General features: G+C 46.1%; 207 protein-coding genes, 1 pseudogene and 1 riboswitch (2 of these 209 cut by a window edge). Of the genes and pseudogenes, 35 read left to right on the forward strand and 173 right to left on the reverse strand.

Annotation, left to right across the window (positions count from 1 at the left end):
* The 12 genes from NYE45_RS18935 to NYE45_RS18990 all read right to left on the reverse strand — a co-directional run.
* A protein-coding gene (locus NYE45_RS18935) for a hypothetical protein (RefSeq protein ID WP_076328283.1) crosses the window boundary here: on the reverse strand, positions 1-334 show its 5' portion. 77 nt of this gene lie to the left of the window's left edge; the window shows 334 of its 411 coding nt (coding positions 1-334); its start codon is at positions 332-334; the stop codon falls past the left edge of the window.
* An 18-nt stretch (positions 335-352) separates the two neighbouring features.
* Complete coding sequence (locus NYE45_RS18940; RefSeq protein WP_036607798.1) at positions 353-769, reverse strand: hypothetical protein; 417 nt, start codon at positions 767-769, stop codon at positions 353-355.
* Positions 769-3,909 (reverse strand): M23 family metallopeptidase, encoded by a 3,141-nt coding sequence (locus NYE45_RS18945; protein WP_340013613.1) that lies wholly within the window; start codon positions 3,907-3,909, stop codon positions 769-771. Before NYE45_RS18945 ends, NYE45_RS18940 begins: the two co-directional genes overlap by 1 nt.
* A gap of 15 nt (positions 3,910-3,924) precedes the next feature.
* Positions 3,925-5,277 carry a hypothetical protein gene (locus NYE45_RS18950; RefSeq protein WP_340013614.1) on the reverse strand — a complete coding sequence of 451 codons (1,353 nt, stop codon included), beginning with the start codon at positions 5,275-5,277 and terminating at the stop codon, positions 3,925-3,927.
* 100 nt (positions 5,278-5,377) lie between these two features.
* Positions 5,378-6,028 carry an S-layer homology domain-containing protein gene (locus tag NYE45_RS18955; protein WP_282320884.1) on the reverse strand — a complete coding sequence of 217 codons (651 nt, stop codon included), beginning with the start codon at positions 6,026-6,028 and terminating at the stop codon, positions 5,378-5,380.
* A gap of 14 nt (positions 6,029-6,042) precedes the next feature.
* Entirely contained in the window at positions 6,043-9,876 is a 3,834-nt protein-coding gene (locus NYE45_RS18960; RefSeq protein WP_340013615.1) for a hypothetical protein, read from the reverse strand.
* 67 nt (positions 9,877-9,943) lie between these two features.
* Positions 9,944-10,276, reverse strand: coding sequence for a hypothetical protein (locus tag NYE45_RS18965; RefSeq protein WP_211175732.1), 333 nt, complete (start codon positions 10,274-10,276; stop codon positions 9,944-9,946).
* Between the two features lie 20 nt (positions 10,277-10,296).
* Positions 10,297-10,776 carry a hypothetical protein gene (locus tag NYE45_RS18970; RefSeq protein WP_076331342.1) on the reverse strand — a complete coding sequence of 160 codons (480 nt, stop codon included), beginning with the start codon at positions 10,774-10,776 and terminating at the stop codon, positions 10,297-10,299.
* Positions 10,777-10,904: 128 nt separating this feature from the next.
* Complete coding sequence (locus NYE45_RS18975) at positions 10,905-11,726, reverse strand: hypothetical protein (protein ID WP_340013616.1); 822 nt, start codon at positions 11,724-11,726, stop codon at positions 10,905-10,907.
* Between the two features lie 255 nt (positions 11,727-11,981).
* Positions 11,982-12,620, reverse strand: coding sequence for a hypothetical protein (locus tag NYE45_RS18980; protein ID WP_340013618.1), 639 nt, complete (start codon positions 12,618-12,620; stop codon positions 11,982-11,984).
* Positions 12,604-13,635 carry a glycosyltransferase gene (locus NYE45_RS18985; protein WP_340013619.1) on the reverse strand — a complete coding sequence of 344 codons (1,032 nt, stop codon included), beginning with the start codon at positions 13,633-13,635 and terminating at the stop codon, positions 12,604-12,606. The genes NYE45_RS18980 and NYE45_RS18985 overlap by 17 nt, the downstream gene beginning before the upstream one ends.
* Before the next feature lie 52 nt (positions 13,636-13,687).
* A complete protein-coding gene (locus tag NYE45_RS18990) occupies positions 13,688-14,332 on the reverse strand; it encodes a hypothetical protein (RefSeq protein ID WP_340013620.1) in 645 nt (214 codons plus the stop codon).
* A 190-nt stretch (positions 14,333-14,522) separates the two neighbouring features.
* Here NYE45_RS18990 and NYE45_RS18995 point away from each other — a divergent pair, with 190 nt between their 5' ends.
* From NYE45_RS18995 to NYE45_RS19010, 4 genes are all read left to right on the forward strand, one after another.
* Positions 14,523-15,263 (forward strand): GT-D fold domain-containing glycosyltransferase, encoded by a 741-nt coding sequence (locus tag NYE45_RS18995; protein WP_340013621.1) that lies wholly within the window; start codon positions 14,523-14,525, stop codon positions 15,261-15,263.
* Between the two features lie 183 nt (positions 15,264-15,446).
* Positions 15,447-15,716 carry a hypothetical protein gene (locus NYE45_RS19000; protein ID WP_340013622.1) on the forward strand — a complete coding sequence of 90 codons (270 nt, stop codon included), beginning with the start codon at positions 15,447-15,449 and terminating at the stop codon, positions 15,714-15,716.
* 175 nt (positions 15,717-15,891) lie between these two features.
* A complete protein-coding gene (locus NYE45_RS19005; RefSeq protein WP_036607823.1) occupies positions 15,892-16,119 on the forward strand; it encodes a hypothetical protein in 228 nt (75 codons plus the stop codon).
* Positions 16,120-16,300: 181 nt separating this feature from the next.
* Positions 16,301-16,489, forward strand: coding sequence for a hypothetical protein (locus NYE45_RS19010; protein ID WP_340013623.1), 189 nt, complete (start codon positions 16,301-16,303; stop codon positions 16,487-16,489).
* 19 nt (positions 16,490-16,508) lie between these two features.
* On the opposite strand, the gene NYE45_RS19015 is transcribed toward NYE45_RS19010, so the two are convergent.
* The 16 genes from NYE45_RS19015 to NYE45_RS19090 all read right to left on the reverse strand — a co-directional run bounded on the left by NYE45_RS19015 (position 16,509) and on the right by NYE45_RS19090 (position 31,591).
* Positions 16,509-17,282, reverse strand: coding sequence for an N-acetylmuramoyl-L-alanine amidase (locus tag NYE45_RS19015; protein ID WP_340013624.1), 774 nt, complete (start codon positions 17,280-17,282; stop codon positions 16,509-16,511).
* The gene (locus NYE45_RS19020) at positions 17,282-17,704 is read right to left on the reverse strand and encodes a phage holin family protein (RefSeq protein ID WP_339166371.1); all 423 of its coding nucleotides are present in this window, start codon (positions 17,702-17,704) and stop codon (positions 17,282-17,284) included. The genes NYE45_RS19015 and NYE45_RS19020 overlap by 1 nt, the downstream gene beginning before the upstream one ends.
* A gap of 161 nt (positions 17,705-17,865) precedes the next feature.
* Complete coding sequence (ytfJ, locus tag NYE45_RS19025; protein WP_340013625.1) at positions 17,866-18,348, reverse strand: GerW family sporulation protein; 483 nt, start codon at positions 18,346-18,348, stop codon at positions 17,866-17,868.
* 146 nt (positions 18,349-18,494) lie between these two features.
* Positions 18,495-19,226 carry a DUF2953 domain-containing protein gene (locus tag NYE45_RS19030; RefSeq protein ID WP_340013626.1) on the reverse strand — a complete coding sequence of 244 codons (732 nt, stop codon included), beginning with the start codon at positions 19,224-19,226 and terminating at the stop codon, positions 18,495-18,497.
* Positions 19,227-19,416: 190 nt separating this feature from the next.
* The gene (gene scpB / locus NYE45_RS19035; RefSeq protein ID WP_340013627.1) at positions 19,417-20,073 is read right to left on the reverse strand and encodes an SMC-Scp complex subunit ScpB; all 657 of its coding nucleotides are present in this window, start codon (positions 20,071-20,073) and stop codon (positions 19,417-19,419) included.
* Positions 20,042-20,842, reverse strand: coding sequence for a segregation/condensation protein A (locus tag NYE45_RS19040; RefSeq protein ID WP_017687652.1), 801 nt, complete (start codon positions 20,840-20,842; stop codon positions 20,042-20,044). The genes scpB and NYE45_RS19040 overlap by 32 nt, the downstream gene beginning before the upstream one ends.
* 104 nt (positions 20,843-20,946) lie before the next feature.
* Positions 20,947-21,414, reverse strand: coding sequence for a 6,7-dimethyl-8-ribityllumazine synthase (ribE, locus tag NYE45_RS19045; RefSeq protein ID WP_017687651.1), 468 nt, complete (start codon positions 21,412-21,414; stop codon positions 20,947-20,949).
* Positions 21,415-21,516: 102 nt separating this feature from the next.
* Entirely contained in the window at positions 21,517-22,749 is a 1,233-nt protein-coding gene (locus NYE45_RS19050) for a bifunctional 3,4-dihydroxy-2-butanone-4-phosphate synthase/GTP cyclohydrolase II (RefSeq protein ID WP_017687650.1), read from the reverse strand.
* Between the two features lie 32 nt (positions 22,750-22,781).
* The gene (gene ribE, locus NYE45_RS19055) at positions 22,782-23,450 is read right to left on the reverse strand and encodes a riboflavin synthase (protein WP_340013628.1); all 669 of its coding nucleotides are present in this window, start codon (positions 23,448-23,450) and stop codon (positions 22,782-22,784) included.
* A gap of 58 nt (positions 23,451-23,508) precedes the next feature.
* A complete protein-coding gene (gene ribD, locus NYE45_RS19060) occupies positions 23,509-24,612 on the reverse strand; it encodes a bifunctional diaminohydroxyphosphoribosylaminopyrimidine deaminase/5-amino-6-(5-phosphoribosylamino)uracil reductase RibD (protein WP_062835230.1) in 1,104 nt (367 codons plus the stop codon).
* Between the two features lie 329 nt (positions 24,613-24,941).
* Positions 24,942-25,109, reverse strand: a riboswitch (FMN riboswitch).
* Positions 25,110-25,283: 174 nt separating this feature from the next.
* Positions 25,284-26,597, reverse strand: a complete 1,314-nt coding sequence (locus NYE45_RS19065; RefSeq protein ID WP_340013629.1) for a hypothetical protein — start codon at positions 26,595-26,597, stop codon at positions 25,284-25,286.
* A gap of 112 nt (positions 26,598-26,709) precedes the next feature.
* On the reverse strand, positions 26,710-27,141 hold the full coding sequence (locus NYE45_RS19070) for a peptidylprolyl isomerase (RefSeq protein WP_017687646.1): 432 nt from the start codon (positions 27,139-27,141) through the stop codon (positions 26,710-26,712).
* Positions 27,142-27,398: 257 nt separating this feature from the next.
* A complete protein-coding gene (gene lysA, locus NYE45_RS19075) occupies positions 27,399-28,730 on the reverse strand; it encodes a diaminopimelate decarboxylase (RefSeq protein WP_145148860.1) in 1,332 nt (443 codons plus the stop codon).
* A 103-nt stretch (positions 28,731-28,833) separates the two neighbouring features.
* Positions 28,834-30,501, reverse strand: coding sequence for a spore germination protein (locus NYE45_RS19080; protein ID WP_339166381.1), 1,668 nt, complete (start codon positions 30,499-30,501; stop codon positions 28,834-28,836).
* A 24-nt stretch (positions 30,502-30,525) separates the two neighbouring features.
* Positions 30,526-30,954 (reverse strand): stage V sporulation protein AB, encoded by a 429-nt coding sequence (locus NYE45_RS19085; protein ID WP_340013630.1) that lies wholly within the window; start codon positions 30,952-30,954, stop codon positions 30,526-30,528.
* Positions 30,935-31,591 (reverse strand): stage V sporulation protein AA, encoded by a 657-nt coding sequence (locus NYE45_RS19090; RefSeq protein ID WP_340013631.1) that lies wholly within the window; start codon positions 31,589-31,591, stop codon positions 30,935-30,937. Before NYE45_RS19090 ends, NYE45_RS19085 begins: the two co-directional genes overlap by 20 nt.
* Positions 31,592-32,310: 719 nt before the next feature.
* Here NYE45_RS19090 and NYE45_RS19095 point away from each other — a divergent pair.
* Positions 32,311-32,691 carry a hypothetical protein gene (locus tag NYE45_RS19095; RefSeq protein ID WP_340013632.1) on the forward strand — a complete coding sequence of 127 codons (381 nt, stop codon included), beginning with the start codon at positions 32,311-32,313 and terminating at the stop codon, positions 32,689-32,691.
* A 193-nt stretch (positions 32,692-32,884) separates the two neighbouring features.
* Here the strand turns inward: NYE45_RS19095 and sigF are convergent, their stop codons facing one another.
* The 11 genes from sigF to NYE45_RS19150 form a co-directional block, all read right to left on the reverse strand.
* Positions 32,885-33,640, reverse strand: a complete 756-nt coding sequence (sigF, locus tag NYE45_RS19100; RefSeq protein ID WP_036607856.1) for an RNA polymerase sporulation sigma factor SigF — start codon at positions 33,638-33,640, stop codon at positions 32,885-32,887.
* Between the two features lie 14 nt (positions 33,641-33,654).
* Complete coding sequence (gene spoIIAB, locus NYE45_RS19105; RefSeq protein WP_036672324.1) at positions 33,655-34,110, reverse strand: anti-sigma F factor; 456 nt, start codon at positions 34,108-34,110, stop codon at positions 33,655-33,657.
* Positions 34,107-34,460 carry an anti-sigma F factor antagonist gene (spoIIAA, locus tag NYE45_RS19110; protein ID WP_017687636.1) on the reverse strand — a complete coding sequence of 118 codons (354 nt, stop codon included), beginning with the start codon at positions 34,458-34,460 and terminating at the stop codon, positions 34,107-34,109. The genes spoIIAB and spoIIAA overlap by 4 nt, the downstream gene beginning before the upstream one ends.
* Before the next feature lie 143 nt (positions 34,461-34,603).
* Positions 34,604-35,725, reverse strand: a complete 1,122-nt coding sequence (locus NYE45_RS19115; protein ID WP_340017400.1) for a D-alanyl-D-alanine carboxypeptidase family protein — start codon at positions 35,723-35,725, stop codon at positions 34,604-34,606.
* 301 nt (positions 35,726-36,026) lie between these two features.
* Positions 36,027-36,851, reverse strand: a complete 825-nt coding sequence (locus tag NYE45_RS19120; RefSeq protein ID WP_340013633.1) for a purine-nucleoside phosphorylase — start codon at positions 36,849-36,851, stop codon at positions 36,027-36,029.
* A gap of 179 nt (positions 36,852-37,030) precedes the next feature.
* Entirely contained in the window at positions 37,031-37,921 is an 891-nt protein-coding gene (locus NYE45_RS19125) for a tyrosine recombinase (RefSeq protein WP_076333238.1), read from the reverse strand.
* Between the two features lie 75 nt (positions 37,922-37,996).
* Complete coding sequence (locus tag NYE45_RS19130) at positions 37,997-38,239, reverse strand: DUF4227 family protein (protein ID WP_017687632.1); 243 nt, start codon at positions 38,237-38,239, stop codon at positions 37,997-37,999.
* A gap of 158 nt (positions 38,240-38,397) precedes the next feature.
* Positions 38,398-38,865 carry a Fur family transcriptional regulator gene (locus NYE45_RS19135; RefSeq protein ID WP_062835240.1) on the reverse strand — a complete coding sequence of 156 codons (468 nt, stop codon included), beginning with the start codon at positions 38,863-38,865 and terminating at the stop codon, positions 38,398-38,400.
* 107 nt (positions 38,866-38,972) lie between these two features.
* Positions 38,973-39,602, reverse strand: coding sequence for a stage II sporulation protein M (spoIIM, locus tag NYE45_RS19140; RefSeq protein WP_017687629.1), 630 nt, complete (start codon positions 39,600-39,602; stop codon positions 38,973-38,975).
* Between the two features lie 160 nt (positions 39,603-39,762).
* Positions 39,763-40,983: an endonuclease Q family protein gene (locus NYE45_RS19145; RefSeq protein ID WP_340013634.1), complete on the reverse strand. Its 1,221-nt coding sequence runs from the start codon at positions 40,981-40,983 to the stop codon at positions 39,763-39,765.
* Between the two features lie 2 nt (positions 40,984-40,985).
* Positions 40,986-41,579, reverse strand: coding sequence for an NUDIX hydrolase (locus tag NYE45_RS19150; RefSeq protein WP_340013635.1), 594 nt, complete (start codon positions 41,577-41,579; stop codon positions 40,986-40,988).
* Between the two features lie 348 nt (positions 41,580-41,927).
* Between NYE45_RS19150 and NYE45_RS19155 the strand changes: the two genes are divergently transcribed.
* On the forward strand, positions 41,928-42,062 hold the full coding sequence (locus tag NYE45_RS19155; RefSeq protein WP_100527202.1) for a Z-ring formation inhibitor MciZ: 135 nt from the start codon (positions 41,928-41,930) through the stop codon (positions 42,060-42,062).
* A gap of 319 nt (positions 42,063-42,381) precedes the next feature.
* Here the strand turns inward: NYE45_RS19155 and NYE45_RS19160 are convergent, their stop codons facing one another.
* Entirely contained in the window at positions 42,382-43,515 is a 1,134-nt protein-coding gene (locus tag NYE45_RS19160; protein WP_340013636.1) for a M20/M25/M40 family metallo-hydrolase, read from the reverse strand.
* A gap of 307 nt (positions 43,516-43,822) precedes the next feature.
* Here NYE45_RS19160 and prli42 point away from each other — a divergent pair, with 307 nt between their 5' ends.
* Positions 43,823-43,924 carry a stressosome-associated protein Prli42 gene (gene prli42 / locus NYE45_RS19165; protein ID WP_017687624.1) on the forward strand — a complete coding sequence of 34 codons (102 nt, stop codon included), beginning with the start codon at positions 43,823-43,825 and terminating at the stop codon, positions 43,922-43,924.
* Between the two features lie 26 nt (positions 43,925-43,950).
* Here prli42 and lipB read toward each other — a convergent pair whose 3' ends face one another.
* The 5 genes from lipB to lpdA all read right to left on the reverse strand — a co-directional run bounded on the left by lipB (position 43,951) and on the right by lpdA (position 49,964).
* Positions 43,951-44,658, reverse strand: a complete 708-nt coding sequence (gene lipB / locus NYE45_RS19170; RefSeq protein WP_340017401.1) for a lipoyl(octanoyl) transferase LipB — start codon at positions 44,656-44,658, stop codon at positions 43,951-43,953.
* Between the two features lie 234 nt (positions 44,659-44,892).
* Positions 44,893-46,335 carry a dihydrolipoamide acetyltransferase family protein gene (locus tag NYE45_RS19175; protein ID WP_340013637.1) on the reverse strand — a complete coding sequence of 481 codons (1,443 nt, stop codon included), beginning with the start codon at positions 46,333-46,335 and terminating at the stop codon, positions 44,893-44,895.
* A gap of 47 nt (positions 46,336-46,382) precedes the next feature.
* Entirely contained in the window at positions 46,383-47,369 is a 987-nt protein-coding gene (locus NYE45_RS19180; RefSeq protein ID WP_017687621.1) for an alpha-ketoacid dehydrogenase subunit beta, read from the reverse strand.
* A 2-nt stretch (positions 47,370-47,371) separates the two neighbouring features.
* Positions 47,372-48,400 carry a thiamine pyrophosphate-dependent dehydrogenase E1 component subunit alpha gene (locus tag NYE45_RS19185; RefSeq protein WP_036607878.1) on the reverse strand — a complete coding sequence of 343 codons (1,029 nt, stop codon included), beginning with the start codon at positions 48,398-48,400 and terminating at the stop codon, positions 47,372-47,374.
* Between the two features lie 139 nt (positions 48,401-48,539).
* On the reverse strand, positions 48,540-49,964 hold the full coding sequence (gene lpdA / locus NYE45_RS19190; protein WP_062835247.1) for a dihydrolipoyl dehydrogenase: 1,425 nt from the start codon (positions 49,962-49,964) through the stop codon (positions 48,540-48,542).
* A gap of 224 nt (positions 49,965-50,188) precedes the next feature.
* On the opposite strand from lpdA, the gene NYE45_RS19195 reads away from it, so the two are divergent.
* On the forward strand, positions 50,189-50,506 hold the full coding sequence (locus NYE45_RS19195) for a DUF2627 domain-containing protein (protein WP_062835248.1): 318 nt from the start codon (positions 50,189-50,191) through the stop codon (positions 50,504-50,506).
* A gap of 65 nt (positions 50,507-50,571) precedes the next feature.
* Positions 50,572-50,919, forward strand: a complete 348-nt coding sequence (locus NYE45_RS19200; protein ID WP_062835249.1) for a potassium channel family protein — start codon at positions 50,572-50,574, stop codon at positions 50,917-50,919.
* An 8-nt stretch (positions 50,920-50,927) separates the two neighbouring features.
* Here the strand turns inward: NYE45_RS19200 and NYE45_RS19205 are convergent, their stop codons facing one another.
* Entirely contained in the window at positions 50,928-51,140 is a 213-nt protein-coding gene (locus NYE45_RS19205; protein WP_133385409.1) for a hypothetical protein, read from the reverse strand.
* Between the two features lie 176 nt (positions 51,141-51,316).
* Here NYE45_RS19205 and NYE45_RS19210 point away from each other — a divergent pair, with 176 nt between their 5' ends.
* Positions 51,317-51,916 (forward strand): thymidine kinase, encoded by a 600-nt coding sequence (locus tag NYE45_RS19210; RefSeq protein ID WP_062835251.1) that lies wholly within the window; start codon positions 51,317-51,319, stop codon positions 51,914-51,916.
* 119 nt (positions 51,917-52,035) lie between these two features.
* On the opposite strand, the gene NYE45_RS19215 is transcribed toward NYE45_RS19210, so the two are convergent.
* From NYE45_RS19215 to NYE45_RS19235, 5 genes are all read right to left on the reverse strand, one after another.
* On the reverse strand, positions 52,036-52,512 hold the full coding sequence (locus tag NYE45_RS19215; protein ID WP_017687614.1) for a hypothetical protein: 477 nt from the start codon (positions 52,510-52,512) through the stop codon (positions 52,036-52,038).
* A 534-nt stretch (positions 52,513-53,046) separates the two neighbouring features.
* Positions 53,047-53,697: a hypothetical protein gene (locus NYE45_RS19220; RefSeq protein WP_076333246.1), complete on the reverse strand. Its 651-nt coding sequence runs from the start codon at positions 53,695-53,697 to the stop codon at positions 53,047-53,049.
* Between the two features lie 204 nt (positions 53,698-53,901).
* Positions 53,902-54,939: an NAD(P)/FAD-dependent oxidoreductase gene (locus tag NYE45_RS19225; RefSeq protein WP_062835253.1), complete on the reverse strand. Its 1,038-nt coding sequence runs from the start codon at positions 54,937-54,939 to the stop codon at positions 53,902-53,904.
* 159 nt (positions 54,940-55,098) lie between these two features.
* Positions 55,099-57,072 carry an AraC family transcriptional regulator gene (locus NYE45_RS19230; protein ID WP_340013638.1) on the reverse strand — a complete coding sequence of 658 codons (1,974 nt, stop codon included), beginning with the start codon at positions 57,070-57,072 and terminating at the stop codon, positions 55,099-55,101.
* 189 nt (positions 57,073-57,261) lie between these two features.
* Positions 57,262-59,136 carry an AraC family transcriptional regulator gene (locus NYE45_RS19235; RefSeq protein WP_340013639.1) on the reverse strand — a complete coding sequence of 625 codons (1,875 nt, stop codon included), beginning with the start codon at positions 59,134-59,136 and terminating at the stop codon, positions 57,262-57,264.
* Positions 59,137-59,429: 293 nt separating this feature from the next.
* On the opposite strand from NYE45_RS19235, the gene NYE45_RS19240 reads away from it, so the two are divergent.
* Positions 59,430-60,242 (forward strand): hypothetical protein, encoded by an 813-nt coding sequence (locus tag NYE45_RS19240; protein ID WP_340013640.1) that lies wholly within the window; start codon positions 59,430-59,432, stop codon positions 60,240-60,242.
* Positions 60,243-60,508: 266 nt separating this feature from the next.
* On the opposite strand, the gene NYE45_RS19245 is transcribed toward NYE45_RS19240, so the two are convergent.
* The 26 genes from NYE45_RS19245 to spoIIIAA form a co-directional block, all read right to left on the reverse strand.
* The gene (locus NYE45_RS19245; protein WP_340013641.1) at positions 60,509-61,465 is read right to left on the reverse strand and encodes a GGDEF domain-containing protein; all 957 of its coding nucleotides are present in this window, start codon (positions 61,463-61,465) and stop codon (positions 60,509-60,511) included.
* A 346-nt stretch (positions 61,466-61,811) separates the two neighbouring features.
* Positions 61,812-62,627: a sporulation transcription factor Spo0A gene (spo0A, locus tag NYE45_RS19250; protein ID WP_340017402.1), complete on the reverse strand. Its 816-nt coding sequence runs from the start codon at positions 62,625-62,627 to the stop codon at positions 61,812-61,814.
* 187 nt (positions 62,628-62,814) lie between these two features.
* Positions 62,815-64,143 (reverse strand): SpoIVB peptidase, encoded by a 1,329-nt coding sequence (gene spoIVB, locus NYE45_RS19255; protein WP_340013642.1) that lies wholly within the window; start codon positions 64,141-64,143, stop codon positions 62,815-62,817.
* A gap of 120 nt (positions 64,144-64,263) precedes the next feature.
* Complete coding sequence (gene recN, locus NYE45_RS19260) at positions 64,264-65,982, reverse strand: DNA repair protein RecN (RefSeq protein WP_340013644.1); 1,719 nt, start codon at positions 65,980-65,982, stop codon at positions 64,264-64,266.
* A gap of 55 nt (positions 65,983-66,037) precedes the next feature.
* Positions 66,038-66,487: a transcriptional regulator ArgR gene (argR, locus tag NYE45_RS19265; protein WP_264927708.1), complete on the reverse strand. Its 450-nt coding sequence runs from the start codon at positions 66,485-66,487 to the stop codon at positions 66,038-66,040.
* A gap of 84 nt (positions 66,488-66,571) precedes the next feature.
* Positions 66,572-67,057 (reverse strand): hypothetical protein, encoded by a 486-nt coding sequence (locus NYE45_RS19270; RefSeq protein WP_340013645.1) that lies wholly within the window; start codon positions 67,055-67,057, stop codon positions 66,572-66,574.
* Between the two features lie 84 nt (positions 67,058-67,141).
* Positions 67,142-67,987 carry a TlyA family RNA methyltransferase gene (locus NYE45_RS19275; RefSeq protein ID WP_340013646.1) on the reverse strand — a complete coding sequence of 282 codons (846 nt, stop codon included), beginning with the start codon at positions 67,985-67,987 and terminating at the stop codon, positions 67,142-67,144.
* Positions 67,988-68,009: 22 nt separating this feature from the next.
* The gene (dxs, locus tag NYE45_RS19280; protein ID WP_340013647.1) at positions 68,010-69,917 is read right to left on the reverse strand and encodes a 1-deoxy-D-xylulose-5-phosphate synthase; all 1,908 of its coding nucleotides are present in this window, start codon (positions 69,915-69,917) and stop codon (positions 68,010-68,012) included.
* 280 nt (positions 69,918-70,197) lie between these two features.
* Positions 70,198-71,121 carry a polyprenyl synthetase family protein gene (locus NYE45_RS19285; RefSeq protein ID WP_082762803.1) on the reverse strand — a complete coding sequence of 308 codons (924 nt, stop codon included), beginning with the start codon at positions 71,119-71,121 and terminating at the stop codon, positions 70,198-70,200.
* On the reverse strand, positions 71,096-71,353 hold the full coding sequence (gene xseB / locus NYE45_RS19290; protein ID WP_017687599.1) for an exodeoxyribonuclease VII small subunit: 258 nt from the start codon (positions 71,351-71,353) through the stop codon (positions 71,096-71,098). The genes NYE45_RS19285 and xseB overlap by 26 nt, the downstream gene beginning before the upstream one ends.
* The gene (gene xseA, locus NYE45_RS19295; protein ID WP_340013648.1) at positions 71,343-72,707 is read right to left on the reverse strand and encodes an exodeoxyribonuclease VII large subunit; all 1,365 of its coding nucleotides are present in this window, start codon (positions 72,705-72,707) and stop codon (positions 71,343-71,345) included. The genes xseB and xseA overlap by 11 nt, the downstream gene beginning before the upstream one ends.
* A 10-nt stretch (positions 72,708-72,717) precedes the next feature.
* A complete protein-coding gene (gene folD / locus NYE45_RS19300) occupies positions 72,718-73,575 on the reverse strand; it encodes a bifunctional methylenetetrahydrofolate dehydrogenase/methenyltetrahydrofolate cyclohydrolase FolD (protein ID WP_076333254.1) in 858 nt (285 codons plus the stop codon).
* Positions 73,576-73,692: 117 nt separating this feature from the next.
* Entirely contained in the window at positions 73,693-74,145 is a 453-nt protein-coding gene (gene nusB / locus NYE45_RS19305; RefSeq protein ID WP_340013649.1) for a transcription antitermination factor NusB, read from the reverse strand.
* 221 nt (positions 74,146-74,366) lie between these two features.
* On the reverse strand, positions 74,367-74,600 hold the full coding sequence (locus NYE45_RS19310; protein WP_339307188.1) for a DUF2273 domain-containing protein: 234 nt from the start codon (positions 74,598-74,600) through the stop codon (positions 74,367-74,369).
* A 14-nt stretch (positions 74,601-74,614) separates the two neighbouring features.
* On the reverse strand, positions 74,615-75,154 hold the full coding sequence (gene amaP, locus NYE45_RS19315; RefSeq protein WP_017687594.1) for an alkaline shock response membrane anchor protein AmaP: 540 nt from the start codon (positions 75,152-75,154) through the stop codon (positions 74,615-74,617).
* A 145-nt stretch (positions 75,155-75,299) separates the two neighbouring features.
* Complete coding sequence (locus tag NYE45_RS19320) at positions 75,300-75,710, reverse strand: Asp23/Gls24 family envelope stress response protein (protein ID WP_017687593.1); 411 nt, start codon at positions 75,708-75,710, stop codon at positions 75,300-75,302.
* A 217-nt stretch (positions 75,711-75,927) separates the two neighbouring features.
* Positions 75,928-77,271, reverse strand: a complete 1,344-nt coding sequence (gene accC / locus NYE45_RS19325) for an acetyl-CoA carboxylase biotin carboxylase subunit (protein ID WP_062835268.1) — start codon at positions 77,269-77,271, stop codon at positions 75,928-75,930.
* Positions 77,272-77,326: 55 nt separating this feature from the next.
* Complete coding sequence (gene accB, locus NYE45_RS19330; RefSeq protein ID WP_036614903.1) at positions 77,327-77,791, reverse strand: acetyl-CoA carboxylase biotin carboxyl carrier protein; 465 nt, start codon at positions 77,789-77,791, stop codon at positions 77,327-77,329.
* Between the two features lie 139 nt (positions 77,792-77,930).
* Complete coding sequence (locus NYE45_RS19335) at positions 77,931-78,761, reverse strand: SpoIIIAH-like family protein (RefSeq protein ID WP_340013650.1); 831 nt, start codon at positions 78,759-78,761, stop codon at positions 77,931-77,933.
* Positions 78,762-78,827: 66 nt separating this feature from the next.
* Positions 78,828-79,466 carry a stage III sporulation protein AG gene (spoIIIAG, locus tag NYE45_RS19340; protein ID WP_062835270.1) on the reverse strand — a complete coding sequence of 213 codons (639 nt, stop codon included), beginning with the start codon at positions 79,464-79,466 and terminating at the stop codon, positions 78,828-78,830.
* A gap of 15 nt (positions 79,467-79,481) precedes the next feature.
* On the reverse strand, positions 79,482-80,312 hold the full coding sequence (spoIIIAF, locus tag NYE45_RS19345; protein ID WP_340013651.1) for a stage III sporulation protein AF: 831 nt from the start codon (positions 80,310-80,312) through the stop codon (positions 79,482-79,484).
* Between the two features lie 32 nt (positions 80,313-80,344).
* Positions 80,345-81,535, reverse strand: coding sequence for a stage III sporulation protein AE (gene spoIIIAE, locus NYE45_RS19350; protein ID WP_339166408.1), 1,191 nt, complete (start codon positions 81,533-81,535; stop codon positions 80,345-80,347).
* Positions 81,536-81,555: 20 nt separating this feature from the next.
* Positions 81,556-81,945 (reverse strand): stage III sporulation protein AD, encoded by a 390-nt coding sequence (spoIIIAD, locus tag NYE45_RS19355; RefSeq protein WP_017687586.1) that lies wholly within the window; start codon positions 81,943-81,945, stop codon positions 81,556-81,558.
* 32 nt (positions 81,946-81,977) lie between these two features.
* Positions 81,978-82,181: a stage III sporulation protein AC gene (spoIIIAC, locus tag NYE45_RS19360; RefSeq protein WP_017687585.1), complete on the reverse strand. Its 204-nt coding sequence runs from the start codon at positions 82,179-82,181 to the stop codon at positions 81,978-81,980.
* A gap of 29 nt (positions 82,182-82,210) precedes the next feature.
* Positions 82,211-82,729: a stage III sporulation protein SpoIIIAB gene (gene spoIIIAB, locus NYE45_RS19365; protein WP_340013652.1), complete on the reverse strand. Its 519-nt coding sequence runs from the start codon at positions 82,727-82,729 to the stop codon at positions 82,211-82,213.
* On the reverse strand, positions 82,722-83,726 hold the full coding sequence (gene spoIIIAA, locus NYE45_RS19370) for a stage III sporulation protein AA (protein ID WP_340013653.1): 1,005 nt from the start codon (positions 83,724-83,726) through the stop codon (positions 82,722-82,724). The genes spoIIIAB and spoIIIAA overlap by 8 nt, the downstream gene beginning before the upstream one ends.
* Positions 83,727-83,988: 262 nt before the next feature.
* On the opposite strand from spoIIIAA, the gene NYE45_RS19375 reads away from it, so the two are divergent.
* Positions 83,989-84,738, forward strand: coding sequence for a 2-phosphosulfolactate phosphatase (locus NYE45_RS19375; RefSeq protein ID WP_340013654.1), 750 nt, complete (start codon positions 83,989-83,991; stop codon positions 84,736-84,738).
* Positions 84,739-84,824: 86 nt separating this feature from the next.
* Here NYE45_RS19375 and NYE45_RS19380 read toward each other — a convergent pair whose 3' ends face one another.
* The 5 genes from NYE45_RS19380 to NYE45_RS19400 form a co-directional block, all read right to left on the reverse strand.
* Positions 84,825-86,078, reverse strand: coding sequence for an aspartate kinase (locus tag NYE45_RS19380; RefSeq protein WP_145148911.1), 1,254 nt, complete (start codon positions 86,076-86,078; stop codon positions 84,825-84,827).
* Positions 86,079-86,268: 190 nt separating this feature from the next.
* Complete coding sequence (gene efp / locus NYE45_RS19385; RefSeq protein WP_307534644.1) at positions 86,269-86,826, reverse strand: elongation factor P; 558 nt, start codon at positions 86,824-86,826, stop codon at positions 86,269-86,271.
* A gap of 313 nt (positions 86,827-87,139) precedes the next feature.
* A complete protein-coding gene (locus tag NYE45_RS19390; RefSeq protein WP_340013655.1) occupies positions 87,140-88,213 on the reverse strand; it encodes a Xaa-Pro peptidase family protein in 1,074 nt (357 codons plus the stop codon).
* A 39-nt stretch (positions 88,214-88,252) separates the two neighbouring features.
* Positions 88,253-88,696 (reverse strand): type II 3-dehydroquinate dehydratase, encoded by a 444-nt coding sequence (gene aroQ, locus NYE45_RS19395; RefSeq protein WP_062835278.1) that lies wholly within the window; start codon positions 88,694-88,696, stop codon positions 88,253-88,255.
* A gap of 76 nt (positions 88,697-88,772) precedes the next feature.
* Positions 88,773-89,351: a YqhR family membrane protein gene (locus NYE45_RS19400; RefSeq protein WP_340013656.1), complete on the reverse strand. Its 579-nt coding sequence runs from the start codon at positions 89,349-89,351 to the stop codon at positions 88,773-88,775.
* Between the two features lie 213 nt (positions 89,352-89,564).
* Here NYE45_RS19400 and NYE45_RS19405 point away from each other — a divergent pair, with 213 nt between their 5' ends.
* Together NYE45_RS19405 and NYE45_RS19410 are read left to right on the forward strand one after the other, a co-directional pair.
* Positions 89,565-90,557, forward strand: a complete 993-nt coding sequence (locus tag NYE45_RS19405; protein WP_340013657.1) for a DUF1385 domain-containing protein — start codon at positions 89,565-89,567, stop codon at positions 90,555-90,557.
* A gap of 5 nt (positions 90,558-90,562) precedes the next feature.
* Positions 90,563-90,895: a hypothetical protein gene (locus NYE45_RS19410; RefSeq protein WP_145322656.1), complete on the forward strand. Its 333-nt coding sequence runs from the start codon at positions 90,563-90,565 to the stop codon at positions 90,893-90,895.
* Positions 90,896-90,957: 62 nt separating this feature from the next.
* Here NYE45_RS19410 and NYE45_RS19415 read toward each other — a convergent pair whose 3' ends face one another.
* The 3 genes from NYE45_RS19415 to mntR all read right to left on the reverse strand — a co-directional run bounded on the left by NYE45_RS19415 (position 90,958) and on the right by mntR (position 94,285).
* Complete coding sequence (locus tag NYE45_RS19415) at positions 90,958-91,959, reverse strand: patatin-like phospholipase family protein (protein ID WP_340013658.1); 1,002 nt, start codon at positions 91,957-91,959, stop codon at positions 90,958-90,960.
* An 89-nt stretch (positions 91,960-92,048) separates the two neighbouring features.
* Positions 92,049-93,659: a family 10 glycosylhydrolase gene (locus tag NYE45_RS19420; protein WP_340013659.1), complete on the reverse strand. Its 1,611-nt coding sequence runs from the start codon at positions 93,657-93,659 to the stop codon at positions 92,049-92,051.
* A 197-nt stretch (positions 93,660-93,856) separates the two neighbouring features.
* Positions 93,857-94,285, reverse strand: a complete 429-nt coding sequence (gene mntR / locus NYE45_RS19425) for a transcriptional regulator MntR (RefSeq protein WP_062835284.1) — start codon at positions 94,283-94,285, stop codon at positions 93,857-93,859.
* Between the two features lie 192 nt (positions 94,286-94,477).
* Between mntR and splB the strand changes: the two genes are divergently transcribed.
* Positions 94,478-95,548 carry a spore photoproduct lyase gene (gene splB, locus NYE45_RS19430; RefSeq protein ID WP_264927762.1) on the forward strand — a complete coding sequence of 357 codons (1,071 nt, stop codon included), beginning with the start codon at positions 94,478-94,480 and terminating at the stop codon, positions 95,546-95,548.
* Positions 95,549-95,696: 148 nt separating this feature from the next.
* Here splB and NYE45_RS19435 read toward each other — a convergent pair whose 3' ends face one another.
* The 17 genes from NYE45_RS19435 to adhE form a co-directional block, all read right to left on the reverse strand.
* Positions 95,697-96,410 carry a cytochrome c biogenesis protein CcdA gene (locus NYE45_RS19435; protein ID WP_340013660.1) on the reverse strand — a complete coding sequence of 238 codons (714 nt, stop codon included), beginning with the start codon at positions 96,408-96,410 and terminating at the stop codon, positions 95,697-95,699.
* A gap of 49 nt (positions 96,411-96,459) precedes the next feature.
* On the reverse strand, positions 96,460-97,263 hold the full coding sequence (locus tag NYE45_RS19440) for a metal ABC transporter permease (RefSeq protein ID WP_062835287.1): 804 nt from the start codon (positions 97,261-97,263) through the stop codon (positions 96,460-96,462).
* A 52-nt stretch (positions 97,264-97,315) separates the two neighbouring features.
* Positions 97,316-98,092, reverse strand: a complete 777-nt coding sequence (locus NYE45_RS19445; protein WP_340013661.1) for a metal ABC transporter ATP-binding protein — start codon at positions 98,090-98,092, stop codon at positions 97,316-97,318.
* Between the two features lie 81 nt (positions 98,093-98,173).
* Positions 98,174-99,163: a zinc ABC transporter substrate-binding protein gene (locus NYE45_RS19450; protein ID WP_340017403.1), complete on the reverse strand. Its 990-nt coding sequence runs from the start codon at positions 99,161-99,163 to the stop codon at positions 98,174-98,176.
* Positions 99,164-99,467: 304 nt separating this feature from the next.
* The gene (gene metG / locus NYE45_RS19455) at positions 99,468-101,528 is read right to left on the reverse strand and encodes a methionine--tRNA ligase (RefSeq protein ID WP_340013662.1); all 2,061 of its coding nucleotides are present in this window, start codon (positions 101,526-101,528) and stop codon (positions 99,468-99,470) included.
* Positions 101,529-101,947: 419 nt separating this feature from the next.
* On the reverse strand, positions 101,948-102,199 hold the full coding sequence (yidD, locus tag NYE45_RS19460) for a membrane protein insertion efficiency factor YidD (RefSeq protein WP_264927769.1): 252 nt from the start codon (positions 102,197-102,199) through the stop codon (positions 101,948-101,950).
* A gap of 2 nt (positions 102,200-102,201) precedes the next feature.
* A complete protein-coding gene (locus NYE45_RS19465; protein WP_145322670.1) occupies positions 102,202-102,666 on the reverse strand; it encodes a Fur family transcriptional regulator in 465 nt (154 codons plus the stop codon).
* A 338-nt stretch (positions 102,667-103,004) separates the two neighbouring features.
* Positions 103,005-105,257 carry a stalk domain-containing protein gene (locus NYE45_RS19470; protein ID WP_340013663.1) on the reverse strand — a complete coding sequence of 751 codons (2,253 nt, stop codon included), beginning with the start codon at positions 105,255-105,257 and terminating at the stop codon, positions 103,005-103,007.
* A 276-nt stretch (positions 105,258-105,533) separates the two neighbouring features.
* The gene (gene nagZ, locus NYE45_RS19475) at positions 105,534-107,153 is read right to left on the reverse strand and encodes a beta-N-acetylhexosaminidase (RefSeq protein ID WP_340013664.1); all 1,620 of its coding nucleotides are present in this window, start codon (positions 107,151-107,153) and stop codon (positions 105,534-105,536) included.
* A gap of 31 nt (positions 107,154-107,184) precedes the next feature.
* Entirely contained in the window at positions 107,185-108,816 is a 1,632-nt protein-coding gene (locus NYE45_RS19480) for a response regulator (RefSeq protein WP_340013665.1), read from the reverse strand.
* The gene (locus tag NYE45_RS19485; protein WP_340013666.1) at positions 108,813-110,648 is read right to left on the reverse strand and encodes a sensor histidine kinase; all 1,836 of its coding nucleotides are present in this window, start codon (positions 110,646-110,648) and stop codon (positions 108,813-108,815) included. The genes NYE45_RS19480 and NYE45_RS19485 overlap by 4 nt, the downstream gene beginning before the upstream one ends.
* 32 nt (positions 110,649-110,680) lie before the next feature.
* Positions 110,681-111,511: a carbohydrate ABC transporter permease gene (locus NYE45_RS19490; RefSeq protein WP_340013667.1), complete on the reverse strand. Its 831-nt coding sequence runs from the start codon at positions 111,509-111,511 to the stop codon at positions 110,681-110,683.
* A complete protein-coding gene (locus NYE45_RS19495; RefSeq protein ID WP_340013668.1) occupies positions 111,511-112,395 on the reverse strand; it encodes a sugar ABC transporter permease in 885 nt (294 codons plus the stop codon). Before NYE45_RS19495 ends, NYE45_RS19490 begins: the two co-directional genes overlap by 1 nt.
* A 51-nt stretch (positions 112,396-112,446) precedes the next feature.
* A complete protein-coding gene (locus tag NYE45_RS19500; protein ID WP_340013669.1) occupies positions 112,447-113,814 on the reverse strand; it encodes an extracellular solute-binding protein in 1,368 nt (455 codons plus the stop codon).
* A gap of 222 nt (positions 113,815-114,036) precedes the next feature.
* Positions 114,037-114,789 carry a pyruvate formate-lyase-activating protein gene (pflA, locus tag NYE45_RS19505; protein ID WP_340013671.1) on the reverse strand — a complete coding sequence of 251 codons (753 nt, stop codon included), beginning with the start codon at positions 114,787-114,789 and terminating at the stop codon, positions 114,037-114,039.
* 89 nt (positions 114,790-114,878) lie between these two features.
* Positions 114,879-117,137, reverse strand: a complete 2,259-nt coding sequence (pflB, locus tag NYE45_RS19510) for a formate C-acetyltransferase (protein WP_340013672.1) — start codon at positions 117,135-117,137, stop codon at positions 114,879-114,881.
* Positions 117,138-118,116: 979 nt separating this feature from the next.
* Positions 118,117-120,729, reverse strand: coding sequence for a bifunctional acetaldehyde-CoA/alcohol dehydrogenase (gene adhE / locus NYE45_RS19515; protein WP_169481985.1), 2,613 nt, complete (start codon positions 120,727-120,729; stop codon positions 118,117-118,119).
* A gap of 432 nt (positions 120,730-121,161) precedes the next feature.
* On the opposite strand from adhE, the gene NYE45_RS19520 reads away from it, so the two are divergent.
* Entirely contained in the window at positions 121,162-121,878 is a 717-nt protein-coding gene (locus NYE45_RS19520; RefSeq protein WP_145322690.1) for a Crp/Fnr family transcriptional regulator, read from the forward strand.
* A 94-nt stretch (positions 121,879-121,972) separates the two neighbouring features.
* On the opposite strand, the gene NYE45_RS19525 is transcribed toward NYE45_RS19520, so the two are convergent.
* From NYE45_RS19525 to NYE45_RS19550, 6 genes are all read right to left on the reverse strand, one after another.
* On the reverse strand, positions 121,973-122,686 hold the full coding sequence (locus NYE45_RS19525; RefSeq protein WP_139331953.1) for a hypothetical protein: 714 nt from the start codon (positions 122,684-122,686) through the stop codon (positions 121,973-121,975).
* Positions 122,687-122,882: 196 nt separating this feature from the next.
* The gene (locus NYE45_RS19530; RefSeq protein WP_340013673.1) at positions 122,883-123,587 is read right to left on the reverse strand and encodes a hypothetical protein; all 705 of its coding nucleotides are present in this window, start codon (positions 123,585-123,587) and stop codon (positions 122,883-122,885) included.
* Between the two features lie 192 nt (positions 123,588-123,779).
* On the reverse strand, positions 123,780-124,076 hold the full coding sequence (locus NYE45_RS19535; protein WP_076333333.1) for a helix-turn-helix domain-containing protein: 297 nt from the start codon (positions 124,074-124,076) through the stop codon (positions 123,780-123,782).
* Between the two features lie 307 nt (positions 124,077-124,383).
* A complete protein-coding gene (locus tag NYE45_RS19540; protein WP_340013674.1) occupies positions 124,384-125,112 on the reverse strand; it encodes a ThuA domain-containing protein in 729 nt (242 codons plus the stop codon).
* Between the two features lie 24 nt (positions 125,113-125,136).
* The gene (locus tag NYE45_RS19545) at positions 125,137-126,105 is read right to left on the reverse strand and encodes a sugar phosphate isomerase/epimerase (RefSeq protein WP_062835305.1); all 969 of its coding nucleotides are present in this window, start codon (positions 126,103-126,105) and stop codon (positions 125,137-125,139) included.
* Positions 126,106-126,306: 201 nt separating this feature from the next.
* On the reverse strand, positions 126,307-127,419 hold the full coding sequence (locus NYE45_RS19550; protein ID WP_340013676.1) for a Gfo/Idh/MocA family oxidoreductase: 1,113 nt from the start codon (positions 127,417-127,419) through the stop codon (positions 126,307-126,309).
* Between the two features lie 190 nt (positions 127,420-127,609).
* On the opposite strand from NYE45_RS19550, the gene NYE45_RS19555 reads away from it, so the two are divergent.
* A complete protein-coding gene (locus NYE45_RS19555) occupies positions 127,610-128,428 on the forward strand; it encodes an AraC family transcriptional regulator (protein ID WP_062835307.1) in 819 nt (272 codons plus the stop codon).
* Positions 128,429-128,453: 25 nt separating this feature from the next.
* Here the strand turns inward: NYE45_RS19555 and NYE45_RS19560 are convergent, their stop codons facing one another.
* Positions 128,454-128,768 (reverse strand): hypothetical protein, encoded by a 315-nt coding sequence (locus tag NYE45_RS19560; RefSeq protein WP_340013677.1) that lies wholly within the window; start codon positions 128,766-128,768, stop codon positions 128,454-128,456.
* A gap of 32 nt (positions 128,769-128,800) precedes the next feature.
* Positions 128,801-129,739: a Gfo/Idh/MocA family oxidoreductase gene (locus NYE45_RS19565; protein WP_340013678.1), complete on the reverse strand. Its 939-nt coding sequence runs from the start codon at positions 129,737-129,739 to the stop codon at positions 128,801-128,803.
* Positions 129,740-129,939: 200 nt separating this feature from the next.
* Between NYE45_RS19565 and NYE45_RS19570 the strand changes: the two genes are divergently transcribed.
* Together NYE45_RS19570 and msrA are read left to right on the forward strand one after the other, a co-directional pair.
* A complete protein-coding gene (locus tag NYE45_RS19570; protein WP_340013679.1) occupies positions 129,940-130,551 on the forward strand; it encodes a VTT domain-containing protein in 612 nt (203 codons plus the stop codon).
* A 181-nt stretch (positions 130,552-130,732) separates the two neighbouring features.
* Complete coding sequence (msrA, locus tag NYE45_RS19575) at positions 130,733-131,695, forward strand: peptide-methionine (S)-S-oxide reductase MsrA (protein WP_062835311.1); 963 nt, start codon at positions 130,733-130,735, stop codon at positions 131,693-131,695.
* A 104-nt stretch (positions 131,696-131,799) separates the two neighbouring features.
* Here msrA and NYE45_RS19580 read toward each other — a convergent pair whose 3' ends face one another.
* From NYE45_RS19580 to NYE45_RS19590, 3 genes are all read right to left on the reverse strand, one after another.
* The gene (locus tag NYE45_RS19580) at positions 131,800-133,035 is read right to left on the reverse strand and encodes an MFS transporter (RefSeq protein ID WP_340013680.1); all 1,236 of its coding nucleotides are present in this window, start codon (positions 133,033-133,035) and stop codon (positions 131,800-131,802) included.
* Positions 133,036-133,116: 81 nt separating this feature from the next.
* A complete protein-coding gene (locus tag NYE45_RS19585; RefSeq protein ID WP_340013681.1) occupies positions 133,117-133,725 on the reverse strand; it encodes a TetR family transcriptional regulator C-terminal domain-containing protein in 609 nt (202 codons plus the stop codon).
* Positions 133,726-133,858: 133 nt separating this feature from the next.
* Complete coding sequence (locus tag NYE45_RS19590) at positions 133,859-134,659, reverse strand: lipid II flippase Amj family protein (RefSeq protein ID WP_340013682.1); 801 nt, start codon at positions 134,657-134,659, stop codon at positions 133,859-133,861.
* A gap of 390 nt (positions 134,660-135,049) precedes the next feature.
* Between NYE45_RS19590 and NYE45_RS19595 the strand changes: the two genes are divergently transcribed.
* Positions 135,050-135,520 (forward strand): DUF2188 domain-containing protein, encoded by a 471-nt coding sequence (locus NYE45_RS19595; RefSeq protein WP_340013683.1) that lies wholly within the window; start codon positions 135,050-135,052, stop codon positions 135,518-135,520.
* A gap of 116 nt (positions 135,521-135,636) precedes the next feature.
* Here NYE45_RS19595 and NYE45_RS19600 read toward each other — a convergent pair whose 3' ends face one another.
* On the reverse strand, positions 135,637-136,371 hold the full coding sequence (locus tag NYE45_RS19600; RefSeq protein ID WP_340013684.1) for a YitT family protein: 735 nt from the start codon (positions 136,369-136,371) through the stop codon (positions 135,637-135,639).
* Positions 136,372-137,318: 947 nt separating this feature from the next.
* Here NYE45_RS19600 and NYE45_RS19605 point away from each other — a divergent pair.
* Together NYE45_RS19605 and NYE45_RS19610 are read left to right on the forward strand one after the other, a co-directional pair.
* The gene (locus tag NYE45_RS19605; protein WP_340013685.1) at positions 137,319-138,356 is read left to right on the forward strand and encodes a nucleotide-binding protein; all 1,038 of its coding nucleotides are present in this window, start codon (positions 137,319-137,321) and stop codon (positions 138,354-138,356) included.
* A complete protein-coding gene (locus tag NYE45_RS19610) occupies positions 138,353-138,586 on the forward strand; it encodes a hypothetical protein (protein WP_017687536.1) in 234 nt (77 codons plus the stop codon). The genes NYE45_RS19605 and NYE45_RS19610 overlap by 4 nt, the downstream gene beginning before the upstream one ends.
* Before the next feature lie 592 nt (positions 138,587-139,178).
* Here the strand turns inward: NYE45_RS19610 and NYE45_RS19615 are convergent.
* Both NYE45_RS19615 and NYE45_RS19620 read right to left on the reverse strand, forming a co-directional pair.
* Positions 139,179-139,778 carry an S-layer homology domain-containing protein gene (locus NYE45_RS19615; protein ID WP_340013686.1) on the reverse strand — a complete coding sequence of 200 codons (600 nt, stop codon included), beginning with the start codon at positions 139,776-139,778 and terminating at the stop codon, positions 139,179-139,181.
* Positions 139,779-139,782: 4 nt separating this feature from the next.
* Positions 139,783-142,743 carry an InlB B-repeat-containing protein gene (locus tag NYE45_RS19620; RefSeq protein WP_340013687.1) on the reverse strand — a complete coding sequence of 987 codons (2,961 nt, stop codon included), beginning with the start codon at positions 142,741-142,743 and terminating at the stop codon, positions 139,783-139,785.
* 452 nt (positions 142,744-143,195) lie between these two features.
* On the opposite strand from NYE45_RS19620, the gene NYE45_RS19625 reads away from it, so the two are divergent.
* Together NYE45_RS19625 and cysK are read left to right on the forward strand one after the other, a co-directional pair.
* On the forward strand, positions 143,196-143,582 hold the full coding sequence (locus NYE45_RS19625; RefSeq protein WP_340013688.1) for a hypothetical protein: 387 nt from the start codon (positions 143,196-143,198) through the stop codon (positions 143,580-143,582).
* 313 nt (positions 143,583-143,895) lie between these two features.
* The gene (gene cysK, locus NYE45_RS19630) at positions 143,896-144,852 is read left to right on the forward strand and encodes a cysteine synthase A (protein WP_340013689.1); all 957 of its coding nucleotides are present in this window, start codon (positions 143,896-143,898) and stop codon (positions 144,850-144,852) included.
* Positions 144,853-145,338: 486 nt separating this feature from the next.
* On the opposite strand, the gene NYE45_RS19635 is transcribed toward cysK, so the two are convergent.
* The gene (locus tag NYE45_RS19635) at positions 145,339-147,303 is read right to left on the reverse strand and encodes an ATP-dependent DNA helicase (RefSeq protein WP_340013690.1); all 1,965 of its coding nucleotides are present in this window, start codon (positions 147,301-147,303) and stop codon (positions 145,339-145,341) included.
* Between the two features lie 205 nt (positions 147,304-147,508).
* On the opposite strand from NYE45_RS19635, the pseudogene NYE45_RS19640 reads away from it, so the two are divergent.
* A pseudogene (locus NYE45_RS19640) lies at positions 147,509-149,008 on the forward strand (catalase); the annotation flags it as partial.
* Positions 149,009-149,661: 653 nt separating this feature from the next.
* Entirely contained in the window at positions 149,662-151,023 is a 1,362-nt protein-coding gene (locus NYE45_RS19645) for a right-handed parallel beta-helix repeat-containing protein (RefSeq protein WP_340013691.1), read from the forward strand.
* Positions 151,024-151,160: 137 nt separating this feature from the next.
* On the opposite strand, the gene NYE45_RS19650 is transcribed toward NYE45_RS19645, so the two are convergent.
* A complete protein-coding gene (locus NYE45_RS19650) occupies positions 151,161-151,442 on the reverse strand; it encodes a DUF6809 family protein (RefSeq protein WP_340013692.1) in 282 nt (93 codons plus the stop codon).
* Positions 151,443-151,722: 280 nt separating this feature from the next.
* Between NYE45_RS19650 and NYE45_RS19655 the strand changes: the two genes are divergently transcribed.
* Both NYE45_RS19655 and NYE45_RS19660 read left to right on the forward strand, forming a co-directional pair.
* Positions 151,723-152,625 (forward strand): hypothetical protein, encoded by a 903-nt coding sequence (locus tag NYE45_RS19655; protein WP_340013693.1) that lies wholly within the window; start codon positions 151,723-151,725, stop codon positions 152,623-152,625.
* A gap of 566 nt (positions 152,626-153,191) precedes the next feature.
* Positions 153,192-153,737, forward strand: coding sequence for a GNAT family protein (locus NYE45_RS19660; protein WP_340013694.1), 546 nt, complete (start codon positions 153,192-153,194; stop codon positions 153,735-153,737).
* A 365-nt stretch (positions 153,738-154,102) separates the two neighbouring features.
* On the opposite strand, the gene NYE45_RS19665 is transcribed toward NYE45_RS19660, so the two are convergent.
* The 4 genes from NYE45_RS19665 to NYE45_RS19680 form a co-directional block, all read right to left on the reverse strand.
* On the reverse strand, positions 154,103-154,633 hold the full coding sequence (locus tag NYE45_RS19665; protein WP_340013695.1) for a hypothetical protein: 531 nt from the start codon (positions 154,631-154,633) through the stop codon (positions 154,103-154,105).
* Between the two features lie 329 nt (positions 154,634-154,962).
* Positions 154,963-155,337, reverse strand: a complete 375-nt coding sequence (cdiI, locus tag NYE45_RS19670) for a ribonuclease toxin immunity protein CdiI (protein ID WP_340013696.1) — start codon at positions 155,335-155,337, stop codon at positions 154,963-154,965.
* 74 nt (positions 155,338-155,411) lie between these two features.
* Positions 155,412-155,897 carry a hypothetical protein gene (locus NYE45_RS19675; protein WP_340013697.1) on the reverse strand — a complete coding sequence of 162 codons (486 nt, stop codon included), beginning with the start codon at positions 155,895-155,897 and terminating at the stop codon, positions 155,412-155,414.
* Between the two features lie 3 nt (positions 155,898-155,900).
* Positions 155,901-157,199, reverse strand: a complete 1,299-nt coding sequence (locus tag NYE45_RS19680; RefSeq protein ID WP_340013698.1) for a WXG100 family type VII secretion target — start codon at positions 157,197-157,199, stop codon at positions 155,901-155,903.
* Positions 157,200-157,848: 649 nt separating this feature from the next.
* Between NYE45_RS19680 and NYE45_RS19685 the strand changes: the two genes are divergently transcribed.
* The gene (locus NYE45_RS19685) at positions 157,849-158,412 is read left to right on the forward strand and encodes a DUF4879 domain-containing protein (protein WP_340013699.1); all 564 of its coding nucleotides are present in this window, start codon (positions 157,849-157,851) and stop codon (positions 158,410-158,412) included.
* Positions 158,413-158,617: 205 nt separating this feature from the next.
* Here the strand turns inward: NYE45_RS19685 and yaaA are convergent, their stop codons facing one another.
* The 8 genes from yaaA to NYE45_RS19725 form a co-directional block, all read right to left on the reverse strand.
* Positions 158,618-159,370 (reverse strand): peroxide stress protein YaaA, encoded by a 753-nt coding sequence (yaaA, locus tag NYE45_RS19690; protein WP_340013700.1) that lies wholly within the window; start codon positions 159,368-159,370, stop codon positions 158,618-158,620.
* 214 nt (positions 159,371-159,584) lie between these two features.
* Positions 159,585-160,463: an SPFH domain-containing protein gene (locus NYE45_RS19695; RefSeq protein WP_340013701.1), complete on the reverse strand. Its 879-nt coding sequence runs from the start codon at positions 160,461-160,463 to the stop codon at positions 159,585-159,587.
* A 511-nt stretch (positions 160,464-160,974) separates the two neighbouring features.
* Entirely contained in the window at positions 160,975-162,021 is a 1,047-nt protein-coding gene (locus NYE45_RS19700) for a cell wall hydrolase (RefSeq protein ID WP_340013702.1), read from the reverse strand.
* 277 nt (positions 162,022-162,298) lie between these two features.
* Positions 162,299-163,516 carry an MFS transporter gene (locus NYE45_RS19705; protein WP_036614537.1) on the reverse strand — a complete coding sequence of 406 codons (1,218 nt, stop codon included), beginning with the start codon at positions 163,514-163,516 and terminating at the stop codon, positions 162,299-162,301.
* Between the two features lie 113 nt (positions 163,517-163,629).
* The gene (locus tag NYE45_RS19710; protein WP_036674932.1) at positions 163,630-164,445 is read right to left on the reverse strand and encodes a carbohydrate ABC transporter permease; all 816 of its coding nucleotides are present in this window, start codon (positions 164,443-164,445) and stop codon (positions 163,630-163,632) included.
* A gap of 49 nt (positions 164,446-164,494) precedes the next feature.
* Positions 164,495-165,367 (reverse strand): sugar ABC transporter permease, encoded by an 873-nt coding sequence (locus NYE45_RS19715; RefSeq protein ID WP_017687487.1) that lies wholly within the window; start codon positions 165,365-165,367, stop codon positions 164,495-164,497.
* A 3-nt stretch (positions 165,368-165,370) separates the two neighbouring features.
* A complete protein-coding gene (locus NYE45_RS19720; RefSeq protein ID WP_340013703.1) occupies positions 165,371-166,645 on the reverse strand; it encodes an extracellular solute-binding protein in 1,275 nt (424 codons plus the stop codon).
* Positions 166,646-166,936: 291 nt separating this feature from the next.
* Positions 166,937-168,121, reverse strand: coding sequence for an LLM class flavin-dependent oxidoreductase (locus NYE45_RS19725; RefSeq protein WP_340017404.1), 1,185 nt, complete (start codon positions 168,119-168,121; stop codon positions 166,937-166,939).
* A gap of 464 nt (positions 168,122-168,585) precedes the next feature.
* Here NYE45_RS19725 and NYE45_RS19730 point away from each other — a divergent pair, with 464 nt between their 5' ends.
* Entirely contained in the window at positions 168,586-169,467 is an 882-nt protein-coding gene (locus tag NYE45_RS19730; RefSeq protein ID WP_340013704.1) for an AraC family transcriptional regulator, read from the forward strand.
* An 87-nt stretch (positions 169,468-169,554) separates the two neighbouring features.
* Here NYE45_RS19730 and NYE45_RS19735 read toward each other — a convergent pair whose 3' ends face one another.
* From NYE45_RS19735 to NYE45_RS19770, 8 genes are all read right to left on the reverse strand, one after another.
* On the reverse strand, positions 169,555-170,613 hold the full coding sequence (locus NYE45_RS19735) for a hypothetical protein (RefSeq protein WP_340013705.1): 1,059 nt from the start codon (positions 170,611-170,613) through the stop codon (positions 169,555-169,557).
* A 2-nt stretch (positions 170,614-170,615) separates the two neighbouring features.
* Complete coding sequence (locus NYE45_RS19740) at positions 170,616-175,973, reverse strand: ATP-binding protein (protein WP_340013706.1); 5,358 nt, start codon at positions 175,971-175,973, stop codon at positions 170,616-170,618.
* A 244-nt stretch (positions 175,974-176,217) separates the two neighbouring features.
* Positions 176,218-177,114, reverse strand: a complete 897-nt coding sequence (locus NYE45_RS19745; protein WP_340017405.1) for a hypothetical protein — start codon at positions 177,112-177,114, stop codon at positions 176,218-176,220.
* 35 nt (positions 177,115-177,149) lie between these two features.
* On the reverse strand, positions 177,150-178,517 hold the full coding sequence (locus tag NYE45_RS19750; RefSeq protein ID WP_340013707.1) for a nucleotide sugar dehydrogenase: 1,368 nt from the start codon (positions 178,515-178,517) through the stop codon (positions 177,150-177,152).
* A gap of 92 nt (positions 178,518-178,609) precedes the next feature.
* Positions 178,610-179,413, reverse strand: coding sequence for a response regulator (locus NYE45_RS19755; RefSeq protein ID WP_036674925.1), 804 nt, complete (start codon positions 179,411-179,413; stop codon positions 178,610-178,612).
* Positions 179,414-179,621: 208 nt separating this feature from the next.
* A complete protein-coding gene (locus NYE45_RS19760) occupies positions 179,622-181,022 on the reverse strand; it encodes a glycosyltransferase (RefSeq protein ID WP_211175826.1) in 1,401 nt (466 codons plus the stop codon).
* 22 nt (positions 181,023-181,044) lie between these two features.
* Complete coding sequence (locus NYE45_RS19765) at positions 181,045-182,253, reverse strand: HEAT repeat domain-containing protein (protein ID WP_340013708.1); 1,209 nt, start codon at positions 182,251-182,253, stop codon at positions 181,045-181,047.
* A gap of 26 nt (positions 182,254-182,279) precedes the next feature.
* Entirely contained in the window at positions 182,280-184,505 is a 2,226-nt protein-coding gene (locus tag NYE45_RS19770) for a hypothetical protein (RefSeq protein WP_340013709.1), read from the reverse strand.
* 856 nt (positions 184,506-185,361) lie between these two features.
* Between NYE45_RS19770 and NYE45_RS19775 the strand changes: the two genes are divergently transcribed.
* Both NYE45_RS19775 and NYE45_RS19780 read left to right on the forward strand, forming a co-directional pair.
* The gene (locus NYE45_RS19775; protein WP_340013710.1) at positions 185,362-186,606 is read left to right on the forward strand and encodes a DNA polymerase IV; all 1,245 of its coding nucleotides are present in this window, start codon (positions 185,362-185,364) and stop codon (positions 186,604-186,606) included.
* Complete coding sequence (locus NYE45_RS19780; RefSeq protein WP_062835342.1) at positions 186,603-186,944, forward strand: YolD-like family protein; 342 nt, start codon at positions 186,603-186,605, stop codon at positions 186,942-186,944. Before NYE45_RS19775 ends, NYE45_RS19780 begins: the two co-directional genes overlap by 4 nt.
* Positions 186,945-187,170: 226 nt before the next feature.
* On the opposite strand, the gene glsA is transcribed toward NYE45_RS19780, so the two are convergent.
* From glsA to NYE45_RS19825, 9 genes are all read right to left on the reverse strand, one after another.
* Positions 187,171-188,112: a glutaminase A gene (glsA, locus tag NYE45_RS19785; protein WP_339166458.1), complete on the reverse strand. Its 942-nt coding sequence runs from the start codon at positions 188,110-188,112 to the stop codon at positions 187,171-187,173.
* 139 nt (positions 188,113-188,251) lie between these two features.
* Positions 188,252-188,734 carry a GNAT family N-acetyltransferase gene (locus NYE45_RS19790; protein WP_340013711.1) on the reverse strand — a complete coding sequence of 161 codons (483 nt, stop codon included), beginning with the start codon at positions 188,732-188,734 and terminating at the stop codon, positions 188,252-188,254.
* A 264-nt stretch (positions 188,735-188,998) separates the two neighbouring features.
* Complete coding sequence (locus tag NYE45_RS19795) at positions 188,999-190,234, reverse strand: OFA family MFS transporter (RefSeq protein WP_340017406.1); 1,236 nt, start codon at positions 190,232-190,234, stop codon at positions 188,999-189,001.
* 180 nt (positions 190,235-190,414) lie between these two features.
* Positions 190,415-191,209 carry a LytTR family DNA-binding domain-containing protein gene (locus tag NYE45_RS19800; protein ID WP_340013712.1) on the reverse strand — a complete coding sequence of 265 codons (795 nt, stop codon included), beginning with the start codon at positions 191,207-191,209 and terminating at the stop codon, positions 190,415-190,417.
* A gap of 10 nt (positions 191,210-191,219) precedes the next feature.
* Positions 191,220-192,881, reverse strand: coding sequence for a sensor histidine kinase (locus NYE45_RS19805; RefSeq protein WP_336763862.1), 1,662 nt, complete (start codon positions 192,879-192,881; stop codon positions 191,220-191,222).
* 959 nt (positions 192,882-193,840) lie between these two features.
* Complete coding sequence (locus tag NYE45_RS19810; RefSeq protein ID WP_062835347.1) at positions 193,841-194,128, reverse strand: stage VI sporulation protein F; 288 nt, start codon at positions 194,126-194,128, stop codon at positions 193,841-193,843.
* A gap of 114 nt (positions 194,129-194,242) precedes the next feature.
* Positions 194,243-196,288 carry an ATP-dependent DNA helicase RecG gene (gene recG / locus NYE45_RS19815; RefSeq protein WP_340013713.1) on the reverse strand — a complete coding sequence of 682 codons (2,046 nt, stop codon included), beginning with the start codon at positions 196,286-196,288 and terminating at the stop codon, positions 194,243-194,245.
* A 10-nt stretch (positions 196,289-196,298) separates the two neighbouring features.
* Positions 196,299-197,162, reverse strand: a complete 864-nt coding sequence (locus tag NYE45_RS19820; RefSeq protein ID WP_340013714.1) for a DegV family protein — start codon at positions 197,160-197,162, stop codon at positions 196,299-196,301.
* Between the two features lie 28 nt (positions 197,163-197,190).
* Entirely contained in the window at positions 197,191-199,002 is a 1,812-nt protein-coding gene (locus tag NYE45_RS19825) for a DAK2 domain-containing protein (RefSeq protein ID WP_340013715.1), read from the reverse strand.
* A gap of 636 nt (positions 199,003-199,638) precedes the next feature.
* Here NYE45_RS19825 and rpmB point away from each other — a divergent pair.
* Positions 199,639-199,827 carry a 50S ribosomal protein L28 gene (gene rpmB, locus NYE45_RS19830; RefSeq protein ID WP_017687459.1) on the forward strand — a complete coding sequence of 63 codons (189 nt, stop codon included), beginning with the start codon at positions 199,639-199,641 and terminating at the stop codon, positions 199,825-199,827.
* 193 nt (positions 199,828-200,020) lie between these two features.
* On the opposite strand, the gene spoVM is transcribed toward rpmB, so the two are convergent.
* From spoVM to NYE45_RS19925, 19 genes are all read right to left on the reverse strand, one after another.
* Positions 200,021-200,101 carry a stage V sporulation protein SpoVM gene (gene spoVM / locus NYE45_RS19835; RefSeq protein ID WP_019424875.1) on the reverse strand — a complete coding sequence of 27 codons (81 nt, stop codon included), beginning with the start codon at positions 200,099-200,101 and terminating at the stop codon, positions 200,021-200,023.
* Between the two features lie 167 nt (positions 200,102-200,268).
* Positions 200,269-200,520 (reverse strand): hypothetical protein, encoded by a 252-nt coding sequence (locus NYE45_RS19840; RefSeq protein WP_062835351.1) that lies wholly within the window; start codon positions 200,518-200,520, stop codon positions 200,269-200,271.
* A gap of 3 nt (positions 200,521-200,523) precedes the next feature.
* Positions 200,524-201,183: a ribulose-phosphate 3-epimerase gene (rpe, locus tag NYE45_RS19845; protein ID WP_017687456.1), complete on the reverse strand. Its 660-nt coding sequence runs from the start codon at positions 201,181-201,183 to the stop codon at positions 200,524-200,526.
* Position 201,184: 1 nt separating this feature from the next.
* Positions 201,185-202,093, reverse strand: coding sequence for a ribosome small subunit-dependent GTPase A (gene rsgA / locus NYE45_RS19850; RefSeq protein ID WP_062835353.1), 909 nt, complete (start codon positions 202,091-202,093; stop codon positions 201,185-201,187).
* Between the two features lie 61 nt (positions 202,094-202,154).
* Complete coding sequence (pknB, locus tag NYE45_RS19855) at positions 202,155-204,365, reverse strand: Stk1 family PASTA domain-containing Ser/Thr kinase (protein ID WP_340013716.1); 2,211 nt, start codon at positions 204,363-204,365, stop codon at positions 202,155-202,157.
* Positions 204,362-205,138: a Stp1/IreP family PP2C-type Ser/Thr phosphatase gene (locus NYE45_RS19860; protein ID WP_076333313.1), complete on the reverse strand. Its 777-nt coding sequence runs from the start codon at positions 205,136-205,138 to the stop codon at positions 204,362-204,364. The genes pknB and NYE45_RS19860 overlap by 4 nt, the downstream gene beginning before the upstream one ends.
* A gap of 7 nt (positions 205,139-205,145) precedes the next feature.
* A complete protein-coding gene (gene rlmN / locus NYE45_RS19865; protein WP_036614609.1) occupies positions 205,146-206,186 on the reverse strand; it encodes a 23S rRNA (adenine(2503)-C(2))-methyltransferase RlmN in 1,041 nt (346 codons plus the stop codon).
* Positions 206,187-206,439: 253 nt separating this feature from the next.
* Positions 206,440-207,960 carry a 16S rRNA (cytosine(967)-C(5))-methyltransferase RsmB gene (gene rsmB, locus NYE45_RS19870; RefSeq protein WP_340013717.1) on the reverse strand — a complete coding sequence of 507 codons (1,521 nt, stop codon included), beginning with the start codon at positions 207,958-207,960 and terminating at the stop codon, positions 206,440-206,442.
* Entirely contained in the window at positions 207,957-208,910 is a 954-nt protein-coding gene (gene fmt / locus NYE45_RS19875; protein WP_340013718.1) for a methionyl-tRNA formyltransferase, read from the reverse strand. Before fmt ends, rsmB begins: the two co-directional genes overlap by 4 nt.
* A gap of 12 nt (positions 208,911-208,922) precedes the next feature.
* Positions 208,923-209,411, reverse strand: coding sequence for a peptide deformylase (gene def, locus NYE45_RS19880; RefSeq protein ID WP_062835357.1), 489 nt, complete (start codon positions 209,409-209,411; stop codon positions 208,923-208,925).
* A gap of 118 nt (positions 209,412-209,529) precedes the next feature.
* Entirely contained in the window at positions 209,530-212,079 is a 2,550-nt protein-coding gene (priA, locus tag NYE45_RS19885; RefSeq protein WP_340013719.1) for a primosomal protein N', read from the reverse strand.
* Positions 212,080-212,082: 3 nt separating this feature from the next.
* Complete coding sequence (coaBC, locus tag NYE45_RS19890; protein WP_340013720.1) at positions 212,083-213,318, reverse strand: bifunctional phosphopantothenoylcysteine decarboxylase/phosphopantothenate--cysteine ligase CoaBC; 1,236 nt, start codon at positions 213,316-213,318, stop codon at positions 212,083-212,085.
* 249 nt (positions 213,319-213,567) lie between these two features.
* The gene (gene rpoZ / locus NYE45_RS19895; RefSeq protein ID WP_036614619.1) at positions 213,568-213,780 is read right to left on the reverse strand and encodes a DNA-directed RNA polymerase subunit omega; all 213 of its coding nucleotides are present in this window, start codon (positions 213,778-213,780) and stop codon (positions 213,568-213,570) included.
* Between the two features lie 157 nt (positions 213,781-213,937).
* Entirely contained in the window at positions 213,938-214,510 is a 573-nt protein-coding gene (gmk, locus tag NYE45_RS19900) for a guanylate kinase (RefSeq protein WP_017687445.1), read from the reverse strand.
* Between the two features lie 13 nt (positions 214,511-214,523).
* On the reverse strand, positions 214,524-214,784 hold the full coding sequence (locus tag NYE45_RS19905) for a DUF370 domain-containing protein (protein WP_006209218.1): 261 nt from the start codon (positions 214,782-214,784) through the stop codon (positions 214,524-214,526).
* A gap of 51 nt (positions 214,785-214,835) precedes the next feature.
* Positions 214,836-215,735, reverse strand: a complete 900-nt coding sequence (locus tag NYE45_RS19910) for a YicC/YloC family endoribonuclease (RefSeq protein ID WP_076333317.1) — start codon at positions 215,733-215,735, stop codon at positions 214,836-214,838.
* A gap of 19 nt (positions 215,736-215,754) precedes the next feature.
* Positions 215,755-217,644, reverse strand: coding sequence for a bifunctional homocysteine S-methyltransferase/methylenetetrahydrofolate reductase (locus NYE45_RS19915; RefSeq protein WP_340013721.1), 1,890 nt, complete (start codon positions 217,642-217,644; stop codon positions 215,755-215,757).
* A 215-nt stretch (positions 217,645-217,859) separates the two neighbouring features.
* A complete protein-coding gene (dapF, locus tag NYE45_RS19920; RefSeq protein WP_340017407.1) occupies positions 217,860-218,693 on the reverse strand; it encodes a diaminopimelate epimerase in 834 nt (277 codons plus the stop codon).
* A gap of 181 nt (positions 218,694-218,874) precedes the next feature.
* Positions 218,875-221,733, reverse strand: a complete 2,859-nt coding sequence (locus tag NYE45_RS19925; RefSeq protein WP_340013722.1) for a calcium-translocating P-type ATPase, SERCA-type — start codon at positions 221,731-221,733, stop codon at positions 218,875-218,877.
* Positions 221,734-222,093: 360 nt separating this feature from the next.
* On the opposite strand from NYE45_RS19925, the gene NYE45_RS19930 reads away from it, so the two are divergent.
* Positions 222,094-223,866: an NFACT RNA binding domain-containing protein gene (locus tag NYE45_RS19930; protein ID WP_340013723.1), complete on the forward strand. Its 1,773-nt coding sequence runs from the start codon at positions 222,094-222,096 to the stop codon at positions 223,864-223,866.
* A gap of 285 nt (positions 223,867-224,151) precedes the next feature.
* Positions 224,152-224,598 carry a GNAT family N-acetyltransferase gene (locus tag NYE45_RS19935; RefSeq protein ID WP_340013724.1) on the forward strand — a complete coding sequence of 149 codons (447 nt, stop codon included), beginning with the start codon at positions 224,152-224,154 and terminating at the stop codon, positions 224,596-224,598.
* Between the two features lie 142 nt (positions 224,599-224,740).
* Here NYE45_RS19935 and NYE45_RS19940 read toward each other — a convergent pair whose 3' ends face one another.
* From NYE45_RS19940 to NYE45_RS19970, 7 genes are all read right to left on the reverse strand, one after another.
* Entirely contained in the window at positions 224,741-225,610 is an 870-nt protein-coding gene (locus NYE45_RS19940; protein ID WP_340013725.1) for a PHP domain-containing protein, read from the reverse strand.
* Between the two features lie 65 nt (positions 225,611-225,675).
* Positions 225,676-226,599 carry a selenium metabolism-associated LysR family transcriptional regulator gene (locus NYE45_RS19945; RefSeq protein ID WP_340013726.1) on the reverse strand — a complete coding sequence of 308 codons (924 nt, stop codon included), beginning with the start codon at positions 226,597-226,599 and terminating at the stop codon, positions 225,676-225,678.
* 132 nt (positions 226,600-226,731) lie between these two features.
* Positions 226,732-227,169, reverse strand: coding sequence for a hypothetical protein (locus NYE45_RS19950; protein WP_017687436.1), 438 nt, complete (start codon positions 227,167-227,169; stop codon positions 226,732-226,734).
* Positions 227,170-227,334: 165 nt separating this feature from the next.
* A complete protein-coding gene (locus tag NYE45_RS19955) occupies positions 227,335-227,598 on the reverse strand; it encodes a YlbG family protein (RefSeq protein WP_095290540.1) in 264 nt (87 codons plus the stop codon).
* 30 nt (positions 227,599-227,628) lie between these two features.
* The gene (locus NYE45_RS19960; protein WP_340013727.1) at positions 227,629-228,066 is read right to left on the reverse strand and encodes a YlbF family regulator; all 438 of its coding nucleotides are present in this window, start codon (positions 228,064-228,066) and stop codon (positions 227,629-227,631) included.
* A 152-nt stretch (positions 228,067-228,218) separates the two neighbouring features.
* Positions 228,219-229,937, reverse strand: a complete 1,719-nt coding sequence (locus NYE45_RS19965) for a helicase-associated domain-containing protein (RefSeq protein WP_340013728.1) — start codon at positions 229,935-229,937, stop codon at positions 228,219-228,221.
* A 36-nt stretch (positions 229,938-229,973) separates the two neighbouring features.
* Positions 229,974-230,686, reverse strand: the final stretch of a protein-coding gene (locus tag NYE45_RS19970; RefSeq protein ID WP_340013729.1) for a DNA repair helicase XPB. Its footprint extends 982 nt past the window's final position; only the last 713 of its 1,695 coding nucleotides appear in the window; the start codon falls outside the window, past its right edge; its stop codon occupies positions 229,974-229,976.

Genomic DNA, 230,686 nt, shown 5'->3' on the forward strand with positions numbered 1-230,686 from the left:
TCCCCGCCGGAATCGGGTAGACAATTCCGAAACTGTTACCCATGGAAACCGACTCGGGAAGTTCCTTTGTATAGATGGTTTGACATACTCGCTCCGTCCCGATCATCAGCTCCCAGTAATCGCCGACACAGTAGTGGCTCGCAGCAAACGCAATGCTCAGAAACTCTGTGTCATACGCCAAGGTGAACGTATCAGACTTGGTGGTCTTGGCCGCCGGAATGTCCAACATCTGTCCCCGAATAAACGGGATCGTCTTTTTACTGAAGTGTGGGTACGGCAGCTCGCGCACTTTGTCGATGACGCCACCCGCGATGTAAGATACATTAAATGCCATGGAACCACCTCCTACATGTTATATACGACTTACACTCGTTCCAGTTAAGCGTCCTTCGTCATCATAATTTAGACCAATATTGTAAGTGAACATGGACTCTCCACTCGGATCATATGTACGTGCCGTCACCTGCGTTAACCTGAAATACTTGTAATAATCATAATCCGGGTGGGAATAGCCCACTCCGGAAGGAAAGTCTTCCTCATCCTCTGAGCCAAACTTCATCCAGATCGAAACCTTCCATGCCGATTCATACAAGAGGTCTGCTCCAGTCACCCTGTCCGGGTCCTGCATGTGCTCCCGATATAATGTAACGGAAGGCTCACCTTCAAGAGGAGAAACATTTGAATTGGAGATACTACTATATTTGCGAAGCTCCCGGTGGATTAGATCCAGCACGGGAAATACAATATTTTCATTCACAATGCCGGCCATTACACCATCACTCCCTTTCTTGCCCACATCATATCAATGACCTGTAACATGCCACGGTCAACCGAATAACTGGTTTTAATACTTTTAATCGTATATTCAGCTCGTGTGGTGGTCGTTTTATCCGTCACAATGACGTTGTCGAGCAGATCAAGCGCAGGATTCGCAGGAATGGACACCTGAAGCGTACGGCACATCCGTTTCATATCAAAAAAAGCTCGCTCTGCTACTTGCCTTTTGGCTTCAACCGTTTTCGCCCAAGGAACGGCCAGCACCATGGTTCGGATTTCTCCTTTGAGTTCGAGCAAAATCTCCTTGTCTACGAAACTGCTCTGACTATCATTCGAGTCGATAACAACAATGTGGCTTCTTCCTCTGGACCAATCTGTAGATTTGGTAATGGAGATCAGATTGTCATTCTCGGAAAATTCTGCTACGACCGGTTTGTCATAATTCAAACGCTCCAATCGGTATGTACCATAACGGTCACAGTAGCTTCGATACGGAATCTCCGAGATCACCTCCTGAACGGCTTCAGTAACTTTGGCAGACCATTGCTCAAACGTCTTGCCATACTCCTCAATAAATGGATTAAGCCATCCGTTCGGTGTCAGCACTGTACTTGCGTCCTTAACTTCAAACTCACCTTCCTGACCCGGTACGGGGACAATGACCCTGCCCGTCTTCTGATTCACCTCAATCAGATAGGTCTCGTCAATCACGTAGTCAGGATAAGAGCGATCCTCACTGGTTGCCCGCCAACCCACCATACCTGCATGTTTAACCAGATCTAGTACAACGGTTGATTTGACCCAAGCCGGCTTTTCAAATTCTACAGGCTGAGCGGGTGTTGGTGTAACTGCCGGAGTGGAGGTTGCTGTAATGGTCCAGCTTGCCGGATCTGCGAGCATCTCCTGATAATAGGTCCATACCTTGTCCACCCAATTCTCCCGATCTTGACTCCAGGTCATGGGAGCAATGTCTCCACCATTATGGAAATAAAGTACATCCGCCTTGGAACTCACTTTTTTCCCTCTGGAAGCCAGCGCCTTGGACATCCGTTCTGCTCCGCGCTTCATTTGCTCCTGAATTCCCTTGTAAAGAGGATTGCAAGCACTTTTACTAGGACAGCCATATCCAAGAATAAAGCTTCCATTTTCTTCTGTGCCCTTACCTTGTGTTCCAAGAACGGTCTCATGCCTGCATATCGCAAGCAAAAACTTATGATCAGGCACACCATACGCTGCAGCTTGGGCCTGTGCAGCCTGAATGATGGATGATGTCCGATCCGTGCCAACTGCTGCTGGCGGCACCGGATCAGGCACATTATCAATCTCATCTACTTCTGGATAGGCTTTTTTCTCGGAAATGACTTTCTCGATAATACGCTTGTACATATCTCGAGCCGTGATTTCCAGCGTGGAGCCTTCGCCATTGATATCCACTTTGTCAATCAGTCCGGTAAATACCCGCATCATGTGCTGACCATATCCCATATATATGCGTATCGGTGTATTTTCACTCAGAACTCCGATATGGAATCCGTTTGCGAAATAAGACCATGGAGACGGCACGCCCCCAAGCTCAGGAAAATGAGCAGGATTATAATCCGGGGAGAAGAATCCTCTCGGATTGGAGATGGTCAGCCGTGCCTCCCGGGCTTCAGAATCAAACTGATCATCGATTTCGGCACTAATGATATTGGGAAGAACCTGCGTGTCCATATAGACAAAAGACCCGACCTGAATAACATCCGTCTCTGTCCTTCTATTATTGATAAAATCTCCGTAGCTGTTCGTTTGATAATATCCTTTGGACGGATCTAGCCCTTCTTCACTCTTTTGATTCTTCAACGGAGCAGGCAACAACTCTTGTATGCGAATATAATCAATGGCGAATTTTTTATACTTCTTACTCGAAGCAGGAACAGACCCGGTTGGGACAGTGGAGTTTTGTTTGCCCCCATACGTCACCTTAATCTTGATACTCTTGGCTTTTGCAGGGATCACAATATTATTCAATTCCGTCAGTTTGGTCAGATCATAGGCCCCGTTAAACTTATTGACATAGGCATACGTTTTACCATCAATCACCACGGCGAAAGAATCCCCTTCTGCATCACTAAAATTAGTCCCCATTCCAATGCTAAGCAGCCCTTGTGTAGGCATACTCAGTTTTGTCACGTTAATCTCAAATTCAGCTACGGCGGCTTTGCCTTCAAAGGTGTATAGCAACTTGCCTCCTGAATCAAACATAGTCCAGCCCGATTCAATCTTGGCATAATCCAAAAATTTCAATCCGGTTGTATAAACGTCTTTCTCATACCAGTTTCGTTTGTCGAACTTCTCATTCAGTTTGATCTCTCCAGGATATCCTTCGACCTGAACCGGCTTTACATCAGTAAATGTTGTTTTCACATTTCCGTGCAACTTGCGCTGTCCCTTGAAATACAATTGAGGATTAACTGCCTTACCACCTTCTCCAGTTCTCGTTGTTGGATTGACTCCTTCCCAAATTTCAAAATGTAGATGTCGTCCCTTGCCCACCGCACGTTCAGCCGCAGACACCTTATGACCACCGGTATATACGCCACCCGTATTGCCTAGTGTTCCAATGACAGCCCCTTGAGCTACTTCATCATCCACCGAACAGAGTATCTCTTTCAAATGAAAATACTTGGTGATTACACCGTTTGTATGTCTTATATTTACGGCATTACCAGCACCCTTTGTTTTACTATAGGATATTTGAACAACCTTTCCAGCCCATGCAGCCAATATCGGCGTTCCAATGTCATCCCACAAATCAATACCTTTATGAATTCTGGTACCTTTATCACGAGGAGAGCCAAAATTATCTGTAACTGTAATACTATCAATCGTTTTACCCTTGACCGGAAAAAAAATCTCCTGAGCATTCGCTTGAGTCGAACCGTTATATATACCATCACTCGACTCATCCACCCAAACGGATTCTGTACTGATGATGGGTATCTGCTCGGTTACTATATGCCTGAACTCTTCTGTCCGTCCCGGGATAAAGGCCAGCCGATCTACTTCGACCCGGATATTGGGAAGTGCTCCTTCCCCCAGCTTCAGACGCTGAGACAGCACGTTCATAACCTCATCCGAAATTGGAATCATATTTTAATCTCCCCCTTACTTGAATCGCTCGATGGTCCATTTCATGAATCGGTCCAGGAAAGCTGCGGCTTCAGCCCGTGTCATAGCGGAATTTCCAAGGAACCATATCTCTTCCTCGTCGGTACCACCTACAGGTCTTCCCATATCCGTGACTTCCGCTGCACCATCCACCTTTTTCTTGATAGGAATGCCATTGATTAGTGGATCATTGTTCGCAAATGTTTCGTCTTCCATTTCCGAGACGGCTATTTTCCAGAAAGCATCCTTGGACTGTTCTACCCGCTCACCTTTGGTTTGATAATAAATGGCTGAAGCTTTGCCGACATCTGCGAACCTTTCGCTCACATCTTTGAGATAATAGAACGTCACTTCATCGCCTTCTGAAAAAGGTTGATTAAATACAACCGTGTGGTTGTCAATTTCCGAATAAGCCGGTGTTTCTTGGTCTTTATCTTTTTTTTCGTCTTTAAATTTCACTGTAATTTTAAGTTTCTTTTTACCTGCCGGATAATTGCCGTTAAGCCTAAACACCCGTTGACCCTGAAATGCCGTAATAGGCTGATTAATCTCCGTCGTTGGTGCTTCCATGTCCGTAAATCTGGCATAGAACACCTTGCGCAACTTGTTAATCAGATGAAAGGCTTCTCCCCGCTGTATAATGGCATTAGGAAAAAAACAATTGTTGTATGCTGGTTTGAGGGTTGTCGCTTTGATATTTTCACTCATGAACTTGTTATTCTTCGTCCAATAATTGAACTTGCAGGTAACACCGTTCAGATTAAAAGGAAGAAACACCGAGCCCCCTGGGCTGACACAATAAACATCCGTTCGGTAACCAATTGCCTTTGTTGCAATTTTGGTTACAGCCTCTGCATCTCCCATGGTGTCTGCCCATACCTCGGAAGGAATACTGAGTCTGCGAAGCGGTTGGCCTGCTGCATACAAATATTCCTGATGATTACGACTGAATGGATCGTAGAAATAGGTCGTCGCTGCGCTAAGTACAGCTCTGGGCAGATCTCCAGTCCAGGACACGGGTGGCCTTTTCCAAGCACTGTCCAGCAATGGTTCACCATAACTACAGAAGGACACCACCTGTCCTGCTTTTACACCCGTATACAACTCCACATCAGTTAATCCCTTACTATTGGTTTCAGCCGTTTGGTAGATCGTTTGAACACCATCAATAAACACATACAGTGGATTGTCATCTGTTGGTTTAATCAGCACAGGCAGACTAAATGAGGTTTGCCCCGCTTTCCCTTTGATTTCTTCATATACAAAAGGCTTGCCTTCCTCAAACTTGTTATAGTTGATTCCGGCCACAAAGACTTCACCATCTTCCAAAACCATATTCGTGGCTTCCATAACATCGTTATAGAACCAGTCCCCTTCGTTTACATCAACCCATTTTCGTATGATAAACACCTCCTATCTTTAGAATAGACAGAAAAGAGAGTAGGTCACCCTACTCTCGAATTGTTCGTTCAAGCAAACGCTTGGTACGCATCAGGAAAGTAACAAACTCTGCTCTCGTTATGAAGTTTTCCGGTCTGAAATATAAAATGGGTGTGCCATCCAATTGGGTTACAACTGTCAGTCCCAAATCAGCCAAGCGTTCAATGGAATCTCTTGCCCAGTGGTCCTTGCCTTCTGTCGTCTGTAAATCCTGAAACTGTATTGCACTCTTACGGTCATATCCATCTTTTTTGATCAGGGTCATGGTCAATTCGACCTTGTACCCCTTCTGATCCTTATCCATCGTATCCTGATGGTAGAAAATAGGGTCAACTTTGATGGACTCTACAACACCAACATAGATGTTACCCTTCTCATCATAAAATTTGTGGGTCCAGCCTACGTACATGACGTAGTCGTGATAGGATTGCTTATCTTTAAACAGGATGTTAATGATCGCCTTGTACGAAGATACGCCCATCTGATGAAAATGCGAGGGAGCATTAATCATTTTAATTTCCCTCACTTGCGGATTGGGCGAAGGTGAAGAGTACGGATCAATTATTCTTCCGTTTACTGGCTCGAACTTCATGCCTGTATCTACATACAGCTTTCTTTTATACCGGTCATTAACTAAGCCAAACGGATTTTGCTGAGTCATATCAGAGTTCCTCCTTATCTACTATATCTAGGAATATGATTAGTTCCCAATCCCGCACCAACATTGCTGGCCATATAGTTCACCATGCCCGGGCTGTTCTGCCGCAGTGTCTTGTCCAACGTAGATGTCAGTCTCTCCACATCTTTTGTGCTGCCTGTCATATTATCGATGTTCACATGAACCGTCACATCACCTGAACCAACCATCACACTTTTATGTGTATTGTTCGTAGTCATGTAATCAAAGTAATCCATAACCTTAAGACCTGCTGGAATGTTGAATGAAGATATCGGTTTATCCATTTTTTTGCTAATTTCATACAAATTTTTGGACTGTTCTACACCCAATGACTGGATCTGTTTAAAAATATCCATATATTCATTGGACCCTGGTTTAAACACACCGCTATCCAGCAGATTCTTCCACTCTTGCTTGATCGAACTTATTTGTGAGTTCATTTCAGATGCACGGGATTTGTTCAATGCAATTAATTCTGGTGCATCTTCCTTCCCCCCATTAGCTGCCAGGAGATCATACATTCGTTTATCATAATCCAACTGCGTCAACTCAAACTGATCATTCATCTTGCGTCTAAGCTCATCAATTTGACTGTTTTTAACACCACTTAGTTCAAGTTCTGACTGTGCCTTCTGCTGTTTCTTCTCATTGATCTCCAGGCCTAGTTCATCTTTCTCTTTACCTTCAGCCATCTTGTCATACGTCTTCTGTAAACTTGCAATGGCCTTATCGAAGAACTTGATATTCTCTTGCAAATATTTCTCCATTAGCGCGCGCATCTGACCAGAATCTTCGCGAACACCACTAATCAATAGACGGGATCGTGTGACTTGGTAATTGGTTTCGTTGTCACTTGTTGATTTGTTAAGCTGCCGATTAATCTTGGCAATCATTTCATCAATACCGTTGCTTTGCGGCTGAGGTCTATAACCGTTAGCAATAGTTCCTATTCCGCCCGCAGCAGGAATATACTGCATTTGAGGTTGAATGTATTGTATCTGCGGTTGTTGTTGTTTGTTTTCCCCAGGGGGTTTTCCAGACTCTTTATCCATTTGAATCTGGGCTTCTTTTTTCTCCTGCTTGTAGTTGTATTCCTTGCCCAGTTTCTTCTCAACTGCATCTCCGCCATCTTCACTCCAAACCGCCTTAAATCCCTTCCAGTAATCCCCGAACTTGTTATTGGTAGCATTGTTTCCGAATATTGAACTCATTGTGCCGGACACAGCGGCATCCATCCCCAGGTTTAACCCTTTCCACACTTTCCCTACAAAAGATGACTGCTCCATATCCTTGAAATCTTTGGCCAACTCTTCCTTATTGGTAGCGCGAATACTCTGCTTCTCCGCTTCTGACTTACCCATATTGTTCAATGGATCGACAAGACCAGAGACGACATCCATAGCGGTCATCGCTAACCCAAGTGCTGGTACAGCTTTTAAAGGCCTCAATAATCTCCCGCCGGATTTGACTAATTTCGAAAATTTTCCGGGTGTTTTAATCCCACGGGCAGCTTGCTCCGCATTGATGTCACGCTGAGTAATCGAATTACCTTGTCTATCTCGAAGAATATTTCCATCTTTATTACGCATTGGGGCATTGCTGTCAAAAAATGCTTTGCGATTGCCTGTGTCTTTCATATCCTTAAACCTGGAAAGAAGGCCCCTTTTGGGTGTATTTTTATTCCCTTTCTTCGAGTCGCCCCCCGGATTGAATTCATCCATTATCGCGTCTTTCATGACATCTTTGATCAGGTCTTCATGACGAGCTACAAAGGTTTTGTTTTTGGATTCTTTCTTGTCATCCTTAACAGGAGATTCCACGCCTCCTGCTCCTGGAACAACTAGAAATCCTCCTGGACCACTCATCATACTCGCGAGTTGAACCTGTTCGAGTTCCTTCAGTTTGGATATGTATGCTGTAGCATCGATCATGCCCTTTCTAAAAGAGGCGTTTAACTCATTGACTTCGTTTCTCAATGTGGAGAGAACGTCATTCAATAGAGCTGACTGCTTACGTAGCTTTTGGATCTCCGATTCGTACCGTTGAATATCGGTTGAACCGTATTGAAACTCAGCGTTTAGAAAATATAACTTATTTCGTAGTTCAACCGCATCGAGGTCCATGTCATCCATCGCCATCATCAACACTCTAGCTCGGTGTTCAAGTTGCATCATTGCTCTACTCGTGTCATCTAGTTCTTGGCCTAGAAACTCAAGACTTCGCTTCGTCTTCGCGATCTGAATATCGAGAGAATGCATTTCTTCTCGCAACAAAAGAAGTTCTCGACTATACGTTTTGACTCGCTTCTCAGCTTCGTCACGTTCTTCCGCATGAATGGAAGACGCCATTGTATTCCCATCTTGTATAGCCTGATTGTACATTTCATGTTGTTGATCTCGGGTAGTCCGAGCCTGAATTACATCATCTTGCTTGGCTACGGCCCTACTTTGAATTTCTGTTCTTCGATGATCCAGAGTCTGTAGACGACTCTGCTGTCTGCCCATTTCCTGCGCTACACCAGCACGCTCCACATCCGTGACTCCAAGTCGCTCGGGAACATCGCTTCCCGTATTTCCGACTTTCCCTGGCTCTGATTTTGTAGTAACATACTGTTTATGATCGCCTTCATTCATCACTTCACCGAACTTATCCCACGCAACCTGAACACCGACTTCATCCATAATTCGGTTAAGCAGTTCCATGTGATCAACAATGCCACCCGTACGATCTCCAATTAACCGCATGACTGCGATAAGATAATCGCCCAGCTCGGCAAATTCCTCTTTCAACCCTTGCATCGCCTCATGCGTTGCAATCTGAAATGCGATTTCGATCTCTCGTTGTCGGAATTGAAGAATGTCTCTACTACCGGTACGCTCATGTATCGACGCGTCTGCATCCGCAGTCTTCAATTGTTCAGCAAGAAGATCGAACATGACTCGATTCGATGCAAAAGCCTTCTGCGGAACCATATCTCCATTTGCCTGAACCGACATAGCTGCCTTACTAATCCAGTTGGCTAATGCATCCTCTTGTGCAAGCGTTCCATCAGGGTTACCAGCCATCGGAAAGGTCTGACGCATCACATCCATCAAGTCCTGAATGCCGACATCCAACACCGTTGAAGCTCTGATCATCATGTCTGTGACTTGGGACAGATCAAAGCCACTGCTTCCCCTTGCCGAAGTAACAGCTTCCAGATCTGTTGCCGTCTGTTCGACATCTGTACTGCCCGCTGAATGCAACTTGGCTACTTCTTCAGCAAACGCAACAGCTTCAGATGCATGATCATAGTTACGAGAACCAATTCGATAGGCAAGACCTACATCTTCCTGATCCATACCATGTTGCAGTGCAATTCGTTGCAGGTTTTTGACTGTTCCCGTTTGTGTGTATTGCCTACTATCATCCGATGTTCCAGACGATCTAAGTTCGAAATTCTGGTTGGCCCGGGTCATCTGTTGATCCAGCTGTTGCGACGAGTCAAGGGATTTCTTGAGTAGTGTTGATGAATACCCCTTGGTTTCACCTGATGAAATATATTTCATCGTATTCATAACGGAGTCTAACAACTCCTGTGATTCAGCTACCGACACATTCTTCATCTCACTGAAAGCTTCACGATAAAAGTGCTCCAAATCAGTAGTTAGCGTTTCAATCATTTGCGACTGCATATCACTTCTGATTGTCTCCACACGTCTAACCAACGTGCTAACACCTGACGGGGATCTACCTTTCAGCGCTGCGTTTTGTCCAGTTAATTGATCCATATCCGTTAATATTTCTTGTGTTAAGGAGTGTTTCTCTCCTTGTCCTTCTGTTTCAGTCAAAAGAATCACCGCCTTTATGCATAAATCCCGTTCTACCTGCATTTAGGCAAAACGGGATGTCTCTCTCTTATCCTCCGAGCGCTTGTGCAAGCATACCGATATCATCTTCTGATATCTCTGTGTAATCCTCATCATTGAAGGTTCTTTTACGTCTGACGGTGCCATCCTCTTCGACTTCCTCGCCTCCACCGCCACCGAACATGCGGAAAGGTGCTGTCATAAGTTCAATCTCAAATTGAATATATTTCTCGGCTGACTTGCACAGCTCCGCAACCTGAGGGAGTGTGTACTCCCAAATCTCCCACTTGTTCAGCCCACAGTGTTTATGGAGGGTGAAGAAGATTTCTCCCCAGTGAACGGGTTCCTGTGTTTCCGTATCACGGATTTCGGTTCCCTCCAAAGACTCCCCCTCGGTGCGTTCTACTTTTTTAAACCATTGAGCCCTATGAGCATATCAATGACTTTGCGAGCTGTGTTCAGATCAAGATACTCATCCAGATATTCTCGATTGATGATATACTCACCGTGCTCATCTTTGGTCACGATATGAGGATAATTTTTGAACGCCATTGCCAATACATCAAATAAATCCTGCTGCCGCTTTTCGTCCAGTTCATCATTCTCAGTCGGAATGAAATTAAGAATAATGGCATCGATATTCACCGTTTTCAGCAACTTCATCAGACGGCGGGCATCCTTAAGGTTACACGGCGGAATACGATATTTCCGTCGATCCCGCAACGTAATAATCTCATCATCTTCAAAGAATGCACGCTCAGCAGCCTCCACTTCCTCCGGAGTCACCCGTTTGTTTTCCGGATCATCTTTGATTCGTTTGGCCGCTTCCTCATTCAGCTTTTCCGCAAGCTCACGCTCGGCTTTTTCTTGTTCTGTTTCCATGAATTTAAAGACCTCCCCAGGACATTCTCCCCCATATAATAAAAAACCTGGCAAGGCAAGGCTCTGTGAAGGGGAGGACACAGATGCCGTTTGATACCTTGCCAGGAGCAATCAACCTTATTTAGTTATTAGATCTTGCTTGGTGCACTGAAGCGTTTGATACTGCCGATTTTGCCGTCAGCACGTTCAGGATCAAGAATCTGCAAGGAGATTGCAGATGCAGAAGCGGCAGCGCGCTGGGCATTGATGCTGAATGTTCCTTTTGCACGGCACATGTACAGCTCGGTTTCAACACCTGCATACGAACCATCTTTTTGTTGGAACGTACCGTGATGAATGACAGAGATCGGGAACGGTACTTCGTCAACCAACAGATCAACCATGTCTACAATTTGATCTCGTTTGTAGTTCAACACAATCTCTTTACCGATGTGGGCAGCATTCAGGATGATTACACCATTCGCTTCGTCGTAGAAGAACGCATTTGGTTCCACGGCCGTACCTTTCGAAGTGAGTTGTTTCAGCAACGTGTTGGAATCTTTGAGACGAACCGTAATGTCACCGTTACTTCCATAGATATCACTCGCATGCTTCGGTTTGGCTTCCGCAAATCCAGAATTGGAAACGCCTGCAGCCACTGTAGACTGCTCATTCAGCACCCATACATAAGACTTCACTTGCTCTTGTACCGTTGAACCCATCATCAGCTGAATCGCATCCAGATCGAATTTGGCATCTGTTGCCGATACTTCAATCGATTTGGACTTCACCAGTACATCAATGGCGAACAGACCGTCACCACCAAAGATGTCCTCAAGCTCCACGTTAAGGTCAATTTTCAGATCTTGCAGGGTACCCAGGGTAACTACCTCAATTTCGCCCATCGGATCTTTTGGAAGGCGTTTAGCCATGAACGTACCTACACCTTTGATAATCATTTTTTTAGCCATTGAACAGTCCACTCCTTAGGATAGTATGTAATTTTAGCTACGGAGACTTGCTTAAGCCGGGATCAGGTTAATTGACTTGATGATCGGGAGATCCATTTCGTTTAACCCATCTGGCTGTTCGCCGTCTCTGCTTTTTATAGTGTAGAACGCTATCTTCAATCCCTAACGATAATGTAAACGAAATATATTGAAGCAGGATTAGCCCCGTCATCTTTTCAAAAGTAAAAGGCCTATATACAATCAAAGAAAAGACCCCTACATTAGAGGGGCCGTTCTGTTTGGCAAAGAATCAATAATTTGCGCTACCTGTTCCGCACGTTCCTTGATCTCAAATTCATCGGCAGTAACCAGATGAACATGTGAGCAGTATTTGCCATGCTCATAGATTCTCTCGGGTGTAATGAACACAACATCTGCAACAGCTTCCATCTTGTGTTTGTGCTTCTCGTACTGATCCGGATCGGTCAACGAATCAAATACGACCAGATCAGGATATGCTGTCTCGACAGAACTTGCCAGCCGGCTATCGTTCACCCAATAGATCACGCGATCACCTTGAAACAGCGTACGGACATTCTGGCCAACACGGGCTACGACAAAGTTTGGAATCTCCGGATATGGATACTCCAAGGCATCTACCTGATAGAATTCATCACCGGAATTGATATATATTACATTGTAGCCTACTTCCGCGAGTGCCTTTAACAGCCGCTGTGGTCGACGCCCGAATCGTTCACTATGAAAGTCAATCGCAGGCAGATAGACAATCGTTGTATCCGTGTTTGGGGTGTATGCTGTAACATTGAACTCCGTCGTGTCAATCTTTATTTCTTCAAGCTCAATTGGCGGTGGTGTAGATTGGCTACCAAACATTCGCTTAAATATCTTTTTCATTTTCTCTGCCTCCCATGACCTGATTAATCATCTTCACGGCATCCATTGCCCTGCCATCCCAGCTATTAGACTTAGCCACCCTTACTCTTGCCGCAATTTTGAAAGCACTATTCTCACGAATCGCTTTCTCCAACATCAATCCACAATTATGCCGATCCATAAAGTAAGTCACATCACTGTACTTATGAACAATTTCCTCCATACGCGTCGTCAACACAGGCTTGCCCGCAGACAAGTATTCGTAATATTTGATTGGATCGCAGCCACGGATCATCTCTGTCAGCTTGAATGGCACGATACAGACATCGAATTGAGCAATGTAGGCGGGGAGTACTTTATAATCTTTGTGCGGAAGACAAGTCACATTGGGATGCACAATATTTTTTTGATAGAGGGCATTGTTTCCAATCAAAACAACACGATAACCCTTATCTGCAATAGCGATAATCAGCGAATAATCCACCCACGATGCCATTGCCCCGTGGAAACCCACAATCTTTTGCCCATCATGAACATCGGGGAAGTCGGCCGGTTTGGGCAGAATTGCCCGCGCTTTCTCAAAATGTTGGTAATCTGCCCCGTTAGGGCACATAAAGATTGGTTTGCCGTCATGTTTATGTGCCTCGTACATCACCTTGGCAGTCGTGGCAATAAGATCTGCACGGTCAAAACATTTCGAGATGTAGGATTTCCACACAGCAAACTCATCAGCCGAATTATCCAGATAATCAAATACGGTAAAATCAAACTTCCGTCCATCCGAATAATTATACTGGCCTGGATTGGAGAACCAGAGCACCTTTTTTCCTTTGACCAGATGATCGTAGTTCACGCCTTTTTGCACAAGAAACAGATCTTCATTTAACTTTTCAATCGGCCGACTCTGCTTTATGTACGTTTCTTCATTGATAAAAATGGCCCGTATACCTGGAATATTGGAGAAGGCGGTCATCAATTGCTGAGGTCGCTGAAACAAGAGGTTCCAGTCGAGTGCGGGCGGGTAGATAATAGTCATTTCTATACTTTCAAAAACCGGATTTTCTCGTTGTTTTCTACGAAGCAGCCAATTAAGCAATCAACTCTACCCCTTCCGCATAGGCATGAACGGGACGCAACCGAGTATCTACAAACAGTTCGAACCCCAGTTTTCGTGCTTCCTCACAGAATGGTGCATCTTCACCTGTTGGATGCATGGCATATCGCACGCCTGCTTCGATCACTTCACGCTTAATCAAATATACGGCACCTGTCAGATCTACTGGGAACAAGCCCATTTTGAATTCAGGTATATGTTTTCCGCCAATCATGGCATTATGAGCCTTCAACTTTGGATGATTTCGTATAAGCATGGAGCATACATCCTTGTCATTATCTATTAATTGTTGCAGGCTATGCTCAGGAATAATGATATCCGTATCAATTGAGAACAGATAATCACAGTCCGATTTCAGAAACTCATCCAGAAGCATATTTCTTAACAACGCCAGATTGTGATAGGAATATTGTCCACGCATATGACCATATGTTCTCCCCAGATTGTGAGTCAGATAAGGAATCTTACAATCATCAAGGATGTGCTCCGTCTGATCTTCACTATCATTCAAGATGTACATATATTGCTTCTGCACTGTTTGTTGCTCAAGTGATTGCAGGTGCCGTTCCATAATCCAAGCTCGGTTTCGCACAGGACTACCTATAAATACGTTTTTCACAGTCCATCCCCTCTCCCTTTTTACCTAGTCTAGACTGTTCCTCAATAACCTTCGCACGTTGAACAAAAAAGGGATAATTCCTCAAAAGAAGAGAGAGAACGAAGCAATTTTCCTATTCTAGTACAGAAGGAGTTGATGAATATGTATAGCGAAGAAACCATTATTCACACATGGGAAGAAGGTGAAATGCATGCTCGGGACTGTCGAGTTAATCCATAACTGGTTCCAAATGGCCTCTGATGGAGAAGCCCATGCTTCTGTTCGATTTGGGGATGCTTCCAACACTATTCTGGCTCACGATACCGTTCTGACCATGGATTTCATCAAGTCTCATTACGGCTGGTTGAACGATCCTACCTATTGCGGTATAACCTTACCCAATGCGAGTGCAAGAGAAATTATTGTACACTGCCTGCGAAAAGCGGATTACGTCGGACACCTGATCCAGACAGATCACTGGTATTTCAAGCCGTTATTCGATATGTGCCTTGCATTTTACAAGGTTGAACCGAAGGAGACCTTCTATGCTTTTGAGAATAATTACATCGCCAGATTCAGGTTATTCTATGAAACATTCAAGAATATGCCTATTCTGATCTGCGGAGCCAAGGCCGAGCAATTTAGAGAAGTGCTGGAGCGGAGATACGGGTGGACAAGTATCGTCGGAACGGTAGACTGCCCCTCCTGGTCTCATGTGAGCATGGCATCCAAACAAATGGAACATATATACCAACACACACCGTGGAAGCTCGCTCTAATATGCGCAGGTGCACCCGGCAAAGTATTGGCTATTAAGGCGAAAGAACTGCACACCGTAGGTGTGGATTTTGGTTCTGGAGCAGATGTTGCCATTCAAGCCGACACCGAAAATCTGAACGCATGGGATTACAACGGATTTCCCGACTATTGGGAAGGCAGACCCAAAAAATGACCCTTTTCGGGTCTTTTTTACTGGATAAAACTGTGATTCTAATCGAATTTTATCGCCTTAGTGGCTGTTGATAATTTAAACTATCTGCCTTATTATTGTTAAGATAACTCCTAATCTAACCTGGTTTAAACTTGCATGAAGAGGAGCTCTGCTAAGATATTCGAACCGTTGGAGGGAAATGTAATGGCGTACTCGCAGTCAAAGACAGAAATAGTAGCAACTCATTTAAGAACAAGATTTATGGAAGGTAACGTAGAGGGACACGAGATCGTTGTTGCCTTGATCAGTATGGTCAAAGCCGGGAAGATTAATCTAGATGAGGTTGCCCCCATCCTGTCTACAGTCTTCTTTGAACAACCGCAAGGTATTCTATTGGCACTCGAAAAAGCTAGTACCCTGATTGATGATGAATTAATTGATTCCATTCTCCACGAAGTAAACGAAAAGGCTTAATCTTACATACAAAGGGAGAACTTATCATCAGATTTTAATTTACATCAACCAAATATTCTCTCCACACTTTTAGATTGAATAGATCCATCACTGAGAAATTGGACTTTCTCGTTATTTTCCGTCCGCCTCCGCTTATTCTAGTAGTATTACGAAGGAGGGGACACCGATCGAGACAGTGAATAAAGCCATTTTATTTTTAGCAGTTATTGAAACTATGCTTGAAGCGCTCCATCATACTGAAGTAGATCAGACAGAACTTGTGGATTCGCTTGTCATGTTAGGCTTTGATCCTATTGAGATGTTGTACGAGACAAATACGATTAGATCTTTCCAAAAGATATGCAGGGCTTTCGCAGAACTCCATCTTACAGATGAGGCCCTGGACACGTTCTCAAAAGAGTAATTTCATAAGCAGAACCCCACATGTCAATGACGTGGGGTTCTGCTTTTCTATATTTAATTTTTCAACCAGTTTTGCCATTCAGCTTAACCTTCTCCATCCTGCCTCGTATAGGTCATCTAGGGACCATGGACATCTCCATCGCCCCTGTTGACCCTGACTTAATAAACGAAAGGATGGTTGTATGAGCCCAGCCAAACCAACACATGTGATCGAAACGAATCAACCCGCTGTTATTGGAGTCGTCGATGATTCCTCGATTCAAACCCAATATGAATTTGAGTATCCTGATCATATCGTGATTATACAACATTTTTATTTTTTGAAAGATCCAGCTCACTTTAACTCCTGGTTAACAAGCAGGCAGGTATAGCCTTTTTTTAAGATACACTTTAGGTCAGGCTTTTTTTACGTCTGCGCTCATCAATTAAAACCTTCAGCAACAATAACTCTCCATAAGTCAATTTCTTCTTACGTACCTTCTCTACCCATGCCCAATCGTCAATTACTTTGTCGTTGTAGGCATCTCCAATAAACTGATCAAGTTCATTCCAGGCCCATTGTGCGTAATCCAGAACGGTATTCATTTCATCATCCTCCGTGACTGCTATTTCTTGCAGCGGGTTTAATTTTGTATGTACTGCTTGCTTAAATCTTTCATATTCACTTGGTTGTTTAATCCATGGGAGTGGGCATTCCTTCCATCCTACCACTTCTTTATGTGTGAAGAAGACGGGTGGGAAGCCCCGTTCCCTGATTAGGTATACCGCGAGGTCTACAACGTTATTAAATGTATCTTCATGGATACTACCATCTTTTTCAATGCACATCTCAATGCCCACTGTACTATTGTTTGGATATGTCCCAAGCTTGGCTAGAGCTTCCTTCGTGTATGTTGCACTCCCGCAGTGATAAGCTAATTCATCATCTGGGAGACTGTTGTATATCGAAGTTCGATCTACCGAGAAATGTGCACTTGCATAACGGCCTTTCACTGCTTTATTGGAATCTTGCTGTGCCAGACTTGCAAAGTACTTGCTAATGTTCTTGGCGGGCGCCCCAGGAGAAGCCGTATAATGCATCACAATTCCACGTTTCGCTTTTAATTTCAGCCCGGCTCGACTGTATTTATTAACAGGTATGTAATCCTTGGTAATCTGTATCATTACATCTTCTCCTTGTCTTCAACTTGATCTTCATTACCTCGAAGCTTAAAGAGAGCTGAAGTGATAAACTTCGGTACAGGCAGGCCCAGTTTCCCCAGGTTCTCCAATATACTGATTCCTTCCGTACCGATAATGAACATTAACATTGCATCTCTCATGAAATCATTGGAATTGCCTGCAACCATATCCAGTTGATGTGCAATAATGACAAAAACAAATGTCAATGACTTACGAGCAAGCCCCCACCATCCAACCCTGCTGGATAACTCCTTCCTATACCATGCAGACAGCACCCCTGTAATGTAATCCAGCCCCACAAAAATGGTCACTGCAATAAACAGGTGATCAATTCCCCCTACCAAATACACGACTGCCGATAGCAGCCAACCAAACAAAACCATAAAAACAGTGTCTCTGTGCATTAACGTTCCCCCTTCAATAACCTATTTCATGTCTAGGTTAGGCGGATCACAGACATAAGTCTCATGTATTACAGAAACCTCTGAAAAAACACTCCCCCTTTGCTCTACAAACAGCAAAAATCCCTCTCGCTGGGATGCGGGAGGGATCATGACGAAATGATTCAGCTATACGTTGATGGATCTGGTGTAACGGGTACACCTGTAGTATTCGTTGGTGTTGTATTACGTTGGAACATGCCTTGAATTCGGTCCAGGACATAAGGGGTAGAGTCAATGAGTTTCTCAAACAGATGTGTTGAGTTATCGAGTGGTACAATGTGTACCCCCTGTTTACCTACGACCAGGAACGCGATAGGACGTATGGATACCCCACCACCACTACCGCCACCAAACGGAGAAGCCACTTTAGCTGAACTCGCATGTTCAGTAGAGGTACCCGTAGCACCACTTTTGCCACTACTTTCTCCATTAACGTGAAAATCACTACCACCGGCAGCAAATCCGAATCCCACCTTACTGATTGGCAAAATCACGGTACCATCTGGTGTTTCGACTGCATCACCAACAATTGTATTGACATCCACCATGGCCTTGATATTTTCCATAGCGGTTTCCATTAAGCCTTGAATTGGATGATCTGACATTTAAATTCCCTCCAGTTTCAATGTAAGCTAGGTTTGATCTAACCATATCATCCCCAAACATGAAGGGACTTATGTAAATAAGCAATTGAAGTATACTCACCGAACTCACAACTCATTTTTCAAAACAAAGTAGCTGTAATGGACAACTATAGTGTGGTCCCACTAAGCTTATTCTTTTGCTTCTCCTTATGCCTACGGCGCTGTTCCTGAAGAAATTTGAACCACATCCGCCATCCGCCTTCGACTTGGAGTACACGGGTGAGTAGCGTAACTCCAGCGACCAAAAGGGCTGTAATTCGAATCTTCACTCTACAATCGAGCTCTGTTTTGAACTCCATCTCATCTGACCATACCGGCATAACCTGAAGCACGGGTGTATCATCGAAACGGATCTGATAGGTGAGAAAACCAATGATAATGGACTTTATACTCCACACCCAGCCCGTCAGCACCGCTGTATATGCTGCATCACCAACCCCGATGTGGGTGGACCAAGACAATTGAGTCATATGTACACGTGTGAGTGTTTGCTTGAGCCACAGTTTGAGCGCATCGGTCGCCCTTAGCATAACCTTTACATCTTTGGTCCATTTCTTGACCTTACGTTTGTTAACCCGTTCACTTCCATGTGCTTCCCCTCTGGAATGATTCATGGATTGTTCGGTCTTGACCAGGAAACCTTCCTTCATATTACGAAAAACAATACTCGGGATTTCATAGTTAATCCGTACAATTCCATAGAGAAGACGAACATTAATATTGGCGTAATCATCACTTTTATGTTTACTGAATGTAAAATGTACATGAACATTTGAGATGAGGACTGCGGCAATCAGCAATGCGAACAATAAACCGATTCCTCCAAGCCAAATCCACACAGGCCTTACCTCCAAGCCCTCAATTCTTTTCTCGTCTAGTATGGCACTCTGGATAGGAAAAAATTCACGTCTGACCTAAAAATCCCATTTCATATTTGTTTGGAACCGGTCCTGTTCACCGTTTATCTAAAAACAACGCACAAAAAAAACCGACTCCACTGATGGGTGTCGGTTAGTATGAGCCTGCAAATTAGAGTGAAGAATCCGTGTTATCGTCTTCGCTGTCGATATGACTTAGATCATCCGCCGGATCAGCACTTTCCGGTTCCAGTTGTTGCAGATCCAGTTTGTTGAATAACAGTTGTGTCTCTTCCTCCAGGTTTTCCGAATCTTCGAACAAGCCTGGTTCCGGAAGATCTTTAAGTGAAGCCAGTCCGAAATAATCCAGGAATGACTTAGTCGTTCCATACAGAATTGGTCGCCCGATCGCCTCGGCTCGTCCCACTTCAATAATCAGATCCTTATTTACAAGTGTATGAATAGCCCGCTCCGATTTCACACCGCGAATTTCCTCAATCTCAACACGGGTAATCGGCTGCCGGTACGCCACGATAGCTAGCGTCTCCAGAGCCGCCTGCGATAAGGACGTTCGTGCTGGAGAGTACGCCAGTTTCTCAAAATACACAGCGTGCTCAGGCAAGGTTCCCAGCTGGACTACGCCGGCGATTTTAAGAATCTGTACACCTCGTCCCTGCTGTGAAAATTCAAGAATCATCTCCTCGATCGCGTCCGTTACAAGCTCCACTCGCTGATCGACGATCTCGGCAATTTGTTTGATACTCAGACCTTCTTCTCCGGACAAAAACAGCAGGCCTTCAATAATCGATTTCAATTTCGGAAAATCCATGATTCTTTGTTTCCCCTCTCCACTCCATAACGATATCCTCAAACATCCGCTCCTGATAACAGACAATCTGCTTCATCTTCATCAGTTCCAGCACCGCCAAGAAAGTCACGACAATCTCATGGCGATAGATATGCTCATCCATCAACTTCGAGAATAAAAGTCTGCCTCCCGGCCCCATACTTTCCAAAGCGCCGATGACATCCCGTATCCGGTCCTTAACCGATATTTCATCCCGTTTGATCCGGGTTACAGTTGTACGCTTCTCAGCCTTGCGTAGCGCCTTCTGAAATGCAGCAATCAGGTCAGAGGTGTGTAATCCCTCAACAGGGTTAGAAGGGGCTTCTACAGGCATATAGGGGCGCAGATCCTCGGGCTCTTTGGAAAAAATAAGGCTTCGTTCCCACTCCCGTTCATGAAGATGACGCGCAATTCCCTTGTACTTGCGATATTCTATCAGACGCGCAATCAGCTCTGCACGTGGATCATAATCTTCTTCTTCCATATAATCATAATCCTCGAAATCCTCAATTACCGGTGGTTTGGGCAATAAAAGTTTGCTCTTGATCGACAGCAGCGTTGCTGCCATGACCAGAAATTCACTCGTAATATCCAGTTCCAGTTCCTGCATCGAATGCAGATACGCCATGTATTGATCGGTAATATCGCTGATGGGAATATCCTGGATATGAATTTCAGCCTTATCAATCAGATGAAGCAGCAGATCCAAAGGCCCTTCAAAAGTCTCCAGTTTGTATGTAACTACCGTCACTAGACGAATCCTCCCGCCAGAAAAATACAAAACCCTGCTAAGCCGTCCGAATCCGGATTCCCGTTTTCGTCTGCGCAAAGCAGGGCACTACTATTAAATAAGCACTATTTTAGCTGTTTCGTCAAGTTTGCCATCTCAATTGCCGCCGTAGCTGCATCCCAACCTTTGTTACCCGCCTTGGTTCCGGCACGTTCAATCGCTTGTTCAATATTTTCAGTGGTAACCAGACCGAAGATTGTAGGCACGCCTGTTTTCAGGTTAATTGCTGCTACCCCTTTAGCCATCTCGTTGCACACATAATCATAATGCGTAGTTGATCCACGAATAACGGTTCCCAGGGTAATCACCGCATCATACTTGCCGCTCTCCGCCATTTTCTGCGCAATCAAAGGGATTTCGAATGCACCTGGAACCCAGGCTACATCCACTTCATCATCCTGCACGCCGTGACGTTTGAATGCATCAAGTGCTGCGCTAAGCAATTTGCTCGTGATGAATTCGTTAAAACGTCCAACAACAACTCCATATCTTGATCCTTCTGATACTAAATGTCCTTCAAAAAATTGTGGCATTCAAGTCATCTCCCTAACGGTATAATATAATGTAAGCAACAGATATTCCTAAGTAATCACTTCCATAAATTACATGGTAAAAGTTTTTCACCTACAACGCATTTACTCTTCGTTCTGCTCGATATCATCAAACTTAAGCATATGCCCAAGCTTGGCTTGCTTGGTATGAAGATACACCGTATTATCCTCGTTCTCCTCCATCTGGATCGCGACACGTTCTACGACTTCAAGTCCATATCCTTCAAGGCCTTTGATTTTACGAGGGTTGTTTGTCAGCAATCTGATCTGACGAACGCCAAGGTCTTTCAGAATTTGGGCGCCAATTCCGTAATCACGCAAGTCGGCAGCAAAACCCAGCTTCAGGTTTGCATCCACGGTGTCCAGACCTTCCTCTTGCAGCTTGTAGGCTTTGAGTTTGTTGATCAGCCCAATGCCCCGACCTTCCTGTCTCATATAGAGCAGCACGCCATTGCCTTCTTCATGGATCTGTTTGAGTGCCGCATCAAACTGCGGACCACAGTCACAACGATGAGAATGGAATACATCGCCTGTCAAACATTCAGAGTGTACACGTACTAGTACGGGTTTGGAACCATCAATCTCACCTTTGACCAGAGCCACATGCTCCTTGTTGTCCACAGCGTTCGTATAGGCCACCGCTTGGAACTCACCAAAGTCTGTTGGCATGCGTACAGCCACTTCACGTTGAACCAGCTGTTCTTTTTCGTTACGGTAACGAATCATGTCCTGAATGCTGATCAGCTTCAGGTCATGCTTGCGAGCAATCTCCTGCAGATCCGGAAGTCTGGCCATCGTGCCATCTTCCTTAATCACTTCACAGATCACGCCTGCGGGATACGAACCACACATGATGGCGAGGTCTACAGCTGCTTCCGTATGTCCTGCACGACGAAGCACACCGCCGTCTTTTGCAATCAACGGGAACATGTGACCAGGCTTACGGAAATCCCCGGCTTTCGCTTCAGGATCGATCAGACCTTTTACAGTAATGGAACGTTCATGTGCCGAGATACCTGTTGTGGTATCTTTGTGATCCACAGAGACGGTGAAAGCTGTTCCATGGAAATCCGTATTTTGTTGAACCATGGGTTTCAGGTTAAGTTCGTCGGCACGTTGTTGTGTAATCGGAACACAGACTAGACCTCTACCTTCAGTAATCATGAAATTAATGACTTCAGGTGTCGCCTTTTCGGCCAAAGCAATAAAATCGCCTTCATTCTCCCGATCTTCATCATCCACAACAATGACGGGTTTACCACGCATGAGATCGTATATGGCTTCTTCTATTGTGTCCAGAATGGATTGTTCTGACATTGGTCCACCTCCAGTTTATTTCTGTTCTCTATTTATGCAAATCCGTGATTGGCGAGAAAATCCTCACTGATACTGCGCGGCTTGCCAGCACCCGTCTCCTGATGTCCTCTCCCATACTGCAGCAGATGATCCACATATTTCCCTAAAATGTCGCATTCGATATTGATGGTATCCCCTGTCTTTTTCACATTTAGTACAGTCTCACCAATCGTATGTGGGATAATGGAAACCGTGAATGCGGTCTGCGACGTATGGACAACGGTCAAGCTAATGCCATCCAGTGTAACTGACCCTTTGGGGATCAGATATTTGAACAACTGGTGATCCTCCGGCTTGATCTCAAACACAATTGCGTTCTGATCACGAGTTATACTGCCGATCACTCCAGTACCATCGACATGGCCTTGAACGATATGTCCGCCAAAACGGCCGCCTGATTGCATGGCTCGCTCCAGATTAACTTTACTGCCAGACTGCAACTGACTGAGATTGGTATGGCGATACGTTTCAGGCATTACATCGGCGGTAAAACCTCCACCTTCGAGCGTTGTGGCAGTTAAGCACACGCCGTTTACTGCTACACTATCACCAATCTTCAGATCGTCCATGATGGCGGAAGCTCCGATATTCAGGACCATCGCTTCGCCTTTCCGACCAATACGCCGAATCTGACCGACTTCTTCCACCAAACCGGTAAACATGCTGCCGCCTCCCTTGTTGATTTCTGAGGACCCTAACTTACTGCTATGATCCATTTATCTATTCAGGCCACACCGGAATACCGCCAATGCTGATATTATCTCCAACTTGTTCGATTTCCAGCTGATTCAATTGAATCGCCTGATTCATACGCTCCACACCCTCGAAGCGGAAGCTTCCAGGTGTATCATAACCGCCCACAATCTTCGGAGCGATAAACATGAGCAGTCGATCAACCAACCGTGCCTCCAGCATGGCTCCATTAAGGGTGCCTCCACCTTCAAGCAAAATCGAACCAATCTCACGCTCACCCAGCTTGCTAAGTCCGCTTAACAGATCCACACGTGGTCCAGGACCACAGCGTATAATTTCGACGCCGTAGGCTTCCAAACGTTCAGCAGCTTCAGGACTGGCTTCATCTGTGGTCAGTACCCATGTTGGAGCAAGACCATCCTTAACCATTTTGGCACCTACTGGAAGACGTAGCTTGGAATCCACCACAATGCGTACCGGACTAATGCCTTCCACTTGCAAACGGGTTGTAAGCTCCGGATTATCGGCGATTACCGTGTCGACGCCAACCATAATTCCCTGGTGACGATGACGAAGCGCATGCACAATCTCACGAGCAGGCTCGTTGGAGATCCACTTGCTGTCTCCGCTGCGAGTAGCAATCTTTCCATCCAAAGTTGTAGCCGTCTTCAGTGTCACGAAAGGTAGACCCGTTGTAATAAATTTAATGAATTTTTCATTCATACGTCTGCCACGCTCACGCAATACACCAACTTCAACTTCAATGCCTTGTTGACGGAGCATGCTTATGCCCTTGCCGGATACTTGCGGATTTGGATCTTCACAACATACCACGACACGTTTCACCTTTTCATGAATCAGGCGTTCACTGCAAGGTGGCGTCTTGCCATAATGACTACAGGGCTCGAGTGTAACATATACCGTACTGCCTTCTGCGTCGCTTCCTGCCATGTTCAGTGCATGCACTTCCGCATGACCGGTTCCACGTTTCAGATGGCTTCCCAGGCCTACTATACGCCCCTCTTTCACAACTACACATCCAACGACCGGATTAATTCCTGTCTGCCCCTGTGCTCGTTCCGCCATATCAAGTGCCAGTGCCATATAAAATTCATCATTGATCATTTCCAAATCCGTTCACCCCGCGGTTTAAAGTCTTAGTCTTAATTATGAAAAAATCCCCGTCGAACAATCAGTTCGATGGGGATGATGAGAGACAAATGTCAACAGCAGGAGTGAAATGGATACAGCACGCCAACACTTTGCCCAAAAATGCATTTCGGGCAAGTGAAAATAGACACATACCTTAATGAACATCAATTACAGGTAAAGAGCTTCTATAGTGTGGCATATGTATGGAACTGTCCGACGTATCCGGATCTTCCCTGCACAGTGCAAAACATCACGAATAGTGACTGTGCAGCAATACTCCTGCTGAATGCAAACCTGTTAGGTCTGCACCTCTCCTTCTCCCATCCAGACTATACTGTCGGTTCTGGAATTACACCAGATCAGCCATCTGCCAAAGGCAGACAGGTCACGGACTTTGCATCAAGTACTGGACATGTGTCCTTACACTTTCCTGCATCACCGCCGGTAGGGAATCGCACCCTGCCCTGAAGGATTGCTTTCGTTATTAATTGGATGTTAGCACTTTAATGCCAAAAAATCAATTGTTTTTTGTTCCTTTTTGTCACATACTAACTTTTAATAAGCTAAGAAACAACAAAAAACAGCTTCCTCCCAAGGAGGCACGGTTTTTGCTTGGAGGCATTTTACATCCAACCATCCATCGCATCATTCTACATATCAGGAAAACACCAGCTCGCCATATGCTTTAACTCTTTGGCATTATGAAATGGAATGCGATCAGGTTCTTGCAGGGGCGAAGTGGGAAGCGGAAACTCTCTTGTCACTCTTCTGACCCAACTTGTCGAATCGATCGCGATAGCGGAGCATTTCCAGCGACCATTCGGTCTCGGTCGAAATGTCCCATGCAAATCTGCTTTTGCCGGCATCTCTGGAAAGACACCATCCAGATATTCGACGATGACACGTTTGTCTCTGACTTCATGACAATACACCGTCACCCATACACCTTCTCTGACCCGAACAGCATACACATCTCCAGACTGTGCCTCCCCTGTACCTGCATCAGGAGATGCCTTTGGCACTTTCCCGCGAACACTTCTCTTTTTCTCCAATGCACCTAATATCGTGTCCTTTACAGCTGGACTCTCTTCAGGCTTATCCGCAAGAAATATATTACTCAGATCAAAATCATGGAATATCTTGTTCAGGTTGTTCTCATTGATTCCGACAGATGAGTCCCACCACGCCAGAGGCGCCTGCACTTCAACCCGCACATTGGGACGCTCGTCACGCTGTATGTAAGTCGTAAATTGAGTTATCATTCCGGGATGTTCCGGCGTATCCAGTATGCCAATTAGAGCTAACGTCTCAAGCAAGTCACGGTAGGCATATTCTTTTTGGGTAGGCAAAAGACGTTCCTTCTTGAGCGCTAGTGCTGCCTTGCTATAGCGTGTTTTGGGAGGTAATTCGCGCAACACCGTTAACACCGCACGAAATGTCCAGCGGTCGTATTCATTTGGTATTGGAAGCTCCTGCGCTGTAGACAGCTCTCGAAGTGCCAGTACTTGTCCAAAGGGATCACCGTCCAACGGAGTTCCATTGGTCATGCGCCAATACCATTGCAGCGTCGTGTCGGTTGCTTGATCTACGCTTAATCCACAGATTTTACAAGTGCTCGAAGATGGATAAGACGTGTGTTCATGCTCTGGCACACTACTTGCAATAAGCTTGCTCGTAAGAAGCGAGCGCCAGATCATGGGTGCTGACCACAAAGAAGAGACAAAAGCCTGCGCTGCATCCTCTATCGTCCATTGATTCGCAAGTTTCTTCAGCTCAGTAATCGTTTCATCATGTTGTGGACGCACAAATCGATTCGGTTCATGCCCGGCTGCCTCAAGCGCTTCTCGATCCTGTACGGATACACTATCCGGAACGACATGTCGCGATGCCTGCAGTTCTTCATCCCACAACGAACGATCACTATAAATTTGCTTTAACAAGCTTAGCTGATTAACGATATCCAAGGTTCATTCATCCTTTCCAATCATCGATTTCGAATACGTGACATGTAAAAAATAAAAAAAGTGCTTCTATAAAAGAAGCACTTCATAATTGGATCCAGTAAAGCTGAAGGTATTAAGCTTCTACAACTTCAACAGTTTCCATTTTGTCTTTACCTTCTAAAGCGTCCACGAACTCCATACCTTTAGTTACTTTACCAAATACAGTATGTTGTCCATCCAGATGTGGTTGCGGTTGGTAGCAGATGTAGAACTGGCTTCCACCTGTGTTACGGCCAGCATGTGCCATAGCAAGTGTTCCGCGCTCATGTTTGTTCGGGTTGATTTCACAGTTGATTGTGTAACCTGGGCCACCTGCACCGGAACCGTTAGGGCATCCGCCTTGAGCTACAAAGCCCGGGATAACGCGGTGGAATGTAAGACCATTGTAGAAACCGGAGTTAGCCAGTTTCTCAAAGTTTGCTACTGTGTTTGGAGCTTCTTGATCGAACAGATCGATCAGAACTTCTCCGCCGTTTGCCAATTTAATTTTCGCTTGTTTCGCCATATGTAAATGACTCCTTTCGTATTGACCATCGTTAATGGTGCCAGAAACGCATGACCCTGGGCCAAGCATTACAGCACTTTTCTTAGTGTACACCGAAAATGTCTGGATCGCAAAAAAAACGGCAACTTTTTTCATAATTTAGTCCGAGTACACAAAAAGCAGACGAAAAAGGAGGGTCCCTTTTCATCTGCTTTGACTGTGAAATCCATATATCCTGAACAATGCAGAAACAAATGCATTATCTTTGACGAATTAGCTTAGCGAGTAACTGGTTGTTTGCCAATACGTGCAGGTACCAGGTCATTCTGGATGATATCCTGATACGTCTCACGGCGTACCACAACATCCCCCTGACCGTCTTTGACAAATACAACGGCTGGACGACGAATCCGGTTGTAGTTGCTCGCCATGGAGTAGTTATACGCACCTGTGCAAGCTACAGCGAGCAGATCGCCACTTTCCACTTTTGGCAAGTCCAGATCCCAGATCAGCATATCGCCACTCTCGCAGCATTTACCTGCAACAGAGACTGTTTCCTGAGCAGCCTCATTCGCACGGTTGGCAAGCACAGCTTCATACTTGGATTCATACAAAGCAGGACGTGGGTTATCGGTCATACCACCATCAACGGCAACATATTTACGCACACCTGGAATGTCTTTGCTTGTTCCAACGGTGTACAGCGTTGTTCCCGCTTCACCCACGATGCTGCGGCCTGGTTCAACCCAGATCTCAGGTACGGCATAGCCGATTTGAGCAAAATGATTTTTAACTGCATCTGTAATAGCCTTCACGTATTGCGCAACTTCAAGCGGCGTATCTCCATCGATATAACGGATTCCGAATCCACCACCAAGGTTAACCACTTTGAAAGCAACGTTAAGACGCTCATATACGCTTGCTGCAAATTCAGCAACACGTTGAACAGCCATCTGGAAACCTTCAACTTCGAAGATCTGGGAACCGATGTGGGAATGTACACCGAGCAATACCAGGTTAGACTGCTTGGAAGCCAGTTCAATGGCTTCAAATGCTGTACCATTACCGATATCGAATCCAAATTTCGAATCCGTCTGACCAGTGGAAATATATTCATGCGTATGTGCCTCAACACCAGGCGTCACACGAAGCAAAATGTTTACTTTACGATTTTTGTCCGCTGCTACAGCCTGCAACAGATGCAATTCATTGAAGTTATCAACAACAAAGCATCCGATCTCTGCATCAAGAGCCATTTCGATCTCTTCCAGCGTTTTGTTGTTACCGTGGAAATGAATGCGCTCAGCCGGGAATCCTGCTTGCAAAGCAGTAAACAGTTCACCGTCCGATACAACATCCAGGGAAAGTCCTTCTTCAGCTGCAAGGGCACACATCGCCATTACACAGAATGCTTTACTTGCGTAAGCAACCTGGAAGCCCAGTCCGGAAGCACGGAATGCTTCCATGTACTCTCTGCAACGCTCGCGAACCAATTGCTCGTCCACAACGTACAGGGGAGTTCCAAATTGTTCTTTCAGATCTGTTGCATCGACTCCACCAATCTCCAGATGTCCTTGCGCATTTATTTTACTTGTACCATGTAAATACATAATCTGCATTCCTCACTTTTTATATACTGGAACAATTGCTATTCCAATGATTTTACACCAGTATATCAAATTAGGCAGCGAGATGAATGGATTTTTCGGAAGATCATTTGTGTTTTTTACTTTTTCGCAGTTCCCCGTCCGGATCATCGGACATTTTGGTGTTGTCACGTGTCTTATTAAATGATGGTCGTTTTTTATTTTCCAGCAACGGAAGCCGGAATAAAAAGTTGCCCAGGGCCTTTGCATTAAACGGTATAAAAGGCCAGAGATACGAAGAATTGTACGACCGGTGAACGGTAAGCGCCAATATAAGCAATGTACAGCCCACGACCAATCCCGGAACCTTGAATATCGCTACGGCAATGAGCAGAACTAACCTGACCAGCCTGTTGGCGAGACCCAGCTCGTAACTTGGCGTGGCAAACATGCCGATGGCTGCGATGGCCATATAGAGTACAACTTCATTGACAAAATATCCTGTTTTCACGGCGATATCCCCGACTAGAATGGCCGCGATCAAGCCCATGGCCGATGCCAGAGGTGTAGGCGTATGAACCGCTGCCATCCGTAATAAATCCACGCCAAGTTCGATCAGGAGAAACTGTAGAATTAACGGCAGCTTTACATTTTCCTGCGGTCCAATGAAATCGAGTCCCATCGGTTTGATCGAAGGATCAATAACCATGAGCAGCCATAAGGGTAGCAAAAACAACGATATAAGAATCCCTGCAAAACGCACCCATCGTAAATAGGTTCCCATCAAGGCCGTCTGTCTGTTCTCTTCCGCATGTTCACACAGGTCGAAGAAGGTCGTAGGCAGAATCATCACACTGGGGGAAGTGTCTACGAAAATGACGACTCGTCCTTCCAGCAAATGAGAAGCTGTAACATCTGGTCGTTCTGAATAACGAACGAGTGGGAACGGATTCCATCCCTTGTTGATAATCGCTTCCTCCAGCTGCTTGTCGGCGGCGGGAATACCATCGATATCCACTCGCTGAATTTTTTCACGAACTGAATCCACCTGCACTTTATCGACAATATCATCAATGTACACCACGCAGACGTCCGTTTGTGTTCTCCGCCCCACTTGCATGATCTCAAACTTCAGTCCAGGGTCGCGTATTCTGCGACGCACTAATGTTACGTTGGTCAGGAGCGTCTCGGTAAAGCCATCTCTGGAACCCCGAACTACCCTTTCCAATGAAGGTTCTTCCGGTGAACGAACCGGGTAACTCCGTGTATCCATAATTAGGACCGAGCGATCCCCTTCAACGAACATTGCGCTCATACCGGTAAGAACCTTGTTGATGACAGCACTCATCTTGTCGACTTTTTCTACCTGAATATGGGGAATATAACATTCAAAATAGGATTTGAGTGCGTGTCCGGATACGTCATCCGGTGTGAGATAGGTCAGTCTTTTTAACACTTCAAGCAAAATCTCATCCTTCGCAAAACCGGTAATCATCAGCAATCCAACGTGTTTGCCACCCAGAACCATTTCCCTCATGTTAACGTCGAAGGATTCTCCAAGCCCGAGCACCTGTTGCAGCGTATATCTATTTTCACTCATGCGTGGGGAGATATCATCGTTTTCCTGCCAATATTGCACCGATTCCTCAATGCTGTCGGACATCTCATTTTGTTTTTTCTTATTGTACGCCTTCTCCTCTTCTTCCTTCTGAATTTCATAAGCCGACTTGTGTAACATCTCTTCCGTTATTCCTTCACTATTTTCCTGCCCTGTATGTTCCGTTCGTTCATCCATTTTCCATCCTCCTATGGCCCCGAGCTACCGCTGATATATAAAAAAATCAAACAGGGAACCTGTCATTTTGCCCAAAATCATGGCGAGCAGTAATCCAAACAAATAAGGTTTCATGCCCAGCCTTTTGGCTAACACGGGCAGTACATTAAGTACCTCAGTGAGCGCCGCGGCCAGCAGACCGATGAACACACCACAGAATAGACCAATGATTGGACTGAGCAACAGCACCCCATGCATTTTCCAGTGCCAGAAATCCGCCACAGTCCCGACCAGCGAACCACCTATGAGCGCCCCTTCGTACCAGTGGGTCTTGTCATACGATTGCGTAAGTTGAGCCAATCTGGGAATCATATCGAGCACCAGAATGAGCGCAATTACGCCGCTTCCTACGGCAATCCCCCCTGCAATGCCCAGTACAATGCTGATTGCTCCATTAAGAACGCTCATCCGCATTCATCTCCCTGCGTTCCTGCTCGTGCATCCGTTCGCTTTCTTCAATCACCACATATTTATCTACATTTTGCTGGTATAGGAACATCTCCACTTCCAACGGAGTAGGCTCCTCATTCCACTTCTTCTTGAACAAATGGTTGAAAAATACCGCCATACCGAATCCAATGCCGATAGAATACGCCACTTGGAACAGATAAGGATGTTCGTCCCGATGCCCAGTGAGCATCTCCACAATTCGAATCTGTACTTCCTGCATGTTCACATCCGCATGAAAATTCATAATCGTTAAGGCTGATCCGAAGAAAAGCAGTAGCCAAACCAATATGAACAGAGACTTGGAAGGTTGACCATCTCCCGCAATGACTTCAACAAGCGTATGGCCGGATCCAATCAGTTCCACGCTTACCTCCGGCAAGATATGCCGAATGCGGGGAATAATCTGCAATATATCAATGAGGATCAGATTGCCATCCTCTGGTCCAGGGTGCAGCAGTTCAAGCTCCAGCAGCCTGTCCTCCTGGTCTTCGGAAGAGGTTAGCACATGTGCAATGTCTCCAAGCTTGACTGCTCTGCCCCTCTGGATGCGAATTCGGCTGCGCAGACGAACATAGACCATTGGAGTGGGTGTCTGGGACATCCATAGCACTCCTTTACTGCGTAATTTAGGTTAGTATTTGAAGAATGTGCAAATTTATTACAAACGGGTTGGAAAAGATCGTGAGGTGGTGAGGACGCTGCGGGATGGATCGGTCATTGGTCGCTGTTATCCCCGGATTTCTTGAACTCTCCTTTTCAAGGAGGAAATCCAGTGCTAAAGGCGAACGCTTCGCTCCTGTTGACCGATTCCATCCCTCCGCTACCATCATCCTTCCATTTCCAAACGTTTTAAATAAATATGCTGGGGGAGTAGGCAGGAAGGGAATTAAAAGATGAGATTTTTGGGGTTATTTTGCTCAAAATTCTATGACTCTTCAAGTTGTCTTCTGGAACCGTCTCAGACTACAGTTGTCTGAAAATTTGGAGACAATGGAGAACGCTTCGCTTCTTCAGGTCTAATCTGCCGCCTGCGTTGCTTATGTATCCTTAAGTGAGCCCTCACGCTTCGCTCATTTTTACCGATTGCATCCCTTCGCTACCCATCGTCCTCCCGTTTCCAAACGTTTGAAATAAATATGCTGGGGAGTAGGCAGGAAGGGAATTAAAAGATGAGATTTTTGGGGGTGTTTTTCTACAATTCATTTAATATTGAAGTAACTTCTAAATAAAACATATACTACAAGTATGTAGAAATTTGAGAACAATAGTGCAATTGTTACTGAGAACGGTTTAAGGAACTAGTTTTAAGGAGGAAAATTGTTGAAGTATATAATACTGGTTTTTATGATATCTATTATTGCCGGATGTGGTGAAAAAATCGATAGAAACCAGATGATGAGTTCTGGCGATATTTTAGCGAATGAGATGATTCAAACAGATCCATCTGCAGACTTCTTTTTGCTTAAAGATCGGGTGTATATAAGAGAAGAGGAAACCACAAACACTGACCAACAATTAGGTGAACTGATAGGCAAAATCGAAAACAATTATTTAAAAGAGGGAGAATTTATGGATCTAATGTCTACTCAACTTCCAGTCGGAACAGAAATCTATCGATTCAACAATGAAAATTCAATAGATCAGGTGATTGTTAAGGAGAAAGAAAAACGAATGATTTACAAATCGTTATCTGAAGGGTAATGAAAAACTCGTCTATGTTTAATCTACCCTTGCACGATGTCTGATCTATAATTCTCTTTGTTAAATGTGGTCAACCTCATAGCCTAACAACAAATAACCTCCCTCGCCATAATGCGCGATAGAAGGTTGTTAGTTGTCGTATATTGGTGTATTAACACCAATATTGATATGTGCACTCCACCAAACTTACATTTTACTGCGCGATTTGGTCGCGGATGGATTGCAGTATTTTTTTCTCCAGACGTGATACCTGCACCTGAGATATTCCCAATCTGCTGGCAACCTCGGACTGCGTCTGATCCCGGTAATACCGCAGATAGACGATTAACCGCTCCCGCTCGCTGAGACCACCGATCGCTTCGTTTAGCGCCAGTTTGTCAAACCAACGTTCCTGAGACTCGTCAGCAATCTGGTCCATTAACGTAATGGGATCACCGTCATTTTCGAATACGGTCTCATGGATGGAGGTCGGTGGTTTGTTCGCTTCCTGGGCAAATACGACTTCCTCTGGGGTTACCCCCAGCTCTGCGGCAACTTCCTTGATCGTTGGCAGACGATCCAGATGTTTGGACAGTTCGTCCCTTTTTTTGCGGACTTTATTCGCCATCTCTTTCAGTGAACGGCTGACCTTCAGGGTACCGTCATCCCGCAGGAATCGCTGGATTTCTCCGATGATCATCGGCACCGCGTAGGTCGAGAACTTCACGTCATAACTGAGATCGAATTTGTCCACTGACTTGAGCAGACCGATACAACCAATCTGGAACAGATCTTCCGGGTCATATCCCCTGTTCATAAAACGCTGTACGACGGACCAGACGAGTCTGATGTTGCAGTTCACCAGCGTATCCCGTGAGACATGGTCACCCGACTGACTGAGCGCAATCAGCCGTTTGACCTCGGCATCGTCCAAATAGGTCTGTGAAGATGGTTTCACTTCAGCATCCATAAGAACACCAACCCCTAATTATACAATGCTTTCTTGGATTCAATCCTTTTCTTCATCTTGATGGAGGTGCCTCTGCCGGGCTCACTGCTGACTTCGAATTCATCCATAAAGTTTTCCATAATGGTGAAGCCCATGCCCGACCGCTCAAGTTCGGGTTTGGACGTATATAGCGGCTGTTTGGCCAGTTCAAGATCTTCGATTCCTTCACCGCGGTCTTCCACAATAATGGTAATCATGTCTTCCCGAATCTCGGCCTGGATGGACACAACACCCTCAGAGTTATTGTTGTATCCGTGGATGATGCTGTTGGTCACGGCTTCCGAAATGACCGTCTTCAGGTCACTGAGCTCGTCCATCGTTGGATCAAGCTGGGAGATAAACGCAGCAACGGTTACCCGTGCAAACGACTCATTCTCTGACTTGGCCGCGAATTGCAGATTCATGAAATTTGTCCCTGTTCCTTCATTCATGAGACGACCTCCAGACCTGAGAGAGCAGTTCCCTCATTTTCGTATATCGGCATAATCTTGAACAAACCCGACATTTCCAGCAAACGGTACACTGGCGAATTGACGTCACAGACCACCATCTTGCCGCCTTTATTCTTAATGAGCTTGTATCTTCCCAAAATGACACCCAGTCCTGAACTGTCCATAAATTGCAGATCTTTCAGGCTGAGTACGAGATGCTCGCTTTGTCTCCGCTGGATAGCCTCATCCATCTGCATCCGTACCATGTCAGCTGTATGGTGATCCAGCTCCCCGGATAATCGTACAATCAGAATCCCGCGATGGTGTTCCATTTCCACATGCAAGTTCACGTTTGCTCACTCTCCTCCCTGTCTTGAACAAGGATTTCTACGCTTCCGAAGGCTTTTCCTGCCCCCCGACAAAACTAGAAGAAAACCCCTATTTAACTACAAAATATGTTCGAAGGATGCGTGCATCTCGCAGAAATCGCCGTTTAGTCAAACAGGTTGGACGTCGTCCGCTTGAACAGCTTCCACCAGCCAGCCTTATTCACATCCTGCGGAGCCTGAATGTCGAACTCCTTAATCACGTCGTTGCCCTGGTAGACCACGAGTTTACCTATACTTTGCCCGGCTTTGATCGGAGCTTTCAATTCTTTGGCAACCAGCAATTCATGCCGGATGTCGTTAGATTTGGCTCCTTTGCGCATCAGCACACTATAATTTTGCGTGGCATTCAGAGGTAATTCGGCGACTTCCCCTTTTTCGATTCTCAGACTGCCCAGCAGATCCCCTGCCTTGTAGAGTGCCTTCATTGTATATTGACTAAAGGCATAGTCAAACATCGAAGATACTTCACTGTTCCGTGTTTTGGTATTCGGTTCACCGAGTACCACGGAAACGACACGCAGTCCATCCTTGGACGCTGTTGCGGACAAGCAGAATTTCGCTTCGGATGTGTAACCCGTTTTCAAACCGTCTGCCCCTTGATAAAAACGAACCAGCTTGTTCGTATTCACCAGCCAGAATGGCTTTTCCGTATCTTTGCGGAGGTAATCCTGATATGCGCCGGTGTACTTCGTAATCCCGGAATGCTTCAGCAGTTCACGGCTCATGACGGCAATGTCATGGGCGGAAGAATAATGATTATCGACCGGCAAGCCGTTACAGTTGGCAAAATGAGTATCCTTCATACCAAGCTCCTTCGCACGCTCATTCATCAGCTGTACAAAGGCTTCTTCCGAGCCAGCGATATTCTCAGCCATAGCTACCGAGGCATCGTTGCCCGAAGCCATCGCGATCCCTTTTAACATATCGTCGACCGTCATTTCTTCTCCGGGCTCCAGAAAGATCTGCGAACCGCCCATGGAAGCTGCGTATTCGCTCGTTCTTACTTTGTCCGTCAGCTTCAGCTTGCCCGAGTCAATCGCTTCGATCGTGAGCAGCATCGTCATAATCTTCGTTATGCTCGCCGGAGGCAGCTGATCATGACTGTTTTTCTCATAAATAACCGTTCCCGTATCTGCATCCATTAAAATCGCAGAACGCGCCGACGGGGCCAGATCCGTTCCTCCCGCTGCCTTCGGTGTTTCTTCAGCCAATGCCGTTGATGCCATAAGGGACAGCAGGATACAAAGGGTCATGAACGATGCCATTATTCTTTTCTTCACAAGGTTACCTCCTCAAATGACTTGCTTACTGCATGTTCCATGCATGTACTGCTAATCATTGTCGGCGCGTTTGCAGTAAATTATTCCATCTTACCTATGATTTCCCGAACTTTTTGTGGAAAAGGCGACAACAGCAAAAAAACGCACTGCACTCAACGGATGAGTAACGGTACGTTCAACACAACAGAAAAGGTTACCCCCAATGATTTCTCATACGGAAAGGTAACCTTCTCTACTCAAATCTAGCTTACATTTGCGGAATAACAGCCAAAACCAGCGCCAGGAAAGACTCACGAACACGTTCCGTCGTTTCCATCACCTCATCATGTGACAGCGGCTGATCCAGAATTCCGGCAGCCATGTTGCTGATACAGGAAATACCGAGTACTTCGAGGCCTGCATGGCGCGCCACGATCACTTCAGATACAGTGGACATGCCCACTGCGTCTGCACCCAATGTACGCAGCATTTTGATCTCTGCCGGTGTCTCGTAGTTCGGACCGAGCATACCTGCATATACCCCTTCACGTACGTTAAACCCTTGTGATGTAGCTGTATCCTTCGCCAGCGCGCGCAAACGGCGGCTGTATGCTTCCGACAGATCCGGGAAACGTACGCCCAGTGCAGCGTCATTTGGTCCGATCAATGGATTTTTGCCTGTAAGATTCAAGTGATCCGAGATCAGCATTAAGTCTCCAGCTTCGTACGACGTATTCACGCCACCTGCAGCATTCGTTACAAGCAGACTGCTTACACCCAGTTCCTTCATAACACGTACCGGGAAGGCTGTCAGTTCCGGACCATATCCTTCGTACATGTGGAAGCGGCCTTTCATCATCACCACTGGACGACCTTTGATAGTTCCGACCAATAGTTCACCTTCATGTCCTTCTACTGTGGACACTGGAAAATGCGGAATATCCTGATAAGCGATACTTACGCCATCTTCAATCAGTTCTGCCAGTACGCCAAGACCCGAACCCAAAATCAAACCGACTTCCGGCTTGATGGAGCTTTTGCTTTGAATATAAGATGCTGCTTCCGAAATCATTTGTTGGTTTAGTGCTGTCATGCGATGTATGTTCCTCCTTGAGTTGAAACGATCCGTCTGTAGCCGCATTTTGCAAAATCGATTCAGCCCGAATTTATGCAAAACTGCCTATGTATAACGGCGTTTAGATGTATTCAATTTATTTTATCCTAAATCGTCCCAATATTCCGCATTTATTTGTGAATGCCCTGCGTCAAAATCTATCTTGCCCTCGGATGATGGGTTTCATAGATTTCTTTCATGGTTTTGCGACCATGATTGCCGTATTGTTGTCCGGGCTGTTCCACATGACCCAGCATATCTTGGACGGCACGTGTATCCGCCCCATTGGCAATCAGGTGTGCTGCAAACGAATGACGCAGCGTATGAGGTGTAATTTCTTCCGAAATTCCCGCATCCACCGCCGCTTTTTTTAGCAGCTTCCAGAAGCCTTGCCGGGTTAAACGTCTGCCAGACACATTCACGAACAGTGCCTGCTCGTCCGAATCGGTTTTGAGCAACTGATTGCGGAATTCCTCCACATATACACTTGCCCAATGTGCAGCTGGCGCACCGATGGGAAGAATGCGTTCCTTGCCTGCCCCACCGCATCGTATAAAGCGCATGCCAGGCTGTACATCCCGAATGTCGAGCGCAATCAGTTCCGAGACCCGAATACCTGTAGCATACAATAGCTCAAGCATCGCTCGATCTCTCACACCCTGCGGTGAACGAATATCAGGCGCTGTCAGCAGCTGTTCGATCTCCGGGATGGTTAACACCTGTGGAGGCGTCTTATCCGCCTTGGGAGCTTCCACATCGAACGTAGGGTCCTGTATAATATCACCCCGGCGCATCAAAAAATGAAAGTAGGAGCGCAGAGATACGATGCTGCGGGCAATCGTTGCGTTGGCACGTCCTGCCTGTTTGAGTTGACCTGCAAACAGGACGACATGCGTGCGTCTGACCTGATCGGCTTCGCGTATGCCATATTCCTTATCTGCAAATTCAATGAACTTGTCCACGTCTCGGAGATACGATTCAAGTGTGCTGCTAGACATCCCTTTATCATCTTCCAAGTATAAGGCATAGGCGTGTATCGTCTGTTTCATGTACAACGCTCCTCAACTGACAGATCTGCCGCTTCGGCAGACTGCTCCCGTATTTGCATCCCTGGCTGTTCGAAGCTACTCCCCGTACCAATAGAACAGACGGAGACGCTCCGCCATCGTAGGACGTCCTTCTCCATTACCTGGCCAATCCGTTTCCTGAAATACTTTGATCGCATTTCCAGTCGGCATCTGATACTGATCCACAGGTGAGATCCAACCATTGAACAGATCCAGAACATGATAGAACAGATAAACTAATGCGGCAAAAAATATAATAAATCGAATAAAACGGAGCCCTCTCCGCACTGATATAATCATGGGCGTGTCCCCCTCCTGATTCGAATCCGGTATTGTCCTTGAATCAGGGTATGTCCATAAACTCAGGTTTATGCCATTCGGGGTAAACTCCAGATCACTCCGGTGCCAAAAAAGCTCTCCCGTCAAAACCGCCGGTGAGAGCTTGAAGATATGCTATGTTATTCTTCATCTTTGGGTTTCTGTTCATTTTTAGCTTTGCAACGATAACAAATTCCATGAAAGTCCAGTCGGTGATCTACTACCGAAAAGTTAAATTCCTGCTCCAAACGCTCTTCAAGCGGTCCAAGCCAGTCTTCACGTATTTCATCCATACTTCCGCATTGAACACAGATTAAGTGATGATGGTGATGCTTGGATGTATCTCCGCGCAGATCATAACGCGCTACACCGTCGCCGAAGTTGATTTTCTCTACAACATGCAGCTCACTCAGCAGTTCGAGGGTACGGTACACGGTTGCCAGACCGATTTCGGGAGCCTTTTCTTTAACGAGCATGAATACGTCTTCTGCGCTCAGATGATCTTCTTCATTCTCAAGAAGTACTCTTACGGTGGCTTCCCGCTGGGGCGTTAATTTATATCCTTGGGACTGTAGTTGCTGCTTAATTTTATCGATCCGTGCTTCCATTTTCTCCCTCCCCCTAGGAAATCACTGCACACTGCAACTTAACCCACTCTTTTCATTATAGGGGGAGTGCGTAATTAAAGTCAACATTTTACACTATACGATGCACGTTAGGCTGGTAGTAGCATTGGTGTGACCCAGCGCATCATCGCAGGTGTAACCCATGTTTCAAAAGACGCCACGCCGAGCAGCAGTGCAGCCATGACCAAAGTTAACACTATATATGAAGCAAACGGCCTTTGTCGACCCGGTGTTCGCTGCATCAAAACACGATTACGAATGATGTATAACGAGAACGTCATGGCCGCCACACTGCAGATCAGCAGGATCGGAATGACGAACAAATTATGCGGTGCCACGGAAACCAGTGCAAACAGCAGCCCTTTCCAGGAATACTGCCCAACAAGGTACCCCACTGTGAATCCAATGAGCACACCTTTCAGAAAATCCAGAACCAGTATACCGGGCAATCCGACGACGGATAAACCCAGAATAAAGATCAGACCTACCCATTTCAGATGAAGCATGGCAATGTCCCAATATGCCCCCGTCTCAGTCACTTGTGCGCTGTGCTGCACGGTCATGAAGAAATTGCCGAGATAACCCTCCAGATCCTGACGTTGCTCAAGAGACAATGCATTGACCATGAGCGCGCCAAAAATGACGCCGACCAGAAACAAGACAGCCACGAATACATATAACGAAGTCTGACCTTTAAATGTAAAGTAGGAAGAGCGCATACAGGTACGAGTCCCCTTTCCGGTTATCATGCTGCAAGGATTCTCAATACATCCTCATAGTCATTCTTATGAACCGGAACGCACCTGTATGACTTCTTGTCCAGATTGGCTCTACGAGAAGCGAAGCTTTATCAGATGAACTTAAGAGTATTTACGCGGGTCACTCCGAAGCTCTATCCTGAACAGCAACTTTACCGTACGTTCCTCCACCTCCGGAGGACAACTCCAGTTGTCCGTTCCGTGCAGACACGATCAGGCCTGCCAGCACAGGTCCTACAACCGCAGCAAGTTCTTCCTCACGGGTGCGATGAAGTACGTTCATTTCCGTACCAAAATGGTCCAGGAGTTGGCGCAATTTGGCTTTGCCAAGTCCCGGAATGAACTCCAGTGGCACCTGATAATGATAGGCAGGTCTGTTTGCAGGAACCTGAGGATTCTCCCGATCAGAGATTGCCAGAATGCGGTCCAGCACCCCCTGAACCAGCTTCAGACTACCACAGTGCGGACAACGCTCTGCTGACATCGCTTGCTCATCCATAATGCTGCCACATGCTGAACAGTAGGTACGGTGGTACTTGCCCAGCCTTGGATTCAGTCCATAATTAGCGGTAATGCTTCTGCCTGATTCTCCGTGGAGGGCCATACGGAACTCATCAAAAGAAGGTGCCGCAACGTTCAGCTCATTATACTCCCGTCCAATCTTACCAAGAGAGTGGGCATCCGAATTGGTCAGGAACGGAACATGATCCAATTCCTGAATATAACTGGCCATCGATGAATCAGAGCTTAAGCCCAGCTCGACCGCATCCACAAGACGGGTATCCAGTACATCGCTCATACGGGGCGCCGTACTGCCATAGATGCCTTTATGCGGTGTAAACACATGTGCAGGCACAATAAGTCCACCACGGGCCTTAATCTCGGCCTGCATCTCAAGTGCGGGCACGTAGACCCGCTGAGAACTGAGGTTTACATTTTTCATATAACGTTTCATCCAGTCCGTGAAGGACTTCATTGTTTTCAGATCACGGAAGTACGCCAACATATGAAATTCACGCATTCCAGGCTCTCGTAGCTCAATCTCTGTACCCAGCAGAATGGTGGTGTCCTGGTAGACAATGCCGCCTCCCTCGATCTCCGACATCGTACCACTCTCCAGCAATTGCTCAATATCCATCTGTACAACTGGAGAATGACAATCAATAACACCAAGCAGATGAATTCCTTTACGATCCGATGCTTCCCGAGCAATATTCTCAAATGTCAGATCCCGACTGCCACTGATTTTAACGGCCTCGCCTCGAGACGTACGTCCGATGTGAATATGCAGGTCTGTATAGCAGGGTTCCCACAAGGTGGACGTTGCCAATTGATCTTGCATTCTTAGAACCGTCCTGTTGTTCTGTAAAGGTCCCACGCATACACGGCCATCATCGTTTTAGCATCGCTAATCCGGTTCGCGTCCATGAGCGCATAGGCTTCCTCCAGAGTTATTTCGGCGACTTCAAGGAATTCATCTTCGTCCAGCGCCATATCCCCTGCTTCAAGCTCTTCTGCGATGTAGAGATGAATAATTTCATCTGCGAACCCCGGTGAAGTATAGAACGAACGCAAATGACGTAGCGACTTGGCCACATATCCTGTCTCTTCTCGCAATTCACGTGCTGCTGCAACTTCCGGCTCTTCACCCGGGTCCAATTTCCCCGCAGGAATCTCTACTTCGGTGCGTCCCATTGCCTGACGATACTGATCCACAACAAGCATGCGATCTCCGTTTAGAGCAAGTACAGCTACAGCTCCAGGGTGCCGGATAATCTCACGTGTAGCCGTCTGACCGTTCGGAAGCTTAACCGTATCGACCTGAAGTGAAATCACTTTTCCCTCGAAGATCGGCTTGGTGGATACGGTCACTTCATCCAATTTTGGATTGGCAGGTTGCGCAGCATGGATGGATTGGGCAGATTGATTTGGTTTCATTCGTTCTTCAACTCCATATCGTAGGATTATATATAAATTGACTAAAAATATTTACACTAACCACTCCAATGACAGAACAACCCTTCGATCGCTGTTATCCCCAGATTTTTTTGATTTCTTTAACTAATAGATAAAATTTGGTGATAGCTTATGCTTACGATGCAGCTTTCTAAAAGAAAGCTTTTTGGTGAACGCTCCGCTTCTCTTGGTTATTTCTGTCCTCTCCGTTCTTGTGTAAAGGATTAGCTCAATTTATATATTTGATTAATGTATATATCTCTGATTTTGGGCATATGGTGAGCGTATAGAATTCTCACAGCAAATATAAACGAATCAGGGGGACTTTCGATGAACAGTTATATGACGCCTCAATCCTTACACGTGGTAGGACAAGCCCGGCAAGTACAGCTCATACTCAAACAATGGTTGCGCGAGTGGGGCCCGGATGCCAAGTTAATCGATCTGCTCGCTGGACGTAAATGAATGGGTCATCGATCCATTCATCCATTGATTCAATTTGACCCTAAATTAACGAGTCTTCTCCCTTGAAATATAACATGAATTCGCAAAAAGTCCGAATCCGGTTAGGGCGTGTCTGAAAACTCTGAAGGAAGCAGATTTTGCCGAATTTTCGTTCCAAGCCAGGAAGTTTTCCGCAGGCGTGCCGGGGCACGTCAAGGGAAAGTGACGCAGCAGGGGGCGAAAAGGCGGTAAAAGATGCACTTCAGCGAGTTTTGAGACACGCCCTAGTACCGGGTTCGGACTTTTGTCTAACAACATGTGAGGTAACATGTGCTCAATATTATTTCTTGTCAGCTGCCGTTTCCTGAATAATAGCCACAACCACCTGAGACAACTTCACAATATCTTCGGCACGAATGCGCTCTTTGGTTGTATGAATATCCTCATACCCTACCGCCAGGTTCACTGTCGGAATGTCGAATCCGTTAAAGATGTTGGCATCACTGCCACCACCGGAAGCAAACGTACTTGTCTCCAGCCCAAGACCGCGAATGGCACGCTGCGCAAGCTGTACAACTTCGTGTTCATCATGGAAACCAAATGCAGGATACAGGATCTCACTTCTGAATTCAGCCGTTGCACCGTATTTGTGGCATGTCGTTTCCAGCGCTTCACGCATCTGTGCAACCTGCAATTCCACTTTCTCCTGTACAATACTGCGGGCTTCCGCCTCAATCTGTACAAAGTCACATACCACGTTGAGTGCTGATCCACCCTGAAATTTGCCAATGTTCGCGGTTGTCTCATCATCAATTCGTCCAAGCTTCATGGCTGCAATGGCTTTCGCTGCAACCTGAATGGCGCTGATCCCGTCTTCCGGGTTCACGCCCGCATGTGCGGACTTCCCATAGATGCTCATCTGAATTTCAGCTCTAGCCGGTGCAGCTACACAGATCGTGCCTACAGCACCGTTGGAGTCAAGCGCATAACCAAACTCAGCATCGATATCCTTCGGATTCATGGCGCGTGCGCCTACCAGACCAGACTCTTCACCGACTGTAATGACCAATTGAATTTTGCCATGCGGAATGTTGTTTTCCTGGATCACCCGAATCGCTTCGAACAACGCCGCAATCCCCGCCTTGTCATCTGCTCCCAGGATCGTTGTTCCGTCACTGCGAATCCAGCCATCTTCACCCAGTTCAGGCTTAATTCCCTGTCCCGGCGTTACAGTGTCCATATGACATGTGAAAAAGATCGGTGCAACCCCTTCTGTTCCTTCGGCTTCCCAGGTAATGACGAGGTTTCCGGCGCCATGTCCGGTTTGCTCCATGGTGTCGTCCTCATAGACATGAAGACCAAGCTCTGCAAACTGTTCTTTCAACACCTTCGAGATGTTCTGTTCATTTTTCGTTTCACTATCAATCTGCACCAGTTCCATGAACTGATCGATAACACGTTGTTGTTTAATCATAGGACTTTCCTCCCTCTCGTGGATACGGTACAATACAATTACTATGGCTTGTTTACTTTTTATGAGGTTGTTCAAAAAGTCCGCTTTTGATTACGAAGGATGCCTGGCGGCATCATCAGCATCGAATATGGAATTCAGCCGAAATAAGCGGGAGGCTTACGAAGTATGTTTCCTTTGGAAACATTGTGGTTGCTCACGTAGTTTTCCCTACGCTCCGCTACTCCATTTCTAGCTTCATCCCATCTTCTTGGTACTGAAAACCAGTCTTTTTGAACACACACTTTATGTTGAAAGGAGTTCTCTCATCATGCAAAAAAAGAAATGGTTCAAAATTATCATCTATCTCATGCTGATCGCCATGATCGGGTCCACCCTTTTCATAGCTCTCGAACCGTTACTGTTCGGATAGCAACCTGAAGCCTTTTGACGGTCTGTTTACAGACGTTGAAGGGCTTCTTTTTCGGTGATCCAATTGATTTGATATGGAAAAATGCGATTAAAGTACGGAACAATCTCGCGCGCTACCTGCTCCACTTCATAGGACTTACCCGTTATATCCTCCAGTGAGGTAACGCCATACTGCTCAATCCCACAAGGAACGATTCCCTGAAAACCAGCATGTTGAATGCCTGAGGTGATGTTAAAAGCAAACCCGTGACTGGTCACGAAACAGCGGCGGTGTTTGCAACGATTAAACTTGATACCGATTGCAGCAATCTTCATATCGCCAATCCACACACCGGTGTAGCCCTCTTTGCGTCCGGCTTCAATGCCCTGGTCTGATAGATAATCCATAAGCACCTGCTCAAGTTTACGTAAATATGCGTGTAGATCCAAGTCTTCATCCCGACCAAGAACCAATAACGGGTAGCCTACCAACTGGCCCGGACCATGATAAGTAATATCACCGCCACGGTCAATTTGAAACAAAGAGATCCCTTGCTCGCGCAACTCTTCCGGACTGAGAAGCAGATGCTCCGGATGATTTTGTGAACCGATCGTATACGTTGGCGGGTGCTGTAAAAGCAGCATCTGCTCCGCACCCTCTCCCTCGTCCAATCGCTGCACAATCGCTTTCTGACGGTTCCAAGCCTCTTCATAATCAAGCATCGGTATGTATGCAACATCCAGCGGCTTGCTCATGATTTCCCCACACCCTTCTGCTTGATGTTCAATGTCAAATTGAGCACCTGTCCGTAGACAGCCGGAAAAGTGCACGGCCTGCGGCACATACACTTTCCCGTCCTTCATCTATTGAACATTTTGCATCATTCATTTTCAAACGCTCCCGGGTACAAGTTCTAGACGAATAGAACCATTTCGATCTATAACTTGATGATTGGAAACCGCTCTTTGGATTGATGCAAAATGTCTAACTTAATACACCTTGGTTTCCATAGTGTATCCTTCCAGATTTTCTTTGACACGTTGCAAGAAACGTCCGCTGATTACGCCATCCAGGATTCGGTGATCCAGCGACAGACACAGGTTAGCCATCGAACGAACGGCGATCATATCATTAATCACCACTGGCTTTTTGACAATCGACTCAAATGTAAGAATCGCTGCCTGCGGATAGTTAATGATTGGCTGGGACAGGATCGATCCGAATGACCCCGTGTTGTTCACCGTAAACGTACCACCCTGCATATGGTCCAGCTTCAACGTACCCTCACGTGTTTTGCGAGCCAGCTCATCGACTTCACGGGCCAGACCTGCGATATTTCGCTGATCGGCATGTTTGATTACTGGTGTAAGTACGGAATCTTCGGTTCCTACCGCCATGGACAGGTTAATGTCACGTTTGACAATAATTTTATCGACCGCCCATACCGAGTTCATGATCGGGTAGTCTTTAATCGCGTTAACGACTCCCTTCATCATAAAGGACAGATATGTCAAGTTGATGCCTTCCTTACGCTTGAACTCATCCTTGAGTTTATTGCGCAGCATCACGAGATTCGTTACATCCACTTCGATCATCGTCCATGCATGCGGGATTTCCGATACGCTTTGACGCATATTCCGGGCAATGGCATTACGCACAGGGGTAACATCGATGAAATACTCCGATCTTCCCTGGCCGCCACCTTCCACTTCGATCTGTGGAATTTTCGGACTTTCGGTTAGATGAATGCCTGAATGTCTCACAGGAACACCTGCATCGGACGCTGAGATCGCTTCTCCTGCGGTTAAACCCATTTCTCCATTTCCACGATTCACTCCGCTGAATGGAGATGCAGACGGCACACCAGAAGGCGCATGCTGTACTGCTGCAGGTGATGCTTGTGCAGATGCAGACGCGTTACCTCCCTGTGCAACAAATGTCAGCACATCTTTGCGGGTAATACGACCACCCGCTCCAGTTCCCTGGATGCTTTGCAAGTTCAAACCATGCTCTGCTGCCAAGGATTGCACTGCCGGGGAATACCGATTGCGCATCGGCTGGTTGGGATCATGTGCTGCTGTATTTGACGCGGCAACAGGAGTAGGGTTCGCATGTTGCTGCACTTGCTCCTGTTGTTGCGATACTTGTGTTACCTGCTCGGCCGCTTCTTCGTCGGAAGCAGCGACTTGCATGCGGCAGATTGCTTCACCAACAGCAATCGTTGTGCCCTCTTCCACCAAAAGGTCACCCATAATTCCATCCACGGTGGATGGAATCTCGGCATTGACTTTATCGGTAATTACTTCACAGATCGGCTCGTACTGTTCCACACGGTCGCCCGGTTTTTTCAACCATTTGCCTATGGTAGCCGAGACCAGCGATTCCGCCAATTGCGGCATAATGACCTCGATCCATTTCATACGTTCAGCCATTTGATTATCACTCCAAACTTTACTTTTAAACGATCCAAAAAACGAAATTAAAACTCGGCAAGTGTACGCATTGCTGCTTTGGCTTTGTCCTTGCTCAGCATGTAGAATTTCTCCAATGTTGGGCTAATTGGCATAGCCGGCACGTCAGGTCCGCAGAGACGCTGAATCGGTGCATCCAGTTCAAACAGACATTCCTCGCTAATAATAGCGGCAACTTCGGCACCTACACCACCGGTTTTATTATCTTCGTGTACGATCAGCACCTTGCCTGTCAGACGAGCGGAAGCAATAATCGCTTCACGGTCCAACGGTTGCAATGTGCGCAGATCCAGAACGTGTGCTGTAATGCCTTCTTCACGTTCCAGCTCCTCAGCAGCCTGCATTACAAAATGTAACGGCTGGCTGTAGCCAATCACCGTAATATCCGCACCTTCACGAAGTACGTTGGCTTTACCAATCGGAACGATGTAATCATCTTCTGGCACATCTTCCTTAATAAGCTTGTAACATTTTTTATTTTCAAAAAAGAGTACCGGGTCCGGGTCGCGAATGGCCGCCTTGAGCAGCCCTTTGGCATCGTATGCCGAGTAAGGAGCAATGATTTTTAGCCCCGGTGTACCAAAGAAGATTGATTCCGGACATTGGGAGTGATACAACCCACCGAAGATCCCTCCACCAATCGGCGCGCGGATAACGATCGGGCAACTCCAGTCATTGTTGGAGCGATAGCGGATTTTCGCAGCTTCACTAATGATCTGGTTCGTTGCCGGCAGCATGAAGTCCGAATATTGCATTTCGGCAATGGGCTTCATGCCATACATCGCTGCACCAATGGCAACACCTGCGATAGCGGATTCGGATAAAGGTGTATCCATCACTCGCATTTCGCCAAACTGATCCTGCAGCCCTTTAGTTGTGGTAAACACACCACCTTTGAGACCTACGTCTTCACCAAGGATAAAAACATTTTCATCCCGTTCCATCTCTTCTTTCATCGCAAGACGGATTGCATCAATATATTCCATCACTGCCATACTTACCGTCCCCCTTCTTCGCTGTCCGCATAAACGTGCGTCAGAGTGTCCTCAGGTTTCGGATATGGCGCGTTGTCTGCATATTCAGTTGCTTCTTTCATTTCCATCGCAAGCTGGGAAGCCAGATCCGCATCCCGGGCTTCGTCCCAGATGCCGCAATCGATCAAGTAGTTCTTCATGCGAGGAACGCCATCTTTCTTCCAGTTCTCCTCAACTTCCTCTTTGGTCCGATAAGCCAGATCATTATCGGAGGTGGAATGAGGTGACAACCGATACATCATCGCTTCAATCAGTGTTGGGCCTTCTCCGGCTATAGCACGGCGACGCGCTTCCTTCACTGCAGCGTATACTTCTAATGCATCGTTTCCATCTACACGCAGTCCAGGGAACCCGTATCCTTGTGCTCGATCGGATATTTTGCCGCTCAACTGTTTGTGAATTGGTACCGAAATTGCATATTGATTGTTCTCACACATAATAATGACAGGCAATTTATGCACACCTGCAAAGTTGGCTCCCTCATGGAAGTCACCCTGATTGCTCGATCCTTCGCCAAACGTAACAAAAGAAACAAATTCTTGCTTCTTCATTTTGGCAGCCAGTGCAAATCCAACAGCGTGCGGAACCTGTGTTGTAACCGGGCTGGAACCCGTCACAATCCGCAGCTTTTTGTGACCGAAGTGACCGGGCATTTGCCGACCGCCACTATTCGGATCTTCTGCTTTCGCAAAAGCAGACAGCATCAACTCACGCGGAGTCATGCCTACCGCCAGTACAAAGCCGTAATCGCGGTAATAAGGTAAATAATAATCGTGATCCCGATCCAGGCCAAAAGCGGCGCCTACTTGCGCAGCTTCCTGTCCTACACCGGATACGTGAAAGTTAATTTTGCCAGCCCGTTGCAAGAGCAAGCAACGCTCGTCAAACTTGCGTGCGAGCAGCATGTATTTGTACATATCCAATACTTCACCATCGCTAAGTCCCAGCTGTTGATGCCGGTGGACCGCGTCTGCAGTACCTTGTGAACTCATATGAGGTACCTCCTTTTAATCAGAGCCTGCGCAAACCTTACTACCCGATCTTATAACCTGGTACTAAGACTTGGCTTAACCTTATTATAATCCCTTTTACCCAAAAAAGGAAAGGACCTTTCTCATAAGCCTGTTTGGCTTACATTCCAATGGCCTTTCCATCGACCGCGAGCATGGCTTCACCCATAATTTCCGACAGAGAAGGGTGCGGATGAATGGTTTGTCCGACTTCCCAAGGTGTGGCATCCAGCATCTGAGCCAGAGAAGCCTCTGCGATCAATTCCGTCACATGAGTGCCAATCATATGTACCCCCAATATATCATTCGTCTTGGCATCTGCGATCACCTTCACGAATCCATCCCGACTTCCATGAATGAGCGATTTGCCAATGGCCGAAAATGGGAACTTGCCTGTTTTGAGTTCATAGCCACGTTCTTTGGCTTCACGCTCGGTGAATCCGATGCTAGCTGCTTCCGGACGTGTGTACACACAGCGCGGAATACGATGGGATTCCACAGCATGTACCGTTTCCCCCGCCAGATGATTGACAGCGAGAATGCCTTCATGACTTGCGGCATGCGCAAGCTGTAGACCGCCGATGCAGTCGCCAATGGCGTAGATGTGACCTTCACCGGTTTGTAACTGTTGGTTCACAGCGATGAAGCCGCGTTCCAATTTGATATCTGTATTTTCAAGTCCGATATTTTCGACATTAGCTTGACGTCCAACCGATACGAGCATTTTCTCCGCTCTCAACGTTTCCTGCTTATCGTCACCAAGCTGCACATCAATCTGGATGCCCTCTTGATCCGTGCTATATGTTTCTGTTAGAACCTTGGCACCCGTCAGGAAACGAACACCCCGTTTGCCAAGCAATCGCTGCATTTCTCTGGCAACATCTTCATCCTCGGCAGGCAACACATGAGCCGCTGCTTCAACCACAGTGATTTCAACGCCAAAGTCATTCAGCATGGATGCCCACTCCAGTCCAATCACACCCCCACCGACAATGATGAGTGATGCAGGAAGCTCATCCATACGCAGTGCTTCGTCACTGCTCATAATAAACTTGCCGTCCGGTTCCAGGCCCGGCAGCACGCGAGGACGCGAACCAGTGGCAATGATGAGATTGGTTGGTACAACCGTATCCATCTCGCCATCTTCGAACTCTACAGCAACCGCTCCGCTCTGCGGGGAGAAGATGGATGGTCCAATAACGCGACCGTTCGCGTGTACGACCTGAATTTTATTTTTTTTCATCAAATATTGAACGCCCTGATGAAGCTGCTCCACAATCGCATCCTTGCGCGCCTGTACTTTGGGAAATACAAGCGTAGCTCCAGCTGTCTCGATACCATACGTCTCGCTCTCCTGAATCTCGGCGTATACTTCCGCGCTTTTCAGCAAAGCCTTACTCGGAATACAGCCACGATGCAGACAGGTTCCCCCAAGCTTGTCCTTCTCAATAATAACGACCTGTTTCCCCAGCTGCGCAGCCCGGATCGCGGCTACATATCCACCGGTCCCTCCTCCAAGTATTGCAACATCACATGTAATTGGCATCTCTCATGCTCTCCTCTATGAATCAAATTTCAATATCATTTATGATGGCTTGAATCATGGTTTGGCTTATACCCTCTATCTGTCATTGTACTCTCCTTGAGCGGTCAACTCAAAATTTGAAGCGATCACACATGGACAGCCTATGCATTCCAAGCTATGATGGAATAAGGTATGATCTGTAAGCGTAACCTTTATTTAATGTCGACTTTGGCAGAAAGGGTATAATGCTCATGAATACAAGATTAGTCTTTGCGCGATTTCTGGCGATTGTTGTTCTGGTCATTCCCGGTTTAATGGCAATGAAGGGTTTTCTGATGATGAAAGATGCCCTGTTCCTATATTATGCCGAGCACGGGAACGAACTGATCTCACCAGGTTTCCAGTGGCTTTCCTTTGCCGGTGGACTTGTCCTTTTTGCGGCAGGTATGAGTTTCCTGGGAGGCTGGATCCTGTTCCGTGACCGCAAGCGTAATTATGTAGGTCCCCGTTTCCGGTCCAAAAGTGTACCCGAAAAAGCAGAGACGCCCGGAAGGACTCCATGAGTCCGGGCTTTTTGTGTGTCTATACAACACATACCGACAACTTTACATAGACAGGATGGATCATCATGGTTTCATTTCTAATCACGTTACAACGACTGCTCAAAGGTATTTTCCATGCGTTCAAAGACCCCAAGTTTCTGGCTCTGTTCGCGTTAACGGCAGCAACACTGCTGTCAGGCACTTTGTTTTACACTCGTGTTGAAGGTCTGCACTGGATCGATGCGTTATACTTCTGTGCGGTTACTTTGACTACGGTGGGACATCCTGATTTTGTGCCATCCACCGGATTCAGCAAAGCCTTTACCGTGATCTACATGTTTGCAGGCATTGGCCTCACCTTTGCCATGATTGCCAGAATTACAGCAGGTATTCTATTCCCTCGCAAATTAAAGACAGAAGAGGACCCGGAGTAATCTCCGGGTCATTCGTATAAGGCATCCCGCAGTTTGGTAGACATACGTGATTCTTTGGAAGAAGACTTCAAGATCGTTCTGCGCAACGTTAGATTACTTGCCTGCAGTCGCTCCGCTTCTGCGAACAGTTCTGCAAATAAGGCCTGCGCCGCTTCATCTAGAGATCCCTGTTCTTTCAGGCTTTCATATTGCGCTTGAAGTGATGTTAATGCTTCACTCATCGTAAACACCTCTTTTCCATAACTCCTATTAACAGCTGCCGGAACCAATAGCTTAACAATCCATATAGTAACACAAAGCTGCACAGATTAGTTCTGGCTCTTTCCAAAGATTTTGTGGTACTCTGTAATGGTCGCTTTTTTTGTTGAATCCCGTATGTGAGAGGAGTAGCAGCACCGTGCAAACAGGACGTATTACCGTAATTACTGGACCCATGTTCAGTGAAAAATCCGGTGAACTCATTCGCCGTTGTCAGAAATTAATACAATTTGGCCGTAAAAAGGTTGTGGCCTACAAACCAGCCGAGGATGATCGGTTTGCCCAGGACGAGATCGTAAGCCGAATTGGTTATCGACTCCCTGCCCATTCCATTCCCCGGCAATTAACCCCGGAATCCGTAGAAATGATCCTGAACCAAACCATAGATGCTGATGTTGTTGCATTTGATGAAGTACAATTTTTCAGCAGTGCCATTATGGAACTCGTCTCGGAGCTAGCGTACTGTGGCAAACATGTTATTGTGGACGGACTTAATATGGATTACCGTGGTAAGGAATTCGGATATGTCGGCGGTTTGCTCGCGATGGCAGATGACATTGAGAAACTCTCGGCTTTCTGTGCCGTATGTGGCAGCCCAGATGCTGCCTTTACGCAACGTATCGTCAACGGGGAACCCGTTACCTTGGGTCCGGTTGTCATGATCGGCGATTCAGAAGCTTACGAGCCACGCTGTCGTTGCTGCTTCATTCCTCCTCACAAAGTTGAATGCTCATCATAATTTCTAAGAGATCTCTGAGATCCTCCAAAAAGCCCTTTTGGGCTTTTTTTTGTGTGTGGCAGCAAACCATTGCACAAAAAAGCACCGCTTTGCAGCGATGCTTACAGGATCACTTCCCGCTAGTCCCGGGAAACAAAATATTTGTTGGTCATGTAGTAAGCGTCACCACGCGACGTTTCCACCATTCCTTTTTTTGCATCCAAAAATACAATCTCTTTACACTTCGTGCAGTACCATTTCGTGCGCTTATATGGAGATTCCGTCACGTAAGCCGTGCCGCATTTACAATCAATCTTCATTAATAACTCGGTTGATTTATAAGCACTGGACAAGCGTTCCAGGTTATCCTGCTGCTGCGTAGGCATAATGGTCTGCTGATAATCCGATAAATGATTCTGAACCTTAAAGTCTGCTACCAATCCTGCATTCAATCCAAAAAACTCCTTGCCGATTTCGGTCACGAAGCGCTTCTCATTTCTGTAGCAATCCAGCCACTCAATAATCTGCTTATTAGACAGTGGAACCGTACCCTTGATACCGCTGTTTAAGGTGTAGGTCATGATGTATAAAGTATCGTCTTGTCTACCTGAGTACATTAGAATCCTCCTTCGAATACATTTGCTAATGTACTACAAAAACGCGCATAAATCAAAGAATTGTTATTTCCTGAGCGCATCTCTTCTTATTAAATGGGGAACATTCCTCGTTCATCCGCCAAAGTCTTACAGGAACTGCATACACCTGAAACATTTCCCTGTGGAGCCGCGTAATGCACGACCGATTCAACGTTTTTCTTACATATGGAACAGTAGTGCCTCCTTTCCTTTTTTGGGGTGTAGTCCGATAGCTTCACTACGTTTTTGTTCAGTCGGAATCGGCGTAAGAAGCCCGGCCATTTCATCTCGCTTCACTCTTTCTTGTTCGCCTACTTTTGTAGTCGTTTTTTGCTCTGGGCTAAAAATCATCGCGCCTTTTTTTATGTATACGATTCCAAGTTGTGCATGCCTATCTCATAATCTATTCGACGTTTTGAGCGTTTTTCCTGTTTTTAATCTCTATACATATAAAAAAAACCGACATAACCTGCTTTCCTTACTTTCGGAAGAACAGCATTTTAGTCGGTTACATCCTTATTTATAAAAAGTTCCCAGAACGTCCAGCTCTGGTGAGCGCTCAATTCGAAAAGGATAAATATATCCCTGATTCATTCGGGTAAATTTGCGGCTCCACAGGTCCAGTCCGGATGTGAACTGATAGGCCTGGTATATAAACTTGGAGCAGTAATTGCGCTCAATACTGCGCAGATTGGTCTGCAAACGGTAAAATTTGACCTGTTTGTAATGATCCTGTACCCACCCGGCTGCCTTCATGCCTGCCTCATTCAGTCTGGAACGGAATACAATGAAGCGATCTCCTTCATAGAAACGTGTAAGGTACCAATCCAATGAGTCCGCAAATACAGGCCCATAAGGGTGCACATGATACACTTTCCCATCGAGTCCGATAATGCCCATATGCCCGGCGTAATAGGTGGATTCCGAGCTTGGTGTGTACACGATATCCCCTGGCTCCAGCTTCATCTCCCCCAAAGCGTTGATGGGTAAATCCTGATGTAACCGTTTGGCTGCTGAACGTTCACGCCGCCCTTCAACCAATAAGCGATGAAGCGCACCGGCAAGTGCGAGATACATTTCGGACCATTTGATCTTTTTCTTATCAGGTCGCTTGAACCACCGCTGGATGAAGGTGAAGCCTCGTTGTGGTTGTGAACCCTTCTTCATACGCTGCACTCCACTCTTATCTATTTTTATATATAGTTGTCATTCTACAGTTTCTCAGGCTTATTATAGACATTTGGTAGTGTATATTCAATTCGATAGCCGTTGTGTCTGATGAAATTATGCCTTCTTATTACCCATTTTATGCAAAAAAAGATGACTTTGGAATGAACCCAAAGTCATCTTAATCGTATCCAAACGCAGACTTTATTCTTCTACAACACCAAGAGCTTTATTTTTCTCCTTAAAGCGGCTGTTATGGGAAGAAACATAAGCCACTTTCTCCGCTTCAGGGTCCATGTATAACTTCGCACTGTTTACCGCGAGGGCTGCATCCGTGAAAGTACCCGCAATCAGGTACAGTTTGCTACCATAATCTACAAAATCGCCTGCGGCGAAAACGCCAGGAATATTCGTTTGCAATCTCTCTGTCGTAGTGACATGCCATTCGCCAAGATCAAGTCCCCAATCCCGAATTGGACCAAAATCACTCTTCATGCCATGGTTTACAATGACAGCATCCACTTCAAGCAGTTCAGTTTCGCCTGTGTCCACGTGTGAAATGGTCACTTGCTCAATCACATCACCACTCAAACTATGCAGTGTCTCTACCGCATAAGGTGTCCGGACATCTACAGAGGATTCTCTCATACGCAGTACATTACGCTCCAGCCCGCCAAAGCGGTCACGACGATGCACAACGGTAACTTGCTCTGCCAGTGCTTCCAGTTCATTTGCCCAGTCTACAGCAGAATCGCCACCGCCTGAGATCAGGACGCGTTTACCACGGAATGGCTCCAGTTCCTGCACCGTATAGTGCAGATTGCTAACCTCATAACGGTCTGCACCTTCAAGCTCCAACTTGGCCATTTTATATATACCGTATCCGATTGCCAAAATGACAGTACGTGTCCAGTGTTGTTCACCTGTTGCAGAAGTTAACAGAATCGTGCCATCAGGTTGACGTTCAAATCCTTCGATCTGTTGTTCAAATACAAGGGTTGGCTCGAAAGTTCGTGCCTGTTCTTCCAATTGTTTGATCAGATCTTCACATAGAATTGGCGTCACACCTCCAACATCCCAGATCATTTTCTCCGGATAAAAGAGCATGCGACCGCCCAATCTGTCACGTGCCTCAATCAACTTGGTCTTCATATCCCGCATGCCGCTATAAAAGGCAGAGTACATGCCCGCTGGGCCACCGCCGATAATGGTTACATCATAAAGTTCCAACTGCTGATTCATATTAAAAATACCTCCGTTAATTCGATCCAGAACATCGAGTATTTGATATCGATTCTCATTATCACTTAAATCCTAGTTTAATGGTAATCTTATCAAATTACAATGGCTAAAAAACAAACATTTCTTGTACAAAACTTCTATCAACAAGTTCGCTCTTCACTATTGTGCTCTTGGAGCCGCCAACAGCTTTTCCACGACAAAATCAAGTTGTTTATTGATTGAATAAATATCCGAGTAATAGAAGAAATCGAAATCAATCTCAATCAGACGACCTTCTTTGATCGCAGGGATACTGCTCCATATTGGATTATCCGTCAAGTTATCTGCTCCTTCATACACCGAGCGAAACACATAGTCCCCGATATATTCAGGAAGTACTTCCATGGAGATGTTGGAGCCGGCCGCGTCCGAAACCACATCAATTTTCTTCTGTACAACTTCAGGTGCTTTCATCCCCAAGTACTCATATACCGCCTGAGATCCCCGGCCAAATTGCTTGCTCTCTACAATGACCATACCTTTCAAACCGCCCTCTACAATGGAGATTGTTTTGTCCAGTATTCCTGCATCTGCAAGAGTCTTCTTACTGTCTTCAACTTTGGTGTTGAGATTGTTGATTAACGTCTCAGCTTCCTGCTCTTTGCCAAAAATGCTCGCTATACTATGGAGTCTTTCTTCTGTAGACAATTTCTCATACGGAATATATACCGTAGGTGCAATATCTTTTAATAACGTATACGTCTCTTCTGAAGGAACAATGATCAGATCCGGATCAAGATCAATAACAGCTTCAGGATTCGGTTCAAACCAGGTACCCAGTGCGTTTACACCTTCTAGCTCGCTCTTGTATGCAGCCCCGTCGTATACATCTGAGGTAGCAATTGGCTTAACTCCAAGTGCGACGACATCCCCCTGAAGATACAATACAACAACCCGTTTGGGATTGGCTGGAACAACCACATCACCCTTAACCGTTGAGACTGTGCGTGTTTCATTGTCTTTGTTCGTCTGGCTTCCGGTGTCTGATGACACTGCCGTACTGCTGTTATTGGAACCGGCACCCGTTCCTTCGCCAGCTGCTGGTGTTTGTGCTGTACCTGAAGAACAGGCTGCAAGGAGCATCGTTATGCTCAATAATGCAACCATGATCATACTGGAACTTGTTTTTCTTCTTTTCATTGATGTAGACCCTCCGTCTATATATTGATAATGATTCTCATAATCAATATATCCCGACTTCCATCTCCGGCCAATGGACGATTCAGAGATTTGCAATGGACGATCCTCTCTTCGCGCCTCTTCTCTCATCTTTCGTTGGTATAGAATCGGAGAGATCCCCACATGTTTTTTGAAAATACGACTAAAATAATATACATCCGAATAACCCACTTCTGCTGCAATTTCACTCAGCGTTGCATCCGATCGCAAAAGGAGATTGCGAGCCTTGGCGATTCGGGTCTGAATTAAATAATCAATCGGACTGTAACCCGTCTGTCGTTTGAATTGCATGGATAAATGCCGGGAGCTATAGTTGAATTGTTCAGCCAAGAAATCAAGCGTAACCTGTTCCCTGTAATGGTTCTGTATGTAACGAAGCGTTTGTTTCACCGGATCAGCAAGCTCTGTTTTGATCTCCTGCTCTGCCAGCTGAACCATCATTTCATGAATGAATTGGTAAAATAAACTTTTCGTATGGAGCAGATCCAAACTGCCAGACTGTGCCCATGCACCTTCAAGCTCATCAAGGTACCGTAACAACCCAAGCGGACTACTTGGCGTAAATCCATATTGCAAAGAGAACGGTGCAACCTCAGGCTGTGCCAATAACCACTTTTTGCGATAACTAGGAAAGGCCAGGAATGCTCTGTAATAGAGCAGAATATACTCGAAATCTTCGTTGGTTTGAATAGCCAGTGAAGATCCTTTCGCCCCATGAAGCATATAAAATCGCTCTGCCTTGTATGTTTGTCCATCCAATTGAAGTTGAGCCGATCCTCGAATCGTATATATAAAACCATTTGCCGGAAGTGTATAGGCATCCAGGTGCGCTCCCGCCTCCATAACGATCCGGCGTATATCCAGAATCTTAACAGCGGCATGATTCCAGCATTTCATTTGTTCGTCTAATTGCATCGAATACTCTCCAATCCCAGTCTCACCCGGAACAAAGACCTTACAAGGTCATCATTCTGCCACACATCCTATAACATATGCGTAGCAGAGGTTCACTAATATATCTCTCATTATAGATGATAATAATTTTCATTATCAACTGTAATTTAGACTGGAAATGGATTTCATCTTATCGAGCATTCATGACATTTATTTTTGTTCAGAGATCTTCGTAAACCACGCGGCCAATTCCTCGGTCTGATCCAATGTTGCAATCGGGTCAAAATACCATGAACGATCCGGGCTCCAGATAAACACTCGATCATTCTTAACTGCATCCAGTGAGCTCCAGACCGGTTTGGATTTCAACTCTTCCAGGGTCAGATTATCTGCTGTTAGAATGATGTAGTCTCCGGCAAATTCAGGAATTGCTTCCGATGAAACTTCAACCAGTTGATCCTTCATTAAGATCTCTTTTTTATCTGCAGGAGGATTCAAACCAAGCGCGCTATAGACTGCCTGACCTCCCCGACCAAAATTATCACCAAAGGCCAACGGTCCTTTATCATAAAACTGCATGACCGACACCTCGGCTGCTGGATCAATCGCCTCACCAACGCGCTTCTTGGCATCTGCAATTCTTGCGTCATAATCAGCTAACCATGCCTCGGATTCTTTTTCTTTATTCAGCACTTCCCCAAAGTAGGCGATCTCTTCATGGGTGTTTTTCAATTCCCCATAAGGAACAACCAGGGTAGGCGCAATTTTGCTAAAGGAATCAAATAAATCAGGATTACCTGTCACAATTAGATCCGGTTCAAGCTCCAATACCTTTTCGAGAGAGATGGTTTCATATTCACCAATATTCTGCACACCCTCAAGTGATTCAATAAAATAAGGATTCTTCAGGTTCATCTCCGGTGTACCCACAGGCTTGATCCCCAGAGCAATCAGGCTTCCCAGATACAAGTCAACCACAATCCGTTTAGGTTCAGCAGGGATTGTAATATCTCCCTTCACCGTTGAGATTGTACGTGGTTCAGATGTTTTGGTTTGATTATCCGCTGTTACTGTGTTCGTGGAACTTGACGTACTTTTGCTTCCGGATGCATCCCCGCTTGAATTACTGGCAACACCTGTTGAGCAGGCACTTAGCAGTAACGTAAGACTTAGTAAAATGCTAAGCAACATTCCCGTTCTTGTCTGTCTGTTCATATTTGTTGACCCTCCATGCTTATATTGATAATGATTATCACCATCAGTATAAACATACCTTCCACTTCCACCTCTGAAAATGTCATTTCGCGCCATGCCTAATGTCAGATCAGGCCAATTTAGAGGTGCTGAGGTCTTTTCTTTGAATTGCAAAGGAGAAAGACCCGTATGTTTCTTGAACATACGTCCCAAATAATATCCATCCGGATAACCGATTCCTACAGCGATCTCATCCAACGTGGCATCCGTTTGCAGCAACATCTCTTTGGCTTTGAACAAACGAAACTGAATCAGATAATCGATGGGACTGGTTCCAGTCGACTGCTTGAACTTGCGTGACAAACTTCTTGGGCTGGTGCCAATCATTTCTGCCAAAACATGAAGTGTAAGCGGCTCGGTGTATGAAGATTCTACAATTTCAATGATTTTGCTGACCTGATCCACAATACTCGGATAACGATTGGATACACGAGGAATCTGTGATGATATCTGCTCCACAAAAGGATAGAACAAACTCTTGGCCTGAAAGTGCTGAATGGGGTTCTTTTGATTCCACAAAAAGTGCATCTGCTTCACTTGCTCATATAGAATGGTTGGTGTATCGGGGCTAAACCCATAGTTCAATTCGAACGGATTGATACGCTCCATTAACCTTCCCAGATCGTTTCTCCCTCCACTAGGCAGACTCGCTTTGTACATTAAGTAATACAAGCGCAATCCAGCTTCGCCCGCTTGAATAACCAACTTACTCCCTTTTCCCCCATGGAGAACATAAAAGCGGCTCACTTCATACGTTTGATTGTCGATCATTACTCCAGCATCACCCTGAATGGTGAGTACAAAAGTACTTGTCGGAAATTTGTATTTCATCTCCTCATATGCCCCGAGTTCCATGTATCGGATATCTGTTATACTCACAGCAGCATAGTTCCAGAGTATATAATAATCATTCCACATTTTGCTAACCCATCTCCGTCTACATAGATTGTGTCTGAACTTCCACTCACTTATTGATAACCATTATCAATTATTATGATGAAGTACGCAATACAACCGATCTCAATGAATCCATTCAGAAGAAAAAAGAGCTATTCAAATCCTTCTCTTAACATCCGATATATGTAAATAGAACCATGATAAAGCGGAGAAGGAGAACAGAGGATATGAATTCAATCTCATCTGCAACCAAAAGCAGTTTCACTCCCGGGAATCAAGTCTCCAATCGGGATAAAGAAATTCAGGGACTTATGCAGCAGAAGATTCGGCTCAATGAAGAAATGCAAGGGGTAAAAACCAATGACGAGTTGGATACCAAAACCAAAGCTCAGCGAATCAAATCCCTAACAAGCTCCATTTCCCAGATCGACAGCCAGATTGCCCAAATTAAAGCTGAAGAATTGCAAGAAAAGAACAAATTAAGACAGCCCGAAAAGGCTCAACAGCAACAACCCAAACCAACCGACGAGGCACAAGCCCCTTCACTCGATCACCTGATCAAGCATAGTCAGACTTATGATCAATTGGGTAAGCTGGTCGGTTTGCGTGATCGCATGCAGGGCTCCATTCAGACCACCGAAGGAGAAACCCGCTTTGACCGACTTGTTCTGGAGATAAATCCTCCCGCAAATGATCTCGATCTTGGCAAATCAATGATGCTGGAAAATTCAGAACGCACCGTCTTTCAGGCAAAGCGAGAGACCGTCCAGGACATCAACTCCCAGTTAAATAAGGTCAATCAGAAGATTGGGGAACTGGTGGAAGAGATCCATCAGCCCACACCTAAAAATGGAGTACAACCACCTATCTCTGCAACATCTGGAGAAGAAGATCAGGAAGTAAACGAAGGAAAGAAAACGGGAAGTAAGGAGCACCCATCAGATGGCGGAACCACAGATCAGGAATCAGGAAATGGTCCGCAAACTACCGCTTCTACATCTCCTACTGCTTCATATCCATCCGTTGATATTCGAATCTGAGTACGCATTGATCAAACATACTTATATGTATACATAATGGGTTTAAAGATTAAAGTGGCTCGTTTGCTACACAACCTTTGACTCGCATCCAATGATAGAACCGCTATTACAGGTGACTAACTCCTGATAAGTAGCGGTTTTTTCTGTATTTTAACGTTATGGGTATAGAGGCGAAGCCTCAGCTTCCGAAGAAGCTTTCTTACAGAAAGCTTTTAGACAGACATCTTCAGGTCCTCTCTGTCCTCTACGTTCTCGAAATTTTATTTCTAGCACGGAGTAGTGGCGGTATCATTTGCACAGATGATACTTCCAGCAATCGCTTTACAACCTTTTTTGATGCGTGTGGCCTCATCAATGATCTGATCTATGTTTTCATATTTTCGCTTGCTATTGGTTACAACGGCGATGGATACCGACACAAGAGGAATGGGCCGATTTAGCCCGGAACGTCCTTCCCCCAGAACATATTGATGATGCCAATCATGTTCGTTGTAAAACGTCCTTTTCATTTCCTCAAAACCTGAGATGACTTCCTCACTAATATATTTGTAATCATGGTGATTCAGGATTGTAATAAAATCATCACCACCGATATGTCCAAGAAAGGCTTCAGGGGGAACAAATAGCTTGCGAAGCAAGTTAGCTGTCGCCTGAATAAGCTGATCCCCCATTTTGAAGCCGTAGCTATCATTGTAGGATTTGAATTGATCGAGATCAACGTACAGTACGCTAAATTGGTCCATCTGAAGAGCCTGAGACAGCCTTTCATCTATAATATGATTACCAGGAAGACCAGTCAGCGGGTTCATAAAAATCGCCATTTCAGCCCGTACATCAGCAACAGCGAGTAGCAAACGCCGAATACTCACAGCGCCAAAGAAACTTTCTCCTGACGTGACCAACACAAGATCATATATTTCCCCTTCATCTCGGTCCATGGCAAGAACACTGACATCTGTAATCTGTTCCGAATAATCCACAACTAGTGCCTGCGTGTTCATCACCAGTTCTACAGGACGTCCCATGTACAGATTATAGCCATACTGGGTACCAATCTGCTGAAAGAATCGGGGCCGCATCATTAATGACACACCCTTCTCCCCCATAACAGCTATACCTTCCAGACTAGGATTGGACTTGAAAAGATGATAGACGATATCACATTTTGTATCAGATTGTACTACAGGAATCGGTTCAGCAATCTTGCCTATTTGCGTAAACATACTATTCTACTCCTCTGTTCGTAGCATCTAATCCGAACTTTTCAAATATATATGTAGGTCTTTGTCAATGGTCACATCGTACCACTTTCTACTTGAAAAAGCGTTAACTGAAAGTAAAAGTTTATGAAAGATAATTTTTATCCCCATGATCTGTGTTAGTTCGTTATGCAAAAATACCGTCATTTACTGGATATTTTCACTCCAATAAATGACGGTATTCGTTGGCATATATGATAGAAGTTTAGAGGCATGAAATGAAGGAATTCAGATATTGACCGCCAAAATTCATTTGGCTAAAATCTAATCTGAATCCAGATTTCTTGCCCAATCACTACTGCTGACCCTTTCAGCTTACCTTATGCTCAATTCTCAGCTTGTCAGCAACCATCGCGATGAATTCCGAATTTGTTGGTTTCGACTTGCTGATGTTGATCGTGTAGCCAAACAAGTGGCTGATGCTGTCGATGTTACCGCGAGTCCAAGCCACTTCAATCGCATGACGGATGGCACGTTCGACGCGGGATGGCGTCGTTTTGAATTTTTCGGCAATCGCCGGATACAATGTTTTGGTGATGGCTCCCAAAATTTCGATATTGTTATACACCATCGTAATGGCTTCGCGCAAATACTGATATCCCTTAATATGCGCAGGAACGCCGATTTCATGTATGATGGACGTGATGCTGGCATCCAGATTTTTGTGTTTGCCCATTGGCACGACATTGGATTTCATGAACATGGATGAACCGCTACTTGTGGACATCGCCGTCTGCGTTCCCACCAGTTGACGCACACGATTCGCGAGCACTTCCATGTCAAACGGCTTAAGAATGTAATAGGAAGCTCCGAGTTGCACGGCACGCTGTGTGATATTCTCTTGTCCGAATGCCGTAAGCATAATGACTTTAGGCTGTGGAGACAGGTTCAGGTTGCGCAAGCGCTCAAGCACACCCAGTCCATCCAGATGAGGCATGATAATATCCAAAATCAATACATCCGGCACATCCCGAGTTTGCTCCAGCAATTGCAGTACTTCTTCTCCATTGTATGCAATACCGGTTACTTCCATATCTTCCTGTTCAGATATATATTCGGCAAGCAAATTCGTAAATTCACGATTATCATCGGCAAGCAATACCTCAATTTTTTTGCAAAACGGTATCCTCCTTTAAATTAAACATCGTTTCGTACATTTCCTTACAGGTTAAATTTTCGACACAGCAAGTTAAATTCCTCCTGTCGAAAATTATTTTTCTTTATTTTTTTTTCTTGATCCTATATAATAAATAATTTATTTCATTATCCGATATATTATGTTTGCTTTCGACAAAAAAGAACCTCAGGGCTGATTAGCCAGCCTTGAGGTTCTTATCGTTTTCCTTTTTCATCATTACGCCAGCATCTTGTAACATCCATTCAATGAAGCAACCGTAACCCGATTTCGGATCATTCACGAATACATGAGTAACTGCACCGATCAACTTACCATTCTGTACAATGGGGCTGCCACTCATCCCTTGAACGATACCTCCGGTTTTATCCAGCAGTTTCGGGTCCGTGATTCGAAGTACCAGCCCTTTTGTTGCTGGTTCGGTTTGATCTGCCACATGAACAATGTCAATGGAGAAGCGTTCAACTTGTTGACCGTCAACCACGGTAAGTATTTCGGCCGGTCCTTCTTTCACTTCATGAGAAAAAGCGACGGGAATACCTTTCGAATACAGACTGTGCTCAGGATTTCCGGACATTTTACCAAAGATGCCAAAAGCCGTATTACGTTCAATATTGCCCAAAATTTTGCTTTCCTTGAGGAAATGAGCACGTTTTTCACCCGGATCACCGGTCTCACTTTTAGAAATGGACGTCACATTGGACTGAACGATCTGACCACTACCCACAACAATAGATGTTTGTGTGTTCATATCTGTAATAACATGGCCCAGTGCGCCGTAAACGCCCTGATCTGGAGCATAGAAGGTAAGTGTGCCAACACCGGCTGCGGAATCACGAATATACAATCCAAGCCTCCACGCTTGATCCTCGGAGTCATACGCCGGAGTTAATCGTGTCTTCACCGTTTCCTTACCACGTTTTAACACAACATCAATACCTTTTTTACTTTTACCTGCAAGTTCAACGGCTTCAGAGACACCTGCCACGCCATCCAGGCGTTTACCATCCATATGCGTAATCAGATCTCCAAGCTTAATGCCTGCCGTTTCTCCTGGCGATACACGCTCATCCTGCCCGGAACGGACCAGATGATGACCTACCACCAGAATGCCTGCCGATTTAACTTTGACGCCAATCGTTTGACCCCCGGGTACAACACGCAAATCCGGTATCACATTCACATGGACTGTTTTTACCGGAATTTTCCCCCACAACTTCAACGTTAATTTGGCATGTCCCGTCTGTTGAGGGTGAAGATGCAAAGGTTGTTGCCTGGTAACATGCATCCCTGCCTGATCATCCAAACCAACGATATCAGGACGATCTACAACGGCGCTTGAAGCAGCAGGAACAGCGAGCCGGACATCCGCTTGCCTGCCAGCAAACACCTGCAATTCATCCGGCAGTGAAGCATAACTTTGCACAGGCTGAATGGCCTGGCTAATCACACAAAGAAAGAAGGCAAATAAAAGACCTAGCAATTTCTTCCTGAGGGGGGAATTCAATGGCTGTCACACTCCCTTTGCTTCTTTCGCTTGACGAAAGGTGGTCGCCAATTGCGTACCTATAAGATAACCTCGCCCCCAGGCTTTTATTACTGTCAATCATTACGCCAGCCGTCCGTTTCACCCTTTTTTGGCTTCCGCCAGATTCAGCATTTCCTGTGCGTGATGCAGCGTTTTTTCTGTAATTTCCACGCCGCCCAGCATACGTGCCAATTCCTTCACTCTGCCTTCGTCTGACAGCGATTCCACCTGCGTCACCGTCCGTCCATCGTAAACATGTTTCTCAATGAGATACTGATGATCTGCCATACAAGCCACTTGTGGTAAGTGAGTTATTGAGAAAACCTGACAAGTCGAAGACAAGCGGAACAATTTTTCCGCAATGGATTGAGCTGCTCTACCGCTAACTCCTGTATCAACTTCATCAAAAATCAATACAGGTATCCGGTCATGTCGTGCAAAGATACTCTTCATCGCCAGCATCATTCTCGACAACTCACCACCCGAAGCAATCTTGCCCAGTGGTCGCAGTGGCTCACCAGGGTTCGGTGAGATCAGGAATTCCGCGTTGTCCGCACCTTGACGATTCAGACGAATACGGCGTCCATTCCATTCAATGCCCTTTGGATCTTCAAAGGGAGTAATCTGAACACGCAGTGTAGTTCGCTCCATCTGCAGATCCTTGAGCTCACTCTCCACCTGAGCAGCAAGCTCCTCGGCACATTGTTTGCGAACTTTGCTGAGTTCTTCAGCAGACTCCATCACCAGGTTAAGCATTTTGTCACGTTCAGCTCGCAATTTCTCAAGCCGTTCGTCCTTGTTCTCCAGCTGGTCCGTTTCATGGCTAATCTGATCATAATAACTCAGAATAAGTTCCACACTGTCCCCGTATTTCCGTCTGAGGCCAGAAATCAGGTTCAGCCTTTGCTCCACTTCTTCCAGCCTTGCCGGATTAAATTCAATCTTCTCCCGGTAATCCCTTAACTGGAATGTCGCATCTTCCAATTGATAAAATGCCGATTGCAGTTGCTCTACAATCGGTTGCAGACCTTTGCTATCGTAGCCAGATATGTCTTCAATTCTAGAAAGAGCAATGCTCACAGCTTCAAGCCCGCGTTGACCACTGAGCAGATCATATGCACCAGCAACACTGTCCATCATTTTCTCACTATGGGATAGTTTGACCCGTTCTTCCCCGAGTAATTCATCCTCACCTCGTGTAAGGCTTGCGGCTGCGATCTCTTCAAGCTGAAAGCGATACATGTCCAAGAGCTGATATGCACGCTGACTGGACTCCTGAAGCGCACGCAGTTCTTTTTCCGCCGTGATAAACTTGCTGTAGCGCTCCTGGTACTTCGCTTTGATCGGTCCGATTACTTCCGAGCCATAGGTGTCTAGAAGCCCCAGATGGCTCTCAGCGCGCAGCAAACTTTGATGTTCATGTTGCCCATGGATATTAATCAGCTTCTCGCCAACTTCTCTCAGCATCGTCAGATTGACCAATTGCCCGTTAATGCGGGACGTACTCTTTCCCTGTGTATTCAGCTCACGCCGAATAACCAAATGCTCTTCAGGCTCACAATGGATACCCAGCTTCTCTAATGTCTGCCATACCGGATGACTCTGCTCCATCTCGAACAAGGCTTCCATCTCTGCCTTCTCACATCCGTACCGGATCAGATCCGCTGAACTGCGCCCACCAGCAATTAAGCCCAGTGCATCTATAATAATCGACTTACCCGCACCCGTTTCCCCTGAAAGTACATGGAATCCTGGATGGAATACAACGTCCACTTCTTCCACCACAGCCAGATTGCGAATCGATAAAGTAACTAACATCTGCAAAAACACCTCCGGATGACTAACTCAGAAATTATGTTTTTGAACCATTGCTTTAAGCAATATAACCCATGATGCGTTCAATAACAGTCACGCTGTTACCTTCAGTCCGGCAGATAATGAGGATGGTGTCATCTCCGCAGATCGTGCCCATGACTTCGTTCCACTCAATATTATCAAGCAAAGCTGCAATGGAGTTGGCTGTTCCCGGCAAACATTTCATCACAACCAGATTGTTCGTGTGATCAATATGCAGGAAGTTGTCCACGAGTGCACGCTTCAACTTTTGAATCGGATTATATCGTTGATCTGTCGGCAAAGAGTACTTGTAGCGTCCGTCATCCATAGGAATCTTGATTAACAGAAGCTCCTTGATATCCCGGGATACCGTCGCCTGAGTCACCTGAAAACCTGATTGGCGCAGTGCTTCAACCAGATCATCCTGGGTCTCAATTTCATTTTGACTAATGATTTCACGAATCTTGATGTGCCTTTGTCCTTTCATACATGCCTCCAGTTAAATGTATTGCAATAAAGCAGCAAGTGTTGTTCGCCGCAGACTTTGCCCTGCAATGTTCATTCTTTTATATTAGTCCAGATCATCCCCATCATACACATCTTCCTGATAGTCCATGAGCCTGATTAACTTAATATCGGAATCCTCGACGTCAACATACAGCAGCCCTTCACAGCCCGGATATAATAACAGATAATTGAGGAAGCGATCCCTTAACGCCGGTCCGGTCATTTCAAGTGGCTGTCTGCGACGAGACGTTTTCACCAGATATCTGAGATCCTCACGTTCTGCAACATAGTCAATGAATAATCTGCTGTAATAAACGGATTCATTGGCCTCAAAAGCCAAAGGAACTTTCATTTTGCCACCGATGACTTCGTAACCCTGGGCTTCAAGCAAATCCAATGCCGGGGAATCCTGAATTTTCACGTTCAGTTGCATTCCAGACAAGCTTACTGGCATCGGTCGGTTCAGCCAATTACGCAAGCCAAAGAACAGCCACAAGATCAAACAGACAGCAAGTACACCTATAACGATTGTGTCATATTGTCCATCCATTATCGCTCACCTCGAAGACATATTCGAGGTCTAGTAACGATTTCCCTTTACACCAATCATCTTTCCAGCGAAAAGAAACCCATCTTATGATGAGTTTCCCGTAAATGTATGAGCTGCTTCCTTCGCAACTTGCTCTGCAAGTGTATCAAGTGAAGCTGGATCGTTCTCTGGTTGTGTTGCCTCTGGTGCTTCCAGACGCCAATGAGCGAGAAATTCTATATTACCTTCTCCACCAGTAATGGGTGAAAAAGTTAAACTCTGAAGATGCAAACCAAGTTGACTCGCAAAATGGAGCATCGTCTGCAAAACATCCTTGTGTACCTTTGTATCACGTACCACACCGGACTTGCCTACTTTTTCACGCCCTGCCTCAAATTGAGGTTTAATCAATGCTACGATATCTGCAGGTTGTTCCAAAAGGGCCAAGAGTGGCGGCAATATGATTCGCAATGAAATGAACGACACATCAATGCTCGCAAAATTCGGCACAGGTCCCGTCAGATCATCGGGAGTCACATAGCGAAAATTGGTTCGTTCCATCACGGTAACCCGCTCATCATTACGCAAAGACCAGTCGAGCTGATTATAGCCCACATCAATAGCGTATACATGAGACGCACCATGCTGTAGTGCACAATCCGTAAAACCACCGGTGGATGAACCGATGTCGAGCATGACAAGTCCATTCATATCAAGGCCGAAATGACGGATCGCTTTTTCGAGCTTTAATCCACCTCTGCCGACATAGGGATGTACCGAGCCTTTAACTTTCAGCTCGGCTTCCCTTGGAATCTTCATGCCCGCCTTTTCGATCGGCTCATTATTGGCGTACACCAGTCCAGCCATGATTGCAGCTTTTGCCTTCTCACGACTTTCATAATAGCCCTGCTCAACCAGCAGAACATCAATTCGTTCTTTCGGGAGTGACATCTCTTTCTCCTATCAAGTAAATTTACGAAGGAAAACGTGTTTTGGGCATGCCGTAAGATGATTGAACAGCCATGTTGCGCAGTTCAGCACATACATTCTCAACGGTAAGACCTACTTCCTCACGTTGTTCCTTAATACTGCCATGCTCGATGAAGCGATCCGGAATCCCCATCAGCTGTACATGTACATCATGCAATCCCTGTTCTGCATAGAACTCCAGTACCGCACTGCCCATGCTACCCGCTTGGGAAGTTTCTTCAATTACAATCAATTTGGTGCCTCGAACAGCCAAATCACGCAGCATTTGCTCATCCAGAGGTTTGAGGAAGCGAGCGTTGATTACGCCTGCTGTAATACCTTCCCGTTTCACCATCTCCGCTGCTTCTTCTGCAAGTTGCACCATCGAGCCTGAAGCGATGACAGCATATCCTTCGGATGGACGGAGTTGCTCCCATGTTCCAATTGGTATTGGAACAAGCACATCATCCAGAGGTACCCCCACCACATTGTTTCGTGGATAACGGTATGCAATTGGACCTTCATTATAATCAAGCGCCGTTTTCATCATATGACGCAATTCGTTTTCGTCTTTCGGCATCATCAGAACGATATTTGGAATATGTCGCATAAATGCCACATCGTATACCCCTTGATGTGTTTCTCCATCCGGACCAACAAACCCCGCACGGTCAATAGCAAACATCACGTTGGCGTTATGACGGCAAATATCATGCACAATCTGATCATAAGCACGTTGCATAAACGTAGAATACACGGCAAAGACCGGCTTCAAGCCTTCCATAGCCAGTGCAGCACACATGGTCGCCGCATGCTGTTCTGCGATACCAACGTCAATCATGCGATCCGGAAATTCCTTACTGAACGGAATAAGACCTGATCCTGTAGGCATTGCTGGCGTTACAGCTACGATCCGCTTATCCTGCTTCGCAAGATCAATCAAGGTTTGACCGAACACTTCCGTGTACATCGGTTTCCCCACTGCCTTCAGCACTTGACCGGATTCAATTTTGTACGGAGAAATCCCGTGCCACTTGTGCGAATCGGCTTCTGCTGGTTGATAACCTTTGCCTTTGGTTGTAAGCACATGAACGAGCACTGGTCCATCCACGTTATCCGCCTGTTTGAAGGTTTCGATCAATTTGGGAATATCATGCCCATCAATCGGTCCCAAATACGTGAAGCCCAGTTCTTCAAAAAGAACACCTGGTACCATCATATATTTGACACTGTCTTTGATCCAGCTTGCTGATTTCGCCAAACGGTCCCCAATGGCAGGGATTTTTTTAAGCATTCCCTCGACATCATCTTTCGCTTTCAGATAATGACGATCCGAACGAATTTTGCTCAAATATTTATGCATGGCCCCAACGTTTGGAGCAATGGACATTTCATTATCATTCAGAATAACCATCAGTTTTCTCTGCTCATGACCAATGTGATTGAGGGCTTCAAAAGCCATACCACCTGTAAGCGCTCCATCACCAATCATCGCGATGACTTGATTGTCCTCACCCTTCAGATCACGTGCAAGGGCCATCCCCATCGCAGCGGACAATGATGTACTGCTGTGTCCAGCTTCCCATACATCATGTTCACTTTCGTTGCGTTTGACAAACCCGCACAGGCCGTTATGTTGACGCAATGTATCAAAGCGATCCATACGCCCTGTCAGGACTTTATGCACATAAGCCTGATGCCCTACATCGAAAATCATTTTGTCTGCTGGACTGTTATAGCAGTAATGCAGGGCTACCGTGAGCTCAACCACTCCTAAGTTGGGTGCAAGATGCCCCCCTGTAACGGACAGCTTCTCAATCAGAAACTGCCGGATCTCTGCCGACAAAAGCGCAAGATCATCCTGAGACATCGACTTTAGATCACTGGGTTGTTTAATTTGTGGAAGCAGCACGAGAATCTCCCCGCTTTCCTAGATTGTTTGATTGTTGTTGTAAATCCATATATACATTATGAATCAAATGACATTAAATCATTATAACATAAAAGAACAAGAATCATAATTTACTGCACTATACTCCTGATAACGAGCATTTTCGCCAGTAAGTTATATAGAATCCTTCTCATATGTATTCCCGCATCCACTCGGGACAGACTTTTTCCATCCACTCAGAAAAAGGACATTACATTCATTACACGATTACACAGGTTTTGAAACAGCGCACCATCAGAATCTAATGGTCTCGACTCATCAGATAATCCGCAATTTCCAGCAATCTGGATGCATCAGGTAACTCCGCTCTTTCAAGTGCATCTTTTGCAGATTGAGTAAGGGATTTAACCTCAGCCACAGAAGCCTCCATGCCAATAAAATAAGGATATGTTACCTTCTGCTGATTCACATCGCTCTGTGTTTTCTTACCCATCTTTTGCTCGTCGCCCGTCAGGTCGAGAATATCATCCTGAATCTGGAACGCCAGCCCCAGATCACGACCAAACACACGCAAGGCTTCCAATTGTCCTTCCGTTGCTCCACCAATTCGTGCTCCAGCAATGAGGGAGAAAACAATCAGATCACCCGTTTTGTGCAAATGGATATATTGGAGCTGTGAGAGATCGGTCATGCCTTGCTCGCCTTCCATATCCGCGACTTGGCCGCCGACCATGCCTCTTGCTCCAGCAAGTTCGGACATGTCCTCTACGATGGACAGCAACGCATCTGCCGTCACACCACTGCGACGACCCGCTTGAACAATGCTATAAAAAGCATGAGTTAGCAACGCATCGCCCGCCAATATGGCGGTTGCTTCACCATATACCTTATGATTCGTTAATTTTCCCCTGCGGTAATCATCATTATCCATAGCAGGCAGGTCGTCGTGGATCAGTGAATACGTATGAACCATCTCCACGGCGCAGGCTACCGGCATTGCAGCTGTACGCTGTGCACCGAAGGCTTCCGCCGCAGCAACGACTAGAAGAGGACGAAGGCGTTTGCCTCCGGCCATAAGTGAGTACTGCATCGCATCCGTCAGCGATTGGGGTACATCCCAGTGATCGGGAAGAGTGTGTTTCAACTCTTCTGTCACCTCAGCTGTGACCTCCTCAAGGTATGCTTGAAACGAAGGACGATTACTCATGGACTTCACCGCTCTCATCGTCAGCAGTTCCGAAGGGCTTCTTGCGAAGCTCTCCATCTTCTTCTACGATCATCTCGATCTTGCGTTCCACTTGTTCCAGCTTCAGACCGCAAAGTTGCGAAAGTTTCATCCCGCGCTGAAACAGATCGATGGCCTGTTCCAACGGAACATCACCATGCTCAAGCTGACCTACAATGTCTTCCAATGCCGCCATTGCCTCTTCAAAATTCAATTCCGGTTCATTCGCCATGGGTATTGTCGTCCTCCTTCATTCCCCAAACCTGACAGTCCAGCTGTCCGTCTGTTAATTTAATCTTGATTGAATCTCCAGGCTGTACATCCTTCGTCGACTTGATCAATCGCTGTTCTTGCTCGTCATAGACAAGGCTGTATCCCCGTGACATGACTTTAAGCGGGCTAAGCGCATCCAGATGCCGCACAGATGATTTCCACTGTTGCTGTTTCGATCTGGTTATGGACCTGATCGCAAGTTCCAGTTGTCTGCGTGCTGCCGTAGTTTCACGGCGTGCTGCATTGACCTGCTCACGAGGATTGAATCGTTGCAGTGCTGCCCGCAGACGCTCCTGCTTCTCTCCCGTCCATTTCATACGCGTATCCACTGTTCTCAAAAGCCGTTGATGCATCATATCCAGACGTTCCGTATGCTGCATCAAGGTACGTCTTGGATGAACCAGCACTGGCGAACGCTGTAATCTTGCGAGCCGTTCACGATTATGTACAGCACGCTGACGTAAGCTGTGCTGTAACTGGCGCTGACGTTGTCCAATCTGATCGAGCAACTCAGCTCGATTAGGTACAGCTAATTCCGCAGCTGCTGTAGGTGTAGCCGCACGCAAATCGGCTGCAAAATCAGCAATAGTGAAGTCCGTTTCGTGCCCAACCGCAGAAATGACAGGAATATCCGAAGCGACTATTGCTCTTGCAACAATCTCCTCATTGAACGCCCACAATTCCTCCAGTGAACCGCCTCCGCGTCCAACGATAAGTACGTCAGCTTCTCCCATCCGGTTCAGGTTGCCAATCGCTTTGACGATGGAAGGTGCTGCACCTTTGCCTTGAACCAGAACCGGATACAAAACAACTTTGGCAGAAGGGTATCTGCGTTGGAGTGTGATCATGATATCCCGCACCGCCGCTCCCGTCGGTGAAGTTACAACACCAATGGTCTGTGGATAACGTGGGATCTGTCTTTTTCGCGAAGGTGAAAATAACCCTTCATCCTCGAGCTTTTTCTTCAGCTGTTCGTAAGCCAGATACAGACTCCCAATCCCGTCCGGTTGCATATGGGTAGCGTAGAATTGATACTGCCCATCCCGTTCATACACCGAGACATTACCACGAGCAATAACCCTTGCACCCTCCTTCGGTACAAAGGGTAATCGCTGGTTATGGGACGCGAACATAATCGACTTAATACGGCTGTCCTTGTCCTTCAATGTAAAATACATATGGCCGCTGGAGTGATGTGTAAAGTTCGAAATCTCCCCGCGCAGCCAGACGTCCGACAGGACCTGATCCGATTCCAGTTTCATCCGGATGTATCGGTTCAGGTCTTTGATGGAGTAGATCTTTTGATCTGCCACAGACAAAACCCTAGGCCAATCCGTGAGCGCGCTTGGCAGCGATCAATGTATTTTGCATTAGCATTGTGATTGTCATCGGACCAACACCACCAGGAACGGGTGTAATTGGACCAGAAACTTCTTTCACGCTCTCGAAATCAACGTCTCCTGCCAGTTTGCCATTCTCCAAACGGTTCATGCCGACATCGATAACAACAGCACCCGGTTTCACAAAATCAGCATCCACAAAATTAGCACGGCCGATGGCTACAACCAGAATGTCCGCCTGGCGTGTAATTTCTTTCATGTTGGCGGTACGGGAATGACACATGGTTACCGTTGCATTCTCACGTTGGAGCAACAGGGATACCGGTTTGCCGACAATATTGCTTCTTCCGATGACTACCGCATGTTTACCGGACATTTCCAGTCCAGTTCGCTTGATCAGTTCGATTACACCAGCCGGAGTACATGGAAGCAGACTATCGTCTCCAATGACAAGATTACCTACATTCACTGGGTGGAATCCGTCTACATCTTTATCCACGGCAATCGCATCAATGACCGCTTTCTCTTCGATATGCTTCGGTAGTGGAAGTTGAACCAAAATTCCGTTAATGGATTCTTGATTGTTTAGCTTGTCCACCAGCGAGAGCAGATCTTCTTGGGACGTGTTTGCATCCAAGCGATGCACTTCGGAGTAGAATCCGAGGTCATGACATGCTTTTTCTTTATTACGCACATATACTTGGGATGCCGGATCTTCGCCGACGAGCACAACAGCCAGACCAGGTACTACCCCCTGTTCGCTAAGCTGTTTTACTTCTGTTGTCATGCTTGCGCGGATCTCTTGGGATACTTCTTTACCGTTAATAATAGATGCTGTCATTGTACTCTCTCTCCCTTATGTGAATATAAATTTAGAGGTTGTTCAAAAAAACCGCTTTTGATTACGAAGGGTACTGAAAACCGGTCCTTTTGAACACGCACTATAGTTAATCATAATTTAAGATAATTTTGCTTTAATAGCGTCAACTTCCTGAATCATGCGTCCAAGTACGCCATTGACGAACTTGCCGGATTCATCTGTGCCAAAATATTTGGACAGTTCAATCGCTTCATTGACGGATACCTTTGCCGGAATGTCATCACGGAACACCATTTCATACGTAGACAGTCGTAGAATCTGGCGATCTACACGTGACAGACGGCTGATCTGCCAACCTTTCAAATAATCCACGAGCAGCCCGTCAATCGCTTCTTTATTGTTCCAGGCTCCTTGTACAATCTCAGTAACATAGGTACGCATTACATCTTCATCGCGGATAACCACTTCGGTTTCATTATCTTCAGCGGCTTCATTGATCAGCATGTTCACAGCTTCTGCTGCGCCTACCTCATTCATTTCCATCTGATACAGACTTTGTACTGCAATTTCCCTTGCCAAACGTCTTTTCATGTCCTGCCTCCTGCAGCGCTCCGTCTGGAGCGTCATCATGCTTATTTTAAAATCATGCAACCATCACATCATATCCTGTATCGGATAGATCGATGGCTTCCACGGTATTGTTATTGTTATCCCTTTTCACAAAAAAACCTGCAATACGTTTCCTCCAAAAAACGGGCAACCTAAACTACAGCTCTATTTTCGGAAGAAACATATTGCAGGGTTCAGGCAGGTCACTTAAACGGACGCCAGCGATCGCCGAGCCATTGTCCCCACTCCCTCCAGGGAATGGACGAACCCAGCTTCGAATCGCTTCGTCTGCCTAACGTATAACCGATGAACACCAAGAGTGCAAAGAACAACATATCCCAAAAACCGATCCATACATAAAGAAATCCAAAAAAGATGCCGCCGATAATTCCGGTAATTCGGCCTTTGTGACTATCCCAAATCTCTTTCCACAGCATCAGTGAAACTCACCTCATTCCACTCGACTCTTGTAGTTAGGCGACTGGGTTACATTAGCGATATACACCGTGACAAAAGATACCGGGATGCCCGTAATCTCTTGCACATGATCATGTATCGCCTTTTGCAGATCAGAAGTCAGCGCAGGAATAGGTGTCTCTCCATCCACTACCGCACGGATCATAATCTCCAGTCCTGACTCAACCACACGTATGCGTGCCTTGACATCACGTACTCCCCGGAAACGGGAAGTCGCCTTCAAACAGAGATTCTCAATCGTCTCCATCGAAATCTGTACATCACCAAACTCAGTACGTTGATCCACAGACGGCAACGATGCACGCTCACGCCGAACCGAGATGTAGAAAAATCGCAAACTCAGGATAAACAAAATCGCTGCTGCAATAACCGACGCAACAATAACGTTTTGTTCCTGCTGGTAATTCAATTCGTAAGGCAGCACACCGCTGATCAGAAGAATGACGGCTGCCGATATTGCTCCAACGCTTATGCTGTATATAAACAACAGAAGCCGATCCAGTATTTTAGCCACGAACTGCACAGCCTCCCTTGCTCACTAACATTACTTACCTGTTCACTAGCAAAAAATCAGATCCTCATCTAGCTTTCGCTATCATGAAGACCTGTCCAAGACGGGATAACCCCCGGCAGTTGATGCCGGGGGAATCTGTCTTCTTTTATTTTACGCGCTGACTGTTCAGGTCGATTTCTTCCACTTTCTCGGTGCTCTTGAACTGAACGTCATGAATGTGCACATTCACTTCATTCACATTCAAGCCTGTCATGTTCTCGATGGAACGTTTCACGTTCTGTTGAATCTCCGTAGCCACCTGTGGCAGACGGTATCCGTACTCGATAATTACGGAAACATCAACTGCAGCTTCACGTTGGCCTACTTCAACTTTAACGCCTTTGGAAAGGTTTTTGCGACCAAGCAATTCAGCAAATCCGCCAGCGAATCCGCCACTCATGCCTGCAACACCTTTCACTTCAAGGGTCGCCAATCCAGCAATCACTTCAATAACTTCAGGTGCGATCTGGATTTCACCGATATCCGTTCGTTCAAATTCAGTCGGTAGTGTACTCATAACTGTTCAACACACCTTTCGCGAGATAAGTTTGCGGCCATCCGTCAGGGCGCTGGACTCAGGTCAATCAACCCTCAGAACCCTTCCGGTCCGGCTTTACCGGAACTCCTGCAAACATCCGCGAGGTGCGGGCTTATCCTTTGCAGGAGACATGCGCTCTTATTATTCATACTATATCATTTGGGCTACATTATGACAAACAAGCCCAATATACCTTTTAAATCTCGTTTTCCTCAAGGAATTTGATATCAAAGTCACCACGAATGAACGTTGGGTGCTCCAGCAATTTTTGATGGAAAGGGATTGTTGTGGATATGCCTTCAATGGCAAATTCCCCAAGCGCACGTTTCATCTTGGCAATCGCTTCTTCACGATTCGCCCCCCACACAATCAACTTCGCGATCATGGAGTCGTAGAAAGGTGAAATAGTATAACCGGGATAAGCAGCACTATCTACACGCACGCCCGGTCCTCCCGGTGCAAGGTAGAATCCGATTTTGCCTGGTGATGGCATGAAGTTACGGTCCGGATCTTCTGCATTGATACGACATTCAATGGCCCAGCCATTGATAACCACGTCTTCCTGACGGAATGAAAGTGGATTGCCTTCAGCTACCGAGATCATCTCACGGATCAGATCCACGCCAGTAACCATCTCGGTTACCGGATGCTCTACCTGAATACGCGTATTCATCTCCATGAAATAGAATTCGCCATTCGGGCTGAGCAGGAACTCCAATGTACCCGCTCCCGAGTAATCCACAGCAAGGGCTGCCCGTACCGCAGCTTCCCCCATCAGTGTGCGCACATCTTCGGAGAGGATCGGACAAGGAGCTTCTTCTACCAATTTCTGGCGACGACGCTGAACCGAGCAATCACGCTCTCCTAAGTGTGCTGCATTTCCGTGTTTATCAGCAATGATCTGAATTTCCACGTGTTTCATACCTGTCAGGAATTTCTCCAGATATACACCTGCATTGCCAAATGCCTTTTGTGCTTCCTGCTGAGCAGCGGTAATTTGCTTAATCAGCGTTTCTTCATCTTCGGCGATACGAATTCCCTTACCTCCGCCACCAGCAGTAGCTTTGATAATGATAGGATATCCGATATCTCTAGCAATCATGATGGCTTCATCCATATTTTCAACAAGACCGTCTGATCCAGGAATAACAGGTACTCCTGCATCTTTCATCGTTTGTTTGGCAACAGCCTTGTCCCCCATTTTGGTAATGGCTTCAGGTGAAGGCCCGATGAATGTGATGTTGCAGGAACCACAGATTTCTGCAAAATCAGCATTCTCCGCCAAAAAACCGTATCCAGGGTGGATTGCATCACATTCCGTCAGCGTAGCTACACTCATCAGGTTGGTGAAGTTGAGGTAACTGTCCTTCGACAGTGTCGGTCCGATACAGTAAGCCTCATCTGCAAGACGAACATGCAGAGAATCCTTATCTGCTTCCGAATAGACAGCTACCGTTGAGATGCCGATTTCGCGGCAGGCACGAATAATACGTACCGCAATCTCTCCACGGTTCGCAATCAGTATTTTTTGAAATTTCATTTCGTTTTGTCCTCCTTCGAAGCTCATGCGGTTAGCTGTTAACCAGCTATAACGGTTATTCCGGTTTCACCAGGAAAAGGGGCTGTCCGTACTCGACCAGCTGTCCGTTCTCAACCAGCACTTCAACGATTTCTCCCTTGATGTCAGCATCAAGCTCGTTCATCAGCTTCATAGCTTCGATGATACATACCGTTGTTTTCTCAACAACTTTATCACCAGCGCTCACAAAAGGACCCGCTTCCGGCGAGGAAGCTCTGTAAAAAGTACCTACCATCGGAGATACAATTTTATGTAAATGACTTGTAGTATCGACCTGCGGTGCAGCTTCACTTACCACTGCTGCCGGCTGTACTTGCGGAGCAGCAATCATTTGCGGTTGCACAGCAGCTGCTTGAACATACTCCGTTTTGCCCGGTTTGCGGATCGATAACCGTGATCCTTCATTTTCAATTTCCAACTCTTGAACGGAACTTTCATCTACCAGTTTGATCAGTTCTTTGATCTCACTCAATTTAAACATTTCCATTATTCACTCCTTCGGCATCATGCCAGTCTCACTAGGACGGTCATATGGCTTTATGTATTATATCATAATCGTTAAAAATGGAAAGAGCCCGAGAGTACAACCAGCTCCCGGGACTGCATTTCCATGATTTGGATTACTGTTCTGTAACGTATTGAACACTGATTTTGTTCTGGGAAACAGCCAATTCTTTCATGACCAGATCCACAATGGATACCGCCTGTTTTACATCCAGTTTGTCACTGAGGACCACAACTTTATACTTGTCGGCATCTTCTTGAACGATCGCATTGGCGAACTGTTGAGAGAGCGTCTCCTCAATGCCAGTGATTTTAGCTTCTTTTTCTTCCAGTGTACGAAGTTGCTCCGTTGCTTTGGCATTTTCCTCTGGCGTTTTGCTCAGATCACCTGCGACGGTCATCAGTTCCTCATACTTGCGATTGTTGCTTTCCTCACGTTGCCACTGGTAGTTCTGGAACTGGCTGCTCGCAGATGCTGTCGTATTCTGCTCTTCCATTTCCTTAAGGACTTCCTCGTCCGTCTTCGTTGCAGTGCCTTCTGTCTGACCTTCCGTCTCTGGTGTAGTTGCTGCACCTTTGTCGGTTTCTTTGTCAGCTTCTTTGCCTGCTTCACCCTTATTCTCGCCTGATTCGACAGCAGGTGTTTTCTCTGTATTTCCAGTTTCTTTACCTTCCGTAGCCGCCGGTTCTTCCACAGCGCCAGCCGCACTTGGATCACTTTCAACTTCGCCGCTATTCACCACTTCATTCACAACCAAACCTTCTGTTGGATCAAGAATGCCTGCTGTCTCCTTTGCTTCCCCTTGCTTGATTCCATCGACTTGCTGACTGTCAGCCACCGGTGCATTGACTGGACCGGAATCCTCAGTGAACAGATAATACGCGGACAAAATGACCATCAGACTCAGCATGGAAACGAGCCATACCGTTTGACGTTTGTTATTCATTAGAACTTCCTCCTCAAATTGGCTTCAATCTTATGAGAATTGAATCTTGTGATTCATCACACCCGATTAGTCTTGTTTGCGCGGTACAACCGAGATCCGGTAGGCTGCTACATTCAGTCCTTTTTCCACAGCATCAGTTATCAGGTCCTTCACAACCTTGTTCTCTGCACCCCTCGCAACCACAAGCACCCCACGAATCTGCGGTTTGAGCTTTTTGGTCACTATAGGTGTCTGATCCCCTGATATTTCGTACGTAATAATCTCGCCATCGCGGGTATATTGCGTCATATGCCGCTTGCCCCCGTTAGCATCCGTTTCTTCGGTAAGTTGCTGAGAATCCTTCACGTTCCGCTGAACGACCAGTTCCTCTGTGGAATCCACGGTAACCATTACATCCACCGTTCCCACACCAACAATGTTTTCCAGCACACTTTTGATTTTGTCCTCAAATGCAATTTCGATTGCCTGAAAAGGGTTCTGATCCATCGGAGCACTCTGTATGGATGCCATGGATGTTGCCGGGTCCGGTGGTTCACGACCGATATTTTCGGAATCAATTTTTTTGACATTCACGAAGGAATTGAACAGCATGATTCCCACTCCGATCAAACCGAGGATAATCAGCCAACGGAAGGTTTGGCTCCGCCTTGCCCCGCCTTCCCCGCCACCCATCCAGGTTTCCATCTTTTTGAACCATTGTTTCATCGGACACCCTCCTTCTCAGAGCACTTCAGCACTTTTCGGTTCTTTCACTTGAACTTTGTTCGCATCAACATCCCACTTTTCAGTCAACAAAGTAATAATCTGCACCGCATGTTTGGACCTTGTGGATGTCTCACCTTCCTGCTTCGTCTCATCCGCCTGATCTCGTATAACAGGATCGGAAGGCACTTCATTTCCATCATGTTGACTTTTACTCACATCAACCTGTACATCAGGCACTTCAATCTGACCAATCTGGATGGGCTGCTGTGTTAGCTGCGATTCATCCTTCTCTGATTCTGTGTCTGTTCCGAATATGGGCTGTGTATTTGCAGCAATTTCTTGCTGCCTTGACTTCACTTCTTCTCCTGCATCCTCTCCTGCCATCTCGACTACCACACGCTGGATCACAGGTAGTTCGACTGACGAGGCGGCTTCCATTTTCGTTTCATACTTACTCATTGCCAGCTGTACCTCTACGGACCGAACCTTTGCTCCTGTTGTTTCTTCAATCTGGCCTTTCATGACATTAGCCAGTTCTTTCGCTGTCCATTGCAGGGATTGTTCCTGTTCGCCCGCTTGCAGCCGCTTGCCCTGAGCCAGAATCTGTTCGAGCGTTGCATTCCCATCCGATGGAGCGTCCATTGCCGTCATTGCGCGTTTCAGCTCGCCAACCGGATCACTTCTGAGGAGCTTTGTTATCGGTGATAAAAGGGTCAGCAGGATGAGAAGGCTCAGCACAAGCTTGACATAACGTTCCATGGATCGATTGGGCAACAGCATATCCACGAAAGTCGCCAGCAGAACGATCATGATCAATTCCTGGAGCCAGTTGCTCAGCCACCCCATCCTTTTCCAACCCCTTTCTTGCCAACATACATTCAGCGCATCATGACAGTCAGATTCCCTGCAGTCAGCAGGATGGTGATTGCCAAGAAAAACATCAGCCCAACGGCTGCCAGCGCTGCAAATACGTAGATCATGCTCTTGCCAATGGCTTGTAGGCATCCTACAATCGGTGTGTCTCCTAGCGGTTGCATGATGGCACCGGTGACGTTATATATCAAGGCAAGAGCCAGAATCTTGAGTGCCGGAAAGGCACATAGAAACAGAATGATGATCACCCCGGTGAGTCCAATTGCATTTTTAACTAGTAAAGAAGCTGTAATTACCGTGTCCGTCGCATCGGCAAATGTTCTGCCCACGACAGGAACAAAGTTGCCTGCGATGTATTTGGCGGCTTTCAGACTGACCCCATCCGCTACCGATCCCGATGCTCCCTGAACCGAGATTACACCGAGAAACATCGTAAGCAGGATACCCAGTAGCGCCACGCTAATATTGCGCAGGAGGTCTGCCAGTTGTGTCAGCTTGTACTTGTCAGACAATGAACTGACGAGATGCAAAACAGCCGAGAAGAAGAGTAGCGGAAATACCAGCATGTGAATCAATGTACTCACCAGATGGATCATGAAAATGATGAGTGGATGAGTCACGGAGACGGTGATGACGTTACCCATGGACGCGAGCAGTGTGAATAACAACGGTACCATCGCCATCATAAAGTTGATCATGCCGGTTATGGCATCCTTGGCGTATCCAATCGCCACACTGAAGCTGTTAATCGCAATGATGATGATGACCATGTAACAGATGGAGTAGGCGATTTTGCTAATATTATTTTTCTCAAATGCGGTCTGAAGGGTCTCCAGGATCATGCTGAGTACGCTTAACATCACAATCGTGACCAGAAGCTTGCCATTATATAAAATTTCATGCAGCATGAAGGTTCCTATGGCTACAAACACCGATTTCAGGCTGAATCCTTCATTGCCGGGGATTAACATATCCATGAAGGAAGGGGTTTTCCCATCCGGGAAGAAACCACCGTATTGTTGCATCAGTTGATCCCAGTATTTCTCCACCTGATCCTTGGGAAGCTGATCGGCCTGCTGCTCCATCCACTCGCCGGAAGGCGAGCTTGCAGTAACCTGTCCCAGGATACCGAACAGAAAACAGAGCATCAGCACAACCGTAAGGCGCCATCGCGGCTTATGATGCATTGATTTCATATGAAGTCCGCACGCCCCTTCTACACCGGCATCAGCTTCATGACGGTTTCGATAATAATGCTGATGATCGGTATAGCAAGTACGAGGATTAACACCTTACCAGCCAGTTCAATCTTGGACGCAATGCTCTCCTGGCCTGCATCCCTGACGATCTGTGCGCCAAATTCAGCAATGTACGCTATGCCAATAATTTTCAGCACCGTTTTCAGATAAATACTCTCCATGCCTGAATTCTCAGCTAGCCGCTTCAACACTTCGATGACTGCACCGATCTTGCCAATCAACAGCATGAAGATCACAATGCCAGTCGCAGCAGCAATCAGAAAAGCAAACATCGGCTTCTGTTCCTTAATGACCAGAATGAGCACTGTTGCGATGAGCGCCAAACCTACAACTTGGATAATTTCCACAGGTCACCACCATCCGGCTTCATGACCGTTTTTCATTGAAAAAGAAATATCGATTTGATCTCTTGTAGCAGGCTGTCCAGCATACGGACCACCATGAACAATACAACGACAAATCCGATTACGGTCACCCAGTGAGCCATATCTTCCTTTCCCATTTGTTTCAGTACCGTGTGAATCATGGCAATAATGATTCCGATACCCGCAATTTGAAAGATTGCGTTCACTTCTAGATTCATGACCTTGGCACCTCACTATCCCGGCTATTTCAGAAGATCAGAATGACGATTAACGCTCCGACAAGCATCCCGAGGCTTCGACTCATTCGTTCATATTTCATTTGATCAGCCTGGGCACGGGATTCCTCATGCATTAGTTGTTGAATGGCTAACGATATATGTTTGGTCTGATCCTGACGGTCACTTGTGCCAAGGCTGAAGCTTAATTGCAGCATGACTTCCCGCTCGTCAGCCTTCATGGCCGATCTCCCCCACACCAGATCCACACCTGACTGCAGACTTTCCCGGGCAGTGAGTCCATGAGGAGGTTCCATCTGTGTGGCTGCATGAAGGAACAGCGTCTTTACAGGTTCTTTGGTCTGGGCTCCCATCTTGCCCATGGCATCGGGAAGGGGAGTGAGCCCATAGTTAATCTCCGTCATTAGTCGCTGGAGGGCAGCAATGAGTTCTCGCAACTGTCTCGGTCTTAATGCATATTGTCTGGCCTTGTAAAAACCGGCGAGAGTGCTGGCTAACAGAATAATTACCGCACCAAGCATGTTAACCAAAGGCTTCACCTCCTGCCCCGGTCTGCTGCAACACACGCATTTTGCCATCAGCCAGCCGAAAGGTCATGCCCCGGCTCGTCCGTTGCAGCTGGACATAACGTTGAAACATCTGCTCCGCAATTAAGGTTCTGAGCGCGGGCCTGGCCGACAACTCCGATAGGTCACGGCCATGAGCAGTCGCGATCACAGAGACGCCTGCATGCAGGGCTTCCATCACCGCCTCAGCATCCTCTGGACGACCGATCTCGTCCACAATGAGGACATCGGGCGACATGGAGCGAAGCATCATCATCATGCCCTCAGCCTTCGGACAACCGTCCATGACATCTGTTCGTGGGCCTACGTCGAATCCAGGTACTCCTTTGTAGCTCCCGGCGATTTCGGACCTTTCATCCACAATGCCCACTTTCAGACGCGGACGTATTCCCTGAACCAGTTCACTGCCCCCTGTAAGCTTCGTACCACTGCTAATTTGTCTCGCCAGATCTCGCAGTAACGTCGTTTTCCCTTGTTGAGGCGGTGAAAGGATCAATGTATGGAAGACCTGTCCGCTCTTCATATCGAGAAGATAAGGAAGGATACGATCAGCCACTCCATGTACCTCACGCGCTACCCGAACGTTAAATCCGTTGATGTCGCGCAGGTATTCGACACGCCCACCACTTAGTACCGTTCGGCCAGCAAGTCCAATTCGATGTCCCCCGGGTATGGTGATGAACCCTTTGCGCAGTTCCTCTTCCAATGTATAAAGTGAATGGTTACTGATCAGATCCAGCAACCTGTGAGTCACCTCTTTCTGAGGAACATACGCTTCTTCCGGTTTCCCTGTCGGGCTACCTTGAGGTGTCAGGAAGTGGTATGTGTTGCCTGCATTAATCTCCAGGGGTCTGCCTTCACGAATACGTACTTCCTCCACTTGTTCCAACAGAGCGGGTGGCATTCTTCCGAGAATAGTTCGGATCGGTTCCGGAAAAAGTTCCTTCCAGTTCACCTTCATGAGTAGGCTCCTCCAACCTTGAGATCATATGGTTCACGCTTCTGGCGCTTGTTCATATCTCAAGTTTATGCCTGTACATTTAATTTATGACGCTGAAATCTATCATTTCTTCAGAATACGGTTGAGAGTTAAAACCATAGATGCACCTCCTGTTCTAGGCACCCGTCTAGATGTGCATGCATATAGTAATTGCAGATAGGTAAGTTCCATTCAGCTTCAAAAAGAACTACCGATCCCCAGATACAGAAAGGAGTTGTGGGGAGTGCGAGTTGATGTGGTAGGCAATGTGAATGAAGTACGTACCATTGATATTGCAGGGCGAAGTGCGGTTGTTATTGATGTATTGTGTACGACCAGCACGATTGTTACGGCCCTGGCGCATGATGCTGCGGCTGTGATTGCCGTAGAGACGGTTCCGCAAGCCAAGCAGATGGAAGTGAAAGATTGCATTCGAGGCGGGGAGCGTTTTGACAAAAAAATTACCGGATTCGAGGTGGGTAACTCCCCCTATGAATATATGACTGAGGACATTGCAGATAAAACGATCATACTGACTACAACCGATGGAACCCGAGCCTTGATCAAAGCTTCCAGGGCGAAACATGTACTAGCTGGATCATTTCTCAATGTCAGGGCTGTCGCAGCAGTTCTGTGCGAACTTCAACGAGATGTATTGCTGTTATGTGCAGGGAATCAGGATGAATTTGCACTGGAGGACGCCTTGTGTGCTGGATGTATCATCGACGAACTGCACCGTCAATCCTGTTCTCCCATCCAACTAAATGATCTCGGCATAGTACTTTATCAGGCGGTATCCCAATGTCAGGAGAGCATCCCGGAGCTGGTGCAGGGATCTGTTAGCGGGCGTAGACTTGAAAAGTTAGGCAGGGTTCATGACATTTCATATTGCTCTCAATTAAATCTGCTGGATTGTGTTCCCGAGATGGGGGAAGGGAACCGCATGCAACCTTATAGAGGCATACGCGGGGGAAAGATATTCAAGTTGCTGTGAGAATGACTATGAGAAAAACAAAAAAGGTGCACTGCTGCCCGTTGGCAACAGTACACCTTTGCTATGTTTGCATATGCAGAAAATTGTTATCTGCGATCTTGAGGTCCACCAATAACGGCTTGCTCAGCAGTGTCGAGATCATAAGCTGTATGCAATGCCTTAATAACGTCATGCAGCTTATCTCCGTCAATGACACAAGATACTTTGATCTCGGAAGTGCTCACCATCTTGATGCTCACGCCCTCAGCGGAAATGACTTTGAACATCTTGGCAGCTACACCCGGGTGACTAACCATGCCTGCGCCAACAATGGAGATTTTAACGAGGTTCTCTTCAGATGTGACTTCACGGTAAGGCAAGCGGCTGTGAAGGCCTTCAATGACACGCAATGCGTTCTCACGATCAGACAGCGCAACAGAGAACGAGAAATCCGCTTTGCCATCCATCACTCCGCTCTGAACGATAATGTCCACATCCAGCTGATTGGATGCAAGCGCACCAAATACTTCAGCCAGAACTCCTGGTACATCCGGCACACCCAAAATACTGATGCGAGCCACGTTTTTGTCATAGGCAATCCCACTAACCACTACGCCTTGTTCCATTGCTGCTTCCTCCTTCACAACCGTTCCTTCATTATGGTTAAAGCTGGATCTTACAATTAAAGGTACACCGGAATGCTTCGCGTACTCTACTGCACGCGGATGCAGCACCGCTGCTCCCAAATTAGCGAGTTCCAGCATTTCGTCATACGATATTTCCTTCAGTTTACGCGCAACCTTAACGATCCGCGGGTCTGTAGAATAGATTCCGTCTACATCCGTATAGATCTCACACGCATCAGCCTTAATGGCTGCAGCCAGCGCTACAGCTGTTGTATCCGAACCACCACGACCCAGCGTTGTGATCTCGCCGTCTTCCGTCATGCCCTGGAAGCCTGCAACAATAACAATGTTGCCTTCAGCAAGCGCTGCATTCACACGGTCGGGATGAATATCATGAATACGTGCTTTTCCGTGAACCGGCTCTGTGCGGAATCCTGCTTGCCAGCCCGTAAACGATACTGCCTTCCGTCCAAGCGCTTGAATAGCCATCGATAACAAGGAGATCGAAATCTGTTCTCCTGTCGTTAAGAGCATATCCATCTCACGAGCAGGCAGATCACTATTCAGTTGTTTTGCCTGATCAATCAAATCATCAGTTGTATCCCCCATGGCCGAAACCACGACTACACACCGATGTCCTTCATCAGCTTTTTCTACAACACGTCCGGCTACACGCTTCATGCGTTCAGTATCTCCGACCGAGCTGCCCCCAAATTTCATGACGTACAATGACAACGCAAATCCACTCCCTACCTTGTGCAGTATGCATAATTGATGTCCATCGTCATTATTCTCTACGAGAAATGACTTTAACCCAGTATATTACGAAAGCGACTGATAGGCTAATCTTTTTTCGAAAAAACCCTCTGCCAAAGGAATGGCAAAGGGCTGTTAATAACCTTTTGTAGCTTACAGGTTGTGAAAGTTACGCACGGGAAGAGTATTTACCTTCACGTGTATCAATCAGGAGAACGTCACCTTCGTTAATGAACAAAGGAACCTGTACGTTCAAGCCTGTTTCCACTTTTGCATTTTTGGTAGCGCCTTGTGCAGTGTTACCTTTAACGCTTGGCTCAGTCTCGATAACTTTCAGCTCAACGCTTGTTGGCAAGTCAATTCCGAGGATTTCACCTTGGTAGCTCACGATCTTAACGATCATGTTTTCTTTCAGGAAGTTCAATTCCCATTCCAGTTGGTCACTAGTCAATGTGAACTGGTCATACGTTTCGTTATCCATGAACGTGTGCTCTGTACCGCTTGCATACAGGTAGGATACGCCCCGGTTTTCAATGATCGCACGACCAATGGTTTCGCCTGCACGGAATGTTTTTTCAACGGTGTTACCATTACGCAGGTTTTTCAATTTGGAACGTACAAAGGCAGCACCTTTACCTGGTTTAACGTGTTGGAAATCAAGCACGGTATAGATATCGTTATCTACTTGCACGGTCAAGCCTGTTTTAAAATCGTTTACTGAAATCACAAAAAATCCCTCCTGATATGGTTGAAAAGTAGGTGATATAAGACGATGGGTTAATGTAATGGTGGGTTTATTCTGAATTGATGACCATGTGCGATGTGACCGTTACGGATTCGGATCGTTCCTCCGATCGCTGTTGTCTCCTCATTTTCCCGACTAGATTTTAATAAGGTTTAAAATGAGGAGACAAAGGCGAGCGCTTCGCTTCTTCAGAATCGATTCCGCTCCCTTCACTACTTTTGCAATGGTCCATAACAATCAGCAAGAACCTGTACCTTTATATTAAAGATCGTCTTATATCCCTGGTGGCTGTAATTTAGCCGATTACGGTGAACTTCTTGTCCGACTTCGTGAGAATATGAATACCCGTCTCGGTAATCACTACGTCATCCTCGATACGCACGCCGCCAAGCCCGTCAATATATATACCCGGTTCAACGGTAACAACCATACCCGGTTTCAATACATCGTCGCTAAGCTTGGACAAGCGAGGAGCTTCGTGAACTTCCATACCCAGACCGTGGCCTGTGCTGTGTCCGAATTGATCTCCATATCCGTGACCTGCAATGATATCACGAGCCAGTGCATCTGCTTCCCGTCCGGTCATGCCCGGTTTCAGGTTCTCCAGCGTATGTAACTGAGCTTCCAGTACAATGTCATAAATTTTGCGCAGTTCAGGTACAGGTGTGCCTGTTGCAATGGTACGTGTCAGATCTGAACAGTATCCGTCCAAAAGTGCACCGAAGTCAAATGTAATTAACTCATTTTGTCCGATGACCTTGCTGCTCGCTACACCGTGAGGCATAGCGGAACGTTCACCCGATGCTACAATCGTGTCGAAGGAAGAGGACGTTGCTCCATGCTTGCGCATGAAAAACTCCATCTCCAGATCCACTTCACGCTCCGTCATGCCTGGTTTTGCAAACTGCAAAACGTGGCTGAACGTGGCATCCGCCAGATCTGCTGCTCTCTGCATGACCGCAATCTCGTCTTGATCCTTGAACATGCGAAGTTGTTCCACGATTCCGGATACAGCTTTCAGTTCAATAGACTGAAGTGCTTCAGCATAAGCAGCGTGCGTGCCGAATGTAACACTATCCTGCTCAAAGCCAACTGCTTTGATATTCGCCGATGCCAGCAATTCGCGCACCGTATCCATCGGCTTAGCTCCATGCTCCACAACGGTGAATCCTTTGGCTTGCCCAGGCGCTTGTGACATATAACGGAAATCAGTCAGCAAATATGCATCCTGTTCCGTAATCAGCACATATCCCGCCGAGCCTGTAAAGCCCGTCATATAGCGACGGTTAATCGGGTTTGTAATCAGCATTGCTGCGAGTTCACGCTCACGCATGGCTTCACGCAACTTATTTACTCGTTTGTTTTCCATCGGTAACCCTTCTTTCTCTCACATTCCCGGGTTCCCGGCTCAGGTTTGTTTGTCCAGATGACGCACAAGAGCCAGCAATCCCAGTTCATAGCTTACTTCGCCAAATCCGGCAATCTGCCCGATTGTTTCCGCTGCAATCACTGAATGATGTCTGAACGCTTCGCGTGCATGAATGTTGGATAGATGTACTTCCACCGTAGGGACTTTTACAGCATTGATTGCATCACGTATAGCATAGCTATAATGGGTAAATGCTCCGGCATTCAGTATGATTCCGTCTGCCTCACCCATCGCTGCATGAATGCGGTCAATGATGTCCCCTTCATGGTTCGATTGATAAAAAGCGATGGAGACGCCAAGTTCATCAGCCTGTCTGCGAATTTTGTCCTCAATATCCTTCAGACTAAGCGTTCCATAGATGCCCGGTTCACGTACACCAAGCATGTTCAGGTTCGGACCATTGATCACAATAATTCGTTTCATCGCTGCTCCACCCTCTCTGCAAATAACCATCTGCTATTTTAACACAGGCATTGCCGGATTGAGAAGCTTTTTTGCGCTATGCCCCCGCTTGCTCCGGCTCGCGTTTGCGTTCATCCGTGTACTCCATGGCTACCGTGTAACCAATGAACAGCCCCCATAACAAAAAGAAACAGAGTTCCGTGATGATCGAATCCCACGTTAAATCGTTCAATGGCTTCATCATCCCCAGTTTTGGTCCTACCAGTATAAAGAGAATCAGCCACCAGACGATTCCATACACCATGCCGGGTATAGGTCCTTTCAGTTTTCGAATCGTGAACGTGTAGAGCAAGGATGCCAATATGGAAAAGACGATAAAAAACAGCCAGCCTGTCAAATGACCAGCTGCGGTATATATATATTCATGTTTGAAAAAAGGCTCGGCCAGAAATCCCACCGGCACAATTGTAAAATGCAACAGATAGAATAGCCAGTGTAGCCCACCCCAGATAAAACCGGCAAAGAAGCCAAGCTCTAACGCAAAGGAAAATGGCTTGGTGTAGTAGTGTGCTTGACCTTGCCTTTGGGTTGGGCGCCTGCCCTTGTCTTTTTGCTGCCGCTCATTGGAACGTTGACCTTCATCTTGTGATGTATCTTCATGCTTGCGTTCTGTCATCGATATTCTCCTTCATCCAGTTGATAATGCCGCATTATGCCCCGATTTTTTGGTCTGATTCTACGAGGTAGTATGTTCAAAACATGACAATCTTAACAACATCCTTCAAGGTTTGACTCACAAACTAGAAATTGCTCTTAAAATTCGATACAATAGGGTTATTAAACCGCCTTTGATCGCGAAGGCCTAGAACAGAATAGGAAGGTGAATAATTTGCCTCAACAATCCAAGCCTGTCAGCTATGGGGGGCAAGCTGTCATTGAAGGCGTAATGTTCGGTGGGAAACATGTCAACGTTACAGCTGTTCGTAGAAAAGACGGCGAAATTACGTATCTGGAAGTTCCCAAGCAAGACAAGTCCTGGGTCACGAAATTGCGGCGGATTCCTTTATTACGCGGAATTGTCAGCATTATAGATTCAAGTGTCAAAGGTAGCAGACATCTCAATTATTCTGCTGACGCCTATGCTGATGATGAACTGGAACCGGAAGAAAAAGCCAAGCAAAAAGAGAAAGAAGGTTCGGGCTGGAGCCTTAGCATGATTATTGGTGTAACTGCCGTAGCTATCCTTTCATTCCTTTTTGGTAAAGTTGTGCTGACACTGCTTCCTGTTGTTATCGAGAATTTTCTATTTAAAAATGCATTCGACAATCAGTTTTTGCATAATTTACTGGAAGGCGGCATTAAGCTGATCCTGTTACTCGCCTATCTGTGGTTAATCTCACAAACGCCGATGATCAAACGTCTCTTCCAGTACCATGGAGCGGAACACAAGGTGATCAGCGCACATGAAGCCGGCGAAGAATTGACACCAGAGAACGTGCAAAAGTACAGCCGACTGCACTACCGTTGCGGAAGCAGTTTCATTATGTTGACTGTCATTATTGGGGTGTTTCTCTATTCCCTCTTCACGTACGATAACCTCTGGGAACGGATGGGCCAGCGTTTGCTGTTGTTGCCTGTTGTACTGGGCATTTCTTTTGAACTGTTAAAGCTTACGAACTCCGTACGTGATATTCCTGTACTGCGTTATCTCGGATACCCGGGATTGTGGCTACAATTGCTGACAACAAAAGAACCGACCAATGAACAGGTTGAAGTATCGATTGCTTCGTTCAATCGTATGCGTGAGTTGGATGCCAAGCTCGCCAATGTCTCTGCCACATCAGAAATACCTGTTGCAACACTCGATCCTGTGAAAGGGTGAATGATATGAACAAGCAGGCAATCTTATTTTGGACGTTCATCGCACTAGCTGCTGTTGGAGTCTTGACTTGGTTGGGGAGCGCTAGTCCATCCAGGATCATTATTCCACTGGTCGTGTTCGGAGCTGTATTCCTGCTGTATAAGTATCCGCCTCGTCGCTGGGCACAAAAAGCCAAATCACCGAAGATTAAGCCATCGGCACGTACCATGGCGAAAGTCAATGCACAGTCCAGTGCCAGAAAGAGCAGCGGCTCTTCAAAGAAACGCAAGGATTATCCTTTCCAAGTGATTCAGGGACAAAAAGGTAAAAGCGATGAAGATATACCGAAATTTCACTAAAACCTATGGAACATACAAAAAAGCAATTCTCTCAACAAGCGGAGAATTGCTTTTTTTCACGTTTATACAGGGATCAGAGGCGGGACTTCCGCCTGTTTCTTGCGCAGTTCTTTTCTTTGTTTGTCCAGCTGATCACCATACATTTTCGTATTCCACCCATTGAAAAATTCAGTTCCCGCAGTAGCACCGGAACGATATAAAGCCGTACTGTCCTGTACCGATAAATGAAACTGCGTCGGTTTAATCCCAAGCGTTGGTATCTTCACTGTCCGAAACCGGTTAATCTGTTCGATATAGCGCTCATCATGTGCTGTGAGCATCGTCTCCACAAGGGCCTGAAGCATGCTTAGCGGTCCTTTAATCCGGGCAGGTTCCACTTCCGTCTTACCTACCATTTTGAATCCGACAACCGGAATAACGTCTCCCCCTCGTTCCGTACGATCCCCATCAAAGAGCCACAGCGGAAAATTGCTAAGCAATCCACCATCCACGACATATACGAACTGATCTTGAAAAGGTAGACCTTTGGAGAATACCGGCGATTTGCGTATCACGACCGGATCGAAAAAATACGGAATACTGCAACTCATACGTACCGCTTTCGCAACATCCAGCTTGACAGGATCAATGCCGAAACGCCGAATATCGTCCGGCAGCACCAGAATGGTGCCATTGGATATATCTGATGCGGTAATAAGCAGCTTACCTTGCGGCAAGTCAGCAAATGTGCGAATGCCTTTCTGCGCCAGCATCTTGCGAACCCAAGATTCAAGCGCTTCTCCCGAATACAGTCCTTTCTTCAAGAACAGCCTTGCTGCGGGTCCGATCCATCGGGTATTAAATATGGGGGAACGACGCAGCAATGAAGCAAACGGCGTATTCTCAATAATGACTTTCATCTCTTCGGCCCGGTAACCCGCCGCTAGGAGAGCAGCTACAATGGAACCGGATGATGTGCCTGCCACGCGATTAAACTGAATGCCGCAGTCTTGAGCACCCTGCACAGCACCCGCAAGCGAGATTCCTTTGACGCCTCCACCTTCAAACACCGCGTTAATTAACACAACAAAACCCCCGTTCTCCAGGCAGCCACGTTTCTACTGCCACTCTATGAGAACAAGGGTTTGTCTTATAACTGTATGGTTAAAATGTTCTAAAGACCATAGTAAGCTTTCAATTTGGCAATCAGTCCGAGAGGATTCTTCGTCAGGTACTGTGAACTAAAGTAAATATCCCCTTTAACTGAAGCATATTTCTTGTTGTAGTTCAGCTGATCGATGATCTCCTGTGATGTCTGCCAGCCAATTTCCGGCGTACCTAACTTATAAGGAGAGTGGCCAATATACAATTTCACATTCGTGTTAGCCACTTCATTCGCCCACCAGTCCACGACTTTGTCGTATCGGGCTACGCTTAGTGTCATACTCCAATACACCTGCGGAGCGACATAATCGATCCACTCCTGGTTAATCCATGTCCGCACATCGGCATTCATGCTGTCATACGCGGTTACTCCTGCTTTGGTATCAGAGCCGGTCAGATCAACAGATTTGTTACGCCATACTCCAAACGGACTAATTCCATATTCAACGTTAGCTTTAACTCTGTGAATGCTCTGTCCCAGCTGCTTAACGAATTGATTAATATTGTCACGACGCCATTCAGCACGATCTTTGGTATTTAATGTGTTATAGGTTTTGAAGGCTGCATCATCATTAAAGGTCACATTGGATGGATAGAAATAATCATCCAGATGTACACCATCAATATCATACTGATTGACCACTTCCATGATCGTATCGATAATATGCTGTCTGGCTTCCGGGATACCCGGGTTAATGTACATTTTGCCGGACGCATTCACAATCCAGTCAGGATGAAGCTTCGAGATGTGATTTGCAGCCAGATTGGATGTACTCGCCGAATTCGTTGCTCTAAACGGATTGAACCAGGCGTGGAACTCCAGGCCACGTTTGTGTGCCTCCTCAACCATGAACGCGAGGGGATCATAACCTGGGTCTTTACCCTGTGTTCCTGTCAGCACACTGTTCCAAGGTACCAGACCTGAAGGATAGATGGCATCCCCGTTGGCTCTCACTTGGACAAATACGGCGTTAATGCCCATGCCTTGCAATGTATCAAGCTGTTTCGTATACTCCTGCTTTTGCTTCTCTATATTTCCCTTAGCGCCGGATGAAGGCCAGTCTCCATTCACCGTGGAGATCCATGCTCCCCGCATCTCTTCAGAAGCTGGTACAGTACCCGTGCCTCCAGGCTCTGCTGGGGTTGCGGGAGTTGGTTCAGGAGTTGGTACTGATTCATCTCCTGTGTACAGATCAATGGTCTGTGCACCCTGATTCCAGTTCACTCGAATGCCAAGGTTCTCACTGACGAATCGAATGGGTACCATGACCCGACCTTGCTTTAATTCTACCGATGCATCCAGACCAACTACAGTGTTATCCACGGTTGCTTGCTGGCGTCCACTCGTCATTGAGATGACAGAATCGGATTTCTGAATGGTCACGGTACGTGTAGCCTGAGACCACAGAACAGATGCACCCAGTCCTTCGCTAATCACACGCAGAGGTACCATTGTTACATTTACTTTAGGCAAAATGTAGGGAGATACATCCGATTCCAAACGGTTGCCGTCTAGAAAAATAGCGATTTCCTTTTGCCCGGCTGCTTGTGCCGTCATACCTGCTGTCTGTAATCCAAGTACAAAAATAAGCAGCAGCATCAATCCTTTACGAACTTTCATTAGTGCAGTCCTCCAAAATCATTATAAATTTGCGGTAAATTCTACTAGTTTAATAGACGCTCCTACCCATCGTTTAGTTGCGAAAATCACCAAATTATGGTGTTAATCCAAACAAAAAAATGCTTCCTGCCATTAAAACGGCAAGAAGCATCCTTTGATCACAGGATACGATTCATTGTATATCACCATGTTGAAACTTAAGACTCCGTATTACTCATGACGTCCTGAAGATTTTTGAGGTCACGCAACCGACTCTCGTCCTGACGGAAGTATTCGACCAAAGACTCAATACATGTAATGGAGTCCCAACTCAGGTGATGTTCAATGCCTTCAACATCATTGTAAATATTCTCTTCCTGAACACCAATCGTCGTCAAAAACTGTTCAAGCAGATGATGGCGCTCCATCAAACGTTTGCCCATCTTTTTGCCTTTTGGCGTAAGCACCAGTCCGCGGTACTTCTCATAGATCAGGTACTCGTCTTTGTCCAGCTTTTGGATCATCTTCGTCACCGATGAAGGATGTACTTCCAGTCCTTCAGCTATATCAGACACACGAGCATAGCCCTTTTCATCAATTAATTTGTATATACGCTCCAAATAATCTTCCATACTGGGCGTTGGCATCTGCTTCCCTCTCTTCTCTCTGACCGGCCCCTATTCGTGCCTGGTCCCTATCTTATAATGATACATGTTATCAATACGCATTGGCAAGTCCTGCACAATTCGGAGCGTACTGTTACGCAAGTAATTGGCAGGCGTGACTTCTCCCCAAACGAGGCAAACTAAGCAAAGTTTCGCATCGAAAGGAGTGATTTCGTGAGTACAAGTGTAGCCTCACCGCCAGTTCGTAAAGCAAAAGGTACTAAACCCTTTATTCCCGATTTGGTGTACTTTGAACCCGGTGCGCTGGAATATGATAAAGGTAAACGAATTATGGAATGGGTCACATCCAAAAACATACCTTATCAGATGACCACATCCCATAACCGGATCACGAACCTGCCTGGTGAAACCGAACAAGAAAAGTACCGGATGGCGAAGCGTACTCTGGTTGTTGGTGTGCGCAAAACACTCAAGTTCGACCAGTCGAAACCTTCAGCGGAATATGCCATTCCCATCTCTACAGGCTGTATGGGGCACTGTCATTATTGTTATCTTCAAACTACACTTGGCGCTAAACCTTATGTCCGTGTGTACGTCAATACGGATGAGATCATTCAGGCTGCGAAAGGATACATCGAAGAGCGTGCGCCTGAAATCACGCGATTTGAAGCCGCCTGTACGTCCGATCCCGTAGGACTCGAGCATATCACGGAAAATTTAAGTGACTTGATCCGTTTTATGGCGGAGGAAGAATATGGACGTTTGCGCTTCGTAACCAAATATCATCACGTTGATCCATTGTTGAACATTAAGCATAATGGCCACACTCGTATCCGCTTTAGCGTCAATTCGGATTATGTCATCAAAAACTTTGAACCGGCTACTTCCAGATTTGAAGAGCGTATTGAAGCTGCTGGCAAAATTGCACATGCTGGTTATCCTCTAGGATTCATTATCGCTCCTATTATGTGGTATGAAGGCTGGGAAGAAGGATACTCGGAGCTTTTGCAGAAGCTCGCAGATACTTTGCCAGAAGAAGCAACCAAGGATCTTACGTTTGAGATGATCCAGCACCGTTTTACCAAAACGGCCAAAGCGACTATTGAGAAGCGTTATCCCAAAACCAAGCTGGAGATGGATATTGAGAAACGCAAGATGAAATGGGGACGCTGGGGCCAATACAAGTATGTGTATAAGGATGACCAGCAAGATGCGCTGCGGGAGTTCATTACGGAACGAATCTTTGAACATTTCCCACTAGCCAATATTGATTACTTCACCTAAACGAAAAAAAGGCTCGACCAAATTCATATGCTGTGATATGCATTCCTAACAAACGATTAAAAAGCAGGTTACATGACCCAGAGTGACTCTGGTTAACATGTAGCCTGCTTTTTCATGCATTTTTAAAATTCAAATTCAGTTCATACGTTTAAATAATCATCCAGTCTGGTGTAATCTGCTGCAACCAGATGGTAATCTTCGTCATCTGATCTGTAAAAAGCAATACGCCAAGGAACAGCATTAATGCTCCCCCGATTTTCATCATGACATTGGAATACCGTAAGATCCAACGTGTCGAACCGATGAAAAACGCCAAAATGAAGAACGGTATCGCAAACCCTGCCGTATAGCCTGTAATCAGCGCCAGCCAGGTTGTGGGCTCACTCGCAGCCATCGCAATGATTGTTGCCAGAATGGGGCCAATACAGGGCGACCAGCCTGCCGAGAAACCAATACCAAATATAAATGAGCCCAGATATCCAGCAGGCTTCCATTTCATATCCAGCTTGCGTTCCTTCATCAGAAACTGTGGTTTGAACACACCAAGCAAAAACAATCCCATAAGCATAATCAGAATTGCAGACAATTGCCTGATCAGCTCACGGTTATCATTAAAAAACTGGCCAAACAATCCTGCACCCAGGCCAAGCGAATAAAATACAGCCGAGAAGCCTAGAATAAACGCCAGCGTGTGCGTCATCGTCTTAAAACGGACTTCTCGCTGATTGCGGTCATCCTTCAATTGTTGCACCGTCATACCTGTGATATAGGAAAGGTATGATGGATACAGCGGAAGACAACATGGTGATATAAATGAGACCAAGCCTGCTACAAAAGCCATCCATACATTAACATCAGGCATGAAGCGGATGTCTCCCTTCCCCGGGCTCACGTGCTTGCTCGTTCAGTCGTCAGGCTCGGAACCCTTTTTTTCCAATCATCGTCAGAATCAGCATCATGATCAGCAATAATACGATTGTTGCTCCAGGTGCGAGGTTCCAGATGCCTGCTACGACCAGTCCAAGGACTACGGCAATTTCGCCGATCACCACGGACAGAATAATGGCAGATTTGAAACTTCGGGCCATCAACAGGCTGACCGCTACCGGAATGGTCAATAGCGCTGACACCAGAAGCGCACCGACAATCTTGATCGCCGTGCTAATGACGAGTGCTGTCATCACCGTGATTAACATATTCAGAATTCTCACAGGCAACCCTGTAACCGCTGCCGCATCTTCCTCAAAGCTGAGCAGGAAAAATTCCTTATGTAACAACGCCACTACGATGACCACGATCAGCGTAACCACACCTACCAGCTTCAGATCCGTAGCGTCTAATGTATATATACTACCGAACAAGTAACTCATGACATCTGCATTATATCCTTTGCCCAGCGTGAAGAACAATGAAGCCAGCGCCACGCCTCCGGACATGATAATAGCAATCGATAATTCGGCGTAAGTCTTGTACGCTTTGCGCAGCTTCTCAATCGCAAATGATGCAAGTACGGCAAATATCAAACCTACCGCAATGGGATACACTTCAATCAGGAATCCAAGTGCAACGCCGGCGATGGTCACATGAGACAAGGTGTCTCCAATCATGGATAAACGCCGTAATACCAGAAACAGTCCGATCAGCGGAGCGGTGATGCCAATTAGTAATCCACCCGCTAGGGCACGCTGAAAAAAATCACTCATTAATATTTCCAAAACAAACACGACTCCTTCGGCCTTACTCTAATCTAATGGGCCATAAACACGGCTAGCGTACCTGTGCAGTGGTATGTTGCAGGTTGGTTTCAGCACAATCCTGCACCTCATGCGAATGACGTACATGGAAATTAATTTTGCCATTCGTTACCGCAGCCTCAGAACCCAGATAACTCTCCATCCGATCCATATCATGAGACACCATCAGAAAAGTCATGCGGTGATGTTCATGCATATGCGTAATCAGTTCAAAAAAACTAGCCTGTGATTCAGCATCAATACCTACGGTTGGTTCATCCAGAATCAACAGATCCGGGTGATTAATAAGCGCTCGCGCCAAAAATACACGCTGCTGCTGCCCGCCCGACAACTGACCAATACGTTTGTTCGCCAGATCCTCGATCCGCATGACTTGCAGGGCATCCGTGCACTGTTGCTGACATTTGCGAGACATACGACGGAACATGTTTTTGTTATTGTACAAGCCGGACATGACCACTTCACGAACGGTCGCAGGGAACAACGGGTTAAATGCATTCTTTTGAGGCACATACCCAATGCGTTCCCAATCTTTGAACCTGCGGATCGACTGTCCGAATAGTTTAATATCTCCCTGCGCAGGAGGCAATAATCCTACCAGCATGCGCAGCAGTGTCGTTTTACCTGCCCCGTTGGAACCGATAATACCGACAAAGTCCCGTTCCTGGGCCATAAAATCGAGATTCTCAATCACCCGCTGGTCCCCATAGGAAAATGATAGTTTCTCGATCTCTATAATTGGATCATGACACAATGGCATGATTTGCTGCATGGCAAAGCCGCCCTTCATTATATATAAGGATCCCATAGCGTCCTAAGAGCCTTCACCGCGAACGGTAAAGACTCTTAGTTCTGAATCCTTCATTCTATCTTATTTTAATGCGATCAGCAGATTTTGCAAATTTTTCTCCATCAGGGTGAAATAATCGTCCCCGTTTGTTGCCTGCTCTTTGGTCAACCCCTCAACCGGATTAAGGACCATGGTTTCCACGCCTGCTTCACTTGCCAGTGTTTTCGCCAACTTGTCAGATACCAGCTCTTCGAAGAAAATGTATTTAATGCCTTCATCTTTAACGAGTTTTGCAAGCTTCACGATATCCTGTCCTGTCGGTTCAGCATCCGGGGAAAGTCCCATAATGGCATGCTGGCTTAATCCATAATCACGTGCAAGGTAGCCGAACGCTTGGTGCGAGACAACAATTTCCTTGTTCGGTACTGTAGCCAGTTCATCCGTAAAACGCTGATCAAGCGTCTCAAGCTTCGTACGGAGCTCTTCGTAACGTTGTTCGTAACCTGCTTTGTGATCAGGGTCTGCCTCGACGAGACTATTTTTGATGTTTTCAGCCATGATCATGGCCGATTTCGGACTAACCCACGTATGTGGATCCGTATGATGATCAGCGACATCTTCACTGGTAGCCTCATCTGCGTGTTCATCTGTATGCTCGTCTTCATGCTCTTCGCCGTGACCATGCCCATCATCACCCTCAGCGGTTAACAGCTTAACACCTTCGCTGACGGCAACCGACTTCACCTGTGTATCACTGTTCAGCGACTTCAGGAAATTCGGTACCCATCCTTCCAGTCCAGCTCCATTATAGAAGAACAGCTGTGCCTTGGACGTATTCACAATATCCTGACTCTTCGGAGTCCAGTCATGTGGCTCTACTCCCGTTGGCAGCAGGTTAATGACATTGGCATCTTCACCACCGATTGCAGTCGTAAAAGCATATACAGGATAAAATGTCGTCACAACATTTACTTTGCCTTCCACCATCTTGGCACTATTGGAACTATCCTGCCCACACGCAGATAATACCAGCAAACTGAGAATAAGCAGACCCGTCCACAGCAACTTCATGCTGCCTCTTTTGCTCGTCTTGCCTGTCAGGTTAGCCTTAACTTGATGTTGCTCTTTATAAAATGTCATTATCATTCACTCCGCATCTCTTAATCGTAAACATTACTGAAAAAATTATAGGTAACCTGAACCTACTTGTCAAGCTATCTCATCCTATTCATTCTTTCCTGAAGTACGGAGTTCATAACAGTATATGCTTGTTCTCTTCCCGTCAGATGCGAATTCTTCCAACAAAAAAAGAGGCCCGAATTACATCGGGCCACCTTGATTGAAGCAGCTAAAAGTATTATGAAATTGATTCTTTTTATTTCACTTGTGCGCCATTAGGCATGTTGTCTGGAACTGTAGCCAGTGTAAGCTGGTCGCCATGGGACGCTGCAAGTATCATACCCTGAGACAGTTCACCACGAAGTTTCACTGGTTTAAGGTTAGTCACACAGATGACTTTACGTCCAACCATCTCTTCTGGCGAATAGAACTTCGCAATTCCCGATACAACCTGGCGCTGCTCATAACCCAGATCCAGCTGCAATTTCAGCAACTTATCTGCTTTTTTGACCGGTTCGCAGGCAATGACTTGAGCGACACGCAGTTCAACTTTGGCAAAATCGTCAATCCCGATCTCTTCCGTACCCTCAGGTGCAGTTACCGGTTCAACAGCTGCCGAAGCTCCAGCATCTGCTTGACTTGCTTCAGGCTGTGCCGCTTTCTGGCCACCAGTCATTGCTTCGGAGATATAAGCAATTTCCTGTTCGGAATCCAGACGCGGGAAGATTGGATCGCCTTTTTGCAAGGCATTTCCAGCTGGAACCAGGCCCCATTGCTTGGCTGAATCCCAAGCTGTGAGTTCGCCTTCCTGAATGCCGAGCTGTGACCAGATTTTATGAGGAGCACGTGTCAGGAACGGTTGCAACAAGATGGAAGAAATCCGCAAGCTTTCGATCAGGTGAGACATGACGGATGCCAATTCGTCGCGTTTCGCTTCATCACGAGCCAGCGCCCATGGTTGTGTCTCATCAATGTATTTATTCGTGCGGCTGACAAACTGGCTGATCGCCGTCAGTGCTACGGAAAACTGCAGGTTTTCCATCGCCTGTTCCACTTTTTCTACCGTGGCATGACCTGCTTCCTCCAGTGAAGCATCAAATTCAGTTACATTGGAAGCAAACGCCGGGGCTTTGCCTTCAAAATATTTGTCTACCATCGCAACTGTACGGTTCAGAAGGTTACCCAGATCGTTGGCGAGGTCAGAGTTGACACGCTCTACGAAGCTCTCCGGTGTAAATGTACCATCAGAACCAAATGGCACTTCACGCAGCAGGTAATAACGCAACGCATCCAGACCGTAACGGTCAATCAGGGTAACCGGATCAACGACATTACCTTTGGATTTGGACATCTTGCCATCCTTCATCAACAACCAGCCATGTGCAAAGACTTTCTTCGGTAAAGGCAAGTCCAGCGCCATCAACATAATTGGCCAGTAGATCGTATGGAAACGAACAATTTCTTTCCCTACCAGATGAACATCCGCAGGCCAGAACTTGTTGTACAGGGATGCATCGGATGAACCGTAGCCCAGAGCTGTAATATAGTTGGACAACGCATCAATCCACACGTAGACCACGTGTTTTGGATCGCCTTTAACTTTGACGCCCCATTCAAATGTAGTCCGCGATACAGCCAAGTCCTCAAGACCTGGCTTGATGAAGTTGTTGATCATCTCGTTCTTACGGGATTCCGGCTGAATAAAGCCAGGGTTCTCTTCATAATATTTCAACAAACGATCTGCATATTTGCTCATACGGAAGAAGTATGATTCTTCTTTAACCAATTCAACCGGGTGTCCGCTATCCGGACTCTTGGCCGAGATAATCTCGCCCTTCTCATTCTTCTCCACATCCACCAATTGGGTCTCTGTGTAATACGTCTCATCCGGAATGCTGTACCAGCCTTCATACTCACCTTTGTAGATATCTCCCTGTTTCAGCAAGCGGTCAAAGATATCCTGAACCACGGTTTTATGGCGCTCTTCGGTTGTACGGATGAAGTCATCATTGGAAATGTCTAACTTTTTCCACAGTTCCTTAATCCCCACAACAATATCGTCGATAAAAGCTTGCGGTGACTGTCCTTTCTCTTGTGCCTTGCGCTCAATCTTCTGGCCATGCTCATCGGTTCCTGTCAGATAGTGAGCATCATACCCGCGTAGACGCTTGTAACGAACCATCGCATCTCCCGCCACTGTTGTATACGCATGCCCAATATGCAATTTGTCACTCGGATAATAAATCGGGGTTGTCAGATAAAATGTTTTTTGGTCAGCCATGAATGACTTCTCCTCCTTCAAATGTTCCTGCTTCATGTGATCCCTTCGTTCAAAACAACTAAAAAAGAACACAAAAAACTCCCGCCCCTATGGGACGAGAGTTGCTCTCACGTGTTACCACCCAAATTCCCCATGTTTTTCGCAAAACACAGGCTCTGTCGGTCCTTCGACCGCCCATTAACGCTGGATCACGCCTCAGCCTTACGACAGCAGCTCTGTAATCACTGTCTGCACGCTCGAAAGAGGTTCCTCCAGGACCATGTTCCATCCTCCTCCCAGACCGGTTCTCAGCTCATCCGGCTCTCTGCACTGGGGGTGTGTCTGTACTTATCCCTTCACTGGAAAATCATATAGGAAAAATATACTGAAATGCGGGCCCCTTTGTCAAGTGGACAGCATCCTCAAGTTCAATCCTGGCCTGCTTCCAGGCCACCCGAATACTTCAGGTTACATCGTTACTCTGATACCATCATGGACTTCTCCGTCTTCGGTGGTACCAGATCTACACCGCCTGGATGAAACGGGTGACATTTGGCAATGCGTTTCGCTGTTAGCAACGAGCCTTTGAGCGCACCGTGCACTTCTATCGCCTCCATGGCATAAGCCGAGCAGCTTGGATAGAACCGGCATGTTGGCGGCGTCAATGGAGAGATATAGTTGCGGTACACCCGAATAGGTGCCTGAGCTATTCTACGTGATAGCTTCATGGTCAGTGCTTCCCGTGAGCATGTTGATGTCCAGACGCCGCTTTGGCCGGCGCATGCTCAGCACAGTCCTTGCAATATCCAAACACCTCGAACTTGTGATCCACAACCTGAAATTGCTCAGGAGCATCCGCAAGCTGCATTGGGCAAAAAACAATAGGATATGTCTTCTGACACTTCAGACAGATCATATGATGGTGATGATGATCTTCACTACAGTGTGCTCTGAATTTAACGCCATCTTCAAAGATGACCTGTTCCAGTACACCCAGTTCCTGCATCACACGCAAATTCCGATATACCGTGTCAAAACTCAGTCCGCTATAAGTCTTACCCATATATTCATAGACGTCCTTGGGTGTAAGATACCCGGGCGACTCGGCAAATAACCGGGCCAAAGTTTTCCGCTGATCGGTAATGCGGAGCCCCTGTGAGGACATGGTTGAAATAATCTGTTCTGTCGACAGCATGATCTAAAGCACCTCCTGTCATACGAGCATTTTGCATCATTCATAGAGCGACAGTTTATTCGGCAAAAGCAAACACTTTTGCTTTCTTGTATACCTCTAATAATGCATCAAATTACGATTAGAGTCAACGAAGCTACCGGGTTCTCCCATTTCATCGCCATATAAAAAGAACTCCACACATGCCATGTCATTATGTTTAGCCTAAAGCTAATGACATGGCATGGACACGGAGTCCTTTCTTGACGGTTCAGATGATTAATCGTTTGGGCGACTTTTGGGGTGAACGGGTATATATGATATAAGCTTTCACTCCAAACCGTCCGTGCATGTTCATGATATTACTTTTCAGCCGGAAGCGGCGTGAACAGCAGGTTAACAGGCAAGTTACTCCCTGGTGCCGCCGAGAAGAGAATCGTTACACTCTCGCCGTACGAACCTGTGCGATACATCACGCTTTGCTCATTAGGTGCAGTTACAGATTTACCTGTGGAAATCTGAACGACCTGTCCGTTCACGAGTGCCACACCTGAGTATCTGCCCCCACGAGGGTTGAATGAGATCAACGTGCGTGGAGCCACATTATTCAATGTGATTTTGTACAATACACCGAAGTTACCTGCGTTGGATGCTTCCGTGTACGCCATAGGATCCGTTCCTACAAGGTTTGGATCACTTGCATTATCTCCAAGTGGAAGACGTGCAGGCTTCGAACCTACTTCTTGATCGTACGTAATAATCCGTGTTGCATTTGGATAGGTACCACGGTTGTGAACTCCATCACGATCCAGAACCGGCAGGCTCGACAACACTTCCATCGGGTCCTTGTTTTCTTCGATCATGATAATGTTGTAATCCAGTTCGTAGTCACTGAATACATCTGAATACAAGGAGATGACTTGTCCCTGTTTCATCGGAAGAAGGCTCAGATCATTGAGAATCAGCTTGCTTTCTCCTGGCTGGATGTACACTTTCTTTTGTCCCGTGCCATTCTGCATGGATTGGAACCAACGGTCAATCGACAACTTTCCAGCTACCGTTGCAAAAGGAGACGGTCCTGCAAAGCCCATGTTTTGCTGTTCAATGGACGCCGTGTAAGCATTGTTGTTTGTCGCTACAACGTACATTTTCACGTTTTTGCCCGTATTGTTCACATGGTGAATCATGAAGCGCGTCTGTCCGAAGGAAGATTCCTTGTACACGATGCCTTCCGTATTCACAGTTTCCGGGCTGTTACTGCGGATCAGCAGACTTGGTTCGTCATAATACGTGAAAGGAACTTTCTCCAATGCCGGTACTCCGCCACCGTCGAAGGTAAATTTCTCACCGACGGGTGTGAACAATTGGTTGAAGTCGGACAAACTGTATAGCGTTTCGCCCGTAATATTGATCATCTTGGTATAGCTGTCGCTAGCACCATGTTTATCGGTAACTGTAATCGTTACGGTCTTCGGTCCTGGAACAAAGAATGCAAGGGCATTGTTATCCCATTCTGTTTTTACAATCGCATTTTCATCATCTGTACTTTGATCAATATAGGTGATTTTCTCACCCATTTTATATTCTTCCTTATCTGTTGTAAACATCGCAACTGGTGGCAGATTCGGTCTTTCAACCTTAATCGTGACCGAGTATGGATCACTCCATTGACCACTCGAATCCTGGACCGCATAGGTTACCGTATATGTACCAGGTTGGTCGAATGAATCCTGACGGCCAGTCCAACGCTCATCAACAATGCTGAGTCCTTTGGGAGAACTGGATTTTGTCGTGTAGGTTACCTGGTCTCCAGCAAAAACTTCTTTTTGTACCGAGAAGCTGGCTACCGGTTTGGTACTCAAATTCAATACAACCGTTTTCGCAGGCTGGTTTACTTTATATGTGATGTTCAGGGCCTGCGTAATCGACGTCAGCGGCACCATGAACGTATTCTTTTGTTGATAAGCCGCGCCCTTCATCGTTCTGGACACACCATTAACGGTATAGATCTTGCTGTTTGTTTTGAAACGCAGCTCATCTTCACCACTAATAATGATCGTTTCTTTGGTCGTGTTATCGTATTTAACATCATAGCCGACCCGATCTACCAAAGCACGGATGGCTACATAGGATACACCATTTTTAACAGCCATTGGCTGCCCGGCAAGATATGTTTTGCCATCTTGTATCATTTTGTTGCTGTTCATATATAACGTGAGGTCTCCACCCCCGCCTCCAGCGACAAATGAACTCCCTGTAGACGGTTGCTCCACTTCTACCGGTGCAGGTGCTGGTGTTTCCTCAGCTGTACCTTCTTCGTCCGTCGGTTCCGTTACCGGATCAACCGGAGTACCGTCTGTTCCTGTAGGAACATTGGTTTCGGGATGCACTTCTTCAGTTGTTTCATTATTTGATGTTGGAGTGTCTGTTCCGGATTTCACTTCGGATTCCGCGATGGTTTGTTCTTTCTTCACAACCTCCACGGATTTAACTTTGGCTGTATTCACTGGTGTAGTATCGCTCTGATCAGCTGATTGTGCATTCGCAGGAATCACTGCAAACGCCTGAAAAACAGCAAAAGCGGTAAGTATGGACAATTTTTTCTTGAAATTCATTCTTTGTCTTTGGCTCCTTCTGCTCCCATTTTATAAATATCCCCCTCAAAAAGTCATATTATTAGACGCTTGGGACCGGGAAAAGTTGCTAAAAAGTTAAGAGGAGAATTGTAAACTTTTAATAGAAGGAAAATACTATGAAAATAGTTATCTATCAATAATCTTTATTAGCATTAGATCCCAAATAAACCCAATCGAAATTTTCAACAAAAAAATCTCTCTAGAAGATGGCCAAGTAGCACCATACCCTAGAGAGAATTGAATGATTCAATATGTCTAACGTAAACGGACAGGCAAACTTCCTGTAGGCTCCAACTCACCAGTTAACACGAGAGATAGTGCCCGGACAACTGTAGGTGTATTTTCATAGGTACACACATAACTTCCCGGCAGTGAAATCTCCAGTAGATCATATGGATTACGAAGAGCAACTACAATTAGAGAATGATTTTCACTCAGCTTTTCAACCAGATACCGTTGCCCTTTCGGAAGATGACCTGAGGATGTGTACGTACATACGATGACCTGCTCAGCCTCCGATACATCCATTAATATCCGGTCTGCTTCATCATACGATGGCTGAGTTGTTATTTTAAGCTCACGAATTCTGCCTCGCAGCTGTGATAGCGCCACGCCAAGGGAATCTGTGTGGGACCATGGTTCATCCACTTCTGTCCGTTGCACAACTTCAGGCCAGATGACATACACATCCTTCTCTGGGTCCAACGGCAGCAGCCCTTCGTTATGAACTACAGTTATACTGCTTGAAGCAATTTTGAACAATGTAGATTCAATCGACTCAGTGGAATCAACGGGTTCAATATTTACTGCTTCGGCAGTTTCATTCGTTTCCGGCGAAACAAGACCCGTATCCCGGTACCCGCAGCGCGCTGCCTTCCATGTAATAATACGTTCCAGTGCCTTGTTAATGATATCTTCCGAAATTCGCCCTGTTCGCACTGCTTCAATGATTGCTTCCACAGCAGCAACCTGATCTTGTAGGGTATGACTCACCAGAATCAGATCTGCTCCTGCTTCCACAGCACGAATGGCTGCTTCAGCTACCCCATATGGTTTGGATATCGCATGCATTTCAAGACAGTCTGTAATAATAATGCCCTCAAAGCCCATTTCTTCGCGTAACAGACCGGTTAACACTTTACGCGATAATGTGGCCGGAATAGGCTCCGGTTCAATCGCTGGAAAAATAACATGAGCTGTCATAATGGCATCGACTCCGGCTTCGATAGCCCGGCGGAACGGTAGTAATTCGATCTGTTCCAACCTGTTTCGATCATGAGGTACAGTGACCATACCGAGATGAGAATCTACCGCAGTATCCCCATGTCCAGGAAAATGTTTGGCTGTTGCAGCTATGCCTTGTGATTGATATCCCGTTATGGCCGCAGCTCCATGAGCGGCTACACTCTCGGCATTTTCACCATATGACCGTACACCAATCACCGGGTTAAGAGCATTGTTATTCACGTCCACAACGGGCGCAAGGTTCATATCAATACCGATGCTTTTCAACTCACGACCCAGAATTCGGGCACATTCAAGCGTATATTCCGGATTGCCTGTCGCACCAAGCGCCATGTTGCCCGGTACTTGGGTCACACCCTCTTTGTCGATCCGTGCGACCATACCACCTTCTTGATCGACCGAAATCATGAGTGGTAAATCCCCCACTTCAGCAGCAATACCTTGCAGTTCTTCGGACAGTCGCGTCAATTGATCTACACTTTGCACATTACGCCGGAAATAGATGACGCCCCCAACGTGGTAGTCACGGATTAAGCGAGTAATCTGTTTATCTGCGTGCTGACCGTGAAATCCACACATCAACAGTTGCCCTACCTTTTGCTCCAACGTCAAATTATTCAATGCTTTCATACAGACCTATCCCTCCGTTTCCCCCTGGAGACTACGAACCCAGCCGTTGGCTCTGCCTGTACTCCGATGGTTTCATATTAAAATGTTTATGAAACACTTTGGAGAAATATCGGCGTTCTTTGAACCCCGTTGCTTCTCCAATCGCTGTAATGCTCCATTCCGTTGTACTTAATAACAAGGCGGCATTTTCCATACGTCTCTGAGTCATATATTCCACAAAGGTAATCCCCATATGGGTTTTGAATAGCTGACAAAAGTAACCCGGGCTGATTCCAAGCCAATCTGAGACTTCATCTATACCCAAGTCCTGTTGCAGTCTGGCGTTCATGTAATCACATGCAGATCGGATCATTTCCGCGATCGAAGGACGCGGTTGAGTTTGCTTACCTTGACAGGCATGAATAATAACCTCTGCAAGTTCAATCAGTTCTCTCATGGATACAGCCTCTTGCAGGGCATTCCAGAAATTCACTTCGTCTTGGTTAGCCATGACATTGACTTCGCGCAGTTCCCGAAGCATGTGTACTAGCATATAGCGAACATGGGTTTCATCTATTTTGTCTATAGATTGCTCAGCATTCCCCATTCGCTGTTTAAGCGCATTCATTACATCCTGTAGTCCTTGCTTATTCCATTGCCGAATGCACCGTGTGATAAGCTCCAGATCGTCTCTTGTTATCCATGTACCGTCCCTTTTGGAAACCTTATGACCATACGATAATAAAAATCCCGTGCATTCCGGATTCAATACCTTGTCTTCACTTTCGGAATGTGTCATTAGAACTTTCTGACAATGCTGGTACCGTTCAAGGATTTGCTGTTCCAGTTTTACGGGTACATGATCCTGAACTACCCTTGCTTTTACACCTGAATCCATGGACAACATTGCATTCAATTCAAATAATAGTTGATGTGCCAACTCCTCTGATTGAAGTTTCCACTCGCCCGATGCGTCCAGCAAGAGGCACCACTCACCTTTGCGGGTAGAAAGAACCTGGCAGTCATTAGAGATTCTGTCCGTAACTCCCCTCAGCATGGAACTTATCGCCTCATGCCATCTAACATGCTGGACCTCGGACCAGCCGATGGAATGGCGGAAATAACCGACTACATCCACCAGTAGCAACGTATAGCCTACAGAAGGAGGCATGAATGGAGGCTCAGAGACAGTATCAGAAATTTTCATCGCGGCTTCTCCTCGCAACAAGTCAATCAACTGTTTATGCCTGATCCAACTTGCCATCTCCAAGCTGCGATAGCGTTCTGACTCGTTTTCCAGACGTCTCTTCTGGATCTGTCCAGCAAGTTCACGCAATTTATGTTCCAGATCCAGATAATCAATTGGCTTGCATATGTATTCATGTACATTATATTGGATAGCGGTTCGAGCGTACTCAAACTGTTGGTATCCCGTCAGTAAAATAATTTCACACGTTTCACCCTGCTCTCGCAGCAGTCGAATAAGTTCCAAGCCATCCATGGACGGCATCCGAATATCGCATAAGATAATGTCTGGATGACTTTCTGTCACTTTACCCAGCGCTTCTAAGCCACTTCTCGCTGTACCCGTTATTTCAATCCCCATCTCTTCCCAGGGTAAAATATAACTTAGATTCTCCAAAATCGGCAGCTCATCGTCAACCAGCAACGCAGTCAGATTCATCCGGCTTCCTCCTGCTCATATAATGGAATAATGCATTGAATAACTGTGCCATAACCTGGTGCTGAACATATAAATATGCCATATCCAGCTCCGTATTGGATACGAATTCGATCTGCCACACTTCGTAATCCCAACCCTCGGCGCTCCGTTATGGAGGACAATGATTCCGTTCCTTCCCTCAACATATGGTCATGAGGATCTTCTACCATATACTCAAATCGTGCGAGCATTTCCTGGGGAATACCGATTCCATTATCCTCAACACACAGCACCAGATGGTCTCGTTCTGCATATGCGCTTATCCGCAGCACACCTGGATAGGTGATCCCCTCAAACCCATGTTGTATGCTATTTTCCACCAGTGGCTGAAGTGTGAGCTTAAGCACAATTGAGGTATATAGATGCGGTGGAATGTCAATCTCATACGTAAATAAATCACTGAACCGATACTGTTGAATCTCCAGATAACTCTGCAAATGCCTTACTTCCTCACCCAGTGGAATCTCCTCCTGATCCTGAATGCTGATACGAAGCATATTGCCAAGTCTGGTCACCATCTCGCTTACTTTGCGCCCCTCACCACGCAGCGCTAATCCATTAATGGATTCTAAGGTGTTGAACAGAAAATGGGGTTTGATCTGGGCTTGCAGTACACGTAATTCCGCTTGAGCCTTCTGCTCTTGCTCTGCCCGAACACGACGGAATAATCCGCCAATACGATCCATTAGTTCATTGAAACCTTGAGCAAGCAGCTGCATCTCGTCAAAGCCTTTTCCTTCCACCCTCGCATTAAAATCACCATCATCCACACGACGCATAAACCTGACAAGTACAGCAATGTTACCCGTAATACGATTCATGAAAAAAAGATTGAAGATCATGGCTGCGAGCAGGCATGACAGAATAATAATGACAGACCAACCTGCGAAGACATTCGTTTCGGCAGATAAGGCTTCCCATGAAGTGACACTGACAAGACTCCAGTTATAGTTCTTCAGATGATATTGTGAGATGATGCTCTCCGTGCCGTCAAAGACCGTTCTGACACTGCTAAAACCTGGGCCATAACCGCCTGATTTCGAACCCAGATTTTCCATGTTTTCACCGTTATAAACACCTGCAGGATCATAGACGATCAGCCCTTCCTCATTCACCAACAGGAACGACGTGTCCTGTGCCGGATCACTGATTTGCAGATGGCGGAAGATCCGATCAATCTCCCCCTTTTTGATCTGAACAACGAGCACACCGATATTTTGAAAATAACTGAGTTCCTTGACCAGCCTGATCTGGGTGAAGACAGGTTCTACACCGGTTAATTCAGGATATTCCAGAGGTGCGAGCCATTTGGGGACACCATTAAGTTGCTGAATTTCGTTAAATAAGGGATGTACTTTGAATTGCTGAAAAGGAAGGGCTTGAAAGTTTTCTTTGGTGAAAATGGAGACAATCTGATTATTCTCGGACGAACGCAAATCATATAAAAAGGCGTAACTGATGAACGGATAATTATATAGAAGGGAACGGAAATTGCGCTGGCTGGCATTCAGGGATAACTGATTACCGGTTCCCAGATCCTGCTTGGTCGGATCTTTGGCGTTCAATGCCATTTGAAAAACCGAGGTCGCTATGCCGTTGTCGGTCACATTGTTAATCTGCTGAAATACATTCTCAATATTGTAGCTAATGGCCTGAAGCGCATATTCGGCCTGTTGATTGTATTTTTTCTCAATCGTATGTGATGTGACCAGAAACATGCCAATGCCCAGTGCACACATCGGTACAATGATCAGCAGCATAAAGGCCAAGGCCAGCTTCATTCGCAAGTTCATATCCCGTTCTCCCTATTCACTGGTACATGGTATTAACCTTTGACACCACCTGCAGTAACTCCTTCAATGATTTTCTCCTGCAGTATGCCGTAGATCACAAGTACGGGTACAACGCTGTACACAATGCCTGCCGACATCTGAGCATAATTCATCTGATATTGATCCCGAAACTGGACCATGCCCACAGGCAGTGTACGCAATTTATCGGTGGATAAGAAATAGTTGGCGAGTAAAAATTCGTTCCAGTTGCCGAGGAAATTGACGATAAAAACCGTAACGATGGCTGGAACCGTAAGAGGTATCACTATTTTAGCAAAGATACCCGGGGCCCTCAAGCCATCCATGACAGCGGCTTCCTCAATTTCTCCAGGCAGAGAGCGCATAAAAGCAGCCAGTATGATAATTGTAAAGGGGATCGCATTTGCCACATAGGGCACGATCAATGCCAGATGCGTATCCAATATGCCCATTTTTCGAACAAGCAGATAGATTGGCAGCATAAGTGCATTATTGGGAATAAGCATGCCCGCCAGAATCAGACTGTACAGAAACAGACTCCATCTCGGGTGTCTCATTCGGGTTACGGCAAAAGCAAACATGGCACCAAGCGCAATCGTGCACGCCGACGACAGAACCGAAATGTAGAGGCTGTTCCAGAAATACGTGCCAATCTTCGCATTCACCCAAGCCTCCACGTAATTGTTAAACTCCCATGTTGTGGGCAGTCCGAAGGGATTCAGGGCGATTTCATTGTTATCCTGCTTGAAGGAAGAGAAGATTACAAATAAAAAGGGAAACAAAATCGCAATTAAATACAGCATTAACAAGACATGAGGTATACTGCTTTTTAAGCTTTTCGCCATCAATATTCCACCCTCTCGGCCCGCCTAGCCACCAGTAGTTGATACACCGCAGTAAGCACAAGCGTCAGAGCAAAGATCAGCACTGCAATGGTATTGCCATAGCCATATTTGAAGTTGGTAATCGCATATTTGATCATGTATGTCGCCAGAACCTCGGTGGACCCAGCGGGCCCACCTTTGGTCATGACAATCACGATATCGGCTGCTTTCATTGCACCCGCAATGGACAACATGATAACCACTGAAATGATCGGCCGAATCAGCGGCAACGTAATTCGCATTGCACGTTGTACCGCCGTTGCCCCATCAATTGCAGCCGCTTCATCCAAATCACGGGGAATGGCCAGTATGGCCGCCAGCACCATGACAATGTAAAATCCGGTCCACTGCCAGGCATTGGTCACCAAAATGGACAACATGGCGAATCGGTTATCCGATAACCAGTAGATTGGATCAATGCCCAGCATATGAAGCATTTTGTTTAATAGCCCAATATTAGGTTCATAGATGAACCCCCATAAGATACCGATAACGGCTGTCGACATAATGGATGGTAAGAAAACAGCTGTTTTATACAGACCTTTCAGCTTCTTCACATTGGCAATCAGAAGCGAAAACAGGACGATCAGGGGTACTTGAATCAGCACCGAAAATCCGATAAAAAAGCCATTATTCCGTGTGGAAATCCAAAACCGTTCATCGGTCAGTGCCTTCACATAATTGGATAAGCCCACAAAGCGTGGCTCAGCGGATACCCCATTCCAACTCGTCAGACTGTAATACAGGGAGCTGCCAATAGGGTATAAAAAGAACATCACAAACAGAATTAATGCCGGCATTACAAACAGCGTATAGATTAACGGGCTGCGGAGTGAAGTATTCATGGTCAGCCTCCTTCAGTCACTTCAACGATCGCAGTTTCAACTTGGATTGGTCTACTCCACTGAAGCGTTTGCTTCTTCCTGTACCTTTTGCAGCTCTTCTGCCATTTTCTCTGGGGTGGTCTGCCCACCAATCAACTTCTGAATCTGCAGATTGCTGATCTCTGTCGTCACATCGGCTTGAACGAGTGCATCAAATGCCGGGAACGACGTCTTGGACGCATTGAGCACAGCCACGATTTCTTTCATCAGATCATCGGTAATGCTATCGGTCAGCACTTTCTCGTCCAGCTTCATCGCAGGCAATACACCATCTTCCACAAGGCCGCGGACCTGCATATCTTCATTGTAGAAGTTTTTGATAAAAGCTTTCACTGCTTCCAGCTTCTGTGGGTCATCCGCCACTGCTGCCGAGAATCCGTATCCATTGTTCACATCACGCATCAAAGACGTCTGATCTCCCGCTCCGTTCTCTACCGGAGGCATATTGAAGAATCCAACCTTGCCAATGAGCGATTCACCGCTCTGACCTTCTTTGAATACAGATGATTTCCATGTTCCGTCATACATCAACACCGCTTCTCCGCTCGTAAATTGCGTGGTATATTCGGCATACTCGAAGCCCAGCTCACCTTTTTTGAAATAACCCTTATCCACCCATTCCTTATGCTTGGCAAAACCTTGCACAACACCCGGGTCAGTCCACTTTGCTTCACCTGTTGCAAACTTTGCGGTAATCTCCGGTCCGGCAAACCGGGACCACAGGTGGTTGGTTAACATAAGCGGCACCCAACCTGCCTTGGATGCGGAAGCAAGCGGCACTTTGCCATCGGCCTTGATCTCGGCCAGTATATGATCCAACTCAGCCATGGTAGTTGGGGCTTTCCATCCTTTTTGTTCAAAGTACTCTTTATTATAGAAAAAACCTTCGCCAGAACCGCCAATCGGCAGTCCATATACTTTGCCTTCGTACGTAAACGGTTCAAGGGACGTAAACTGATCCTGAATGCCAAGCTCTTGCAAAATTGGAGTCAGATCAAGCAGCATGCCTTCCTTGGCATAGACTTTGGAATCCGGGCTGCCGAACAGTTCGAATATATCCGGCGGATTGCCTGCCGCCATCTCCCCGCGAAGCTTCTCCTTGCGATTCACATCGGATTCGACGCCATCCAGCGTAAAGGTCAGATTGGGTATCTCACCCTCAACTTTGTCCACAACATCCTGGAGAATGGCCAGTCTTTTCTGTTTGTCGGCCCCCACCTGTGTGTGGCGCAGAAGCATCTCAATCGGTTCCTTACTTGTCTCCTCCGCAGGTGTATTACCTGCACCTTGCTGTGGCTCGTTAGTTGAGCTTGCACATCCCGCCAAAGTCCATGAAGTGATAAGCAATAATGAAAGCAGCAATGTCATTCTTTTTTTCATCTGGTTGACCCTCCTCAAGATATTGAGCATTTGGCTTTACACTCTGATTATAAAAAGCCGGAGCTTACATCGTAAGGATGACAATTCATCAATGGAGGGATAAAATCCTTCACTGCACAAATAATCTTGCATGTACAATGGATCTCAGCAAAAAAAACAGCCCCTGCGAAGTATGTTCGCAAAGACTGCTTGGTTGATTGTTTTACAATATATAAAGGTAGATCACTTACCGGAACAAGCCATGCCAGCTGTTTCCTGGCGACCTTGTTCGATCAGGCGATACGCCCGCTCCACTTCTTCTTCACTTGGCGAAGGAACACCATCCAGTGGATATACTTTACCGAGCGCTTCCCATTTGTAAATCCCCATCTGATGATATGGAAGAATTTCGAACTTCTCGACGCCATTTAATGTGCCAATAAACCGTCCGAGGTTAAGCAGATCCTCTTCCTCGTTATGAATACCAGGCACATACACGTGGCGTATCCACATTTTTCGTCCTTGCTCCGATAGCCACTTGGCCGTTTTCAACGTTCTCTCGTTGGATTTGCCTGTCAGCTTAATATGTTTCTCGTCATCAATATGCTTGAGGTCCAGCAGAACCAGGTCTGTGTGATCCAACAGATCGTGAATCCGATCCGGTTCGTTGAATCCGTTGCTGTCCAGTGTCGTATGCAATCCCCAACGTCGCTTCACTTCCTTGAAGATCTCGGCTACAAAGTGAGCCTGTAACGTTGGTTCTCCGCCAGATATCGTGAGTCCGCCTCCGGAGCTGCGGTAGTAGGATAGATACGGTTCAATTTCTGCAAGTACCTCCTCAAGCGTCATTTCTTTTCCACCATCCAGCGCCCATGTATCAGGGTTGTGGCAATACTGACACTTGAGTAGACATCCTTGCATAAAAAGCACGAAGCGGATGCCTGGGCCGTCAACCGTCCCGAAAGTTTCGAGTGAATGAATATGTCCTTTAACCATGCTGCCTCTTCCTTTCTGTATCCGCATCCGCTGTGCGTTTAATATGGTTTGGAATGCCTTGCTCTAGCGGTCTTCTACTTGCAAATTACTTACATCGAGCCATGGAACGTACGGTTGATTACATCCAACTGTTGTTCACGAGTCAATTTAATAAAGTTAACAGCGTAGCCGGATACCCGTACAGTCAGTTGCGGATAATTTTCCGGGTGATCCATCGCATCAATCAATTGCTGACGATCAAATACGTTAACGTTCAGGTGATGAGCATTTTGACCGAAGTAACCATCCATCATCGCAGTCAGATTGGATTTACGTGTTGTCTCCTCTTTACCCAATGCTTTTGGCACGATGGAGAAGGTATTGGAAATACCGTCAAGACTGTGTTCATACGGCAGTTTGGCTACAGATCCAAGGGATGCCAGTGCACCTTTTTTGTCACGACCATGCATTGGGTTCGCACCTGGAGCAAATGGTTCACCTGCTTTACGACCATCCGGTGTAGTCCCTGTTTTCTTACCATATACCACGTTGGAAGTGATCGTCAGAACAGATTGCGTTGGCACTGCGTTACGGTAAGCTTTGTGCTTGCGAATCATGCCCATGAAGTTCTCGACCAGTTCAACAGCAATGCTGTCTACACTGTCTTCATTGTTACCGTAACAAGGGAAGTCTCCTTCGATTTCAAAATCAACTGCGATGCCTTGTTCGTTACGGATTGGTTTTACTTTGGCATATTTGATCGCACTCAGTGAATCTGCTGTAACGGACAGACCAGCGATTCCGCACGCCATCGTACGTACAATGTCACGGTCATGCAATGCCATCTCGATACGCTCATAGCTGTATTTATCGTGCATGTAGTGAATGACGTTCAGGGTGTTCATATACAGCTTCGCCAACCACTCCATCATTGGTTTGAAGCGTTTCATAACCTCATTGTAATCCAGCACGTCACTTGTAATGGCAGGATACTCAGGTCCGACTTGTGCTCCGGATTTCTCGTCACGACCACCGTTGATCGCATACAAGAGAGCTTTCGCCAGGTTGGCACGAGCGCCGAAGAATTGCATTTGTTTCCCGATCTTCATCGCCGATACACAGCAAGCAATACCGTAATCGTCACCATAGATCGGACGCATCAGATCATCATTCTCATATTGGATTGAGCTGGTTTCAATGGATACTTTGCTGCAATAATCTTTGAAAGCTTCTGGAAGTTTCGTGGACCAGAGTACAGTCAGGTTCGGCTCTGGTGCAGGACCCAGGTTGTGCAACGTATGCAGGAAACGGAAGCTGTTTTTGGTTACGCGTGTTTCACCATTTACGGACATACCACCGATGGACTCTGTTACCCATGTTGGATCTCCACTGAACAGTTCGTTGTAATCTGGTGTACGCAGGAATTTGACGATCCGCAGTTTCATTACGAAATGATCAACCAATTCCTGAGCCTGTTCTTCAGACAGGATGCCTTCTTGCAGGTCACGTTCAATGTAGATATCCAGGAAAGAAGATACCCGTCCCAGGGACATCGCAGCACCGTTCTGTTCTTTGATGGCAGCGAGATAACCGAAGTACAACCATTGGAACGCTTCTTTCGCTGTAGTCGCTGGCAAGGAAATATCGAACCCGTGCATCTCACCCAATTGCTTCAATTCTTGCAATGCACGAATCTGCTCAGACAATTCTTCCCGCAGACGAATGACATCTTCATCAATGACATCAACTTCGAGTGCATTCAATTCACCTTTTTTGTTACGAATCAGGAAGTCTACCCCGTACAAAGCTACACGACGATAGTCACCGATGATCCGACCACGGCCGTAAGCATCTGGCAGACCTGTAATAATTCCTGCTTTACGTGCTGCACGCATGTCGGAAGTATAAGCATCGAATACACCCTGGTTATGTGTTTTGCGAATGTTCGTAAATATATCAATGACGCCTTGAGGCAATTCGAAGCCATATGCTTCACATGCATCAATCATCATCCGGATTCCGCCTGTTGGTTGAATGGAACGTTTGAATGGAGCATCGGTCTGAACGCCGACAATCTGCTCTTTGGACTGATCTAGATAACCGGGTTGGTGAGAAACAATAGTCGCTGGTGTGTTCACATCAACGTCAAGGACACCGCCGTTATCCCGTTCTTTTTTGGTCAGATCAGATACAATCTCCCACAATTCTTTGGTATTCTGAGTTGCACCTGCGAGGAACGCTTCATCGCCGTAATACGGAGACAAGTTGTGTGCCAGAAAATCATTCACATCTACGGATTTGGTCCATGTTCCTTTGGTAAAGTTTCTCCAGCCTGTTTGTTGTTTGACATCTTTTTCAATCACCGACATCGTAATCCCTCCACTAATTTGGATTTCTGGACACATAACATCTTGCTTCATTCGTATCATTGTGTGCCCAGAGCCGCGATTAATGTGAATTGTTTCACATAAAACCGGAACATGTTCTCTCTACTTGGGAACCGGAACCGCGGGATGAATGTTTTTCTTACATTTTCAGTATACGACTTGGCACTTTCATCATCTGTGATTTTTATCACAAAGTCAGCGAACTAACTCACTCCACCTGCGCTTTGTCCCATTGAACCTATATAGTTTCACACTTAGCCACTGCGCGGGCAGAACAACCTTCCAATCGCTGCTCACTATTTAAATTTACTGAAAAAGCGAATGAACATTAGGTGATGTACACTGGCCACTGCAAGTAGAGAATAACCTTCCGATCGCTGTTATCCCCGGATTTTTTGATTCACTTTTTCAAAGGTGAAAATCCAGTGATAAAGGCGAGCGCTTCGCTTCTTCAGGTTTTTTCTCTCCTTTCCGTTATCGTGTACATTAGGTAGTTCTACTAATAAAACAATAAAATTCAATATTTATTTCGAAGACGCAAGCTTCGCTTTTCAGGTTATTTCTGCCCTCTCCGTTATTGTGTGAACATCTGGCTCAAACGGCCACATCACGGATTTCGTGCCACCTCTTTAAGAACCTTTTGCTCCTCTATACTCGGAGCAAAACAAATCTTAAAATAAATCCTGAAAAACAGATGCTCGCTCTTCTGTTTTTCTGCCCTCTTCTTTATTGTCGAACATCTGGTTCAAACGGCCACATCACGGATTCCGTGCCACCTCTTTAGAACCTTTTGCTCCTCTATGCTCGGAGTAATTCAAATCTTAGAATAAATCCTGAAAAATAGGTGCTTCGCTCTTCTGTTTTTCTGCCCTCTTCTTTATTGTGTAAAAGACGGCAATCGGGGCTCCCCTCTCGGGGAACCCTGATCTTCTTGCCGTAAGGCACGCTTCGTTCTGATTCGTTATTCAAACTTTCCGTAGAAAGCGTTGCGGTATACATCAGCCAGTTCAGTTACCAACGGCAACTTCGGATTGGCGGTTGTACATTGGTCTTCGAAGGCACGGTCTGCCAGATAATCGACATGTGCTTCAAAGTCTTTTGCATCAAATCCGATTTCCTGGAACGATTCTTCAATACCCAATGTTTTGTTCAGGTTACGGATGGCATTGATAAGACTGGTTACGCCTTCTTCTGTCGTGCGAGCAGGCAATCCCAAGATACGGGCGATTTCGGCATACCGCTCATCCGCTACAAAGTGCGAATATTTCGGGAACGATGCAAATTTGGTCGGTTTTTTCGCGTTGTATCGAATGACGTGTGGCATCAGGATTGCATTGGTGCGTCCGTGTGCGGTGTGGTACTGACCGCCCCATTTGTGCGCCAAGCTGTGGTTAATGCCTAGGAATGCGTTGGCAAACGCCATACCGGCAATCGTGGAAGCATTATGCATTTTCTCACGTGCCAGTTTGTCGCCTTGCAGTGCCGATTGCTCCAGGTATTGGAACACCAGTTGAATGGCTTTGATCGCAAGTCCATCTGTGTAGTCATTTGCCATAACAGACACATAAGCTTCAATCGCATGCGTCAGTACGTCCATACCTGTATCCGCAACCGCCGTTTTAGGCAGGGAGTATACGAATTCCGGATCGACAATCGCTACGTCTGGTGTCAGCTCATAGTCGGCCAATGGATATTTGGTGTTACCTTGATTTTTATCTGTAATAACCGCGAACGATGTCACTTCAGAACCTGTACCGGATGTTGTTGGAATCGCTACAAATTTCGCTTTTACACCGAGACGTGGATATTTGTAGATCCGTTTGCGGATATCCATGAATTTCTGTTTCAGGTCATTGAAGTCCGTGTCCGGATATTCATAGAACAACCACATGGCTTTGGCAGCATCCATCGGTGATCCACCGCCAAGTGCGATAATGCAGTCCGGTTGGAAGCGACGCATCATTTCCGTTCCGCGATCTACCGTCGTTGTGGACGGATCGGGCTCTACATCGGAGAATACTTCGATCGCTACCGGCATTTGGCGTTGACGCAGATAGTGTTCTACCTTTTCCACATATCCAAGCTTCACCATCATCGCATCCGTAATAATCGCAACACGTGTGATGTCAGGCATTTTGGCAAGATACTGCGTTGCCCCTTTTTCGAAGTAGACTTTGTTCGGTACTTTGAACCATTGCATATTCACGGTACGGCGAGCCACCCTTTTCACATTGATTAAGTTCACAGCGGTTACGTTGGAAGAAGTCGAGTTACGTCCGTATGATCCGCATCCCAGTGTCAATGATGGCATATTCGTGTTGTAGATATCCCCGATGGCACCGTGTGTGGATGGTGAGTTCACAATAATCCGTCCAGTTTGCAGACGATCTGCGAATTTGCCGATCACTTCTTCATTCGTTGAGTGGATAACCGAGGAGTGACCCATACCGCCAAAAGCAACCACTTCTGCTGCACGCTCAATGCCTTCTGCTGCCGTTTTGACTTTGTAACAAGCCAGTACCGGGCTTAATTTCTCAGCCGACAATGGGAATTTCGTACCTACCCCTTCAATCTCGGCCACGAGAATTTTGGTGCCTGCCGGAACTTCAATACCGCACAACTTCGCAATGCTCACCGCTGATTGACCCACAATCGCCGGGTTCACCGCACATTTCTCGGCATTGATCGCACCTGCTGTCAATTTTACTGCTTCATCTTTGTTAACAAAGTAACAGCCGTTGGCAATCATTTTTTTCTTCACTTGATCAAAGATCGGTTCTTCAATGATTACTGCTTGCTCAGAAGCACAGATCATACCGTTATCGAAGGATTTCGACAGGATCAAATCCGTAACTGCCTGATTGATATCCGCGCTTTTCTCAATAAAACAAGGTACGTTACCCGGTCCTACGCCCAGCGCAGGTTTACCACAGCTGTACGCTGCACGTACCATGCCTGATCCGCCTGTTGCCAGAATAAGAGCCACATCATTGTGATTCATCAGTTCGTTCGTACGATCCATGGAAGGATCATCAATCCACTGAATACAATCTGCTGGTGCACCATGTTTCACAGCCGCTTCCAGCAGGATTTTAGCAGCTTCCCGGCTACAATTCTGTGCAGATGGGTGGAAACCAAAGATGATTGGGTTACGCGTCTTGATGGAGATCAGTGCTTTAAACATCGTCGTTGATGTTGGATTGGTAACGGGTGTAATCCCCATAATAATACCGACCGGCTCCGCAATTTTCTGAAAGCTCTCATATTCGTTATCTTCAATCACACCTACGGTTTTGTCATACTTGATGCTGTGGTACACATATTCTGTTGCAAATATATTTTTGGTGATTTTATCCTCATACACTCCGCGGCCTGTTTCTTCTACGGCCATTTTGGCGAGCATCATGTGTTTATCCAGACCCGCAAGCGCCATGGCTTGCACAATCCGGTCAATCTGCTTCTGGTCCATCTTCATGAATGCGGCGTGTGCTTTATTCGCTTTGTCGATTAACGTTTGAATATACTGACCTGCTGTCGGTTCTTTTGCTGGGGCGACTTCGTTCTTTACAGCCATCTCCCTCATCCTCCTAAAGGTTCGTATTAGTTTGTCTCTCTCGTTTACATTCACATCGTACCATAGCCAAAAACGTAATCATGTGATTTTTTTCACAAAGTATAACAAATTTAAATTTAGTTTTGTAATGTCCGCTAACAAGTTGATTTCCACTTCCTATAATAAATGTGGTGCTATCGAACACATCCTTCCCTACTAAAAGTGAATTTAATCACAATGTTTGAAATTTCGCCATTTTTGATGCCTTCCCATGCCCCCCAAAAGGTAAGTTTAGGTATATACTGAACTTAAAAATTGAACCACCGCAATTTGTACCGTCCTTCCTCCCGGCCGAGATGACCCTGATCAGGACGGCAACGGTTTGCGGCGAACCTCGGAGGCTACTGCAAGCTACAGAAGGTCGTCCGATGGACATAAAGGGGAGATAGACTTATGAGAGAACTAACGACTGTACTGGAAAAACGCGGCAATACCAACTGTTTCTCTGAAGCGAATTTCAACCATCTGCTGGTTACAATGAAAGATAGAACCTATCCTGAAGGTACCCATCTGTACTGGGAAGGAGACGTCTCTGACAAACTTTATTATATGAAACGGGGGCGTGCCCAGATCACCAAATCAACGGATGAAGGCAAAGAACTGATCATGTACATGTATCAGTCCGGTGATATGATTGGTCAAGCTGATCCCTTCTTCGGCTCCAAACACAGCTTCTCGGCGGAAGTGCTGGAGGACAGTGAAATTGGTGTATTGGAACACAAAGACCTGGAAATGCTGATATGCCAGCATTGTGACTTTGCGATCGACTTTATGAAATGGATGGGCATCCATCACCGGCTGACACAGACCAAGTTCCGGGACCTCATGTTATATGGCAAACCGGGTGCGCTCTGTTCTACCCTCATTCGGTTGTCGAATTCGTATGGTGAGCCTCATGGAGAGCATGTCATTATTCACAAAAAAATTACCCACACGGATCTGTCCAATATGATTGGAGCCACCCGTGAAAGTGTAAACCGCATGTTAAGCGATCTTCGTAAGAAAGATGCGATTGAATATGACAATGGCATGATCGTCATCAAAGATCTGAAGATGCTGCAAGGCATCTGTCACTGTGAACTTTGTCCGAATGAGATCTGTCGTATTTGAAGTACAATTGTGCCAATAAGGTGTTGCTTGCAAAACAATTTCATCAATGAAAAAAGCCCAGTTCTCTAAATAGAGATTGGGCTTCTTTGTATGCTTAGGATGCATTGGTCAATTCAAGCTTTACCGCATCACGTGGATTCAATTTCATATCCAAACCGTTTTCCATCAATTCCTTGTCATTCACCATAATGACCCACCGCTGATTCATGCGAGGCGTGACATTCTCGACCGAAACGACGAATTTGTTGTTCTCCGACATTCTCACAATCCCGCTGGATTTCAAAACATCGCGAACTGTACATTCCTGAACATAGACGCCAGCATATTGACGATTAAGAGTTGGCATAATGTTTCCACCGCTCACCTTGAGTAACGTTGTCTGATATGCAACGCCATCCCCCCCACTGTCAGCGGCTTTCACGTAAATGATCACTTCATCTTTGGCATGAAGCTCCATGTCCCAATCTTCCTGTTCAATATCCTTGCCATTCAACTTCACAGCCCAACTCAGCGAAGAATCAAGAGAAACTTCACCCACGGATTGAATCCGTTTGCCATCCGCCGTAAAATCAACGAGTCCGCTATTAAGTAATGCTTTTTTGAGTGTCAAACCCTCACTAAAATCTCGCTTAATGGACTTCGTTGCATCTGGCAAAAACGTACTGCCATCTACAGCCACTGTAATCGTATTAGCTGTTTCCGTCTCTTTGACAATTGGCTGCTCTGAAGGCTGCGTCTCACTACATCCAGCCAAGATCGCCAGAATGAGCAAACATACACCTATGTAACCGGGGATTTTCTTCTTCATGTAGGTAACACCACCCTGCGTAAAATCATTCACCCTGTTGTCCATAACCTCTATTATGGCACAACACTCAACAAAAAAAAGTGTCAAACCCGTTACTTTTATCGCGCATGCCCTCCAGAGAGGACTTGTACAACAAAGAGAGCCTGCACACAGGCTCTCCAATCTGAATCCGTTTTCTGTTCTATTGGTTGCTTTGTTATTGGACACAAGCCTGCATGTATGTCCGTCCTCCATCTCCATCTTTCAGATATGGATTGAGTCCGAAGAACTGTTCCTCCGATACATATACACCTGTCAGCAATCGGCCTTCAAGCAGTCCACCGTCCACCTGTACGCAGCATGAAGGTGCGTCTACATACTCCTGGTATAACGGAATCTGGCCATATTGTTGATGTACCTTGAATACCTTCCCTTGCTCATGCAAGGGGCGTTCCGAGAAATAGGTAGGCACAATATAACGGGCAATGACATCCAGTTCCTGCACGCTATAGAAGGGTTCATCGCCAAGCCATGGTGCAAACATCCGAATCTTCTCATATTGAGACCAGACAACCGCCTGAATCAGCATTTCTGCCTGAACCAACCGCTTTCCATGGATGGTTTCATCCATGTGAGACATCGCCGAATCAGGTTGTCTCAATTCACATCCGATACACTTCCAGCCTCTGGACGTTTGAATCCATTTTTGCAGCACCGCCGGAGCTAATCTCAGACCATCGCTGTTCACAGAATGCGTATTCACTTCGGTAAAATCATCTTTAACCGAACGCGAATATGCTGTGCGCTTAAACAACTCCGCAGCTTTTTTGTAGATTAGATGTACCTGAATGGATGCGCTCTCAAGTTCTGCAATATCTTTCTTGCCGTAGCGTACTTCACGGGATAAGCTTTCTTCTCTCATGACAAGTGGGCCTCCTTCGCTCCGGCCGTCTGCGGCCATTTTCTATAGATTATACTACAACTCATGACAACATGTGCACAGCCCCAGAGAAAAACGCCGATCACGTTATACTTAAGACAAAAACCCCTGATTTCTACAGAAATCAGGAGTCTATGTCATTCATGCAACCAAGTGGGTGCTGGTGCTTATACGCTAGTCAACCCACTTCTCAGCCCAGTCCTGAATTTGATTCATAACAGGCTGGAGCGCTCTACCTTTGTCCGTCAGTTCATATTCAATACGAACCGGCGTCTCGGGATAGACGTGACGAACCAGAATACCTTCACTCTCCAGATCCTTCATCCGTTCGGACAACATCTTGTCACTCATGGACGGAATCAGATTGGAGATATCCTTGAATCGCTTCGAACCACTCATCAACGTTTGAATAATTAAACCATTCCAGCGCTTGCCCAAAAAAGAAAACGCCGTCTCAAAACGCGGACACATCCGCAAGTCTTGACCTTCCACATTAATCACCTCTTTAGAGATCACTCAACTTACATTTTGTTAGTATATTTCATAATAACATATTTAAGCTTCAAAGAAAACGTCTGCAACTAAAAAGTTTAAATTTTAGAAGCATAACATGCAAAATGGATCATACATCCCAGTATACATTACATGGTGCGTCGTAACCATGGGAAATATCGTATAACTTCCCCATAGTACTATCTTACCCAAAAAGAACCCAACTGCCACAGTCATCATTGACTTGGAGAAGGGTTCTTTTTGATTTCACGATTGAGTTAGTGAATTAAACCAACACGCCACCAAATGGTCTTACAGGTTCGCTCTTGCCGAATTCCGGCTTAAAGTTGCGGGCAGGATATGCCCATTTCACAGCGTTGCTGATCACTCTTAATATTTCCGGCTTGTAATAGGTCGGATACGTCTCATGACCTGGTCGGAAATAGAAGATTTTACCTTCACCACGCCGGAACGTGCATCCGCTCCGGAATACTTCCCCACCCTGGAAGTTGCTTACAAACACCAGTTCATCCGGTACTGGAATATCGAAGAACTCCCCGTACATCTCTTCTTTTTCCAATACAATCTTGCCTTCGATGCCATCTGCAATTGGATGGGATGGATTCACACACCACACAATCTCCTGCTCGTCAGCTACACGCCACTTCAGATCGCAGCTTGTTCCCATTAGTGCTTTGAATGGTTTGGAGAAATGACCTGAATGGAGCACAATCATTCCCATCCCGTTCAGCACTCGCTGCGCGACCTTCTGTGAGATCTCATCGCTTACGCGATCATGTGCCATATGTCCCCACCATATGAGCACATCCGTGGAATTCAGCACTTCATCACTTAATCCGTGTTCAGGCTGATCCAGTGTAGCCGTCCGAATAGCAAAGCCTTCGCCGCCAAGTCCGTCAGCCAGCGCTCGATGCAGACCATCCGGGTAGACTTCCCTTACTTCATCGTGAATTTTCTCATGGACAAATTCATTCCAAATGGTGACGTTGATCATATTCAATTTCCCCCTAATGTAGCTCTAAACCCACCACATATCGCCCAGCGGTTCTTCGATCAATACTTGCTGGAGATTTTGCACGGCTTTAGAGAATCCTTCTTCAACCGACATCAGACCGTCTTCGTGCTCAATACTTACTACATAATCATATCCGACCAGACGCAAGGCACTCATAATATCTGCCCAAGTCTTGTTATCATGTCCATAACCAACCGAGCGGAACTGCCAAGCCCGATCCAGCATATTGGTATAATCCTGCATATCCGTTACACCGTGTTTATTCACGTTGATTGGATCAATCGTTGTATCTTTTGCATGGAAGTGATGGATTGCTCCTTCACGTCCCAAGATGTGAATCGCCTGCACTGGATCAATGCCTTGCCACCACATGTGACTTGGGTCCAGATTGGCTCCGATCACTTCACCTGCTGCTTCACGCAGTCTCAGCAAGGTTGCTGGTGTATGAACTGAGAATCCACCGTGCAGCTCCAGTCCAACTTTTACGTTACGATCTGCTGCAAATTTACCCCACTCTGTCCAGTAAGGGATAACTTTGTTCTCCCACTGCCACTTCAGGATCTCCTGGAAGTCATTCGGCCATGGTGCAACAGGCCAGTTTGGATATTTAGCATCCTCATGGTCTCCCGGACAACCGGAGAATGTATTCACTACAGGTACTTCCAGCTTCTCAGCCAGTTCTACCGTTTTAACAAAATCATCGTGGAATCCTTTGGCAATATCCTTTTGTGGATGCAACGGGTTACCGTGACAGCTAAGTGCGCTGATCGTCAAACCGCGTGATTCCACTGCATTTTTGAAGTTTTTCAGTGCTGTAGGATTGCTTAACAATTCATCCGGCTTACAGTGTGCATTGCCTGGATGTCCGCCTGTTCCGATCTCTACTGCTTTTAATCCTTTGGATGCTACATAATCAAGAGCATCCTCCAATTTACGTCCTCCGAATAGTACCAAAAATACGCCGAGTTTCAAGTGCGATTCCTCCCTGGATTAGATATCGTATGATTGCTGAATTCATGAATATTGAACTGTAGACAATTACCGTTCAGATCACGTGCCTGTTTGATTAGTGTGGAAAATCGAGAGTGTTTCTATCCTGAAATTGAACGTAAGAATACTGGTTATTCTCCATCACTCGTAAGAGCATCAAGCTTCGAACACTTTTTACTCAGACTAGTGGGATTCCACGGTTTCAATCTCAGTTTGAACTGTGCGAGTTACTGCAAATGAATCATAGCTGCTCTCCAGATGTATATGCTTGCCTTCAAGTGAAGAACGCTGGAATGAATGCATGGCTTCCAGTACGTGATAAGCAAGCTTGCCACTGGCTTTGTGTTCCCTTCCGGCACGAATGGATTCAACCATTTCCGTTACGCCGATGCCTCGTTCGTTTTGTCCACTTTCGAAGACTGGTTTGACCGTCTCCCAAGTGTCTTGACCGTATCTGCGAACCTTCACTTCCCCGTTGAAATAATTGGGATCCGGTACACTAAGCGTACCTTCAGTACCATAAATTTCAATACGTGGCAGATCCGAAGCTCCGCGAATATCGAAACTGGTGATCATAGTTGCAATGGCACCTTCTGCGAAATCAATGGTTCCTGCCAAGTGTGTAGGCGTCTCAACTTGCAGCGCTGTACCTTCCTTTGGTCCGGAGCCAATCTTGCGATCCGCAATCTGTATGCCTGCCGAGGCGCTGATTCTGCGTATCGGTCCAAGCAGCGTAATCAGAGCGGTCAGGTAGTAAGGTCCCATGTCAAACATCGGTCCGCCACCTGCGACATAAAAGAACTCCGGATTAGGATGCCAAGCTTCTGGTCCTCCACCCATGAAGAATGAAGTCGCTGCTACCGGCTTGCCAATCAGCCCATCCTCAATGGCTTTACGAGCTGTCTGTATGCCTGAACCAAGGAAGGTATCCGGTGCAGAACCCACATACAATCCCTTTTCCTCAGCCAACTCAACAACTTTGCGACCATCCTCAAGAGAAATTGCCAGCGGCTTCTCGGCATACACATGCTTACCTGCTTCGAGTGCAGCCAGATCGGTTATGGCATGACTTCCAGGAACCGTAAGGTTCAACACGAGTTCAATTTCGTTATTTTGCAGCAACTCATCTACATTGTAAACGTTTGCGATATTAAATTCATCTGCCCGTTCCTGAGCGCGTTCACGAATCAAATCTGCAACTGCCACGACTTCAATGACCGGGTTGTTTTTGAGATTTTCCAAGTAGATGGCACTGATGTTACCGCACCCGATGATGCCTGCTTTCATTTTCTCCACTGTGACGTTCATCTCCTTACGCATGGTGAAAATCCGCGTTTGAATGGTTGATATACATATGTTTTGTTGGATGTTTCCTGTTCCTTAAATCTAATACTATGGTATTCCGTTTCAGCTTCAATTAAAATGAATAATATGATTGAAACATGAACTATCTGGTCATAATTTTCAAATTGCAAGGAGTATGCCCATGCCGACAGATCATTCCTGCCAAGTTCTTACAGCAGGCTTTTCATTTCATCGTAAACCCTACGCTATGGTGCAGCCTGAAGGGGTGAAGAACTACCTGTTAAGACTGCAAACAGACGGACGCTGCCGTGCACGTATTGACGGGGACATGTCCCTGGTGGACGCGGGCGATCTGCTTCTTTTTGATCCTGATGAGCCTTATGAGCTGAGAATAGACAATGAAATCAATCCGATGGGAGAACGACTGGTGGAGAGTGGCGACTATCACATCTTCTTCAATGGTTCCTGGGTGGATGAGTGGTGGAAGCGTCACAAACGACCAACACGAATCAAAGTCGAGCTGACGGAAAGCCTCTTAGTCTTGTTTCGACAGCTCGTGCTGGAGCAGCGCCGTATCTCCAATCCTTATCCGGAAATTTCAAGTTATTATATGCGGATTTTATGTCTCGAAGTGGATCGTCTGCTCTCAGAGCATCCGACGATAACCAACACCAATTATGTGGCTTATGAAATTAAGAACTATATTGAAGAGAACGCTTCCTCTTTGTTCAAGCTGGATGATGTGGCAACACATATTGGTATCAGTGTCTCACGGGGTGTTCATCTCTTCAAAGAAGCGTTTGGCAAAAGCATCATGCAATATACGCTTGACGTACGGCTGAATATGGCCAGGGAACGGATTATTTTCAGTCCAATGACCCTGGAGCAAGTGTCTGAGTCTTCCGGCTTCAACAACTATACCTATTTCCATCGGGTATTCCGTTCCCGGTTCGGCATGTCCCCGAAGGAATTCCGCGTCATTCACCGGGAACAGATGTAATCATACCAGTATACGTAAGTTGAACTTATTTGCGCGCGGCTATGGCCTCGGATACAACCATCGCCAGATCTTCATTGCCAAACATGGACAACACGCCAAGTACTGTATCATCCGGGATTTCACCGGCTTCCTCCTTGGATACAATCAGCTTCTGCACCTGCTGCAAACGCTCGTTGCTTTGCTGATTGGGGTAGGCTTGCCGGTACATCTCTTCCGGGTCCAATCCATGATTGACACACCACTGGGCAAATACGAGGATCATCATCTCTTCTTCCTGTTTATAGGTTTCAATGACAGCTTCCTCAATCAGTTTATTACGTTCATTTTCATATTCATCCATAACGTCTATTCCTCCGTATGTGTATTCTGCAACTATTTGCGGATTAATTGTTCAGCCAGCTCATGGCTGTCCATGACATGACTTGCACTAATCAGGCAATCATCAGGCGAGTCCAAACAAGCCAGGAAATGATCGACGGCTCCGCTAAAACCTCTGCGTGCTAACACAGTGTCCCAGCTCCCGAACGTTTCTTTGGTTTCCAAACTCCCCTGTTCCATGTAGCTGATCGAGTCCATGTTCACGACTTCAACAGAGCGTCCACCACCATGCAATTCGACCTTCTCCAAATCTGCCCCAGCTTCACGTACCATATCGAATCGGCCATAGGCTGTTCTGCCCAGCTTGGCTGTTCCGGTCGCATGCAGCAGTCTGTCCAGATCGTTCTTCCTAATCCATTGATGAAGCAGCTCCACGTTGTGATCCGAGTACCACATCATTAAATCCAACATATGGATGAGATCATCATAGATGGTTTCTGCCGCAGGACGATCCTGAATGCCTGTACGATGTTTGGTCACTGTCAGGGACTCGAAGCCTTTTCCACCCTGCATCCATTCTTTCGCTTTTTGGTACATCGGTGCGAATCTGCGATTGAAGCCCACTGCCAGTAACAGACCTTGTGCCTCGGCAAAAGCCGTCATCTCTTCCGACTCCCGAAGCGTATAGGATAACGGCTTGTCTACGTATACGGCCAATCCCTGTTCCAAACATTGCATGACAATGTCAAAGTGCGCTTCTGTTGCTGTATGTACAAACACCGCATCCAGATCCCAGGACAACAGTTCTTTCAGATCCGTTGTTCCCCGTTCTAATCTATACGCCTCCTGAACGGCTTTGACCGGCTCCAGAGATCGGTTCATAATCCCCACAATCTCCACGTTCGGATGAGCGGTCAGCAGCGGCAAATACACTTTACGTGCAATACCCCCGAGTCCGATAATTGCAATTCGTTTACGTTTGGTTGTTTCCATTATGATCATTCCACCTTCAGTTCGGTTCTATATTTCCACGTCCTATAGTGTAACCCTTCGGACAGCAACTTGCCAGTGATTGCGGCAGACTTCGGTACGAATTGTTCAGACAATGGGCGAACGTGGTAAACTTATGAGGAACAGCAGTACAGATCGGGACACGACTAGACCTGCCTGATCTGAAAGGAGCGTTTGGGATTTTGCGAAAATGGTTATGGCTCCTCCTCTATGTTTTACTTGCAGGAGTCACGTTTATTTACAGATATGAACTGCTGGCCTGGACCGATCTCCATCAGTCCATCCCGCTTTTACTCGCCATGGCAACATTGTTTGCTCTTGTGCCTGTAATTCCTTATAAGTTTGTTATTATTGCCTTTGGCTACAGTTACGGTACCACAACGGCAGCCTGGATATGCTGGCTTGGCACAACACTTGCTGCCATGCTCGTCTATGGCGGAGCAAGAACCATCTTCAGGCATCAGGCGAGATCCTACCTCGAACGTATTCGGGGTCTGAATCGTTTTACCACATGGATGGAAGCACATCCGTTCATGGGAGTCATGTCGATGCGACTGTTGCCGGTCGTGCCTCAGATGGCCGTTAATATCTATGCAGGTATAACGTATACGCCATTCTGGGTGTTCATGGTTGCCACGGCCATTGGGAAAATGCCAGCGATTTTTGTATTTGCCTATGCAGGTGCACAAGCTGAAACCTCAATCTGGCTGAGCCTGGCCATCCTTGCCGGATATCTGGTGCTCATGGCCATTGTATTGCTCTTATTTCGCTTTCGGTCACGCAACAAAGTCTGATTTCGGAATTGGCAAACCGTGCAGATTCAGCTTGTTATCATTCCGGCTTGGTTGGCTTGCCAATTCAGGATATAATAGAAGAGCAAGCCTAATGCTTGTGTAACAAGTTTTAATAAAAAAGTAGATTGCTGGAGCTCGAACACGAGCGCTAAATCTTCATCAGAAATGGAGTGACTATAGCATGGAACAACATTCAAGTGAGTTAGCAACTTTTGCAGGCGGATGCTTTTGGTGTATGGTATCCCCCTTTGAAGAACTGCCCGGTATTCATAAAATCGTATCGGGTTATACAGGAGGACATACCGAGAATCCAACATATGAAGAGGTCTGCTCGGAGACAACAGGACATGTAGAGGCTGTACAAATCACGTTCGACCCTGCCATCTTCCCTTATAAGAAACTGGTTGAACTGTTCTGGCAGCAGATTGACCCTACGGATACAGGCGGGCAATTCCATGACCGCGGATCTTCCTACCAGACGGCCATCTTCTATCACAGTGAAGAACAGCGCGAAATTGCGGAAGCTTCCAAAGCGGAGCTGGGACAAAGCGGACGTTTTGATAAACCGATCTTCACACCGATCTTGCCAGCAAAACCGTTCTATGAAGCGGAAGAACATCACCAAAATTATCACCGGAAGAACCCTGCCCACTACAAACGCTACAGCAAAGGTTCTGGACGTGTAGATTTCATCGAACGCAACTGGTCCGGTAACGTGGATAAAGATGGGCTGAAAGAGCGCCTGACGCCGCTTCAATATGAAGTTACGCAGAACAGCGCGACCGAGCCTGCATTCCACAACGAATTCTGGGATCACCACGGTGACGGCATCTATGTGGACATCGTATCCGGTGAGCCATTGTTCAGTTCTACCGACAAATACGATTCCGGCTGCGGCTGGCCGAGCTTCACACGTCCATTGCGTGACCACAACGTGAAGGAAAAAACCGATCTCAGCCATTTCATGATTCGTACCGAAGTGAGAAGTCGTGAGGGCGATTCCCATCTGGGTCACCTGTTCAACGATGGTCCTGCCGAAGCAGGTGGAATGCGTTATTGCATCAACTCTGCGGCACTTCGTTTTGTACCCAAAGAAGACTTGCAAAAAGAAGGATACGGTGAGTACGCCGTCCTTTTTCAATAAGTTTTAATACAAATACAAAAAGAGCAGTGGGATGATCCCGCTGCTTTTTTGTCGTACATTCTTGTTTTACATAGACGAACTATTGTTGCACGAGAATGCATAGATTAGGTTTGGCTCGAAGAGATTTCCGAATTCAATGTACTAGCAGGAGCCGTCTGATCATTACGAAATTGAATTCGCATCGCTGGAACAATACCCAGGATCATCACGGTAACCGAGATTGCGTAGACGATAAAAATGGATGTGCTGTTCATCAGTACACCTGCCATGGAAGATCCAAGAAGCATAGTCCCTATGAATAAAGGTGTAATGGTGCCATTCACTCTCCCGATTATGTGCTCATCAATCCGGGTGACCAAATATGTGGAGATGATGACGTTGATAAATGCCAAACTGATTGAGCTCAAGAAGCTGATCAACAGGGTCAGCCAGAACCAACTGGATAACACTTCCCCCATCGTGGCTACAGCCAGACACAGCACACCTACGATTAGAGTTAAAGTCTGATTCAACTTGCCACTTACCGTAGCCGCAATACCTCCTCCAATCAATAAACCTAATCCGGATGCTCCAGACAGGAACTGTAACGATGTTGCTTCAAGTCCCAGACGTTCGGTGATCAGAAATATGCCAAGTGGGCTGATGAGACCCGCAGAAAGCCCTATACAGATGAATACCAGACTAAGCATTTTTAACGAGCGAGATCGAGCAACATATTGCCAGCCCTCTTTGATATCCGCTAATAATGAGGTATTTGTTTCCCGCTGCGTGGCGTCTTTAGGCAGAAATGTGAGTAGAAGCGCAGAGGTGAGGAATAGAATGAGTAATGCGTACATGGACGCCTGAATTCCCATTGCAGTGTATATAAACGTTCCGACGATTGGTCCGAGAATTAAAAACAACGATTGACCACTCTGTGTAATAGCAATTGCAGATTGCAAATGTTCTCCTTTTACATTTCGCTTTACAATCTTTAGAGAGGATGGCTGAGAAAACTGACTAACGATAGAGGATACAAACGTGGCTACGTATAGAATCTGCCAATACCCGGAAGATAAAACGCCAATAATCATGACAATAGACAATGCACTCAGAATATCCCCCAATATCATCGTACGTTTGGGATTCCAACGATCAGCAAGTGCACCGCCAATGATGGAGAAAACAAAAATCGGGGCATATTCAAGTACGGTAATCAGCGAAACAGCTATTGGACTTCCCTGAGTTCGATCCATCACATAATAGAGGATCGCCATATTTCGGATCCATATCGCCAGATTTTGCAGCAGATCAGACCCTGTCACGATTAAAAAAGCTTTGTTTCTAAACAATGTGTTCATTCGCCATCTCCTCTTTTAAACCGACTGTCCGGTTTATTAATGTTTAAAAAGAAAAACTGACGTTACATCAGCTTTTCATGGTTAACGTTGTTGAATGCCTGCCAGCAGACTGGCCATGCCTTTGTGGTAAATACGACGAATATCCGTCAGGTCCTTTTCGTAATAGAGCGTAGTCAATCCGCTAAACAGACCGTAGATAATGTGCATTACATCCTGTGGGTCATCCGGTTTTAACTCCCCGTCCTGCATCCCTTTAGCAATAATGGACTCATATGTCGCATATGGAATTCGAATCAGGGAAAGCATCTCATCAAGCATCTCCTGGCTGACGACCTGACCCGAGACAAACTCGTTAATCGCATGATTCAGGGGATTCGCCAAGTCATCTACGTAATGATCAGCAAGTCCGTATAGTTTATCTACAGCTGTCTCATACCCGGATTCTTTGACCAGCCAGGCATCCATCCAGTCTTCATTATTAAGCTTGATTAGGTACATAAATAGCTCTTCTTTGCTTTTGAAATGATAATAGATACTGCCTTTACTCCGATTGTTAATCGTACATATGTCTTCCATGGAAGTTGCACTATATCCCTTTTGGGCGAACAGTTCCTTGGTATTACGCGCAATGTCTTTCTTAATCTGGGCAACATCTTTTCTTCGTTTGACTTCGATTGGAAAAACCTCCATAAACTAAACCGACTATTCGGTCTAATATTATCACAGCACAAATACTCCGTCAATTCAATGTGCACAGGTACCCTCTAATTTACTTCAAAAGATATACAAGAGAGTACCTGATTACATTTCAGGAAAGAAGTTGTCACATCATACTTACAATCCAACCGATCCAATACGCAAATGGAATTAATAACAGCTGTGCCAACAGTGTGCCGAACAAACGGGATACGAGCATGCAGCCATAAATCTGATTCATGCGATCCAAACGAATCTCCCCACGTATTGATTTGTCACTGAGCAGAGAAATCCGCGGATCAATCAGGATAGTCAGCAATATGGTTGCTATTCCGTTAATCAGCCCTGTTGATTGGGATGCGGCTACAGCCTGCCCTGGATAAAGGTACGCTGCGTACAAGCTGGACAGGACACCCGTGGTGTAGATTGCGGTTACCGCTACATTCAGCATCATCAACCGTCTTGGCATCCCATGCTGTACCAATCGTTTGGCCATCTTCCAGGATGGCGGGGTGATGTAATACATGGCATTTCTAATCTTGCTTCGCTTCAGCATACCGCGGACCATTGCAGGGATGGAACCGGCTGCTTCAAAATGTACAACCATTCTCGAAGACAGCTTCACCATGGTTGGAAAACACAATATGGCTAATGCCGTTCCAATCGTTGCCGCACCCATTAACCAGTGTAGCTGTGCCGCAAAGTGTGGATTGGCTCCGCGTGTTGCGGTATCCACCAGATTACCTACCATTGGACCTTGGGCCATATTCGAGGTTCTAGAAACCAGCAGCAAGATACCCGCCAAAGAAATGGCCAGCGCGATTCTGCGGGTGCGTAAACCACCAAGGCGGAGCGCGTATGACAAGCTGTCTGCAGCATGAATCAGCATGGTGAATAGCATAGGGATTGCTAGGCTAAGACTAAACATATGTATGTACTCCTTTATATTCCTGTTATTGAACTTATTTCTTACATGGACAGCATTATACTCCTCTGGCTTGCAAAAGTATAGGAACGAGATCCTTTTATATAAGTTGAAATAAAGAATGTTTACACTGGACACTCCGATGACAGAACAACCTTCCCATCGCTGTTATCCCCAGATTTTTTGATTCCTTTTAGAAAGGGGTAAATCCGGGGATAAAGGCGAACACTTCGTTTCTTCAGGTTTTTTCTGTCCTCTCCGTTTCGTGTAAATGTTTATTTCAATTTATATAGATCATCGGTAAATGCACTTACGACCTCGGATGTTCATCGTTTATCCCTCTCCTCACAGGGTAATATACAACTAATCCATTATTGTACAGGAGGGGTTCATATGCCTTGGAACAAACAGGATTATCCGGTATCCATGAAGAACTTGGAACCACGTGTCAGACATAAAGCAATTGAAATTGCTAATGCTCTGCTTGATGACGGGTATGAGGAAGGACGCTCGATTGCCATAGCGACAGCTAAGGCGGAAGAATGGGATGAGAATCATCCCGCACCGGAAAGTTCGAAATCGGACTCCACATCTTCTTCTGAAAATTCCAACCCTAAAAAGTCATCTTCCACGGAGCGTCGTCATTCTGAGCCCGTATCTTCGTCCAAGAGTCATGACAACATCCATGTCGTGCCTACCGACTCTGGCTGGGCGATCAAGGAAGAAGGAAAGTCTAGCTATCTGTCCACATTTGATACTAAAGCTGAAGCTGTGGATGAAGCCAAAAAACTCAGTAGCAAACAGAATATTCGCGCGATTATCCATAATCAGGATGGTCAGATTGCTTCTTCGATCAAGTCTTGAAACATGAGCGAAAACAACAAAATCCCTTTTGCTGCTGAAGAGCAGTCAAAAGGGATTTTGTATGAACGTTAACCATCTAAACCCGATACAGGTTATGGTTGTTCTGAAACGTATGGTTAATGGGATACCCCTCTAGCCACCGTAGTCCGTTGTGAAACAGCAGCAGCGTTAACTGCCTTGGCTGCAGCCGATGGCATCGGCAATTTCACAGCTGAAGTCGTAACCACGGTTCCGCGAGCCGGAACACTAACGACGTACGTAATGACTTTGCTGGCGATCCATACGGCCAGAATCGTATATAAAGTTTCTTTTACCGGAAGAAAGAAAAGCGACAATCCCAATACAAAAGCATCACTGACAAAGAAAACTGTTCCCAGCTTCCATCCCTTCCAGCGGCTAACCAGCACAGCGAGAATATCGTCTCCGCCTGTCGCTCCACCGAATCGAAGCACGATCCCCGCGCCTACCCCTGTCAATACACCGGATAGAACTGCCGGAATCCACAGATTTCCGTTAAACGACATCACCAGTGTGGAGTATCGTTCAAAGCCGTCATAGAATAGGGAAAATGCACCGACGCCAAGCAATGCCTGAATCATGAATTTCCAGCCTTTAAGGAACCAGGCCAGAATCATGACCGGAATGTCCAGTAACAACATACCGATAGCAGGTGATAAGCCTGTTGCGTATTTTCCGAGCAGGGCCAGACCGACAAATCCGCCCTCCGATAAATGATTCTGAAAGTTAATGTGATAATAGGCAAAAGCTAAAATAAATGTACCGAGTAGCATAATGGCGAATTTGATCGCCTCTGTTTTAACGTGTTGTAAGGTTAACAATGTTCTCTTCATTCAGGTTCCCTCGCAGTTTGTAGGTTGGTTTTTTAGACCGACCGTACCCTGCAAAAGGTAAGCCTGGAAGAAATCATCGTGTACGTCCTTCGAATATTCATTCCAATCCCCTCTTTCGCAGAGTCAGCCGTTTTTTTGAAACCGGTTGGTGTACTCTACAAGGGGCGCTATGTGTATGAGAGATCGTAACGTTTCCAGATCGTCCTTGGGGAGATTGTCCTTCGGGAACTCATGGTATCCTGATCCTTTCTGTTCTGTTGTGGTTAGCTGTGCTTAGTTAAACTGAAAAATAACTACAATGCATAAGCTTGAACATTTAATTGTACACTTACCATTTCAACTGCAGTACCCTCTTTTGATCGCTGTTATCCCCGGATTTTTGGAATTCCATTTTCCCTCTGGGAAAATCCGGTGATAGCTTATGCTTCCGAAGCTTTCTTTCAGAAAGCTTTCAGCGAACGCTTCGCTTCTATAGATGGGTTCTGCACTCTTCGTTCCTGTGTAAATTGTAAATCCAACTTACAGCAGTTGCAAGTTCATTCAGTTTAAACACCAAAGCTAACTTGCTTGTTCTTCTATTATATAACACCAACGTGACCGGGTCTAAACAGCAGACCCATCAAAAACAGGCATAAAGCAGCCTCTGGACTGCTCCAGCAGTCATACGGCAACACCAGGATAAGCAATGCTTGCTAATGGTGCAACCTGCTCCTTTATTCTATGACCAAAGCTTCCAAAAATAACTGTCAGTCACCCAACTGTGACAAATCGGGGCCTTTTTTTATTTTCTTGCGCTTTTTAAAGGAATCATTTTCCCTTCGCACATACACTATAGCAAACGTAATCGGCTTTATTCTTTGTCCAGCTCAGACGTTTCCAGACTTACTCTGCTGTTTATGGTATAATATAACAATTGAATCCCACTACCGTTTAAGCGAGGCGGATTGATGAAAACGTTAAAGCCAAGAGTCTTTATTGGCTGCTCGCTGGAAGCGAAGCCGATTGCAGCCGCAGTACACGAAAACTTACGTTTTTCAGCCGAAGTTACCCCTTGGTACTCCGGAGTTTTTAATCCAAGCAGCTATACGATGGACGACCTGGAAACAGAAGTTCGTACGACAGACTTCGCCATTTTTATTTTTCATCCGGATGATATATCCAAAATTCGTGGGAAGTACTACGCGTCGGTCCGGGATAATACAATGCTTGAAATGGGTCTGTTTATGGGCCGTCTGGGACGAAAGCGTATTTTTTTCATTCTTCCTGAAGATATTACGGACATCAAGGACACAACCAAGGTCGAAGGATTGCGTATGCCTACAGATCTGCTGGGATTAAATCCACTTGTGTATGAAATCCGTTCTGACGGAAAGTGGGCACCAGCCGTGTCCGTGGCATGTTCCAAAATCGCAGACAGTATTGAGGAACAAGGACGCTGGAGTGATCCAGAATTGGAGAACATCATTGAGAAGCATAAACGCACTGAGGGAGAAGCAAGGTTACAACTGCTCAAGTTGCTGCGGTTCTTTAGGGAATTGCTGCGTACCCGCAAAGCAGATGCCAAGATGTTGGAGCGAATGAGCGATGCCCTGCGTACCGCCTTTGTCTCTCATCCTCCATTTGCCGTACGTGGCACAGCCATATACCGTACAGATGACAGTGGTTATATCGAGCAATTATGTGGTAATGTTGGAGAACCGGGAAGAAAGTATGACTTGTCCGCTAACGACAACAAACCACCGGATGATCCCAAGCGCATCCTGGTGATTGATTCTTACCGGGAAAACAAGATCAAGATCAATCTCTATGATGATTACCTTGAGAAAGAGTATCTGCTATGCTATCCTGTAGCCAAGAGGTATGTAATCACCGTTCACATTATTGGACATATTGAAGCGGATGAGGCGGTATTTCAGCAGATTGACCTACAGAATCGTCAACTGTTCAACGCCATCAACGATTTGTTAGGAGGCGAACCGGAATGAAACCGGAAACGAAAAAAATAAGCAAGCGCTGGGGCAGCGAAAAAAAGGTACGCCTCAGTTCTGCGCCCGAATCATCACGACCGGTTCCGGAACCCAAGGAAGAAGATCGTTTCCACAAGCCGGCCGTGCCGCTAACGACTATTGGACCCTCCCTGAAGGGCAAGGAAAGACCCTATAAGGTCATCCTTGAAAAAGAGGCGTTCTACGAAAAGCCTCAATATCTTGCTTAATTTCTGAACACATCATCAAGCCTGCCGCTGAATCGGCAGTATTCCATAGGCCCCGCCGCCCAAGGCAGGGGCTTTTTTGTTGCTCATTTTCAGTAAAAATAAGTTGCTTCTTCTCGTTGACTCGGCGTCATCGTGTTAAGGCAAGGCATCCTTGAATCATGATCGCAATTCATTGCAGTAATTCATTGCTTGTAATCACTTCTGTAGCAGACTGCATTGCATAAGGCTTATTTGGTTTATGGCCTTAGGTTTCCTGCAAAACCCATAAATTATACCTTATTTTGGAGCAGGCTTGTCCTGTTTGTTGCTTTCAACAAACTTTAGAAAACGAGGAATACTCGTAACAGCTCGGGTCTTTCCTACTACTTGCTATTTTCAATTATAATATAAGAACATATGTTCTGTAAATAAAAAAAGAAAAATATACTTTTCTAAAATTCATTTTTTGAAAAAATATTTTAACCTATAAGAACTTTAATAAGCGTTGATTAGACTTTAACTTCATCCACAAAAAAACAGGCAACGCATAACCCCGCGCTGCCTGTTTCATTAGTCATTATTTCGTAATTTCGTACTTATATGTTGGGGCTGTCTAAATCAGACCAGACTGTTGAAGCAATCTGCGTATAATTACAGCTGTTTCGGCACGAGTAATCGATTGATTCGGAGCAATGGTATCTTTTCCACGTCCGGATACCAGTCCGGTAGAGATACTGGATGCTACTGCTTCCTTCGCCCAACTCGCTACTTGCTCAGCGTCTGCGTAATAAGACCATTGCTGAACGTTTCCGGCAGGAGCAGCTGTTTCCATTCCAGTCACTGTCGTAGCTCGTACAATGAGCGCCATCGCTTCCTGACGAGTAATCTGTGCCTGTGGACGGAATGTTCCATCTTCATAACCTTCGATTAATCCATAGCTAGCCGCCGTGTTCACAGCACCTGCGTACCACTCGCTTCCACTCACGTCATTAAAGGAGTTAAGCTGTTCTCCAGGTTTTAATCCTAATCCACGTACCAGGATGGCAGCGAACTCTGCACGTGTAACTCCACGGTTCGGTTCAAATGTTCTGTCCGTAATGCCCTCGATAACCATACGTGAACCCATATCATTCACTTCTGTCTCAGCCCAGTGTTGAGCAACGTCAGTGAAGGTATGCGGGTGCCAGATAACGGCATACACACTGTTGGTCAAGCTATTAATCTGTGCATGGTATATCCCATTGACCTGTGTAATTTTTGTGGGTACATGTCACAGTTCCTTCTGCATCCACCACAACACCCGTGGTAATCTGGTTAGGATCAACGGTAGCTGGTAATGCAATTGTACGTGACACATAACTATTGAACTTATCCAGGCTCACGGATTTGCCATTCAAGATGGCTGTTACTTTGAAATCAACTGGTGATCCCAGAAGAGTAAATCCATTTTGCTGAGCTGCTGATTGTGCTGTCTGTATGACTGCTGCAGTCGGCTGCGAAATTTCAATATGCAGTTTGATGTTCTCCAAGGAATGGTCAGAATTCACACCAAGTTGCTGCGCGAGCTGCGCAATATTAACCTGCTGTGCAGGTAATGTGTAAGAGGCAATATCCGTTTGAAGCACCAATACGGCTTGTTTGTCAGCCATGAGTTTGACTGTCTGGCCCGTCAGTTCACCAATAATCTGATCTCCTTGCGCATTGCCTGTCACGGGAATCGTGACAATAGCCTTGTTGCCCTCGGTTTGAAGTTTTTGTGCAATGAGCGTTGCGTCCACTGCAAGGGTTACAACTTTTCGCCCGTTCACTTCAGTAGTAGTTAAGCTTCCAGCATTCTCGGCTTTACCGTTCACGAGTACTTTAGCATCTGTAGTTGGCTGATTTATGACGGGAGTAGTCACTGGTACACCTGCACTACTTCCACCAGAACCGGAACCCCCGGAGTTTCCATTGCCACCCGATCCGCCTGAACTATCACTATTGCGCTTGATGTTCAGCGTATATGTTTTCTTGCTTATTCCGTCCAATGCAGTTACTTCGATCGTAATTGTGTTCATACCACTGACTAATTGCACGACTGTACTGTTACCGCTGATACCATTAATTTTCACTGTGGCTCCCGTTTGATCGGGTTTAACGCTAATTTCAGTCGTGCTAACAGAACTGCTGACTGTCGCTTCATATATCTCTTCTTCCGGGCTGAATGTCGGAGATAAAGTGATCGAAGGTAGAGCTATTTCACTCAATTTGGCATTGGTGATGTCAATTCGATTAACGTTGAGTTTATAGTCGTTACTAGTGCCGTCCTCCGCCTGAACATTAATGTTTACAAGGTTTGACCCGTATACTAGATCCGTAACTGTGTATGTGTATATGCCATCCGTCACATTTTCATCTGTAGCGCCTGTTACGTGTACGACTTGTCCTTCATTTGCTTTACCTAGAGAGAAGTCTAAACTTGTCACGTCAGATTCAACATCTACGCGATAATCAAGCTCATCTGCAGAGAAAGCAGGTGTCAATTGACCCAAATTTACTGTCAGACTGGAAAGCGTTGCTGTCGATGATTTCCATTTCGCGTACAGTGTAATATTTTGCGTCAGACTCGTATTGAAATCAAAAGATTGAAGCAATTGGCTATCCTTATACCAGCCCGAGAACGTATATCCTGTTTTTTCTGGAGCATCAGGATTTACAGCTGAGCTATTGTAGTTCACCTTTTGATTGTCAATCTCGGTTCCGCCGTTAGATTCAAAACTAATATTTACATACAGTGGTTGCCACTGTGCATATAACGTAACATCACTATCATTCATGGAGAATGTATCTGCTGCGCTGTAGCTGCTTCTGCTACCATCTGCCGCTGTATTCCATCCCGTGAACTGGTAATCTTCTCTTGTCAATTCTCCCGTGTTGTCAAGCACGGTTACTGTTGCATCTTTTTGATATTTGTTGTTGTCTACGGGAACACTTCCAGTAATTGCACCATTAGCATTATAAGTCACTGAATGATCTGTAGATAGCGTCATGACAGTCAGTTTGTAATTTTTATTTCCGTCCGCATAAGCAACGTAGGGATTTCCATTTGGACCAAATGCCAGTGAAGTTTCATTGATTTGGTCAGCGGAAAATGGTTTTTCCCCAACCACAGTCCATTGAGATCCGTCTAGTTTCATCATTACACCCTGCGGCTCCATGCTCTCTTCCACACTATTCTTGAAAGCCGTGTAAGGCAGACCTTGTGGATCAAATGCTAGAGACATACTGTTTAATGTACCGGAGGAAAATCCAGGATTACCTACAATTCCCCACTGGGTGCCGTTAAACTTCATAACTGTAGCTTTAAAGCTATTGGCCCCATCCTCAAAAGCAACATATGGTCTATTATCTGGGCCAATTGCCAGGGATGGATAGGAGCCCGAGCCTAACGAAAACGCAGCATTACCCACATTCTTCCATGAACCCCCTGCATACTGCATGACAGTCAATTTATTATTATTTGTTGTATCTTCTTTGTAAGCAATATAAGGAATACCATTGGCGTCAAAAACCAATTTGGACATCTCTAGTGCACCGACTGTTGTAAAACCAGCTGGTCCAACGTTCTCCCACTGATTATTATTCCATTTTTTAACCGTCACTTTACTATTTGCAGCACGATCTTGATATGCAACATAGGGCGTATCATTAGGACCGAATGCCAGAGTAACGTAAAGCGCAGCTCCTGCCGATAATCCAGGCGTGCCAACGAACTCCCATTGATTTCCATTGAATTTCATTACGCTGGCCTTGCTTCCATTATCAGTATCCTGATAGGCTACGTATGGAGTATTCTGAGAATCAAATGCGAGCGAAGAAGTATAAATACCACCAGCAGAGAAGCCAGCAGGTCCGACAGATTGCCATGCTCCGGAAACGTATTTTAAAACCGTTGCTTTTTCGTTATTGCTTGCATCTTTAAATAAGGTGTACGGTGTCCCTTCGTTATCAAAAACTAAATCAATATTTTCCACTTTTCCTGATGAGAAGCCCCCCCCTCCTACATCTACCCATGTTCCACTTGCCGCATAAGCACGATCTACACTTAACGCTTGAAACCATGGAATTCCTCCAAAAATTAATGCAGCTACAATCAGCATGGTTATGACTTTTTTAAACCTCAGCAATCTTTTATTCACCACTATCACCCTTCCTTTCATCATATTAGATTTCCTGATCTTGTATCACCTTGCTCTGACCCCGTGTCAATCTTATAAATCTTCTTAAGAGCTACTCAACTACTAAGGCTCGTATATCCATCAAACGTACATCCGTTGAAATATGTATTTTTTAAATATTAGTACTCCTTTCAATGTGGTTTGAAATTTTAAAGGTAGTATAACGAGTTACTATAAACAAACTCTAAACACGGGGAGGACATTCTCCTTTTATGTTCTGTATTTCGACAAGGCGAAGTTGCCTGCGATCCTTATTCCACAAGGATTTTCATATAATTCAAACTGCCTTAAAGAGAAAATGTAAATATTTTCAGATTGAAACCTGCATGACTCAGGATTATGCTGAACATAACACAAATAGGAACATTTGTTCTTAATTAGAACGATATATTTATGGCTAAGGAAGTGAACATATGGCCGCCTCTTCCACTTCAGCCCCAACGCCTGCGGACGAAGATCATCGTCTGATTAAAGGTATGGTTGTGCGTACGCTTTTGCTGGATGTACTGGAACGGGATATTCAAACGCTGGATACACTGCTTCTGAAAATGCCCGAGGTCTATATTCTGTCGCTCACCCGCATTCAGAATGAAGTACTTAAGGAGATACTGGGACTGCGCAAACAGATGAGAGCCCGCGGTGTCAAAGTACTGGAAGAGAAACGGGAAGCCGAGGGTATCGAAACTCTGTATATGTGCCGGGGGTATTGGCAACGTTTCTACATGCTATGGACGTTCGCACGCAATGAAGTTAAAAAAGAACTCAGTCGGCATCTTCAGATGGACTTGGCACAGACCTGATGCAACTCTGACAATATTGAACCCGGGTATGCGAACCCCTTCTATTGTTCATCTAAATCAGATGGATCTGATCTACCTGCTTACCATCTAAGATTACGCTTGAATCCATTACAAAACCTCACTACCACTAATTGTTAATGTTCATTACTGCTTTAAGTGAGCCTTAGAATATCCATCCCCAGTAAAACAAGTTGACCACGGAAGGTTACGTTCATTAAGATGGAATAGAGATATCCAACCATTCTAATAAGTCATGAATTGATTTCAATCCGGATATGCTCTCAACGTCTTATCATTCAAGGAGCTGTACTTCATGGATTTGAATACCCATTCGATTAAACGAACACCCGCACATACAGGCATTGCCGCAGATGTGACCGAACTGATCGGCGAGACACCTGCTGTTAAACTGAACAGACTCACAGGCAGCAACTCCGCTGACGTATACGTGAAACTGGAATACTTTAACCCCAGCGGTAGCGTCAAAGACCGTGCCGCCTATAACCTGATCGTTCAGGCTGAACTTGCGGGCCACTTGCTCCCTGGTGCTACCATTATTGAACCAACCAGCGGCAATACTGGCATAGGTCTTGCGATGAATGCCGCCGCCAAAGGATATAAAGCCATTCTGATTATGCCGGACAACATGTCTAAGGAACGCATCAACATTCTGAAAGCCTATGGCGCAGATGTGGTGCTCACGCCTGCTGCGGAGCGGATGCCAGGTGCGATACGCAAAGCGAAAGAACTTCAGGCAGACATTCCGGGCAGCTTCATTCCGCAGCAATTCGAGAATCAGGCGAACCCGGACATTCACCGGGTCACGACGGCTCCCGAGATTATGCAGCAGATGGATGGCAAGCTGGACGCCTTCATCGCTACGGCTGGAACTGGCGGCACCATTACCGGGACGGGAGAAGAACTGCGCAAGCAGTTACCTGACATCCGCATCTATGCGGTGGAGCCCAAAGGTTCTCCGGTGTTGTCCGGTGGCGAGCCCGGACCACACAAGCTCGTCGGTACAAGTCCAGGGTTCATTCCGGACATCCTGAATACCGACGTGTGGGATGCCATCATCCAGGTGTCCGATGAGGAAGCACTGGATACGATGCGGCAGCTTGCTGCCCGGGAAGGGCTGTTGCTCGGCCCTTCCTCTGGCGCTTCGGTGTGGGCCTCCCTTCGCATCGCGAAGGAACTGGGGCCGGGGCACCGGGTGCTCTGCATTGCGCCGGATACCGGGGAACGGTATCTGAGCATGGGTATTTTTTAACACAGCAAAAATCTATACACATCAAAAAGGGGCTTCCATGTCCCAAAAGTCATGGCATGACAGAGGCCTTCCCTTATTAGCGCTCATTGGTCATTGCTTCTAATGAACCGAGCACACGCTATTCGCTCCTATTTGCGCAGGTCTGACGTGTAAGGAATCACAGCGACGTTATTCCTCCAAATTCGTCGATTTACAGGCTTAAAAGCTATTTTCGGCGGGATAACGTTACTGAGATTCGTTAGAATTCACATCTCTTTATTATCACTCTAATAAGGTGCGGTAGATTCGTTAGAATGTTGGAGCGATTGGTAGCGAGGGCGAGGGAAAATCCCCGAAAAAAGGGAAGCGAAGTACATTGAAGGAACCATCAAAACAAAAAAAAGCCCTTGCTCACTTACGGATGGTTGTATCCGCAGATAGCAAGAACTTATTTTGGCAAGAAACCTTATCATCAAAAATTAAGCAAGAACATTTAACCTAAGCTGGTTAGTGTGTCAGGGTTGTCCATTCCACACCTTCGGGAAGCAGGGCCGCAATGCGGTCTTTGGCTTCCTTTTTGGTATACAGCGATTCATCGAGAATGACCGCGGAACCGGAATCCGTGCTTGTCCGAATCAGACGTCCGAGACCTTGCTTCACACGCAAGAGCATATACGGAAGATCGATCTCTTCGTATGGGGCTGCCGACGCACTGCGTTTCGCATTGAAGACAGGGTCCTGTGGTGGATAAGGAAGTGACCAGATCATGACATTGGATAATGACGGACCTGGAACGTCCAGTCCTTCCCACAGATTGACGGAGCACAGCACACTCTCCTCATCCTGCTGGAACGCCGCGATCAGATCACTGATCTCCCGGTCGCCCTCATACATAAAGCGCAAACCTTCTACTTCAGGTACATGAACAATATCCTGCTTGAACGCACGCAGTTCTTCCATCGTACGGAACAGAATCAGCGCACGTCCTCCACTATCCTGAAGCATGGACACCGCGTCGCGCATGCGATTTTCATTTTCGGGATGACCCGGTATAGCTTCATCGGTAATTTTCATCTTCATTTTGTCCGCATAATCATATGGTGAAGCTACGGAGAAGGATACAAAATCATCAATGCCCAAGCTGTCCGCCACATAACGGAATGAACTATCCACAGATAACGTTGCAGAGGAGAACACGATTGGAATACCTGTGTTGAACACACGCTCGTTCAGCATTTCCTTCACGGTGCGCGGCATGATCGATAATGTCGTCTCGTCTTCACTCTCTTCCGCCCAGCAGATGTAGCCATCTTCCTTACGGAACAACGCAAGTGCAGACTGAATCATGTCCAGATGTTCTTCCACGACACGCATCTGGTACCCATCCAACGAGAACAATCCACTCTCAAATACCAATTCTTCGCCAATCGCATCCAGTACACTGGTCAGACGTTCAATCTCTCGCAGCAATGGCGGCTCTACCCGAACTTCTTTCCGTTCCGATCCAGGGATCGCCACCGTATACGTATCCAGCAACGCAAACAGTCGCTCACTGCTCTCAATCGCTTCATCCACACGCTCCGCCAGGGATTCACGAATCTCACCTTCAAGCAGACGAGTCACGAGTTCCTCAAAGATACGGTGTTTCAATTTGTAGCTCAGTGCGTTCAGGGCTGCTTCTTCCAACAAATGTCCTTCATCAAATACAACGGAGCTGTGATCAGGCAGCAGTGGCAGTTGTCCCTCGCGTTTGCGCGCATCATAGGTCCACACATGCTCCATGTAATAATCATGGGAACAGATGATGATGTCTTTGGAACGTCGGTAATGGTCACGCGACAGCGTCAGGCCGCAACGTTGACGTTTTGGACATACAAAACAATCCTGGAACGGGTCCCAGTTGATTTTATTCCACTGACGATCGTTCAGATGTGGATACTGTTTACGGTCACCATACGGATGGAAAGCCTGAAGTGTACCCGGCGTATTTACAAAATCCGGAAGGCTCTCATGCACTTCTTCAATAACAGGCGCATCCTCATCCGCAAATCGCATTGCACTTAATTTGTTCAAGCAAACGTATTGGTCCGGTGATTTGCCCAGACGTGCGTCCACTTCCAAGTCCAGATGTGCAGCCAGCTTCGCAATATCTCCGCCGGGCTTCACAAGCTGTTCAATCAAGGACTCATCGGCACAGGCAATCACCGCCGGTTTGCCCGTATAACGTGCATAACAGACCGCGTAGAGCAGATAGACTAACGTCTTGCCTGTTCCGACACCGGCCTCCGCCATAATGGTCTTTTTATCTCCATAGGCCCGTTCGAGCTGGTATGCCATAAAAATCTGTTCATCCCGTACCTCGAAGCCGGACTCTGGCAAAATATCGTAAAAAACATCGGCAACCCATTCCCCGAGACGGGATACAAAAGGTTCAGCCGGATCATATGCAAAAGGATAACGTTGTGTAGACAATCCTAGGTCAGCCTCCATTCTTAGACGCGGTCCTCTTTCATTTTCCGTTCAAAAAAGGCCGCAGGGCAAAAGTTAATTATCTCACGCGATGAAGCGGGTGACAAGCTTTTTTTACGAGATTATTTGCGAGGTTCAATGTATAGAACTAATTTTCAGGGAAAATATATACAGGAATCCACTTTAAGGAAAGGCGGTGCTCCACTCCATGAATCATCAGTCTTCACAACCAGAGCATTCCTCAGACAAATCAGCTGAGACATTAACGGATCGACAAGGGCATCCCATTACGGACAATCAGAATGTACGAACCGTTGGCAGCCGGGGACCGACTACGCTGGAGAACTATCATTTTCTCGAAAAGATTACTCACTTCGACCGCGAACGTATTCCGGAACGTGTGGTGCATGCCCGCGGCGCTGGCGCTCATGGCATATTTGAAGCGTATGGAACAGCCGGGAGTGAACCAGTATCGAAGTACACACGTGCACGTCTATTTCAGGAAAAAGGTAAACAAACGCCCGTGTTCGTTCGCTTCTCTACCGTTATACATGGTGGACATTCACCGGAGACACTGCGGGACCCGCGCGGATTTGCTGTAAAATTCTATACCGAAGATGGCAACTGGGATCTGGTGGGTAACAATCTGAAAATCTTTTTCATTCGTGACCCACTTAAATTCCCGGATATGGTACACGCCTTCAAGCCAGACCCGTTGACCAATGCACAGGATATGGAGCGGTTTTTCGACTTTGTATCACTAAGCCCTGAAGCTACCCATATGGTGACATTCCTCTTCTCTCCATGGGGCATTCCAGCGAATTATCGGCAGATGCAAGGGTCGGGTGTTAATACATACAAGTGGGTCAATCAGGAAGGCACAGGCGTACTCATCAAATACCACTGGGAACCGCTCAATCAAGGGATACGCAACCTGCTGCAAAAAGACGCAAGCGAGATTCAGGGACAGAATTTCAATCATGCGACATTGGATCTGTATCACGCTATTGAACAAGGGGAATATCCCGAATGGGAGCTGTGCGTTCAAGTGATGGAGGACGGCGAGCATCCAGAGTTGAATTTCGACCCGCTGGACCCGACCAAGTTGTGGCCGCAGGAGCAGTTTCCTTTTCTACCTGTTGGCAAAATGACGCTGAATCGTAATCCCGAGGATTATTTCAATGAAGTAGAGCAAGCGGCGTTTGGCACAGGTGTATTGGTGGACGGGCTGGATTTCTCAGATGACAAACTGCTGCAAGGACGGACTTTCTCCTATTCGGATACCCAGCGTCACCGGGTGGGTGCGAACTATCTGCAACTGCCTGTGAATGCATCGAAGAACCGCGTTGCCACGAATCAAAGCGGCGGGCAGATGCAGTATCAGGTGGATCGTGCACCGGGTCAGAATCCGCATGTGAATTACGAACCTTCGTCTCTTGGTGGCTTAAAGGAAGCACCCCCACGTGGCAAGGAACATGAACCACTGGTGGAAGGCCGACTTGTTCGTGAGAAGATTGAGCGTACCAATGACTTTGGACAAGCGGGTGATACGTACCGGGCTTTCGAAGATTGGGAGCGGAATGAGCTGATCAGCAACATGGTCGGCGCATTGGCACAATGCAAACCGGATATCCGGGAGCGCATGATCTCTTACTTCACCCAAGCGGATGCGGATTACGGTCGGCGCGTCTCTGAAGGGTTAACCTCTGTACCAACCGATGATAGTGCAACGGTCCAACCGAAACATGAACCAAGCGTGGAGCAAGCGAAGAAACAGAGTCGTGAGACGGACGGATATTAAAATAGCTGGACAGCGTTTGGATCGCTGAGTCTGACACTGTTAGTACATTCGAGTATTTTGAGTAAGCAAATTACGTTCTGAATTAAGCATAGCCCTGATCGTCAAGTTGCCCGTTGCAGCTGCTATCAGGGCTTTTTCATAACTAGCTTGAGTGTAATCTCCACTTCAGGATGCATGCTGCTATTTATTTTAAATTAAAAGAAGTTCATTTGAGTGGATTGAAGGTAAGACTTGTGCTCGGGGAATGGAAAAGCTTACTTCTCTACGTTCATTTCAGATGATTCTTCGTTAAATGAGAGCTATCACCCAATGGAAAGATTACATAAATCCCGTGATATTACAGGCATTGGAAGCTTCCAGGCCTGACCCGCCTGCATGTAACTCCATCTGATCAGATGATTATTGATGATAACGCTTACAACATTTACCATAAAGCTGTGTCCTAGAGATTGCATCTAGTCAGCCGGCATGACTTATTTCATTTTTAATACCAGACAGTCTGGTACACGGCTACCACGTGCTCTTCATTCTATTCCCAATTAACCAAGGAGGTTTGCGTAATGAAATTATTCCCATCTACATCTACTCATGCATCTGTACGATCCGAACGTTCACTGAAATCGAAAATGGCCCAGATCTGTCTGAGCGCCGCGTTCCCTCTATTATTGATTGGTGGTGGATCGGCTGGTGCTGAAGAGCTGATCGAGAACAGCTTGCAAAATCCCTCTGAATCGGTGGCGACTTCGAATATCGCACTTGCTGCTGGTGATCTGTATGTGTCTCCTGGCGGCTCAGCCAGCAATCCGGGAACACTGAACAGCCCTACGTCTTTCGCTAACGCATTGACCCAGATCGCCCCGGGTAAAACGATCTATCTGCGCGGCGGAACCTATAGCTTCTCGGAGACCATTACCATCGAGCGTGGCAATAGCGGTACATCCGGACAACGTAAAAATCTGGTGGCGTATGGATCGGAAAAACCGGTCTTTGATTTCTCAGCTCAAGCCTTCGCTTCCACCAATCGTGGGCTGCAAATGTTCGGAGACTACTGGTTCGTCAAAGGGCTTGAGGTGAAGGGTGCGGGCGACAACGGGATCTTCATCGGGGGCAGCTATAATCGTCTGGAGCAGATCGAGGCTCATCACAACCGGGATACGGGTATTCAAATGGGACGTTATGCTTCCACGGCTGCCAAGAGTGAATGGCCTGCATATAATGAAGTCATTCGTTCCTACTCCCACAACAACTATGACCCGGATGACGGCGAGGATGCCGACGGTTTTGCCGCGAAACTAACGGTCGGTCCAGGGAACGTATTCGACGGCTGCATTGCCGCCTATAACGTGGACGATGGCTGGGATCTGTATAGCAAAACGGATACAGGTGCCATCGGCGCGGTTACGATCCGCAACAGCATCGCCTACGCGAACGGTGCAACATCAGACGGCACTTCCACCTCCAACAGCGATGGCAACGGCTTCAAGCTCGGTGGCGAGAAGATTGCGGTGAATCATATCGTTGAGAACAACATTGCGTTTAACAATAAAAAGCACGGCTTCACCTACAACAGTAATCCCGGTTCGATCCAGATGAAAAATAACACCTCCTGGAATAATGGGCAAAGCAACTTTGCCTTTGATCTAGGCACCCACATCTTCACCAACAACCTGTCCTTCCAAGGCGGCGCCAGTGACAAAACAAGCGGAACCGACGTCAGCAGCACCAACGTCTGGTGGAAGAACAAAAAAAGCGAGAACGCCAAAGGCCTGCTCGCCAGCGCAGCCGACTTTGTCTCCCTCGTGCCTTCGGTAACGCGTAGCGCGGACGGAACACCTGTCCTGGGCAATTTCCTCAAGCTTGCGGGTGGCAGTGATTTGATTGGTTCGGGTACGCCATCTGGTAAAAATATTGGGGCGCGGTAGGTGGTGATAGTACGATAAAAGAGTAATTTAAAAGCAAAATCCCCTTCCCCACTCCGCCTAAGCGGTGGTAATGGAGGAGGGGATTTTTGAATTGCTTTGTATTGTCTGCTGGTCTCTAAGTTGATAAATACTCACGCTCACGTTTTGCCTAATACCTCAATAATGAGTCTGCCGCCTGTGCGAAAACCTTGCTCAAACGCCGCTTCCACATACATGGATGTGGACTGTCCGATCAAGTCGATCAGTTGTTCCAAAGCATCGTATTCGTTCCCCGTAAGCTGTGTTTTGTAATCCTGCATCAGGTCCGATATCTGGCGATTGATCTCCTGATACTCAACTTGCTCAGGATGAATCGACTCGTCCAACCGCAGGTTCCCGTGAAACAAATCTTCGATCAGGTTTGACATGTTATCCTTCATGATAAGGTCACCTCAGGAAAATTGTACATCAAGGGATGAGGTGAAATGCGGATTTAGCGGGAAAACCGCTAGTGTTTTTTGTGTTAAGAGGAAAATACATACCTTTATCTCATCTAACCTGCATCAAACAATATTATAAGGCCAAATCTGTCTAGGGTAATTGCTCACCAAGCTTATTGTAGAATCATGTATAATATTGTAAAGTAGAATTGTGTAATAGTAATTTCAACCTAAGAGCTATACTATTATCCTAGTGCATGAGCACTAGAACGGGGGTTATATGAAAAAACATATTTCCGAACTTCTTAACCATCCTAGAACTGGACATTCTCATTTTGAATTCGTGGATATCAATGTATTAGATGATCAAGAATTGTTTATCGACCCTTGTTTAATAGAAATTCAACAAGGACCTTGGTACAGCAACGCAACCAAATTGTTGGATGATTTTTTCAATAAATTTTATGAAGCGTATCGTAACAATGATACACCTAAAAAACTAGAGTTACTATCCTGCGCAAGAGAAATTAATTTTACAAAATTAGGTTATGGTAAGGGAGATAATGGTCACGGAAATACAGCAGAAGGTCTGCTAGTAACTTTTAAAAATCTGGAAAATTTGACTGTGAGTGTACCCTCTATTGCAAAAGCGATGGATTTACCTGTTACTATACCAGGTTTTAATGAAGATGGTCTTTCAGATATGATAACTAATATTCTGCATCTCCAAATGAATACATTTACTCTAGAACAACTAGCTATTAGAAATGTTCAGCCAAATTCAGAAGACACCTTTGATACGTGGAATCTCGTCTCATCATCATGGGAAAAAGTAACAGCCCCTTGCTATCGTTATGAAAATAACAAGATTCTATTAACTCCAAAAAATATCGTTAGAAAAAAGTATCACTTTGGTGCGAATCAATTTTTAATGCGTGTAATTCTAGAAAGGGCTAAAAAAGAAACCGCATATATTAACCCAAAAGGGAAAATTCGTTATCGGACCACCAAGAAAGAACTCAGATTTGCAATACCAAAAGAAGATCGTAACTGGAAATATAAATATATTAATGAAGAGTCAGAACGGGACCAGTCTTTTTTAACTGATTACCATGATGCCATCCCTTACTTGTACAGTAATAAAGCAATGACTGATGCAGAATTAGACAAATTTATTTACTAGTCAGAACTAAAGAACTAAGATGTAATGTCTAGTCTAAAACTGAAACAAAGGCTATTACCTAATGATTGATGGATTAAGAAACAACAGCCCCCACTGCTGAATACAGCTGTCGAGGGCTATTGTTTCTTATAGTGATAGCGAAGGTTCAAGCATTTACATTAGTTAAGACCAATGCTTGACAAAGATCAACACAAAATAATTCTTGAATGCTTGTCAAGAGATTACATTATTAAATATTCTTTGTTAGTTGTATTTTAACTTTTTCATCACATTATTATCTCTTATAAGCTAGTCAGTAGGGTTCTTATAGCACCAGTCCGGGTCATATGGTAAAGATTTCAGTTTTTGTATGTCCTCCCAGCTGTATACCCAATCATTGTCCGCTAAGCTTCCTTTACTTAAAAGTGAATTAACCAGTGTTACAAAAACTTAATTGCATTAAGTTCAATATTTTTCAACATATACAAAAAGAGGAATTAGAACAAACTGAAATCGTGGTGCAGATTTAAATTTACAGAAGCAGATTCGTAGTATCTTGCATTAAAGTTGATTGGAGGAAAGGGTTCATGAATATAATAATTGAGAAGTTAAAATACACAGATATTGAAAGCTTGTATGAGTTCGAAATTGAAAACAGAATTTTTTTCGAGGAAATGGTACCGTCTCGAGGAGATGATTATTACATACCTGAGGTTTTTAAAGTAAGGAATGAATCTCTGCTTGATGAACAACTCAAAGGACTCTCCATTTTTTATTTAATAAAAGACGAAAATAACTCTATTCTTGGAAGAATAAACTTAGTTGATATTGATGATTCCGATAAAATAGGATTTCTCGGCTATAGAGTGGGACAAATCCACACTGGAAAAGGTGTTGCTAAAAAAGCATTAAAATTATTACTCAATACGCTAGTTGATTTAGATATAAAAGAAGTTAAGGCAAAAACAACCACTAACAATATAGCATCTCAAAAAGTTTTAGAACAAAACGGATTCGAGCATACAGAAACTAGTGATAAAGAATTTGAAATGAATGGGCAAATGTTAAAATTCATTACTTATAAATGGACAAATAAACATTATTTTAATCACCAATCGGACACAGCTGTTTAAGCTGAAGAGCTAAGCCAAATTCCTCGTTCAAGATACTGAGGGGTTAGGCTTTTTTTGTATTTTAAGTTTATGATAACTGTAGATGTCAAACCAAAATTCGAACTTGAAATCTATTCCATAGTCTTCGCTTATGAATCTGACGCCATCTCCTCCTTCTTTTAAACTAAGATTAAACCACGGGTGGATAGCTCTATTCGGTGATCCGAATTTTCAACGCCCCCCCTTTGCTTACCGTCTCGATTATTAGTTGCTTCAACTGTTCAAAGTTCATGTTTACGGACCAATAAAATATGTAAACATAGTTAACCTTCTCAAACTGCTTTATTAAGACTTCTATGAGATATCCCTCTTATAGTCATTCAGATTTATGACGATCCGTTCTGCTTGAGTCTCTGGGCGTGGATCATTATAGGCACTGGTGGCCAAATACGTTCAAGCTCCAACTTTTGACCCAAAACTAAAACCTCAATATATTTTTCGTTTAACCACTCTAATGCTACTTGCCCTTCTTCTTTCAAGATAACGCCTCGCTGGCTTTTATACTGAAAGTTCTCTTTTGCCCATAACAATAGTATCTTTACATATTCTAACGTCTCAATTTCACATGTACTGTCCTCTTCATCTTCTTCTGCAAAGATATCTTCAAAAGTTGTAAAAGACTGGTCAGATCTTATTAAGTTCACATTCCCTCCACCTTCGTATAACGTTATTTCCCCTTTCAGTAATTCGATTAAGTTTCCGATCTCTTCCTGGATCGTGGCGAAGTCTCCAAATATATCCGATCCCAAAGAATTACTAATCAGATAACCATTCTTTAACGATGAATCAATGCCTAAGTCCACGATAACTTCGTTGAAATCTTCTTTATATTCGATTGTATACCTATATTTAATCATGTTCGTATCTCCAATCTTTTTATTACAATGGACAGGCGGATGTAATCATATCAATATAGCCCACAATAATTTATTCAGCACCTCTATTTGCTGTCCTGTCACCTTCTTTGGTTATTTTCTGCATACAAAAAAGCTCATTCCTCACAACGTTCAGGTGGGAAGAGCTTTCGGATTTTTATAACATCAATCGGGGTCATACGGCAACGTTTTTAGTGCTTTCATATCTTCCCAACGGTACACCCAATACTTGGACTATGAATACTATGGACATATAAGATAAACGAACTTTCGTTGTTCCTCCAAATGATTTATGATTCACAATCAGTGAGTTAAGAATGTAAACCCAATCTTTTTTTTACCATATCTAATAAATTATAAATCTCCTGTTTAGCTTCTGGGTGCTCCTCCACGTACTTCTCACTGTAAATCATCAAATAGTTATAAAATTCATCATGCTCCATCACTGCCATTACATCTTCATCGTATGCTGGAGGCTCTCCAATAAAACACACTTTCTGATTACCAATATACTCTTCCTCTTCTGGCATATGATAGGATGAAAATTGTACCTCCAGAGGACCTGAACCATAACCATGTCTCTCATGATCTCCGAAGTATGTTAAAGCTCTCGGAAAATCAATAATCCAGAAATAAGATTCGACTAATCTATCTATTTCAGCTTTTGTTGTCAATAATTTATACATCATCTATCTCTTCCTAAATATTAATCGGAATGCAGAATCAATATGCTTTATGTTTTTTTGTCGTCATTTAGAAGTTAGTCTTTAGGATTTTTATAACACCAATCCGGGTCATACGGTAAAGATTTCAGTTTTTGTATGTCCTCCCAGCTGTATACCCAATCATTGTCTGCAATCCAAAAATAATTATCGGGATTCAGCTTGAGATATTCATAAATAAAATGAAGTATTAATTCTTGATTATCATAGATATCCTCAATGTGCCCAACTTGGCATAGTGATACATTAGGATCTAAACCTAAATCTTCGTGATAATAAAATTCAGTGCTTGGGCTACTAATGCTGTGAATATGGAAAATCAATGAGGATTCATTGTCCCCTGTAAATGACTTATGATTAATATTCAGCGTTGTATATAGGAACTCTCCTTCATTTGTATATGTTTTATTATTATAGAAATAAAGAGCTGCGTCCGAATGAAAAGCTGCAACAATAGTATCAGCTAGAAGCTGCTCTGGAGAATATTTATCTTTCTTTGTTAAAATAACAGCTGAAGTCCCCATGTTTTACTTCAATACCTCCTTGAGTTCATCTAAAGAGTTCACAACAGTAACACCTTTAGATTTGATTAATTCCAATTTTATCAAATCATTCGGATGTGGATTAGTCAACGGCTTGTCAATATATAAAATAACCTTCTTCTGGTCGTAGTTAAAGAAATCCTGGTGTTTTACATTAACGTATTTATCAAACTGTTCCACATCCGTGATGGCTTTCAATGATTTTTTAACTTCAATAATCTCATGTTTAGTTACTACATCAAAATCCCCTGCAGGATTGCCATCGGCCCTTTGAATTTTCTGGCTGAAGGCTGTAACTTCCTTACTTTCTCTTACAGCGTAAGCAGCTTTGGCTTCAGTTGCTTTTCCTGAGTCCTTACTGTTTAACAATTGATCAATGTCTCGATTAATATTTTTGGGATGCTGATCATCCCAATGCAGCACATTACCGACTGGATTGGTGTATGTCGTTTTGTTTCCTTCTTTAACTATACTACCGATATTAGAAGCTTGCCCTGTGACCTCAGAACCCTTCTTTTGCCCATTCGCTTTCCTCGCCTCAGCCGCTTCCAAATTCTTTTTAATCTTCGCCACAGCTGGATGAGAAGAAGGCATGCGAAAAGGCCCTTTGCCACCCGGCATACTCCCACGAACCATCTGAAATGCCATAAATAACTGACTGAACTTCAGAGAAGTCAACATCATCTGAGCATACTTATCGGATACAGGCTCGCCTGTGAAGGGATGAATTCCATTTTCAAAGGCTTTGATCTGCATCACATAAATATCTTCCCCTGGCACTTCAGCATCCGTAGCTTGCATCCGATTAAAATCCAAATGCCCCTGATCCTTCTTATATGCCTGAAGGGCTGCCTGATCCGTAACACCATTCTCGTTCACAGGCATCCACATCAGCTTCCCATACACATTGACTTGCGCCATCCGGTAGCCTTTATCCTCCGTACCCGCATCATTACCCAAGGTCTTCATCATTACTCCCGCACCCACAGCGCCAACAGCACTTCCAAGACTCACCTTTTCAGCATCGACATTCTCAAATCGCGTAGCGATCTCCTTGAGTTCCCTGGAGATGCCCACCATACTCTCCAGTGCTTTATCCAATATAGGGCGCGACTGTTCAAACTCATAGTAGAATCGTTCCTGCGTCGCCCCCATCCACAAGATCTGAACGAACATGATCTGTCTCGTCAGTTCACTGCGAATATTCTCCAACTGTTGTCTGGCCTGATCCACCTGATGGGATACATTATGTAGTTGCTCAGGAGTCACCTTAATTGTACTCATCCGTTTTCACCGCTCATCTGATATATGATTAACCAATGTTAGCAGAAGTACTAGTACAATACATCCGCCTAACCTCCTGATTTCACTGCACGAATCCACGCTCAGAATGATTTATATCCATCCTTCAGCCCCATAGGATCTCTTTGTAGGTATATATTGTTCCTAAGAATTGTTCTTCAATTTGACGACTAAAGGATACTATGGCAATTTACTGCGATGAGCAGCATGATTTAATAAACAACAGAATTAATGAAATACTTGACTTAAAGTGATAGATAGGGGTACTATATGTTTGTATAAATGGAATATATTACAATTTAAATATCTATTCTGGAATCTTATATTTTCAATATGTGTGCCAGGAGCTACCATAGCTAAGATATCAATGCGTATAAATGAGTTTTAAATTTTGTCTGCAACACATAATCATTGGCAGGCATTCATTTTACATATACATTCCTACTTCATAGAGTTTTCTAGCCTGTAGAGTTCTACCTCCTTAATTTCTTTTTCAGTAAAGAAAAAAGGGGAAGAACCATTTTCCTAAGAGAGGAGGGCAAGAGGATTTAATTTGTAAGCAGGTCTATTTGTCGTATCCGCATGTTTTTGTTAAAGAATACCCATAACAAGAAAGGTGGAATTTATTGCTATGAGAAAATTGTTTAGTTTAGCTCTCATTCTTGTTCTAGTGCTTTCATTTAATGTAGCTGCCTATGCAGACGGTAATGTGACACAAGCCAAACCTATGACAAAGGAAGAAATTATTAATTCCAAAGAATTCCGTGAAGCTGTGAAAGCGGCTAAGGCTGAATTTGAATCACAGAAGGCTGATAACGCGGGTGGTCCAGTTCTGTTTGCGCCTGCTCCGAAAGTATCTCACATTAATGTATACGGTGTCGTATCTCCGAATGGCGGTCAAGAAATTTACGGCTTCAATAACAACCCACTGTCCACAACCAATGATCATGGTGGGGCCTGGATTCAGTGTATTACTTTCCAGATCGGTTATGACAGCAGTCACTACGGCAAACTCGCCGGCAATACAATGACAAACAACTGGTCTGAAGCTATTGATCTGGACGGGGATCGTGTCGTAGATGCTTTTGCTCATTCTTGGGTTTATGAAGCGCCTAGTACAGGTGGACAATTTGTAGGTACGGTCTATTCCATTAATATTCCAACACAATGGACCGCTTGGATTAATGTTCGTTAACATGAAGGATGTAATCTGAATATTGGAGGAATTGGCTATCCTGGTTCTATCCTGAGGAATACGGGGAGTAAGCCCAAAAAGCTCATCAGCTTTGGACATGGATTTAATTCTTGATCAGACGCAGGGATAACATCCCCCTGCGTCTTTTCTCATTGTGACATTAGAGGGCGCGACTTTGTATAGGAACCTACCGTTGCACAGCAGGCTACTTTCCCTCTCCTTGTATGAAAACAAATGTGCTATCGTCGGATCGTTCTTCTGAAAAAGTGAAGTTCAACCGATCAAAGTTTCTTACGTCCTTCACCTCTGCAATCTTATGCTCTGCCATATAACGTACCATTTCACCTCTGGCCATCTTGGCCCAGGTTGCCTTTTCAACAAGCTTCCCATTGACCATCTGTCCGAATACACATGTAATGAACCGGGTTTCCTCGCTCAGAAAAGGCAAAATATTTTTGCTATACTCTTTGGAAGCCAGATTTAGGATGTAGTTGCTTTCTGATTGAAGCTGATCTGCGAGTTTGCTACCCCAGAATTGATAGAGCGTTTTGAAGCCTGGACCTTGCAGCTTGCCCTGCATCTCCAACCGATATGGTGTAACCCCATCCAAAGGCCGCAACATGCCATAAAAACCGGATAATATACGTAAATGCTGCTGAAGATACGCCAGTTCCTCATCTTGAAAAACACCCGGAGCCATATATTGATACTGAATGCCCTCATAGGCATAGATGGCTGGTGTCAGATTTTCTTTTATATTCATATTCTGAATCCGCTCCACGTTCTGTTCGGCGATTGCATCGTTACACTTCCACATCGCTTTGAGTTCATCATAGGATAACTCTTGAAGCAGACTCAATAGTTGTTCTGACTCGTTTATAAACTGCGGCATCTGTGCGATAGCCATAAGATCGGTGTCAATCTTCATCTTTTTAGCTGGTGATATGATAATTCTCATCGTGCTGATCCATCCTTAATCTACCGTTGTTTTTGTCGTTATCCATTGTACAGGATTGGACAGGCGAATCCAATGCCAAGGCTTAACTAAATCCCTCATAGTACCTTTGAAAAGACTCAAAATGAACAAGTCAGCCCATGATTGGACCGGCTTGTTCATTAGAATTCAACACATTCAATTGGCGAGAAAGCAAGGCCTGCAACTCAAACTGCTATTAGGGAGTTACGCTCCCCGCGCCGCTATTTTGCTCTGTTTTTGTAGTCGGCAATTGAATCATTGGCGTGTTGGACCCACTTACATATGGAAGGGCTCCATCCCATTTCTTGATGGTTTCATATTCAACGAGTTGACTCGATAAGGATTGTTGAAGCTCTTTGTTGGCTTTAGCTTGACCTTCTGCTTCGATCAATAGTTTGTCTGCATTACCTTGTGCTTCCACGCGCTTGCGTTCTGCTTCTTTCTTGGCGATCTCAAGCTCAGTCGTTTTACGTTCCAGTTCTTGAGATGCTTCGACACGTTTATCGATTGCTTCCTGAGTCTTGGCATCAGGTTGAGGAACACCTACAGTCACGTTGGATACAATAAAGCCTAACTCTTTAACATCATCAGAAAAACGTTGTTGGACGTCCACTCCTGCTTCGGATGACTTCTCACCATAAACATCAATGACTGTAAATTTGGAAATACCTTTACGAGCTGCGTCACGGAAGCGTGTTTTGAGATATGTATCTTCAATTTCTTGAATGCTGATTGGCCCAAATGTATTGAAGATAGAAGATACTTTACTTGGTTCTACTTGGTAGTTGTAGGCAAAATCGATGGTGATGTTTTTCCCGTCAGAAGTAGCAATCTGAATATCTCTGTATTCCACCGTTTGAATTCGGATCGGATATTTCGTTACTTTATCAAACGCTCCAACGAGTTTCCACCCTTGACTCAGTGTACTATCTTTTACGCCTCCATTCGGTGAATAAACGACTCCAACATATCCATTAGGAATTCGTGTGACAAAGAAGGTCACCAGTAACGCTCCCACAATAATAGCCAATGCCACCGTAATTGCCCCTACCCTAAACGTCTTTGAATTTTTCATCAACATTCTCCTCTTGTTTGAATTTATTGTATTTCTTCAGAACTCTACTACCTATTTTATTGAATAGCGGGATCATTAATGCCCATAGAATAAAAGCTAGGATAATGATTAGAATGATTCCCCCAATAAATGGCATATTCGTCCTCCCCTCTATGGATGTAACTTAGCAGAACCTTAATTCCATGATTTACATCTGTTTAATATTAATTCTCATTCATCCAAATATGTAATTAATATTTTATATCTTCTATATATATACTTTAATATATTCGATTTGGTTTCAAAGATATTCCGTGCCGTTCTTGTAACGCCTTTCCCATTAATGCACCGTAAGTATGATTATATGCTGACCATTCCCATTGATGTAGATTATATGAGATTCCCGCACACACTCCTCTCCAATACGAGCTAACTAAGAAACAAACCCCGGTAGCACGTCTGCATTCAGCAGCGTACAGCCGAGGTTCATTATTATTACTTCAAATACTACACTACACATCTCCACTTACACTCATCTCGTAAAATCATGCTGCCCAATGGTTAGTAGCGTCGGCCTGCTCTTACTCCATACCGAAGTGGCAATCTTCGGATTGTAATAATACAGCGCTCCATTCGTTGGATCAACGCCATTTAATGCTTTCCGTGCTGCCTTATAAGAGGTCGCCGTTGGCTTTGTATTGAACTGCCCATCGTCTATAGCCGTGAACTGTCCTTTCTGGAAGATGACCTTCGAGATCGATGACGGGAATAAATCCGAATGCACACGATTCATGACAACCGCTCCTACAGCGACTTGCCCTTCAAAAGATTCTCCGCGCGCTTCACCATGGATCAACTTCGCCAACTGACGCAGCGTTTCTCCTTCGGCTTTGGCCTTTTTGTTCAGTCTGTTCAGTGTTGCCGGACCTGCAACTCCGTCCGCACTTAGTCCTTGTGCTTGCTGGAACTGGCGAACAGCGCTTTTGGTAATCGAACCGTAATAACCAGTCATTCCGGCATCAAAATACCCCAGGTCGCTCAATTGCTCCTGCAATTGCAGCACATGCTCGCTACGAACGCCCTGTTCCAGCTTCTGTGCCCCCGCAGAAGGCGCTGCCATAGTCAATCCCAGCGTCAACGCGCAGGCACCAAGAAGCATGCTGACCCGCCCTGCTCTTTTACCAGCCGTTCTCCCCTTCCTATGAGTGACTTTCCGACTGACAGTGATAGGTTTCGTAGTGTCAGCAATCGCCCGCACATCAGATGCTTCATTCAGACTACCAGCTCTAATCAGTGCATCCTCGCTCCCCGTGTACTCCAAATACTTCGTAATTCTCATGTTATTCATTTTATTGATGACCTCCATCGCTTTCATGGGTTTACTTTCATCCACAACATACACATCATACATTCCGTTTATCTCACTCAGTTCATTACTGTTCTTATCGCGGTACGTTACATATATATCGTTATTCTTATGTGCACGCACCATGTCAATCACCGTATTATGGCTTCCATCTATGCTATTCGCGTGAGTCTTTTCATTCATTTGTGCCATCTGGTTATACTTCTTCATCATTCCAATAACCTCCACTTTTCTGAATCCAGATCCCACTTCTTTCCCTGAATCCTCACGGTTGGACATCCCGAGTGTCATTATAGGATATAGAAAAAATGAAGTCTATCGGACCGATGACGCAGTGAAAAATCGACGCTGAATATAACAAAAAGAGGCATGAGCCCATGGTCACACCATGGTCATACCCCTTCTTGTATCAACCTTATACCGCTTGTCTTACCCATTATTTCCGTAGGCAGGCAGACCCGTACAAAAGTTGCGTTGTATTTATTGACAATTACTCGGCCAGCTCCTGACCCTTCGTTTCCCGGCCCCAGAACAGTACAGCCGCTGCACCAATGAGGATCGTCACGAAGAAAATCGTGAAAATCAGGCTGATTGCCACTTCGCGCTGAACCAGCATACCGACCATTAATGGAGCAAGTACCCCACCAATTCGGCCAACCGAGGTAGCTAGACCAACACCTGTCGAACGAACGGAAGTCGGATACAATTCCGGGCTGTAGGCGTATAGACCACCCCAGGCTCCCAGGTTGAAGAAGGAAAGACAGATTCCTGCGGTCAGGATTGTCGCTTCCGTTGTTGCCAGTCCGAACGCAATCGCACTGAATGCAGTCAAGGTAAGATACACCACAAGTACGAACTTGCGACCGTAACGTTCAATGAAGTACGCCGCGGTGAAGTAACCTGGCAACTGTGCGATCGTCATGATCAGCACGTATTGGAAGCTTTTAACCAACGTAAATCCTTTTGCCATCACAACCGAAGGCAACCACAGGAACATACCATAATAAGAGAAAATGACGGTAAACCACAAAATCCAGAGCATCAACGTTGTACGGCGATGTGGTGCTGACCAGACGGTAGCCACTTTCTCGCGGAACGTGATTTTATGAAGCTTGGTATGATTCTTGTACCGCGGCGGGTCCTGAATGGCACGACGCAGATACAGTGCGTAGAACGCCGGAAGCGCACCAATGGCAAAGGCAATTCTCCATCCGTACTCCGGGATAACAAAGTTCGCAATGAGCGCTGATACAATCCAGCCCCCTGCCCAGAAACTTTCCAATAGTACAACGGCACGTCCACGTTCCGCTGTAGGCATCGACTCCGATACCAGTGTAGATGCCACGGGCAGCTCTCCGCCAAGTCCAATACCTGCAACCAGTCGCAGTGCACACAATACGGCGAATCCAGTCGCCAGTGCTGACAGACCGCTTGCAATCGTAAAGATTAGCAAGGTCCACATCAGAATGGCCTTCCGTCCAAAACGGTCCGCTAGTGCACCTGCAAGCAAAGCACCAAGCGCCATACCGATCGAGTTAATACTCGTAAGCACGCCGACTTGTCCGGGACTGAGACTCCATTCCTTGGCGAGTGCAGCCACGATAAAGGAGATCATACCAACTTCCATCGCATCAAACAGCCAGCTCATGCCGGCACTGAACAGCAGCTTGCGCTGCTTGGGATTCCGCAATACTTCCAGTTTGCTCATCACTTATAGCTCCCTTGATCTCTATGTAGTCATTCTGACACTAAATCATTATTATGCAGAATGCTCCAGAAATCAATGCAAAATAAGCTTTTCCTTCCGATTTCTGCGATAACTTACCCCTTGAGTGAACCCGCTGTCAGACCTGCAACAAAGTAACGCTGGAGCAGAAGGAACAACGCGATCATCGGAATGGCCGTTACCAGCACACCCGTAAGCATCATCGGATAGTTCGTCACGTATTCCCCACGGAACTGCATAAGCGCGAGAGGTAATGTTAGCTTGGACTTACTGCTGAGCATTAACATCGGAATAAGCAAATCATTCCATACCATGACGAGCAGGAATGTAGCCGTTGCCGCCAGTGAAGGTGCAGCCAGTGGCAGTGCAATCCGGGTATAGAGTCTCCACTCGCTGGCCCCATCCATACTGCCCGCTTCCAGAATCTCCGAATTGAGCATGCGCATGAAACCTGTCAGCATGAACACAGAGACAGGCATCAGCATCGCAGCTGATACGACAATCAGGCCCGTTAGACTGTCCGACCACCCGAGTGTACGCGTGAGAGAATAGATCGGCAGCATGCTCACCTGGGATGGAACGATCAGACCGGCTACGAACAGAGCAAATACGATTTTGCCTACACTACCGCCCCAGCGGACAATGGCGTAAGCAATCATGCTGCTTAGCAATAACTCAATGGCAACCGTTCCAAGCGTCACGACCAGACTGTTCCCGAAATATTGCCACATCGGCTGATTGCGGAACATGCCAGTGATGTTATCCCACGTAAACGGGTCCGGCCAGCTGAATGGACTGGTGAAGAAGTTGCTGCTTGTTTTGAACGAGGATACAAATACAAAGTACAGCGGCACCAGAATCAGCAGCGCGTACACCAATAAGATCAGGCGATTGAACCATTTTAAAAACATGTGAACTCCCTTCTGCCTCAGTTGCAGGATGAATGCTCCAACATCAACCTTAATAGCTTACCCGGTCGGCACGCAGTGCCTTGAACTGCAACAGTGTCAAGAGCGCGAGCAACACCAGGAAGATCATGGAACCGGCAGAAGCCAGACCAAATGAATAGCTGCCAAAGGCGGTATGATAAATGTATGTTGTCAAAATTTCAGTTGCGTAGTTCGGCCCTCCGTCCGTCATGGTGAAAATGAGGTCAAATGCCTTGAACGACTGAATGGTCGTATAGGCCACAACAATCGTTGCCGAAGGTGCCAGCAGCGGCCAGGTCACGGTACGGAATACCTGCCATTTGCTGCCGCCGTCCATACGAGCCGCTTCATACAGTTCTGCCGGAATGCCTTGCAGACCTGCGATGAATACGATCATCATCTGACCGGCATGGGCCCATACCTGTACCGCGGCGATGGAATAGATGGCAATCTTCGGATCACCAATCCAGTTACGAGCGATGCTGCTCATCCCTGCTTCATTCAGTCCATAGTTGATCAATCCAATGGATGGGTCATACATAAATGCCCAGATCAGTCCTACCGATACGGAGGACAGAATCGCAGGCAGGAAATATAATGCCCGAAGCACAATGCGTGTCTTGGTATTGCGTACCAGGAGCAGCGCCAAGACAAGTGATATAAAGGTTTGTGCAATAACAACCGTTAACATGAACTCCACGTTGTTGCCAAAGGCTTTGCGGAATACGATGCTGCTGAGACTGTCCTTGTAATTATCCAGCCCTACAAATGCATACGACGGGGATACCCCGTCCCAATCCGTAAAGGAGTAGAACAGCCCCGTCAATGTAGGAAATACGAACAATCCAACGTACAGCAGCAACCCGGGGATCAGAAACAGGGATAGCTGAAGACGGTTTTTCATCGTTTATTTCCCGATATGCTGATCAATGATCGCTTGTGCCTGCTGTGCTGCTTCTTCTGGAGAAGTGCCGCTCAGTACAGCCTGGATGGAGTTGGTTACTGCTTTTTGATTATCTCCGTTCAGGATGGTGAACCGTGGCTGGAACACGGTCTTTTTGGTTGCCCATTCTCCGGCTACCTGAAGCTCAGGCGTGTCGTACTTCACATCATTCACCGTTACATTCTGTCCCGTCTGGTTGGCATAGTCACTCGCTACATCGGGATTGCTAAGGAATTCGAGGAACTTCTTCGCTTCTTCCGGATGTTTTGACTTGCTGTTCACGGCGAGCATGAATGTGGTAGTATGCACTCCTTCATACTTCGCTTGATCTGCACTTACCGTAATTGGTGCAAGCAGTTTTTGCTCCAGGTTCGGATTCTGCTGCTTGTTCTGAGCCAACTGATACGATCCACTCGCCAGCATCGCTGCTTTCTCTTGAATAAACAGTGCGCCCGCTGCAGGGTCCTTCGTACCCAGTGCATCTTGCTGGAAGTAACCTTTATCGTTCAGTTCCTTGATTTGAGTCAACGTTTTCACCCAAAACTCATCCGTTAGTTTTGCTTCGCCAGCTTCCACTTTGGTAAAAATGTCGTCACTCGGTGCATTGTTCATCACCATCGTATTCATGAATTGCCCTGGGCCAATGTCCGCTCCGGCAAAGGCAATCGGAATGATACCATTGTCTTTCAGCTTCTGGCAAAGTGCCAGGAAGCCTTCCCAATCAGTTGGCGGCGTCAAGCCGTATTGTTCAAATAGTTTCACATTATAGATTGGATCGTTATATACGAGTTGATACGGGATCGCATATTGCTTGCCATCGTTCTGTCCTGATTCAATCAGCTTCGAATTATAGGCCGAGAGGAACGATGATCCGCTCAGATCCGTGAACAAGCCGGCTTTGGTGAAAGCTTCGAACTGTGCACCCGGGAAGGAAGCAAATACATCTCCTACCGAACCGTCACTGATTTTGGATTGTACGGTGGACTGGTATTGATCGGAGGGCAGTGTCTGCATCTCCACGTTAATGTTCGGGTTTTCTTTTTCAAATGCGTCAATGCTCTTGTTCAGTGCTTCCACATCTTCTCCACGCCAGTGCATGAAGCTGATCGTAACCTTGTCTGAACCCGAGGAGCCGTTCTCTCCAGATGACGCGTTATCCCCGCCGCCGCAAGCTGACAGCAGGATGGACATCACCAGCATACTGACGAGCGGCAGGATTAATTTTTTATTTTTTTTCATGAAAGACGACCTCCTGAGGATGATTAATGTAAGTTGCACAAAAGTTTTTACACAGGGCACTCCGAGTGCAGTACCATCTTCCGATCGCTGTTATCCCCGGATTTTTTGAATCATTTCTTTCAATGGTTAAAATCCGGGGATAGCGTATGCTTCCGATGTAGCTTTCTTCCAGAAAGCTTTCAGGCGAGATGATGCTTACGAAGTAGCTTTCTTTCAGAAAGCTTTTAGCTTCGCTTCTTCACGTTATTTCTGTCCTCTCCGTTTTCGTATAAAAAGATTAGTTAAACTTACTTAGTTAGTAGTAACTTGATGCTGCTTCTGTCTTGTTTTCCATTTCTCGCGAATGATCGGCATCACAGTCCGGCCGAAAATCTCGGCCTCTTCCAGATGCGGGTAACCGGACAGAATGAAGGTTGTTACGCCCAGATCTCCATATTCCATCAAACGCTCTGCGACCTGTTCGGCTGTACCTACAATGAGAATCGCACCGCCGGAACGCACAACGGACAAGCCTGTCCACAGGTTGGGACCTACGACAAACTGCTGCTTCTCGGACAGTTCCCGTAGCTCGTTCTGTCTGCGTTGGTTGGTTGCATCCGTCTCGGCAAAAGCGACTTTGGCCTTCTCAATCGCTTCTGGTGGTACTTTGCTAATAATCTCCCAAGCTGCTGCCCATGCTTTTTCCTCGGTATCCCGAATGAGCACTTGTGCACGCATGCCGTAACGGAGTTGACGATCTTGTCCCGTTTCCTCTTTCACCTGCTGACGGATGACCTCAATCTCTTCGATCTGCTCCTGAATCCAGTCATGAGGCTCGCCCCACATAAGGAACGTATCCGCATGTTCCACAGCGACCTTCTTGGCAATCGGAGAACTTCCTCCCAGATAGAATGGTGGATGCGGATTTTGCACCGTCTCCGGCATGCCTACCGGTCCTTTAAAGTTGTAATACTGGCCGTTGAATTCAGGATTGGGATCGCTGGATGCATCTGCGCCAGATTTTGAACCACTTCCGGCAAACTCCGTCAGATTCAGTCCCGTCGATTGGGTCCATGAACGCTTCATGATTTCCATATACTCGCTCGCCCTCACATACCGTTCATCATGCGCATGTGCCAGTGGATCTCCGAGTTCCTCCAGATCGCGAACAGAACTGCCAGTCACCACATTGATCATGGCGCGACCACCAGAGAGCTGATCCAATGCCGCTCCCATGCGTGCAGCGAGTACGGGTGTAACCAATCCCGGGCGAATGGCGACAAGGGGACGCAATGTCTTCGTGTGACTCATCACAGCCGAGCCAACCACCCATGCGTCCAGACAGGCTCCCCCTGTCGGAATCAGTACAAATTCGAATCCTGCCTTCTCCGCCGTCTGTGCCACATCGATCAGATAATCCAAACTTGGCTCCCGCTCCGGGGCAACCCCTACATACTTACCATCCCCTGCTGTAGGCAAAAACCATCCAAACTTCATTTCTTCCTGTTCGCTCACAAAAGTCAATCCCTTCTATGATAAATTGCTCTAAAAATGTTTCACTCAAGCACTTCGGTTACAGAAAACCTTTCGAGCACTCTTGTCCCCAGATTTCTTCTCATTCCCCTTTCATGGGGAAATCCGGTGACAAAGGCGCCCGCTTCGCTTCTTCAGGTCCTTTCTGTCCCCTCCGTTGTCGTGTCATTCTTTAAATTGATTTATTAGGCATATTCAGAATCAAATGCCGATTATTTAACTTGGTTTAATAGGTATGGACATCATATCAATTGATTTGTCTGTGATCAATGTCATTTCGCGGCAATTTCATTTTGTCATTTTGTGGTTTTTTCTCAGATTTAGGTCTTCCTGATCTTGAATATGTATAAAACCCACCTGTATAATAGGTTATAAGCGAAACTTTTAGAATCTACAAACGATACTTATATAATAAAGAGGTGTTCCTGATGACCGAGAGCATGAAGGAGGACCACCATGAGTTTTTGGATATTATTTTCTTCACTCCATCTGAATTCGAGAAAGCTGGTGGCGCCTGGCCGATTCGCATTGGCCGCAATATAGCCAAGACCAACTATCATATTGGTCCTCGTACCACACCTTATCATTATTTGCTGTTTGTGCTGGAGGGGGAAGGTACATTCATACAGAACGGACAGCGTCATGCCCTTCGAGCAAGGGATGCGTTCTGTCTGTTTCCACATGTAACTCATGAGTACTGGACGGACCCGGAAGACACGTTGCAGAAAATATTTATTGCCTTTGACGGTGCACATGCGGCGGAACTGCTTTCCCGAATTGGACTTACACCCGACTCACCGTATCGTTCAGGTGTACTGACGCCGGAGACTGCAAGCGCCATGCGCTCGTTCATGGAGGATGTTCGCAAACCGCAGGACGGAGCGAGCGATCTGGGACGACTCACCCGGTTTCTAAGCCTCTTTGACCGGATTGCCCGTTCTCCCGCAACCAAAGGATTGCAACCGGATTCAGCCACGCCTTGGCTTCAGAAAGGCAAGGAATACATGGACATTCATTTTGCAGGCGGCATCTCTGTGGAAGGTGTATCCGCTCATGCGGGTGTGGATCGAACCCACTTTGCCAAGCAGTTTCGCAAAGCCTATGGTCTGTCTCCTGTGCAATATATCCAGCAATTGAAAATGACGCAAGCCAAACGCCTACTTGTGCAGACGCCGCTAAGCTTAACCGAAGTGGCTCATTCCGTAGGTTACCCGGATTTGTTCTCCTTCTCCAAAGCGTTCAAAAAGCAAGTCGGTCTGCCGCCTAATCGCTATCGTACAGCGGAAAATGACTCATATAAGATTAAATAAAAAACACACCCCTAGAATTCATCAAATAAACTTGAAGTCTATTTGATGAATTCTAGGGGTGCAATTTCATTAGTTTTGAGCACAACTTTATTGCATTACAGTATAGCTTTTTAAGCTAAAAATCATCTGTAATTCTTGGCCATTTAGTATTTTAAGATGAGCAAGATCATTTCTTGAAGCATATATTAACTGAAAAATATCACTATCCTTTTTACTTAGTCCTTCTTTAATTTTTAAAAAATAAAAACGAATATGTCTTAACTCCATATCTTCAGGACGCTCAATTCTTTTCCCAAATTCATCTGTAACAGGTAGTATTGTAACTAATTCATTATAATAAGACTCTATTATCCTTCGCCTTTCCTGCTCAATTATAGGAAATACGGTTTGGATCTGAGCTTCCCATAGAATATATTCAACATTCTTTATGCTATTTAGCATTGTTCTAATCTCAGGATCATATTTCGCAATATTATTTAATAATCCTATTGCATCTTCTCCAACCTGTCCTAAAGCTAACTTTTTACATATCATAGGGTTATCCACAGATAAGCGTGATACAATCTGCGTAATGTAATTCTTCATCATAACAGACAACTCTGTTTGTTCAGCTAGACAGTAAGAAGCAAATAGTTGCATATCATAAATAGTAATATAATCCTTAAAATCAAGTACAGAGATTTGTTTATTACTTTTCATTAAGCTCTTTTTGTCACCATAAGTCAGCAGAATAGCTCCACTATTAGAAGAACAATATTTGGCAAATTCTGTCCCGATTTCAATCCATCGCTGGTCTTCTTCAATATTCCTAATAATTATAATTTTCTCATTCAACAAGTTTTTACTAGCAATGGCTTTTGTTAAAGAACCATACATTGGATGATGATCATAATCTGCTGCGTATTTCTCTATTAAAGTATCCACAAGAGTTTCTGAAATTTTGTAATCTACCGCATCACAAATATCTATTTGTAAACTACTATTCTTGTGCAATAGCTTATCTTTCAATTGAGTAAAAAACTGCTCCATATAAGCTGTCTCTTTTAAGATTGTAACTCCACCATCCGAAACAGCTTCAACTGTATCGTGAAGATAACGAGATGGCCCAGAAACTTGATTCCACCAGAGCATTTCACTACTTAGCATAACTATGCTCCTTGCTCGCTATATTTCAGTAATTGGTCAAATACATTTTCTGAACTACCCAGCATTTGAAAGAAGCTATACCTATTAAAAATATATTTCCCATGTAAACCTTGTTCTTGTCTAAAAATATTCAGCTCATCCATTTCTTCCAAAAGAGCCTTCAAATTATCCTCAGACATTTTGCATATTTTCTTTATTTCGAAATATTTACATATTTCCATTATTTCTTTTACTGTTGCTCCCTTGTTCACACCCCTTGAATAATAATGATAGGCCATTGCATTAGCCAAGATATCATAGAGATCATCTTTATCTAACTGTAAAGTAATCCGGAATCTATCTTCAATCATCTCTAAAAATTCAGATTGTGATAAAAGAGTTCTTAAATGCTTCTCATCCAACAAATATGGAGGAGAACTATTTATTGTATAGCTTCCATTTTTATAACTATCTATAGTTGCCTCAATAAGCTTTTGACAGTAGAAATGAATAAGGCCTGGGTAATAGTTAGTCTTGGCCAAAATCAAACTTAACATGTGATCATCTCGTTCATCTATACGAAAACCTAAATAGTGTAGTGGTTTTTGTAAAAGATCACAAGCATCAGCATAAGCTAAAGGACGGATTGTGATATGTCCCATATGGGCCAATACACTATTTCCACTCAATCGCCGTTTGTTAAATCGAACAACATCTCTTAGCCCAGCTAAGATAAATTTGAATTGCTCGTTGAAAGAATCTTTAATTTCCTTAAGTATCTCAAGAGGCCGATTTTCATCTTGCTCACAACTCGAAAGAAAACGATCTGCTTCATCTAAGAGCAACAACAATTTATTGACAGGCCTTTCTTTATTAATCAACCTTTTCTTCAGTGCTACTTTCAATTCTTCCCAAGTAGAACACTCTTGATCTAAAACCCGAGCATAGACAAGTTCTTCACTTATCTTTTTAGGGGCAGTATGACAATTATCTTGTTTCAAGTCTATAAAAACAGCATAACTTCCTTTTTCTGGATGATGGTCTAGATTCTTAGCTTGACGAAGTAAAGCCGTTTTTCCAAGTTGTCTTCCACCATACACAAGCACAGGTCCATTTAAATTCCTTATCCTATTGAGTTCATCTGTTCTTCCAATAAACATTTCTGGTGGAATTATTCCATTTGGAATGTATGGTTGTATGTTACTAAAAGGAAGTGAGACCTGCAACATAACATTTCCACGCTCCACTTGATTATATCCAGCAAGAAAGAGCGCCATAACACGATCTATAACAATAATAATTTCAGGGATCCCTCTAAGTTTCACTGATTTGGCAAGAACTCGTCTCTCCACTAAAGGTAACGCATAGTCTAAGAAAACTATTGTTGAAGCTGCACCGCTTGCACCATATTGAATCAACTCATCTAGTATATTATCAGCAGATCTTGTACCTGCCATATGAATAATACGAATACCTTTCTGTGACGTTTGGGTTCCAAAAGCAGTAAAGGGGTGACTATATTGGCCTAATGTTCCATCAATAGTTTTAGGATAAATGAAAAATTCATTTTCTTTACCATTTTCCAATTTATCTATCTCATGGAATGAGAGATGCTTCATAATAGATTCTAAACTTCCAGCACTAGCAATTTTAGACCAAAGTCGAATAAACTCATCCGCATTGGTTGTATTCCGATTACGCTGGTTCGCGAAAATACTGGATTTTACTTCTCTCTCGTAAATTCGATTTAAATCACTGCTCTTATTAGAATTACACGCAGTAAATAATGCTTGGTAACGCTGAAAGAACAATCCGAAAGGATCAAAATCATTTTGTTGAATAGAAGGAATATCTTGTTGTCCATTTCCATTGTTGGCCAATTGAATATAATCCTCTGCCACAGTCATGTTACGTTTTTCTAACATAAGATCTATTTTTTCTAAAATAGGCCACTGTTCGAGCACCTTTTCATTATCTAAATCCTCATCTTGTTCTCTTAGCGTTACATTGAGAATATTGTTTTTAAGTTCTTTTAATCTAACCTGCGTTGCTTCTAAACGTTCTTTGGAATCTTGAAGTATTTGCTTTCTACAAGCTTCAAGTAATCTGTTGTAAAAACCAGAATTATTCAACTTTATTGCATGTTGTTCAGCAACAACAGCAAGCCTAAAATAGTTATCCATAATTCCCTTACTTGAAATTTGTCCATAATTTTGTGCTATTTCAACGCTAGTCATAAACTCTTCTTTATAACGTGTAATTTGAGTTGAGAATTTTTTTCTAATATCTACAATTACTAACTCATCTATTGATATTTCTTTATGGAATCTATTGAAAATCAAATCATATCTTCCTAAATCATAATCAAAAAGAGCCTCCATAGCAGCCTTTTGCCAATTTTGCTCTTGATATTCACAATGTTTAATGGCCCTCTCCCACAAACGGAAATCTTTCACATTAGGCAATTCGTGCATCCAATTATCCAATACTGGAATATATTCGTCATCAAGTTCAATTTCACCAGTAAGAAGTAAATTTTCATAAAAGTAATTTTCTTCTGGAGTATCTTCATTTAATTCTTTATGAATTTGTTTAATTACAGTTGTCAAACAAGTGTGTCCTGGTTTTTCCTGAGTATCAATAATATTTTGTGAAAGTTCATTTAAAATATCCATCATAATCTCATTGGCTCTTTTACGATATTTATTAAGAGCTTCTGGACTAACTACATCCATGTTACTTCTTTTCTCTGCTTCAAGTCGGTAGATATAACACTTCAGTACTGGTGTTACCGCGTCTCTTAGCCAACTACGCTGATGCTCTCGCTCTCTTCCAAGCAGGCTAACATTTTTATCGAAGTTAGCTTTAAAGTTCATACCATTCCAATAGTTATCAATGAAAACTTCTAGCTTCTTGTCTTCCGGCGTAAAACCACTTGTATGGTGATTAATGGAAAGCATATCTGCCGATATGAATTGTTCACAAAATTCTTTTAATTCATTCATATTAATTGTATAAGCTTTTTTTACCACATTGGTTAAAACACCATTATTTCCATATAGCTCCAATACCATCTGATGTGCTTTTTTATGCCCTATTTTAGCTTTAATATTTCTCGTGTTAAATACATTAATTGCTTCTGTAAGCTGAATGTTAATTTGTTCAAGTGTTTTAGTTATGTTCATCTGATCACGTACAGTACCAGATGTACAAAATACAAACCCTACGTTGTGACGTTCAAGGAATAACCAGAAGTGACTAATTAGTTTTTTTAAAGAAGGACAGCTCTGTAAGACTAGGCTAGAGTTGTCACTGTTAATTTGACCCCAACGTGATTTTAAACGATGATCATTGGGATTTTCAGGATTAAAGAAAATACGTAACCACATCGCAACATTTAAATAGTCATTTAGGACCTCTTGGTTCTTAACGGAAAGATTAAGTGGTGTATCTACTAGTGTAAACAAGTCATCATACTTACATATAGGGTCCTCTAAAACAAATGACAGCTTGTCTCTTAATACTTTGTCTTCAACTGAATATTCAGCAATAGAATGAAGCAATATCATAGCTTCAGCCAACTTATTGTCTGAAAGCATCATTAGTGATTTTTCAACAACTCCATACAGATCATCTTTTTCAACATATGGAGTAAACTCAGGTAATGAATCTTCGCCTTCACGTTGAACATAATTTTCAGTTCCGAGACTACTTTCTTCTCCTGACATATATTGCACTACTTCAATTGTCTTTTCTTGCAACTTTTCGTAGGACATAGATAAATGATCGTGTTCGGTAGGACTAATTTTGGGAACATTAACTACTTCTAAATCATGTGAGTTAGTTTCTTCATTAAGCTTTCTTCCATCCTCAACCAAGTTCTTATCTTGCTCAAAGACCACATGGAATTTGTCGTCACCTTTGTAATCACCTAATAATATTTTGTCATTTTCATCAGTCAAGAAATAAACAATGTGATCGTCTACTGACAATTCTTCGCTAAGATAAAGACCTTCATGTGTTGATGTTGTCCAAATAATTGGGACACAATCTTTCTTCATATCTATAATCTGCTTAATTAATTTCAGATCATAAGTATCATCTTTCATCATTGGAGCTATTATAACCAAACGAATCCCTAATTTACGGTATTCAAGATCTCTATGAGGTAATGGAACAAGAGTCTTCCAATTTTCTAAAATGAATCTCGACTTTAATGATTTCTCTAGTAAAAATTGTGCTCGATTAATTAAACTCAACTGACAAGCCACCATATAAATTTCTTCATACTGTTCCAAATCTAAGTAGTCATCTCCTGGATTTCTATAAGAAGCTTTAAGTTTGGAATTTTGTAATAATTGCTTACGACTAGTCTCCTTTTGAAAAGCTTCTGCTCCGACAGAACTCAGGGTGTAGAAAATAGTAACTTGTTCATCATTACTAATCTCCCACGATGTAAGATATCCTTTCTGACATAAACCACGTAGTGCTCTACGATAGTAATCTAATTTGTTATCATTATCTGAAACCGAAGTATCCGAGTTAAATAAGAATAATTCATTTTCGCTGAGTATACCGTAATTGTAGATGTAAGTTAACATTAGCTCCGTCGGCCCACGACTTGAAGAGATTCTTTTTAGATCTTGTTCAAATTTACTTACTGAGAATTTCTGTAGTTTCTTTCCTACAACTTTGTAACTAATCTTAGGATTTACAAGCTGATCCGATGTTATATCATTTTTTTGTGGACTTAGTTCAGAAATTTCAGTCATAGAAGGATTTATAGTCTGCACTTCCATTATTTCAATCTCGTGAATCTTGAATAAACCCTTTTTTAGAGCATAACTTGTAGCGAATCCTATTTCCTTGGTTATACGACTATAATCATTAGCTTCGGGGGTAATTGTACGAAGAGCTATCTTCATTGCTAAATCATACTTTTCACCCAATTCAGTTAATTTTTCACTTGAAGAATAGTTATCGAGTAGTTCTTTCGCTGCAGCTTGTTGTTGTTTAATTTCTTCAATAATATCTTGGTCGATACACTCTAACTTAATGAATTGAAGAATGCTAATTTTAATTTGTTCAATTGCTCCTTTGATTCTTTCATTTTGTTCAATTTCTTCTATTAACACTCTAACATCATTAACATTAACAAATTGTTGTTCATGGTTCATTGATAGATACTCTAGTAGTTCTTTCTGCTCAACAGACAAAACTGATAATACTTCAATCGCATCGCTCATAACTGACTCTGGTGGGAATTGATCGTTTGTGATTTCTTTAATTAATGGCTCAATATAGTCGATTGCTTGCCGACGCAAATGGACTAAAGATTCAACTTTTGCTTTTAAATAGGTATTTCTATTTTGTATAGTCAAATAATTTACTCCGATCTTTTAATTATATATAGATAATAGCTTTATAAGTTATAAGGGTGTATTCAAGCCTCCTCCTTCTTTTTATAATTCATTAGTACTGATTCTTTAGGATTACTTTCATTAGTATAATACTACCATCATGTCGTTTACTGTCAGATTACGCCGTCGAAAAACAAAAAAAACAGGTTAGTCTGATGAAGGTTCTTCACCCACTTCAGACTAACCTGTTAAAGTTGACGTAACGCTATTCCTTCTCCTCATCCTTGCGCGCAAGTGGAATACCGTTCTCCTTGGCATACCATGCTTCATAATGATGCACAGCCACACCTGCAAAAGAAGAATGAGAGGAACCGAGATCGAACACCTTCGCCATTTCTTCATTCATATTGCTAACCGGTTTACGGAAAAAGGTCAGGTGATCCCCCTCGTGTGTATCCGCGAGTTCCGCTCCGATCCAGACTTTCTTGCCGAGATCATCCGCTTCGTCCAGTTCTTCCTTGGACAGATCATACATTTGCTGCCCACTATCCCGGTAAGCCATAATGGCTACGGCATCGAAGTTGGAGATCACCCAGCGACTGAATGTTCCATCACCTTCAGCCGACTGACGGGCATCAAGCCAGAACGGAATGGCAGCGCTCATGTACAGTCCGGCATCCTCGCCGGCTTTCGTCCAGGCCTTCATGTTGTTCTGCCACTCTGCAATGACGCTGCTCTCCTCGTTCTCCCAGCGCTTCAGCTGATACGGCTCCACATCCAGTTGAATGCCTTGGAAGCGTTCATTCTTCGCCGAAGCTGCATTGTATGCTCGTACTCGCTCGATAAAAGCAAGCCCTTCATCCCGCTTCTCCTCATAGGCCCAGTCTGCATGACCGTTAAGTCCATGCACTTCAATCTCAGCCTGCCCTGCAGCTGCGATGAATTTGCGATATGTTGCGTCAGGCACCTCATCCTGAATTTGCAGGAAGATGGTATCCACGCCCTGTTCTTTGGAAAAGGCAATAATCTCAGGCGTCTGCTCCGCAATAATGGACGCGTCCCACAGCCAGGTCGCTTTATGCTCCTCCGCCGAGAACCATTTGAACATCCAGGACAGAAGCAGCAGGCACAGCACCACAGCCAGAATAGCCCATTTTGCCATACCCACCAGCTTGCCCCGTTGCCTCATATATTTCCTCAGACGAGCAACGCTTCACTTGGCTCAAGCACAGGATGCTGTACCGAGTGACCAATCTTGTAAATGTGCGGATGTGTGTACGAACGGAACGCATTACGTGTATCCAGAATCGGAACACCCATCTCGGCAATATCAAAGTAAGGCAAATCGCTGTGGTTGGTGATCAGCACGATGCAATCGTACTTCTTGAATTGCTCCAGATTGAACGCTTCGCTGTGTACGGTCTCCCCGTGCTTGTCCTGGAAGGAATCCGCATGTGGATCGTAGTAGCTAACGTTAGCTCCACTTTCCTTGAACAGTTCATATACTTCCAGTCCTGGTGATTCACGCAGGTCGGCAATATTAGGCTTGTACGACATGCCGAGGAGCAGAATATTGGATTTACGTACGGATTTAGCGTATTCGTTCAGAATCGTTGACGTTTTGTTCAATACATAATATGGCATGTTGTCATTGGTGGATTGCGCCAGCTCAATGAATTTGCTATAGAAACGGAAGCCTTTGGCTTTCCATGACAGGTACATCGGATCAAGCGGAATGCAGTGTCCACCGATGCCTGGGCCTGGATAGAATGGCATGAAACCAAATGGTTTCGTCGCCGCCGCGTCAATCACTTCCCAGATATCGATTCCCATGCGGTCGCACATCATCGCCATTTCATTCACAAAGGCAATGTTCACACTACGGAATGTGTTCTCCAGCAGTTTGGACATCTCAGCCACTTTCGGCGAAGATACCGGTACTACCGTTTCTACATATTTGCTATATAACGCTGTTCCAAGTTTCAGGCAGGCTTCGGTTGTACCCCCGATTACTTTCGGCGTATTAAATGTTGTGAAACGTCCGTTCGACGGGTCCACACGTTCAGGCGAGAAGCAGAGGAAATAGTCTTTACCCGCTTCATGTCCGATCTTGTCCAACTTCTGCTGGATCAGTTCTTCGGTAGTACCCGGATAAGTGGTGCTCTCCAAGGTAATCAGCATGCCTGGTTTCATATGCAGTTTGATCTGATCCACAACGGTCTCGATGTAAGACGTATCCGGGTCCTGATTCTCACTCAGCGGTGTCGGTACGCAGATACTAAGTGCGTCGATCACGCGCAGCATACTGTAATCCGTCGTTGGCTGGAAACGACCGCTTTGCATTACTTTTTTCAACTCATCGGACGAAATATCGTGAATATAGGAATCTCCTTGATAGATACTTTCTACTTTGGACGCATCCAGATCAATTCCGATTACCGTGAAACCTTGATTGACCATTTCCACGGCAAGTGGAAGTCCTACGTAACCGAGCCCAACGACGCCGAGTACAGCTTCTTTATTTTCAATCGCATTCAGTAATGTGTGGAATTGTTGATTCTCCATGATATTCCCTCCGGGCAGTGTATTTTGATGGTGCTTAAAATCCATATAAATAGATGAGTGTCTGTGCTCTAAATGTTGCTCTATTCTATCTTCTAATGCAGGCAGCGTCTGATTCGGGCATCCAGCTCTACAGGTGAGAACGGTTTGGTCATGTAATCATCCACTCCGCTGCGGAAGCATTGACTGATCGTCTGCTCGACACGTTGCTCGGTCAACACGACAATTTTGGGTGGCTGCTCCATCTCCAGATTCTGGATATGATGGATGAACGGCAGACCGTCGATGCCATACAGATTCAGCTCCGTGAGCACCAAGTCCGGTGTGACTTTCTCGATCAACTCCAGTGCAGCCAGTCCATCGACGGCTTCATAGGTTTCGTAGCCCTGCATCTTCAACCGCAATTGCAGGAATTCGCGTACCGTCGGATCGTTGTCCACAATCAAAATGCGTTCTGGCTCGTCCGCTGTATTGTCCAGCGTATAGATATGAATCTCCGACGAATCTACGAGCTTCGAGGATTCAGCCATATGCTGAATGGTTGCCTTCGAAGGGCGCTCCCCTTCCGGGAAACTGGCCAGTGTAATCTGTGGATCGGCACCGGGCACGGTCTCTTGCAGCTCATGCTTGATCCGAAGCCCTTCATAGTGAACCTCATCCAGTGACAACCCCGGCAGCAGGACGGCAATCGCCTGGGTAGCCCCATCCTTCCACACCTGGAAGGCAGACTCACTCGTTTGCTCCAGATGTGTCCTGACCTGCTGCTCAGGTTGAGAGTTTCCCGCACAATGGATGAACATTAAGCCGCATGTTTCGGCACCCGTTTCCTTCAAACCCTGTTCTACACTTCGGTACACATTAACGGCAGCCTCACGCTGCAATGTCGCCGTATTTGGCATGTTCTTTTCCACCCTTCTCCTCGATTATCTATATAAGTTCAACTAATTGATATTTACACTGACACTCCGATGACAGAACAGCCTTTCGAAGCAGCTTTCTTTCAGAAAGCTTTTAGGTGCACGCTTCGCTTCTTCAGGCTTTTTCTGCCCTCTCTGTTATCCGTGTAAATGTCTAGTTGGACATATAATTGCTTTGAATATTCTTTACTCAAGCAGCTTCGCTTGTTTTCTTCTCATCCTCGGACCAGCTTTGGCGTGTCATGGTACCCCATGAGTTGTTGTTTTGCATGAACTGCACATGTCCCTGCAATCTCCACAGTACGCCCAGCTGATGGTAACCCACGAATTTCAGCGCGGAGTAGACCAGCATTTTGACCAGATCGGAGAGCTTGTTATAACGTTTGAAAGCAATCTCCTCCAGGACAAGTGCGCCCACACTCAGCAGATAACCACTCACGAAGTTCAATAGTCCGAACAGAACCAGAATCGGCCACTGCGTCATATCCAAAAGCACATATCCGGCGAGAGCCAGAAGTCCGGTAATCCGGAAATACGGGTTCAGCGCTTCAAAAATAACGTTATATGGCATGGTCACCATACCCATAACCTTATATTTTGGATTGAACAACATGCCGCGATTCTCGATCATGTTCTTCAGATTCCCGCGGCCCCAGCGCTTGCGCTGACTGGACAGGATTCGGTAGGAATCCGGTGCTTGTGTCCAGCATACGGCCTCAGGACAGAAGGCAACGCGGTACTTCAATTTGTTTTCCAGCATGTAGCGGTGAAGCTTGATGATGATGTTCATGTCTTCCCCAGGATAACCATCCCGGTATCCACCCACGGCGATAACAGCGTCCTTGCGGAACATGCCAAAGGCACCGGAGACAATGATCAGACCGTTCATATGACTCCAGCCAATCCGCCCGCCCAGGAAGGCTTTGAGATATTCAATGGACTGGAACATCGGCCAGATCTTGCGTGGCAGCGATACATCTTGCACTGCCCCGTTTTCGATTTTGCAGCCATTAGCGATCCTTACATCTCCACCGATGGCTACGGTCTCTTCCGGATTCTCCATATACATGCGTGCCATGCGGATCAGGGCATCCTTCTCCAGCAACGAATCGGCATCGATGGAAGAGATCAACGGATAGTGGGACAGGTTGATCCCGGCATTGAGGGAATCGGCCTTCCCGCCGTTTTCCTTGTCAATGACATACAGATCCGGGAACTCCGGATTATGGTAGATCCCACGAATTTTCTGACAGGCAATCTTGCCCCGAATCTTCGTATTAGGTACCGGCTTCAGGCGATATTCTTCCAACAGGATCTTCAGCGTGGCATCGCTGGAGCCATCATTCACCACAATGACTTCATACGTTGGATAATTCAGCGTCATCAGGCAGTTCACATTTTCAATAATCGTCAGTTCCTCGTTGTACGCCGGTACCAGCAGAGATACAGAAGGCACCAGTTCCGAGCCTGACAATGTATTGTATTTGGAATAATGCGACCGCCGGAAGATCGTCCAGATGTTACGGAACGATAAAGCCAGAATGGAAAAATAGAGCGTATTTACGAAAACAACATAGTAGATTGCGACCATGCCGTAGATTAATAGTAGATCCCTAAGCAGTGTAATCCCCTCCTACCGTCGCGACACCTGTGCGTTTCTTGCTGGTTCTGTTCTCGCGTACAGGGCCAAAATAGCGATCGTACAGCAGTCTTTTTTTGTTATGTGCAATCATCTGCTCTACAGCTCTGTCATCAGTTCTCGTATGCTGCATGGTACTTTCAATCTGCTGCATCGCAATCTCGCGTTCAGCACCTGTACCTTGCACCGCGGCCTGACACAGCGCTTCGAATCCCGGTTCGCCGAGCTTGCTCAGACTCTCCGCACTGTTATAGCGAACTCTCCAGTCATCATCCCGTAGCGCTTTGCGCAGCAATGGAATGCTGCCAGATGCATGCTTCGAACCAAGCGCTTGTACCACTTCGGCGCGAACTTCCGGGTCCGGATCCTGGATCAGCTTCAGAATCGTCTCATCCCGGAGCGCCGGACTTGCGCTAAGATACAGCTTCACCGCTTCGGCACGTACATCCTGATGTTCTGCGCCTACCAGTCTATCGAGTGCAGGCATCACTTCAGGTACAGCCTGTCCCCACATGGCAACCAGTCCGACTTTGACAAAATCAGGATTCCGGTCTTCCAGCAATTCGATTAGAATTCTGCTCGTATCCAGACTGGTTTCGAGCAGAATATCTGCTGCCAGATGGTGAATGGACTTGCCTTTGGTTAACAGCAATGCCAGCATGTCTTTCAGTTCACCTTGTCTGGTCGTGCATCTGGAGATAGAACGACCAATCATAATCGCCATCGGGCCCGGCTTCTCATCCTTCAACAATTCCATCAAGCCCGGAACAGCTTCGGGACAACGCATGCCACCCAAGCGATAAGCCGCATCAATCTGGCGACCGTAACGCAGACGGCCCAGTTCCTTCAGATCATGCTCTACGAATCCTGCTTCACGGCACAGTGTAATTAATTTGTCACGATATTCGCCCTTGAACTGGTCGATCCATTCAATCAGCCTATCCTGAATGACTCTGCGTTCCAGCGGAGCCAGCTTGCCTGGTGGCAGTCTGAGCGGACTATTCTCGGTCAAGGCCGTTTGCAGATAGGTGAAGTAGTCACGCTGCTTCAATTCATAAAACGCCGTCTTGTGTCGTTTGCCGTTGTGGGACATTTTCATGGCAAACAATACGATGACGCCTACAACTACAAGTGCGATACAGATGTACAAAAACAGATAGGCCAAAGCCAAACTTGGAAACATGTGAAAAGGTCCTCCTTTATACTCATTTATTCGATCTGAAAACTAGGAATTTTTTCGTAGCTCTTCTTCATTTTTTCGTAGCTTAGCTTCAGCCGTTCACTATACTGCACCTGCTCCCAAGGCTGCCAGCTATATACTGGCAAAGTCTTCAGGTCCAGGGTCGTCTGTTCCCCCCCAGGCCAAGATACTTTCTTCGTGGCGCGATCCGTTAACCATGGAATCAGGGTAACGCCTTCCACAGCAACTGTGGAGAACTCACGTCCATTCTGGAGCGGTCCATAGTCGATCGCTTGCAGCGAACTCGGATCACCGAACCCGAGCAGCATCCAGGGAATTCGCATCTCCACCTGATTGCCGTTATACTGCCATGCCGTTAATGAATCCGTATCAGGCTGGCCGGGAGCCGTCGTTCCTCGCTTCAATGTTCCGACCTTTTCATTCATGAACGGTTGAGCAGATCGGGTATCCGGCGGTGTCATTCTCAGACTGACTGCCAGATTCCATGGGTGGAACGGATCTGCGGAGGCTGTCTGCTGATCTGGCAGCATGTCGTATCCTTCTTTACCGTACAGACGCTGATTAAAATCATAATCCTTGGCAATCTCCACTTGAGATTCTTCATCCTGCCCCAGTGTAATCACCGTCTCAAGACCATCACTGAGCGTCCGACCCGGGAGTAACTTGTCAGGCTGACTACCTCCTGTAAGTGTATCTGTGCCAATTCGCAGCACTGTCTTAGCCGGGTCAAACGGTTGATCCAAGGTCAGCCCAATATACAGATAAGCTTCATCATGGGTCATCTTCATCTCCTGAATGCCGTCCACTTGGCCCTGCCAGGTCGTGACCTCTTCATCCTTCAGATCATTCCAGTCATCCAGTGATCCGTCGACGGTCAACTGTTCCTGTTTACCCGGGTCCATGGCAAGCAGACCAAACATCTTCTCGTTTGTCAGCACGTTCAGCCAATATGCCCGGCGGTCAGCCGGAATTTCCAGTGGCATCGTGTTCCATGTTTTTTTGAACCACTCATCCTGCCACATGAATACAATAGCTCCCGAGTATCCTTCATCATAGATATCCTGCGTCAATGACGCATCAATATCTCCCTGCTCTACTTCGTTATGTCCACCCTGATTCCGACCTCCCATACCCAGATGGGAAATGCCAAGAGAAGAGGGTACGCCATACTCTGTAATCATTACAGGCATATCGGAAAACTCGGCTTTCAGCTTGCGCAGATAACTTTTGTACGTGTTGTACTCACCGTTCTCATCCTTGATCGTTTGGAGTGTTTTATCGATATGGAACAGATCCGGGTAATACGGGTACACATGGTAGGCTGCAAAATATCCACCATCCCACGCCTCCGGCTGAATATGACGGGCATCCACGCTCACGAGATCCTCTTCATACAGCGGCTCGCCGGGATGATCCAGTACATCGGTGGTTACCCAGTTGGTGAAGGTCATCGGATGCTCCCACCCATACTTTTTCTCCAGGACCGCCGTATGATCCAGCAGCTCTGCGAGCCAGTTCTCGAACGGTGATGCTTCTGGACTCGCCGAGAAATGAACTCCCTTGTACTGCGGTACGTCCGCATGTTTCGCATTCGTGTTGTCTACCATCGCCGGGTCCCATTCCGTACCTACATGCCAGGCCATCAGGTATTTTCCTGCATTCGTCTTGTATTTGCCGCTGGACTCTCCCTGCTTGGCAGGAATATCCGCATCGCCATAGACAGCTGATACGGCCTTTTCAATCTCCTGCTTGAACGTCTGCTCAATATGGGCCGCATAGGCATCCTGCTTCTCAATCAACTCTTCTTCAGGTGACCATATGCCCTGTATAAAATATAACGGTTGCTCCCGGCCGCGGTTATATTCGACCAATGCGGAGTAAAAAATCGGTTCGTGAACCGTGTATACCCGGATTACATTGGCTCCCAGATCCTCGATCTGTTGGAACCACCGCAAGTAATCCTCTTTGGTCAGCGGGAATTCTCCCGGGTAATGCCCCGGTGAAGTTGCGCCCAGGTTGACACCTTTGACGAACATCTCCCTCCACGTTCCATCTGGCCCGTATTCCATGAACCGGTCTCCATCGGTCTTGAATTTCATCTCCGTGCCGTTCTCCGCTGTGTACGTAACGAGCTTGGGTTGCATATAGTGCCATCCGGCAAATATTCCACCGGTCACCACCACTGCTCCTGTCAACACCGTTAATAGCCAGCGTCTTCGTCTTTGTCTGCTCATGTCTTTAGATTGCTCACCTCTCTAATATGCATCCTGCTTCAACATCGAATGGTCCAACATGAAGTTTACGAATCTTTCCGCTTCGGATGTCCGCTTGGTAGAGATGTCAGCGGTGTAGTTCTCACTATAGCGCTAAGACTCTGCATTTGTAACTAGGCTGATGGAAGCAAACATGAAATGGAACATTCTGCCCATAATTCGTAAAAAGAGCCATCAACTAGCACCGGGACGCCTCTCGGATACGTCTGATTCCCGAACACTAATATCTGCTGGAATCGCATGGTTTTGGTGCCCTGCTGATCTTGCAATTCTGGAACCTTTATTGTTATGTGCAACGCGGGTACAGGCAACGTTTGCCGTTTGAACACATACCCCATTAAACGCGAGTCATAATTTAAAGTTGCGGACCTTTTTACAGTATTAACCATAAAGATTACAAAATTGATACTATAGTCCGATAACGCATCAGCGATATTCCGCGTCACATCAAGGTTTTCTGAAAAATGCAGAAAATCAAAAAAGGACGTCAGTCCCCCTCTCTAGGACTGTGCCCATTTATAAACCTTTTACAAAAAGCTAAATGAACTCCCGGTCATCACCCAGAGGTCACAGATCTCTCACATTAAATGTAAAAAAGCACATCTTATTTCCTAATTTCTGCCTCTAATATAGCCAACCAATAATTGTGTCCAATTTGCAAAATAATTCCGGTTGCCGCATTTCGAAATGTCGGATATGCTTATAAAACAGGAACACTTGTTCCATACTGTAAATAAAATGTTAAATGTCGATGTTCAAATGAACATAATCAACGCTAATAGATGAGCACAGCATCACGGATAAGGAGAGAAGTCTTATGCCCCGCCAAGACAGACGTGTCATCATGCTGGCCGACTGCCAGTCATTCTATGCCAGTGTGGAGAAGTCTGCACATCCCGAATACAAGGACCGCCCCCTCGTTGTCGCAGGAGATCCGGCGCGCCGTTCGGGTATTATTCTTGCGGCCTGTCCACTCGCCAAGTCCTATGGAATCACGACAGCAGAACGACTGGGCGAAGCGCTCGCCAAATGTCCGGATGTTGTTGTCGTTCGCCCCCGGATGGCCGAATACATTCGGGTATCCCTTCATATTACGCGCATCCTTCAGTCTTACACCGATCTGGTGGAACCCTATAGTATTGACGAACAGTTTCTCGATGTCACCGGAAGCCTGGATCTCTTCGGCAGTCCCGAGACGATTGCACGCAGCATTCAATCCAGAGTGATGGATGAGACGGGGGTGTACATTCGAATCGGTATCAGTGATACCAAGGTCGTCAGTAAGATGGCCTGTGATCTATATGCCAAAAAAGTCCCTGGTGGCATCTGCACGTTGCCTCGCAAAGATCTGCCGTCGACCATCTGGGAGAAGCCTGTGCGAGACATGTTCATGGTTGGTTCCCGCATGGCACAGCATCTCTACAAGATGGGAGTCTATACGATTGGTGATCTGGCTCAGACCCCTCTGTCCCGGCTAAGAGAACGTTGGGGTGTGAATGGCGAGGTACTGTGGCGTATCGCCCGCGGTATGGATGATTCCCCGGTCAAACCCGGGACATATGCCCATCAGCAGCAGGGTATCGGACATCAGATGACGCTGCCCCGGGACTATGATTCCTGGGAAGATATCAAGGTGGTACTGCTCGAACTGGCGGAACTCGTCAGTCGACGTTCCCGGGACAAATCGCTCATGGGTCATGTGGTGTCTGTTGGATGTCGCGGACAGGATTACGATCGGCCAACCGGTTTCTCCCGCCAGATGAAGGTGAATGAACCCACCAACATTACGGATGAAGTATACGATGCGGCAGCAGCTCTGTTCCTGCGCCATTGGGACGGATTACCCATCCGCCGCATCAGCGTGTCATTGACCGGACTTGTGCCTGATTCCGAAGTGCAGCTGTCCTGGTTTGATGACCGTGAACGCAAAAGAGAACTGGAACGTGCCACGGATGACATTAAGCGCAGATACGGAGATACTGCCATTATGCGAGCATCCTCCCTCTGCTCGTCCGCCCAGGCACAGGAACGTTCTCATAAAATTGGAGGTCATTATAAATGAGTAAAAAATTGCAGCAAAACGGGATCTTTGAGTCCTCACGCATGATGCTCCCCGAACACCGGGAAGCCTACATTCTTCATCAGGAACAACTTGCTCCTCGCACCCGCCCATCTCTGGATGCCCAGGCCGCGGAGGAAATGTCCCGTTTGCTCAGCAACTCGATGATGCTTGGAGATAGGGTCACTATTACGTTGTTTCACGAACATGACGATATCCGTTATACCGGACAAGTGCTTCGACTGGACCGTCCTGCCCGTACCCTCAGACTACTAATGGAAGACGGGTCCCGGGATATTCAGATGAACCTCATTACAGATGTGGCCCTAGCCAATGACTGAATTAGTAACTGAAGGCGTATATACCCACCTCGATGTGTGGATGTCCCATGATAGATGCAGCATGGTCGTTGCCATGCAGGACTGACTTCCTAGACATCCTGGTGAATACCAAAAGCAGCCGACGAGACATATCCGGACCATTCACTTCGTTCAAAAGAAGCAAAATATCAGATACGTGATTCATCGGCTACATATGAGGGTATGGTTTCTTTTTTCAGAAATTTTTTTAGAAAAAGCTCCAGTCAAATTCCTTGGACAGACGCTCGAGCAGATGCACGCCAGCAATACTGTTCCCTTTGCGATTCAGAGCCGGGCCAACAAGACCAATACCGAATTGTCCTGGTACAAGGGTCAAGATGCCTCCGGATACACCACTCTTGGCGGGCAAACCGACCTCGATCGCAAATTCGCCTGACGCATTGTACATCCCACAGGTCGTCATGAAGGTTTTGGCAATCTGTACATATCGGCGAGGAATAAGTTCATTGCCCGTAATCGGATCTGTTCCATCGTAAGCCAGAACGAGTGACATTCGCGCCAAATCTGCACAGGTGACTTCAATGGAGCAATGACGGAAATACACGGCAAGTACATCTTCCACGTCATCCTTGATTACACCGTTATGCTTCAGAAAATAACCAAGTGAACGGTTCAGGTGACCGCTCTCTGATTCGGACTCGAATACCTCTTCGTTATAGCCCAGCTGATCATTGTTCGCCAATTTGCGGAAAAACTCCAGAATGCGGCGTGATTTCTCTTCCTTGCAGTCACCTCCAATTAAGGAGGAGACCGTGATCGCACCCGCATTGATCAGAGGATTGAACGGGATGCCGGGTTCAACCAATTCAAGCTTGATCATCGAATCGTAATCATCGCCTGTGGGTTCTTTTCCTACATTAAAGAAGACCGCTTCTTCTCCATGATCCATCAGGGCCAGAATAAGGGTAAATACTTTGGAGATACTTTGCATCGTAAATGGAACACCGCAATCCCCTGCCGACACATGGTTCCCTTCGGCGTCCATGATATGTATACCAAGCTCATCCTGAGAGGCTTTGACAAGCTCCGGGATATAAGAAGCCACTTTACCCTGCCCGGTGTGCAGACGACTGGTTTCCAGCCACTCCGGCAGTAATGCATTCAGACGTTCCATGGTTGAATTGCTCATATGTCATCTCCTCCACATCTCTATATAAGCATCTTGCATGAAATAGTACATGACGAACTCATGCACCATGATGATAATGAACTCCATCCGCATCATGCAAGATGCCCTATATTATCTGATTACCCTCAGAACCCTTCCTTTATCGCTTCATTTGAAGATTTAACTCCAAGATCTCACCAGGAAGGCCATCATAATCGCCTGTCCAGGTGGATACAAAGTTCTGTCTGGCTAAGATCTGGCGGGAAGCGGCGTTAGAGGGATCGATAACTGCATAGAGCGATCCAATCCCTGCGGCTTGTGCCTGGATAATCAACCGTGACGCTATGGATGTGCCTTGGCCTTTACCCCAATGTTCAGGTAGGATCATGTAACCTATCTCAGCCCTGGTCGGGTCCTCCTGATCCGGAATCAATTTGGCATACGCCACACCGGCACCATCTTCACTAAATACCCGGTAATGTCCACAAGTGGAACGCTCATTAAAATCCAGCATGGATTCGAATTGTGTTCTTGCCTCTTGCTCCGGAATTGCACGTTCTGTAATCTGTTTCATTACTTCCATATTGGAAACCAATGCATAATAATCATCAAAATCAGGTTGTGTGTATTTAATGAAGTTCATGATATGCCTCCTCTGGGGTACATAACTTGGTCTTAGTCTTTCTAGATTCACCTAGAGTATAACAGAAGCGAATGATGGAATGCACACAAGGCACCACGCTCGCTGGCAGCCAGATGGTCCGATAGGCCAACAGTCCGGCCGGCAAACTGGCAACAGTAGATACCAAAAAGCGGCCTCGTTTGGAGACCGCTCTGTTTACTTTGTTTTTTAATTTGCTTTTTAAGATGAAGAAATATTCTCTGTTCCGTACTTCAGTGCATGTTGTTAGCTTGCCCGTGATGAAGGGTTAAGGTTCATCTGTTTTTCACGTTGACGTGCACGACGACCTTGACCTGGAGGAGTGATGATCAGTGCGAGCAACAGCGAGACAGCGCAGAGCACAGCAATTACGATAAAGGTTAGATGGAATCCGCCCAGCAGGGCGCTGATGAATGATCCGGCCAAAGCACCAAATCCAAATCCCTGATAGATCACACCATAGTTTTTGCTCTGATTTTTCAATCCGAAGTAATCGGCCACAATCGCCGGGAATACCGTAATGTTCCCACCGAAGCAGAATGCAACGGCCGCCACACAGGCGAAGAAGATCCCGAAGGTCAGTGGAACCAGGCTAAGTGTCATGACAGCTACGGCTGTAACCAGCAGCGCACCAGCGATGACCTTCATTCGTCCTACTTTATCCGACAGCGCACCAAGAATAATACGTCCTGCCGTGTTAAAGATCGCAACCATAGCCACTGCATTCGCAGCGGTTGCTACATCAAGACCCGCAAGCTGCACACCGATATCTTTGACAATACCAATCAGATACAAGCCACTCATACACGCCGTGAAGAAAATAACAAACAGCATGTACGCTTCTTTCGTACGCAGCATCTCTTTCACCGTATAGTCATGACGTGCAACAACTTCTTTCGTTCCTTCCTTGCTAGCCGGAGCCTGTTCACGAACAACAGCTTCCCGGATCAGGAATGATCCCGCAACCACCAGAACCAGAACGATAATGCCCCAGTACATAAATGCCTGAGCAGGACCAACGGCACCAATCAATGCCGAGTTCACATATTTGAACAATAAACTACCGGTACCGAAGGCGCCGACCGAGATCCCTGAGATCAGACCTTTACGCTCCGGGAACCACTTGATCAGATTAGATAGCGACGTAATATAAGCCGTACCATCTGCAAAACCAACAACAAATCCAGCCAAGATATACAACAGCGTTAATGAAGTGACTTGGGAACTCAGAATAAGACCCAGCCCGAGCACAACCCCGGCTACACGGATCAGGCGCTGAAGACCCCAACGTTCCTGCAACCGTCCTGCAAACAATGTGGCAAATGCCAAAGCAAAACTGGTAATAGAAAAAGTTATCGCGACCGAGCTGACGTCCCATCCGAAACGATCAGACAGCGGTTGATTAAATAAACTCCAAGTATAGATGGTTCCAAGACCCATTTGTACAATGATGGTCCCCAAAACAATAAGCCAGCGGTTCATTTTTGTAGGTGCAAATGTTGATTCAGGTGTTGATGAAGCTGATGAAATTGCTGCTTTCATCGTGATCTCCCCTTTGCCGATGTCATATACATGAATGCGTTCACAAGCTAATCATACATGAAAGGGGATTCATTACACCGTTTTGAGCATGAGTTGCATCAGATGCGGAATGAAATGCTTCTAGATGCGCATGAGTTGCCTGAATTCTTTGACCTTCCCACGACTCACAGGTACTTCAGCTTCCAAATCGCGTAGACGGAGCAGATACGTATTGTTGAACCAAGGTACAATTTCACGGATTTGAGACAGATTTACGACGTAGGAACGGTGGCAACGAAAGAACGTGTCCTGGGGCAGACGGCTGTGAAAATCCGTAATGCTCACTGGCATGGTGAACTCCCCATTTTTGGTATATACCTTCGTCACTTTCTCTTGCGCTTCCGCATAGTAGATATCTGCCGTATCCGTAACAATAATATTGTCATTCCGCAGCAAATTAATTCTTCTGTCCGTATGGGAATTCGTATCTCGTGACAGTTCCCCCTGCGCAGTAGATCCGTCCACCAGAGAGGCTAGTCCATCATCACCACGTTGCTCCACTGGCGCATGATCGCGCTTGAATGCCAACTCCAGCTTATGGAGCATCGTAGCAATTCGTTTCTCGTCGTAAGGCTTCAGAATATAATCAAATGCCTCCAATTCAAAGGCTTCTGCTGCATGTTCCTTGTACGCCGTAGTAAAAACAATATAGGGTTTCGTTGCAAACTTGCCGATATGATGGGCCAGCATCATACCGTCCAGCGAGGGAATATTGATATCGAGAAAAATCACATCAACTTCTTGTTCCTGCAAAAATTTCAGCACATCCAGCCCGTCTTCAAGGCGATCCACCACCTCAATCTGACTATGTTCCTGGATTAAGTAATTCAATTCCTCGCTTGCCAGAATCTCGTCTTCCACAATAAGAGCTCTCATTGATCCATCATCACCTTGTTACGACATCTCCTTTGGGCACATCAAATAAAATATCGGTTCCTTGTTCCAGTCTTGTAATGGTTACACCTTGTCCGTAGATAAGCTTGACCCGGCGATGCACGTTGTATAGCCCAATCTGGTTACCAGGCATACGGTCATGGTAGACGCGCTCAATAATATCTGCACTGATGCCTGCCCCTGTATCACTCACGCTGATTCGCACAAACTCCGGATAATCCTGTACCCGAATTCGAACAGTACCGGGTCCTTTGACCTTGAGAATGCCATGAATAATGGCATTTTCAACGAGCGGTTGGATGACAAGACTCGGAATATGCACGGCGACCTCATCAATCTCATAGATCACATTAAGTCGGCTGCCGAAGCGGGCTTTTTCAATCTCTACATAATTGCGGACCTGCTCCAGCTCCTTATGAATATCGATCAACTCATCCGACAGCTCCAGATTGTAGCGCATGTACCCGGATAGGTTCACAATCAGCTCCCGTGCACGATCCGGTTTGGTTCGGATGGACGAAGCAATCGCATTCAGTGCATTAAACAGAAAATGAGGATGGATGGTTGTCTGTAATGCGCGGAGCTCTGCTTTGTTGGCAGCGGCCTTGATCTCCTCTACCCGCGATACCTCCATCTGGGTCGAAATGATCTGCGATAGACCTACAGCCATCGTTTGCAATGGATACGTAATTTTGTACGCTTTGCGATAATATATTTTGAGCGCACCTGTAATGTCTCCTCGTTCTTTGAGCGGAATGATTAAGAGCGAGTGAATATCGGGTGTTTTTTCATCAATGACATCATTACTGATCGTAATCTCCCCGCTGGATATCGTCTTCTTCGTCATCTCACTTATAATTTCATTACCAATATGATATCGTTCCTCACCAAATCCCACATACGCCAGCACATTCCGGGTATCCGTAATTGCAACCGCATCAGCCTGGATATCCTCTTGAATAATTCGGCAGATCTTGCGCAGCGAGTCCTCATCAATCGAACGAAAATACGGTAAAGTCTTGTTTGCAATCTCAAGCGCCAGCTTCGCCTGACGAGCTGCAATCATCTCCTTTTCCCCTTCAACACTCTGCACCAAAAGCACAATCAGCCCAATGTTGACTTCACCCAGAATCATAGGCAACGCAATCTGCGAAACAATATCGGCACCCAGTGGATCGGGATAGGAAAATAGCAGGATTAATAACATCGTCAGCGCTTCACAGATCATTCCGGCACCAATACCGATGATCCATCGCTTGGGCTTGGGCGTGTACTTATGTATATATCCAGAGACCAGACCTGCCAGGATACTCGTGATCAGGCACGGTATAGCTGTGACTCCATCCATATCAATTAAATACCGATGCACCCCGGAGACAATCCCCGTAATAATGCCAACAGGCGCTCCGAACAAAATACCACCCGATAACACGGCGATGATCCGCACATTCACCAGTGAACCTTCAACATTAATGCCCGTATACGTCCCGAAAATGGCAAAAGCACAGAACAACAAGGTAACCGCAATATACTCCTGCCACCTTAATTTCCCCTTTTGCAGAATCTGCCTAAACCTCGGCACCCTCGACAGAAAGAATAAAAATATAATCAACAGCGCCGCCCGTTCAAATAAACCCAGCAGCATCGTAAACATCTCCAATCGTACTTCCTCCACATCTGTTTGAAAATAAAATGTATACCGACACAGCCACGCCTGTTTGACGTAATATCCAAGACATCGATCGCTGCTGCTCGTATGCAACAGTTTACCGCTCCCCCCAGAGGAAAGCAAAGTCCATCCTGTGAAAATGCATCAACATGACTACACCATGTATGCATATGATAGTTCATCCCTTAAATTCTATAAAAATGTCCGACTCCAAAAAAACCTATGTTATAATTAGTTGTCATGTTATTCCAATTATTCAGTGAAAATAATACAGAAAGGTGTTCATGCATGCTTGCCATTCTACTCTTAGGTTTGCTTCTGCTTTTTAGTCTTCTATGGCTCACCATTTATTGTGTCGCCAGACGCTCCAAGGATCCTGAACGATCAACAAAACTTGTCCAACAAATTATTTTATTTATCTCAATCCTGACTTTAATTGTACAAGATTACATTCTAAAAGAAGAACCTTACAACAGCACTATAATTTTAGTTCTAATCATAACTTTAATATTCATCAGCTCTTTCCAGGATAAAAGTAAGAACACAAAGAGATGAGATACATATAAATTCAAAGCCCAACTAAAAGTTTCTTTACCTATTCCTCCACTACAAAAAAGGGGTGTTCCATCATGTCATCTACATGACTAATGGAACACCCCTTCCTAAATTACCAAACAATCATTCGATGTAATTTGGTCTTTCTAAAGTACTTTCGTTTACACAACAACGGATAGGACAGGAATAACCTAAAGAAGCGAAGCGTGCGCCTAAAAGCTTTCTGGAAGAAAGCTACATCGGAAGCATACGCTATCCCCGGATTTTACCCTTTAGAAAAGGGAATCAAAAAAATCCGGGGATAACAGCGATCGAAAGATGGTACTGCACTCGTAGTGCCCCCCCGTGTAAACAACGCTCTTTATCCCACCCAACATGACATCGAATCTCTACCTAAACATCCCCCACAGCTTAATCAAATGAAACGTATTGTTCGGGTCAATCTTCTGCGCAAGCACAAAAGCGACAAACTGCTCCTCCTGCGCCGTGGAGAAATTCTCATTCATAATGACTGCCGAAGACTTGACCAATCTTCTAACCTTGGCTTTGTCTTGCAGATCAGACTTGGTCACGCCATCAATCAACTTTTTGATACGCTCTTTGACAGCGGGATTTTTCATCTTTAGTTTGATCCGCTCCACCAGCTGCGGACTGATTCCATATTGTTGGTAACCCAAAACGTACAGCACCTCCCAAAGAATAAACTCACTTCTTATTCATATGTCGGGAGGGCTTGTACACTTGTCTTTTTTTACAAAGGTAATACGAAAAACCCGCTGCCATGGGCAGCTTTAGTCAATCAGATCACCTTTAAATACTTGCTGTTGCTGTAGAAAATCACGCAGAGGTGTATAGTCCACAGACGTCCAGAAATCCGCTTCCACAATCAAATGGGATACATCATCTCTGGCCTGTTCCAACACAGCAAAATCTGCAACCATGTCGGCAAGACGGAACTCGGGTAACCCGCTCTGCTTCGTACCAAAGAAATCACCTGGTCCCCGGAGGTCCAGATCCCGACGCGATACCTCGAATCCATCCTCGGTCTCCGTCATGACCTTCATGCGCTCCTGTCCAACCTCCGTCTTGGGATCAGCAATGAGTACACAATAGGATGCATGAGCCCCACGACCAACTCGACCACGTAGCTGATGCAGCTGGGACAGACCGAAACGATCCGCATCCATAATGACCATTAACGTGGCATTCGGTACATCGACCCCTACCTCCACAACGGTGGTGGAGACAAGCAGCTGAATATCATTGCTATAGAAGTCACGCATCATCTCTTCTTTCTCCGCAGCCGTCATCCGTCCATGCAGCAGACCTACACGATATTTCGGAAAGTTCTGCTGCATCTGCACATGCAGATCAATCGCGTTCTGGACATCCAGCTTCTCCGACTCTTCAATAAGTGGACAGATCAGATAGGCCTGACGGCCCTGATCCACTTCTCTGGAAATAAAACCGAGCACCCGCTCCATCATATCGTGCTTGACCCAATACGTAGAGATGGGAATCCGTCCCTTCGGTCGTTCGGAGATGGTGGATACCTCAATGTCACCAAAAGCCGTAATTGCCAGCGTCCGTGGAATTGGCGTAGCTGTCATCGTTAACACATCCGGATTATATCCTTTGCGTCTTAAAACGCTGCGCTGATTCACACCGAAGCGATGCTGCTCGTCCGTCACCACAAGGCCCAGATCACGGAAGAACACATCTTCCTGAATCAGGGCGTGTGTACCCACCACGATATCAATCATGCCCATTTGCAATGAGGCGATCAGATCTTTACGTTTACGGCCATTTACACTGCCCGTTAAGAGCCCTACGGTTACCCCAAACGGTTCAAACAGCTTTTGCAGTGAACGCATATGCTGCTCTGCCAGAATCTCTGTAGGCACCATCAGAGCCCCTTGAAAACCGGAGCGAACAGTTGTATATAGCGCAATCGCCGCAATAACCGTTTTACCCGAGCCCACATCACCCTGCAATAACCGGTTCATTGCATAGGGCGAACGCATATCATGCAGAATTTCAAGCTCCACCTTTTTCTGAGCATCTGTCAGTTCAAAAGGTAAGCTGCGTACAAACTCACGAATCGTCGTATTATCCGTAGTATGTACGACACCATCCATGCGATTTCGGTTCAACGCACGATACGCCTGCATTTTCAACTGGAACAGAAACAGCTCTTCATACACCATCCGCTGTCTCGCCTGCTGACCTTCCCGGTTGTCCTGCGGACGATGAATTCCTGCAATCGCCTGCTTGCGTGGCATCAAACTATATTTCTTCATCAACGATTGGGGCAGAATCTCGGGGATCATATCTCCGAATTGAACTAACCCCTGATTGATCGTTTTGCGCATCCATTGTTGCGTCAGCTTGCCGGTTACCGAGTATACAGGTTGCAGTGTGCCTGAACGGCCATCTCCTTTATCCGGGAACTCCGAGTCAGTCACCGTCATCTGCATACGTTTTTGTTCCCATTTGCCGGTAATTACAATCTCCCGATTGGGTGTGAGTTGCTCTTTGAGAAAATGGCGATTAAACCAGGTTGCGGTAATCATCCACTCTTCCGTCATGATCTTACAAGTGAGACGGGACTTTTTGCCGTATCGTTGTAATACAGGAATACCCATTACCTGTCCCTGGACCGTAATCTTGTCCCCGTCCTTCACTTCACTAAGCGAACGCAGACGATAATCCTCATAACGGAACGGATAATATTCAAGCAAGTCTTTAACAGTAGAGATGCCAAAGGCGTGAAGCTCTCCCTCTTTGAGAGCACTCACGCCGTTAATTTGCTTAACTGATATTTCTTCCAAATTCATGTCTAATCCCTCATTCCGGAACAGGCCACATAAAGATCGCAATGACACCAGGTCCAACATGACTGCCTATTACGGCTCCAATATTGGTATAGATCACTTCATTCAGTGTAAAATGACCACGCAGCTGCTCTGCACAAGCGATCGCTGATCCCGGGTCAGCGGTATGACCTACCGCCAGGTTAACCCGTTTGCCTGCAAGATCCTTCTGGAACAGTTCAATAATGCGTGCCATTGCTTTTTTATGACCTCTGACTTTCTCAACTGCGTAGATCACGCCTTCTTCATCAATAGACAGGATCGGCTTAATGTTGAGCAACGTTCCCAAGATGGCTGAAGCTTTGCCAATCCGACCGCCCTTTTGCAGATACTCAAGGGTATCCACGAGAAAGAACAATTTACGAGATTGTTGCATCCCTTCAATAGCGGCAGCGATTTCGGCTGCTGACTTGCCCTGTTCGGCAAGTTCAGCAGCCTGTACTACCATCAGACCGTATCCATACGATGCTGACTTCGAATCCAGCACGGTGATGTCACCCTCACGCTCCAGCAAAGACTTTCCGAGCATGGCCGATTGATAGGTACCACTCATGCCGGATGACAGGTGGATCGATACAATCGGACGTTCCGGGTTCTGATCAAGCAGTGCCTGATATACATTCATGAAATCCGTTGGAGATGGCTGTGAAGTTGTAGGCAACACAGCGCTCTTCTTCAATTTTTCATAGAACTGTTCTGAGGTCAGATCAACACCGTCTGCATAGGTTTCTTCCCCGAACAGAACACGCAGCGGAACAATGTGAATCCCGTATTTGCGAATGAGTTCTTCGGGAATATCTGCCGTACTATCCGTTACAATTGCAACCTTGTGGCTCATGACTCTCCTCCTCTTCGCTAGAGTGCTATTAGGACTCCACGGAGAACAAGTAATAATATACAGGCTGTCCTCCAAGATGTACCTCTACCTCAGCATCAGGATACTGTTCTTCAAGCCATGCAGCGAGGGCAACGGTAACCTCAGGGTCAGCTTCTTCCCCTTCAAGGATCGTCACCACTTCATCTCCACTCTCCATCATCTGCTTGAGCAGGCCTTCACATGCTTGAAGCATGGTTTCATCCGTCGCTACAATTTTGGAGTTATGAATACCGATATAGTGCCCCGCTTTGATATCCAGTTCATCGTATTGCGTATCACGAACCGCATGAGTCACTTGACCGGACTGCACCCGGCTAATCGCCTCGAGCATCTGGTCACGGTTCGTTTCCGCAGATTCATCTTCCTGGAAAGCAAAAGCAGCAGCCATTCCCTGTGGAATGGTCTTGCTTGGAATAACCGTAATTCGACGCTCGTCTTCAAGCAATTCACGAGCCTGCTCGGCAGCCAGTACAATGTTAGAATTGTTCGGGAGTATAAATACCTGCTCCGCAGCAATGGAACGAACAGCTTTCACAAAATCCTCCGTACTTGGATTCATCGTCTGTCCACCAGACAGAACAACATCGACGCCAAGACTTTGGAAAATCTCTGCAATACCGTCACCAGAGGATACCGCAATAAAACCGTACGGTGCCATCTCATCCGCAGGGAGCACAGCCTCTTCCAGGCTGCGTGCTGCCTCAGGTGGAATCTCTGCAAACAATTCAGGTGAAGGAGCGATGTCCATGCCTGCTGTCAGCAGATCCCGGTGCTGTTCACGCATATTGAGAATATGAATCTGTGTGATTTCACCATATTGAAGTGCCAGGTTTAATACATCGCCTGGTGTCTTGGAATGGACATGAACTTTGATCACTTCATCATCGGCAATGATAATGATCGAATCCCCATTTACTGACAACGCTTTCCGGAATGCTTCATCATCGAATGCCACTCCTGCGTTCTCTCCAAGCTCACGATTAATGAAAAATTCCATGTCATACAGGAATTCAATATCTTCCGTTTCCAATCTCGCCTGAGCGGACAACGGCATCTCTGGTGCAATTACCTGCTGCTGTGCAGGCTTCTTGACAACCACTTCTGCTGGTGCAGACGGTTTCAAAGCAGATGCTGCCACGGATGGAGTTACTTCTTTCTTCAAAGAAGTACGATTCACTCCGTCACTTTGAAGCAATACTTCCATAAAGCCTTCGTAGATATATACAAGCCCCTGACCACCTGAATCCACAACACCAACCTGTTTCAGTACAGGCAGTAATTCCGGAGTCATTGCCAGTGCTTCTTTTGCTTTTAACAAAACTTCATTCATTAATTCAGTAATATCATTCGTCCGTCTTGCGTAGTAATTGGCATGTTTAGCCGCTTCCTTGGCTACGGTAAGAATGGTCCCTTCAACGGGCTTTACGACAGCTTTGTAAGCTGCATCAACACCGTTCTGCAGGGCTGCTGCAAATTGGAGCGTATTCAGTTCCTCATAGGGAGCAGCTGAACGACTAAATCCACGGAACAATTGCGATAGAATAACTCCCGAATTCCCCCGTGCGCCCATAAGCAAGCCTTTCGATAAAATACCGGCAGCTTCGCCGATGGAGGCAGAACTTTTTCTTTTAATCTCTGCAACTCCTGCACTCATTGTCAAATTCATGTTCGTTCCCGTGTCACCATCTGGCACAGGGAAAACATTCAGGGAATTGACGTGCTCTGCATGCTGTCCAAGTTGTTCCGCTCCGGCAAGTACCATTGCGGTGAAATCTGTTCCATTTAAAGAACGTATACTCAAGTGAGAATTCCCCTTCCTAGCTTGATACACGAACACCTTGCACCAAGATGTGTCTGGTCTGTTCATGCGCTAACGCGGACTGCGTTATTCTTCGTCCATACCTTGTCCGGCACAGGCATACAATACATAATGTCAGCCGGATTAACGGTCTGGGCGGCCGGGCTACCAATATCCTGCACTCTCTGCACCCCTAACTTCGGGGCATACGGATATGCACCGGTATCAAGAGCCGGCATGAATGCCGCATGGAGACTGGTGCCAATGATGGAATGCCGCAGCTCACAGCGTTGCCAAAAAGCAGACCACCGACCTCTAAGTACGGTTTATTCTCCGACTTCCTCGCGGCAACAGCCTGTTCACCACTGTATTATGGACTATTCAACATTGTACTATATTAGACAGGAGAAATAAATAAAGTTTTTGGATCAGTTGACGAAGCTTTTTTGATTATGATATTATATTCAAGTATTGTTTTATGCAGGTTAAGTAATGGAAATGATCCGGTCATGCCGGCTTAAACAACACCATTAGCTACTGAAACCTGATCTTCTTGGTCAGGAAGAACAATTTAGTCCTTATGGAATGATTTATCGTTTCTGAAGGCAACTGGTTATTTTAGGATAGGAGGTGTAATCTATGTCTCGCAAATGTTATGTGACAGGTAAGAAACCGGGCACCGGTAACCACGTATCCCACGCTAACAACCGTAACCGTCGTACTTGGGGCGTAAACGTTCAGAAGGTCCGCATTCTCGTTGACGGTAAACCAAAACGTGTATACGTAAGCACCCGTGCACTGAAAGCCGGTAAAGTGACTCGCGTATAATCACGCAAAGCTACTATAAATCGGGTAAGCAAAAAGCACCTTGTTCCTTGCAGGTGCTTTTTTGGTATTCAAAAAAGGATTCTTGAATACGCTCATTAACATGTGAATGGCCGCCGCATGACGCTTCGCAGGTACGAATTCCAGATAAGCCTGAGCCAAAGCGGCGGTATTCCCTGTTACCTTATCAATCTGATCAGTTCTTTTGAAACGTATTAAGAATCGCCTTTACAAACCCTCCCAAAAACTTCGGCAGTTTGAATGTGTAAAATTTCATAATTCACCCTCCCCATCATGCTCATGCGTCCGCCGTATCCTATGCTTCAGGCCTTCTTTACCTCTAACACGACAAAAAAGGCTACATGAGAAACCTGCTCATGTAACCATATTTATGCGGAACCTTCGATCCCTATTCCACAATGACAAGCCCGAAGATCAGGTCATTTACGTTTGGGAAGGAATGTATTGATAGACAGCGATCATGAAAACACTCAGTAAATAATACAGTATGCTGAATATGACAAAAGTAACCCGATGTCCGGTACGATCAAATTTGCGGAAATACATAATAACAACGCCCACCCCGATCAATGACGTAATGGCATTATACGGGGATTGAATAACCGCAAACAAAGCAAGCACAAGTCCCGTCGCGAGACTCGCAGCCATCGTCCACAGCGTCTCCTTGAGGGTCATAGATCAGCCTCCGTAGCTACGACGGATTTCAGTAATCGCTGCAGCACGATCCTCACGACCAAATACGGCACTTCCGGCAACGAGTACATCCGCTCCAGCTTCCACCACAAGCGGGGCTGTATCGGCAGCAATTCCGCCATCTACTTCGATATGTACATCATGGCGTCCCTTTTCGTTCAACCAAGTACGAATCTGCTTGATTTTGTTCATGGTACCCGAGATAAATGCCTGTCCGCCAAAACCAGGATTTACCGTCATGACAAGAACCATATCCACATCATCCAGAACCTCGAGAATGGCTGATGCTGGCGTTCCCGGATTAAGGGCAACTCCTGCCTTCACTCCTTGCTCCTTGATCAGATGAATAACCCGGTGCAGATGTACACAAGCCTCAGCATGAACGGTAATTACTGCTGCTCCCGCTTTGGCAAATTCCTCAACATAACGTTCCGGATTCTCAATCATCAAGTGCACATCGAGCGGCAAGCTTGTATGTGGAGCGATCGCCTTCACAATCGCAGGTCCAAGCGTAATATTAGGGACGAAATGACCGTCCATAACGTCAACATGAATCCAGTCTCCTCCTGCAGCTTGGGCTTCTGCAACTTCAGCACCAAGTCGGGCAAAATCAGCTGATAATATCGATGGGGCAATTTTAATCATGTTAATACCTCCGCTTCTTATCTTTCATTTCGGTCAGGAACAGCACATAGTGCTGATATCGGCTTTCGGAGATCAGACCTTCCTCCTTGGCCGCAAGCACACGACAGCCTGGTTCATGTGTATGGGTACAACCTCGGAATTTGCACTGATCTGCGAACTGGGCGAATTCCCGGAAACAAGTGGAGAGTTCCTCCACACCGATCTCCAGAAAGTCCAGTTGGCTGAATCCTGGCGTATCCGCAACAAATCCACCATTATCCAACGGAATAAGCTCCACGTGTCTGGTGGTGTGTTTCCCTCGTCCTAGACGCATGCTGATCGCACTCGTCTCCAGCGTCAGGCCGGGCATCAATGCATTTAACATGGACGACTTGCCTACACCGGATTGACCAGAGAAAACGCTAATCTTGCCAGCGAGACGGTCTCTGAGCAGTTCACTGCCTTCGCCGGTACGTGAACTTGTGGAGATCACTTCGTAACCAACCTGTTCATACAATGCTTTCACTTCAGCAACAGTGTCTTTGGCTGGATCAGCCAAATCCTGCTTGGTCAGCACAATCAGAGCATCCAGTCCAGCCTGCTCGATGTGAACGAGGAACTTGTCCAACAGATTCAGGTTCATATCCGGTTCTTTCACTGAGAATAACAGAACAGCCAAACTTACGTTGGCTACCGGAGGACGGATGAGTTCTGTCTCACGCTTGCGGATTTCATCTACCGTTCCTTCTCCGTTCTCTGTCAGCATGTAGCTGACGCGGTCACCTACAAGCGGTGACGTTCCTCGTTTTCTGAAGATACCTCTGGCTCGACATTGAACGGCGGAACCTTCAACCGAAGGAACCCCGTTGTCTTCCACTGGCATGACATAATAGTAACCGCTTAGCGCTTTAACGATGATACCTTCTGGCATAGCTCCGTCGCCCTCCTTTAGATGGTGGTACATTTACTCCAGACGCCAGCATAAGCCGCCCTTATGGACGGCTTGATGCGTTAATGACTTCCTTTTTCTTCTCTTTTTCCTTGCCGTGCCCCTTACCATTATTCATGGCTGAAGTGTCTTCATCTACGCTGTCACCCTCACCGTCTGCCGGTGTGGACTCAGGCTCACCTTCCTGATTGGGATCAACACTGCCCTCATCTACGTTGCCTTCACCTGGGTCAGGCTCATTTTCTGGCGGCGTCTGCGTGCTTTGTTCCGGGTCAATGGAAGGTATGTTTACTGTTCCGTTTTTGGCTTCACTGTAGGAGACAAGATACGTATCCAGGAACTGCCCATCACGATATACAGACACAGCCCCGTTTTCATTTGGAGCTAGCACAAGCGGAATGGTCAAGGTCTGGGTTGAGTTCACAGTGCGAGTTCCCCATTCCTGATTCTTGCCGCGTGCGTCTTCATACGTGATACGGATTTTACTGTTTTTGCCCTCTTCTTTGGGTGATACATTGATATTAAAAGGATATTGCAGCGCTTCAGGTGGATAACCTGTACTGATAAAGATCGTAATCTTATCGCCAGGACTCACCTCTGTGCCCGCTTCCACAGGCCATTGCTGCGTTACTTTGCCCTGGTCCACCGTATAACTTGATTCTTCCTGCACCTGAGCAAGCACAAGTCCAGCAGATTTCAGTTTTTCTTCGGCTTCACTGCGGGTAAGATTTTTCAGATCAGGCATTTTGACCGTTTCGGTACCTTTACTTACGGTTAACTCAATCTGAACTATCTCAGGATCGAATTCCTCATTGACACCAGGTGTCTGGGAAATAACAGTACCTGAAGCCACATCATTAGAGAATTCATCTTTCCGCTGAATCTGATCTTCCTTAATACCGAGTGCAGTCAATTTCTTGACAGCCTCATCATAAGTCTCCTGTTTAACATCAATCATCTTCACCAGTTCTTTTTCTGCACCAACACTGATCTGGACCTCGGAGCCCTCTTTGACGACATCGCCTTCTTTTCTGCTCTGGTCAAAGACTATGCCGGGCTCGACATCTTCCTTATACAGACGGATGACCTCATCACTGACGACGAGTCCTTTCTCCTCAAGCATTTCCCGCGCCTTTTCTTCCGTCTGGGTGATCACGTTAGGTACGGTAACTTCAGGCACAACCAGCATACCCTTGACATACCATACAACGCCCACCATAGCGATTAGAATAAGAACGGTTAATGAAATGAGTAGTGTTGGCTTCTTCCAATTCTTAGCTTTCGCCTTACCCTTGCCAGTTACTTCGTCAGATTCCATCACAGGCACTGCACCCGTTGATGTAACTCCGCGCGGTTCAGGCTTGATGGCTGGCATAACGCGAGTCTGGTCTATATCATCCTCATCCGGAAAATCAATCTTTGTTTCATTGCGTCTCTCCGGCATCAGGCAAGTTTCCAGATCGGTCTGCATCTCTTTGGCCGACTGATAACGTTCCTGCGGATTTTTACGCATCGATTTCAGAATGACATTTTCCACACTTTGCGGAATCAATGGATTGAATTTGCGTGGTTCATCGAACTCTTCCTGCAAATGCTTCAATGCCACACTGATTGGACTTTCACCCAGAAACGGAAGTTGCCCAGTCAGCATTTGGTAGAGTACGATCCCAAGAGAATATAAGTCCGATTTTTCACCAGTAACGATGCCTTTGGCATGCTCCGGTGAGAAATAATGTACAGAACCAACTACAGAACCCGTCTGCGTAATCGTTGTTGATGTAACGGCACGAGCGATCCCGAAATCCGTTACCTTCACGCGGCCATTCCGGCCAATTAATATATTATGGGGTTTGATATCCCGATGAATGATCTGATTATGATGTGCATGGTCAAGAGCATCTGCAATCTGGGAAGCGATTCGGACCGATTCGTCCACCTGCAGAGGCGCACGCTCTTTAATAATTTCATTCAGGTTTTTGCCTTCCACATACTCCATGACAATATAATGAATATCATCTTCTTGCCCCACATCATAAATACTGACTACATTCGGATGAGACAGTGACGCTGCCGATTGTGCTTCCCTGCGGAAACGGCGAATAAACTCTTCGTCATGCACAAACTGTTGTCTAAGGACTTTGATCGCTACATTCCGGTTCAACAGAAGATCCTGGGCTTTGTACACGAGAGCCATGCCGCCACCGCCGACACGCTCAATCACTTCATAGCGTCCGCCTAGCTGGTGCCCAATCATGACTCACACCCCGTTTCCGTATCCACGGAACCTTCCTTCTGCAACTCGAACAAGGCAACCGTGATATTGTCGTCTCCCCCAGCAAGTAAAGCCAACTGAAGCAGTCGGTCTGCACGATCTTCCAATGCCAGTTCCAAATTGCCAGCAACCTGAATAATCTGCTCATTGCTGACGAGGTTACTGAGACCATCACTGCACAGAAGAAGAACTTCGCCTTCTTCCAGCTTGACGGTATCCAGGTCTACCTTCACCTCGGCATCTGTTCCAAGCGCACGCGTTAGCACGTTGCGACGGGGATGATGTGACACATCCTCTTTGCTGATCTGGCCATTTTTGAACAATTCATTCACCAGTGTATGGTCCTCGGTTAGCTGGATCACAGCTTTATTCGCAATTTTGTAGGCTCTGCTATCACCGATGTGCCCAATAACACCTTCCGTATCGTTCAATAATGCCGCAACCACCGTTGTACCCATGTTGTGATACTTGTCATCTGTAGATGCCGTGCGGAAGATAACTTCGTTGGCATGCAAAATAGCATCGCTGAGAGCTGCAGACAGAGACGCATGTGACAGACCTGGTTCCAGCGTTCCCAGATCGTTCACCAACGTCTCCACTGCCAAGCGGCTTGCCGTATCCCCTGCAAGATGTCCACCCATGCCATCGGCAACAATACCCAGAATATATCCTGTATCGAGATTACGAATCCAGGCTGAATCTTCATTCACCGAACGCACCCGTCCGATATGGCTCACATGAACTGTTTTGATCAAAACGTTCTCACCTCAACTCCATATGCTTTGCACGAAGCTGACCGCAAGCGGCAGCAATATCATGTCCCTGTTCACGACGAATGGTTACATTAACACCCTGTTCCGAGAGAATCTTCTGAAAATTGAAAATGTCGCTTCTCGATGTTCTTACATACTTGCGCTCAGGAACATGGTTAACCGGAATCAGATTCACGTGGCACAACATGTTCTTAAGCACACTTGCCAGTTCTGCTGCATGCTCTGGCTGATCGTTTACCCCACCAATAAGTGCATACTCAAACGTAATTCTCCGACCTGTTTTGGCCAGATAATAACGAAGGGACTCCATCACATCTTCAAAAGGAAAACGACGGTTAACCGGCATTAATTTCGAACGCAATGCATCATTTGGTGCATGAATTGAAATGGCGAGGTTAATCTGTGTGTCTTCATCTGCAAACTTGTAGATGTTCGGAACGATTCCGCTCGTGGATACCGTGATGTGGCGCTGACCAATGTTCAGTCCTTTTTCATGGATCATAATGCGTAGGAAAGTCATCGTTGCTTCATAGTTTTCGAAAGGTTCACCCGAACCCATGATTACGATGCTGCTTACGCGCTCGCCGCGTTCGTCGAGAATTTTCTGAGCCTGAACCACCTGGGCAACAATCTCCCCAGCCGTAAGGTTACGCTTGAGACCACCCAATGTGGATGCACAGAACGTACAACCAATGCGACAACCAACCTGTGTGGTTACACAGATGCTGTTCCCGTAGTTATGTTTCATGATTACTGTCTCAATCGCATGATCATCATGAAGACCAAAGAGGAATTTAACCGTTCCATCCTTGGATTCAAACTTGGTAATTTCCTTAAGCGTTACGAATTCAAATTGCTCTGTCAGTTTTTCACGCAATGGCTTGGACAGATTTGTCATTTCACTGAAATCATTCACGCGTTTTACATAAATCCAGTCAAAGATTTGGCCACCGCGAAACGCCGGCTCCCCATTCTCCACAGCCCATTGCTGCAGTTGTTCCAGAGAATAATCATATATAAAAGGTTTCATTTTGTTGTCAACACCTATTCCTTCTTTTCTTTTCGTTGGCTTCCTTCTTTTCGTTCCATTCGTCCTATTCTATCACAAAGACCACGTTACATCCATGTATACCCTTGATATCTGTACTTCATGCATTATAACACCTCAATACCGCTATCGCACCCTGTCATCACTTTTCTCTGACAATTATATCGAAGTCCCATCACAAAGAAATCCGCCGAAGTTCCCCTCGGCGGTCATGCTTCCGTGCTCTATTAAACTGTTATTCCGCTGTTTTTGTCAACCGTGCGATGAAAAATCCGTCGCTGTGAGCGTATTGTGGCAAAATCTGAATACCACCGTTCACGACCTTCAAGTTCGCTGTCTCCGATTCAGACCAGACAGATGCTTCTGCTGGACGATATTCCGGATGTCGGTTCAAGAAGTCTGCGACCATAACCTCATTCTCAGCAGGCTCAATGGTACACGTGCTATACACCAGAATACCACCTGGTTTTAACAACGGCGCAACCCGATCAAGCAATTCACGCTGTAAGCCTGCGATATCTTCGATATCTTCTACGGATTTGGTCCATTTTACATCTGGCTTGCGACGAATAACACCCAGACCGGAACATGGTGCATCCAGCAAAATGCGGTCAAACGACGCTTTCGGGTACCGTTCGTTCAGATCAAGAGCATCTCCAGTTACAGCATCGATGCAACTCAGGCCAAGACGCTCCGCCTGATCCAGAATCAGCTGGCGCTTGTGAGCATGTACATCATTAGCGACAATACGACCACGATCGTGCATTTTCTCCGCCATGTGAGCTGTTTTACCACCTGGAGCTGCGCAGCAATCCAATACAAGTTGGTCTTCCTCCGGCGCAACCGCTTCAGCGACGAGCATGGAACTTTCGTCCTGTACAGAGAACAGGCCATCCCGATACCAGGACGTTAGAGCCATATTTCCACCACTACGTACAAGAATTCCATCGGAACTCAGCTGAGAAGCTTGAACCACTGCACCTGTGCTGGCCATCTCATGCATCAGTTTCTCCCGTGTGGTCATTGTGGTGTTGACCCGAACACTCACCGCTGGCGGCTCGTTATTCGTACGACAGATAGCTTCCGCCGTCTCTTCGCCATACTGGGCAATCCAGCGTTTAACCATCCATAACGGGTGGGAATGCTCCAGTGAAATACGTTGGGCAACGGGCAGATGTTCTGGAATACGAAGTTCATCCCTATTACGGATCATATTGCGAAGTACACCATTCACCATGCCCGAAATTCCCTGATGGCCCAGTTTCTTCGCCAGATTAACCGCTTCGCTCACCACGGCATGTTCAGGAATACGATCCAGATATATCATCTGATATACGCTGATCCGAAGCAGGCTACGAACCCAAGGTTGCAGTTTGGATACTCCTTTGGCAACGTAACGTTCCAAGAAATAATCAAGTGTATTCAATCTCGCGATTGTTCCGTACACCAATTCTGTAGCTAATCCGGCATCCGCAGGACTTAAATCCGCCTCTTTCAGACGACGGTTCAACTCCAGATTACTGTATGCTCCATCTTGCTCAACAGCACTCAGAACCTTGACTGCCAAAGCACGAGCAGATGTTTTGGGTTTCTGGGAGCGAGATGCACCACCTGTGGTAGAATGGGATGCAGAAGCATTACCTGCTGCGCCACGTGATTTACCCGAATTCGGACGGCGGTTTTCTTCGCTTCTGGCTGCATTTCCTGTGGCTTTATGACCTTGTCCTGACGAACGCCCCGGTGTATTTGCGCTCATCGCAGCACCGTTCCAGGTTTCAGTGTACCGCCACGGGCAAAGTCAGCGGCTTGCATCACCTTTTTACCCGCAGGTTGCACCTCAGTAAGCCAGAGAGATCCATTGCCTGTACGCACTTCAATACCTGACTTATTCAATTGCAGCACCGTTCCTGGCTCTGCTTGTCCAGCCTCCGAAGAAGAGGTGATGTTCGAATGATCCGGATTGGCAGCCGCCCAGACTTTGAAGACCTGATCATCCCACATTGTAAATGCACCCGAGAATGGCACAAGACCACGGATTTGATTGAACAATTCGCGTGATGTACGACTCCAGTCCATCTTCTCGTCTTCCCGAGTCAGATTACGCGCATACGAAGCCTCGGCATCATCCTGAGGGACCGCCGTTGTCTCACCTGCAATCAATCGTGGCATTTCAGCCTGAAGCAGTTTTGAACCCGCTTCACTTAGTTTGTCAAACATGGAGCCTGATGTATCTTCATCTGTAATCGGCAGTTCCACACGCGAGATCATATCTCCCGTATCCAGGCCTTCAGCCATATACATCAATGTGACTCCTGTCACGGATTCCCCGTTAATAATGGAACGTTGGATCGGAGCTCCTCCCCGATATTTCGGCAAAAGAGAGCCATGCACGTTCACACAACCGCGAACAGGCATATCCAGCACGGCTTTGGGCAGAATCTGCCCAAATGCCGCGGTTACGATCAGATCCGGTTTCCATTCAGCCAAGCGGGCTACGGCTTCCGGATCACGAAGTTTAACAGGCTGAAACACCGGCAGACCGTGGCGTTCTGCTGCGGCCTTAACCGGTGTTGGCGTCAGTACTTTTTTGCGCCCCTGTGGTTTATCAGGTTGAGTCACCACACCCACCACATTGTATCCCTCTGCAATCAGCATATCGAGAGAAGGAACTGCAAAATCAGGTGTTCCCATAAAAACAATATTCAAATCGATCACTCCTTAATTACGACGCGGTCCCGTTTGATCGGCTGCAATTTCGTACACTTTCTCGGCGATATCCGTAAAGAGTACGCCATCCAGATGATCAATTTCATGCTGGAATGCACGGGACAGCAGGCCACTACCCGTAATAATCAACTCGTTGCCTTCACGATCCAGACCTTTAACCGTAACGGTCTCAAAACGACGAACGTCACCATTAATTCCAGGGATACTCAGACAACCTTCCGGTCCGAATTGCTCCCCCTCACTTGCGATAATCTCAGGGTTAATCATCTTGATCAATCCTTGCTCATCACCAGCGTCAATAACGATCAGACGTTTCAAAATGCCGACCTGTGGCGCAGCAAGTCCTACACCTTCCGCATCGTACATGGTATCAGCCATATCATCCAGCAATTTTTGTACATTCGGTGTAATTTTCGGTACTTCTTTGGCTCTCTTGTGGAGCACCTCATCTGGTTCTTGAACGATAATGCGAATCGACATGTTGTAAGCACCTTCCTAATCCTCATCATAATTTCAGGACGATATTCTTTATTTTTGGTGTATTCATTTTTAATCTATGTTTATACCGCTTGTTTACATCCGCATTGCTGCAAAATGCTTACATTAACATTTGCGGGTCTACATCCAGACTAATGAGTAGTTTTTGCGCCTGAACATCATCGTCCATGCGCCGGGCTGTTGCAAGAGCAAGCCCAATGGCGTCTACATCCCCCCGCCATTTTATCATACATTGGAATCTGTATCTATTCTTGATCCTTGGAATCGGGGACGCTACTGGCCCCAGCACATCAAAAGCATCATTGCTGAAACGATCCAGACTGCCAAGCCATCCGGCCGCATTAGCCTTTTCCTTCAATATTCGCGTGTAGTTCTCGGCAAGACGAATCAATACCGGAAGCTGTTCATGCGAAAAGGTCACCAGAATCAGGCGACAGTAAGGTGGATATTGTAAATTGCGACGATGTAGCAGTTCCTCACGTACAAACGATACATAGTCATGCTGACTCGCATGCCCAATAGAGTAGTGTTCCGGTGTATAGGACTGAACAAACACTTCACCAGGCAATTGGTGACGACCCGCTCGGCCAGCTACCTGTGTTAGCAACTGAAACGTTTTTTCGGCAGCACGAAAGTCAGGTAAATTCAGTGCTGAATCCGCTGTTATGACGCCAACCAGGGTCACATCAGGGAAATCGAGTCCCTTCGCAACCATCTGAGTGCCTAGCAACACGTCTGCTTTTTTCTCACGAAACTGTTTCAGCAACTTCTCGTGAGCCCCTTTTTCCGTTGTCGTATCCACATCCATCCGAATGACCCGAATGCCCGGAAAGAGCTTCGCAAGCTCTTCCTCGACCCGCTGTGTACCTGTACCAAAGTATCGAATATGCTCACTTCCACAATCTGGACACACTTCAGGAGCTGCTTCCGCATACCCGCAGTAATGACAACGGAGATTATTCGAGCGCTGATGATACGTCAATGAAATATCACATTCGGGACAACCTGCCACATATCCACAACTTCGGCACATGACAAAGGTCGAATATCCACGGCGATTCAGCAGAAGTACCGTCTGTTCACCACGTTCCAGGCGCTCCTCCAGGCCTTTATGCAAAGCCCTGCTGAACATGGAACGGTTGCCTTCCTTCAACTCTTCGCGCATGTCAACGATTCGCACTTCAGGTAGCTTGTTACCCAGTGCCCGTGTTGGCATCTCCAGCAAGAGTGGTGCAAAATCATCGTTACTCTGCGAGCGTGCCGCATAATAACTTTCCAGCGAAGGTGTCGCTGAACCCAGAACAACCACGGCTTGATGCTGCTGTGCTCTTTTTACCGCTACATCCCGGGCATGATATTTCGGAGTTTCCTCCTGTTTGTAGGAAGTCTCGTGTTCCTCATCCATAATGATCAGTCCAAGCCGACTGAACGGAGCAAATACGGCTGAACGTGCCCCAATCGCAACCTTCACCTGACCCTCACGAATTTTGCGCCATTCATCATACCGTTCACCGCCTGAGAGACGACTGTGCATAACCGCAACTTGGTCGCCGAAGCGCCCTTTGAAACGTTCTACCATCTGCGGGGTCAGTGCAATCTCGGGCACCAATACGATGGCCTGACGATCCTGCTCGATGCAACGTTGAATGGTCTGAAGATAGACTTCCGTCTTACCGCTGCCTGTGACACCATGCAGCAAAAATACCCCATGGCGTTGTTCCTGCAATCGCCCATTGATATTGTCATAGACATGTTTTTGCTCATCGGTCAGAACCAGAGGTTCAGTCGCTTTGAACTTCCTGCCCTGATAAGGGTCACGAAAGACCTCAACATCCTCGGTTACGATCAGTCCCTTTTCCTCAAGACCTTTGATTGTTGCGGCCGATACCTGCAGTGTAGATAACACTTCTTTCATCGGCATGGGTAACAGCTCTTTCATTTCCAGCAAAAAAGCCAGAATCTCCTTCTGCCGCTGTGCTTTTGCCGGGAACGAATCAAGTGCTTCCTGAGCAGCAGCAATATCTACAGCCAGATCAACAGACTTCATCGTTTTTTTATTTAACTTGTCCTTGATGGCCTGACTCTCCAGCAGCACACCACCAAGCAATAGTTTCTTAATTAGCGCAGCATGATTGGGATATTTCCGACTGAGCTGTTGCAGGGGTACCTGCCCCCGACTTTTGACAAAACGGATGATATCCTGCTGCACCTTCTCGGTCGTAGACTCTTCTCCCCAAACAAATAACACCTCATCATTCGGTTGTGCACCCTCGATCTGTCCGTCCAGTGCATCACCCAGCGAGATATAGCGTTCTGCTTTCCCCTTCAATGCCGTCGGCACCATAACCTGCAATGACAAAATCCGGTTACTGGCATAACGTCCACTCATCCATTCAGCCAGTTCAACCAAATCCTTTGATAATGGGGGAACAATGTCCAGCAACTCCTGGATCTGTTTCAGCCTGAATGTTTCCTCCCCGGTACGCGGCACAAGATCAATCACGAATCCCTGCACCGTCCGATGACCAAAAGGTACACCCACCCGGCTGCCAATCTCGATCCATTCCCTCATCGATTCAGGTACCAGGTAATCAAACGGTCGGTCTGTTTCCTTCACGGGAACATCGACAATGACCTTGGCAATCTCCATATCCTAATTCCTCCCGGCAATGCGCTCCGCCGCAATCCGGAGCAACCGATGAGCCACATCGTCCTTGGCCATCACTTGAAGCTCCTCCACCAAACCATCCCGGTCATAGATATTTACCGCGTTGGTGTCTGTTCCAAATCCTGCACCCGTGCGGGTTACATCATTGGCTACGATCAGATCACAGTTTTTCCGTTCCAATTTCTCACGTGCATACATCTCAACCGACTGAGTCTCCGCAGCAAAACCAATCAAAAACTGATGGGTCTTCTGTTTTCCCAGCGTTTCAAGAATATCAATATTTTTAACAAGTTCGAGCGACAGCGTGTCGCCTTTCTTCTTGATCTTCTCGGTATAAACTTCCTTTGGACGATAATCGGCAACTGCCGCCGCCTTAACTACGATATCAGCATCGTCCCACTCGCGTGTTACGGCTTCATACATATCCTGTGCAGACTGTACAGGGATCAACTCAACGTTCTCCGGTGGCTTGGCTTGGGTATTGCCCATAACCAGTTTCACATCTGCCCCCAGATCACGCGCAGCAGCGGCGATCGCAAATCCCATTTTGCCAGATGAATCGTTCGTTATATATCGTACTGGGTCAATGCGCTCAATCGTACCTCCAGCTGTAACGACAACCTTCTTGCCTTGTAATAGTGAAGCTTGTTCGTTCCTTATACGGTGTGCAGATTCACGCTGTTCAAAGAAACGTTCTACCACATCCACAATGCTTTCCGGTTCTTCCAGACGCCCCTTGCCCACATATCCACACGCAAGCAGACCTTCACCCGGTTCGATCATCATGGCGCCCCGTTCAACAAGCAGGTTCATATTATGCTTTACAGCTGGATGATCATACATATGTACGTTCATCGCTGGCGCAATCATGACAGGAGCTGTCGTGGCAAGCAGTGTCGTTGAGAGCATATCATCTGCCATGCCATGCGCCATCTTGGCAATCACATTCGCTGTAGCCGGAGCAACCAAAACAAGATCAGCCAGATCAGCCAGATGAATATGAGATACGACTGCTGGCTCACGTTCATCAAATGTATCGGTATATACGGTGTTTCGGGTCAACGTTTGCAGCGTCAATTCGGTAATAAACTGTGTAGCGGAAGCTGTCATAATCACATGAACATCCGCTCCCTTTTGCACCAGTCTGCTGCATAATGTTGCCGCCTTGTAAGCGGCTATGCCGCCTGTCACACCAAGCACGATTTTTTTACCGTTCAACATGGTTATTTCCCCCGATATTTATACGACGTCTAAGTAAGATTCCGTTAAAATATGCTTATTGGAATCAATTTCATAATACCTTTAGTTGCTTCAATCAAGGCTAGATATAGATCAAAACGATATATCTAGTTACAAAAACGATGATTTAATGAGTTATGAAATTGATTCATTCGTAAAAAAATAACAACCTCGCGGTTGTCAATTAATCCGGCTTACGCCGTATGCAGTTGAAGAGCAGCCGCAGGCGGCTTACTCTTCTTCTTCGTCCTGTCCTTTGATGACAACGAGCAGGTCTCCATAGATTTCTTCCAGTGCAACGCCAACTTGTTTATGGGATCTCGCACCTCTTAAATCCGTTTTTTCACCTTCACGTAGCTGTCTAGCCCGGCGGGAAGCAGCAACAACAAGGGAATACTTGCTGTCGACTTTGTTCATCATTTCATCAATAGAAGGATACAGCATATTAACAAACACCTCTTCGCATTAGTATAATCACAAGTTGCCGCCTGACAGAACTGATGTGGCATGTCTTCACATTTGGCACTCCAATAAGGACTGCTTCAATACATGATATGACAACTGCCCCACTTATATCGTATTCTGCAGCGGCAAAAGGGGATTATTTATTGATCTTACAATGTTCGGCGATTATGATGCTTTCTATTCTCTTGCACGCCAAATCAATTTCATCATTAACAACAGCGTAATCATACTGCTCCAGCAGACTGATCTCATCGACCGCCACAGACATCCGGTGATCAATGGTCGCTTGACTTTCGGTACCACGACCCTGAATGCGATCTTTCAGCTCGTCCAATGAAGGAGGAAGCAGGAAAACAAAGATGCCTTCCGGGAACTTCTCTTTCACTTTTAACGCGCCTTGAACCTCAATCTCCAGAATGATGTCGCGGCCTTCGTTAATCGTTTTCTCTACAAAATCACGCGGTGTTCCGTAATAATTACCGACATACTCCGCATGTTCCAACAATTGATCTTCAGCAATCATGTTCTGGAACTCTTCATGACTTCTGAAGAAATAGTTTACACCATGTTCTTCACCCAGACGAGGCTGACGGGTTGTCGCCGATACGGAATAGATCAATTCCGGCACCCGTTTGCGCAAAGCGCTGCATACAGTACCCTTCCCGACCCCAGATGGGCCGGACAACACTACCAGTAATCCCTTAGACATATTACACTCCATTTTATTCGTCGTTATCATCATCTTTCGAAGAAAGACGATGGGCGACCGTCTCCGGCTGAACTGCAGACAGAATGACATGATCGCTATCCGTAATAATTACGGCACGAGTACGTCTTCCGTACGTTGCATCAATCAGCATGTGACGATCTCTTGCCTCTTGTATAATTCTCTTGATCGGCGCCGATTCCGGACTCACGATGGATATAATCCGGTTCGCCGATACGATGTTACCGAATCCAATGTTAATGAGTTTGATTGCCATAATCAGGTTCTTCCCCCTATACATGCGACTCTTCTGCCGAAATGTGGCCGTTCATTCGATATTCGCCGCTTGCTCACGAATCTTCTCCAGCTCCGCCTTCATCTCGACAACACGGTTCACCAGAGCCAAGTGGTTGGCTTTTGATCCAATCGTATTGACTTCCCGATTCATCTCTTGAATTAGAAAGTCTAACTTACGACCTACCGGTTCATCACTCTTCAGCAGTTCCCTGCTCTGTCCAAAGTGACTGAGTAGACGCGTAAGCTCCTCTTCTATGTTAGAACGATCGGCAAACATTGCAATTTCCATACCCAATTTATGCTCATCAAAAGGGAAAGAGCCTTCTTCCTGCATTTCCGTAAGCCTCTGCCTTAACTTGTTGCGGTAATCACTTACCACAGTCGGTGCAAGAGCAAGCATCTCGGTATGCAGTGACTCCAGACGAATAATCCGCCGTTCCAGATCACTGGCCAGATGAAGACCCTCGCGTGCGCGCATCTGCTCAAGGCTGGACAGAGCCTCTCTCAATCCTTCCTGCAAAACACGCTCCCATTCGTCCTTCTGCTCTTCGGGAATGGAACTTGTCCCATCCGAATGAACCATGACGTCCGGCAGCCCAAGCATATCCACAATACTTGGTTTGCCCTGCATTCCAAAGTGAGTCTCCAGTTGCTCTGCAGCCTGCAGATAGGCCCTGACCGTCTGTTCATTCAGAACAGCGGGAAGAGCCTGGTCTTCCTCTTTTTCTTTCATTACATAAACATCAATCCGCCCACGTTTCAAACGGCTCTGTACGATCTTCCTCAAACCGTCTTCATAATACGTCCACTCTCTTGGCAGACGCATCATCACTTCGCAATAACGATGATTAACAGATTTGATCTCTAATTGTACCTTATAGCCGCCAAAATGAAAGGCGGATTGACCGTATCCGGTCATACTGAATGACATCGGCATCACATCCGTTTTACTATTGTAATTGATTATTAGGGTTGAAACAAGTAGGACATTGATGCTCCGACTTCTCCCATACATATTGAGTCAGTTCGGCCGTCATGCCGTAGAACATAAACGGTGTCATGAGATAGATCCCTTTGAAATGTGCTGTGGCTACGTCCAGCAGTTCCTTGGCAATTTTTACCCCCATCGCACGACCCTCTTCGCCTTCCAGACCTGCCATCCGGGAACGCACTTCATCCGAAAGCTGAATTCCCGGAACCTCGTTGTGCAGATACTCTGCATTCCGTCCACTTGCCAGTGGCATTACACCTATAAAAATAGGCACATCCAGATGTTTGGTCGCTTCGTGCATTGCTACAATCAACTCAGGATCATAGATCGGTTGTGTCATGATGTAATCAGCGCCAGAGGCAATTTTCTTCTCCAGACGTTGTACTGCTTTCTCCAGATATTTCACATTGGGATTAAAAGCTGCTCCGATGACAAAACCAGCTTTCTGCTTCAGCGGTTTACCCGAGAAGGCCACCCCATCGTTCAACTGTTTGATCATGCGTATGATTTCAAAAGAAGTCAGATCGTATACCGAGCTTGAACCTGGCAGATCGCCAAATCTGGCAGGATCACCTGTTACAGCCAGTACATGATTAATGCCCAGAGCATCAAACCCCATCATGTGGGACTGCGTTCCAATCAGGTTCCGGTCACGGCAGGCAATATGCACCAGTGGACGAAGGCCCGTGCGATCCTGAACGAGGTGACCCAGCGCCATGTTGCTCATCCGTGTAACCGCTAATGAATTATCCGCTAGTGTCAGGGCATCTGCTCCTGCTGCTTTCAGAGTCTCGGCGCCTTTCATGAACTTGGCAATGTCCAAATCACGCGGCGGGTCAAGTTCAACGATAACGGTGTGACGCTGCTTGACCAGATCAACGATCGTAGGCTGTCCACCACGTCCGGAACGCTCATCCACATTTTCATGCAGTACGATACGCGCTTTGGTTTCTGACGGATCAGGCTCCAAAATAGGCGAAGGTACATAGTCAGCGAGAGCCTCTTTCATTGCAGTAATATGATCAGGTGTCGTACCACAGCAACCGCCGATAATACGAGCGCCCAGATCAGCAAATTGCACTGCCGTCTGACCAAAGTACTCCGGAGTGGCACCATAACGGAACTGACCATCGACATAGTCTGCTGCACCCGCATTCGGATAAACAGACATCGGGATACCGATACGTCCGGAGACGGTTTCCATAGCTCGCATAATCCCGTTTGGACCCGAGCGGCAGTTAAAACCGATCACGTCCGCGCCCTGCTCCCGCATGATCCGGAAGGCTTCAGGCATCGTATATCCGTCCAGGGTGTGTCCTACATCCTCTACCGCGAACTGTCCAATCACAGGCAGATCGCTCAGCTTGCGCGCTTGCAAGAGGGCAATATCCATTTCCTCGATATCATAGAAGGTTTCAAGCAGAATGCCATCCACGCCTTCATCAAGCAAAGCAAAAATCTGTTGTTGATAAAAGCGTTTCAGTTCACTTGTAGACACGTTCGTCCGCTTGCCACCTCGAATAGAACCAACTGCACCAAGCACATAACCGGTATCTCCAGCTACCTCTTTGGCAATGCGTACGCCGGCACGGTTCACGTCCTCCACCTTGGACTCCAGACCGAACTTGGACAACTTGTCATAATTGGCAGAGTACGTATTTGTTTCAAATACTTCTGTACCTGCGTCCCGATAACGGCGATGTACATCCGCCACCACTTCAGGTGAAATCAAGTTCAACTCTTCATATGAAATCCCTACCGGGAATCCCATTTGGTATAGAAATGTTCCCATGGCCCCATCTCCAACGAGAACGCGTTCCTGCATAGCTTTGCGCAAATCAGCCTTCATCCCTTTTCCCCCCGCCTAGCTGTGATCGTTTTCATACTAATGTAACATAAAAAACGCTAAAAAACGAAGAAAAACACAGGTTTTTGATGAGTATCCAGCTCATATGGACTTTTTTGCCATACAGCCCCCAATATGTCCCTGTACAGGAGACACGACCTGTCCTTTTTGACAAAAAAAGAGGCCCGCAGGCCTCCTGTGTTACACCGTTCACTTGATTATGAAGTAACTCCCTTAAAAACAACCTCTGCAGGTCCTGTCATATAGACATGATTATCATCTTCATTCCACTCAATGTGGAGATCTCCACCCTTGAGGCTGATGACAGCTGTGCGATCTGTATGTCCATTCAAGACAGAGGATACCAGTGTTGCACAAGCTCCGGTTCCACAAGCAAGTGTTGGACCAGCTCCGCGTTCCCATACACGCATGTCCACATATCCACGGTCACGAACTGTGGCGAATTCCACATTGATTTTTTTTGGAAACATCGGATGCACTTCAAGAAGCGGTCCCCAAGTCGTGAGATCAAAATTCACAGCATCATCAACATAGATGACCGCATGCGGGTTACCCATGGATACAGCAGTGAATTTGAACGCATGTCCATTTGCTTCAATGTAGTGATCAACCACGGGATTGGCATCCACCGTTGTAGGCACTTGAAGACCGTTCAGGATCGGCTCACCCATATCCACACGAACCGTTTCCACTTTACCATCACGAATATTGAGACTCACAGGTTGTACACCTGCACCAATCGTTTCAATGGTAATTTGCTCCTGGTTCACGTGACCATGATCGTATACATATTTGGATACACAGCGAATGGCATTCCCACACTGTTCTGCTTCCGAACCGTCCGAATTCATGATACGCATCTGAAAGTCCGCCTTTTCTGAAGGCAGTATATAAACCAGGCCATCCGCACCGATGCCGAAGAAACGGTTGCACCATTTCACAGCCAATTCTGCTGCATCTGTCGGAAGCTCCTTTTCACCAAATACAACGATAAAATCGTTACCAAGTCCATGCATTTTCGTAAATTCCATAATCTTGCCCACTCCTTTTGGCAGTCTGCTGCCAAAGCTATATTCCTGCTCTTCTACAGGATTACCATAGAAATTCATATTCATCTGCACACAAAAAAGCTATCCTGCAAAATGCCAAAGCTGCCGCTTCGAATCATTTTGAGGATAGCATACCGAAATGGATCAGGAAAAGCTATTGATTTTATGCTGAAAACTTTGTACTTTTTGGTACGAAGCGGCCAGAACCACCCATGCGACGGCGGTTACGACGACCACCCCACACGCTGCCAGCGCCCATAAGGAACGTCGGGATACCCGCAGCAACGATACAGATTGCCCATTCACGTAATCCTAGAGGTACGGTTTTGAAGATCGGCTGCAGCGGCTCAACGTACATCACAACGAGCATCAGTACAACCGATGAAATCACGGCAAGAACCAGATATTTGTTCTGTAGTGGATTCCGGTGGAAGATCGACCGCGAACTACGGCAGTCAAAGACATGAATAAGCTGCGCCAAAACGAGTGTTGCAAAAGCCACAGACTGTGCCTTGATCAGTTGACCGGGGTTATCCGGTGCAGCCTGAAGGGTAAGCCAGAACGCTCCGAGTGTACATAATCCAATCAATACACCCCGGCTGACGATTTTCCAACCCAGTCTGCGGGCAAAAATATTTTCCTTGGCGCCGCGTGGTTTGTGTTCCATCAGATCTTTTTCCGGCTGATCTACCCCGAGCGCCATTGCAGGCAAGCCGTCCGTCACCAGGTTAACCCACAGAATCTGAATAGGTACGAGTGGAAGTGGCAAGCCCATCATCATCGCAAAGAACATTGTTAGAATCTCGCCTACGTTCGATGCGAGCAAATACCGGATAAATTTGCGAATGTTCTCATAAATATTACGGCCTTCTTCAATGGCAGCCACAATAGTTGAGAAGTTATCATCACTCAGAATGAGCGCCGAAGCTTCCTTCGTGACATCTGTACCTGTAATGCCCATCGCGATCCCGATGTCAGCCGCTTTAATCGCGGGAGCATCATTTACTCCATCCCCCGTCATGGCGACGACATGCCCTTTGCGTTGCAACGATTTTACGATGCGAAGCTTATGTTCAGGGGATACCCTTGAGAAAACATAGATGCCCTCTACCTGTTTATCCAGTTGCTCGTCCGTCATGCCTGCCAGCTGTTGACCACTTAGCGAGGCACCTCCACGTGGAAGAATCCCCAACTGATGCGCAATGGCTTCTGCCGTTGTTCCATGATCACCTGTGATCATGACGGTACGAATGCCCGCTTTGCGGCATGTGGCAATCGCATCTCGCACTTCACGACGCGGTGGATCAATCATACCTGCAAGTCCTACGAATACAAGCTGACTTTCGGCAGCGTGTTCGTCAGCCACCTTTTCTTCCGGCCGCACTTCACGGTAGGCCATTCCGAGGACACGAAGTGCCGCTCCGGCCATGCTCTCATTTGCTGCCATGACTTTCTGCCGCAGTGTTCCAGTGAAAGGTACGACCTTGCCTTCCCATAAAATATAGCTGCAGTGTCCGATCAACACATCCGGTGCACCTTTGGTGTAGATCATTCGCCCTCCCTGATGATGAACCAGAACCGACATGCGTTTCCGCTCCGAATCAAACGGGAATTCCTGTTGACGAGCATACAACTCTTTTAGGCCAGTAGGCGTAAGCCCCATTTTGGAGGCCAGTGTGACCAGTGCACCTTCCGTCGGATCACCCTTCAGCTCCCAGAATACATTCTCTCGCTGGATCGCTTCTTCTTTGTAATCATCTTTTTTAGCGTTTTTCTTGCCATCCTTTTTGGTATCCTTGCCTTTTTTCTTGTTTCCTAATTCGTTTGCAACACTCTCAACAATACTGGCATTGTTGCAAAGTGCGCTGATCTGAAGCATTCTGCGCAGGGACTGGTCACTCTTCAATTCCACTGTTCGACCGTTCTCCAGCATCTGCCCTTCAGGTGCATAACCATCCCCAGTAACCTTGATGCTGCGTCCCTCCAGCCACACATCCGTTACCGTCATCTTGTTCTGGGTGAGCGTGCCTGTCTTATCCGAACAGATCACGGATGCACAGCCAAGGGTTTCGACAGAAGGAAGTTTGCGCACAATGGCTTTACGTTTGATCATTCGCTGCACACCAAGTGCGAGTGCAATGGTTACAATGGCCGGCAGACCCTCCGGTATGGCTGCCACCGCGAGGCTGACCCCTGCCAGAAACATGCCAACGGCTGGTTGTCCGTGCAATATACCTGCGACGACGACCATGACGGTTAATCCCAATGCGACAAAAATCAGAATTTTGCCCAGTTGTTCCAGTCTGTGCTGTAGCGGTGTTTCCTGCTCCTCCGTATTCTGGATCAGATCGGCAATTTTGCCCATTTCCGTCTCCATCCCCGTACGGATGACCACACCTTTGGCCGTACCACGAGTGACCATGGTACCCATGAAACCGATATTCTTCTGATCACCCAACGGAACGTCCTCGTCGGCAATCGGAAGGCAATGTTTGCTTACGGGAACTGATTCCCCGGTTAGTGCCGACTCCTCGACATCCAGACTGTTCGTTTGCAGCCAGCGCACATCAGCGGGGATGCGGTCGCCACTCTCCACCATAACGATATCCCCAGGGACGAGTTGTTTGGCGGCAAGATGTACTTCCTGGCCCGATCGAAGCACTTTGGCGAGAGGTGCGGACAACTGTTTCAATGCACGAAGAGATCGTTCTGCCCGGAATTCCTGTACAAACCCCAGAATCGCATTCAGTACGATAATAGCCACAATCGTTACTGCATCCAGATATTCACCCAGCAATCCGGATACCAACGTTGCTCCCATCAATACCAACACCATAAAATCCTTGAACTGATTCAAGAGCAATGTAATGGGAGAAATGCGTTTCCCCTCGCTCAGCTCATTCGAACCGACCACTTTCCTCTTCTCTGCTACAGCTTCATCCGTCAATCCTTCCTGCGGGCTGACGCCAAGAGTGTTACGAAGCTCTTCATCACTAAGTTGATGCCACTTGGTATGTTCCATGCTTCAAGGTTCCCTCCCAGTCTGTATTTCATCTGCAAAATAAGCTCACATGCTTCACCGGCGCGCTGGTCGACAGGCTGTACACTATGCCGGACAAACTACCTGCTCTATATGTATTCGGACAGGTCTGTGATTAGCACCCGCAAGGTGAATCCTTTCCCTGATGGACAGAATAAGCTAAAATAAAAGTCTGCGATGTTCTGCGCAGTACCGATTCCAGCGTTCAACAGGCAAGCAACGAAGAATCTGCAGCCAATCCTGTTTTTTTTACATAACCTGGTTGCTCATTTCAGTTATATAGATGAAGCATTTGGCATGATGATAAAATGCAGATGCTCGATAGAGAGAGGAAGTGGAAAAATGGCATTGGACGGCATCGTAACACGGGCCATTGTTCATGAATTGCAAGGCTGCATTGGTGGACGTATCAGCAAGATCCATCAGCCGAATGGCCATGACGTAGTTCTCACCCTGCGTGCTCAGCGCGGAAATAGTAAATTGCTTGTTTCGGCAAGCCCGACATATCCTCGTGTGCATTATACGGAAAAGACATTTCTTAACCCTACTGAAGCACCCATGTTCTGCATGCTGCTCCGCAAGCACTGTGAAGGTGCAATCATTGAGGAGATCCGTCAGATTGGCATGGAACGTATTATCCACATCAATGTGCGCCAGCGCGACGAACTGGGGGATGTTTCGGTTAAACGGATCATCATTGAATTGATGGGGCGTCACAGTAATATTATTTTGCTTGATCCCGTCACTGGAACAATTCTGGATGGCATTCATCATGTGACTCCGTCCATCAGCAGCTACCGTGTAATCATGCCCGGATTCTCGTATACCGCCCCACCTGAACAACATAAGAGTAATCCGCTCGAAGTGAGCCGTGCAGCATTCGAGGACAGCTATCATGCCGCTGAAGAAGATGCATCACGCTGGCTTGTGAACTCCTTTAGCGGTCTTAGCCCGTTAATTGCGGGAGAGATTGCTACCCGTGGAACTGCTGCTGAAGGCACGGTTAGCAATCCAACTGTGGTGGAGGGTGAGAGCCGGATCGAGGCTGGGACACTTTGGAACGCTTTTGAAGCCGTGATGGGACCTGTCAGAGATCATATCTACACGCCTGTAACCGGAATGAACGCCAAAGGCAAAATGATTTTCTCGGCCGTTCATCTTGAGAGCATTCAGGACTTGGAGAAAACCTATGACACGATGAGCAAGTGCATGGAGGATTATTACGGAGACAAGGCTGAACGGGACACGGTAAAACAAAGAGTAAGTGATCTGCTCCGTTTTCTGCAGAATGAGCGAAGCAAAAACATCAAAAAGCTGGACAACCTGAACAAGGATCTACTGGAAGCGGACGATGCAGACAAATTCAGACTATGGGGTGAGTTGCTGTTTGCCTCCCTGCATCAGGTCCACAAAGGGGACAAGAGTGTTGAGCTTGTGAACTTCTACGATGAAGACCAAGCCAACATTACCATTCAGCTTGATCCACTGCTCACACCGTCTGACAACGCACAACGTTATTTCAAGCGGTATAACAAATACAAGAACAGTCTGGCTGTCATCCATGAACAGCTTGGCAAAACCAAAGACGAGATTGACTATCTCGATAACCTGTTGCAGCAGCTGTCCATTGCATCCATGAACGACATTGAGGAAATTCGGGATGAGCTTGTGCAGCAGGGATACCTTCGTGACCGTAACAAAAAAGGTAAAAAGAAGAAGAAAAACGATCGTCCGACCGTACACCAGTTCACCTCCTCGGAGGGAATTGATATTCTTGTGGGCAAAAACAACCTGCAAAATGAGTATGTGACCAACCGTCTCGCTTCTTCCAACGACACTTGGCTGCATACCAAAGACATTCCAGGTTCACATGTCGTCATTCGCAGTACAGACTTTGGTGAGGCAACATTGGAAGAAGCAGCACAACTTGCTGCCTACTTCAGTCAAGCGAAGGAGTCCAGCAGTGTACCTGTGGATTACACGTTTATCCGTCATGTACGCAAACCAAGTGGTGCGAAGCCAGGTTTTGTCATCTATGATCATCAGAAGACCTTGTTTGTCACACCAAATGATGAATTAATCAAGAGTCTGCCATCCACCATTAAAAATGGATAAGGCTACATAAGTTGAACTAAAGATTATTTACACTGACACTACGATGACAGAACAACCTTCCAATCGCTGTTATCGTGTAAATGATTAGTTCAACCTATATAGATGTAACAGTAACAAAGACAGAATCCCCTGACCATTAACGGTTCAGGGGGTTTTTGTTATTGCATTACTTGTTTGAATGATAGTTGAAGCTCGGCTTATTTAGCTTCCTCATTGAATATTAATTCATTTATATGTATAATAATTCAATATTCACGAATAAAATTACAGTTAAGGAAGTGTATCATGACCATACATATTAGAGAAACTCAACCTGATGATCTGAAACCCCTGATGTCATTAATGCATGACTATGTGGTGGGGTTCTACAATAATCCCTGGCCTGGTGATCAATCCATCCAGCTTTTGATCAACAACCTGCTTAATCAGCAGATCGGTGCTCAATTTGTGGCAGAAGAGGACGGGAAACTTATCGGATTTTCCACCCTGTTCTTTACCTACAGCACGATGAAAGCAGAGCGTGTCGCCATCATGAATGACCTATTTGTTACGGAGACATTCAGAGAGGGCGAAGCGGAAGCCAAGTTATTTGCACACTGTCAGCAATATACGCGGGATCATGGATGTGCATATATGTCTTGGATCACAGCAGTAACTAATGAGCGAGCACAGCAATTATTCGAACGTCTCGGGGCTACACGTGGCGCTTGGGTAAACTATTCCATTACATAGACTCTTTTTAGCACAAAAAAGGGACATGAAAACAGGAAGGTTGAGCCTACCATGTTTTCATGTCCTATACTCCTTTGATCCTAAAATGTACTCAATAAGCAAAAACACCCTCATAGTCAGATAGAGCGTTGCAACGTCTCGCTTACTCTCCATTTTGCTGTGAAGCAGCTGCCTTCAGCCTTTCCAACACATCAACCGTTACGGTCTTGCTACCGAGATCGCCGTGGAACACAACTCCTTGCCGTTCGCCATGATAATCCGATCCACCAGTCTCAATAAGATCATACTCCCTGGCCATCTCAGCATACCTGCGTTCCTCTTCCGGGCCATGGTCCGAATGAAATACTTCAATACCATCCGGACGGGCATCATCAATGATGCGACGTACCAATTCATCATCATTATAGAGACCCGGATGGGCAATCACAGCGGCTCCACCTGCGGCTCTGATCCACTCACACGCATCCTCGGGTGCAACTCGGGGTACAGATACGAAGCCAGGCTTGCCTTCAGCAAGATATCGATCGAATGCATCCCGCATGTCGACAGCGTATCCCTTCTTCACCAACACATCAGCCATATGAGGTCTGCCGATACTCTCATCCGGCTCTAACGGCCGTCCCAGCTCATCGAGTACCTCCTGCCAGCTTATATCAAGCCCGAGTTCCTGTAGCTTGTCAATAATCAGATGATTTCGCTCATCTCGTGCTTCTCGTAATCCGCGCAACCGTTGCAGGAACTGCTCATCCTCCGTATTCACGTAATAGCCCAAAACATGAATATCTTTGCCGCCAGCCCGGGTGCTGATCTCCACTCCAGCAATAACTTCAATATCGTACTCTTTCCCCGCTTGCTGTGCTTCCGCTACACCAGCTACTGTATCATGGTCCGTCAGAGCAACCGCAGATAGTCCTTTTTGCTTGGCAAGCTTCACATTATCAGCAGGTGGCTGCATTCCATCGGAGGCCTGACTATGGGTATGAAGATCACAGCGTCCTTGGCGTTGATCCATGTACAACAGCTCCTTTGTGTAAAGTGATTTGGATTAAATCTTATCTGGCATTGAGTTTCCGCCTATTATGCCTTCCCCGTCTTGTGTTCTTGCTCAGATTGCTCCTGTTGACGTAGATAGTTCAGGAAAGCGACAGCTGAAAGGGGCAACAAGGACGATTTTAGATGGATGGCATAGAACTGCCGTTTGAATTCGAGTCCACGGATATCCACAATATGAACGAGTCCCAGAGCCAGCTCATGCTGCACGGAAGAAGGAGATAACATCGTAATACCCACCCCTGCCTCTACAGCCGATTTTACGGCTCCAGTACTTCCAAGTTCCATCACCACATTCATATCCTGTGGATCAATATTTTTCTTTTGCAGTTGGTCTTCCATCACCTGACGGGTACCAGAACCCTTCTCACGCAGCACAAAGGGATAGTTCATTACATCTTCAAGATTCACTTTGCTACGCTTAGCCAGATCATGCCCGGCAGGTACAATCAGTTTCAGCTCGTCCTGCATGACAGGCTCTACGATCATGTCCGGATGGTGTACTGGCGCTTCAATCAGACCAAAATTAAGCTGGTGTTTCAATATATCATCCATAATTTGCGTTGTGTTCATCACCTTCATGACAATGGAAATATCGGGATACTGAAGCGCAAACGGGCCGAGCATGCGTGGGAGCACATATTCCCCGATCGTTAAACTTGCTCCAAGCTGGAGTCGGCCTTGTAACATCTGGGTAAACGCCGACATCGCTTCATCCGTCTGTCTGACCAGTTCTACGCTCCGTTTTGCGTGAGGCAATAAAGTCCGGCCAGCCTCGGATAGTTCTATTTTTTTGGTGGAACGATGCAATAACTTGGTTCCAAAATAGTCCTCCAGTGATTGAATCTGCATCGTTACTGCCGGTTGAGTCATATGTAATGCTTGTGCAGCAGCCGAGAAGCTGCCTTTCTCTGCTACCGTATAAAAAATATGCAATTGGTGAAAATTCATATCTTCGCCCCTCTTCGATTACACTCTCTACATTGTAGCCGATTTCCTGCTTGGCAACAAAAAAAGCATGCAGCTTGTCTGCATGCGATGATACTTGAATCTATGATTTCAACGTATTGAATCTACTCAGGCTTACTTGTGCTTGCGGCTATTTTTGACCAACGTCATTCTTCTTGAATGTCTTAACCATGAGTAATATGACTTCAGGTCCCTCAACTCAATGGTCTCCGACATACGTCCCAGAAACGTAACTACAATCATTTTGTGCAGCGGGTTGCCCGCAATATCATATTCTCCTTCAAGCTCGGAAAATTCGGCGACCACGACCAGATCCTCATCAATCAGGTAGACGTCCTGTTCATTACGGTAGTATGGTGTTATACGGTCCTGCTTCAGACACTCCCATAACCACGCTGCAATATGGTCATCATCACTACGTGCAGGCTCAATACGGTCTGCATACCGCATCTTGGCATGATGGGTAATGACGATGTCGGCCACTTTCTTGTCTCCAAGAGCCACGAAAAACGGCTCGTAGGTGCTCCAACGTTGCATCACCTTATCACGCATGGGAATCACTCTCCACCAGATAGGACTTTCTATCTATTTATTACCAAATATATTACAACATTAGTCCCGCAACCTCAAGGCGTAAGTTTAACTTTTTTTCACAAAAGTCCGTTTGTGCATAATTCAAGAAAAGAGCGACCCCAAAGGGCCCCTCCAGTTTCTCGTCTATATTCCGTAAAAGCTTGTTTTGTCCATGGTTTTGCTGGCATACTCGGTTTTGATCTCGTTTCGATACGAGCGTTCGATCTTGCGCACATAGGAAAGTCGCTTCACATTTTTCATCGTATCTTCTGCCCGTTCTGCATTAACATACATGACCACATAATGCATACGGCGGGAGATATAATGCACGGTGCCATATTTTTCGAGATTACGGGCAGCCTTCAAATCACTGACCCATATAATGAATCCTGTCCTTTCCGCAAACATCATCGTTCCCCGCCCTTCTATAATGATTACTTAACTGCAACCACACTTGCCGCCACTACCGCAGCCGCCCTTCGGATTCGGATCGTTGCTCGGTACCTTAATGGTTGTTGACACTGCGAATGCAATGGTCTCTGACATCTGGAATAACATATCATCCAGGGACTTCTCTGCCTGTTTGAAGCGGGCTACCGCTTCAAAATTTTCCAACTCCTGTTCGAGAGCCTTCACCTGGTCTTTCGCTGCATGATAATCCGGGTGAAAATGACCAAAACGCTGTGTTTCTTCAAATAATTCCTTCTTGGCATTCAGCTTCCGAATCCCCATCTGAATCTCAGGGGTAGACTCGACTTGCTGCTTCCAATATAAATAATCCGATACTTCGGCAGATTGGTTAATCATGTCGCCCAGTTCATATGCGCCCGTTAACACTTGGGCCATATCGACCGTGTTCATTTCCGCTACGCTCATGAAATATTCATCCTATCTATATATAAAGTTCTACTTAACGTAGACTACCTCATCATAGCATATCCATGAATAGTTAAGAAGAGTTTTTCCTGCAATTAGAAATAAGGGGAACTCGAAAATTCGCCTTTCAACCTGATATTCACTTGAAATAGTCAGGTTATGACATCATCCGGCAGGATAAGACGCATTGTATCCCATTGTGACGGGGAGAATGTACGCCATTCTGTCTCAGATGTATGTTCACTTGAATCCAGCATACACCAACCGCTTAATGTCCATTCTTCATGCCCCTCTAGCTGATGTGGAATGAGGTATTGGGTTCCATGATCCTGTTGAATCCCAAGCTTGGTCTGCCACTCAATGGCTTTGGCAGCAATCTGTCGTGCTGTTGAACTATGATATCGTCGCCATTCCCTGTACCAGGTCTCCGGTATCTCCTCCAACCCCAACAGAGAGACCTTCTTCTCGGTTACAGCATGATCACGTTCCATCCCATGCAGCAATACAGGTACATCAACCAGACCTTGATTACAAGGTGTGTAAAAAGAAGAATGTTCACTGCTCAAAACATCTTTTTCGAATAACTTCTGATCCTCTGCGGAGCTTGTACTTGCCTTCGTTGGCTCCATGTACTGATTTACAGTCACTGGTGCAACATCCGTCTCCTTCCCCCAATCCGCTAACGCAATACGTACATTCTCCGGCACGCCTGTCAGAGCATATTGATCCAGAAACTCCATCACTTCATGTAATGCATGTCCTTTATCTATGGCCGAAATGATCTGCTCTCTCGTCATGCGATAAATGGACATCCGATCACGCGTTACCCGTTCTGCGCATTGCTCCAGCATCCAGATTACATCAGGCCTTGCTTCCGGTGGCACCAACATGTCGAAATCAGGCTGCATGTAAAACCCACAAGGCTCCGCCTCACCTACCGCCTCTTGGCGTAGATTCAACAGGCTCTGTGGTTCGATCAGCCAACGGAATGCCAATGCTCCCGACTGATCTTCTCCAACTTCGCCATAACCCCAACCAGCCAGTGCATAAAGCCATCCCCTGATCTGAGGTTCACATGTGGAATTCACTATACGACACCATACGTTCTTCCCTGGAGAAAGAACGGCCAATTGATGACGGAAATGCTGTAGAGCAGGCTCGGTATTCCCGTATCTGTCTACGCAAGTTTGATATACCTCCCGATGCATCTGTCCCCATGAAAGCTTCAACCATTGCTGTAATCGATGATCTACGATCCGAATTCGGCCCTCTGCCTTCTGAACCAGATTCAGACTGAGCAGTAGATCCAGAAGGATTGCAACGTGAATCGGATACAGGTCCGAATGTTCATATCGGATGCCCAAACCATCAAAGTCTGTCGAAGATAACACGGTGATCGCGCTTAATTTCTGAATCGTTTTCTTATGTATAGTTCCCTTACCTGTCAAGGGAAGTCCTTCTCTTCCGATCCAAGCGATCAGATGAAGAAGCTCTGCAGCAATATCCAGCTTTCCCTCCTGTAGTACATGAGCATGTATTGTCATCTGTTCAACGGTTAAGCCCACTCTTTGCACATAAGCAATCGTCAATGTCTCCATCAGCGAAGCAGGAATATAGAATAATCGCTCCCCCCAACTCTTATGAACAGATTCGATCCATCTTTGCTGCCTAAGATTGGCGAATGTAGATTGGGCTTCTGCGACACTTAGTCCTTCGATGGCCCACTGTTCTCGCGGCAGGAGGGAGGAAAAAGGCTGCGCAGCATGTTTGTGAAAAATTGCACCAAGTACTTTTTGTTCTACCAAAGTAAGCTTTGACCATGAATCAATATCCATGACTACAGGCTCATTTACTGGTTCAAATGAAGACATCCCTTAATACCTCCTCTTTTTGCGAGTATAAATAAACTATTCGTTTTCATGAACGATGGCATATTCATATCCCTGCTCTACCAAGAACATCTGACGGTTTAAAGCAAACTCTTGTTCCTTGCTGTCCTCTGATACAAGTGCATAGAAGTAAGCTTTGTTTTCCCCAGCTTTTGGTCTGAGAATTCGTCCTAACCGTTGTGCTTCTTCCTGCCTTGAACCGAAACTCCCAGATATCTCAAGCGCAACCGCAGCATCGGGCAGATCCACGGCAAAATTGGCAACCTTGGATACAACAATCGTTTTAATCTCCCCACGTCGAAAAGCGGCAAACCACTTCATTCGCTCTTGCTGGGACATTGTCCCCGAAATCAGAGGTGCTTCAATTTCCCGGGCAATCAACTCAAGTTGATCCAGATATTGTCCAATTACAAGTGCAGGCAGATCCCGATGACGCTCCAGCAAACGCTTGACCACATGTACCTTTGCCGGATTCTCGGCAGCCAATCGAAACTGATGCTTAATCTCGGCTTGCAGATAATTCGATCTTAGTTCTGGGGAGAACGGGATACGGATTTCCTGACATTGTACATCGGCAATCCATCCTTGCTGCTCCAGCTGTTTCCACGGCATATCATAGAGCTTCGGGCCAATCAGCGAGAACACATCCTGTTCACAGCCATCCTCTCGAACCAAAGTAGCCGTTAATCCCAGTCTTCGAGTAGCTTGAATATCCGCAGTTGCACGAAACA

Origin of the sequence: Paenibacillus sp. FSL K6-1318 (assembly GCF_037976905.1) — a bacterium.
GTDB classification, from domain to species: domain Bacteria; phylum Bacillota; class Bacilli; order Paenibacillales; family Paenibacillaceae; genus Paenibacillus; species Paenibacillus amylolyticus_A.

What these genes read in the sequence shown, in the direction of transcription:
- NYE45_RS18940 (WP_036607798.1), bottom strand. Translation starts at nt 769, where the DNA reads ATGGCCGGCATTGTGAATGAAAATATTGTATTTCCCGTGCTGGATCTA.
- NYE45_RS18945 (WP_340013613.1), bottom strand. Translation starts at nt 3,909, where the DNA reads ATGATTCCAATTTCGGATGAGGTTATGAACGTGCTGTCTCAGCGTCTG.
- NYE45_RS18950 (WP_340013614.1), bottom strand. Translation starts at nt 5,277, where the DNA reads ATGGAAGCCACGAATATGGTTTTGGAAGATGGTGAAGTCTTTGTGGCC.
- NYE45_RS18955 (WP_282320884.1), bottom strand. Translation starts at nt 6,028, where the DNA reads ATGACTCAGCAAAATCCGTTTGGCTTAGTTAATGACCGGTATAAAAGA.
- NYE45_RS18970 (WP_076331342.1), bottom strand. Translation starts at nt 10,776, where the DNA reads ATGGAAACAGAACAAGAAAAAGCCGAGCGTGAGCTTGCGGAAAAGCTG.
- NYE45_RS18975 (WP_340013616.1), bottom strand. Translation starts at nt 11,726, where the DNA reads ATGGCTAAAAAAATGATTATCAAAGGTGTAGGTACGTTCATGGCTAAA.
- NYE45_RS18980 (WP_340013618.1), bottom strand. Translation starts at nt 12,620, where the DNA reads ATGAAAAAGATATTTAAGCGAATGTTTGGTAGCCAATCTACACCACCG.
- NYE45_RS18985 (WP_340013619.1), bottom strand. Translation starts at nt 13,635, where the DNA reads ATGACTATTATCTACCCGCCCGCACTCGACTGGAACCTCTTGTTTCAG.
- NYE45_RS18995 (WP_340013621.1), top strand. Translation starts at nt 14,523, where the DNA reads ATGCTCGGGACTGTCGAGTTAATCCATAACTGGTTCCAAATGGCCTCT.
- NYE45_RS19000 (WP_340013622.1), top strand. Translation starts at nt 15,447, where the DNA reads ATGGCGTACTCGCAGTCAAAGACAGAAATAGTAGCAACTCATTTAAGA.
- NYE45_RS19010 (WP_340013623.1), top strand. Translation starts at nt 16,301, where the DNA reads ATGAGCCCAGCCAAACCAACACATGTGATCGAAACGAATCAACCCGCT.
- NYE45_RS19015 (WP_340013624.1), bottom strand. Translation starts at nt 17,282, where the DNA reads ATGATACAGATTACCAAGGATTACATACCTGTTAATAAATACAGTCGA.
- NYE45_RS19020 (WP_339166371.1), bottom strand. Translation starts at nt 17,704, where the DNA reads ATGCACAGAGACACTGTTTTTATGGTTTTGTTTGGTTGGCTGCTATCG.
- ytfJ (WP_340013625.1), bottom strand. Translation starts at nt 18,348, where the DNA reads ATGTCAGATCATCCAATTCAAGGCTTAATGGAAACCGCTATGGAAAAT.
- scpB (WP_340013627.1), bottom strand. Translation starts at nt 20,073, where the DNA reads ATGGATTTTCCGAAATTGAAATCGATTATTGAAGGCCTGCTGTTTTTG.
- ribE (WP_017687651.1), bottom strand. Translation starts at nt 21,414, where the DNA reads ATGCCACAATTTTTTGAAGGACATTTAGTATCAGAAGGATCAAGATAT.
- NYE45_RS19050 (WP_017687650.1), bottom strand. Translation starts at nt 22,749, where the DNA reads ATGTCAGAACAATCCATTCTGGACACAATAGAAGAAGCCATATACGAT.
- ribE (WP_340013628.1), bottom strand. Translation starts at nt 23,450, where the DNA reads ATGTTTACCGGTTTGGTGGAAGAAGTCGGTCAGATTCGGCGTATTGGT.
- NYE45_RS19070 (WP_017687646.1), bottom strand. Translation starts at nt 27,141, where the DNA reads ATGGCGAAACAAGCGAAAATTAAATTGGCAAACGGCGGAGAAGTTCTG.
- lysA (WP_145148860.1), bottom strand. Translation starts at nt 28,730, where the DNA reads ATGTATTTACATGGTACAAGTAAAATAAATGCGCAAGGACATCTGGAG.
- NYE45_RS19080 (WP_339166381.1), bottom strand. Translation starts at nt 30,501, where the DNA reads ATGGATGAACGAACGGAACATACAGGGCAGGAAAATAGTGAAGGAATA.
- NYE45_RS19085 (WP_340013630.1), bottom strand. Translation starts at nt 30,954, where the DNA reads ATGCGGATGAGCGTTCTTAATGGAGCAATCAGCATTGTACTGGGCATT.
- NYE45_RS19090 (WP_340013631.1), bottom strand. Translation starts at nt 31,591, where the DNA reads ATGTCCCAGACACCCACTCCAATGGTCTATGTTCGTCTGCGCAGCCGA.
- sigF (WP_036607856.1), bottom strand. Translation starts at nt 33,640, where the DNA reads ATGGATGCTGAAGTGAAACCATCTTCACAGACCTATTTGGACGATGCC.
- spoIIAB (WP_036672324.1), bottom strand. Translation starts at nt 34,110, where the DNA reads ATGAATGAAGGAACAGGGACAAATTTCATGAATCTGCAATTCGCGGCC.
- NYE45_RS19115 (WP_340017400.1), bottom strand. Translation starts at nt 35,725, where the DNA reads ATGGCATCAACGGCATTGGCTGAAGAAACACCGAAGGCAGCGGGAGGA.
- NYE45_RS19120 (WP_340013633.1), bottom strand. Translation starts at nt 36,851, where the DNA reads ATGACAGCACTAAACCAACAAATGATTTCGGAAGCAGCATCTTATATT.
- NYE45_RS19125 (WP_076333238.1), bottom strand. Translation starts at nt 37,921, where the DNA reads ATGAAACAGACGATACACGCCTATGCCTTATACTTGGAAGATGATAAA.
- NYE45_RS19130 (WP_017687632.1), bottom strand. Translation starts at nt 38,239, where the DNA reads ATGATTATATCAGTGCGGAGAGGGCTCCGTTTTATTCGATTTATTATA.
- NYE45_RS19135 (WP_062835240.1), bottom strand. Translation starts at nt 38,865, where the DNA reads ATGGAAGCACGGATCGATAAAATTAAGCAGCAACTACAGTCCCAAGGA.
- spoIIM (WP_017687629.1), bottom strand. Translation starts at nt 39,602, where the DNA reads ATGCGCTCTTCCTACTTTACATTTAAAGGTCAGACTTCGTTATATGTA.
- NYE45_RS19145 (WP_340013634.1), bottom strand. Translation starts at nt 40,983, where the DNA reads ATGCAAGATCAATTGGCAACGTCCACCTTGTGGGAACCCTGCTATACA.
- NYE45_RS19150 (WP_340013635.1), bottom strand. Translation starts at nt 41,579, where the DNA reads ATGAAACCAAATCAATCTGCCCAATCCATCCATGCTGCGCAACCTGCC.
- NYE45_RS19155 (WP_100527202.1), top strand. Translation starts at nt 41,928, where the DNA reads ATGAACAGTTATATGACGCCTCAATCCTTACACGTGGTAGGACAAGCC.
- NYE45_RS19160 (WP_340013636.1), bottom strand. Translation starts at nt 43,515, where the DNA reads ATGATTAAACAACAACGTGTTATCGATCAGTTCATGGAACTGGTGCAG.
- prli42 (WP_017687624.1), top strand. Translation starts at nt 43,823, where the DNA reads ATGCAAAAAAAGAAATGGTTCAAAATTATCATCTATCTCATGCTGATC.
- lipB (WP_340017401.1), bottom strand. Translation starts at nt 44,658, where the DNA reads ATGAGCAAGCCGCTGGATGTTGCATACATACCGATGCTTGATTATGAA.
- NYE45_RS19175 (WP_340013637.1), bottom strand. Translation starts at nt 46,335, where the DNA reads ATGGCTGAACGTATGAAATGGATCGAGGTCATTATGCCGCAATTGGCG.
- NYE45_RS19180 (WP_017687621.1), bottom strand. Translation starts at nt 47,369, where the DNA reads ATGGCAGTGATGGAATATATTGATGCAATCCGTCTTGCGATGAAAGAA.
- NYE45_RS19185 (WP_036607878.1), bottom strand. Translation starts at nt 48,400, where the DNA reads ATGAGTTCACAAGGTACTGCAGACGCGGTCCACCGGCATCAACAGCTG.
- lpdA (WP_062835247.1), bottom strand. Translation starts at nt 49,964, where the DNA reads ATGCCAATTACATGTGATGTTGCAATACTTGGAGGAGGGACCGGTGGA.
- NYE45_RS19195 (WP_062835248.1), top strand. Translation starts at nt 50,189, where the DNA reads ATGCTCATGAATACAAGATTAGTCTTTGCGCGATTTCTGGCGATTGTT.
- NYE45_RS19200 (WP_062835249.1), top strand. Translation starts at nt 50,572, where the DNA reads ATGGTTTCATTTCTAATCACGTTACAACGACTGCTCAAAGGTATTTTC.
- NYE45_RS19205 (WP_133385409.1), bottom strand. Translation starts at nt 51,140, where the DNA reads ATGAGTGAAGCATTAACATCACTTCAAGCGCAATATGAAAGCCTGAAA.
- NYE45_RS19215 (WP_017687614.1), bottom strand. Translation starts at nt 52,512, where the DNA reads ATGTACTCAGGTAGACAAGACGATACTTTATACATCATGACCTACACC.
- NYE45_RS19220 (WP_076333246.1), bottom strand. Translation starts at nt 53,697, where the DNA reads ATGAAGAAGGGTTCACAACCACAACGAGGCTTCACCTTCATCCAGCGG.
- NYE45_RS19225 (WP_062835253.1), bottom strand. Translation starts at nt 54,939, where the DNA reads ATGAATCAGCAGTTGGAACTTTATGATGTAACCATTATCGGCGGTGGC.
- NYE45_RS19230 (WP_340013638.1), bottom strand. Translation starts at nt 57,072, where the DNA reads ATGCAATTAGACGAACAAATGAAATGCTGGAATCATGCCGCTGTTAAG.
- NYE45_RS19235 (WP_340013639.1), bottom strand. Translation starts at nt 59,136, where the DNA reads ATGAAATACAAATTTCCGACAAGTACTTTTGTACTCACCATTCAGGGT.
- NYE45_RS19240 (WP_340013640.1), top strand. Translation starts at nt 59,430, where the DNA reads ATGAATTCAATCTCATCTGCAACCAAAAGCAGTTTCACTCCCGGGAAT.
- NYE45_RS19245 (WP_340013641.1), bottom strand. Translation starts at nt 61,465, where the DNA reads ATGTTTACGCAAATAGGCAAGATTGCTGAACCGATTCCTGTAGTACAA.
- recN (WP_340013644.1), bottom strand. Translation starts at nt 65,982, where the DNA reads ATGTTAGTTACTTTATCGATTCGCAATCTGGCTGTGGTGGAAGAAGTG.
- argR (WP_264927708.1), bottom strand. Translation starts at nt 66,487, where the DNA reads ATGAAAGGACAAAGGCACATCAAGATTCGTGAAATCATTAGTCAAAAT.
- NYE45_RS19270 (WP_340013645.1), bottom strand. Translation starts at nt 67,057, where the DNA reads ATGGATGGACAATATGACACAATCGTTATAGGTGTACTTGCTGTCTGT.
- NYE45_RS19275 (WP_340013646.1), bottom strand. Translation starts at nt 67,987, where the DNA reads ATGTCACTCCCGAAAGAACGAATTGATGTTCTGCTGGTTGAGCAGGGC.
- NYE45_RS19285 (WP_082762803.1), bottom strand. Translation starts at nt 71,121, where the DNA reads ATGAGAGCGGTGAAGTCCATGAGTAATCGTCCTTCGTTTCAAGCATAC.
- xseB (WP_017687599.1), bottom strand. Translation starts at nt 71,353, where the DNA reads ATGGCGAATGAACCGGAATTGAATTTTGAAGAGGCAATGGCGGCATTG.
- folD (WP_076333254.1), bottom strand. Translation starts at nt 73,575, where the DNA reads ATGACAGCATCTATTATTAACGGTAAAGAAGTATCCCAAGAGATCCGC.
- nusB (WP_340013649.1), bottom strand. Translation starts at nt 74,145, where the DNA reads ATGAAAAGACGTTTGGCAAGGGAAATTGCAGTACAAAGTCTGTATCAG.
- NYE45_RS19310 (WP_339307188.1), bottom strand. Translation starts at nt 74,600, where the DNA reads ATGCTGTGGAAAGAGATTTGGGATAGTCACAAAGGCCGAATTACCGGA.
- NYE45_RS19320 (WP_017687593.1), bottom strand. Translation starts at nt 75,710, where the DNA reads ATGAGTACACTACCGACTGAATTTGAACGAACGGATATCGGTGAAATC.
- accC (WP_062835268.1), bottom strand. Translation starts at nt 77,271, where the DNA reads ATGAAATTTCAAAAAATACTGATTGCGAACCGTGGAGAGATTGCGGTA.
- accB (WP_036614903.1), bottom strand. Translation starts at nt 77,791, where the DNA reads ATGTTTAAATTGAGTGAGATCAAAGAACTGATCAAACTGGTAGATGAA.
- NYE45_RS19335 (WP_340013650.1), bottom strand. Translation starts at nt 78,761, where the DNA reads ATGAATAACAAACGTCAAACGGTATGGCTCGTTTCCATGCTGAGTCTG.
- spoIIIAG (WP_062835270.1), bottom strand. Translation starts at nt 79,466, where the DNA reads ATGAAACAATGGTTCAAAAAGATGGAAACCTGGATGGGTGGCGGGGAA.
- spoIIIAF (WP_340013651.1), bottom strand. Translation starts at nt 80,312, where the DNA reads ATGGGGTGGCTGAGCAACTGGCTCCAGGAATTGATCATGATCGTTCTG.
- spoIIIAE (WP_339166408.1), bottom strand. Translation starts at nt 81,535, where the DNA reads ATGAAATCAATGCATCATAAGCCGCGATGGCGCCTTACGGTTGTGCTG.
- spoIIIAC (WP_017687585.1), bottom strand. Translation starts at nt 82,181, where the DNA reads ATGAATCTAGAAGTGAACGCAATCTTTCAAATTGCGGGTATCGGAATC.
- spoIIIAA (WP_340013653.1), bottom strand. Translation starts at nt 83,726, where the DNA reads ATGAAGGTGAACTGGAAGGAACTTTTTCCGGAACCGATCCGAACTATT.
- NYE45_RS19390 (WP_340013655.1), bottom strand. Translation starts at nt 88,213, where the DNA reads ATGGAAAACAAACGAGTAAATAAGTTGCGTGAAGCCATGCGTGAGCGT.
- aroQ (WP_062835278.1), bottom strand. Translation starts at nt 88,696, where the DNA reads ATGAAACGAATTATTGTGATCAATGGTCCGAACCTGAACATGCTTGGT.
- NYE45_RS19400 (WP_340013656.1), bottom strand. Translation starts at nt 89,351, where the DNA reads ATGACAGAACGCAAGCATGAAGATACATCACAAGATGAAGGTCAACGT.
- NYE45_RS19410 (WP_145322656.1), top strand. Translation starts at nt 90,563, where the DNA reads ATGAACAAGCAGGCAATCTTATTTTGGACGTTCATCGCACTAGCTGCT.
- NYE45_RS19420 (WP_340013659.1), bottom strand. Translation starts at nt 93,659, where the DNA reads ATGAAAGTTCGTAAAGGATTGATGCTGCTGCTTATTTTTGTACTTGGA.
- mntR (WP_062835284.1), bottom strand. Translation starts at nt 94,285, where the DNA reads ATGCCAACGCCCAGTATGGAAGATTATTTGGAGCGTATATACAAATTA.
- NYE45_RS19435 (WP_340013660.1), bottom strand. Translation starts at nt 96,410, where the DNA reads ATGCCTGATGTTAATGTATGGATGGCTTTTGTAGCAGGCTTGGTCTCA.
- NYE45_RS19445 (WP_340013661.1), bottom strand. Translation starts at nt 98,092, where the DNA reads ATGAAGGGCGGCTTTGCCATGCAGCAAATCATGCCATTGTGTCATGAT.
- NYE45_RS19450 (WP_340017403.1), bottom strand. Translation starts at nt 99,163, where the DNA reads ATGAAGTTGCTGTGGACGGGTCTGCTTATTCTCAGTTTGCTGGTATTA.
- metG (WP_340013662.1), bottom strand. Translation starts at nt 101,528, where the DNA reads ATGAAGCAGGAACATTTGAAGGAGGAGAAGTCATTCATGGCTGACCAA.
- yidD (WP_264927769.1), bottom strand. Translation starts at nt 102,199, where the DNA reads ATGAAGCTATCACGTAGAATAGCTCAGGCACCTATTCGGGTGTACCGC.
- NYE45_RS19465 (WP_145322670.1), bottom strand. Translation starts at nt 102,666, where the DNA reads ATGCTGTCGACAGAACAGATTATTTCAACCATGTCCTCACAGGGGCTC.
- NYE45_RS19470 (WP_340013663.1), bottom strand. Translation starts at nt 105,257, where the DNA reads ATGAATTTCAAGAAAAAATTGTCCATACTTACCGCTTTTGCTGTTTTT.
- nagZ (WP_340013664.1), bottom strand. Translation starts at nt 107,153, where the DNA reads ATGAAAGCATTGAATAATTTGACGTTGGAGCAAAAGGTAGGGCAACTG.
- NYE45_RS19480 (WP_340013665.1), bottom strand. Translation starts at nt 108,816, where the DNA reads ATGAATCTGACTGCGTTGCTGGTTGACGATGAGCTGCCGATTTTGGAG.
- NYE45_RS19485 (WP_340013666.1), bottom strand. Translation starts at nt 110,648, where the DNA reads ATGAACTTGCGAATGAAGCTGGCCTTGGCCTTTATGCTGCTGATCATT.
- NYE45_RS19490 (WP_340013667.1), bottom strand. Translation starts at nt 111,511, where the DNA reads ATGGCGAAAAGCTTAAAAAGCAGTATACCTCATGTCTTGTTAATGCTG.
- NYE45_RS19495 (WP_340013668.1), bottom strand. Translation starts at nt 112,395, where the DNA reads ATGAATACTTCACTCCGCAGCCCGTTAATCTATACGCTGTTTGTAATG.
- NYE45_RS19500 (WP_340013669.1), bottom strand. Translation starts at nt 113,814, where the DNA reads ATGAAAAAAAGAATGACATTGCTGCTTTCATTATTGCTTATCACTTCA.
- pflA (WP_340013671.1), bottom strand. Translation starts at nt 114,789, where the DNA reads ATGGTTAAAGGACATATTCATTCACTCGAAACTTTCGGGACGGTTGAC.
- pflB (WP_340013672.1), bottom strand. Translation starts at nt 117,137, where the DNA reads ATGTCGGTGATTGAAAAAGATGTCAAACAACAAACAGGCTGGAGAAAC.
- adhE (WP_169481985.1), bottom strand. Translation starts at nt 120,729, where the DNA reads ATGGCTGTAAAGAACGAAGTCGCCCCAGCAAAAGAACCGACAGCAGGT.
- NYE45_RS19520 (WP_145322690.1), top strand. Translation starts at nt 121,162, where the DNA reads ATGAGAGAACTAACGACTGTACTGGAAAAACGCGGCAATACCAACTGT.
- NYE45_RS19525 (WP_139331953.1), bottom strand. Translation starts at nt 122,686, where the DNA reads ATGAAGAAGAAAATCCCCGGTTACATAGGTGTATGTTTGCTCATTCTG.
- NYE45_RS19530 (WP_340013673.1), bottom strand. Translation starts at nt 123,587, where the DNA reads ATGAGAGAAGAAAGCTTATCCCGTGAAGTACGCTACGGCAAGAAAGAT.
- NYE45_RS19535 (WP_076333333.1), bottom strand. Translation starts at nt 124,076, where the DNA reads ATGTGTCCGCGTTTTGAGACGGCGTTTTCTTTTTTGGGCAAGCGCTGG.
- NYE45_RS19540 (WP_340013674.1), bottom strand. Translation starts at nt 125,112, where the DNA reads ATGATCAACGTCACCATTTGGAATGAATTTGTCCATGAGAAAATTCAC.
- NYE45_RS19555 (WP_062835307.1), top strand. Translation starts at nt 127,610, where the DNA reads ATGCCGACAGATCATTCCTGCCAAGTTCTTACAGCAGGCTTTTCATTT.
- NYE45_RS19560 (WP_340013677.1), bottom strand. Translation starts at nt 128,768, where the DNA reads ATGGATGAATATGAAAATGAACGTAATAAACTGATTGAGGAAGCTGTC.
- NYE45_RS19565 (WP_340013678.1), bottom strand. Translation starts at nt 129,739, where the DNA reads ATGGAAACAACCAAACGTAAACGAATTGCAATTATCGGACTCGGGGGT.
- msrA (WP_062835311.1), top strand. Translation starts at nt 130,733, where the DNA reads ATGGAACAACATTCAAGTGAGTTAGCAACTTTTGCAGGCGGATGCTTT.
- NYE45_RS19580 (WP_340013680.1), bottom strand. Translation starts at nt 133,035, where the DNA reads ATGAACACATTGTTTAGAAACAAAGCTTTTTTAATCGTGACAGGGTCT.
- NYE45_RS19585 (WP_340013681.1), bottom strand. Translation starts at nt 133,725, where the DNA reads ATGGAGGTTTTTCCAATCGAAGTCAAACGAAGAAAAGATGTTGCCCAG.
- NYE45_RS19590 (WP_340013682.1), bottom strand. Translation starts at nt 134,659, where the DNA reads ATGTTTAGTCTTAGCCTAGCAATCCCTATGCTATTCACCATGCTGATT.
- NYE45_RS19595 (WP_340013683.1), top strand. Translation starts at nt 135,050, where the DNA reads ATGCCTTGGAACAAACAGGATTATCCGGTATCCATGAAGAACTTGGAA.
- NYE45_RS19600 (WP_340013684.1), bottom strand. Translation starts at nt 136,371, where the DNA reads ATGAAGAGAACATTGTTAACCTTACAACACGTTAAAACAGAGGCGATC.
- NYE45_RS19605 (WP_340013685.1), top strand. Translation starts at nt 137,319, where the DNA reads ATGAAAACGTTAAAGCCAAGAGTCTTTATTGGCTGCTCGCTGGAAGCG.
- NYE45_RS19610 (WP_017687536.1), top strand. Translation starts at nt 138,353, where the DNA reads ATGAAACCGGAAACGAAAAAAATAAGCAAGCGCTGGGGCAGCGAAAAA.
- NYE45_RS19625 (WP_340013688.1), top strand. Translation starts at nt 143,196, where the DNA reads ATGGCCGCCTCTTCCACTTCAGCCCCAACGCCTGCGGACGAAGATCAT.
- cysK (WP_340013689.1), top strand. Translation starts at nt 143,896, where the DNA reads ATGGATTTGAATACCCATTCGATTAAACGAACACCCGCACATACAGGC.
- NYE45_RS19645 (WP_340013691.1), top strand. Translation starts at nt 149,662, where the DNA reads ATGAAATTATTCCCATCTACATCTACTCATGCATCTGTACGATCCGAA.
- NYE45_RS19650 (WP_340013692.1), bottom strand. Translation starts at nt 151,442, where the DNA reads ATGAAGGATAACATGTCAAACCTGATCGAAGATTTGTTTCACGGGAAC.
- NYE45_RS19655 (WP_340013693.1), top strand. Translation starts at nt 151,723, where the DNA reads ATGAAAAAACATATTTCCGAACTTCTTAACCATCCTAGAACTGGACAT.
- NYE45_RS19660 (WP_340013694.1), top strand. Translation starts at nt 153,192, where the DNA reads ATGAATATAATAATTGAGAAGTTAAAATACACAGATATTGAAAGCTTG.
- NYE45_RS19665 (WP_340013695.1), bottom strand. Translation starts at nt 154,633, where the DNA reads ATGATTAAATATAGGTATACAATCGAATATAAAGAAGATTTCAACGAA.
- cdiI (WP_340013696.1), bottom strand. Translation starts at nt 155,337, where the DNA reads ATGTATAAATTATTGACAACAAAAGCTGAAATAGATAGATTAGTCGAA.
- NYE45_RS19675 (WP_340013697.1), bottom strand. Translation starts at nt 155,897, where the DNA reads ATGGGGACTTCAGCTGTTATTTTAACAAAGAAAGATAAATATTCTCCA.
- NYE45_RS19680 (WP_340013698.1), bottom strand. Translation starts at nt 157,199, where the DNA reads ATGAGTACAATTAAGGTGACTCCTGAGCAACTACATAATGTATCCCAT.
- NYE45_RS19685 (WP_340013699.1), top strand. Translation starts at nt 157,849, where the DNA reads ATGAGAAAATTGTTTAGTTTAGCTCTCATTCTTGTTCTAGTGCTTTCA.
- yaaA (WP_340013700.1), bottom strand. Translation starts at nt 159,370, where the DNA reads ATGAGAATTATCATATCACCAGCTAAAAAGATGAAGATTGACACCGAT.
- NYE45_RS19695 (WP_340013701.1), bottom strand. Translation starts at nt 160,463, where the DNA reads ATGAAAAATTCAAAGACGTTTAGGGTAGGGGCAATTACGGTGGCATTG.
- NYE45_RS19700 (WP_340013702.1), bottom strand. Translation starts at nt 162,021, where the DNA reads ATGATGAAGAAGTATAACCAGATGGCACAAATGAATGAAAAGACTCAC.
- NYE45_RS19705 (WP_036614537.1), bottom strand. Translation starts at nt 163,516, where the DNA reads ATGAGCAAACTGGAAGTATTGCGGAATCCCAAGCAGCGCAAGCTGCTG.
- NYE45_RS19710 (WP_036674932.1), bottom strand. Translation starts at nt 164,445, where the DNA reads ATGTTTTTAAAATGGTTCAATCGCCTGATCTTATTGGTGTACGCGCTG.
- NYE45_RS19715 (WP_017687487.1), bottom strand. Translation starts at nt 165,367, where the DNA reads ATGAAAAACCGTCTTCAGCTATCCCTGTTTCTGATCCCCGGGTTGCTG.
- NYE45_RS19720 (WP_340013703.1), bottom strand. Translation starts at nt 166,645, where the DNA reads ATGAAAAAAAATAAAAAATTAATCCTGCCGCTCGTCAGTATGCTGGTG.
- NYE45_RS19725 (WP_340017404.1), bottom strand. Translation starts at nt 168,121, where the DNA reads ATGAAGTTTGGATGGTTTTTGCCTACAGCAGGGGATGGTAAGTATGTA.
- NYE45_RS19730 (WP_340013704.1), top strand. Translation starts at nt 168,586, where the DNA reads ATGACCGAGAGCATGAAGGAGGACCACCATGAGTTTTTGGATATTATT.
- NYE45_RS19735 (WP_340013705.1), bottom strand. Translation starts at nt 170,613, where the DNA reads ATGCTAAGTAGTGAAATGCTCTGGTGGAATCAAGTTTCTGGGCCATCT.
- NYE45_RS19745 (WP_340017405.1), bottom strand. Translation starts at nt 177,114, where the DNA reads ATGGCAAAATGGGCTATTCTGGCTGTGGTGCTGTGCCTGCTGCTTCTG.
- NYE45_RS19750 (WP_340013707.1), bottom strand. Translation starts at nt 178,517, where the DNA reads ATGGAGAATCAACAATTCCACACATTACTGAATGCGATTGAAAATAAA.
- NYE45_RS19755 (WP_036674925.1), bottom strand. Translation starts at nt 179,413, where the DNA reads ATGCCAAATACGGCGACATTGCAGCGTGAGGCTGCCGTTAATGTGTAC.
- NYE45_RS19760 (WP_211175826.1), bottom strand. Translation starts at nt 181,022, where the DNA reads ATGGTCGCAATCTACTATGTTGTTTTCGTAAATACGCTCTATTTTTCC.
- NYE45_RS19765 (WP_340013708.1), bottom strand. Translation starts at nt 182,253, where the DNA reads ATGTTTCCAAGTTTGGCTTTGGCCTATCTGTTTTTGTACATCTGTATC.
- NYE45_RS19770 (WP_340013709.1), bottom strand. Translation starts at nt 184,505, where the DNA reads ATGAGCAGACAAAGACGAAGACGCTGGCTATTAACGGTGTTGACAGGA.
- NYE45_RS19775 (WP_340013710.1), top strand. Translation starts at nt 185,362, where the DNA reads ATGCCCCGCCAAGACAGACGTGTCATCATGCTGGCCGACTGCCAGTCA.
- NYE45_RS19780 (WP_062835342.1), top strand. Translation starts at nt 186,603, where the DNA reads ATGAGTAAAAAATTGCAGCAAAACGGGATCTTTGAGTCCTCACGCATG.
- glsA (WP_339166458.1), bottom strand. Translation starts at nt 188,112, where the DNA reads ATGAGCAATTCAACCATGGAACGTCTGAATGCATTACTGCCGGAGTGG.
- NYE45_RS19790 (WP_340013711.1), bottom strand. Translation starts at nt 188,734, where the DNA reads ATGAACTTCATTAAATACACACAACCTGATTTTGATGATTATTATGCA.
- NYE45_RS19795 (WP_340017406.1), bottom strand. Translation starts at nt 190,234, where the DNA reads ATGAACCGCTGGCTTATTGTTTTGGGGACCATCATTGTACAAATGGGT.
- NYE45_RS19800 (WP_340013712.1), bottom strand. Translation starts at nt 191,209, where the DNA reads ATGAGAGCTCTTATTGTGGAAGACGAGATTCTGGCAAGCGAGGAATTG.
- NYE45_RS19805 (WP_336763862.1), bottom strand. Translation starts at nt 192,881, where the DNA reads ATGTTTACGATGCTGCTGGGTTTATTTGAACGGGCGGCGCTGTTGATT.
- recG (WP_340013713.1), bottom strand. Translation starts at nt 196,288, where the DNA reads ATGAATTTGGAAGAAATATCAGTTAAGCAAATTAACGGCGTGAGTGCT.
- NYE45_RS19820 (WP_340013714.1), bottom strand. Translation starts at nt 197,162, where the DNA reads ATGAGCCACAAGGTTGCAATTGTAACGGATAGTACGGCAGATATTCCC.
- rpmB (WP_017687459.1), top strand. Translation starts at nt 199,639, where the DNA reads ATGTCTCGCAAATGTTATGTGACAGGTAAGAAACCGGGCACCGGTAAC.
- spoVM (WP_019424875.1), bottom strand. Translation starts at nt 200,101, where the DNA reads ATGAAATTTTACACATTCAAACTGCCGAAGTTTTTGGGAGGGTTTGTA.
- NYE45_RS19840 (WP_062835351.1), bottom strand. Translation starts at nt 200,520, where the DNA reads ATGACCCTCAAGGAGACGCTGTGGACGATGGCTGCGAGTCTCGCGACG.
- rpe (WP_017687456.1), bottom strand. Translation starts at nt 201,183, where the DNA reads ATGATTAAAATTGCCCCATCGATATTATCAGCTGATTTTGCCCGACTT.
- rsgA (WP_062835353.1), bottom strand. Translation starts at nt 202,093, where the DNA reads ATGCCAGAAGGTATCATCGTTAAAGCGCTAAGCGGTTACTATTATGTC.
- pknB (WP_340013716.1), bottom strand. Translation starts at nt 204,365, where the DNA reads ATGATTGGGCACCAGCTAGGCGGACGCTATGAAGTGATTGAGCGTGTC.
- rlmN (WP_036614609.1), bottom strand. Translation starts at nt 206,186, where the DNA reads ATGAAACCTTTTATATATGATTATTCTCTGGAACAACTGCAGCAATGG.
- rsmB (WP_340013717.1), bottom strand. Translation starts at nt 207,960, where the DNA reads ATGAGCGCAAATACACCGGGGCGTTCGTCAGGACAAGGTCATAAAGCC.
- def (WP_062835357.1), bottom strand. Translation starts at nt 209,411, where the DNA reads ATGTCGATTCGCATTATCGTTCAAGAACCAGATGAGGTGCTCCACAAG.
- priA (WP_340013719.1), bottom strand. Translation starts at nt 212,079, where the DNA reads ATGGAGATTGCCAAGGTCATTGTCGATGTTCCCGTGAAGGAAACAGAC.
- coaBC (WP_340013720.1), bottom strand. Translation starts at nt 213,318, where the DNA reads ATGTTGAACGGTAAAAAAATCGTGCTTGGTGTGACAGGCGGCATAGCC.
- rpoZ (WP_036614619.1), bottom strand. Translation starts at nt 213,780, where the DNA reads ATGCTGTATCCTTCTATTGATGAAATGATGAACAAAGTCGACAGCAAG.
- gmk (WP_017687445.1), bottom strand. Translation starts at nt 214,510, where the DNA reads ATGTCTAAGGGATTACTGGTAGTGTTGTCCGGCCCATCTGGGGTCGGG.
- NYE45_RS19905 (WP_006209218.1), bottom strand. Translation starts at nt 214,784, where the DNA reads ATGGCAATCAAACTCATTAACATTGGATTCGGTAACATCGTATCGGCG.
- NYE45_RS19910 (WP_076333317.1), bottom strand. Translation starts at nt 215,735, where the DNA reads ATGTCATTCAGTATGACCGGATACGGTCAATCCGCCTTTCATTTTGGC.
- NYE45_RS19915 (WP_340013721.1), bottom strand. Translation starts at nt 217,644, where the DNA reads ATGAAGGCTGATTTGCGCAAAGCTATGCAGGAACGCGTTCTCGTTGGA.
- dapF (WP_340017407.1), bottom strand. Translation starts at nt 218,693, where the DNA reads ATGGAATTTACGAAAATGCATGGACTTGGTAACGATTTTATCGTTGTA.
- NYE45_RS19925 (WP_340013722.1), bottom strand. Translation starts at nt 221,733, where the DNA reads ATGGAACATACCAAGTGGCATCAACTTAGTGATGAAGAGCTTCGTAAC.
- NYE45_RS19930 (WP_340013723.1), top strand. Translation starts at nt 222,094, where the DNA reads ATGGCATTGGACGGCATCGTAACACGGGCCATTGTTCATGAATTGCAA.
- NYE45_RS19935 (WP_340013724.1), top strand. Translation starts at nt 224,152, where the DNA reads ATGACCATACATATTAGAGAAACTCAACCTGATGATCTGAAACCCCTG.
- NYE45_RS19940 (WP_340013725.1), bottom strand. Translation starts at nt 225,610, where the DNA reads ATGGATCAACGCCAAGGACGCTGTGATCTTCATACCCATAGTCAGGCC.
- NYE45_RS19945 (WP_340013726.1), bottom strand. Translation starts at nt 226,599, where the DNA reads ATGAATTTTCACCAATTGCATATTTTTTATACGGTAGCAGAGAAAGGC.
- NYE45_RS19950 (WP_017687436.1), bottom strand. Translation starts at nt 227,169, where the DNA reads ATGCGTGATAAGGTGATGCAACGTTGGAGCACCTACGAGCCGTTTTTC.
- NYE45_RS19955 (WP_095290540.1), bottom strand. Translation starts at nt 227,598, where the DNA reads ATGTTTGCGGAAAGGACAGGATTCATTATATGGGTCAGTGATTTGAAG.
- NYE45_RS19960 (WP_340013727.1), bottom strand. Translation starts at nt 228,066, where the DNA reads ATGAGCGTAGCGGAAATGAACACGGTCGATATGGCCCAAGTGTTAACG.
- NYE45_RS19965 (WP_340013728.1), bottom strand. Translation starts at nt 229,937, where the DNA reads ATGTCTTCATTTGAACCAGTAAATGAGCCTGTAGTCATGGATATTGAT.